The following is a 230,686-nucleotide window of genomic DNA, read 5'->3' as shown; positions in this document are numbered from 1 at the left end:
TGATTCTTGCGCTTGATATCGGTAATTCTAGAATAAAGTGGGGCAAGTATTGTCTTGAAGAAGCTGGAAAACTACTGGATTCCGGTGTTCTAGAGCATCAAGAAATGGAAGTCCCTGAGCAATTATGGGACATGATCAATACTTCCTGCTCGAAAGACCAGCCGGAACTCATTGCTTTATCTTCGGTTAGACCATCATTGATTGAGCTAATGCGTAATAGCTGCCCCTGGCAAAATGCCGAGTTTTTTGTTGCAAAAACAGAGCAGAGCTATGGGAGGCTTGTTAATGCTTACGACAAAGTCTCGGATATGGGGGTTGATCGTTGGTTAGCGATGATTGCAGCGCAAAATATGTTAAACAAGGGAGTTATGGTTATTGATGCTGGTACAGCACTGACTGTTGATGTAATTAATGAATCAGGGAAACACCTAGGAGGCTTTATTTCCATAGGTTATCAAATGGCCCTTAAGTCTCTTTTGAAAGATACCGAGGATATTCTTTTTAAGAAAGATAACAAAGATCCCATGGATATACTCGGAAAAAATACTGCAGAATGCGTCTATAATGGGAACTTAGCGCTTTTTCTTGGCTTTATTTTTCAGGAATGTAAAAAAATTAAGGCCGAGTACTCCATTTCTGCTGTCATTTTCACTGGAGGAGACGGGAAAGTACTGTTTAATAAGTTGAGAAAACGGTTAGAAATGAGTGGATTTTGCACTAAATACCACCAAAATCTTGTATTGGACGGCCTTTTCGTTCGAGCTTTAACCAGAGTGAAAAAAAATTAAATTTAGGCATTGCTATTTTGAAATCATGCCGCTACAATTGCGCCTCGCTTTTGGGGTGAAACCCAAGTGAATAGCCGACTTAGCTCAGTTGGTAGAGCAACTGACTTGTAATCAGTAGGTCGAGAGTTCGAATCCCTCAGTCGGCACCATATTCCTAATAATAGAGCTATGTTCTGTTATTAAAGAAGGAAGGAAAGCTCCTTCCTCTACAATTAGAAAGTTTGCTCTGGAGGGGTTCCCGAGCGGCCAAAGGGATCAGACTGTAAATCTGACGCGAAAGCTTCGCTGGTTCGAATCCAGCCCCCTCCACCATTTTCTGTCCTACAGGACTATGTTGCGGGTATAGTTCAACGGTAGAACCTCAGCCTTCCAAGCTGATGATGCGGGTTCGATTCCCGCTACCCGCTCCAGATTACGCTGATATAGCTCAGTCGGTAGAGCACTCCCTTGGTAAGGGAGAGGTCACCAGTTCAAATCTGGTTATCAGCACCATCGGTTGCAGCGCTATTTTGATATCTTGGTGCGAAAGTAATAAATAATCTATTTTCGCAGAACTGCAGTTATTAGTAATTGTTTCTAGACGCTTTCGGAGGCATCCCATGTCTAAGGAAAAATTTGAACGTACGAAACCCCACGTCAACGTAGGAACTATCGGCCACGTTGACCACGGTAAAACAACTTTGACAGCGGCAATGTGTACAGTATTGTCAGCGAAGTTTGGTGGAGAGCAGAAAGCGTTTGACGAGATCGATAACGCACCAGAAGAGAAAGAGCGTGGTATCACAATCGCAACTTCTCACGTAGAGTATGAGTCAGACATCCGTCACTATGCTCACGTTGACTGCCCTGGTCACGCTGACTATGTAAAGAACATGATCACAGGTGCTGCTCAGATGGACGGCGCGATCTTAGTATGTTCAGCAGCAGATGGCCCCATGCCACAGACTCGTGAGCACATCTTGTTATCACGTCAGGTAGGTGTACCAAAGATTGTTGTATTCTTGAACAAATGCGACATGGTAGACGACGAAGAGTTGTTAGAGTTGGTTGAAATGGAAGTGCGTGAGTTGTTAGACACTTACGATTTCCCAGGTGACGACACGCCAATCATCCGTGGTTCAGCGTTGAAAGCGTTAGAAGGTGATGCAGAGTACCAAGAGCGTATCGTAGAGTTAGCGGGCGCACTTGACACTTACATCCCAGAGCCAGAGCGTGCTGTAGACCAGCCATTCTTGTTACCAATCGAAGACGTATTCTCAATCTCAGGCCGTGGTACTGTTGTAACAGGTCGTGTAGAGCGCGGTATCGTTAAAGTAGGTGAAGAGATTGAAATCGTAGGTATCAAAGAGACTACGAAAACTACGGTAACAGGTGTAGAAATGTTCCGTAAGTTGTTGGACGAAGGTCGTGCAGGTGACAACGTAGGTGTACTATTACGTGGTACTAAGCGTGAAGACGTAGAGCGTGGTCAGGTATTATCTCACACAGGTACTATCACTCCTCACACTAAGTTCGAATCAGAAGTATACATTCTGAGCAAAGACGAAGGTGGACGTCACACTCCATTCTTTAAAGGATACCGTCCTCAGTTCTACTTCCGTACAACTGACGTGACAGGTTCTATCGAGTTACCAGAAGGCGTTGAAATGGTAATGCCTGGTGACAACATCAAAATGTCAGTAGAGTTGATTGCTCCGATTGCGATGGACGAAGGTTTACGCTTCGCGATTCGTGAAGGTGGCCGTACTGTTGGCGCTGGTGTTGTTGCTAAAATCTTCGAATAATGTTGAAAGAATATTTGTCTGACCCAATAATGGGTTAGATAAATAGGCCAGTAGCTCAATTGGCAGAGCAGCGGTCTCCAAAACCGCAGGTTGGGGGTTCGATTCCCTCCTGGCCTGCCACATTAAATGCAAGGCTTAGTCTTTACTCTGAATAAGGGTGGGGCTATGGCCTTGCTTTGTATATAGCAAAAGGTTTTACACTGTGAGTACTGAAGCAAATACTAATCGATTTGACAGCATCAAATGGCTAATCTCAGCTATCTTAATTGCCGCCTCTGTATATGGTAATCATTATTTTGCTGACGAATCTGTTTTAATTCGAGCTGTATCTATCTTGGTGATCTTGGGGATTGCATTATTTGTTGCATCTCAAACCGAGAAGGGTCAGCAAGCGGTTCAGTTTGCTAAAGAATCTCGAATGGAAGTTCGAAAGGTTGTCTGGCCAACGCGTCCAGAAGCTATTCAAACAACCGTTATTATTGTTATTTTTGTGGGCATAATTTCCCTTTTCTTGTGGGCTGTCGATGCAAGTTTAGCCTTTGGAATTGACAAGATCATGAGCTTCTAGGGGAGAGTTTTATATGACAATGCGTTGGTACGTAGTTCAAGCTTATTCCGGTTACGAGTCTAAAGTAAAAAAGATGCTCTTAGAGAGAATCGAATTACATGGTCTTGAAGAAAAATTTGGTCAGATATTAGTGCCGACTGAAGAAGTAGTCGAAATGCGAGCTGGCCAAAAGCGTAAAAGCGAGCGCAAGTTTTTCCCTGGTTATGTTCTGGTCGAAATGGACATGGGTGATGAGTCTTGGCACTTAGTTCGAGAAACTCCTCGTGTAATGGGCTTTATTGGTGGGACGTCAGATAGACCCGCTCCTATATCAGAGAAAGAGGCTAATGCTATTTTACAACGAGTTGAAGATAGCAGTGATAAGCCTAAGCCTAAGACATTATTTGAGCCTGGCGAAATTGTACGTGTAATTGATGGTCCATTTGCGGACTTTAATGCGACGGTCGAGTCGGTTAATTACGAAAAAAGTCGTTTGCAGGTTTCTGTTTTGATTTTCGGTCGTTCTACTCCTGTGGAGTTAGAGTTTGGCCAAGTTGAGAAAGGGTAAAGGTTTACCTTTATTCGTGTTAAACGGGGAGCTGAAAAGCGCTTGTACCCAAATGAGGTGTAAATAATGGCTAAGAAAGTAGAAGCTTATATTAAGCTACAAGTAGCCGCCGGTATGGCTAACCCAAGTCCACCTGTTGGTCCTGCTCTGGGTCAACATGGTGTGAACATCATGGAATTCTGTAAAGCTTTTAACGCTGCAACTGATAAAATGGAAAAAGGTCTTCCTGTTCCTGTTGTTATCACTGTTTATAGCGATCGTAGCTTTACGTTCATCACTAAAACCCCTCCTGCATCAGTATTGATCAAAAAGGCGCTAGGTCTTAAGAAGGCTAGCTCGCGTCCTAACACTGAGAAAGTTGGCAAAATCACACGTGCTCAGTTGGAAGAAATTGCTAAAGCAAAAGAACCTGACTTAACTGCTGCTGATTTAGACGCCGCTGTAAATACAATTGCTGGTAGTGCTCGTTCTATGGGCGTGGATGTAGAGGGTTAATCAATGGCTAAATTATCTAAACGTCAGCGTACGATTCGTGAAAAGACTGATAAAACTAAAGTATACGCTTTGGGCGAAGCTTTAGATTTATTAAAAGAATTGTCTAACGTTAAATTTAAAGAAGGTGTTGATGTCGCTGTTAATCTTGGCGTTGACCCTCGTAAATCAGACCAGGTAGTTCGTGGTGCAACTGTATTGCCTCACGGAACTGGTAAAGATGTTCGCGTTGCAGTATTTACTCAAGGCGCGAACGCTGATGCAGCAAAAGAAGCGGGTGCCGACATCGTTGGTATGGACGAGCTTGCTGCTGAAGTAAAAGCTGGCAAAATGGATTTCGACGTTGTTATCGCAAGTCCAGACGCAATGCGCGTTGTTGGTCAGCTAGGTCAGATTCTTGGTCCACGTGGTCTTATGCCTAACCCTAAAGTCGGAACTGTTACTCCAGACGTAGCAACAGCTGTTAAAAATGCTAAAGCTGGTCAGGTTCAGTATCGTACAGACAAGAACGGCATCATCCACGCGACTATCGGTAAGATTGATTTTGATGCAGATGCTCTTAAAGAAAACTTAGGTGCTTTAATTGCTGCATTGAAAAAATCAAAACCTGCTTCTGCAAAAGGCACCTACATGAAGAAAGTTACTCTTTCTTCAACTATGGGTCCTGGTTTAGCAGTAGAGCAAGGCACTATCGAATTAAAAGATTAAGCTTTTGACTCACGAGAGTGAGCCAGAGCTGGGGTTCCTGGTTAACGTTTGTTAGTCAGGAATCGTCAAAGACCGTAGGTGGAAGTTGAATCTCTTCCTTAATTAAGCCTGCGTAGACGGTGTAACCCGACTCAGTATCCTGGGCGGTTCATCGTTGTGAATGTCTGATTGTTTTTACGAATAGTCAGAAATTGTTAAGCCCTCTTGATTGTTGAGAGGGATAAACTGGAGGTGAACATAGTGGCACTTGGACTTGAAGGCAAGAAGGCGATAGTCGCAGAAGTTAACGAAGTTGCTTCTCGTGCATTATCAGCTGTTACTGCCGAATACCACGGACTCACAGTTGAACAAATGACTGAGTTACGTGTTAAAGCCCGTGAAGCTAACGTCTACTTAAAAGTAGTACGTAATACATTAGCTAAACGTGCAGTCGAAGATACCGAGTTCGCTTGTATGGCTGATGCCTTAGTTGGTCCAGTAATTTGTGCGTTTTCTATCGATGCACCAGGTGCGGCTGCGCGCTTGGTAAAAGATTTTGCGAAAGAAAATGAAAAGCTAGTAGCTACATCTGTTGCTATTGGTGGCAAGTTGCATGGTGCAGAGCAGCTTGAAGCTGTTGCTTCACTACCAACCAAAGACGAAGCCATTGCTTCTTTGATGAGCGTAATGAATGGACCAATCACGAAGTTGGCTCGAACTCTAAACGAGTTCCCGTCAAAAATTACTCGTGCGGTTGCTGCAGTTCGCGATCAGAAGAAAGAGGCAGCGTAATTGTCGGTACAAACAAGTTTTTAGTTTTAATTTTTTTAACCAGGAGAAAGAGTCATGGCTCTGTCTAAAGATGATATTTTAAATGCAATTGCTGAAATGAGCGTAATGGAAGTTGTTGAGCTTGTTGAAGCTATGGAAGAGAAATTCGGTGTTACTGCTGCCGCTGCTGCTGCAGTTGTTGCAACTGCTGGCCCAGCAGAAGCTGCTGCTGAACAAACTGAGTTTGACGTAGTAATGAAAAGCTTCGGTGGCAACAAAGTTGCTGTTATCAAAGCAATTCGTGGAATTACAGGTCTTGGCCTTAAAGAAGCGAAAGAAATGGTTGAGGGTGTTCCTGCAACTGTTAAAGAAGGCGTTGAGAAAGCAGAAGCTGAAGACGTTAAAAAGCAGCTTGAAGAAGCTGGTGCAGAAGTCGAAATTAAGTAATTTTTTTCGCTTCTGGCGAGTTAATCGCCAAAAATTCAATTCGGCTGGTAGCCTAGAGCTATCGGCCGTTTTGCCGTTTCAAAAAAGGCAAAATGTTGGGCATTGATACGGGCTTTTCTTAAGGTGCCGGCCCGAGAAATTTGCAGTCAGCTATTCCGTATCAATAGTTGATTGTTTCGTGTGTTATCGTAGTGAGCTAACTGAGGATCCCAGATGGCGTATTCATATACAGAGAAAAAGCGAATCCGTAAGGATTTTGGGAAAAGTTCCAAAATATTAGATGTCCCTTACTTGCTCGCAATCCAGCTTGATTCTTATCGTGCCTTCTTAGAAGGTCGAGGTGATGATGGATCAGGATTGGATCAGGCGTTTAAATCTGTTTTTCCTATCACCAGCTATTCAGGCTCTGCTGCTCTGGAGTATGTAAGCTATCGTTTAGGCGAACCTGTTTTTGATGTTAAAGAATGTCAAATTCGAGGTGTTACCTATGCTGCACCCTTGCGAGTGAAGATTCGTTTAGTTATTTATGACAAGGAATCTAAAACGGGTGCAATTAAGGATATTCGTGAGCAAGAAGTTTATATGGGCGAAATGCCGTTAATGACGGAAAATGGAACTTTCGTTGTTAATGGAACCGAGCGTGTTATTGTTTCACAATTACACCGTTCGCCTGGTGTGTTCTTTGATTCCGATAAAGGAAAAACACACTCATCTGGAAAGCTACTTTATAACGCACGAGTTATCCCTTACCGTGGTTCATGGTTAGACTTCGAGTTTGATCCTAAGGACTGCGTTTTCGTACGTATCGATCGTCGTCGTAAATTGCCTGCGACTATTCTTATGCGTGCTCTGGGATACAATACTGAAGAAATTTTAGAGCTTTTCTTTGATACCGATACCGCTCATTTGAGTGATAACGGTAAAGTAGAGTTAGATCTTATTCCTGAGCGTCTTCGTGGCGAAACCTTATCTTTTGATATTAAAGATCAAGAAGGTAATCTTATTGTTGAAGAAGGCCGACGTATTACGGTTCGCCATATTCGCCAGATGGATAAAGCTGGCTTAACAAGATTAGAAGTGCCTGTTGAGTTCATGCATGGCAAAGCATTAGCTAAGAATCTTGTTGATGAAGAAACTGGTGAGTTGGTGGCAGAAGCGAATGCTGAGATCACTGAAGATCTATTAAGCAAGATCTTCCACTCTGGCGTTCGTTCTTTTGAAATCTTATATACCAACGATTTGGATCGTGGTGCTTACATTTCTGAAACATTACGAATCGATCCAACCCGTGAGCCATTAGATGCATTGGTAGAAATCTATCGAATGATGCGTCCTGGTGAGCCGCCAACAAAAGAAGCTGCTGAAGCGTTATTCCATAACCTGTTCTTTACCGAAGATCGTTACGACTTATCTCGTGTTGGTCGAATGAAGTTCAATCGTCGAGTCAATCGCGAAGATCTTGTTGGTCCTGGTGTTCTTTATGACGGTAAGTATTTCCAACAGCTAACTGACAGTTTTTCTGTTGGTTTAAAAGAAGAACATGGTGATAACTCTGACATTTTAGAAGTTATCAAGACCTTAGTTGATATTCGTAACGGTAAAGGCACTGTTGATGATATAGATCACTTAGGTAACCGACGTGTTCGAAGCGTTGGTGAAATGGCCGAGAATCAATTCCGTGTCGGTATTGTTCGTGTAGAAAGAGCAGTTAAAGAGCGTTTGAGTCAGGCTGAGTCAGAAAACTTGATGCCTCAAGACTTAATCAACGCTAAGCCAGTTTCTGCAGCAATTAAAGAGTTCTTTGGTTCTAGCCAGCTGTCTCAGTTTATGGACCAAAATAACCCATTATCAGAAATCACGCACAAACGTCGTGTTTCTGCATTGGGGCCTGGTGGTTTGACTCGTGAGCGTGCTGGTTTTGAAGTTCGAGACGTTCACCCAACTCACTATGGTCGTGTATGTCCTATCGAGACACCTGAGGGACCAAACATTGGTTTGATTAACTCATTGTCTTGTTATGCTCGAACCAATGATTACGGTTTCTTAGAGAGTCCATATCGTAAGATTGTTGATGGTAAATTAACGAATGAAATCGAGTATTTGTCCGCAATTGATGAAGGCAAATATATTATCGCTCAGGCAAATGCAAACGTTGATAGTGAAGGTAATCTTACCGATGACTTAGTAACTAGCCGTCATGAAGGTGAGTTCTCTTTGACAACGCCTGATCGTGTCCAATATATGGACGTATCACCACAGCAGATCGTTTCTGTTGCTGCTTCAATGATTCCTTTCTTGGAGCACGATGATGCGAACCGTGCATTGATGGGATCGAACATGCAACGTCAAGCGGTACCTACGCTTAAAGCTGAGAAGCCATTAGTTGGTACTGGTATGGAACGTACCGTAGCAGTTGACTCTGGTGTAACTGTTAAAGCTAGACGTGGTGGAGTTATCGACTTTGTTGATGCGTCACGAGTGGTTGTACGCGTTAATGATGACGAAACAACGACTGATGACGCTGGTGTTGATATTTATAGTTTCACTAAATACACCCGTTCTAACCAGAACACTTGTATCAATCAGCGACCAATCGTTCGTGTTGGCGATGTTATTGCTCGCGGTGACGTATTGGCTGATGGCCCATCTACTGATTTAGGTGAGCTGGCTCTTGGTCAAAACCTTCTTGTGGCGTTTATGCCATGGAATGGATACAACTTTGAGGATTCAATCCTTATTTCTGAGCGAGTAGTAGAAGAAGATCGCTTCACCAGTATCCATATTCAGGAGCTAACCTGTATCGCTCGTGATACAAAGTTAGGGCCAGAAGAAATTACTGCTGATATCCCTAATGTAGGTGAAAGCGCGTTAGCTAAGCTTGACGAAGCGGGTATCGTTTACATCGGTGCAGAAGTTAAACCTGGTGATATCCTTGTTGGTAAAGTAACGCCAAAAGGTGAAACTCAGTTAACACCAGAAGAAAAACTGTTAAGAGCTATTTTTGGTGAGAAAGCTAGCGATGTTAAAGACACTTCGCTACGTGTACCTTCAAGTACAGTTGGTACTGTTATTGATGTTCAAGTGTTTACTCGAGATGGTGTTGAAAAAGATTCTCGTGCACTTGAAATCGAGCAGAGCCAAATCATCAAAGCGAAAAAAGATCTTAATGACCAGTTAAGAATTCTAGAAGGCAACATCTATCAGCGTGCTTATCGTCTGGTATTGGGCTGTGTTGCAGAAAAAGGTCCAAGTCTTCTTAAGAAAGGCAGTGAGTTAACTGCTGAATACTTAGATGGTCTAGCACCAAAACAGTGGATGGAAGTTCAGCTACGGGATGAAGAAAAGCAGCAAGAATTAGAAGCTTTATCTGAGTACCTGGCAGAACAGCGTAAAGAATATGAGAAGCGTCTTGAGATCAAGAAATCTAAGATTGCTCAAGGCGATGATCTTGCTCCTGGTGTACTGAAGATTGTTAAAGTATACATGGCGGTTAAGCGTCGTATACAGCCTGGTGACAAGATGGCTGGTCGTCACGGTAACAAAGGTGTTATCTCTAACATCGTTCCTGTCGAAGATATGCCGTTTCAGGAAAATGGTGAGCCAGTTGATATCGTATTGAATCCTCTGGGTGTACCGTCTCGTATGAACATCGGTCAGATTCTCGAAACTCACTTAGGATGGGCCGCAAAAGGGGTCGGTAATAAGATTGGTGAATTACTTGAGCAGAAAGCTGAAGTCGAAAAAGTTCGCGGCTTCCTGGATCAGGTGTACAACCATCGAGAAGAGAAAACAGTTGATCTGGATTCATTAAGTGATGAAGAGATCATGCAGATGTCGAATAACTTGAAGAAGGGTGTTCCGATGGCTACACCTGTGTTCGACGGCGCTCATGAATCTGAAATCAAGCATATACTTGAGCTGGGTGGATTACCTAACTCGGGTCAAACATGGTTATTCGACGGACGTACAGGTGATAAATTTGACCGCCCTGTCACTGTCGGCTACATGTATATGCTGAAGTTGAATCACTTGGTAGACGACAAAATGCATGCTCGTTCTACTGGTTCGTACAGTCTTGTAACTCAGCAACCTCTTGGTGGTAAAGCTCAGTTCGGTGGTCAGCGTTTCGGAGAGATGGAAGTATGGGCACTAGAAGCTTATGGTGCTGCATATACTCTGCAAGAAATGCTAACAGTTAAGTCGGATGACGTTAATGGTCGAACGCGCATGTATAAAAACATTGTTGATGGCGATCATCGTATGGAACCTGGCATGCCGGAATCTTTCAACGTATTGGTGAAAGAGATCCGTTCGTTAGGTATCGATATTGAGCTAGAGGTTGAATAAGGGCGAGATTGCATGGGCAGCGTAAAAGCTGCCCTCTCCTGATTCTCTGATTTAAACAACTCCTTGAAGGAGAGAAGTCTTGAAAGATTTACTAAATTTCATCAAGCAGCAAAACCAAACCCAAGAATTTGACCGAATTCGGATTGGTTTAGCATCACCAGAAATGATTCGTTCTTGGTCTTTCGGTGAAGTAAAAAAACCAGAAACAATAAACTATCGAACGTTTAAGCCAGAGCGTGATGGTTTGTTCTGTGCCAAAATTTTTGGCCCTGTGAAAGATTACGAATGTTTATGTGGCAAATACAAGCGCATGAAGCATCGTGGTGTTATCTGTGAAAAATGTGGTGTTGAAGTTACGTTAGCGAAAGTTCGTCGTGAACGTATGGGCCACATTGAGTTAGCGTGTCCTGTTGCTCACATTTGGTTCTTAAAGTCGTTACCATCAAGAATTGGTCTTTTATTAGATATGACCCTTCGCGACATTGAGCGCATTCTTTATTTTGAAGCCTTCGTTGTTATTGAGCCAGGCATGACTGCATTGGAAAAAGGTCAGCTACTGACTGAAGATGCTTATCTAGACGCTCTTGAAGAATATGGCGATGAGTTTGAAGCCAAGATGGGTGCTGAAGCAGTAAAAGAGTTACTGTCAGCTATTAATCTAGAGACCGACGCAGCTGCTTTGCGTGAAGAGATCCCTAACACAAATTCTGAAACCAAGCTTAAGAAATTAGGCAAGCGTTTGAAGCTTTTAGAAGCGTTCTTAGAGTCTGGTAACAATCCTGAGTGGATGATCATGACGGTATTGCCTGTCTTGCCACCAGATTTAAGACCTTTGGTTCCACTAGAAGGTGGACGTTTTGCTACATCTGATTTGAATGATCTATATCGTCGTGTGATCAATCGTAATAACCGTTTGAAGCGACTATTAGATCTTAATGCTCCTGACATTATTGTACGCAACGAAAAGCGTATGCTTCAGGAAGCTGTTGATGCGTTACTAGATAACGGTCGACGTGGTCGAGCAATTACTGGCTCCAACAAACGTCCTCTAAAATCTTTGGCCGATATGATCAAAGGTAAGCAAGGTCGTTTCCGTCAGAATCTATTAGGTAAGCGTGTAGACTACTCTGGTCGTTCTGTAATCGTTGTTGGTCCAACATTAAAACTGCATCAGTGTGGTTTGCCTAAGAAAATGGCTTTGGAATTATTCAAACCGTTTATCTTTGGTAAGTTGGAACTGCGCGGCATGGCAACAACCATCAAAGCTGCAAAGAAAATGGTTGAGCGCGAAGAAGCGGTTGTATGGGATATTCTTGACGAAGTGATTCGAGAGCATCCTGTTATGCTTAACCGTGCACCAACACTTCACCGTTTAGGTATTCAGGCATTCGAGCCTGTATTGATCGAAGGTAAAGCGATTCAATTACACCCTCTGGTCTGTGTTGCTTACAACGCTGACTTCGACGGTGACCAAATGGCGGTTCACGTACCTCTAACATTAGAAGCACAGCTAGAAGCTCGTGCTTTGATGATGTCTACTAACAACATTCTGTCTCCTGCAAACGGTGAACCTATTATCGTTCCAACGCAGGATGTTGTACTTGGCTTGTATTTCTTAACTCGCGAGAAAGTTAATGTAAGCGGAGAAGGCATGGTCTTCGCAGATACATCTGAAGTGTATCGCGCTTACAACAGTGACCGTGTTGATTTGCACGCAAAAATTAAAGTTAGATTGCAGCAAACTATCATCACTGAAGAAGGTGAGAGAGAGACTTCAACAATCATCGCCGACACAACTGTTGGCCGTGCATTGTTGTGGGAAATTGTGCCAGAAGGTCTTCCTTTTGCATTGATTAATGAGCCAATGACCAAAAAGCGCATTTCTCGATTAGTGAATGCTTGTTATCGTCAGTTAGGTTTAAAAACCAGTGTTATCTTTGCCGATCAGTTGATGTATACCGGTTATAAGTATGCAACTCGCTCTGGAACTTCTGTTGGTATTAACGACATGGAAATTCCAGAAGTTAAAGCAGAAATCATTGGTAAAGCGGAAGCCGAAGTAAGAGAAATTGAAGACCAATATGCATCGGGTCTTGTTACTCAAGGTGAGCGCTACAATAAAGTTGTTGATATCTGGTCTCATACCAATGAGCAGGTAGCAAAAGCGATGATGGATAACTTGGCATTTGACAAGATTGAAAATGCTGAAGGTGAAATGGTTGATCAACAATCTTTCAATTCTATCTTTATGATGGCTGACTCTGGCGCTCGAGGTAGTGCCGCTCAGATTCGTCAGCTTGCTGGTATGCGTGGTCTGATGGCAAAGCCGGATGGCTCTATCATCGAAAGTCCAATCAAAGCGAACTTCCGTGAAGGTTTGAACGTACTTGAGTACTTTATTTCGACTCACGGTGCTCGTAAAGGTTTGGCCGATACCGCATTGAAAACAGCAAACTCAGGTTACTTGACTCGTCGTCTGGTTGATGTTGCACAAGACTTGGTTATTACCGAGAAAGACTGTGGCACTGAAGACGGTGTGAGCATGAGTCCTCTTATCGAAGGTGGTGATGTTGTTGAGCCACTAAGAGAGCGAGTATTAGGTCGTGTGACGGCTGATCATATTTACTATCCAGGCAGCGATAATGTCTTGTGTGAAGCTGGCACATTGTTAGATGAAGCTTGGGTTGAAAGATTAGAAGAACACAGTGTTGACCAGGTTCTGGTTCGTTCTGTAATTACCTGTGAAACTCGTTATGGTGTATGTGCTAAGTGTTATGGTCGTGATTTGGCTCGAGGACACTTGATTAACGATGGTGAATCTATCGGTGTTATCGCAGCACAGTCTATCGGTGAGCCGGGTACACAGTTAACAATGCGTACGTTCCACATTGGTGGTGCGGCATCGAGACAAAGTGCTGATAACAACGTACAGGTTAAAAATGACGGTACCTTGAAATTGCACACTGCAAAAACCGTTATCCGAAATGATAATAAGCCTGTTATCGTATCTCGTTCTGCTGAGTTGACTCTGATTGATGAGTTTGGCCGTGAGCGTGAGCGTTATAAAGTGCCTTACGGTGCTGTATTAGAAAAACAAGAAGGTGAGCAAGTTTCTGGTGGTGACATCGTTGCAACCTGGGATCCTCACACACACCCAATTATCACTGAGATCGCGGGTAAGATTAAGTTCCGTGATTTGATTGAAGGTGTGAACATGGAGCGTCAAACCGACGAAATCACTGGTTTGTCTTCTACTGTGGTTACCGATGCTAAGCAGCGTGGTAAAGGTACTGAGTTGAAACCAATGGTTGTTCTATTTGATGAGAATGACAATCAGCTCAACATTCCTGGTACAAACATTCCTGCACAGTACATGCTTCCGTCCAATGCATTGATTAACCTCGATGATGGTGCCGAAGTTGGCGTGGGTGATGCTTTAGCTCGTATCCCTCAAGAGAGTTCAAAAACTAAGGATATTACGGGTGGTCTGCCACGAGTTGCAGACCTATTTGAAGCTCGTAAACCTAAAGAGTCTGCAATTCTTGCTGAGATCTCTGGTACGGTCAGCTTTGGTAAAGAAACTAAAGGTAAGCGTCGTCTGGTTATTACACCAAATGAAGGCGATACCTATGAAGAACTAATCCCTAAATGGCGTCATTTGAACGTGTTTGAAGGGGAGAAAGTAGAAATAGGTGAGGTTGTATCAGATGGTGCAGATAATCCTCATGACATTCTGCGCCTGAAAGGTATTCACGCTGTTGCGAATTACATCGTTAACGAAGTTCAGGATGTATACCGTTTGCAGGGTGTAAAAATCAACGATAAGCACATCGAAGTTATCATTCGTCAAATGTTGCGTAAATGTACTATCGTTAATCCTGGTGACAGTCGCTTGTTACAGGGCGAACAGGTTGAATACGTTCGCGTGCTTGAAGTAAATGATCAATTGCAAGCTGAGGGTAAAGAACTTGTTACTGTGGACCGCAACCTGATGGGGATTACTAAAGCATCTCTTGCTACAGAATCCTTCATTTCGGCTGCATCCTTCCAGGAAACAACACGCGTATTAACTGAAGCTGCCGTAAACGGCAAAGCGGATGATTTACGTGGCTTGAAAGAAAACGTTATTGTTGGTCGCTTAATACCTGCTGGAACGGGGCTGTCTTATCACCACCGTCGCCGCACAGTAGCCAACAACGACATGCTTGATGATTCGCAAGTTAATGTTTCTGCATCTGATGCGGAGAAAGCATTAACTGAAGCGTTGAATGAGAGCAACCACTAGAAAGGTAATAGAAGGTCATAAAATGACCTTCTTCCTTGACAGTAACTGGCAGGCTCTATAAAATGCCCGCCCTCGAAGGCAGCTTTCGCTTGAGATCTGCCTTATTTTGTAAAAGTTAGGAGCTGGAGTTTAATTAATGGCAACAATTAATCAGCTGGTACGTAAACCTCGTAAAAAGGTTGTTAAGAAAAGCAACGTACCCGCATTAGAGGCTTGCCCGCAAAAGCGCGGTGTGTGTACTCGTGTTTACACGACTACTCCAAAAAAGCCAAATTCTGCATTACGTAAAGTTGCTCGTGTCCGTTTAACCAACGGTTTCGAGGTAACTTCATACATTGGTGGTGAAGGTCACAACTTGCAAGAGCACAGCGTTGTAATGATCCGTGGTGGTCGTGTAAAAGACTTACCTGGTGTTCGTTATCACTGTGTACGCGGTACATTAGACCTTGCTGGTGTTAAGGATCGTAAACAGGGCCGTTCTAAGTACGGTGCTAAACGTCCTAAGTAAGTGTTATGTAACCTCGAGCTGTTAACCTGAGATTTAACTCTCATGTTATAAGCTTACAACTAATTGATTCCATTCAAATATCTCTCATTTGAATGCGAGTAAGGCCGGGCAAAGTAGTTTTAGAGTCCCGGAGTAGCCTGAAGGAGCATTAAAGATGCCAAGAAGACGTGTCGTCGCTGCGCGCGAGATCCTGCCAGATCCGAAATTTGGATCGCAATTATTAGCAAAATTCATAAACGTTGTAATGGTTGACGGTAAAAAATCTGTTGCCGAAAGAATCGTTTATGGCGCGTTAGACATTATCGCAGAAAAGAAAAATTCAGACGCAATGCCTACGTTTGAAGAAGGTTTGGATAAAATCCGCCCTCTAGTTGAAGTTAAATCTCGCCGTGTAGGTGGTTCTACTTACCAAGTGCCTGTTGAAGTTCGTCCAGCTCGTCAAACTGCTTTAGCTATGAGATGGTTGGTAGAAGCCTCACGTAAACGTGGCGAGAAATCAATGAAAGAGCGTTTAGCTCACGAATTGCTTGATGCAATGGAAAACCGTGGTTCAGCTGTTAAGAAACGTGAAGACGTTCACCGTATGGCTGAAGCAAATAAAGCCTTTGCTCACTATCGTTGGTAAGCGAAGTTTTTTACGGATTAACCGAGGATATTATTCGTGGCACGCAAGACTCCGATTGAGCGTTACCGAAATATTGGTATTTGTGCGCACGTTGATGCCGGAAAAACAACGACTACCGAGCGTGTTCTTTTCTACACCGGTCTTTCTCATAAGATCGGTGAAGTCCATGATGGCGCGGCCACCATGGACTGGATGGAGCAAGAGCAGGAGCGAGGCATCACAATTACTTCTGCTGCAACCACGACTTTCTGGAGTGGAATGCAACAGCAATTCCCAGAACACCGTATCAATATCATCGACACTCCTGGACACGTAGATTTTACTATCGAAGTAGAACGCTCTTTACGTGTGCTTGATGGAGCTGTTGTTGTTTTTTGTGCGACTTCTGGTGTGGAGCCACAATCAGAAACAGTATGGCGTCAAGCTAACAAGTACGAAGTGCCTCGCATGGTATTTGTTAATAAGATGGACCGTGCTGGTGCTGATTTTTTACGTGTTGTTGATCAAATTAAGGTTCGTTTAGGCGCCCGTCCAATTCCCGTCCAATTGCCTATTGGTGCAGAAGACGAGTTTGAAGGGGTCGTAGACCTTATCAAAATGAAAGCCATTTACTGGAACGAAAATGATCGCGGAATGACTTTTGAGTACCGTGATATTCCAGAAAACATGGTGGATGAGTGTGAGCATTGGCGCAGTGAAATGATTGAAGCTGCCGCTGAAGCCTCAGAAGAGTTGATGGATAAGTATCTGGAAGAAGGTGAACTTTCAGAAGATGACATCAAATGTGGTTTGCGTACTCAAACACTAAATAATGAGCTTGTTTTGGCAACATGCGGTTCCGCTTTTAAGAATAAAGGTGTCCAAGCAGTATTGGATTCCGTTATTGAATACATGCCTGCCCCTGTCGATATTCCCCCGATTAAGGGTGTACTAGAAGATGGTGAAACCGAAGCTGAACGACCAGCCTCTGATGATGAGCCCTTTTCTGCACTAGCTTTTAAAATTGCTACTGATCCCTTTGTTGGTTCTTTGACTTTCTTCCGTGTTTACTCTGGTGTTTTAAGCTCTGGTGATCAGGTTTATAACTCTGTAAAAGAGAAAAAGGAGCGTATTGGGCGAATTGTTCAAATGCACTCCAATAGTCGAGAAGAGATTAAGGAAGTATTAGCTGGTGATATCGCTGCTGGCATAGGTCTGAAAGATGTTACTACCGGAGATACTTTGTGTGCGCCAGAGCATAAAATTATTCTGGAGCGTATGGAGTTTCCCGAGCCTGTGATCTCGGTAGCTGTTGAGCCAAAAACAGTTGCTGATCAGGAAAAAATGTCGATTGCTTTGTCTAAACTGGCGCAAGAAGATCCTTCTTTCCGCGTAGAGTCTGATGAAGAGTCAGGGCAAACAATCATTTCCGGTATGGGTGAATTACATTTAGATATTCTCGTTGATCGTATGAAACGAGAGTTTAATGTTGAAGCCAATATCGGTAAGCCTCAGGTAGCTTATAGAGAGTGCCTAAAAGAGTCCGTTGAGCAAGAAGGTAAATTTGTTCGTCAATCAGGTGGTCGTGGCCAATATGGGCATGTCTGGTTACGAATAGAGCCACAGGAAGAAGGGTTTGGCTACGAGTTCGTTAACGAAATCGTTGGTGGCACTGTTCCTCGTGAGTATATTCCTGCTGTTGATAAAGGTATTCAAGAGCAAATGCAAAGCGGAGTCTTAGGTGGATATCCTGTCTTGGATGTCAAAGTCACTTTGTATGATGGCTCATACCATGATGTTGACTCTAATGAGATGGCATTTAAAATTGCTGGCTCTATGGGTTTTCGTGCTGGGGCACTAAAAGCCAGTCCTGCCTTACTTGAACCAATGATGAAAGTTGAAGTTGTTACTCCCGAAGATTATATGGGGGATGTAATGGGTGACTTGAATCGCCGTAGAGGTCTGGTTCAAGGAATGGAAGATGGTATTGGCGGTGTAAAGATTATTCGAGCAAACGTCCCATTATCAGAGATGTTTGGCTATGCCACAGACTTGAGAAGTGCTACTCAAGGCCGTGCGAGCTACTCGATGGAATTCGAAAAATACGCTGAAGCTCCACAAAATGTAGCCGATGCTATTATAAATAAAGTTTAATTATCATTATCAATTAATTAGAGAGAGGTTAAATCTCATGTCTAAGGAAAAATTTGAACGTACGAAACCCCACGTCAACGTAGGAACTATCGGCCACGTTGACCACGGTAAAACAACTTTGACAGCGGCAATGTGTACAGTATTGTCAGCGAAGTTTGGTGGAGAGCAGAAAGCGTTTGACGAGATCGATAACGCACCAGAAGAGAAAGAGCGTGGTATCACAATCGCAACTTCTCACGTAGAGTATGAGTCAGACATCCGTCACTATGCTCACGTTGACTGCCCTGGTCACGCTGACTATGTAAAGAACATGATCACAGGTGCTGCTCAGATGGACGGCGCGATCTTAGTATGTTCAGCAGCAGATGGCCCCATGCCACAGACTCGTGAGCACATCTTGTTATCACGTCAGGTAGGTGTACCAAAGATTGTTGTATTCTTGAACAAATGCGACATGGTAGACGACGAAGAGTTGTTAGAGTTGGTTGAAATGGAAGTGCGTGAGTTGTTAGACACTTACGATTTCCCAGGTGACGACACGCCAATCATCCGTGGTTCAGCGTTGAAAGCGTTAGAAGGTGATGCAGAGTACCAAGAGCGTATCGTAGAGTTAGCGGGCGCACTTGACACTTACATCCCAGAGCCAGAGCGTGCTGTAGACCAGCCATTCTTGTTACCAATCGAAGACGTATTCTCAATCTCAGGCCGTGGTACTGTTGTAACAGGTCGTGTAGAGCGCGGTATCGTTAAAGTAGGTGAAGAGATTGAAATCGTAGGTATCAAAGAGACTACGAAAACTACGGTAACAGGTGTAGAAATGTTCCGTAAGTTGTTGGACGAAGGTCGTGCAGGTGACAACGTAGGTGTACTATTACGTGGTACTAAGCGTGAAGACGTAGAGCGTGGTCAGGTATTATCTCACACAGGTACTATCACTCCTCACACTAAGTTCGAATCAGAAGTATACATTCTGAGCAAAGACGAAGGTGGACGTCACACTCCATTCTTTAAAGGATACCGTCCTCAGTTCTACTTCCGTACAACTGACGTGACAGGTTCTATCGAGTTACCAGAAGGCGTTGAAATGGTAATGCCTGGTGACAACATCAAAATGTCAGTAGAGTTGATTGCTCCGATTGCGATGGACGAAGGTTTACGCTTCGCGATTCGTGAAGGTGGCCGTACTGTTGGCGCTGGTGTTGTTGCTAAAATCTTCGAATAATTTCGACGATTTACAGTAACTTAAAAAGGCCGCTGATTGCGGCCTTTTTTGTTTCTACCTGTCTTTCATTTTTAAGACTTTAACTAGAAGAGAGCTCTATATTGTTTCCTATACACCAAACTTCTCTTTTATGTAATCGCTAGTGATGTGTTTTAGAATATCAATTGGATCGCATTTGCGATCACCATCATGATATTTTACAGGGCTAATACGTTTCGCTAGTTTTACCGAAGCCAAGTTGAGTGGTTTATTTCTCTTTCCTATGCCAATGAGTGCTCCAGCCATACTCATACGAACATAATTGTTTTCTTTATCAATATTTTCATCAATGCTTTTAATACACATCAGAAAGAATTCATCTGTTAGTGACTTATTACGTTTATTTTTACTCAACTCGTACACTAGCCCATATCCACACCGTCTTCTAGCCACTGACTTACTTTTTATCCAGCTTTGAGCAAGCTCAAATGCAAAAGAAGTTTTGGCCAAAGGAGCATCACAAGAACTAAATACATGAGAAAGCAAACCGCTGTTTAAGTTTTCTACCTGTTGTTCCACTTGTTCTTTCGTTATTAGTTTAGGCTCATCTATCAGTAAACTAATGACTTTGGCATCATAATACTCTGAGTCCCACAGCTTCAGAGCAAGTTCATGGTCTTTACCTATTTGTTTGGCGAGTTTTCGCAGTTGTGTCAGTCCTATACCAAAGGAATTCAGCTCAGCGGCTTCATCCATTTTTTTCCAGTTCTCAATACCACGGTCATTCTTATTCTCTTTGAGTAGTTTTAATACTTGGGCTGTATTCATTGTTAGATCTCTAAAGACGTTTATGGGCTAGAGGATTGGTCTGAGTTTAGATGTTATAGGAAGAAAAGCGAGTTAATTTTAGGTCTGTATCTATTCTTATAAATAGAGGCCCGGTGTAATCACCGGGCAAATGATTTTACTCGTGATACATAGAACCAGTAGATGAATAAATGTAAGTGCATTTTCCGTTACTATCCCACTGGAAGTACAGGTATGATTCATTGCTAAGGCCGCGGATCTGCTCAACGTGATGAGCCTGAGTTGTTGTGCAAGATTTTGAGGTGCCTGCAGAATTACGAGCACTACAAATTCCATAAGGATTTGAAGAAAAGCCGACATAGGAGCAAACAATATACTGAGTGCTGTCTGAGCTGTTTCTCGCTCCTATCATTGAGCCATAAGCCGTCGTGCTGGATACGTTAATTTGGTAGTGATTGGTGAATCCTGCAAAAACTGAGCTGCTGATCAAAGTGGCGATTAAAGCAAATGTTTTTAATTTCATGATAGTCCTCCGTGTATTTATCAATAGTGAGCTTCTAAATGTTATAGAGTTACTCCTGGTTGCAAAATCAGTTCGCCGTTATTAATAGCTATAACTAATTTTTGCAATGCTTGATGGTGTTCCTTTGGTGACATCTTTGACATAACTCGACGAAGCTCATGGATACTTTCGTGATCCAAATTTCCTTGTGACAAGATGACATCGATTCTTTCATGTCCAAGTTGATTGGCTTCTTCAAATGTTTGCTGTAATTGATTCGAGATAGGATGGTCCTGTATCGAGGCTTCAGAAATTTCTTGGCGTGATATGAGTGCTTCTAATTTCTGAATCTGAAAACTAAGTTTTTGTAACCCGTTTGAAATGTGAATGATATGTTGGCTTTGTTCTGAAGTATTAGCTTCTGCAAAATCTGTTTGTGTAGGGCGGGGGATTATATCTTCAACCGTTGGCTTTATATCATTGTGCTTATGTTGCAACAATATGATTAACGTAATGGTGTTAATGGCTAAAGAAACAATCAGTAAAACGCTTATCCAACGCAACATATTGCCCTCCGTGGCACTCTTGCAATCATTGATACTAAATACTATAAGTTATAGCAGTTGAGATAAACTATAGTGGTTTGCCAATAAATTATGTGAGCAATTGACTATTAGGCGAGTAGTCTTAAGAGTAATGAGCGGTGTTTCTGTCAAAGTACACGTTAGCTTTTAGCATTAAAAAACCCCGAGAAGCTGTGCTTGTCGGGGTTTTTTTAAGAAGAGTAACTTAAGAAATTATTTCTTTTCGTTACGCTCTTTAGCTTCTGCAATAACTTGCTCAGCTACGTTCTGAGGACATGGTGCGTAGTGAGAGAACTCCATAGAGAACTGACCACGACCTGAAGTCATAGTACGTAAGTGACCAATGTAGCCAAACATTTCGCTTAGTGGAACGTCACCTTTAATACGTACGCCAGTAGGACCAGCTTCCTGACCACCAATCATACCGCGACGACGGTTCAAGTCACCAATAACATCACCAACGTGATCTTCTGGAGTAAATACGTCTACTTTCATGATTGGCTCTAGTAACTGAGCGCCTGCTTTTGGTACTGACTGACGGTATGCGCCTTTTGCAGCGATTTCGAAAGCAACAGCTGACGAGTCAACCGCGTGGAAAGCACCATCAAATAAAGTAACTTTAACATCAAGAACTGGGTATCCTGCTAGAACACCTTCGCCCATCATGCCTTTAAAGCCTTTTTCGATAGCAGGCCAGAATTCTTTAGGTACGTTACCACCAACAACTGTTGATTCGAATACGAAACCTTCGCCTTGCTCGCTTGGCTCAATGATGTAGTCGATTTTACCAAACTGACCAGAACCACCAGACTGCTTCTTGTGAGTATAGCTGTCTTCGATGCGCTGAGTGATTGTTTCACGGTAAGCAACCTGAGGTTTACCTACAGTTAGCTCAACACCGTGAGTACGTTTCAAGATATCTACTTTGATATCTAGGTGTAGCTCACCCATTCCTTTAAGGATAGTCTCACCAGAATCTTGGTCAGTTTCTACCTGGAATGAAGGATCTTCTGCAATCATTTTACCAAGAGCAACGCCTAACTTCTCTGAAGCGCCTTTGTCTTTAGGAGCAACAGCGATAGAGATTACTGGCTCTGGGAATACCATTGGCTCTAGTGTGCAAGGATTGTTGGTATCACAAAGAGTGTGACCAGTCTGAACATTCTTCATGCCGATTACAGCTAAAATGTCACCTGCTTGAGCTGAGTCTAACTCGGTACGCTCATCAGCGTGCATTTCTACCATACGGCCGATACGCTCAGTTTTACCTGTTGCACTGTTCAGTACTGTCATACCTTTAGTCATTTTACCTGAGTAAATACGGATAAAGGTTAGGGCGCCAAAACGGTCGTCCATGATTTTAAACGCTAATGCACGTAGTGGCTCTTCAGCGCTTACTGTTGCAACTTCACCTGTCTCATTACCTTCTTCGTCAGTTAAAGGCTGAGGCTTAACTTCTGTTGGGGCTGGTAAGTAATCAACAACAGCATCAAGTACTAACTGGATACCTTTGTTTTTGAAAGCAGAACCACAGAAAGTAGGGAAGAATGCGAGTTCGTTAGTACCTTTACGGATACAACGCTTGATCTCTTCCAAAGAAGGCTCTTCACCTTCCAGGTATTTTTCCATCAAGTCATCATCTTGCTCTACCGCAGTTTCGATCAACATTTCGCGGTATTCAGCTGCTTTATCAGCTAACTCAGCTGGGATGTCGGTAACTTCGTAATTTTCTGGCAGACCTGAGTCGTCCCAAACGTAAGCTTTTTGATTTAATACATCAACAACACCTACGAAATCGTCTTCAGTACCGATAGGCAATGTCATAACGAGTGGGTTTGCACCTAATACGTTTTTGACCTGCTCTACGACTCGGTAGAAGTCCGCACCTAAACGGTCTAGCTTGTTTACGAATATCAAACGAGCTACTTCTGATTCGTTCGCGTAACGCCAGTTTGTTTCTGATTGAGGCTCAACACCACCAGAACCACAGAATACACCAACACCACCGTCAAGAACTTTTAGAGAACGATATACTTCAACCGTGAAGTCAACGTGTCCGGGTGTGTCGATAATGTTTAAACGGTGATCATCCCAGAAACAGGTTGTTGCAGCTGACTGGATAGTGATACCACGTTCTGCTTCCTGATCCATGAAGTCGGTAGTTGCAGCACCGTCATGTACCTCACCTGTTTTATGAATTTTTCCGGTGAGTTTCAAAATTCGCTCTGTGGTGGTGGTTTTACCCGCATCTACGTGAGCGAAAATACCAATGTTTCTGTATTTCGTTAAATCTACCATTTTCTTACTCTTAAAAAGTGTTAAGCCAAAGTTTGAATTCTGGACGCTTTTCGTCAAAGGGGCGCATTATACACTAGTTATTGGAGAAGGGTTATCTACATGTTGCATGAAAATCAAACAAATTATAGGAAGTTTATCCAGAGTGTCGAGTTTAGTGTGTCAACGGATTGTTGATAAATGTTGATAATAACTATTAGTCGGACTCAATTGCCATGTAAATCAAGCGGTTAGGTTTGGGTTTGTCCTTTTTATAAGGATTGATTCATGGGTAGGGAATGAATGACGTCATCTTGCTGCTATTTAAATAAGAGATATATTTGTGGTCAAAAGGTAATAGTTGAGTAAAATGGCGCCCGTATTTCTATACTTTTCTTTGCGCTATATAGATAGAAACAGGCTAAATTAAATAATTAACTGAAATCGAGTTGATTAATACTTAGGCTTTACATATAATAGCGCACCCTCGAACAAGAGGGGCATGGATGAGGTTAGTCAATTTGACTATCAAGGCTTTGAAAAGCCTCTCAATGGACAATCGAACTTAATATGGAGTTCGAACTGGTTAAGCTGCTGTTCTCGGATTTATACTTCGAGGGGGCGGTTTTTGACGTTTTAAATTTGATAATTGGAGTGTCTTTGCGATGGCAAAGCAGCGTATTCGAATTCGACTTAAAGCTTTCGACCATAAGTTGATTGACCAGTCTACTGCAGAAATCGTGAACACTGCGAAACGTACTGGTGCTCAGGTATGTGGGCCTATCCCATTACCTACTCGTAAAGAGCGTTTTACTGTGTTGATCTCACCTCACGTGAATAAAGATGCACGAGACCAGTATGAGATCCGTACTCATAAAAGATTGGTTGATATTGTTGAACCTACTGACAAGACTGTTGACGCCTTGATGAAGCTGGATCTAGCTGCTGGTGTTGATGTGCAAATTAGCTTGTCATAACAATCACGAATTTGGGCGAAGGTGCTGAGTGGCTCAGCGTCATTTAGAGGGCCGTAAAATGACAATCGGAATCGTAGGCCGCAAATGCGGTATGACCCGAGTATTTACTGAAGATGGGAATTCTATTCCTGTTACTGTTATCGAAGTCGATGGCAACAGAATTACTCAGGTTAAAACAGAAGCTACTGATGGCTACAGTGCTGTTCAGGTTACTGCAGGTATTAAAAAAGCTTCTCGAGTAAACAAACCTGAAACAGGTCACTTTAAAAAGGCTGGTGTTGAAGCCGGTCGTGGTCTGTGGGAATTCCGCGTGGATTCTTTAGATGGTTTTGAAGTTGGCGGCGAAATCAAAGTTGATATCTTTGAAGCTGGCCAAACTGTTGATGTAACCGGTACCTCAAAAGGTAAAGGTTTCGCAGGTGCAATTAAGCGTTGGAATTTCCGTGGACAAGATAACACTCACGGTAACTCTATTTCTCACCGTGCTCCTGGTTCTATTGGTCAAAACCAATCTCCCGGTAAAGTATTTAAGGGTAAGAAAATGGCTGGCCACATGGGTGCAGAGCGAGTAACTACTCAGAACTTGGAAGTTGTTCGTGTAGATGCTGAGCGCAACCTGTTATTGATTAAAGGTGCTGTTCCTGGCGCCACTGGCGGTGACGTGATCGTACGTCCTGCGGTTAAAGCTTAAGGCCCGAGAGGAGAATGCGAATGGAACTTAATTTATCAGTTCCCGGTGATAGCGCAAAATCAGCGTTAGAAGTATCCGAAACTGCTTTCGGCCGCGAATTTAATGAGCCTTTAGTCCACCAAGTTGTAGTTGCCTATATGGCTGCTGCTCGTTCTGGAACTCGTGCTCAGAAAAATCGTAGTGCTGTTAGCGGAGGCGGTAAAAAGCCTTGGCGTCAAAAAGGTACAGGTCGTGCACGTGCTGGTACGATTCGTAGCCCAATCTGGCGTTCTGGTGGTGTTACCTTTGCTGCTCAACCTCAAGACCACTCTCAGAAAGTAAACAAGAAAATGTATCGCGGTGCGATGCAGAGCATCTTGTCTGAGTTAGTTCGTCAAGAGCGTTTGATCATCGTTGATGATTTCAAAGTTGAGCAACCTAAGACTAAAGAACTAGTTAGCAAACTTAAAGAGTTAGATTTAACTGAAGCTCTTATCGTTACTGACAGCGTGGAAGAGAATTTATTCTTAGCAGCGCGCAACTTGCATAAAGTTGACGTTCGCGACCCACATGCTGTTGACCCTGTCAGCCTGATTGCGTTTGACAAAGTATTGATGACAGTAGCTGCCGTTAAGAAATTTGAGGAGATGCTAGGATGAACCAAGAACGTTTAGCCAAAGTATTACTGGCTCCTCATATTTCAGAAAAAGCGACAATCGCTGCTGAAAATGGTCAGTTTGTTTTTAAAGTTGCTACTGATGCGACTAAATTAGAAATTAAACGAGCTGTTGAACTGATGTTTGAAGTCGAAGTTAATAACGTTCGCACTTTGAATGTAAAAGGTAAAACTAAGCGCGTTGGAACAATGACCGGTCGTCGTAAAGATTGGAAAAAAGCCTATGTGTCTCTGAAAGAAGGTCAGGACATTGACATTGTAGGCGGCGAGTAAGCGAAGAGGTAATTGTAAATGGCTATTGTAAAAGCTAAACCAACATCGCCAGGGCGTCGCTTTGTTGTCAAAGTCGTCAACCCTGACTTACACAAAGGCAAGCCTCATGCTGCTCTTCTTTCTAAAAAGAGCAAAAGTGGCGGTCGCAACAATAACGGTCGTATCACAGTTCGTCACATTGGTGGTGGACATCGTCAACACTACCGTATTGTCGATTTCAAAAGAAATAAAGATGGTATTCCAGCGACTGTAGAGCGTTTGGAATATGATCCGAATCGTAGCGCAAATATCGCTCTTGTCCTTTATGCGGATGGTGAGCGTCGATATATCATTGCGCCAAAAGGTTTGCGTGCTGGTGATCAGCTTCAGTCTGGTGAAGCATCTCCAATCAAAGCAGGCAACACTTTACCTATGCGCAACATCCCTGTTGGTACCACTGTTCACTGTGTCGAAATGAAGCCTGGTAAAGGCGCTCAGATCGCACGTAGTGCAGGTACTTATGTACAGATCGTTGCTCGCGACGGAGCTTATGTAACGCTTCGTTTACGTTCAGGTGAAATGCGTAAAGTATTGGCTGAATGTCGTGCGACTATAGGTGAAGTTGGTAACGCCGAACATATGCTACGTTCACTGGGTAAAGCCGGTGCTACACGTTGGCGCGGAGTTCGTCCTACTGTTCGAGGCGTTGCTATGAACCCAGTCGACCACCCGCACGGTGGTGGTGAGGGACGCACCTCAGGTGGCCGTCATCCTGTAACTCCATGGGGTGTGCCAACTAAGGGCAAGAAGACTCGTAGTAACAAGCGTACTGACAAATTAATTGTTCGTCGCCGTAACAAGAAATAACAGAGGGTAGAATTGTGCCACGTTCATTGAAGAAAGGCCCATTTATCGACCTTCATCTAATGAAGAAGGTTGAGGCGGCTCTTGAAGCAAATAGCAAAAAGCCCATCAAGACTTGGTCGCGTCGTTCTATGATCTCTCCAGAAATGGTTGGATTGACGATTGCTGTTCATAACGGTCGTCAGCATGTACCTGTTTTCGTAACTGAAGACATGGTAGGTCACAAGTTAGGTGAATTTGCACCTACTCGTACCTACAAAGGTCACGCTGCTGACAAGAAAGCTAAGAAGCGATAGCGAGGGGGATAAATGGAAACTCAAGCAGTTTTACGTCATGCACGCATCTCCGCTCAAAAAGCTCGCTTAGTAGCTGATCAAATTCGTGGTTTGCCAGTAGAAAAAGCTTTGGACGTTCTTAAGTTCAGTCCTAAGAAAGCTGCTGGAATCATGAAGAAAGTGTTGGAGTCAGCCATCGCAAACGCCGAGCATAATGATGGTGCTGATATTGATGAATTAGCTGTATCTACAGTATTCGTTGATGAAGGCCCTACATTAAAGCGTATCAAGCCACGCGCTAAAGGTCGTGCCGATCGTATTTTTAAGCGTTCGTGCCATATCACCGTTAAAGTCTCGGAAAAGTAGGAGAAGGTAATGGGTCAGAAAGTACATCCCACCGGTATCCGTTTAGGCATTGTTAAAGCTCACAATGCTACTTGGTATGCCGAGCGTGGAGATTATGCCGATAACTTGGAAAGCGATATCAAAATTCGTAACTGGTTAACTAAGAAATTAGCATCTGCGTCTGTTTCTCGTATCGAGATCGAGCGTCCTGCTAAAGCTCTTAGAGTTACAATTCATACCGCACGTCCTGGTATCGTTATTGGTAAAAAAGGTGAAGATATTGAGCGTTTGCGTAAGCAAATCTCAAATATGACTGGATTATCTACACAGGTAAACATCGAACAAGTTCGTAAGCCTGAGTTAGATGGTAAGTTGGTTGCCGATAGTGTTGCTCAGCAGTTAGAGCGCCGCGTTATGTTCCGTCGAGCTATGAAGCGTGCTGTTCAAAATGCTATGCGTCAAGGCGCTAAAGGAATCAAAATCCAGGTTTCAGGTCGTTTAGGCGGTGCTGAAATCGCACGAGCTGAATGGTATCGAGAAGGACGTGTTCCTTTGCATACTCTTCGTGCGAATATCGATTACGCCACATCAGAAGCTCACACTACTTATGGTGTGATTGGTGTGAAGGTCTGGATCTTTAAGGGCGAAGTATTGGGTGGTGAAGAGCAGCAAGAAGCTGAAAAGCCAGCACCTAAGAAAAAAGGCCCTCGCGGTAAGCGTAAGCAGGGGTAACAGACTATGTTGATGCCAAAAAGAACCAAGTTCCGCAAAATGCACAAAGGTCGTAACCGTGGTGTAGCGAATACTGGTAATAAAGTAAGCTTTGGCGAGTTTGGACTACAAGCGACTAGTCGTGGTCGTCTTACTTCTCGTCAAATTGAAGCCGCTCGTCGTGCAATGACTCGTCACATGAAACGTGCTGGTAAAGTATATATCAGAGTTTTCCCTGACAAGCCTATTACTAAAAAGCCTCTCGAAGTTCGTATGGGTAAAGGTAAAGGTAGTGTTGAGTATTGGGTTGCTCAGATCCAGCCAGGTCGTATGTTGTACGAAGTAGAAGGCGTTGATAAAGATCTGGCTCGCGAAGCTTTTGAGTTGGCGGCTGCGAAACTGCCAGTCAAAACAACTTTTGTAACGCGGACGGTGATGTAATGAATGCACAAGAACTACGCGAAAAAAGCGTTGATGAGCTGAAAGATGAGTTGGTTGCTCTTAGCAAAGAGCAGTTTAACTTACGTATGCAGCACGCTACTGGTCAGTTGAATCAAACTCACCAGTTAAAACAGGTACGTCGCAATATTGCGCGCGTTAAAACCCTACTCAGCGAGAAGGCAGGTTCCTAATGAGCGAGCAAGCAACTGTAAAACGTACGCTCACAGGTAAAGTTGTGAGTGACAAGATGGATAAAACCATCACAGTACTTGTCGAGCGTCAGGTGAAGCATCCTTTATATGGCAAATTCATCAAACGTTCTACAAAAGTACACGCTCACGATGAGAGCAATGAGTGCCGTACTGGTGATCTTGTTACTGTGGTCGAATCTCGTCCATTGTCAAAATCAAAGTGCTGGCAACTTGTTGAGATTGTCGAAAAAGCGAATTAGTCTCTAGGTCACGGCGAAATGCTGTGACTTATTGTAATTTTTAATGTATACTCCCGCGTCCTTTTGGTCACGTAGGTGGCTATTAGTTGCGGGAAAATGCGGAGATAACCAATGATCCAGATGCAGACAATGCTTGACGTTGCCGATAATAGCGGTGCTCGTCGAGTCATGTGTATTAAGGTCTTGGGAGGATCGCACCGACGTTATGCTGGCATTGGTGATGTCATCAAGGTGAGCGTAAAAGAAGCGATTCCTCGCGGTAAAGTAAAAAAAGGTGACGTTTTGAACGCAGTAGTCGTTCGCACTCGTAAAGGTGTTCGTCGCCCAGATGGTTCCGTGATTCGTTTTGATGGTAACGCTGCGGTTCTCTTAAATGCTCAATTGGCGCCAATTGGTACGCGTATCTTTGGACCTGTTACACGTGAGTTGCGTGGCGACAAGTTCATGAAAATCGTATCACTAGCTCCTGAAGTACTCTAAGGAGAATTTAGACATGCGTAAAATCAAGACTGGCGATGAAGTCATAGTAATCGCGGGAAAAAGTAAAGGTCAGCGCGGAAAAGTTAGCAAAGTGCTTATCGAAGACGGTCGTGTGATCGTTGAAGGTGTAAACCTGGTGAAAAAGCATCAGCGAGCTAATCCTCAAGCCGGCGTTGAAGGTGGAATTATTGAAAAAGAAGCTGCTTTAGATATTTCTAACGTTGCTATTTTCAACCCTCAAACTGGTAAAGCTGATCGAGTAGGTATCAAGTCTTTGGAAGATGGAAAGCGTGTACGCGTTTTCAAATCTACCGGCGATGAAATTGATATTTAATCTATTTTGGTGAATGTAAAGATGGCGAAACTGCACGACTTTTATAAAGAGACTGTAGTCAAACAATTGATGGAATCGTTTGATTATAATTCAGTCATGCAAGTCCCACGCATTACAAAGATCACATTGAACATGGGTCTGGGTGAAGCGGTTGGTGACAAAAAAGTTATCGAGCATGCAATGGCGGACTTAGCTGCGATCTCAGGCCAAAAGCCAGTAGCGACTCGTGCGCGTAAATCTGTAGCTGGCTTCAAAATCCGCGAAGGATACCCCATTGGATGTAAAGTAACTCTGCGTGGCGAACGTATGTGGGAATTTTTTGAGCGTTTAATCTCAATTGCAATTCCTCGTATTCGTGACTTCCGTGGTTTGAATGGCAAATCATTTGACGGTCGCGGAAACTATTCCTTAGGCGTAAAAGAGCAAATTGTTTTTCCTGAAATCGATTACGATAAAGTAGACAAGATTCGTGGTTTAGATATCACAATCACTACTAGCGCGGAAAAAGACGACGAAGCTCGAGCGTTATTAAACGCCTTTAACTTCCCAATCAAAAATTAAGGAGAGGGGATTATGGCTAAGGTTTCCATGATTGAGCGTGAAAAGAAGCGCGCTCGAACTGTCGCAAAATATGCGAAAAAGCGCACAGAGTTGAAAGCTATCATTCAAGATCCCAACGCAAGTGAGGATGAAAAATGGGAAGCGCAACTTAAACTTCAACAGTTGCCTCGTAACGCTAGTCCTGTTCGTCAACATAACCGTTGTCGAGTGACTGGTCGTCCTCATGGGTATCTGCGTAAATTTGGTCTGTGCCGCAATAAACTACGCGAGCACGCTATGCGCGGTGACGTTCCTGGCCTTGTTAAGGCAAGCTGGTAACGATTTGTTGGGAGAATCATCATGAGCATGCAAGATCCGATTGCCGATTTGTTGACTCGTATTCGTAACGGTCAATCTGCTGGCAAGAAGTCTATCTCTATGCCTTCCTCTAAAGTTAAAACGTCTATCTGTAACGTTTTAAAAGAAGAAGGTTATATTAATGAATTTCAAGTTTCTGAAGAAGCAGGTAACAAAAACGTTTTAGCGATTGAATTACGCTACTACGATGGTCGTCCTGTTATCGACGAAATTAAACGTGTTAGTCGTCCTGGTCTTCGCATCTACAAAAAAGTAGATGAGTTACCACGTGTTTTAGATGGTTTAGGCATCGCAATTGTCTCAACTTCTAAAGGCGTTATGACTGACAAAGCTGCACGCGCTGCCGGTCAAGGTGGTGAAGTGATTTGCACGGTATCTTAAGGAGGCTAGCATGTCACGAGTAGCAAAGAGCCCTATTGAAATTCCATCGGGTGTAGAAATTAAAATAGATGGACAGAACGTAACAATCAAAGGTAGCAAAGGCACTCTAGAGCGCACATTGCACGACTCAGTAGAAGTTAACTTAGACGACAACGTCTTAACTTTTGCTGCTCGCGAAGGTGTTGATAATGCAAATGCATTTTCTGGCACAATGCGCGCGCTAGTTAACAATATGGTTGTTGGTGTTCACCAAGGTTTCGAAAGAAAACTTCAGTTAGTTGGTGTTGGTTACCGAGCTCAAGCTAAAGGTAAAACCCTTAATCTTTCGCTAGGTTTTTCTCACCCTGTTGAATATGAAGTGCCTGAAGGTATCACCATTGAAACGCCTTCGAATACAGAAGTCGTTGTTAAAGGTGCTGACAAACAATTAGTTGGTCAGGTTGCCGCAAATATTCGCGCATACCGTCCGCCAGAGCCTTATAAAGGTAAAGGTGTTCGTTACAGTGACGAAGTAATTCGTCGTAAAGAAGCGAAGAAAAAGTAGGGCATCGTCATGAATAAAAAGCAATCTAGATTACGCCGCGCAACTCGTGCGCGTTTCAAGATGAAAGAGCTTGGCACAAATAGACTGGTTGTTAATCGTACTCCTCGTCATATTTATGCTCAGGTAATTTCGGGTGAAAATGGTCAGGTTCTTGCGGCAGCTTCTTCTGTAGAAAAAGCTGTGAAGGAAGACCTTAAGTACACTGGTAATGTTGAGTCAGCTAAAAAAGTAGGTACTTTAGTAGCTGAACGTGCATTGGAAGCTGGTGTTCTTAATGTAGCATTTGACCGTTCAGGTTTTAAATATCATGGTCGCGTTAAGGCTTTGGCAGATGCGGCTCGAGAGAAAGGTCTCCAGTTTTAAGGGTTGAGTTATGGCTAGGCAAGAAGTGAACAACACCGAAGGTCTGGTGGAAAAATTAGTCAACGTTAACCGTGTAGCCAAAGTCGTTAAAGGTGGTCGTATTTTCTCATTTACGGCCTTAACCGTAGTCGGCGATGGTAAAGGTAAAGTTGGCTTTGGGCGTGGTAAAGCACGCGAAGTTCCAGCAGCGATTCAAAAAGCGATGGAGCAAGCTCGTCGCAATATGGTTCAAGTTGAACTAAAAGATGGACATACGTTGCAGCATCCAATTACTGCAAATCATGGCGCTTCTAAAGTGTTCATGAAGCCTGCATCTGAAGGTACTGGTATTATCGCCGGTGGTGCGATGCGCGCAGTATTTGAAGTACTTGGTATTCAAAACGTATTGGCTAAGAGTAACGGTTCTACCAATCCTATCAATATCGTTCGTGCAACGATTAAAGGCTTGGCTAACATGGCTACTCCTGAGTCAATGGCTGCCAAACGTGGTAAAACTGTAGAAGATATTCTGGGGTAGTACCATGACTAAAAAGATGATTAAAGTAACTCAAACACGTTCTAGCATTGGCCGTCTAGCAAACCACAAAGCTTGCTTGATGGGTCTTGGCTTGCGTCGTATTGGTCACACGGTTGAAGTTGAAGATACTCCTTCTAACCGCGGCATGATCAACACTGTTTACTACATGGTTCAAGTGGAGGGTTAACATGAGACTCAATACGTTAAGCCCTGCAGAAGGTTCAAAGCGCAATAGCAAGCGAGTTGGTCGCGGTATCGGTAGTACCTTAGGTAAAACTGGTGGTCGTGGACACAAAGGTCAGAAGTCTCGTTCTGGCGGTAGTGTTAAGCCTGGTTTCGAAGGCGGTCAGATGCCATTGAAGCAGCGTTTGCCTAAATTTGGTTTTACTTCTCGTAAGTCACTTGTTTCAGCTGAAGTTCGTTCTAGCGAGCTGAATAAAGTTGAAGGTGATGTTGTTGATTTGCTGAGCTTGAAAGCTGCTGGCGTAATTAGCAACAAAATCCAGTATGTAAAAGTTATGTTGTCTGGTAAAGTTGAGAAATCATTAACTATTGCAGCTGGAATTCGCGTATCAAAAGGCGCGAAAGAAGCAATTGAAGCTGCGGGCGGAAAGGTAGAAAGCTAATGGCGAAGGGTCCAACATTACCGAGTAAATCAAGCGGAATGACAGAGCTCAAACAACGTTTGTTGTTTGTGCTTGGTGCACTTATTGTATTTCGTATAGGTTCATTCATTCCTGTGCCCGGTATTGATGCATCCATCTTAGCTGACCTTATCAAGCAGCAATCAGGAAACTTGTTGGCAATGTTCAACATGTTTTCTGGTGGTGCAATGGAGCGAGCCAGTGTGTTCGCTCTAGGTATTATGCCGTACATTTCTGCATCGATTATCATCCAGATCATGGGCTTTGTAGACGAACGTCTTAAGCAATTGAAGAAAGAAGGTGAAGCTGGTCGACGTAAACTGAATCAATATACACGCTACCTAACATTAGTGCTGTCTATTATTCAGGCAACAGCGATTGCTTTCAATCTTCCAAACATGATTTCTGGTTTGGTTGTTAATACTGGTTTTGCTTTTTACTTTGGAGCTATCGTCTCTTTAGTAACGGGTACTATGTTCTTAATGTGGCTAGGTGAACAGATTAATGAACGTGGTATAGGCAACGGTATTTCGATGTTGATTTTTGCTGGTATTGTAGCTGGTCTTCCCGGTGCTATTGGCGGTACTGTTGAGCAAGCTCGTACTGGTCAATTGCATGTACTTGCACTAATGGGCATCGCGGCACTTGCTATTATTGTTATTTTCTTTGTTGTTTGGATGGAGCGTGGTCAACGTCGTATCGTCGTTAATTATGCGAAGCGCCAACAAGGAAGAAAAGTCTTTGCAGCGCAAAGTAGTCATCTGCCATTAAAAGTTAATATGGCAGGGGTTATTCCAGCGATTTTTGCATCGGCTATTATCGTATTCCCTGGTTCAATCCTACAGTGGTTTGGTCAAGGAAACGAAAGTTTAGGTTGGTTGCGCGACATTACTGTGCAGTTACAGCCTGGTAATCCTTTGTACATGTTGTTATATGCTGCTGGGATTATCTTTTTCTGCTTTTTCTATACTGCATTAACGATGAATCCTCGTGAAACTGCAGATAATTTGAAAAAGTCAGGAGCGTTTATTCCTGGAGTGAGACCCGGTGAACAAACCTCCAAATATATTGACAAGGTCATGACGCGGCTGACACTGGCTGGAGCACTCTACATCACCGCTGTTTGCTTACTGCCAGAATTTCTGATCTTGTTCACTCAAGTGCCTTTCTACTTTGGCGGAACATCACTACTTATCATAGTGGTTGTCGTCATGGATTTCATGGCTCAGGTTCAAGCGCATTTATTGTCCAGAGATTATGATTCCGTATTGAAGAAGGCAAATTTCAAGAATTATGGCGCTGCCGGTCAAGTTCGGTAAGCGAGATACGAGTTGGAGTAGGTTATGAAGGTTCGTGCATCGGTAAAGAAAATTTGCCGTAATTGCAAAGTCATCCGTCGCCACGGTAGCGTTCGAGTGATTTGTGAAGACCCCCGACACAAGCAGCGTCAGGGTTAATTACAGAATTAACGCTAACAGGTTGATTTTTAGCCGTATTGACGCTATCCTATGTCGCCTTTTTTTGACGAGGATAGCTCGTAACATATTTGGGAGTTTGGTTAGATGGCCCGTATAGCTGGCATTAACATTCCGGTACATAAACATGCAGAGGTTGCATTAACTGCAATCTATGGTGTTGGTCGTCCTCGTGCACGCGAAATCTGTGAAGCGGCGGGGATCGAACCTAGCGTAAAAATCAAAGATTTGGACGAAGCTCAAATCGAAGGTTTACGTACAGAAGTAGGAAAATTTACTGTGGAAGGTGACTTGCGCCGTGAAGTTTCTATGAACATTAAGCGATTAATGGACTTGGGTTGTTTCCGAGGCATTCGTCACCGTCGTAGCTTGCCTGTTCGTGGCCAGCGTACGAAGACGAATTCTCGTACCCGTAAAGGTCCTCGCAAGCCCATTAAGTCTTAAACGCTAGGATTTGAATTATGGCAAAGACACCAACAAGAGCCCGTAAAAAGGTTAAAAAGCATGTAGTTGATGGCATGGCTCATATCCATGCATCATTTAATAATACGATTGTGACTATTACTGATCGCCAGGGTAATGCCTTAGCATGGGCTACTGCGGGTGGATCTGGTTTCCGTGGCTCTCGTAAAAGCACCCCTTTTGCTGCACAGGTCGCTGCTGACCGTTGTGCTGGTACTGCAAAAGACATGGGTATGAAAAACTTAGAAGTGTTTGTTAAAGGACCTGGACCAGGTCGTGAATCAGCAGTTCGTGCACTAAGTGCAGCTGGTTTCAAAATTACTAACATTACTGATGTTACCCCCATTCCTCATAATGGCTGTCGCCCGCCTAAAAAGCGACGCGTGTAAGAGATAGCGGAGACGAAAGATGGCTAGATATCGTGGTCCTAAGTTAAAGCTGGCACGTCGCGAAGGCACTGATTTGATGCTGAAAAGCGGCGTACGAGCTATTGATACAAAATGTAAGATTGATCAAACTCCTGGTCAGCATGGCGCAAAGCGCGCTCGTTTGTCTGATTATGGTGTTCAGTTACGTGAAAAACAGAAAGTACGTCGTATTTACGGTGTATTAGAACGTCAATTCCGTAATTATTATAAAAAAGCAGCTAGTATTAAGGGTGCTACAGGTGAGAATCTTCTCAAACTGTTAGAGTCTCGTTTAGATAACGTTGTTTATCGAATGGGATTCGGTGCTACTCGCGCAGAAGCTCGTCAATTAGTTAGCCATAAAGCATTAACTGTTAACGGCATTGTTGTTAACGTTGCTTCTTATCAGGTAAAACCAACTGACGTGATTGCTATTCGCGAGAAAGCAAAAGAGCAAGCTCGTATTAAAGCTGCTTTAGAATTGGCTGCACAGCGCGAAAAACCAAGCTGGGTTGAAGTTGATGAGAAAGCAATGGAAGGTGTATTTAAGAGTGTTCCAGAACGTTCTGACTTACCTTCAGAAATCAACGAAAACCTGATTGTGGAGCTGTACTCCAAATAAGGCCTAATCTGAACAGAGGACAGGACTTTTATGGGCAATGTCAACGAATTTCTGACGCCAAGACAAATTAAAGTTGAACAGGTAAGTGACACTCGCGCTAAAGTGGTTTTAGAACCATTTGAGCGCGGCTTTGGTCATACGCTTGGAAACTCTTTACGTAGAATCTTACTTTCTTCTATGCCAGGTGCGGCAGTAGTTGAAGTTGAGATTGATGGAGTGTTACATGAGTACACTACTATCGAGGGTGTTCAAGAAGATGTGATTGAGATCTTGCTTAACCTGAAAGGTTTGGCAGTTCGTTTGGAAGATAAAGACGAAGCTATTCTAACTTTGCAGAAAAGTGGTGAAGGCGACGTTATAGCCGCAGACATTGCTGGACTTTCTGGCGTAGAAATCGTTAATCCAGAACACAAGATTGCAACACTGACTAAAAATGCCTCATTGAGCATGAATATTCGTGTTAGCAGTGGTCGAGGCTATGAGCCTTCAACTGCACGTGCTAACAGCGAAGATGATGCTCCAATTGGTCGTTTGCAGGTTGATGCTTCTTTCAGCCCAATAACTCGAGTTTCTTATGTTGTTGAAGCTGCTCGTGTAGAGCAACGCACCAACTTAGATAAGTTAGTTTTAGATATTGAAACTAATGGAACTATTGAGCCTGAAGAAGCGATTCGTCGAAGCGCTACTATTCTCCAGGAACAACTAGCAGCTTTCGTTGATTTGAAAGACGAAAGAGAAGTTGAGCCAGAAGAACGTGAGCCTGAGATTGATCCTATCTTGTTACGTCCTGTTGACGATTTGGAACTTACAGTCCGTTCAGCTAACTGTCTGAAAACAGAAAATATCCATTACATCGGTGATTTGATTCAGCGTACTGAAGTTGAGTTGTTAAAAACTCCTAACTTAGGTAAGAAATCACTGACTGAAATTAAGGATGTTCTAGCTTCTCGTGGTTTATCTTTAGGCATGCGTCTAGAGAATTGGCCACCAGCGAGCCTATTAGACGATAAGTAATTATTATCTAATAAATATGAAGACCGGTATCTTATTAAGGTGCCGGTTTTTGTTTTATAAATTTAATTAAAAAAGATCAGTACTAAAGCAGGCTGGTCGTAAATAAGAGGTTTTTATCATGCGTCATCGTAAGAGTGGTCGTAAGTTAAATAGAAACAGCAGCCATCGTCAGGCTATGTTTCGTAATATGTCAGTTTCTTTGTTCAAGCACGAGTTGATCAAAACTACTTTGCCTAAAGCAAAAGAGTTGCGTCGTGTTGCTGAGCCACTAATCACTTTAGCAAAAGAAGATTCTGTTGCTAACCGTCGTTTAGCTTTTGCTCGCACTCGTTCTAAAGAAGCCGTTGGTATCTTGTTTAATGAGCTAGGTCCTCGTTATCAAGACCGTCCTGGTGGTTACTTAAGAATTATCAAGGCTGGTTTCCGTACTGGTGATAATGCACCAATGGCGATTGTTGAATTAGTTGATCGTCCAGAAATTGAAGAAGTAGAAGAGATTGAAGAAACTGAAGAATAAGTTATTTTTCAGAACTATTTTTTAGCCGAGCACTTTGCTCGGCTTTTTTTTGCCTAGAGATCCTGCCAGTTAGTTTTTGCGCAAAATAACTTCTTATTAGATTTTAATCATATTCTTTAGTGATATAATCCCGCTTCTTTTTTGAGATGTAGATTTTATAGCTGGAGTTGCCGTGTCAAGCTCAGAAAAACGCCCTTTCTTGTCAGCCTGGGTAGACATCTTTGCGATGAATAGTTTCTCCTACATTGTTGCATTACCCATTGAATTAATCATTGCTGGAATGTCTTGGCAAGAGCACTTAAAAGTTCGCTTGGCAGCTTTGGTGTTAAATACTCTAGTCGCTAGGCCATTTGGTATCTGGAGAGACTTTGTCATTAAACGTTTTGGTATCAGAGAAGATAGTCGATTTATCAAAGTTTATCTTGTTGATACTTTAGTGTTTCTTTCATTCCAACTACCCTTGTATGTAGGGAATATGATTCTTGGTGGTGCTGACTGGGGAGAGATAATGAAAGCTTCAGTAACAGTGTCTCTAATTGCCGGGTTATTAGGGCGACCCTATGGAATCTACCTTGATTTTATTAAGCGCCGAGTAGGTTTGAGCATTGCTTTTGAAAAAGCAAAATGAGGGTATTGCCGTGAATATTATGAAAAATGCTGTCAATTCTGGCTCACTTTGTGTTGGCGTTATTGCTGGTACTCAGACCGATACTCGTTTTGGCTTGGACTACCTTGAGTCACGAGATACAAGAGGCATAGGTTTGTCGATATCGGCTAATCCTCAGGCTCAGACTCAGTTGCAGGCTCTAGACAGAAAGAATCTAACTGAGTTGGTACTCGCTTCGCTTGAAGAGCTTGTAAAAGAGGGTGCTTCTAGTGCTATGCTTTATTGTAATTCACTCAGTGGTGCTATTGATCTCGAACAAGTTAATAAGGAAGGGGCTATTCCTGTCATCACCCCTTTAGATGTTTACGAAGAGCTGACATTTCAATATCGAAATTTTGGTCTATTGGCTGCAAACTGTCAGAGTTGTGCGAATATCGAAAGAACGATTCTTAAGTACAACCGAACGGCAAAAGTTATTGGTATCGGGAATCTCCAAATAGTGGAAGATATTGAGGCCGAGTTACCACCAGAACTTATTATTAGACTGCATGCTCTGGAAGATCTGACAAGAGCATTAGTTAAAAGTGGTGTTCAGATTTTGATACTAGGCTGCACTCACTTTGATTATTTCTACCCTAAGCTTAAAGAGCTTACAAAAGGGATTAAGCTATTTCTGCCTTCTGAAAGAATGCTAGAGATGCTAAAGGAGAGAAGTAAGTAATCACATTCTTTCTGATGCCTTCATACAAAGGCTGAATGTATTTAAACTTTAAATTTTAGATGAATCATATTATCGTTTCTGCTTAATAATTATCCATTTATTTTGACTTTTATTTGAACACTGGTCAGACCTTTGGCATAATTCGCTGCGTTGCGATAATGGTTGTAGAGGACATAGAGAGTTGAAACAGTTATTAGATACCCTTTGGGAAGATTATTTAGCATTAACTCCTGATGCAAAGCGTTTACATGAAGCTTTTCAGGCTGCTGGTGAAGACAACATTATTAATGATCACATTGCTTTAAGAACGTTTAATCGCGGTGAGTTAGCATTAGATAAATTTGTCGAGTTTTTCGCAAAGTTTGATTATGTCCCTATGGATGAGTACCACTTTGAGGAAAAGAAACTACGTGCTTATCATTTTGCTCATAAGACAGATATTAACTTGCCTAAAATCTTTGTGAGTGAGTTGCTGTTGGAAGAGATGTCAGAAAATGTTCAAGCGATTTGTAACTCTCTTATCGAAGAAGCTGACGCACATATCCAACAGAATGGCTTAATGCTTCCTTCTATGCCTTGGAGAACGATTTCGGCAGAAGAGTATTTATCTTTGAGAGCTGAGAGTGAATACGCTGCATGGTTGGCGACATTTGGTTTACGTGCGAACCACTTTACTGTTTCTGTTAACCACCTAACTACCTTCAAAACATTGGAGTCAGTTAACGACTTCATCAAGAGCAGCAACTTTGAGCTTAATCAAAGTGGCGGCGAGATTAAAGGTAACGAAGACGTTTGCTTGAAGCAGAGCTCTACTATGGCGAATACCGTTGAATGGGAATTTGCTGATCGTACTATGGAAATTCGTAGTTGTTTTTACGAGTTTGCTCAGCGCTTTAACATCCCTGGTACTTCTGAGCTGTATCAAGGTTTTGTTGCTGCTTCTGCAGATAAGATTTTTGAATCGACTGATGTTGCTGCCTAAATCTTAGGTTATTGATACAAAAAGGCCAATGCTTATGCATTGGCTTTTTTGTTTTAGAATTAATGAAAGTCTCTTGATGCTCGTTTAAACCCTGGTAGCTGCTCGCTAATATCTGCTATATGTCCCGCGACAATGTGCACAACATTTTGCTCTCTTTCTATTGTGCCCTTAATCAGCAATAATCGACTGGCTAAAATGGCTTGTTTAAATTTCTCGACAGTATTTTGCCAAACAATAATATTCATATTCCCTGACTCATCCTCTAGTGTTAAAAAAAGCACACCTGCAGCAGTCCCTGGTCTTTGTCTACAGGTAACAATTCCTGCAATACGAACAAACTGTCCTTGTTTCATTTTTTTAAGATCTCGAGCAAGTGTGCAACGGGATACTGGATATTTCTTTCGTAATATGGCTAAAGGATGTTGTCGTAAGGTAAGACAGGTTCGCTGATAATCTTGGTGCATGTTTTCAACTTGAGTTGGACTCGGTAATACAAATTGCTCTTCCTCTAAATGAGAATGATTGATTGTAGAAAATAACGGTGTTGTTGTTTCTGTTGCCAAGGCTTGCCATTGTGCCTGATATCTATCTTGGGTGAGTGTTGGCAAGGCATCTGCTTTAGCCAGTGATTCTTTCTCTTGAGAATTTAATGATGCTCTCGCTACTATGTCTTGAAAGTTTATGAAATCTCTTTCTTCTCTTGCTTGAAGGATGCGTTCTGCTGCCGTGATATTAAAACCTTTCACTAGTTGAAGACCTAAACGAATACTCGGTTGTTTTGTTTTACTTTCTTCTAGTGTTGGTAGATCTTCCAGAGTACAAGCCCAGTGACTGTGCATAACGTCGATGGGTTTTACATTGATCTTATGATGTTTGGCATCTTGCACGAGTTGAGAAGAACTATAAAATCCCATTGGCTGACTGTTTAAAAGCGCACAATAAAATCCTGCGGGGTGGAAGCGTTTAAACCACGCAGAAAAATAAGCCAATATGGCAAAGCTCGCAGAATGGGATTCTGGAAAGCCATAGCTTCCGAATCCTTTCATTTGTTCAAATAGGCGATTAGCGTAACTTTCGCTGTATCCATTGGTCAGCATTCCTTTGACTAGCTTATCTTTAAATTTATAAAGATCACCATTTCGTCCCCAAGTTGCCATCGCTCTTCTTAACTGATCAGCTTCTCCTCCGCTAAAGCCCGCAGCAACCATCGCCATCTGTATAACTTGCTCTTGAAAAATGGGAATGCCTAAAGTTCTTTTTAACACTGCTTTTATGGCATTATTAGGATAAGTTACTTCTTCCAGGCCATCTCTTCTTTTTAAGTAAGGGTGGACCATATCTCCCTGAATGGGACCTGGTCGCACGATAGCAATTTCAATGACCAAGTCATAAAACTCTTTGGGCTTCAATCGTGGGAGCATACTCATCTGTGCTCTTGACTCGACTTGGAAGACACCGATGGTATCCCCTTTTGAAAGCATCTTATAAACTCTTTCATCATCATGGGGAATACTTTCAAGAGAGTTCAGAGGATGGTAAGGAGTTATCAAGTTCATGCACTTTCGCAGCATGGTCAACATACCTAGAGCCAGTACATCTATTTTTAACAGCCCCAGGTTTTCTATATCGTATTTATCCCATTGGATCACTGTGCGATCAGGCATTGCTGCATTCTCAACAGGTACCAGTGTCGCTATAGGAGCTTGAGTGATCACAAAACCTCCTACATGTTGAGACAAGTGCCTGGGAAACTTGAGTATGCTCATCACCAGGTTGAAGTAATGTCTTATTAAATGTGCATCTTTAGACATATTGAGCTTTTCAAAATATTCTAATAAGTGCTCAGGCTTATCCCACCAGGCTAAAGAACGTGAAAGCTTATCTATAAGCAGTGGAGCAATATCGAGTGCTTTACCAACATCACGAATAGCACTGCGCATACGATAAGTAGTGAGTGTTGCTGTAAGAGCTGCATGCTCCCGAGTATATTTTCGGTAGATATACTGGATAACTTCTTCTCGACGTTCATGCTCAAAGTCCACATCAATATCCGGAGGCTCATTCCTTTCTTCAGATATAAATCGCTCGAACAGTAAGCTACTTTTCTCTGGGCTTACTTCTGTTATTTTTAAACAGTAACATACAACAGAGTTTGCTGCGGAGCCTCTGCCTTGACATAATATTTTTGAGTTTCTGGCGAACAAAACAATATCGTAAACGGTTAAGAAGTAATTTTCGTATTTTAACTTTTCAATGACGGATAACTCTTTATTCAACTGTTCTTTTACCTTATCAGGTACGCCTGATGGCCATCTGTCATTGGCTCCTTGATAAGTGAGCTTTCTTAAATACTCGCTTGCTGATGTATTGGGGGGAATCGCCTCTGTCGGATATTGATAATAAAGATCAGTTAACGAAAAAGAGCATTGATTTGCCAGGTTTTCGGCTTCGAACCATAGCTCCTTTGGGTAAAGATCTACTAACTCCTCTATCTCTCTTAAGTGCTGTTCTGCATTAGCTAATAGCTTATCTCCCAGGCCTTGTATTGTTTTATTTTCTTTTATCGCTGTTAGGCAGTGTTGCAGCCTAAGCCTTGACGATGAGTGCATAAGCACCTTGTTAAAAGCAATAACGGGTATATTAAAGTTGTTGGATAATTCTACTATTTGAAGATATCTGGAGTAATCATCGCTTAGCTTAAGTCGAGTAAACGCTATCCATAACCGTTCACCAAAACAATGTTTAAGAAACTTCAATTGTTGATAGTTATTTACTTCATTATCTGTCCAGTGCCAGATGGCTAAGGGGTGGTCCAAAAAGTTGCTTAAGTCAGACTCTTTTACTCGATAACTTCCTTTTTCTGATCGTCGTCGAGCTCTAGTGATCAGTGTTGATACTTGCTGATAAGCTTTTTTATTTGGACATAATAAGGTTAAGTTTATTAGTCCTTTTTCATCATCAGTCGTAACTTTAAAAAAAGAACCAATAATTAATTTAAAAGATTGGTTCTTTCTGGCTTCGACATGAGCTTTTACGATGCCAGAGAAGCTGCACTCGTCGGTAATGGCTATGCCCGAGTAGCCTTTCTTAATGGCATCGTTTACAAGTTCTTCTGGGTGTGATGCGCCAGTAAGAAAGGTATAGTTCGATGTTACGCCTAGTTCATAAATCTTCATGGTTAAGTGTATATGCCATGTATAAACCACTCGTCTTTTTGGATGTCATGAAAAATCCAGTAGTAGCTATGGTTTTGATGCTTTGCTATGTAATACTTTCTACAGACATGTTTTTTCCACCAATAACCAGAGATGCTCTCGGGTGAAGAAACTATAGTCATAGAGCCATTCCACCATAAGGAACTTCCTTCTTTTATTATTTTTTGAGGCTTTTTAAATAACCAAGCTGGCCGTATGTGGCTATTTTTTGACGATAGTGAGCTTTGAGGCTTTTGGCTTATCGCAGTATACGTAAGCTCAGGTATATTTTGCGACTTTCGTTCTAACCATAGACAAGTTTCTGTACCTAATTTAGCCTGGATTTTGTTAACAAAATTCAATGAGCTTTTAAACTCTCCATCTTGATGAAATAGTGGCTTTTCATTTATCTCTATTGCTATCAAGTTATCAACAAATAGGTTTATGGATTCTATGGGAGCTGACAACTTAATATTGCTAAGATATAGAAGTGTATTTTCTAGATAGATACTATGGTTATATTGATGATCACTAAAGTGAACAGAAAAGGACGTTGTTTTCTGATAAATATCGGTTAACGTCCAAAGTAAGTCTGAAGAAGATCTTTGGTGTAACCTGAAAAAGTTAACCAGCAGTTCTATTAAATATGAAATTGGGCTTTCCAAGTTTTCTATCGAATGAATAACATCGATAAAGGATATTGAGGCATTAAAGTTTTCTTCAGGGATATAGTAGTCAGGAATATCATCTAAGTCATTATTTAACTTTTTAATATACTGCATTGTCTCTAGTCCGAAGCGCCTTCTGAGCGATGAGCTGCTCGCTTTAAGTAGTTGTTCAAGATTTTTGATACCTGAAGAAATAATGCGTTCTCTATGCGACTTTTCTATAACAAGATCGGAGATTTTTATTGCTCTTATCTTCTTAGCAAGTTGCAAAGTATCAAATGTTGCTAAAGAATGGTTCCAGGTTTGCAAAGAGCATTCATCAGGATCTATCGATAATACTTCAGCGGCTTTAAGAGTATGAGCAATGGCTATTTGGTATGTGAGCTTTAAGTTGGTTAATGACAGTCTTATTTTATTTTCTATCTCTGATAATCCGTTAAAGAGCTTCAGGCTTTTTTGTAACTCTAGTAAAACGCAATGGCTAGGTAGAATAACAAGGGCTGGTGTAAAACATGATAAAGCTTGCGCTATATTTTCCAATACTTTCTGTTCGTCGTGCTGATTCCTTTCTAGAACTTTAAGACCGGAAGATAATGCATACCCCGTTCCAATACTTTGTTGAGTTTGAACACCTTTCTCTCTTGCTGCTCTATTACAGCCGATAATGATGTTATCCTGAACGACTGCAATGGGAATATCATTAGTATGACCAATAGAAGCTAGTCGAGCTTCTAAAGGTAACTGAGTAAAACGAATACATAACCACAACATAGTTTTAGTGCGTTGACAATTCTGTTTGTGGTAAATGATCAGACTCAGAGAGCGGTGCTTCATATTGTTTATATGAGGCCGTCACCGTTTGTCTTTTATTACACTCCGGGACAGGCCATTGAGACCCAGGAGCTGAGGTCCAGTATTGTTGTTCAGTTAATAGCTTTAATGAAAAGCGTTGATCACTCCAACCACCGGGCTGTTTTAATATATGTATTTGGCTACAACCATTTTTAAGAGGAGTTAATGTTAAGCGCAGGCTAGCCATAGAGGGACTGGATACATAGGACTGGGGTCTTAGTAGAAAAGCCCAGTTACTCCCTTGGGTGGCTGCAAGAGACAGTTTTCTCAGTGACAATACGGCTAATGGATCGTCACTCCATATCATAACGACGGAACAAGAGCCTGATGTAAGGGCTTGTTGTGCTGCCCAGACAGCGTCTTGAGTAGAGCTGGTATGAAGCAAAAGCAATTGATGGCAGACAATACCTTGGCTATTGAGTGCATCGACATAGGGAATCAGTGGTGGATTGATGAATAAGATAAAGCCTGACTTTTGAGAATAGGTTTTTAGTAGAGGCGTGAGCAAACGCAGCTCACCGACTCCATGATGAGGTAATAGTATTTCAGTTAAGGCTCCTTTAGGCCAGCCACCGTCATGTAAGTGGTGATCTAGCCGTTGATAGCCTGTTGACACTGCCGCTCTTACTTTTGTGTGTTCTGAAGCTTTCCAAAGGGCAGGATGTCTTAATACTTGAGAGAGTGACATTCGATTGAAAATAACTTGATTTCGTACTTATATAAGTAGCATTTATTTGAGTGGTTTTCCAGTACAATCAAGCATTGAGATGCTAAGTTATTGAAAACAAGACATCTTTATTTTTAGGGAGTAAAGCAATTAGGCACAAATTAAGCCAGGTAACGGAATTAGGAGTTTAGGTGGTGGTGGCCCTTGAATCTGTAACCAAATGTTATAATGTATCATACTTTTGGGTTTTAACTTTTTGATTTTAAACAGAAATATTTGTTTTTGCCTTTGGGCCGTTCATATTTGATATAAGAGCTTGTTTGGGATTCATCCATGACTGTGATACATAAGAGAACGCAAATATAATATAAACACTAGGGATTTCTTATGTTTAAGAAGACACTTATTGCCACCCTGCTCAGTGCTGTGGCTGGCCAAGCCTATGCTGCTAATGGTGACTGGTATCGCCAAACAGCGGTTTCTCCAGATGGAAACAAGATTGCTTTCAGTTATCAGGGGAATATTTTTGTTGTTGATAAACAAGGGGGGACAGCAACACCTGTTACCATGCATAGCGCTTATGACGGTTATCCTGTCTGGTCTAATGATGGTAAAAAGCTGGCCTTTGCATCTGATCGCTATGGCAACTTTGATGTTTTCGTGGTGAATGCAGACGGAGGGAAAGCGAAACGTTTGACCTATCACTCTACCAATGACATTCCTTATGACTTTAGCCGCAAGAATGACAAAGTGCTGATGCGCTCACTACGAATGGATAGCGCTAAGTCGGCCCAGTTTCCTTATGGTGGTTTGCCCGAACTATACGAGGTTAAGCTATCAGGTGGTACGCCAAGCCAGTTAAGTACGATTGCTATGGAAAGTGCAAAGTACAGCGATGATGATAAACAAGTTATTTATCATGATGTAAAAGGTTATGAAGACCCTTTCCGTAAGCATCACACCTCATCTGTTACTCGAGACATCTGGGTATGGGACAAAAAGAAAAATAAGCGAACTAAATTAACCAACTTTGCTGGTGAAGACAGAAATCCACTGTGGAGTCAGGATGGCAAGAGCTTTTACTATTTGTCAGAACAGAGCGGCACTTTCAATGTCTGGAAAAAAGACATCAAGTCAGGACAAGCCACTCAGCTAACTCACCACAAAACTCATCCAGTTCGTGATCTGAGTATGGATGATAATGGTAACCTGGTATATAACTACCATGGTTCAGTTTATCATCTAGAAAAAGGCCAGAAAGAAGGCAAGAAGCTGGATATCAAAGTTGCACAACACTCTAACCATAACGATATTAAAACTTTGGTTAACCCTGCAAATGCGACTGAGTTCTCTGTTTCTCCTAGTGGCAAAGAAGTGGCTTTTATTATTCGTGGTGAAGTTTATGTGACTTCCACTGAGTTTAATACCACTAAAAGAATTACCAACACGCCAGAACAGGAGCGAAGTGTTTCTTTCTCTCCTGATGGCCGTAGTTTGCTTTATGCCGGTGAGCGTGACGGTAGCTGGAATATCTATCAAACAACGCTGAGCGATAAAAACGAAAAGTATTTTTATGCTGCAACGGCAATGAGCGAAAAAGCTATTGTTAAAGACAGTGATGAAACTTTCCAACCTGCTTATTCTCCGGATGGAAAAGAAGTTGCCTATATTGCTAATCGCGAAAGTGTCAAAGTTGCTAACCTGAAGTCTAAGAAAAAACGTTTGGTTTTAGCGGATAAATATAACTATTCCTATTCTGATGGTGACCAATATTTTGAGTGGTCTCCTGACAGCAAGTGGTTGGCTGTACACTTTTCTGATACCAATCGTTGGACGCCAGAGGTAGGGATCGTTTCTGTTGATGGCAAGTCTGAGCCTATCAATCTTACTTTATCTGGATATGCTGACTTTGTTCCTCATTGGGCTCTAGATGGTAATGTTATTACATTTGCTAGTAATAAACATGGCCGCAGAAACCACGGTAGTTGGGGAGCTGAAGCCAATATCTTCGGTATCTTCTTAAATCAAAAATCTTATGATGAGTTTAATTTATCAAAAGAAGAGCTGGCGTTAAAAGAAGAGCTTGAGGAAGACAAGAAGAAAAAAGCGAAAGATGAAGAAAAAGAGGATAAAAAAGATAGTAAAGATGAAAGCGTAAAAGCTATCGATATTAATCTCAAGAACATTGATGATAGAACTAAACGTTTGACTCGACACAGCTCTGAGTTAGGCGGTGGTCTATTATCGAAAGATGGTAAAAAGCTTTATTATTTGGCAAGGTTTGAAAAAGGCTTTGACTTATGGGAGCAAGATTTTAAAGAAGGTAGCACCAAAAAGCTTTCTAAGCTTGGCGCTGAGTCTATTTCTATGGAAATGGATAAAGAAGGCAAAAACATTTTCTTATTAGCCGATGGTAAGCTTTCGAAAGTATCGTTAGCGGATGGCAAAAGCAAACCTATCAGCTTTGCTGCAGAAATGGAGCTAAATGCCAGTGCAGAACGAGACTACCTATTTGAGCATATCTGGCGTCAAACAAAGCAAAAGTTCTACTTAGAAAACATGCATGGCGTCGATTGGGACGGACTCAAAAAAGAATATAAAATGAAGTTGAAGTCGATTAATAACAATCGTGACTTCGCATTCTTAATGAGTGAGCTGTTAGGTGAGCTAAACGCATCGCATACTGGTGCTCGCTATCGTCCTGCTGGTGGCGGCGACAATACCGCATCTTTAGGTTTCTATCCTGATTATAACTACAATGGTAAAGGCGTCAAAATCGCTGAAGTCATTGCCAAAGGCCCATTAGATCGAGATGACCTTTCGATTAAGCCTGGCACAGTGATCACTGCGGTTGATGGTGTTAAGCTGGATTCAGATGCTAACTTATATCAGTTGCTAAACCATAAAGCAGGAAAAAGAGTTCGCTTGACACTTAAACCGAGAAAGAAAAAATCTTACTCAGTTGTAGTTAAGCCTGAATCTCGAGGTGCTACTCAACAGTTGCGTTATGAGCGATGGGTAGAGCAGCGTCGTGCTCTTGTTGATAAACTTTCTAATGGTCGTCTTGGATACGTTCATGTTAAAGGGATGAATACCGCTTCGTTCCAGGAAGTTTACAGTGAAGTACTAGGTCGCAACTCGGGTAAAGAAGCTTTGATTGTTGACACTCGATTTAATGGCGGCGGTTGGCTTCATGATGACCTGAATACTTTATTATCAGGTAAAGAGTATTACCAATTCTTGCCACGAGGCAAAAACATGGGCTCTGAACCAATTGCTAAGTGGAAGCGTCCATCGGTCGTCTTGATGGGTGAGGGTAACTATTCTGATGCTTACTTATTCCCACACTCTTATAAAGCACTCGAGATTGGTAAGTTGATTGGTATGCCTGTGCCTGCTACTGGAACCGCCGTTTGGTGGGAGCGTTTGCAATCAGGTGACTTGATCTTTGGTATTCCACAAGTAGGCATGTTGGATAACAAAGGCTTATTGCAAGAAAATCGAGACTTACAGCCAGATGTATTGGTGGATAATGATCCTGACTCTCTAGCTCGTGGTAAAGATAAACAAATTGAAAAGGCCGTAGAAACTTTATTGAATGATTTAAAATAAAGTCATCGCCACTTTTTGTTTTAGGCTGATAGAGAAACTCTCTATCAGCCTTTTTTATTTCCGCTGATGAAAAAATACGCTCGACTTTCCCCAGGCAAAGTCCATTTCTTTTTCTTTTATCAATTCAAAATCCGCCGCTCCTTCATACTCTAATAATGAATAACTCACAGTGATGACCTGAACACCGGGAGGGAACTCTCGCAGTTTGATTAGCCAGTCAGTAATGGTGCTGTCTTCTAAAGTAGTTCCAAAAAGATAAACATGAGTAGCTTGGGTTAGGTCGGCTTCTAATATATCAGTGCATTGCCACTCTATTCTGGAGAGCTTAACGAGTCTGGATATCCATTTGGCTCGAGTAATAAAAGCGGGCACACAATCAATGCCTACCATTTGTGCCGATGTAAAACAGCTGCCCCAGAACACCAGACGCCCTCGACCGCACCCCAGATCGACGACCTTAGAGCTAGCAGAGAGCGATAGCTCTTGTATGACTTGGACATAGGTTGTTAGAGGCGTCTCTCCATAAATCTGTCCTTCTTGAGCCTTTTGATTAAAATATCGACGGCATAGTCGATAGGGATTGCTGAAAAAGTACAGAATAAACAACATGACTTCGATAACAAGAAAGCGAGGATGATAGTAATAGCGTTTTACGACAATTAACCATTCCCCAAATTCTTTAAAGATCAGTTTTAATGAAAACAGCATGGAGTGGGCTCTTTAGATACTGTAATGAACATGGTCGTCTTTATTATTGATAGAGATTTCAAACAAGCGTTAGAAATAAAATTCTATCATAAAACGCGTTTAACTCGTGATATAGGTCTACATTAAGCGAGTCAAAAAGAACCTATTATATTGCATTGAAGCATTTTTAAAAAAAGCCTCGAATAAAAATCTCAAAAAGGCTTTCCTGAAAGCTTTATAAATACTAGAAATTAAATTAAATGCTTATTTTTTAGGTTGAAATTTCTATGAAAGGTTTTGGCCATGCTTGACGGAGTAAAGGTGATCTTGAACAATGGGCTGCTCTAAAAACTGGTCGATGAGTTTGTAACAAGATGTCGAATCGCGCAGATATTATTCATGAAAACTTTTGCAAAAGTGTTCTAGATAAAAACTTTCCTGAAGACTTACATAAACTAACACCCCAAGACGTTGGTCTGACCTCTCAAGAAGTTGTTGAACTTTTTGAAAGTCAGGCAATCAGTCGTCATCTTGACTTTGCTTCAAGAAAGCTTGCTGCAAGAAAAGAGAGCTTTTATACCATTGGCAGTGCTGGACATGAAGGAAATGCAGTACTAGGAAAAGTCTTTCGTTATACTGATATGGCATTTTTACACTATCGATCATGTGCCTTTGTCGTTCAACGAAGCCGTCAGGTTGATGGCGAAACACCTGTGTATGATACATTGCTATCATTTTCTGCTTCTAACGAAGATCCTATCTCTGCTGGACGACATAAAGTATTAGGAAGCAAAGCACTTTATATACCTCCTCAGACTAGTACTATTGCATCCCATTTGCCTAAGGCAATGGGAGCTGCTTATTCCATTGGATTGGCAAATAAAATCAAATCTATAGAAACAGACATGCCCGCTGACAGTGTGGTTGTCTGTAACTTTGGTGATGCCTCTGCCAATCATTCCACCGCTTTAGGTGCATTTAATGCGGCTGGATGGGCTGCTTATCAAAAAACGCCAATGCCGATTGTATTTGTATGTGAAGATAATGGTATTGGTATCTCTACCCGAACACCCGAAGGATGGATTCAAGCAAACTTTCAACATAGAGCCGGCTTTGAATATATTTATTGCGATGGGCTTAACATTCTCGATGTATATCAAGCGGCAAAGAAAGCCGAGCGTTATGCACGAGTTAACAAAATGCCTGTGTTTCTTCATTGCAAAACGATTCGCTTAATGGGGCATGCAGGATCTGATGCCGAAGTCAGCTATCGCAGTGTCAAAGAAATCGAAGCTATCGAAGCACAAGACCCTTTATTGCACACGGCTCGAATACTGGTTGAGAACGATATTTTAACACCTACACAAGTGTGCCAGTTTTATCAAGACATCGAAAAGCGAATTGCTCGAGTGGCAGAAGAAGCCATTACCAAGCCTAAGTTAACAACGGCAGAAGAAGTGATGGCATCGATCGCTCCTCAGCGCAACGATGTTGAGCCTATGCCATTGCCAACGGCAGAACAACGTAATGAACTTTTTGCAAAAGATAAGCGTCAGTTTGGCCAGCCGTTGCACATGTCTCGACATATCAGTCTGGCCTTGTCGGATATTTTATTACAGTATCCTAACACCATTGTGTGTGGTGAAGATGTTGGCAAAAAAGGTGGCGTTTATGGTGCAACCATGGGGCTGCATGCCAAGTTTGGTCCTTCTCGAGTGGTGAATACCTTACTTGATGAACAGAGTATTCTTGGTGCTGCAATTGGATTAGCTCACAATGGATTTTTGCCTATTCCAGAGATTCAATTTTTAGCTTATGTGCATAATGCTGAAGACCAGATTCGAGGAGAGGCGGCGACCTTGTCGTTCTTCTCTAATGGTCAGTACTCTAACCCGATGATTGTGCGTATTGCAGGGCTCGCTTATCAAAAAGGATTTGGGGGACATTTCCATAACGATAATTCTTTTAATGTTTTTCGTGATATTCCAGGAGTGATCATCGCTTGTCCAAGTAATGGTCGTGATGCTGCCAAGATGTTAAGAACTTGTGTCGCATTAGCTCATGAGCAAAAGCGTGTCATTATTTTTATTGAACCGATTGCACTGTATATGACACGTGATCTGCATGAGCCTGAAGATGGACTTTGGGCATCGCCTTATGAAGCGCCGGGCGAAGGCGAAGATATTTTACTAGGCGATCTTCACATAGAAGGTGATGGAAAAGATCTATGCATTTTAACTTATGGCAATGGCTACTATTTAAGTCGACAGGCTGCAAAGCATCTCGAAGAAAAAAATATCCGCTGTCGGGTGGTCGACCTACGATGGTTAGCACCGCTTAACGAAGCAGAAATTATTAATGCAGTCGCTGGGTGTGAGCACATTCTTGTTGTCGATGAATGCCGAAAGACGGGATCTATCAGTGAAGCTATTATGACCTGCCTTGCCGAACACAATATTGATGCTCCTTTCTCGCGTATTGCTGCTGAAGACTCGTTTATTCCCTTGGCTGCTGCTGCTAATCTGGTTTTACCATCATGTGAAAGTATTGTTGAAGCCGCGCTTGAATTAACCAATAAGAAAACTCAACACAAAAAGGTGAGCAATTCATAATGAAACAAACTGCTGTAGTGATTTGCCCCGGACGTGGAACATACAATGCCACTGAGCTGGGTTATTTAAAAAAGCATCATAGTGATAAAACAGAATTTATTGCTTTACTTGATCAACAAAGAGAAGCTAACAATCAAACTTCGATCTCTGAACTCGATGCCGCGAGTGCTTACTCGATAAAAAAGCATACTTCAAGTGAAAATGCTTCTTCTATAATCTATGCTTGTGCGGTTGCGGACTTTCAAGCCATTAACCAAGAAAAGTATGACATTGTCGCAATTACTGGCAACTCTATGGGCTGGTATCTTGCACTTGCCTGTGCTGGAGCATTGTCTTATGAACAGGGGATGATGTTGGTAAATACCATGGGCAATATCATGCAGCATCATGGGCAAGGAGGACAGATTCTTTATCCAACCGTTGACGAAAACTGGGTTCATGATGCGCAGTTAAAAGCAACTTTGGATGAAACGGTGGCAGGTGTTAAAAAAGTTGAAGGGACTGAAGTTTATTCATCGATTCATTTAGGTGGGTTTGAAGTTCTTGCTGCGAATAAAAAAGCGCTGGGGTTATTGGCAAAAAATTTGCCACCAGTTCAAGACCGCTATCCTCTGATCTTACCTAATCATGCAGCGTTTCATAGCCCTATCATGAAAAACACATCCAAGATAGCCAAAGAGCAATTATCGGCCACTATGTTTAATGCACCTAATGTACCTTTAATTGATGGGCGCGGGCGTATCTGGCAGTCCTTCTCAACAGATAGACATGCACTATATGACTACACCTTAGAAGATCAGGTTCATGACACTTATAACTATTCTAGCGTTATTGAAACCAGCATCAAAGAGTTTGCGCCCGATAAGCTTATCATCTTAGGGCCTGGTAGCACACTAGGGGCACCAACCGCTCAAGAACTGATTAATCATCACTGGCACAAATTTAACAGCAAAGCTGACTTTATCGAAGCACAAAGTGATGATCCTTTTGTATTAAGTATGGGCATGAATGAGTTGCAGCGCAATTTGGTGACTCAGTAATGAAGAGTAAGAGGAAGTGAACTTCCTCTTATTGACTTTCTACCAAGTTAACAACAAAGGGAATACCTGGCCAAACTTCCAGTTTAAGATCTATGCGCCAGTCTTCCAGTATGTCAGAAAACTCAACGATTGAGCTTGTATCTGATATGGAATCTAGTGTCATGGTTATCTTTTTCTGTTGCCCAGAAGGAACGCTGAAATTTTTGATATGAACTTGTCCTATCTCTATGTCTTTTTTGCTAACAATAAGCTGGCTTTTTTCAAAGTCCAGATCATAAGGTGAAGTGTTATTAATCACTAAATCAAAGGTTAATGATGCCGATGATTGCCCAGATATAAAGTCAGAGAAGTCTGGCAAACTTGCATCGAATGAAGACCAGTCAATATCATACTCCACTTTTAAAATCTGACTTTTATGATGAATACTTATTAACAATCGGCCATGCAAAAATAATCCTGCACCAAGCAGCATTAATGTTAAGCCATAAACGCCCAGCTTCTTTTTCAACTTCATCGGAGGCGTTTTTTTTGCGGTCGCCATCATCTGACTCGCCAAGTGAGTGCCTGCTGGAATTGCGAGCGTAATAAATAGCATATTGACTAAAAAAAGAATGGCGGATGTTTGTGCGAAGTTGAATGAAGTTTTATGGATAATCAATAGACTGAGCAAGATCATTGGCAAGCTATAAAGTACACCAAAAAGCAGAGTGACTAACCCGTATCGGCTAAGCACTTTTAATATTGTGGTGTACTTAATACGATGACGCTGAAAGGTAGGGGAGATGATATCTAGCCCAAAGGTAAAGAACAAAAATAAATAGCTCAAAATAATGGATAGCCATTTTGAGATCGAGTAGGGATAGTAACCAATCCACAGAATAATCAATTGAGCGGTTAAATACAGTAAGAACAGCTTGGTTTCTTCCCATGCCTGAAGTATCAGTGGGAACTCTTTTCCGGCGCCATTGTTATAGGCTGAGTCTTTCTCAAAATGGGCAGAAAAGCGTTCTTTCAACGGAAACAGAAAAATCGAAGCAAAGACTAAGGATGTGCTCAATATCATATTGCTTAGCACGACTTTGGCTTGAGCGGCATAGAAAAAGTGAACAAAGTCTTCTGTCAGATCGTGCCAGGAAGGAGGGAAAAGATAATCCAATAACCCTTGCTTAAAGTCTGCCTGAAAATGATTATATAAACCAATAAACACGGTAAATAATATCAGTGAGGATAAATAATAAAGCAGCATAGATTGGCTGGATGAGCGTCTCAGCTGAGAAATGGATGCTATTGGGGCTCTATAAAGAACCTGTTTGATCTGTTCTACTAGGGTCATTCTTATTCCGGATTTTTGATTCTAGGATCGGTTGCAGTTACACTTTCTGGAGCTATGGCTGTCTAAAATATGCTCTATTTTAGCGCTATACTCGGCTTTATTGGTATTAGTCGTAAATATTGTCAATTCAGTTTTTATTCATTTGCTCATGGTATATTTTACCCCTGAATCTTGGCTGAAGCTGCTTTCAATCTATGAAAAACGCTATGCTATAACCTGATTAATGATTTGAATCACCCTTTGTTGTTTGGACTAATTATGATAACCCTCAAAAAATCTTTCTTACTGGCTGTCGGCTTTCTCCTTCTGACAGGATGCGCGCATCAGCGATTGATGGACTCGGCTCAGGATAATATGCTCGAGGGGCGTTATGAAGAAGCGGTGAATCAGTACCAGCAGGCATTAAAGCTTGAGCCTGATGATCAGAAAACACGAGCGAAACTGGCTCAGGCCCAGACACATTATCGACAATGGCTAGGTGAAGTAAAAAAACTGGCTGTATCTGCTGAGAAGCAAGGCCTTAAGGGCAAGGCCTTGTTGCTGCATGCTAAGCTCGCCGCTGCTCAATATGACCAATCCTCGTTACAGCGTTACAACCAACTTTATGCCGACTTAAAACAAGACACGCAGTTTTTAACCAGGCTTAAGTACAATCAGCGTTTGTTACAACCAGAGTTAGCCAACGGAATTGCCGGACTGAAAGTGTCAACCAAGGCAAAGCATCGTATAGAGGTTCTGCTAGCCCCGGTAAATATTGAGACACGTTCGTTTTCTGAACGACGTTCTGCAGAATATGTTAGTGGCACCGAGACCATTGCAAATCCCGAGTTCTTAGCACTGCAAAACAGCATTTATCATCAGAAAGAGCAGGCTGCCCATACTCGTCGAGAAGCCCGCCGCTTTAGAGAAGACTATCGGCATCTGCAAAGAGATACCCATCAGTTAGAGCAGGAGCTTAACCGCGCCATTTCTCGTCGTAATCAATATCCTGCTAACAGCCCGGAATATCAGCGCTGGAATCGTGAAGTCAATGATACAGAGCGAGATTTAAGGGACATTCGCCGTCGTGCTGACCAAGCTCATGATTACTGGCAGCGAGAGCGAGAACAATTTATCTATTTAGAGGATGAGCTAAATGGCATGTTGCATCATCTCTCTATGATGCCTCCAACGGTGATCCAGGACGTTTACAGTACTTACGAGTACGATGTCACTATTATGCAGCGCTCCGCTCAGTCGGACTTGAAGGTAAAGGTTGATGATCGGATTTATAATGCGCCTATCTCTCTGGTGGATGAAGACACTGAGCATCAGGCCCATGAAATCATTGGCTTAGGCAAAAAGTTAGCGGCGCTCAAGTCGAAGCGTCAAATGACCAGCGATGCTCATCATGAAGCCCGACTGGCGGCTCAGTCATTAATCCGGCAAGCCGTTGCAGAACATAAAAATCAGTATCTAATCAAGGCTGCCCAGCCTGCGGTTACTCCGCAACAGAAGTTTGAGTTATATATTCGCAATGCATTAGCTGGCAAAGAAGGAGCCAGTGGCAGTGTCACCAAGGATATTCAGCAGCATTTGCAGCTGGAGCTAGGGATCGGTGGTTATTTTGACGTTAATCGCTTAATAAGCTTTTATAGTCACTAAAGGTCGCTCTCGCGGCCTTTTTTATTACCTAATAAAGTCAATCAGATATTCTGATGAATGACAGTTTTCAAAAATCTCTAATTTGTGCCATATCTCGCAAGTCTTTTAGCTTGAGCTAAAAGGCGAGCCCTCAAGTTATTATTACTACTGAAGCCTCTGATTTAGAGTCTGCCAAAGTCAAATATTACGATAGTGATTACCCACCACTGGCGAAGTCGAGGCAAACAGGTGCCGACATTGACTAACCCTGGTTGATAAGGTTCAGACAGCTAGCTGCTTTTTAATGAGGCACCGGCGGGGAGGGGGCTTCTAAAGCGCAAAATACATAGCTTGTTATAATTTCGTAGTTGCTGTTCTAGATAAGCCTTTCTATGATAGCGTCTATTCATTATTTAGCCTTGAGAATGATGACGCATACAAGCTTTGAGATATTGGCTGTTGCGCTATTTTCATAACAATTAAAACAGGGGTTCTCATGAAAAAACTCTCCTTGTATTTTCTTTCTGCTGCTATCTCATTTGGTAGTTGCATGACTTATGCAAAAGAAGAAAACGATGCAAATATTTACAGCTCTCTGAAGTTTCGTAACATTGGGCCTGCGGTGACTGGAGGACGAATTGGTGAGTTTGCCTTTAATCCAGAGAACCCGGCTGAGTACTATGCTGCGGTTGCTTCCGGTGGCGTATGGAAGACGTCTAATGCTGGAGTTACCTGGACACCAGTATTCGATAATGAGGCATCTTATTCTATAGGCACCGTTAGTATTGCTCCTGATAATCCCAGTGTTGTCTGGGTAGGTACGGGCGAAAACAACAGTCAACGTTCGGTTGGTTACGGTGATGGCGTTTACAAGTCGATAGACGCTGGTAAAAGCTGGAAAAATGTTGGATTAAAAAATTCTGAACACATCGGTAAAGTTCTCATCGATCCTCGCGACAATGATGTGGTTTATGTTGCCGCACAAGGCCCGCTATGGAACAAAGGTGGCGATAGAGGTTTATATAAAACCACTGACGGTGGAAAAAAGTGGAACAAAGTTCTGGATATCAGTGAGCACACGGGAGTCAGTGATGTTGTGTTCGATCCTGATACGCCAGATACGCTTTATGCAGTTGCTTATCAGCGTCGTCGCCATGTATGGACACTCATCAACGGTGGTCCTGAGTCATCTCTGTATAAATCTACCGATGCAGGTAAAACCTGGCGTAAGATCAACAAAGGATTGCCAAGCGTAGAGCTTGGGCGAATCGGTATTGCGGTTGCTCCGTCAAAACCTGATACGATCTATGCGGTAGTCGAAGCAGCCGATGGTAAGAGTGGCTTTTATCGTTCGACGAATAAAGGTGAAAGTTGGCATAAACAAAGTGGCTACGTATCCGGTAGTCCGCAGTATTACCAAGAGCTTGTTGTCGATCCTAACGATCATAACCGGGTGTACTCGTTAGATACTTATCTGATGGTTACCAAAGACGGTGGAAAAAACTTTAAGAAAGCGGGCGAGAAACATAAGCATGTTGATAATCATGCGCTATGGATTGATCCGAATAACAGTCGTCATCTGATTGTTGGTAGTGATGGTGGTATCTATGAGTCTTGGGATCAGGCTGCTAACTGGTCATTCAAAGATAATATGTCGATCACTCAGTTTTATAAAGTAGCCGTTGATAACGACTACCCATTTTATAATGTGTATGGTGGTACTCAAGATAATGCAACTCTGGGTGCGCCTCATCGAACCAGTCATACCTCCGGTATTCGTAACCGTGACTGGCTCTATACTCAGTTTGGTGATGGTTTTAAACCTGCCATTGATCCGACAAATGCCGATATTATTTATTCTCAATATCAGTATGGCGGCTTGTCTCGTTACGATAGAAAAAGCGGTGAGCGAGTTCAAATACAACCGGTTTCTCCAGATGCCAATGAAGCACAGCGTTTTAACTGGAACAGCCCACTGCTGATCAGCCCTCACAACCATAAACGTCTTTATTATGCTTCTCAGCGAGTTTTTCGCTCAGATGACCAAGGTGATTCCTGGCAAGCAATCAGTCCAGATTTGTCTCGTAATCTGGATCGAAACAAACTCAAGGTGATGGATCGAGTTTGGGGCGTTGATACGGTTGCTAAAAATAAGTCGACTTCTTTCTATGGCAGTGTTGTGTCATTAACCGAGTCGCCTCTGGTTGAAGGGCTTTTATTTGCTGGAACCGACGATGGTCTTATTCAGGTCTCGGCTAATGATGGCAAAAAATGGACACAAGCAGATTGGCCTTCGAAAGTGCCAGATAATTCTTATGTGAGCGACCTGGAGGCATCTTTGTTTAATGATAAGGTTGTGTTTGCGACTTTTGATAATCATAAAAAAGGCGACTTCAAACCTTATGTATTCCGCAGTGATAACCGTGGTGAATCATGGACAAACATTACCAATAATTTGCCCAAACGGGGAACGGTATACGCTATTGCACAAGACCATAAGAATGAAAACTTACTGTTTGTAGGCACTGAGTTTGGTGTGTTCTTCTCACAAAATGGTGGCGAGCAGTGGGTTCAACTAAAGAGCGGCATTCCAACCATTGCCGTTCGTGATATCGAAATCCAACGTCGCGAAAGTGATTTGGTGTTAGCCACTTTTGGCCGCGGCTTTTATGTCTTAGATAACTATGGGCCATTAAGAGAAAGTGCCAGCAAGGTGAAAAAGTCTCCTGCAACGTTATTCCCTGTGCGTAAAGCCTATCAATTTATTGAGTTCAGCCCATTAGGTTTGCCAGGAAAAAGCATGCGCGGTAGTGATTATTATATGGCTGAAAATCCTGAGTATGGCGCGACTTTCTTTTACTATTTGAAAGAAGACTTTAAGTCGCTCAAAGCGCAGCGTCAGGCAAAAGAAAAAGCATTAATTAAAAAAGGTAAAGACGTTTTTTATCCGTCATGGGATGCACTGAAAAAAGAAGACTTCGAGGAAGCTGCTCATATAGTCTTAACGGTGACTGATGCAGACGGGCATCTTGTACGAAGAATTAAAAAGCCTGCCAAGCAAGGTTTCCAGCAAGTAAACTGGGATCTTCGCTACCCAGGTTTCTCCCCCATTAAAGTCGATGGCAAAAATAATTCGGGACCTTTGGTGGTTCCTGGGAAATATCAGGTATCGATCGCAAAGTGGGTAAACGGTGTCGAAACCGATTATCAGCAGAGTCAGACGTTTGAGGTGACGGCGATTGATAATCGCACATTCCCAAGTCAGCAAAGAACACAAGATCTTGCCTTTGATATGAAAGCGGGGCAGCTGGCTAAAGCCATAAGCGGCGCTGGAAAATATATCAAGGAGCTAGAGTCTCGTATTGCACATGCAGAAGCTGCCATTGTAGAAACTTTAACAGCTGAACAATCATTAAAGCAGTCGCTGAGCCAAACAAAACAGCAACTGAAAGAAGTAAAGCTCAAGCTTAATGGTAACTCTGTTGTATCAAAACGCGCAGAGCCTGTTCCAACTTCTGTGAGCGGCTATATCAGTTATCTGCGTTGGAGTCGAAATGAGAGCACGACCAGTGTTTCTGGTCTGCAAAAGCTACGCTTAGAGAGAGCTAACAATGGCTATCAAGAGGTATACAATGCTCTGGTTGATATTAGCAAGAGTATTCAAGCTGTGGAAAATAAGCTATTAGAAAAAGGAACGAATTGGTTGCCAGGTACATTACCTGCGAAGCCGTTAAAGTAATATTGATGATAGTCACCACTTAGGATTGAGTGGTGACTATCTTTTGGATGATTAATGTATCTTATTGTTTTTTAAGTAGTTTGTTAGCAAGGGATTCGCGCTAGTTATTCTCAGGAGAGAGGACTCTGGGTGATTGGTATCTCTATTTCAAAATATTTTGGGGGAGACCAAGGCAATACACCAAGATATAGGCTAATTTATATAAAGTTATATCTAAGTTAAACAATAATAGGCTTTAGAAAAAACTGCGTTGACTATTACCTCTTACAGTATGTTTTAGTAAGACTTTTTGGGCTTATTCGTGTGTTGTTAGGTGCTTATATCGACAAGTCTCGCTGAGCGTGCTCTCTGTTTGAGGCCTTAAATTTTCCGAGCTAGATTCATTGGTTATAGACATAAAAGTATCTTTAGGGGAGAGTGATGAGGCTTTGTCATCTCGTATCAAAATGCCCCATAATATTTTTGGTAAAGGGGTGTGTTTGGTTTGTCTTTAAATAGTTCAGACCCCATGGCCAAAAATGAGACTTCCTCTGGTAGCAAAGGTATTCCTGACGGTGAGCTACCTATCGGTGAGGTCAAGTTCCCTATTATCATTAAGCTACCCATAGGTATCTTCTTCTTATCTTTAGTGATTGCTTTGACTGTTGGCTTGGGATTCTATTATGAAAGTGAAAAGCTATTTTTAGAGAAAGAGCTCGAAGAGCTAAGGATCGAGAGCAGTCTTGTCGAGCCTTTATTAGCTCAGCTTTATGAGCAGTCCATCAATGATGCTAAACTTCTGAGCAAGAGAACTTCTCTTAAAATGTTGTCTGATGCAATGTTAGAAGATAATGAAGTTGCATCTTACTTATGGAAAGTCAGAGTAGAGAAAGAATGGACTGACATTCTACTTCATAAAAATAACTATCTTAATATTCAGTTTATCACCAACCATCAAGGTGTTCGTGAATTAGTCAATGTGACACGAAAAAAAAGAGGGATTTTTAGTAGCAGCGATCACATGCTAAAAGACAGCATTAAAAGGCATTACTTTTCTGATGAAATGGATTTGGATGAAGATGCTGTCAATGTATCACAGATCTACCTTAATGAAAGTAATGGTCGAGTTCTGTTGCCCCACCAAGTTGTTTTTCAAGTTATTGTTCCTACTTATAATGAAGTTCTAGCTGGAGTTACAGTGATTACTGTCGACTTTGGAGTCTTTATTGAACAGGTAAAAAGTACCCATCTTAGCGAGTTAAACTTTTACTTAACTAAAGAAAGTGGACAGTATATTTATCGCTCTGATGACACTGGTGTTTCAGACTTTGCCCTTGATAAAGATGAGTTTATTCAAGATGATTTCTCTGCACTTGCCTCGGTAATTCGAAGTGATGAAAAAGCTGTGCCCGTTCTTAGTTTAGGTGGAAAAAACACTAAGATTTCGGCATCCTTTTTTCGAACCATTGCGTTGTATCAATATGGTAACCAGGACGACATCAATATATTGATTCAGCACGACACTGATAAATTAAGTAAGCAGCTAGACCTGTTTCGTAACAAAGCCTTGAGTCTTGGTGTTGTGCTTGCTCTTATTGCAATGACTCTTGGATTTTGGCTGGCTCGCCAATTCGTTAGCCCACTCACAAAAATGACTCGTGTAATTGAGCACTACGAAAATAATAAACCGTTAGACTTCTTGCCAGTAGAGTCAAAAGATGAAATCGGAGTACTGGCAAGAAGTTTTCATAACTTGCTCTTTCGAGTGAACAACGTTCTTATTAAACAGAAGCAAACAGCGGCCAGTTCACAAGAGTCCAGTGAGCGATTAAGCGCCATAGTTAACTCAGCAGTTGACGGGATTGTTACCGCTGACGAACGTGGTTTTATATTATCTTTTAATACAGCTGCCGAGAACATGTTTGGTCTTAAAGAACAGGATGTCATTGGTCAATCGCTAAATATCTTAATGCCAGAGAGGATGGCTAAACATCATGACTATTTTATCTCTGATTATTTGAAAGAACGTGTTAGTAATATTATGGGGAGAAGAAGAGAGCTTGTTGGTCTTCGAAGTAATGGCGAAGAGTTCCCTATCAATATTGCAATATCGGAGGTGAATACTCAGGATGGCGTTATTTTTACGGGATTGATTCGCGATATATCCGAACAGAAAAGAGCTGAGCAAGCGTTAGCTGAAAGTAATAAGCAACTTGAGCTGGTCATTGAAAGTACAGCCGTCGGTATCTGGGACTGGCAAGTTCAAACGGGAGAAACTTCGCTTAGTAAGCGTTGGGCTGATATCGTTGGTTACACTTTGGAGGAACTTGAACCAATCAATATAGATACCTGGATTAACTTGGCACACCCCAAAGACTTCGAGAATTCTAAGTTGTTGCTGCAACAATACTGGCGCGGTGAAACTGAACGTTACTTTCAAGAAGTTCGTATGCGCCACAAGGATGGTCATTGGGTATGGGTTTGGAATACTGGTCAGGTTGTTGAGTGGGATGAGTCCGGCAAACCGAAACGAATGCTTGGTATTCATCTCGACATTATGGAGCAAAAGAAAGCTGAGTCTGAGCAAATGGAATCATTATCCTTGCTGGAAGCAACTTTAGAGTCGACGAAAAGTGGCATTTTGGTAACTAATGGTCTGGGGAGTATATTAAGAACCAATGCACGGTTTTTAGATATGTGGGATATTCCTGAGGATATGGCTAAGAACGGAGAGGAAGCGGCCATGTTATGTCATGCATCTGAACAGCTGATCGAGCCTGAGTTATTTATAAAACGTATTGAACAGTTGCACAAAGACAAAGACTCAGAGTCCGTTGACACTCTATTCTTTAAAGATGGACGAGTTTACGAAAGAACTTCAAAACCAATGACGGTAGCTGGGGAGGCTGCTGGACGAGTATGGAGTTTTCAAGATATCACGTTGAATAAAAGTGCTGAGCTCGCGCTAATAGAAGCTAAAGATGCGGCAGAAAATGCAGCCCGTTACAAATCGGAGTTTCTGGCGAGTATGAGCCACGAAATTCGTACACCTATGAATGGTGTGCTTGGCATGTTGGGGTTATTAAAGCAGAGTGAGCTTACCAAAGAGCAGGAGCATTATGTTTCTTTGGCACGTTCTAGTGCCGACTCTTTGCTTACCATTATTAATGATATTTTGGATTTTTCTAAAGTGGAAGCAGGGAAGCTGGAGCTTGAAGTATTGGATTTCAACTTACGTAGCCAGTTGGGTGACTTAGCTGAATCGATGGGATTAAAAGCTCAAGAAAAAGGTTTAGAGTTAATACTGGATGTGGCCGGAGTAGAGCAGTCAATGGTTAAAGGCGATCCTGGGCGATTGCGTCAGATATTGATGAATTTGATTAGTAATGCCATTAAATTTACAGAGACTGGAGAGATACGCGTTACCGCTCGTTTAAAAGAGCTTTCATTCGAACAGTTACAATTACACTGTATTGTAGAAGATACCGGAATAGGCATTGCACCACAAAAGCTCAGTGGATTGTTTGAATCATTTACCCAGGTTGATGCATCGACGACACGAAAGTATGGCGGCACTGGACTTGGACTCGCAATTGCTAAAGATCTTTGCCAATTAATGGGCGGTGATATTTCTGTCGACAGCGAAGAGGGCAAAGGAACCCGATTTAGTTTTTTGGTTATGTTGAAAGAAAGTTCTAAATCGAGAAAAGTGGTCCCTGATGTAGATATTAACGAAATGCCTATTCTTGTTGTTGATAAGAATGCAACTAATCGAGAGGTATTAAGTTGTCAGTTTAGGTTATGGGGTGCCAGAGTTTTTGAAGCAGAAGATGCTGATAGGGCGCTTAATATGCTGGAAGAACGTGCCAGCTTTTCTAAAGAGGAGTTCTTTAAAGTCGCTTTTATTGACAAAGACTTAAAAGGTGTCAATGGCATTGAGTTAGGAAAAAAGATTCGACGTGAGAGTAAGTTTGATAGCATGAAGATGATTATGATGACATCGATTGGTCAGCGAGGTGATGCCAAGCAACTCGCTGATATTGGCTTTTGTGCTTACTTTCCGAAACCCGCCACAACGGCAGATCTTTTTGATGCCTTGGCAGTTGTATTGGCTGGAGGCGATGTTCTTGAAGAAGCCAAACCTTTAGTGACCCATCATTATTTGTCGGAATTGCGTCATGAAGGTTTGGAAAAAGAAAAACGAAACCTTAGTATGGAGGCATTATCAGATATTCGCTTGCTTCTGGTAGAAGATAACTTTGTGAATCAGGTTGTCGCTAAAGGTGTATTAAAGAAGATTGGCTTGGCGTGTGATATTGCTGCCGATGGAAGTGAAGCCATCAATACTCTGACTCAGGCATCAGAAAGCGAACCCTATGAGCTTATTCTTATGGATTGCCAGATGCCGGTTATGGATGGATATGAAGCAACTCGAAATATTCGTTCTGGTGAAGCTGGATTGCGGTACAAGAATATTCCTATCATAGCAATGACGGCTAATGCTATGAAAGGAGACAGAGAAAAGTGCATCCTGTCCGGGATGAACGACTATCTGACTAAACCTGTAGATGTTAAAGCGCTCGAGAATAAAATCCGATACTGGATGTCTGAATAAACTGAGTAGATTTAGGTTTTGGATAAATAAGGATCTACTCAACAATCATGCGCTTCTGATAAAGCCTACTGACTCGCTTTTTCCTCCGTTTTTAATAGCGTACGTACGCCTTGTAGTGCCGCAGGATGAAAAATAGTGGCATGACTTTCTTGTTCCATTGGCGAAAACTGCCACACTAGATTTGAAGGTGCGTGTTTTTTAAGAGCTCCAACAAAGTGATCCAGAGCTTTACGCATGTCACCACCTTCATTGCCAATCGTGATAAATAGCTGAGCACTTCTTAATAATTTATGAGGGTCGAGTTTATTCTGAGCACTTTTCGCCAACGCTTGATTATTCCACCACATTGAAGGACTTACCGAAATATAACCACTAAAAGCATTAGGTGTTTCTATGAAAGTATCTAGTACAAAGTGACCAGCTAGAGACTCTCCCATAAGGATTCTCTCATCCGACACTCGCCAATGAGCATTTACGAAAGGCTGAACTTCTTCTATTAAAAACTGGCGAAATTTTATCGCGCCGCCATTTTTAGGGATGCTTTTAATATCTTCGGGGACAATGGACTTTGTTGTGAGATCATAATAACGATTAATTCCTTCTATGCCGACCAGTATAAAGGGGCGTATTTTTCGATAATCTGCCGCTAGCGATGCAATGCCCATAATATGAAAGAAATCTTCATGCAATCCGCCATCGAGTAAGTAAAGGACTGGGTATTTTTTGGAGCCTTCGCTATAGCCGGGTGGAAGGTAAATATTAATTTTCCTTTCTTGCTTTAGAGCTTTTGAGTTTATAGGGTAGGTACTACCAAGAGTAATGGCTTGTCCGTTGGGTGGAGGGCTTTGGGATAGGGATGGAAATGAAATTATGATTAATAAGAAGGAAAAAAGTTTAGTGTATGGAGTTTTAAAAGGCATGATATACAGCTCACTTAATTCAAATTGTTCCTAACATAAATGCTTTTATCCTTTGGCCCTATTCCTCATGATAGGTAGTTGGAATCAGAAGCTAACAAAAAAGCCCATCAACAAGTCATGCTAATGGGCTTTTATTATTGGCATTTTATCATCGATGCTTTATTGCTATGGATTCCATTGAGCATTTAGAGCAACGCCCGAAAAACTGGAATATCCATGAATACTGATATGCCAGGTGTCTGCAGCAGGATTGTTAAAGCTACAACTTTCGTTGTTGCCATTCTTCCACGGACGACAGTCATAACTCGATGATGTGGGTTGAGAGCCTCGACGCACATAGACATCGGCATCTCCACTGCCTCCACTGATATTGACTGACAGCGAAGACATGCCTGCTGGAACGTCGATAGTGTAGTGGAGCCATGCATTCGATGCGCCTGATAATGATGACTTCGAGAAACTTCCACCAGTATTGGTATCTTCCGAATAGGTTCCTGTCAGGTTGGTTCCTGAGTAGTTTGCATAGCCGTTTAGCATGACGTAGTAGCGACCTGCCTGAATATTGCTAATAGTACAGGTTTCATTGTTGCCATTTTTCCACGGGCGACAATCATAACTGGATGTGCTGGGCTTGTTACCAAACTTAACATAAAGGTCAGCATCACCAGAGCCACCATTTAATGCAAAGCTAAGAGAAGTTGCTGTCGCTGGCACATCCAGATAATAGAATGCTTCAGAACCTTTTGATCCACTGATCCCCGTCACGGCCTGACCATTAGTAAGTGCTGTTTCTCCTGGGGTTCCACAATCAGGATCCGTTTGATAGTTTAATAACAACTTCGGAGCATTGCCTTGTTCTTTCGAATTGATATCAATCCCATCAGAAGTGCCACCCGAGGCAATCATAACGCCATTGTTATTACCTTGTAGCCAACCCTGAACGATGGAAAGACCATGGCTTGATAATGTAATGCTTTGCAGGCCGGTGCTACTCGGATTAAATGAGGCCATCAATGAGCCATGATTTGAACCGTTAACAGAGTTCCAGGTTGCATTGCTTTCTGTCCAGCTGTTTGAGTTCTGGTAAATATTGTAAGCACCGCCAGACTGGTTAAATACATTAAATTGAACTTTTGCACTGGTGATGGTTGAGCAAGCTGGAACGTTTGATAAATCCCACTTGATCAATGTTTTCATTTCTCCATAAGTAGAATCGCTTCCATCGGCAAGTAGTCCTTCTGAGCTACCATTAAAGTTTTGGCTGCTTTGCGTTTTCGAAATAAACGTATCATCCGTTGCCGACAGTTCTAAATCAGAACCACCACTGTTACCAGAGTCGATTACTGAGCGGCCATCGGCATTTTGAGTTAAGCGCAGAACTTCGCCGATATTATTTGCATTCCACCAGTTAACATTACCAGGCAACAGAGTTGGATCATTCGCACGTTGTGTGCGGCTTAAGGTGCTGGCACTGCTATCAAACTGTGCGGTGCGTACTTCGATATTGTCATTGGAGACGGTAATGACTTTAAACTGTTGGATGCTGGCTAAATCAATAGTCCATGACTTGGGATCATTTGCCGAGCGAGCTGGAGCACCCCAGCTGCCTTCACCCACGTACACCGTTCCGCCAGAAGTCGTTGCTGTAAATGAACTACCGGAAGGGCGAATAGATTGAGTAATTTTGTTGATGTGCGTGTCTGACTCGACTACCAGGTTCATCGCTCGGTTATAGAAGTCGTCTGCCCACCAGTTAAATAACTCGGTATTGTCTGACTTGCCAGTGTAGTGAGGGAACATGGGTTTATGGTATTGCGCAAAACGCCATTTGGCAGAGCTGCCGTTAGACTGTAAGTCACTGCTTAACCAGTTATTCATTGCACTGGCGTAGGAGGACCATCCGCTATTTTTAAACTGACTGTTGAGTGTATAAACTCGAAGCAATGGTGAAATATTAAAGCCACCATAAGTGTCACTTGGATTACAGTTGCCATCGTTGTTGTAATCAACACCAAACACTTCACACAAGGTTTGGTAGTTGTTGTCTTCATGGTTACCGTGAGTAGGAATCAACGGATAGACACGTTTGTAGGCTATGCCATCGATGGTGTCACTCGAAAATGTAAGTTGCCAATCTTCCAGAAACTGATTCATTTCTGAAGCGTTATTGGCATTAGTAAAGTCACCACCGTGCATAATAAACAAAGGGCGAACCTTAGCAACTAATTGATTTCCTTGGCGGCGATTAGTCCAACCTGTTCGTGTATCACCACCGGCAATGGCTACATAAGGTTGATTATCAGTGGGAGCTGTTTTAAACCATAATCGATCACCACAACCGCTAGAGTCGCACACTCTAAAATAAACTGGCGTGTTAGCGTTAAGACCATTTAAACGAACAAAGTGACTGGTTAAAGAGCTGCGAAATACTTCGGTCGATGTTACCTGGCGAGTTGCCCATTGTGACTCGTTGGTTGAGTAGCCAAACTTTACATAAGGAGAGTTACTGCTGCCATCTGGTGAAAAGGCGATAACAGCATTATTTGCAGGGTTTTGGTCCCAGATAACTCGGTAGTGTTTGGTTGCAGCAGTGGCATGGTTGGCAAAAAACAGCGACGTTGCGAACAAAGATGCCAGAGAGATTGTCGTTTTCATAGTGGTCTCCGGAATAATAGATGGCGCGACTATACAGTAGAATTTTTACTATTTGATTACATTTTAGTCGTGCAGAAAAGGTACCGGTTGGCAAAATTCAATTTTATTGGCAAAAGCGTTTTATTTGATTAAAGAGAGTGTCTTTTCTGTTTTAGTTTCTGCGACCAGTCGCACAAATGCAGCATTGCGATAAGGAATAATTATGGCTTCACCTGTGATAAAGTTAACAGCGTAAGCGCCGTGGCCTAGATGCTTAAAAGCGCCTTCTAATGGTTGGTTCGCTGTTGATGTCCAATAGTCACCGCGCTTGGTGTGAGGGAAAAAATCTTTTGCAATGGTGGCTTCTCCCGGACGAAGATCATGGCTGACTAAAGTGAGCAGTTCTTCTTTCGTTGGCAAACGCCATTGATGAATACCGCAGGTTTGTTGTTGATTCGCTCGGCGAATGAGATCGTCGGTATCACAGCGATTTGGTTCAAAGTAACAGTCGCCCCGATCAGCTACACCCATGTTGTTGAGCTGCCAGGAGTAAGTCCAGTAGGCATCATGGATATTTTCGGCATCGTTTTTTACTTCCCAGACAAGCCCTGTTTTTTGATCTAAAACGCAAGACCATGGACCTGCCCACGGAGCAATGGGTTGTCCTGAGCTGTTGAGCTTTTGATAGCGCTGAGACATTGGTTTTTCTGGAAGTTCTGGTTTTGATATTGCCGCATAGATTGCAAACACAATAAAAACAAATATTAGTGATAGAGCTCGGATGATCATTATGAATCCTGCCATTGAAGTTGCAGAGCGCGACTGTGTCGTGTATGCGCAATTTGTGCATGATCAAAAGCAGCAATCCACAAACAAACACCTGATTGCAATTTCACATCATTGTTTGAACCTGTATCCAGTTTACGACTTAACTCCAGAGACCATTTGCCATTGTTCCATTGGGCGAAGGCTCGAACGTCAGCTCGATCACCTTCAAATCGGTTTGAACGATACATCACGGATGGCATGATGGTGCCAATAGGATAATTATCCTTGGCTTTTTGGTATGGTTCGTATCCAAACCATGGAATTATCCAGTTGAGAGCTGAAGCATTATCAGACTGTTGAAAGGAAGCAAGCTGTTGTGCGGATTTGGGCAGTCGTTTGGGCGTAATGATGTCTTTGTTATACCACTTCCAGTTCATAACGTAAGCGCCGGACTCTTTTCCATCTGGAGTATAGCCTGCGGTATATCGCCTATCTCCTGGGCGAGCGGTTTGTGGTTTACCAAAGAAATTATCATCCGCTAAAATCATATCGTTGGTTCGAACGGCTTTCCAATGCCAGATGTCTGTTTGCTTCGTAGAATAGCTATAGTGGTAACCCTTGCCATGCCAGTTGGCAGGTTTGTCACTCAAAGGCTTTGGCCCCAAATGAGCGGTGGCCGAGCCACCTGCATCACAGCTATCCGATAACATAACCGCGAGTTTGTCTTCATAGAATTCGGTTTCATCAAATTGATAGAAGCCAGACTGTTGGATCTGCCAACCATCTGCTGTTTTTTTCAATGGCAGATGCTTTAAGCTTTTGGTGGGATCTTGCCACTCGATGTGAAAAAAAGCCTCGACACCATTCTCAATAGTCTTTATCTGTACTTGCGTACTGCCATCAACAAAGTTAGCACCACCATAAGTCCATACAGAAACAGGCTCAATCGATTGCCAAATGGATTCATTTGCTTGGCCATCAATGTTGATCAGTTCTTTGATATCCACTTTGTGGACAGTAAGAGGAATTGTTTTTTGTGTGGATAATGCAAAGTTTAATAGCAGGCCAAGTGTCAAGGTGGCCACAACCATTACGCCGTGAGTTTTTCTGTTAGTGGGTGAAGTCACTAAAATAAACTTAATGACTTTCATTCCATATTGCACAAAGTAGATCGCTGCATGAAGCAGTATATAAAGACAGATGCACAGAGCCGCGTAAAAATGGATATCATTGAGCCATGCATTAGGCAGTAGTTGCCAATAAAGAGCGGCGCCTGTAAGCATGATGCAGATAAAAGTTAGATAGCCAAACCAGGTGACGACGCGATGATAAAGGCTGACGTTTGGCTGACTCGATTTTGTTGTTCGCTTTAATCCAAACTGGTAGATAAGAAAAGCAACGGTAATGGTGAGCAGGACTAAGGCGCCTGCGTAGTGCCAGCGATGCATTAAACCTTGAGGCAGTAAGCCGTTTAATACCATGATTTCTGGTCGGCTTTGAGTAGCAATGCGTAAGCCTGTTAACAGGTTATTAAAAGTAACCAGAATAAGGCTAAGGTGGAGGGCCACCCAAAAGAGGCTTGAATTCACTGACAGTTATCCGCCTGAGTTTGGCATTGAGGTCGAGGATGATATGTCAGTAAGATTACATTCTTATGGCAAGAAAGCGCTAACCTATTTCACAGTTTTTATGTTTGTTAGCGCTGTGGTGGGATGAGAGAACTACTTTTTTAGCACTATGCGATAGCGAGCATCACCTTTGCGCAAGGCAGCAATGGCTTCGTTGGCTTGATCAAAAGTATATTCTTCGACGACTGGAGCCAGTTTATGGTGTCCCGCAAACTCTAGCATCTGCCTCATCACTGCAGGGCTTCCTACTGGTGAGCCCGATACAGAACGTTGCCCACCAATCAGTGAAAACACGCTGATGTCCAGTGGTTCCAAAGTCGCGCCGACAAAATGAAATCGACCTTTAGGGCTTAAGGTGCTCAGGTAGAGGTTCCAGTCTAATTTGACATTGACCGTTGACAGAATGTAGTCAAAACGTCCACTCGCTGCCATAAGCTCATCCGTATCGCGAGAGTTGAGTGTATGGTGAGCGCCTAATTTTACCGCTTCCTGACGTTTACTTTCGCTGGACGTAAAAGCGGTAACTTCACATCCCCAGGCGTTTAGAAATTGCAGCGCCATGTGACCAAGACCGCCGATACCAATAACGGCTACTTTATCGGTGGGTTTGATATCAAATTGGACCATGGGGTTATAAACCGTAATACCACCACAAAACAGCGGGCCTGCGCTGGCTAGATCGATGTTGTCAGGAATTGGGACCACGCTATGGGCCTTGGCGCGCACTTTGTCTGCAAAACCGCCATGATGGCCAATGATGGTGGCTTGTGAATCCGAGCAAAGATTGTGCTCTCCCGTATGGCAGTAATCGCAATGACCGCAGTAACCTGAGTGCCAGCCGAGTCCGACTGCCTGGCCTGACTTTAAATGAGTTATCTGGCTACCTGTCTGCGCTATGTGTCCAACGACTTCGTGGCCAGGTACCAAAGGATATTGACTGTTGCCCCAACTGTTGTCGATCACGCTGATGTCGCTATGGCAGATTCCACAGTAAGCAACATCGATTTCAACTTCGTCAGGTTGAAGTGGGCCTGGATCGTATTGATAAGGAGTTAACTCACCGCCGGGCTCTTGTACCGCAAGGGCATTAATCATAGAGGGATCCTCTAAGGCTGTTGTATTAAGTATTGTTTAGTTAAATCTGGGCACTAAGGCAAAAATCAAATAGCTCTAATGAGATAGATGCTTCTTATTTTAATAGACTGACCGAAAAAGAAGCAGTTGTTACCAAGATTGCTGTCGTTTTTGTCTTCGTTGCTGTTCCCTCGTATAATATTTACCAATTGATTTTTGTGGATGCTAAAGCGTTATGGCAAGTAAGTTCTATGTGGTTTGGAAAGGGCGTGAGCCGGGAATTTATACCGACTGGATGTCGTGTAAAAAGCAGGTAGATGGCTTTACGGGCGCACGTTATAAATCGTACCCAACTCGAGCTGAAGCCGAAGAGGCGTTTAAAGGCAGCAGTAGTGTAGTTTTTGCAGGCAAGTCTTCAAGTGGTAGTAAAGGCACAGGCGCTAAAAAGGGCGGTTTAAAAAGTTACACTGCCGAAGAGGTGAACGCACTTAAAGCCGATACCAAGATTTTTACTGATGGCGGGTGTGACCCGAATCCTGGTAATGCAGGTTCTGGTATTGCGATTTATCGAGATAATGTGCTCGATGAATTATGGTACGGTTTATACAATCCTCGCGGAACTAATAATACTGCCGAACTTAACGCTTTGCATCAAGCGATGTTGATTGCGCAGAAAGAAATTAAAAAAGACAGCAGCGTTGTTATTTTTTGTGATTCTAAGTACTCCATCCAATGCATCACTCAATGGGCTGCTGGCTGGGAGAAAAAAGGCTGGAAAAAATCTGGTGGCGAAATTAAAAACCTTGCTTTGATTCAAACTATGTATGCTTTGTATCAAGAAGTAAAAGATGAGATTAAGATCCATCACGTGAATGGGCACGTTGGGATCGAAGGTAATGAACTGGCTGATCGTATGTCGATATTAGCAATTGAAAAGAAAGATAAACGTTTTCATCGTTATGCTGGGGATATGAATATTCCTTACTTGTTGGCTATGCGGACTGGGTAATTATTCTAACAGATACTTAATCTATTACGTTATCTGGGCTGGTACTTGTGAGGATATATGGCGCCCAATAAAAAGGGGAACTGTATATTCCTTTTCTGAACTGGTTTTGAGTTATTTTTAAAGCTTTGGGAAGGCTTCTCTCCTTCTTTAAATTCTTATAGAATAATGTCATAAATCGCTCTGACGCTGCATCTGATACTGGCCATAAGGTTGATATAACATGGTCCACTCCTTGAGCCATAAACCCCCGGCTAAGGCCTACCACCCCTTCCCCTTTTCGCTCAATCCCTTTGGCTGTGTCACAGCCATTAATAACAACCAGTTCATTATTAAATGGCCGACTAAAAATATCTGTAAAGGTAACGAAACTAGATATCTTTTCGTGTTTCTCGTTAATAACTGATAGTATGATTCCTGAATATTCAGGAGACTCCGGGTTGAAATACCCATGAGTTGCAATATGTAAAATTTGGGAGTTTCTAACTTCTTCTCTATAGAGATTCTTACGGGTCGCTGACTCTTTCGAAAAAGTATTTGCGTTTTCTTTCCCAAAAATATTAACGATGTTATTCATTTCGACTTCTGAAAAAGGAAGTGGTGATAGATTGCTTTTCCAAGAGCGGAAGTGATCGCTCGAAGCTAGGGTGATATTCTTCTTATCAAAAACTGGGTTGGAAAATATACTGAGCTTTTTACTAAACTTCACCTTTTTATTCTTAACATAAAAGTAGCTGGAAACTGATGGGATGAAAGTGATTGTTTTACTATTAATAATCGGCTGGTTACCTTTTGATGATATTGGTAGTGCTGAAAAAGGAACATAATGAAGAGCTTCATGAGGTATTATTAATAGGTCTTTTTGTAAGCTGGTTAATACATCTTTTGGAAGTAAAAGTTCCGAAAGCTCTTGCAATAGGAGCTTGGGTTTTTGATGGTTTTGAGAAGACGTTGATACTCTAAACTCTTTGATTTTATCTATTACTTTGTTAGAGGGTGATATCTTCAATATCTCTTCTCTATCTTTTTCAAGAACAAAAAGATAGAGGTGTTTTTCTAGTAGTAAGTAGTAAAGTATGCTTTGGTCCGGTTTTAGTTTCGCTTGTGATTCTTTAAGTGGTAATATTGAAGGAAGTGAGTTCTTGCCTTTATTCCTTATCGAGTCATAAATATTAAGTGACTGCTCATTATATAGTTCTGTGTGTAGAGACTGGCTTCCATTTGAGTCAGTCACTATTTTTTCCTGAAGACTGCTAATTTTGTCTAAACGAGAGTTCTGACTAGAGTTTTTTTGACGAGTCGCCAACCTTAGCCTTAGCGATGTAGCTCTCGAGTTCTCCAATATGTAGTATAGTTTTGATGCTTTGTCATCAGAACCGCTCGACAATACTAAACTAGCAAGGTTTTTATAAATACTGTGGGTTTTGTTGCTCCATGCAGGGCTGGTTCGCTCCAAGTCTAAGTGGGTATGATAGTCATTTATCATATCAATTGCTAGTTCTTGAATCTCAAATATATTATTCCAGTAATGCTTTTTTTGTTTATGTAGCTCGATTATTTTCGATAGCACATCAATGTGTAAAACTTGAGAGCGGGCTTGTTTTGATGAGGACAATGCTTGGTTAAAGTATTTTCTAGATGATTGAAAGTCGTTTCTGTCAATAGACTCGTTCGCTTTATGAAGAAAGTACTTTGTTTTTACATCATTGTCCGTGAGGAGTGATATTCTTGACTCTACTTCTGATAAATTCTTTTCATACTTGGTAGTATTTCCAAGTAACTTATAATCTTCGGCGAGTTCTAAGTATGAGTTGATTATATTGTTTTGGGTACCTGCCGTTGGGTTTTTTAGGTTCTTTAAATCTTGATTGCACTCCTCATGGTGGATGCGAGAGTTGTCCACTTCACCTTTTAATCTATAAGTTGTGCCAAGTATGCACTTTATTATGGCTGCTTGAAAGGAGGATGCTTCCTTCGTAATTTTGAGCGCATTGTTAAGCTCTTTTTGTGAGCTATTGAGATCTCCTAGGTGTTGATGGATTTGACCTAGGTTTTTTAAGATAAGAGATAGTAATTCACGGTTATTCTCTTTAGTGGCAATTTCGAATGCTGCTGAATAACTTTTTAACGCATTCCTTAACTCATGATTTCTTTCATAAAATGAGCCAAAATTATTCTCAATAATAGCCATTACATGATCATCGTTTGCTAAGGCGGCATGGTGCTTAGCGGTATTCAGCTCCTTAAACGCTAGCCTAATATGGTAGGGCCTCATCTCCATTGAGTCATTTTTTGCCGAAAGGTATCTGTAAAAACTCATGTTGTTGTAGATGTGTGCTTTTATTTGATGATCGTCACCGGAAAGAATTAATGCTTTATCTAAAAGCTCTTTTGCTTTCAATATTTTCGACTTATAAAGCATGATCTCAGCAAGAAAGTTATTCGCGATAGCCATGCTTAGTTTTAATCTTTGGGGACCTTCGGCCATGTATTTTATTGATTTATTAATTTCCAGAAGAGACTTTTCTAAGGTGTTCTGTCTTAGGAGTAATCTTGCTTTTATTAAGTGGAAAGTATGTGGGTAGTAGTGAGAGTTCTCTAAGTCATTAATTACAGTTAGAGCATTTTCATATTTGAAGATTTGCTCTAGAGAAGATGCTAATAGGATTGTTCGGATTTCTTTTAGCCAGTTATTAGATGTGTCTATCATACGAGCAGACTTTAAAGCCTTAATCGCACTAAGTTTTGACTCTTGATCCGATAAGGCCCAAAAATACTGTGCTTTATTAATAAGGGATAAAATCTCTTTGTCACCTTTATTTGGAATATACCTATCCTCAATAGTGATAGATAGTTCTTCCTTAGAATATTTATTCTTGTTACAGAGACTGATGTTTTTTGTTGTGTGTGGGGAGAGAACTACTATAGGAAGGTTTCTTCCTTCAATGGGATCAAGCTTTACTTTACTAGCCCCCTCAATTTGAACATAACTAGCTATGCTACTAGATGATTTGACAATAAAATACTCATTTTTACTAGGGTTTATTGTTGAGCACGAAGCAAAGCCTCTCTGCGGGAGAGAGGCAATAATTAAAAGTGCTACTATAAGAAGTTCTTGATAGCGCATTTAAATTCTTCGACACCTCCAAGAACCATTTGTACTCTCTTTGGTACTTATGTCTTCTATCCATACAAGATTGTGTATCATTAAATCTTTTCTACCATGAGCTAAGTGAACAACCTCTTGTAAGTTTGTTCCTCTAGCATTCATTATTGGAGAAATTAGAGCTTCATGTTTTAGGTAGAACGGCTCTTCTTTTAGCCACTCACCGAACAATGGTTCTTCACTTTCAAATAAAATGAAGTTGTCTTCAACTCGAACCCTAAAAATAATATTATCGCTGGGGTAATAGTCATCTTTTTTTGGATCTCCTGAGTTATTAGAGTCTCCCAGACTTTTCCATCGGCCTTCAAAGTCTTCCAGAATTATCATGTTCCGTCTCCTTATTAACTTCTGTTAGTATATCTTCAATTTTAAAAGGATGTGTATTTATATGCATGCTTCTCCATTCTGGAGATTCCAGTATTGATACTTTTGACTGAGATATTAGTCCTTTCAATGTATCGAGTACTATAAGACTACCTAATGAGCCTAGTTTTTTTCCATCGCTCATATTGTCTGCTTCAGAAAGTATGTAGAACCATAAGGGCGTTTTTTTCTTGAAGTCTTTACATACGTTTTCTAGAAGCTTGTGCTTATCTATTTTGTCTTCTGGAAGTATACTTATAAGCTTTTTCAGTTCCTTTGGTATAGACTCTAATATTGCTTGTGCGCAAGGAAGACCTATTTCATTGCCTCTGAGTAAGTTGAGAGATGATAGGTGCTTTATTCCAGTCTTATTGTTAGGAAGCTCAACTTTTACAAACGGATTTATAGGGAGAGCTAAGTTGGCAATGTAGCTATCTTTATTAAGTTTAAAGAAGAACTTCCAATCAATTATTTGTTCTTCAAAAACGTAGTCTTGGCTGTTCAGTTGGCCCTTCCCTGTCAGATTAAATATTTCACTAATTGGAATCGCTTGTTTTTTGGAGTTTAAAGTATAGGTTTTTCTTACCATTGAATGGCCAAACCTAAATGCTGCACCAGAAAATTCAATAGGCATTCTTGGCTCTTCACATTTTAAGGTGTCCCATATTAAGCTTGTATCTTTGTTAACAATAATCTCCCAGAGAACATGATCGCAAAGCTCTTTTAAGAAGTCGTGTAAAACGACATGCTGGTAGGTTAAGATAGTTTCTTTTTTGGCTTCTTCGTAAGCTTGAACTCCACTTTTTCCATGAGTCGCTAATTTATCAATAGTTTTATTGTGAAGCTTTAAGAACTGCGTATGTAATTGAGATATTATGAAGTTCTCATCATTTCGATCATCGCCTATTAAGGCCTTTTTCTTGTCATTTCTTGGTAAATCTTTATTAGGATGGAGCGTTCCTGATGAATCTATTGAAGGACCTAAATGCATCTTACCCGTTGTCCTGTCTATCGGAATTGAACTGTCATTAAATCCATCTCCATATATGCTATCAAGATCTAACTGAGGAGTTCGTAATTGAATGAGCTCATTCAGAGTCCTTGGACGTGAGCTTGGAGGGTTTTCTCCTCTTTTTAATCGTGTAATATCATGGTCGATAAACTGACCAAAATATGTGTACCCAGAAGGGACTCCTGTTGGAGGGAATGAACTTCTTGGTCCCTTTTCGAACATACTTTTTCCTAAATCAATAATTAGCTCTCTTTGGAACAAGCAACTCGGTGAGTTAAATAAAGAGGAAAAGCTACCTGTTGTTTCATCTCCATGACTTTTCATGATTATTACCTACTTTGGTGTTAACGTATCAAAGAAACTCTCACTTCTCTTTTATTATCTTCGCTTGATATCTCAAGAGTGTAATCTTGGCTCTCAAATATATCGCTTTTCAGCAGCAGTGATATGACTCCCTCATCGTTGGGTAATATATCTTCTGCTCTTACTATCAAGCTACTAGAAGTGCTATCAATAATGTTAACCGTATGCTTTTGATTGTAAGCGTATGGTGTGATAATCAATTTGAAGTATGGGGTCGAATCTTTTAGTGTTATTGAAATATGCTGTTCATTCGATATGTTTGAACTGCGCATCGTATCAACAAAAAACTTTGGCTCATTTACTATCAACTCAGGTTCTTTGTTTTCTTGGCTAACTACCAATAACTGCAAACCAACCGCACCAACCAACAATGGCGCTACCAACGCTTTCAAAAACAAACCATCAAACCAACGTAGCCCTTGTTCTTTCTTACTCGCCAATTCCGCTGAAGGCATGGCCTGATACATAATCCTGTCGAGCTCTAGTTGCTCTAATAATTCAGGTTTATCCATGAAGTAAGCCTCGAACTCCGCTGATTCCTCAGCCGTCAATTGCCCTCGCAAGTACTTCTCTGCGATGTTGTCTTCGATATATTTTTTATCCATTGAGCATTTCCTCCTTCTGTGTTCTAACATCTGACACGTTAACTCTATGGAATGGAAGCTCAATTCTTGTCTCTTGATTATATAAGTGACTTAGAGTTTGAGGCTCTCTCACCTGGGGAGCAAAAAAAGATAGCTGGTTTGTTGTTATCGAAGATTCAGCCTGATACATAAAAGGTACACTGAGAGAAGTAAGCAAAACGATAGACAATAAGTCAGTGGTATTATCTGGATCTTTTGAGCCGGATAGCTTAAACAAAATCAATTGCTTAAGTCGGCTTCTGGCACGGTGAAGGATTCGGTCAAACTGTGCAGGCGTTAAGTCTAATGCTTCACAAATTTCTTTCTTGGTTTGCTCACTAATAAAGTAGCGCCTCAGTATTTCTCGGTCTCGCTCAACTTTCATTTCATCCATCAGTTGTTGAACGATTTCCAGAAGCTTCTCATTATGAAGGCTGTGATTCAGCAAGCTACTGCTTTCTGGTGGACGAATATCAATATCGGGATCGGTATCTGTCGCTCGGCGTTTTTCCTTTCGATAATGTGCGATAAGAAGATTAACGCCTACCTCACGAATAAAAGCTGATAACGCAGCGGGATTTTTTATTTGATCATTACGTGCTTTTTCTAGCACAACAATAAAAGCATCTTGAACAATGTCTCGTGCTAATTCTGGGTCTTGCGCACGTCGATTCAAAATAAAATAGAGTCCTTGCCAATAATGTGTAACCAGCTCCTGTTCGGCTTGCCTTTCTCCAGATCGAATTCGTTGGATAAGCTGCACGGGATAATCTTGATGAGTGCGTTTAACTTCGCTTAATAGTGTCGCCAAAGTTGTCTCCACCGATGTTATTGTTGTCGTTATTCGCAGAACGCAATAGTTACTTAATCAGCATAGAAGACAACAACATAACAGGCAATTAGCAAGCTAATCTGAGAGCTTATTTTTTAAATAATTCAATTAATTATTGAGATAGGTGATACGATTTAAGTGGTAAATCTCAGGATGTGAAAAAAGAAAATGTATTTACTTGTAGGTAGAAAAAGTACTTTTACAGGTGAATTAACCTACGCCATTAAAAAAAGTTTTTATTGCATGTTCGGCAGCATTTTCTGCGCGCATTCCTTGATTTCCCATCATCCACCAAGCGGTGTAAACAACACTATCCACAATACAAACAATCCATGCTGTATCTAAAGATTTATTAATGCTGCCTTCTTTTTTTCCCTGTTCGACCATTTTTGATAATTCGGAAAGTTGGCGGTTATAAATTTGAGTGACCTGTTCGTCTTTCTCGACAATGCTCCAAAGTGAAAGCAAAAAATGATAACGATCAGCAAGTGGCATGATCAACTGAAACATCAACTCAAGCGCTGCTTTGCCAGTTAACTGCTGTTCTTTGATTGGCTTCATTGCCGTGTCGGTTAACTCGAGGGATTCAATGGCAAGCGCCAGAATCAATTGTTCTCGAGTTTCAAACTGACGATAAAGAGTGGCACGTCCAACGCCCGCATGCGTTGCAATTTGGCTAAGAGAAGCCAGTGGATTTTGTAGTAGCAACTCTACAGCAGAGTTGAGTAAAGCTTTTCGTGAACGAACAGCTCGAGCGTCAGTGTTTGTCATAAAGTCATCAATACAATAAGTGAGACACTAGTGTATCATAAAAACAGTGCTTAACCAGCCACATTATTTCTGTGCCAGTATTCTATCCAGATGATTGGCAAAAGCTTGTCGATCAGCATGGCTCATTGCAGGAGCTCCGCCTGTATCTATTCCGCTGGATCTTAAAGTGTCCATAAAATCCCGCATATTCAGTCGAGAGCCTATGTTTTCTTTGGTATAAAGCTCGCCCCTGGGACTTAACGCCTGGGCACCTTTGTCTATCACTTCGGCGGCTAGTGGAATATCCGAGGTAATCACCAAATCTCCAGGAGCAGCTCGCTTAACAATTTCGTTATCAGCGACATCAAAACCGGAACTCACCTGCACAAAACGAATATATTGTGAGTCTGGTGTGCGCAGATATTGATTGGCTATCAGGGTGACCAATACTTTTGCTCGATTGGCAGCTTTAAATAGAATGTCTTTGATAACGACAGGGCAAGCGTCGGCATCGACCCAGATTTGCATAGTTTTACCTTTTAGATAGGAACATGAGGCAGCGCTATCATATCGAATATTGCAGCCATAAAAAAAGGCAAGTTCCTAAGAATCTTGCCTTTTTTGTCTCACAAGAGCGATCGAGACAGTGTCTCGTCGTTCACTTCACTATGATACTACAGTGATGTTCTCTGCTTGTGGGCCTTTTTGACCTTGAGTGACTTCAAACTCAACCTTCTGGCCTTCAACTAATGTTTTGAAACCTGAACCGTTGATTGCACGGAAGTGTGCAAATACGTCTGGACCAGATTCTTGCTCGATGAAACCGAAACCTTTTGATTCATCAAACCATTTTACAGTGCCAGTAGTAGTAGACATAGTCGTATCCTATTATTTCAAGTGTATAAATTAAGCCATTATCATGGCGCTTTTTGGCTAAAAGTGTTGCTAATTATGATAAACAGGACGAGGAACTAACAGAGAAGAACATCGAAATGGTGTGCATAAATATAAAACGTACTTTCAAGCTGCGTGAATTATATACAAGTTAATGACTGAGTCAAGTAAAGTGTCCTTTCTTCTACTCTTGAATTTTGATTTCCTGAAGGTGGTTATTAATGTGGAGTATGTGTGCTAGTAAAGTATCCTGTAGAGAAAGCTCTCCGTAGGCAAAATGCGCTTTTAAAGAGGTTTCATTGATTTGTAGCTGTTTTAAAGAATGGATAACCTGTTGAATCGCCTGGTGAACATCTCCTGAGTCGTTAATAGCTGTTGCGCCAGGAATAGGTTCCGCCAAATTGTGATGCATCTGCCCGCGCGTAGAAAAAGCCGAGAATGCTAAAGCGCCAAGTGTATGTTTAAACCATTCTGGTTTGTGCTCCGGAAAGCCCTGCATAGAGTACTCTATGCTTTGAGCGCAATGAGTAAAAATTTTATAAGGACTCCAGACTCCGGTACTAACAAGGGATTGATGAGATAAGTGTTCGAGCTTCTCTATCATCGCCGAAGCACTTAACTGTGTGGGTGAAGGACCATTATGTAACCACCAGAGCCCCGAGCCCGCCGCTGTTGTTGTTGTACCTGCGATTAAAGACCATTTGAGGAGTTGACGACGTTGCATACTAAGTTCCTGGGGTGTTTGCTGTTACCGCAGCTGGGCTTGGTTGTGCTTTAAGTAGTAATAATGGAATGACAATGCTAGTCGCTGCGACAAGATTGATAATCAGATGGTAATAGAGACTCATATAAAGCGATAGGCCGCTATCAAAAACAAACCAGATCAAGACAGCAAGCATAAGCGCCCACTTTATTGCGAGTTTGCCTTGCTGAACAAAGGAATGAGTTGCAATACAGAATAATAGTCCCCAGCTGGCAACGGTTGGGCCAAACAATTGAAGTAACCTACGGACGAGAGATTCTTCTTGAGCGGATAAGTCGACACCAAAGGCTTGTTGAAGATGCTCAAGATAAAAATTGATGAGAGAACTTTGAGCGATAAGGATGAACAGAATTCCTAGTAAAGCATGGCTCAGCCCGACAAAGAGAAGCCAGCGATAAATAATTTTTTGTGTCATGTAATGAGTAGGCTTAAGAGCCGAACAACCTGATTTTGAATCAATTTTATCTATTATTTAATCAGGGTTGAACAAATTTAACGCAAATATTTTATGAGACGCTATTGTCTCATATCTTTTGTTGTTATATGATACATTTGTGTCTCATAAATGTGTCTGTCTTTTTATGAAGCACTATGTGGCAAAGAAGGACTACAAAGGTAAGTGTAAGGCCTTTGTAGTCCTCTATTCATCACCGGATAGGAGTACTTGATGAAAGCGCTTTTTCAGTCTTATCAATCGCTTGCAGAAGCATCCATTGCTCAGGCCAAGGCTTTGCCTTTCGCTGTGTACCACGACAAGTCTGTGTATGAAGAAGAAACGAAACAGGTTTTTCGTAGCGAGTGGGTATTCGCCTGTGCCGAACAGCAGTTATCTAAACCGGGGGATTATTTTGCATTTGATATGGCTGGAGAGTTAATTGCGATCATTCGTGGTAAGGATGGCACCCTTCGAGCGTTATCTAATGTTTGTCGTCATCGGGGCACCCCATTGCTTGATGATGGCTTCGGCAATATCGAACGAAACATTGTCTGTCCTTATCACGCATGGACCTATGACGATCAAGGCAAACTGAAAGGTGTTCCTTTTCCGGGGGATGTTGTAGTTGATAAAGAAGAGCATTGCCTGCCGGGCTTTCAACTTGAAAGTTGGATGGGGTTGCTTTTCGTTAATTTATCGGACAAGCCTCTATCATTGTCTGAACGTTTGCGAGGTATTAAGGAATACCTCGCCTTTTTTCAACCCGAGCGTTTTAGTAACGGTTACCATGGCGAAACCGAACACTGGCAGGCTAATTGGAAATTAGCGGTTGAAAACGGCATAGAGAGCTATCACCTGTTTAAAGTACATAAAGATACTTTAGAAACCGTAACACCCAGTAAGCAATCTTTTTATGTTGCGGGGAGTTCAGAGTGGGCCATTACTGGCGGTCGTATGGTTGAGACTCAAAGTAAGTTAATGAAGTGGTTAAGTGGAAGTCATCCAGAAGCCTACAATCATTATCTCCTCATTTTTTTGCCGCCCTCGTTTATTGGCATTATGACCTACGAGTCTTTTGACTGGATTCAAGTATTACCCGATGGGCCTGAGCGTTGTGTGATCCGTTCTGGTGGCATTATGGAATATTCGGGTTCTTATAAAGATAAAGCACTTGAACAATTCAATGCTGATTTTATGGCAGAAGACAAAGCCATCTGCGAGCGCGTTCAGCGCGGTATGCATGCTCAAACTGGTCACGGAGGAAAACTAGTGAGCATGGAAAAAGTGGTGGTCGACTTTCGCCAGTTTTTAGCATCGCGTTTATTTAATTCTGTGCCTGATGACTTTTTTCAATCAGAACAGGCGCATATTTTTTTAACCGAGTAAATCACCTTTAAACACATTATGCAGGTCACTGTAGGGACTCGTTTGCTTTGAAAAAAGCGTGTCGGGATCTGTTCACTTCGATGTTCGGAGATTTTTATGTTGAGACATAGTTTTCTGGTTACTGTTTTAATACTGATAGCCGGTTGTAGCAACCAGGATAATCAAACACCACCGCCGCCTCCTCCGCCAGAGGTAACATTGCCTCCTGGGCCAACAAACTTTGTTACTTTTGAATCAGGTGCGGTGCGCCCGGTTGCTATGAGTCCTGATGGCGCAAAAGTATTTGTAACCAATACTCCCAACCACTCTCTTGATGTTTTTGCTTATGATAATGACGGGCAGTTAACTTTGCAGCACTCTGTGCCTGTTGGGATTGAGCCCGTTGCTGTTGCCGCTCGCAACAACCAAGAAGTTTGGGTGGTGAATCACATTTCAGATTCAATCAGTATTGTTCGTTTCGATAACGGAGTGCCTTATGTGGCTCGCACTTTACTGGTGGGGGATGAGCCTCGAGATATAGTGTTTGCTAGAGACAAAGCATTTATTACGACGGCACACCGTGGCCAGCATCGCAGCCATTCGTCTATCGCAGGTGTTACAGGCGCAGGTGATCCCCAACTGCATACCCCTGGTGTAGGCCGTGCAGATGTTTGGGTGTTTGATGCGAGCCAAGTGGGTGCTTCGTTAGGTGGAACGCCACTAAAAATTATTGAGTTGTTTGGTGATACCCCACGAGCACTGGCGGTTACTCCTGATCAATCTAAAGTCTATGCTGCAGTATTCAACTCAGGTAATCAAACCAGTATCGTTCATGAGGCGGTACTTTGTTATGGCTATACCGATGATGTGTTAGGTAGCCAGCCATGTGATACTTTGGATCAAGTTCAAATGGATTTTGGGTTGGCCGACGGCAAGCTACCCGGAGGACGAACAGCTCCTGGCGTAAACAAAGACGGTGTGCCGCAACCTTGGACTTCAATGATTGTTAAGTTTGATCCCGAAACTCAACAATGGCGAGACACTCAAGGGCGTAACTTTACCAATGCTATCCGCTTTAGTTTGCCCGACCAAGATGTGTTTGAGATTGACGCGACTCGTCTGGAGATGGAAAAGTCATTCCGCCATGTTGGGACTACCTTATTTAATATGGTGGTTAATCCTCAAGATGGTACTTTGTATGTCACTAATACCGAGTCTAATAATGCAACTCGATTCGAAGGTCCAGGCATTGTTGGCGGATCAACCGTTCAAGGTAACATTGCGCCCTCGCGCATTACTCGAATTAAGCCAGACATTGACGTTGTTAGCCCCCGCCCATTGAATCGTCATATTGATTATTTACAGTTAAAAGCAGCACCAGGCGTTAAGCAACATACCGTTGCTAATCCGACTCAAATGGCTATATCAGCAGATGGTAAAACGCTTTATGTAGCAGCGATGGGGTCAAACAAAGTTGCTCGTTATCAAACGGAACAGTTAGATGATGATTCACTTTGGGACGGTCGTGGTGACGAGTTTGACTCGACTGCTGCTAGCGCCAATCATTTTTCTGTTGCCGGTGGACCGGTTGGATTGTTGCTAAATGAAACGCGCAACCAATTGTTGGTGTACACGCGTTTTGACAACAGTTTGGTGAGTCTGAATCCGCAAACAGGTGCCGAGTCGCAAAGGCTTTCTCTATTTAGCCCTGAGCCTCAAAAAGTCCAGGCGGGACGAGCCATTTTGTATGATGCTGATCGCTCTTCTTCCAATGGTGAAGCTTCTTGTGCCAGTTGTCATGTCTTTGGTGATACCGATCATCTGGCCTGGAATCTCGGTAATCCAGATGCCAGCAACGCACGTAATCCACAACCTTATCCAACGGCAAATTTCTTAACACTGGGGTGTATTTTTGTTGGGCCTGATGAAAGCAGTTGTGAACTATTAGAAATACTGAATGGCGATGGCGATGAGCTTACCATTGCTTCCATGAAAGGCCCCATGATGACACAAACATTGCGTGGTATGAGCACTCATGGGCATCTACATTGGCGCGGCGACCGCTCTGTTGGTTACTTTGGTGATGATGTTGAACAAACGTTGGATGAGAGGACATCATTCAAAAACTTTATTGTGGCTTTTGAAGGTTTGCTTGGGCTGGATATTGAGTTACCAGCAACAGTAGATGATCCAGTTAAGTCACAGGCGGTGTTAGATTTAGAGCAGGATATGAATCGCTTTGCTGATTTTGTGATGAGTGTACAAATGCCTCCTAATCCCGTTCGATTACTTGATAACTCATTATCGTCATCCGCTCAAATAGGACGCGACTTTTTTGTCGGTGAACGTCGATCGGATGGATTAGCCGAAGATTCCAATCGAAATGGTCCAGAAACGGACGGGGTAAACTGCGAAGGTTGTCACGGTCTTGATCCTGCAAAAGGTTTTTATGGTACTCGAGGAGAGGTTGCCCACGGTGGCGAAATCCAGATCCTTAAAGTGCCTCAGCTAAGAAGTTTATATACCCGTGCAGGTATGTTTGGTTTGCCCGATCGTGAAGGCTTTTTACCTTCTCACACTAAACAAGATCAAGGTGAGCAAATTCGTGGCTTTGGTTTCTTACATGATGGTGCAACGGATCAATTGATTAACTTCTTGCGTGGTGGTGTATTTGATAATGGCGAAGAGCCATGTGCTGATGGCAACCTGCCTGTTCACGGATGTGAGTTCAATGAAGGCGTCGTTGGGATTCCTGATGAGCAAACTCGACAGGGATTGGTGGACTTTATGATGGAGTTTGATTCGGACATTTCACCGATTGTAGGACAGCAAATAACACTCAATGCGAATACAGGAAATGTTGTTATTCAACGACTAAACTTGTTGGAGCAAAGAGCGGCTGCACCTTTTACTGCAAAGGTTCTAGGCGGTGTGGTGACTGAGTGTGATTTAGTTGCGCAAGGCAGGGTTGACGGGCGGTTGCAGGGTTTTATATTCCATCCTCAAAAACAATACTATATTCGCGATAAAAAAGCGGAGTCTCCCGTTTCAATAAGTGCAATGAGAAGTTTGGCTATGAGTTCTGGAAATTCTATTACATTTACCTGCCAGGTGCCTGGTATGGGAGTTCAGATGGCAGTTGATAGAGATCTGGACGGAATACTTAACGGTGATGAGGTAACTTTATGACCATCGGAATGATTGTAGGCAGCTTATTATTGTTATGGCTGGTGTTCGATTTATTCAGCGGAAAAGTTTACTTGTGGCGCTCTTATGAGCGTTCACAAGAGCCCGGAGCTTATTGGGGAACCATGTTGTTATGGTTAGTTATTGCTTTGTCTTGCTTTTTCTTTTGGTATTAGGGGGGACTTATGAGCTTACCGCAACACAATCCCTTTTTACGAGGCTTGTATTTATTATTGGTAATTATTATGTTTATTTTTATGATGATGGTGATTCGAGCTTACTGGCCTGATGCTCAGCCTGTGTATCCTCATGCCGAAGGCGACTACTATGCTGGTCATGGGCAACAAAGTGCGATGGTGCAACCGGTTGTTGAGCAGCAAACCGATAGTTCGACAACGCCGGATGCGACAGCTTCATCTAATCCATCGTCATCAGTACCTAAAGAAAACATGACGGGCCACTCTCCATTCAAAGTTGAAAAGCGTTTACCAACTCGAGTTGTAGGAATAGCAAAACGACTGCAGCTTAATCAAGACATTGAAAGCCAGGTAGAGCAATTATGGATGGAACTGTACAAAACCAATCTGCACCAATTTGCAAAAGGTGTACAAATTAAAAATCAGGTGTACATGGTTTATCGAGACTACAATCAACAGCGACAAAGCGTTGAAGTAGTTGTTGGTTATTCTACCAATGCATCTGCTGACGCAAATGATGGCTTTTATTCTTTGGCCATTCCTGGTGGTAATTATATGGTTGAGCGCTCGGTATTGGCGACATGGAAAGACCCTCGCAATGTGCCACTAGCTTACCGTATCGACTACGAAGTGTATGACATTGATCAATACTTTCAGGTCGCTTCGCAGCGAGCTTTTCTTTCTATTCGGTAGGTGATATCACAATGAATGAGTTTATTTATTACTTTATTAACCTTGAGAATATCACCTCGCTGACAGACTTTTTTGAGCGTATGTCATTTGATGTGTATGACTGGGTATTAGTATTCGCCATTCTATTTTTGATGATTGAATTAGCCGATGATGCTGTAAAAAAACGTCTGACGGGGGAGCGGTTACTCGAAACTTTATCGAGCATTTTCACTCAGGTGCCTTTTTATCTGGCAGAAGTGTTTGTATTCGCTGGTGCCGTCTATGGCTACTTTATTGTTTATGAGTACATTCCCTGGAAAATGCCTGTGAATGCGCAGAGCTTTGTTCTGGTACTTGTGATGGCTGACTTCACTTACTACGTTGAACACTTCTGCATGCATAAAGTGCGTCTGTTTTGGGCTGCTCATTCGGTGCATCATAGTTCCAATGTCATGAATACCGCAACGGCTTTTCGGTTCAGTTTGTTTGACCCTGTGTTATCGGCGACGTTTCATCTTCCGTTGCTCTTACTAGGATTTCATCCTGTGCTTATTTTCTCGGCGGAAGTGCTTATTCAGGCTTACCAGTTCTGGATTCATAATGAAATGGTCGGCAAACTTGGGCCACTAGAATGGATATTTAATACGCCTTCACATCATCGAGTTCATCATGGTTCTGATAAAGAATATATTGATACTAATTATGGTGGGATCTTTATCGTTTGGGATCGATTATTTGGAACCTTTGCCGAAGAAAAGCAGTTGCCTAAGTACGGATTGACGACACCTATGACGTCTAAAAATCCCATTACGGTTCAGTTTTATGAGTTTGGTAAGATGTTTAAAGATCTACGTAAGGCAGAGAATATGAGTCAGGTCATGGGATATTTATTCCGTGGGCCGGGGTGGAGACCTAAACAATCCGAGTAAAAAGCATTTTACAGTAAGTTGATCCAATGACTCTTCTACACAAGAATAGCAGCTCATTTGAGCTGCTATTCTTGTTTTTATCGTCCTTCTCTCTGATCTATGGTCGGTAACTCCCCCGTAAATACTTATCTCGCCTCGGGTTTTTTTAAGAAAGCTAGAGTATTCATGAGATTACCTCTCTTTTATAACAATAGTACTGGTTTATTATCCAACCTCCTCCTTTCGAATAACTGCTGGTTTATTGACGTGGATCTATTTTAACGAGCAAGGCTAAGCTACACTGATAAAGGTACTACTCTATTTCTGTTAGCGAATACCCATGAAGATTGACGATAATCCATACGAACCGCCTCACTCTCGTTGTATCCGAGAAGGTCTGTATTTGCCTTTTTCTATGACGCTATTTTTTTGCCGAATCAGTGTGGGTTTTTTTGGTTTGTTCGTGATTGCTCGATTTCTTTATGGTTTGTTATTTTTAGGCTTACATTTTGAGATGGCTCAGGTCGGCGAAAAGCTGATCTTATGGTTTATCTGGCATGTGTTGCTCATTCTTGTAGCTCTGTTGTTGTTTGGTGCCATTATTCAACGCCGTCGATGGAGCTGGTATGGCCTTCTGGTGTTTTTGTTAATGCGCTCAGGCTACTTTATTTACGAGTTGTTCTTTAATGACGCTGTGCGCTCCAGTATTGAGTACGGTGCTCGTCAATTTGCTGTGGAGTCAGAAAATACATTAGTCTTGGTTTATCTGGCGCCACTTATTGGTTGTTTGTTTCATTTGTGTTGTGCGTTTTTTCTACTTTGGAACTCTCATATTAAAACCTTGTACTTCGATAGGCCCTAGTCTTTCGTCGGATATCTGGGTACTATTCTTATTATACTTTTTAATTGTTTTTCCTTTCAGGAGCTGCCTTGGTTCCTGGCATTAAGAGTGGGTTAGTTAATAAAACATGAAGTACTTGCAAATAGGTTTTTTGATGTTCATGTTGAGCTGGGTGCATGCAGAAACTGCAACGGTTGCAGTCGCATCTAATTTTTCTATCCCTATGAAAAAGATTGCTCAGGCTTTTGAAGGTGACACAGGGCATCAACTGCGGTTGATTTTTGGTTCTTCCGGTAAATTTTATGCTCAGATTAGACAGGGGGCTCCTTTCGATGTGTTTATGTCGGCGGATCAAAGCAAACCTGTAGCACTGGAAAACGATGGTTTTATTATTAAAAACAGTCGGCAAACTTACGCTCTCGGACGCCTTGTTTTGTGGAGTTCCGGAACTCGTACGGTAACCGCTGATAGTTTAAGAAATGACAAAAACATCACTAAGCTGTCTATTGCAAATCCACGAGTGGCGCCTTATGGGCAGGCGGCTATCGAAGTTTTAAAAGCATTGCAGTTGGAGTCTATCTATCAAAACAACTTGGTTCGAGGTGAAAATATTGCTCAAGCTTATCAGTTTGTGCAGTTAGGCAGTGCGCCTTTAGGGCTCGTTGCTTTATCACAAGTGATAGCAACGGGGCAGAATTCTGCTTCCTATTGGCTTGTTCCTAAGCATTATCATGAACCTATCCGACAGGATATGGTGTTATTGAAGTCTGCTAAAAACAATAAAGCCGCGTTAGCTTTTCAGGCGTATTTGAAGCATGAGTCGGCTCGAAAAATTATCCAATCCTATGGCTACGAGTTGCCGCAAACAGAAGGGAAGGGTTTTTAATGCTGTCTGAAGCTGACTGGGTTGCGATTGGATTAACCTTTAAGTTAGCTACCTGGGTCACTGGTTTATTGCTTGTGCTAGGTACACCTCTTGCTTGGTGGTTGGCTCGTACTCAGTCCTGGTGGAAAGGGCCGATTGCGGCGGTAGTTGCAATGCCACTGGTGTTACCACCGACGGTATTGGGGTTCTATTTGCTGATGCTCATGGGGCCTGAAGGGCCTGTTGGGCAGTTAATGAATTCGTTGGGTTGGCAAGGGCTGCCGTTTTCTTTTACTGGACTGGTTATTGCTTCGATGATTTATTCGTTGCCTTTTGTTGTGCAGCCTTTACAAAATACTTTTGAGTCGCTAGGAAGGCGGCCATTGGAAGTTGCTGCAACGTTAAGGGCTGGCCCTATTGATCGTTTCTTCTCTGTGGTTTTGCCTTTGTCACGTCGAGGTTATTTAACCGCAGCGGTGTTGGGGTTTGCTCATACGATTGGAGAGTTTGGGGTCGTATTAATGATTGGTGGCAATATTCCAGGAACGACTCAGGTGATTGCTGTAAGAATATACGATCATGTTGAATCTCTAGATTATAGCCAGGCCTATGCTCTGTCTGGTTTTATGGTGGCATTTGCTTTTGTTGTATTGGTTGCCTTGTATTCTTTTAATCGACGCCATCCTTCTGCTTTATCTGGCTTTGGAAGGTCGAAATGACCAATCCTATGTCATTAGAGTTGCGTCTGTCACACAGTGTGGATGATTTTCATCTAAACCTCGATGTTAAACTTCCTGGCCAGGGGGTGACCGCTGTATTTGGCCATTCAGGGTGTGGCAAAACCACATTGTTACGTTGTGTGGCAGGACTTGAAAAGGCGAATGAAGCATTTATCAAGGTTAATGATAAAGTATGGCAGGGTGCTGCTTCTTTTTGTCACACACATCAACGCTCTTTAGGGTTTGTTTTTCAAGAAGCGAGTTTATTTTCTCACTTAACCGTTGAAGCCAATCTTATGTACGCGATAAAACGCGCACCCCGATCAACCGAGCCCAGCCTTTATAGAAGCATTCTTGAGTTGTTAGGACTAGATGCGCTAATCAAACGGATGCCAGACCAATTATCGGGAGGGGAAAGGCAGCGAGTCGCCATCGCCAGAGCTTTATTAATACAACCTGATTTATTACTAATGGATGAGCCTTTGGCGGCTCTTGATTTTGCTCGCAAAGATGAAGTGTTGCCTTATCTTGAGCGAATGAAAAAAGAGCTGGCGATTCCTATGCTTTATGTGACCCATTCGATGGATGAAGTGGCCCGACTAGCCGATCATCTGATTGTTATGGAACAAGGTAAAGTGTTAGCTAGCGGTGCTTTAACGGATGTTTTTTCTCGTTTGGACTTACCACTTTATCAGCGTGATGAGTCGGGTGTTGTATTAACCGGAGAAATAGAAAGTAAAGATGAACAGTGGCATCTAGCAAAGGTAGGTATGGGGGGCTATCACCTTTGGGTGCAAGATTTGGATTACGCAATAGGCCAATCTGTCCGTCTGCGAGTATTAGCCAGAGATGTCAGTCTGGCATTGAGTGAACAGACCGATAGCAGTTTTTTAAATGTGCTGTCAGGTGTTGTTGATGAGTTGCACTCAGCAGAACACCCTAGTCTGATTTTAGTGCGTGTTAAAGTCGCTGAAGGTCTCATTATTGCCCGTATTACTCAACGTTCTATGAGGCATCTTAAATTAGCCGTTGGCTCTAGAGTTTGGTTGCAAATTAAGTCAGTCGCTTTGATTCAGTAACACAGGCTTGATGCTTTCAATTTGTTTAGATTAGGCTATCTTTTCTATATTCGGAGTTCTGATTTTATAGGTGAGGTTTGGATGTTTTTAGTTCGCTTGGTTTATGCCAGCTCGAAAGCAAAAGAGTTTGATCTAGATGATGTCAGTCAAATTATTGATTCTGCTAGAGAAAACAATAAGAAGTGCAGTGTGACTGGGCTATTGTGTTTTAACCGAAAATATTTTCTTCAGTGTTTAGAGGGATCGAGAAGCCAGGTCAATCGAATATACCATCGAATTTTGAATGATGAACGCCATGATAGGATCGTTTTGCTCGACTACACAGAAATTATAGAACGGGAGTTCAATGATTGGTGGATGGGATATATGCCAGAGTCTTCTCTCACCGCGCCTCTTAATATGAAGTATTCTGGTACGCCGGAATTTAATCCCTATGAGATGTTGGGAGAAAGTGCTCATCAGATGATGCTGGAGCTTAGAGACACTCTTCCTGTTTTATAGTAAACCAAATATTACTTCAAATTCAGCTCTATCAAATGACTGCGTGAGGACTCCACTCCCTTCAGCAAAAATAATCTTCCATCTTGGCTAACATCTAGCAATTGAAGTGGAAGAGCTGTTGAAGAGAAAATCAAATGTTGTCGAAGATAAACCTCGTTGTTTTTTTGATAGATGAAACCTTTGTCGGTTGAGAAGAAGGTTAAAGCTTTGAAGTTATTTGTTATCTCGTTTATAGAAACCTTTGTCTTTTTAAGAGCTGCATCTATTTTTATCAAGCTGTTTTCTTGTTGAAGCCACAACTGGTCCTGATGGTCCAGTTGTGCGCGATAATACTCCCCGCTAAGAGCAACCTCTGTCATCCTGCCACTGGCAATATGACGTTTCACAAAAGAGGCGTGTGTGTTCTGTTGCTGATGCAATAACAGGGCATTCTCTTTGAAATACCATCCTATGAGCGCAGTCAGTTCTCTGCCTACAACTTCTGAGCGATGGTTTCCGGTTGTCACATCAAAGAATAAGAGTTCACCAGGAGTTAACAGGGCGATGGTTGAATCATCGGGAGACCAAATAGGCGCAGAGAGCAATGGGGCTGATCGCTTGTTTTCAAAAAGTCGTTTAGTGTGATTATTGTGGTGAATAAAAAGTTGCTCAACGCCGTTTCGTTTAGAAATATAGGCAATTGATGCTTGTTGATTAGACAGTGTGGCTTTGCTGTCGAAAGCCGTTGAGTTGGTTAGTTTTTGCGGCGCTTTTTCGGCTATTGACCAGAGCCATAAGTCACTGTCTTGTTGAATCATCGACAACAATAAACGGGGCTTCGTTGGATGAAACCGAGGATGATTGATAGAGCCATGATTAAGCAATGGTAAGTTACTTTTTTGTCCTGACAAAGAAACCAGACTCAAGCCTTCTGAGTGATTTAGCAGTATATGTTCTTGTGATGGATGCCAATCTATTTCGATGAGACCGAGAGGGAGCTCTATAATTGGAGCGCTGAGAGTTTGGTTGCTAAGAAGAAACGTTCTGAGCTCCACCTTGTTGTCCGGTGCCTGGCCTGCGATGGCAAGACGCTTTTTGTCGGGTGATAGTGCAAGTCGATAGGGCGAAAAACTGGCATCGGATGCTAAAAGTATGCTTTGTTGTCCTGTTGAAATGTCATAGTGGTAAACTTTTGACAGGGCAGGTTGGTTAACGGCTAATTGGGCATGAGAATAAATCCAGTGCTCATCATCCGCCCAAAGCAGCTTACTGATAAATCCCTGTTTTGGCATTGTCACTTGAGGTATTAATGAGCTTCTTACTGGAGCATCAATATTTAATTCCAAAGTGCCAAGGTGATAATGTGTTGCAGAAGACTCTATGTAACCCAGTTGTGTCCCATCAGGACGCCAGTCGATGGATAGTAAGGTATCTGAGCTTTCTGCAATAAGGTGTTCTTGAGCGCTGTTTAAATGTTTGAGCCAAATCTGCGACGTCTGCTTATTGGGTTGACGAATAAAGGCGATAAATTCACCGCCAGGATGGTAAACCGGAGCAATTTCTACACCATGGCTTTGAGTCATTGCGCGGCTGGTTATCGAAACCGGTGCTTTGTAGGGTGAGGATTTTTTCATCACTAGTGGGATAACAAAGATGGTGCTCATCGCTATCAACAAAGCGATCGGCCCAAGAGGATTTTTTAACCATGGGCGTGTGGATGTTTGCTCTGCTTGAGAGGACTCAAGCTTAACCGGAGATATGTCTGCTTCAAGGCTATAGCCGCGTTTGGGATAGGTGACCACCAAAGCTTGACGGCTGGCGTTATCGTCCAGAGCTTTTCTAAGTTGAGCGATACAACGCTGCACAGAACCCTGACTAAAAGTGATATCCGGCCACAGAGCAGAGAAAATCTCTTCGCTGCTACACACTTCTCCTCGACGTTGTGATAGATACACCAACACATCCATCACTCGTGGTTCGATAGTGCGTTTTTCTCCTTCTATGTTGAGGGTGCAACGAGTGACATCAACCTGAATATGATTGATTTTAAATCTCGACCAGGCGTCTGGCTGATTGATTGCTTCTTTATCTAACTTATTGATTTTAATACTCATCAAGTTTTCATCAACAAAATATCAGGCTTACAACATAGGGCTTTAAGCGGCTTTGCGGCATGGTGCATCACTATACCGAATTTGCTGCCAACTTGCCTAGCACTGAGCTACTTGTGGGTGGTTGATGCTTAGCCTTTTTGTGGAGAAAACATCATGTTAAAAAGCCAGAAAAAAATAAACAGAAACCTTTGGAGTTATTGTTTCTCATTAGCACTTTTGTGCTTGTCGCTCAGTAGTTGTACAACAACAAAATCCACTCCTGTTAATAAAGCTGATCCTTATGGGCGGATTGTTGAGCAATTCAAAGCGCAGCATCCCGTTGGTCTGGCAGTCTCGATAGAGCAAAAAGGCAAGTTGTTATGGGAGGATTACAGTGGCTATGCAAATCTGGAGCTCGATATTCCTTTAACTGCTCAACATCGATTTCGCATTGGCTCTTTGACCAAACAGTTTACTGCTGCTCTGGTGTTAAAACTGATGGAGTTGGATAAGCTGTCTTTGCATGATGATATTCGCCAGTATGCTAAAGATTTTCATTATTCTGGAAGTCAGATAACGTTACATCATTTGTTAACCCATACCGCAGGATTGGACGAGTTTATTACACCTGATATTTTAAAGTTACGCATTCAGGAAGATATTTCTCTTGATGCGCTCATTACCTTGATTCAGGAAATGCCGCGTATTGGCCAGTCTGGTGAGCAAATGCGTTACAGTAACTCTGGATATATACTGTTGACGAAAGCCATCGAAGTTGCTTGTGCGATGTCGTTTAGTGAATGTCTACAACAGCACTTGCTAAAGCCTTATGGACTAGCAGCAACCACTTACGGTGGTAAGCAACTGATTAAAAATCGAGCGGCTGGATACACTCGAACAAAAATGGGGATCCGTAATGCTGATGATGTGAACATGAGCTGGCCGTTGGGAGCCGGTGGTCTGCTATCGAATGTACGTGATTTGCAGCGTTGGAATCATTTGCTATTTTCTGGTCAATTATTAAAAGACAGCAGCTTGCGTTATTTAACTCATTCTCATCAGTTAAATAATAGTCAGTCTACTCAATATGGATTTGCTCACTTTCTGGGACAGTTTGGTAACTTTCCGATCTATGCTCACAATGGCAGTAATCTAGGTTTTTATAGTGCGCATCTGTATTTTCCACAACAACAGTTAAGTCTAGTGGCAACCGTGAATCTTGATAATAACGGCGGCCTGGGTATTAATATTGATCGTTTATTGCAAGATTTGGCTGCTCAGGTTTTACACATTCCTAAACCTGAGTATGCCGAAGTAACTGTCAGTGAGAAGGAACTCGATCGAGTGACGGGGAGCTACCAGCTACCGACAGGAATAAAGCGACATATCAGTATCGACAATGGGCAGCTAATGTCTCAACTAGGTCATGGTCCAAAGTATCGTCTTATTCCTATGTCGGCGGGCCGATTTTATTTTAAAGACTCTCTTACCTGGGTTGAGTTTACGACTAATGCTCAAGGAGAAGAGGTGATGGCGACCTATTTTAATTTAAATAAGACACCGCAGTTGGCCATAAAACAAAAGCCCAGCTCTTAGCTCTCTTTAAAATTTTGTTTTCTTTGTTTGAAGTCAACCTGAGTGCCATCGGCAAGCCAAACCTGAATCGTGTGAGGCTTGCCTTCTGGAGTAAATTCAACATGGCCTACGCCGTTGCCATTCAATAACCGAGTCTCAGGGTTATTTGAAGGGCGACGAGCCTGTACTTTCATACGTCTTCTTTTGGTAAACATATTGAGTGGCGAGCGCGATCCAAATAACCAGGTGTTTACGCGATCGAAAACACGCAACAAACCTTTAGGAAAATGGTTTTTTAAACCACTGGTTGTGATCTGCCAGATTTCAGGGCTATTTTTATTGAGTCTAAGGTGTACGTCATAGACAAAGGAGTAGTGAACATCGCCCGATAGAATCGTAAAGTTCTGTGGTGTTTTGGGGTGACGAAAGATATTTAGGATGACGTTGGATGCGCCTGGGTGTGCCATCCAGTTTTCGGCATCGACCATTAATGAATGACCGAAAAAGGTAAAGACTCTTTGAATGGACTCAATCAGTTTAACACCAAAGATAGGTGCGGGAGACACTAAGATAACGGCATCTTCACCAAGCAATGTGTTTTGTAACTCAGACAATGCTTCCCAGTCCATCAACCCTGATGGTTGATTGGCACTGCTTTCTGAACGCCAACGATGAGTTCGCGTATCTAGAACAACCAGCTTGGGCGTTGTTTCTGATTGAAAATGCCAACGATTAAACTGGATCAATTGCGTCAGCAGTTCATCTTGTGCATCTTGCTGCGGAGATTCGAAGAAGTCTCTAACTTTGGGTTCAAGAGTCTCATGGAAATTTTCGGGAGCATTACCCCAACCCTGACATAAATAATACCCAAGCAATGCGTTACCGATGATACGTCGAGAAAATGGGTGGTTATAAGCCGTCTCTTCCCAGCCTCGCGTTAAATTCCAGTCGTCGGTGACATCATGATCATCGAAAATCATATAAGTAGGAATATGAGCGAATAGGCGCTGAACTTTGGGAAGTTCTTCAATAAACTTTTGAATACTTTTTAATTCGTTGTCAAATAAAGTGTGGTGATGACTTTTGATGGCTTCTTTAGTCAGAGTCACCTGTGACCATAGGTTAGGAGACCAAACCAATAAGTACATGGCCAGCACTTCGGCGAGAGTGATCAGATGGTTGTGAGACTTAGCACTGGTAAAAATAGGTTTTTTTAAGGAATCAAAGAAGCCTTTTTCTACCGCTTCACCCGCTTTATCTTGAGGCAGCAGTTGTTCACGAGAATAATAGCAGTGCTCACTGGCTAGCAGCGATTGGTGATCCGAAACACTGACGCCAGGGATTGGTTCATCATGTAAACCAAGTCGTTCAATAACCTGATGAATGGCCACCAGCATAGGACCGGATACATCGTCGAGGTAAACCTGATCGCCTGACAACATCAGTAAAGAAGGTCTTTCTGCTAGTGGTGTATTACAAAGACGTTGATCGGCTATGACAAGACCATCGCCTTCTGGATGATGGGGCTTGCGGCAGGAGCCATGAAGAATAGCTTCTATGTTTGGTTTATAGACAAAAGAGAATGCTGATTCGCCTGGATATAAAAGATGAGGCGCTTGAGCAGACAGGCGAATTTCTTGACCATCTTCTTGCCAATAGAAATCATAACTGAGTTGATCGCCCGGATTTAATTTTGTTTGTAGTGGGTAATCTAACAAATAAATATAAGCCGAGGTGCCAATGCTAATAGGGTCATTATTATGGGCACTATCACTGCGTGCAACAGCTTGACTGTTTTGTGTCTGGTTATGGATTTCTAATTCTAGCTTTACGGGGACACTGGTAACCAACCAGAAGGTAACACGGTCATGAGTCAGTCTGCGTAAAATCGGGCCCGCCAGTAAAGTGGGTAAAGAAGAGGTGTTGCTCATTTAAAGTCGTCGATTCGCGAAGTCAGGATGGCGATAGTTGCCAGTTTCAGTCTGGCATCAGTATCCTGATTTGGATCAACTTATGCAAGTCATCAAAGAGATTTTAGTGGGGGGAGCCCAGCTTTTGTAAGGCGCTTATTGTTAGGTGCTAATTGTAAGGAGCTTAGTGGTGACGAAGAATGAATCCCCGCCACCTGAGTCCATTATAACGATTGGACTTTGATACCAGTGTAATACTTGTCCAGATCCAGGGTAATACCTGCCGCTACAAGTTTATCACCTTCTTTACGTGTACAAAGAATGCCTGCTTCATTGGATTCATGGGCAGTGCCAGTATGAGATCCGTCATCTTGCTCGTGCAGTTGTCCTTTTGCAACATCAACTAAGCCACCCAGACAAGAAAACTGATTAATACCTGCAATAAAGGGATAACGAATTTTATTGGTGATATCAAATTTTCCGCTGTTGTAGACTTTAGTCGAGCGAGTTTTTACATCGCCGTTCAAGCGTACTGTATCCAGTGTTGAAGGGTGGATACCCAGCCATCTTTCAAGCCAGTTACGAGGCGCTCCTATGTCCAGTGTGTATTCCGTATAAAGAGACTGGCTAATATTGTCTTCAATACCTTTTGCCCAGTTAGCAACATCTCTCGCGATAGAGGCACAAGAAAAAGGCCAGTTATCAGGAATGCTGAGCTGTTCGCTACAATGGGTAACAATTTCTTGTTCCAGATCACCTGTACTGCCTAAAAATACAGAGTCATCGGTGCAAGATATTGCAAAAGGAATGGTTAAAGAGCTGCCATCGACATCGCCAATGATTGCTCCTGCCGATTGTTCTACCGAGCCTATTCCATAGGCTACTTTGAGATCCAGTTCTACATCACTGCATTGAAGAGTATACACACCACCGCGTGTCTCTACTTCTGCGCTTGCTGATGCTGTCATGGTTGTTGCAATAATAAGTGATACAAATGAGTGATACATTTTCATTGTTAACTCCTGTTAAACATGATTTTTGTTTCCGTAGTTTTAATAAGTGCCACTAAAGTGACGGAGTGAGTATAAGCAGCTTTGAAATAAACGGCTCATGATTGTTTTTAGAGAATGTTGAATTTGTGTCAGTAAAAACACTTTCTTTAAATTTATCGCATACGCCTTTTTCGACTTGTTTAAATTTGGTGCAATCTGGATGTTAGGCAGGGGATTTAGTGTTGTTTTTAATAAGGTTTTATATTGCAATTCGTGGGCATTTCGTGACAAAGCGATGATAAAAGTTTTCGACTTTCTTGATACATTATTCGTGTCATTGGGGAGGGATAACAAACAGAACAAGGAGGTTCTTTTTTTGAATATCTATTCCAACGAATTCTTTTCATCTGAAACTATCTTCCTGGTTTTGGGGGTTTTTAGGCGAGTCGAGTTGGCTTCTACGTGTTAATTATTACACCTTGAGCATTACTGGTCGGATGTGTAGACTGCGCGCCCTTATTTGGAGTAGCCGTGCTGCCTTGTCCTTTATTGGAGTTTCACTGTTTATGTTATTTCCTCGCTTTCAGCGTCGTATTGGTGGGCTAGCTGCCCTGTTTGGCTTACTCGGAGGCAGCCTATCTTGCATGGCTGCAGAGACTCCTTATCTTGATGCGGTAGAGCAGTCGCTACGTGAATTAGCTCCTCGATCAGAGGGCAGTGTATGGCAGCGCACCCAGGGCAATCATATTCGTGGGCGTGAGCAGGCTCCGTGGTTACTACAGACTCCTGATTGCTGGGGGGCAGAAGACTGCAGCCAGAGTACGGCGACACAGGCGATGGCCGATGCGATGTATCAAGACATTGCGGCAGCGACGACCTGGGTTGATATCACCACTTTGATTACTTATCCCGATGGCGTGTTTCAAGATGCGATCGTTCGAGGGTTAAAAGAAGCTCTGACTAACAATCCTAATCTGATTATTCGTGTGTTGGGAGGAACACCTCCGGGTCTGGGCAATTTTAGCAGCCCGATTTCAGAGAGCGCTCATGACTATTTAAAGCGATTGAACCAAGACTTGGGAGAGCATCGCCATGGTGCGCGTTTAATCGTGGCCGGTGTAGAAACCAGTTGGTTATATTCCTGGAACCATTCCAAAATTATTGCTGTGGATGGCAAAAGCAGTATTGTCGGTGGGCATAATCTTTGGGAGGGTGCCTACGGCCTGGTAGACAATCCTATCAGCGATATCAGCATGAGACTGGAAGGCCCTGCGGCTAGGGCATCTCATCAATTTGCTGACTTATTATGGGATTTTGCCTGCACCTATAGTGGTTCGATCTGGAACTCTACTTTTTATGTTGATCTGGCTCGTGGTGATGGGCTATCAAAAGGCGATTGTCCTGCACAGCATTATGCTCCAGAAAGCGCACCTGCCGGGAACGTTGCTGTGATGGCTCTGGGAGGACTCGGGTTTGGCATGACAACACCGGGTGGCGATCATGGTGGATTAGCGGCGGCCAAAGATTCTAAAGCTGCCTGCTCACGTTTGTTCAAAGATTACTTTAACAACGACTCTGAGTTCTCTGTCGCTAATCCAGAAGTCGCAGGTATCAGAGCTTTGATAGAAAGTGCAAACCATAATATTCGTATTTCTCAGCAAGATTTGATGGCACCCTGTGCTCCTCCTATTTCCAATGCTTACTATGATGCGCGTTTGTTTAATGTATTGGCTAAGAAGTTAATTGATGGTGTTAAGTTGCAAATTGTCGTGAGCACTCCTGGCGCTAAACAGGGATTAACAGCACCTTATTCGAATATGAAGAAAATGTCAGAGATTACTGATGTGTTGGTTCGTAAAATTAAGCAGCTAGGTAATATGAACCGTGAAGAAGCCGAAAATCTAATGTGTCAGCATTTGCAGTTGGCACCGATGCGCATCGAGTCTGGTGTCGGTACCTGGGCTAACGGCAACAGTATCGCCAATCACTCAAAGACGGTAATGGTAGATGATGCTGCTTTCTATATAGGTTCTAAAAACCTCTATCCAACAACGTTGCAAGACTTTGGTTTTATTATTGAAGATGCAACTTCCGCTCAAGAATATATCGATAGTTACTGGAATCAACTGTGGGGCAACTCAAAGTCTGCGGCGACGGTTGATTTTGAAGCCAACGTATGTAACTTGTAAGTCGACTTTTACGGCATACTCTAAAAATGGCGCTGTTTTAGCGCCATTTTTGTATCTTTTCTTACGCTTTGTAACAAGCCTCCATACATTTTCATACGCTTTGAGTCTTATTTGAGCCCCTTTGTTCTTCGATAATGACATTTGAATCCAAGGGGAAGTACGTATGAAAAAAATTGCTTTTGTTTTTCTTTTTATTTTAATCAGTGCCTGTAAGTCTTCGACAACATCGAATGCGGTTAGTCAGGATGTGGTTCATTTAATTCATCCTAAAGATCTTGCTGAGTATGTAGAAAACTTTAAGAGACTACACGCTCAGTTGGAGTTAAAGGTTGATGGACAGAAGCAGCCGTTTACTTTTGTCGACTTTGATCAAGAAGAAAATGTTCTGATTGCACAATACTCAGCTGGATTACTGTTGATAGGATTTAACTTTGATTCTGAAGAGCTAAATGGCGATCTGACATTGCTTGAGGGGGATATCTCTGATCTGGAAAACTTTATGCCTGATAAACTTTATTACTCAGAGAGCAAAGACTTTGTTGATGGCGAAAGCGCTGTTTATCAAAGACGCTTGATTGAGCAGGGCGGAGAGCAGAGCAAAGATATTTATTTGGTAGTGAACGAGTCTTTTATGGAAGCTGGAAACAGCGAGTGGAAAGTCAATGGTAACAGAGCTGAGCTCGTAGGAACGCTGGGAACCACTACTTATATTCAGCTGCAACAATTGTTGGTTGAGCACCCACAACTAGATACTCTGGTGTTAAAAAATATTGATGGTTCAATCAATGATGCTATCAATCTTCACACAGGGCGACTGGTTCGAGAACATGGTCTAAAAACTCTGATGCCAGCAGATGGCGAAGCTTATTCTGGTGGTGTAGATCTTTTTGCTTCCGGTGTCGTTCGCATTTACGAGAAAGGCGGCAAGCTGGGCGTTCATGCCTGGTGTTGTGTAGAGGGTGTGCCCGCTGAGCGTTTGGGGCGTAATCACTCAGCTCATGGTGCTCAATTGACCTATCATCGTGAGATGCTAGGTAGTGTTAAGGGGCCTGAGTTCTACTTCTTTACTATTGAGGCTGCGCCCTTTGATGGCATTCATTTAATGAGTGAAGAGCAGGTGAATCGATATTTGCTGAATTAAAAATATTTCGGATGAATAGCCTATGAGCAAATAGCTTATTTGCCGTTAGTGATTACTTATAAATCAAACTAGAATATTTTGACATTACCGTCGGCTTAGATAAGCCGACGGTTTTTTTATGGTGCTTTCAAACCTTTTTATTATTGGTATCGTCTATACCTAAAACAACACATCATGAGTTTGTGGGTCACAGCAGGCAAGCTATGGCTCTAAATAGGCTATGGTGAATAAAAAAAAGGTGGACCTATGGGCATTGGCTGGCACGACGAGCATGGTTGGGGGGACTGGCGCTTATGATATTTAACACCCCTATCTTTTTCTTCTTCTTTATTATTTTTCTCTTCTTCTATGGCTTTGTTTTTTTGCGCCAAACACCCAAAGTCTATTTTATTTTAGTCTCCAGTTTGGTGTTTTATGGGGCCTGGAACTATCACTTTATTCCCCTGTTGGTGGGTAGCGCTGTAGCGGATTACTTTATCGCTCAGGCCATCGGTAATTGTACTGATCAGCGGCGCAAGAAGTTATGGGTGGCTTTATCCATCAGCATAAATCTCGGTATTCTGGCGCTGTTTAAATATGCTGATTTTGCATTACAGTCTGTGGCCGACTTTTTGTTGTTGTTTGGCTACGAAGCGTCTATTCCTACATTGCAGTGGGTGTTACCGGTAGGTATCTCTTTTTACACCTTTCAGAGCTTAAGTTACACCATCGATGTTTATCGTGGGGATATGGAACCTCGTAAAGGTCTGGTCGAGTTCACTGCGGCTTTGTCATTCTTCCCGCAATTGGTGGCTGGCCCTATATTACGAGCTCGGCATATTTTGCCTCAAATGCATAACATTCAGTTACCGCAATGGGATCAGGTGAAGCAGGGATTCTTATTAATTACTGTTGGTTTAATGAAAAAAACAACAGCGGATTTATTGGCGGTACCAGCGGCAACAGCATTTGATGGTTCACAGTCGGTGAGCTTGCTCGAAACCTGGACGGGAGTACTGGCATTTGCCGGGCAGATATACGGTGATTTTTCTGGCTATAGTGATATGGCTATTGGTATCGCTATGCTGCTAGGGTTTAACCTGCCACTTAACTTCCGATTGCCTTATTTTGCTTCGAGCCCGGTGGATTTTTGGCGTCGTTGGCATATTTCGTTGTCCAGCTGGCTGCGAGACTATCTTTATGTTTCGTTGGGCGGTAATCGCACCGGACATCGTTATCGCAATGTGTTTATCACCATGCTGTTAGGTGGTCTATGGCACGGAGCTGCCTGGACATTTATTGCCTGGGGAATGTTCCATGGCATGATTATCACAGCAACTCATTATTTATCATCGCTACCTGCACTTCAGACCTTCATTGGTAATCAGAATATCTGGGCGCGTATCGCTCGCTGGGCAATGACCTTTTATTTGATATTGATTGGTTGGGTGTTATTCCGCGCCACCAGCTTAGACAGTGCGTTCACCATATTGATGGATATGCATTTGTTAAACGATCTACCGGAGGCGGCTCAAGCGGCATTGCCAGTGTTTGGTCTGGTGGTGTTAGCACTTGGGTTGATGCACTGGCTGGATTACTTTGTGATTCATCACGTTGAGAAACTTAAAGAGCGTGCCTGGCTGTTTTGGTCTTTGTTGGTCCTTGGACAAGGTTTGTGTTTACTAGTAGGAGAGCCCAGTAATGAATTCATCTACTTCCAATTCTAGAAAGTTATATTTAAAGATTTGGCTCATTGCTGTGTTCGGTATGGCAGCGGCCATGGTGTTGATTCGTCTGTTTACTTTTGCAATGGGAGCCAAAGGAGAAGACTTTATTTCGCGCCCATTAGAAGCATTGGCGAGTTTGCCAGTAATAACCGCAGAGACAGAAGAACAGGTGATGGTGTTTGGCTCGTCGATGGTTCAGGCTGGGTTTTCTGCTCGGCAATTTGATCGAGAGTTAAAACAGCAAGGCATTAATGTTAAGTCTTACAACTTTGGTTTCGGTGGGCTTAATCCGTATTTTCAGGATTTTGTATCACGTCGAATTAAAGAGGCTTATCAAGAAAACGATAAGCGACTCAAGTTAGCGATTTTAGAGTTCAATCCTTTTCAAACAACCAAGACGCGTTTTGACCGCGCAAAACCGGCCATCGATGCTTATGTTGGAATGTTAGGCAGTCCGCAAGAATTAAGAGACATTCTGACATCGGATTTGGAGCGTGGGCTCTTGATCTATAACATCCACTATCTGCGCGATAACATCTCTGCGGAGATGGTGACCTTTTTCTTTGGTCGTCCATTTCGCTCAGGAAGGCCTGAGCCGGATGTGCCCAAAGAAACCGCTGAAGTCGTAAAACGTCGTCGTGAATTGGGTCGTGAGCTCAGCAAACGATTCAAAGAAGACTATCCCGACTTTGGTGATGAAGACTGGTCTTATGCATGGCAGGGAGCAGGAACCATACCAGAAGAGCGTTCGCAAGAGACATTAGACGTGTTTAAAGAATACTACGAGTATCAGCGAACACCTTATCGATTAGCTGGGGATAAGTTATGGCGAGAAGTCTCTGCGGATATTACTCATCTTCATTTCGAAGAAGAGCTGGTGTTAGCCTTTATTCGTCTGGTTAAGGAATTTCAGCAGTTTTCCGATCAAGTTGAGGTCGTACTATTGCCTAAGAATTCCGCCTGGATCGAAAATACACCCGCCGCACTGGAGCGACAGGCAAGAGTGATTCGTCGTATAGAGGAGGCCACTGGCGTGACAATCAAGGACTACCAGAACCTACCTGAGATCACGCCAGAAATGTTCAGTGATACCACGCATCTGGCTCGATATTCTGGCGATGTTGCTTTCACTCACTTTTTGGTTAATACCTATGCAGATGATATTCGTCGGTTATTAGAGAAATAGTCTTTGGGAGACAGGGAAGTTGCCCGTAGAGCTATTGATGTATTGAGGGATGAATTTTTTGACTATGATTACTAGTAAGGCTTAGCCCATTGAAAAACAGAATAGTGACAAGTCTCAGGTTGATGCATTGTGTTAAAAACAGGGCAGAGTTTTGAGTCTTCATTATTCTGGAGCTTTGTGTTACTACTAGAGACTGTTGAGTTTTCATTTAACGAAAGAGCGACAGCTCCTAGATATTTCCAACATCAATAAGAGATCATTGCGATGATAATAACAACAGAAATGCTTGATGAAATGAATCTTCTCCTTCAATTTAAATCCAGCAGTTTGATGAGTGGTATCAAAATCCACAGTGATGCAGCTCCAGAAAATATCGCAGCTGCTCAGCGCTTATTTGACAAAGGACTAACGGATCACGTTGATGGTGGCTATTTAACCGATGCTGGAGTTGAGTTACTTGAGCACATCCATATTCTTTACTCTGCTTTAGGGCACGCTAAATAGAAGACATTATTGAGCGATGTTTTTTTGCTCAGAAGGCGTTAGATTGGCAAGTAATTAACCAACTTTAATCGTGGTTATTTGCTTGCCTGGTTGAGTAATTGCCGGGAGTTTTTCCTTTTGTAGCGCTATTGAATGGTTTTTGAGCAGTTAAGGTCAGTGTTTTAGCGGCTTACTCGCTCATAATTCCCCTTATTTTATGTCGATATTCAGTGGTTTTACTTATGTAAGCTTATGATTTAAGTGGTTTTTTAATCGGTTACCAGTCACACAGTTTGAAATGCTTATCTCATGTTCTGCTATCTACAAAACTTTAATTTGACTTACTATTATTTGTGTTTATACTCATTTTGACTTGGAAGAAAGCCTTACATTTATTTTCCTCATTACGTAGTGTTCTCTGTAGTAGCTCGTCCCTGTAGTTTAAATAAGTAACGGTGTCATTTCTTACCAGTGCGCCTTACTTAAAGGCATTTTTTTACTTTTTAATTAATAGGATAACGACTATGTCAGAAACAGTTACAGGTACCGTTAAGTGGTTCAACGAATCTAAAGGTTTTGGTTTTATCGAGCAAGAGTCTGGTCCAGACGTATTTGCTCACTTCAGCGCTATCCAGGGTTCTGGTTTCAAAACTCTTGCTGAAGGCCAAAAAGTTGAGTTCACTATCACTGATGGTCAAAAAGGCCCTCAAGCTGAGAACATCGTTGCTCTTTAATTATTTATAACGGCTCTTAATGAGCTGTTATAGGTTAAAGAGAAAAAAAGCCCGCTTAAAAGCGGGTTTTTTTATGGGCGCGAATTAATAGCTTTCTTCTTTTATCTATTGTTGCAGAGCGACTTGTTATCTCTCTTATTTCGTTTACCCCTTATTACTACTGAGTGACTCATCAATGCGCAGAGATGTTGTCGTAAATGGACACTCATTGCAGACCAAACTGTCCTAAGATGACATATCATGAGGCTAACGACTGCGTAATAATTATGTGCATTTTGTATAAAAAATAAAATAAGCCGAGATAAATAGTTTGAGTGATTTTTTAGCTGCTGTCGTTGAAGATTTTATCAATACCAAAAGAAGCAACATAGAAGAAGAGTTACGATGTTATCGAGAAGAGCGCGATCTTAATCGGGTTTTAGAGTGGGCTGCTCACGCCGAAAATGATAAAGGCATTCGTTATGCTCACCAGTATCGAGTGCGCCAGTCTGCACTGGAAGATGTTAAAGCATCATTAACACCTGATGTGGTTGAAGGGGTGCAGCATTTTGATGAGTTGTATGAGCGGGTGCACTGGGCCATAGGTTATATCGAGCGTATTGGGGAGCTGATGGTATATGATACCTGCGAGCGTATTGGTGCTCATCTGGATATCTGGCCTGATAAAGTGTATCTGCATTCGGGTGTTCGTGAAGGTGCTAAATATTTAGGTCTCACCACGACGGCTATGGCACTTGAAAAACACGTGTTTCCGGCTGTATTTCAATCATTAGAGTGCTATGAGATCAAAAACCTGTTAGGGCTATATAAAGAAGCTTTTAAATACGGAATGTTTGAAGTCAATGATGAAAAAGGAAGGCGAGTGGTTAGGCTGGAACCTTTGCTGACTTAGTGAGCAAAAAGTATTCGCTGTTACCGAAATCGTGATAGTATGCCACTGTCAAAAAGAAACAATGGTTAAGTGGTTATGATATTTCGATTTCTCGCACTATTTTGTGCGATCTCTTGTGCTTTCGCTGAAGAAGCCCCTCAAGCCGAAGAGAAAGAAAAAGGTCTGATTCAAAAGCGAATCGAAGAAGAGCTCAAAGCTTATGACAATACCTTCGCACTGATCCCTCATAAGATTAATTATATCTTGCCACTGACTTATCAAAGTGACCCTAATCAGTCTTTATATGAAGACTCGAATACATTATTAATGCATACCGAAGTTAAGTTTCAGGTGAGTTTTAAAGTGCCTGTTACTCGACAAACATTGTTCGAAGACAACGGTTATTTGCACTTTGGCTATACCTCAACCTCCGTCTGGCAGGCATTCAATACTGATGAGTCTAGTCCGTTTCGTGATACCAATCATGAGCCCGAAGTGATGTTGAGTTTTACTACCGATGCTGAATGGTTGGGTGCGACCGTTCCGTTAATTACTTTTGGTCTATCACATCAAAGTAATGGACGAGATGGTGAGTTTTCTCGCAGCTGGAATCGTCTTTATATGAGCGCCATATTAGAATATGAAGATATCTATATTCATTTTAAACCTTGGTGGCGTTTGCCAGAAAGAGCCAAGGAAAACCCACAAGATGTAACAGGAGATGATAATCCTGATATTGATGATTTTTATGGTTACTTTGAGTTAGGTGTTTTTCGCCGCATTAGTAATAATGAACTCAGTCTGTTGTTAAGGAACAACTTACGTTCTGATAATAAGGGAGCGATAGAGTTAAACTACAGTTATCCTTTTTCTAGTAAAGTGAGAGGGTATGTTCAGTTATTTCATGGCTACGGTGAAACACTGCTCGATTACAACCATAAAAACACCCGCTTAGGGATTGGGTTTATGCTTAACAACTGGCTCTAAATTCGGCTCTGCGAAATTCATTAGTATCTCGATAGGAGCTGAGTCGTATCCTTTGTCGTGACTCATTTGCAATCTATACCCAAAGTATTTCAAAGTGCAGCCAACACCGCTGCACCTTGAAAGGCGACGGGTATATATTATAGTGTTTCTTTAGCTTTCATTTCAGAGACAGGAGAACGGCATGGACATTCAATACGCTCCCAAGCTATCAATAGAGCTGGCACTACTATGTGAACAGTCTTATTTACAATACAGTGCTTACGAAGATTCAAAGAAATGGGAGCTGCCGAAAGAGTATCGCTTGCTAGAAACATTGCACGCCGTTTATGAAGGTGTGCATGTCCCCATCGGTTTTATAGCAGAAAAAGATAACCAGTTGTACATTACCTGGCGTGGTACTGATAATTTAGAAGAATGGATTCAGGACGCAAAGTATGAGCAAAAGCACTATAACTTCTTTGATGCGTCTATTAAAGTTGAGTTGGGCTTTGGCGAGCTTTACAACACATCGAAAGGAAAAACGCATCCATCACCAAGAGCAACTGTCATTGATACTTTAAAGCAGCAAAAAGACTTTAAGAACGTTTATATTACTGGACATAGCTTAGGTGGTGCCTTAGCGGTATTAAATGCTTTGGATGTGGTAAAAAATATGGGGCATGTACCTATCGTTTATACTTTCGCTGGGCCTAGAGTGGGTAATCCTGATTTTGTTTTTCAGTATAACCAGTCCATCCAGAATTGCTGGCGAGTGGTAAACTCCCACGATGTTGTTCCTGATCTTCCCCCGAAGTCATGTCCGCCGATATTTCATGAATATCATTATGGGCATGTTCATTATGAACACCGTATCACATTTGGTAACTCATGGGATTTGCCCGCTGATCACAGTCTAAATAATTATATAGCGGCATTAGAAAAACAGTAGGATACTCATCTTATTTGATTGTTGCGCACTCACAATAAAGAGCGCGCAACTCATTGTTTTATTGATTTAATTATGACGGCGAGAATCTTTTAAGATAAAGATCGAGGTGCAAGCACTGCCCGATGTGCCTTTATTGACTCGCAGATAAGTGTGGTTGCCCGCACCGTTACGAATGGCGACCGCCGCATTATAAAGTGCTGTGCCAGATGCAACTGTACAATAAAAAGAACGACCATTAACTGCATCGTAACCACCAAAACCTACGCTGCTGTTCGCATAGCCATTCGTCCAAATATAGCTATTGTTGTGGCCCGCTGCTGGATTAGGTCCAACGTTCATCTGGCCTGTAATTGATGTTTGAGTTGAGTTCACTGTAACGATGCCCTGAATTGCAGCCATTGAGCTGATTGACGCAAAAGTGGCAAGGGCGAGAGTTACGATTTGCTTTTTCATAGCAGTTGCTCCATGTTATTCAGTAAAAATAAAAAGTTAAGTTGGTTTTTACTACTTCCAAAGAAATGCTTTTTTGGCACTTCTATCACTGCTGGAATCTGTTAGAGAGGTGGTGGGTATTCTTCGACATTTTTTAAGCCTTGCTCAACGGCTTGAGCAAATAAATCCAATAAATAGATTCTGTCTTCTAAACTGATAAATGCTGAGTCTTTGATAATGGCTTCGCTGTCCTGTGCTGTCCAATGACCGTTGCTGATCGCTTGACCTAAAACATCTTCAATATTTCTTACCGCCTGTTGACGTTGTTCTTGTCTCTCTTCGGTATCTATGTCATGGGCTTTTGTGTGTTCAGGCTCTGTTGTTGATGGGTGCAACGCAAGTTGTGATGATGGATTATCTAACTTTCTATTAAAGTGTTCTGTGAGTTCAGTAATCAGATAATCCGTATCAACATTGTACTTTGATTGGATAACTGCGGTTTCAATTTGATGTGCAATACTATCCAGTTGTTTATTTGAGAGTTGAATCGTTTGATTGTTGTCACCCGTGCGAAAAATAATAACAACCTGCAACATAATCATAACCACAAAAAGAATTTGTGTTAGTCGTTGATCCATGACATTTCTCCAATGTGTCCTTGCGAATTACCCATAAAGTATAGACTCATTTTTGACCATAAATATTTAACTTATGTGAATGAATCCACATTTTTTGAATCTCTTTTTGCGCTAAGTAATGTGAGTTTTTGTTTTTATAGTCAGAAGTTTTAGTGGCGGCTGTTTTCAATCAAAAAGAATTTATTAAGTATATAAAGCAGAGTCTGGTAAGAATAAAAAAGTTAATAAAACAATGAGATTTCTAGTCGCTCTTATATAAATAGGTAAAAACAGGCCGATAATTTTCGGCCTGCTCTCTACTCACTAGGGGCATGAACTTGCATAGATGCTTTCTGCCCAGTTTGGATTGTCGATAAATGGGTTTCTATTTCCCTGGCTCTGATGGGCTCGGCCATTTCTGCGTTTTTCCCAATCAGAAACCGGATCAGCACGGTGCCAACTTAGCAGTGTACATAATTTGCCGATGGTCGCGCCGCTAGTATTAACATAGTTTCTGATATCTAAATCTGGCGTGCCAGAACTGTCATTGCCTTGATAGCGCACATCCATATAAAAAATCATGCGAGCAACATCGCCTTTAACTTCATCTCGTGGTTCAAAGCTATCGGAGTCTGCACGATTAAGCGGGGCTTCTGATAAACTGGAGCCTCCATTGTCAAAGTCTTTATTTCCTCGTGAGGAATTGATGCTGGCGTCAGCTGGCCGTAGGTGATGGATGTCGGTATATCCCCATTGACCTTGACTAGGAAAGCCGTGGCTCTTTGGCCATACGTGTTCGCGATTCCAGGCATCTCCATTATTCCATTGGCCTGCATTGTCATCTTTGTCGATAGACGTGCCTTTGTAAATGAGTAATACGTTGTTTGAGTTATTTGGATCTTCATCGGTAAACTTTAGCGCCGACCAAACTTGTGAGTATGTTTTGCGAATGTGCCCTTGTCGAATAATTTGATTGAGAGCCTGCTTTAACGAGCTGCCACTTTGGTTAAGCGCGCTGGCGTAGTAGCTGTTATAAGAGTAACCCGCTGGGTCATCAATGCCACCATTATTACCGCCACTGCCACCACTATTGTAAGTTGCGATGAGCTGGAGATTATCAAACGCATTATAAGCTCTTACCGTAACATAGTAGGTGCCAGATTGAGGTGACGCGACAGAGCAGCTTTCGTTGTTGCCTGTTAGATAAGGACGACAATCGTAAAGAGAAGTAGTTGGTTGTGTGCCAAAACGTGTATAGAGATCGGCGTCACCGCTACCACCGCTAATAGTGAAAGTGAGTTGGCTGGCATTGGAAGGAACGTTAAGGTAATAGTGAAGTTCACTTCCTGTGCTTGCGTTCAATTGAGTTTTCGCTGTGTTGTTCTCTAATGCTGAGCCCGAATTATTTCCATTACAGTTGGCCGATAGAGCACCTGTTAAAACGTTACTAAAATTATTTCCTGCCTGCCAGTCATTAACACTGTTGGTATCTGTAGAGTGGCTGCGCAATATTGGAGTGTTGGATGCATTGATGTTCCATCCTGAGTCATAGTTTTCCCAGGCAACTCGATCAATCTCACTGCCGTTTTTTTTCAGAACAACTCTATCTCCAGAGTTTCCAAGAGCTAAACTCAAGCCTGATTGGCTGGCTGTTTTTCCTGTGAGTGAGTTAAAGCCTGATGCACTTTTGGCGACAGCATAATAGCTGTTAGCCGCGATATTGCCAGAAAGGTTATAGCTTCCATAGTTGTCATGCAACGAATAACCTGACAGTGAAACACTTGAGCAGCTACTGTTATAAATTTCTATATATTCTTCCGTAGAGTCATTATTGGGTGCGTCATAAAGTACTTCAGAAATTAATAACTCACTGTAGCTATGGTTGGAGATAAAAAAGATTATTAACAGGACATAAAGTCTCATTACCTGGCCTCTCTAATATTTGTTTTTGTCAATGAAAGTCGACCAAATATATACCCGTCGCCTTGAAATACTTTGGGTATAGAATGACGGTGATACATTCTTGATGAACACAGTTGGTCGTTGTCAGAGTTAAAGCGCGTCTCCGAAACCACAGTGTGTGAACAAATTGTTTAGATAATGTGCTACTTAAATGAATGAGTGATTAAATAATTATTAAATGAGTCGGTGTAGGAAGAAGGAGTTTTCGTTATGAGATAAATGTTGTGTGAGCAATGTCTTGTAAGAAGTACAAAAGTTTAAAACTGTTTTTAATTAGGCAGCCATTTTGTTAACTCTTGCGCGGCAAAATTTTGGGGCAGAGAATCTGAACAAGTGCTGCCAAGCAGGTAGGCACCTTCTATTGCAGAGAGTATTAATGCCGCCTGAGACTGGTAGTTTTCTTCTGGTTGTTGGTGCTGATCTGATTTGGCAATCAGTTCGGCAAGATGTTTTTGTTGGTCGGCAATAGCTTGTTGGTAGACATGTCGCACTTCGGTCTGACGAACGGCTTCTGAGCCAATTAGTATCCAGGCTTTAACAGCATCTTTATCATGACCATCACCAAGGCCGAGGCGAGCATCAATGAATGCTTGAAGCTGTTCGCGCGGAGAGTTGCATGAGGCACTCAAAGATTCGTATCTTTCTCTTCCTTGCATAACGAGCTGGTTCACGGCGGCTAGTAAGATATCTTGCTTGTTAGCGAAGTGATGATGAATTAAACCTGGTGATATATCAGCTTGTTTAGCGATGGCGCGAATCGTTGCACCAGCATAGCCGCTTTCTGACATAACGGCTAAAAAGGCCGTTGCGATATCCTTACGTCGTTGGTCTTTGTTTGAAGGTCTTGCCATCGTTTTGCTTCGTTGTTGGTAAGGCAGCCATTATATTAATAAATTGGACAAATGGCCAATTTACTTGACAGTTAATGTCTTGATCATTTAGTCTGGCTTATATTGGACGATTGACCAATAAACTCTGGGAAGGTTGATGACAAGAACACATAAATTTTTGCTACTGATCAGCCTGTATATTGCACAGGGACTGCCCTATGGTTTTTTTACTCAGTCATTGCCTGCTTTACTGCGTGATGAAGGCGTTGGTCTTGAAATTATCGGTCTAAGTTCTTTGCTGGTACTGCCTTGGGCTTTTAAGTGCTTTTGGGCGCCGTGGGTGGATAAGATCGGTCACTATCGATGGTGGGTGTTGGCTGCCAATGGTGGTGCGGTGATGACTCTTTTCATATTGTCATCGCAGCCTTTGACGGAACTTCTAGCCTCAGGTGTTGGCATTCTGTTGTTTGGCTTTTTTATTTTGAATCTGCTCAGCGCAACACAAGATATTGCCACCGACAGCATAGCCATTAATTTACTATCCGTAGAAGAACGAGGGATCGGTAACGGTATTCAAGTGGCGGGCTATCGAGTTGGAATGATCACCGCTGGCGGTTTGTTATTGGCCTGGTTTTCTCAGTTAGGTTGGCAGTACTCGTTGTGGATCTTGGCGGCACTTTTATTGTTAAGCAGTTTGCCCGCGCTGTTTATCGGCAATACGCGACCCGCTCTGTCATCGCCGTTAACGTTAAAAGATTTCTCCCAATTTTTTAAGTTATCCAGCATCTGGGGATGGATTGCTATTTTAGTCGCCTGCAAATTTGGTGATTACCTTGCCGGGACTATGGTTCGTCCACTGCTAATTGATAATGGTTTGTCTCTTAAAGATATAGCTTGGGTGCTAGGAACCGTTGGTTTTGTTGCTGGTTTGCTGGGGGCTCTTTTAGGAGGTTATTGGGTCACGGTATTGGGTCGTTTTCGCGCACTGATGATTTTTGCCACATTACAAGCTATCACATTATCTGGATGGGCATTGTTGCCCGCTGGAATAGCTGACTGGAATCTTATTCTAACCCTAAGTGCTGTGGAGCATTTTTGCGGCGGTCTGGTTACCGCTAGCCTTTTTACGGTCATGATGGATAAAAGTCGTAAGCAATGTGCAGCCAGTGATTATGCTATTCAAGCCTCCATTGTTGTTTTTACCAGTATCGCTGCTGCTTCGCTGAGTGGAATTTTAGCGCAGCAAATAGGGTTTCTGTGGCACTTTATTATTGCTGCTTTGTTAAGTGGGCTTTGTTTGCCTCTTATCTTCGCGCATCGACAGCACTTTATTAGCACTAGCCAAGGACAATTATGAAAGAAACAGTGATCTTATCATCAGGGAAATACTGTCAGTTGATACCCGTTAATAAAAGTATGTTGCCTTTTTATTACGTGTTGGCTTTTCCCATTACGCAAAATCAACCATCCAAAGAAGAGGTTGCAGAAATGATGAACATTGGAGTTGAGCACGCAAAAAAGCTGGCTAAAAAAGTATTGGGCGACGAAGAAGCTTATTCTTTGTTATACAGCGGATACAGTGCGAGGCGAGAGAAGGGATGGCATATTCATATTGTGTTGCTCGGTAGTCGTTGGCGCAAAGCCTGGCTTTACTGGGTGTTGGCCAGTAAGAACTTTTTACAAGCGTTAGGACTGCGTAAAGATGATGCGCCTCGATATTCTTAAGCATGTCGTCTCGTTAAGGGATACCTTAACGAGACTGAGTTCAAGCAACGGTCGATAAGACTATTCTTCATTGAACAAAGGCTGGAAGAATGCTTTTGGCAACTTGAGTGAATATTTTATCTTCCCAGTCATGACCAGTAATCACCACAATTAAGTCAAGCTCTTCAATCGTTATAAGATGTTGCCCACCTCCGCCCCAGGCGACATTGGCGTCATAACTTTTGTCGCCAACCTTTATATCTGTTTGATAGAAAAAGTAGCCGTAGTTAAAGTTATCGGGATGCCAGTCTTCGCTTGCTTTAGTAATACTGCTGGTGGCTAGCGAAAGAAACTTTGCGGATATCAATTGTTTGCCATTCCATTTGCCTTGATTGATGATCAGTTTTCCTAACTTGATCATGTCTCGTGATGTCATGTAGGAGGGGCCTCCACCTACGGGCAGTCCGTCTAGGTGTGTTTGCCAACGATAGGCTGTGATGCCTATTTTGTTGAGAAGCTCTTTTTCAATGAAATCTTTGGCCGTTCCTGGCACGACGGCTTCAATAACTTGCATCACCAGATCTGGATTAAAGTTGCCATAAACAAAGCGTTGAGACTCCGAGGTGATCGGCGCACTATGTGCAAGAAGCGTTTGAACCAAGCCTTGGCCTTTTAATGAGGCTGGGTTTCCCTTTAATTCATGCCATTTGTCGTTACTGATGCTAAGCCCTCCACGCATAGTCAAGGCTTGGTGTAAGGTGAGCTGTTCTGTCCCTTTAACCCATTTTGTTGGCTCTAAATCTTTGAGAAAGCTGGTTAAAGGTTTATGTAAATCGGCCATAGACAGATAGCCCAGCTCGATTGCACGACCAAGCACCAGACTGGTGTAGGATTTTGTCGCTGACGCTTGTTGATGAAACAAATTGATACGGCCACGCAAATAATAGGATTCAAAGATAAGCTGGCCTTGGTGGGCAATAAGTAGACTATCGTACTCACCATATTTTTTATCAGCCATCTCACGCGCCAGCTGTAAGATCATCGTTTTATTTGCACCGCTGGTTGTTAGACTGCCGACAGCCAAGCCATCTTTTCTGTCCGTTGGCGTTGTATCGATATACGCTTCTTTGAGATAGGGTAAGTCCCAGAATGAAATTTGAGCGTCTGCGACACTCGCCTCCGGAGTGCTCTTGCTGCTTCCTTCCGCCATTCCCGGAACAAGGCTAGTAACACCGCTTAAGATAGTGATGGTAACTAGACTTTTGAATGTTGATTTAATGATCATAGGTATCCTTTGGATGGTGAACAATGTTGCCAATGTCTCGATTTTGCATGCACTGGCTAAAGTGAAGAAAAAGCTACTGTGGAGCGGTGCTTGAAACAACTTAAAAGTTCTTAAATCGTTCTTAAATCCAGTTTATCGCTCATATAAGAATAGAGAGCTTGCTAAATTAATTTATTGTTATCAATGAGTTGGAGTAAGAAGGCTTATCTGGGCAAGATATGTTTGAGGGAGTTTGTTCTGCAATAGAGTACTGCAAGAGCTAATGAGCTCAGGTGATAGGAATGCAAGTTAAAAGCAATGAATGCGCTTATAAATACGTTATAATCGACTTAAAATTAAATAAAAATTAATTGGATACCTTCTTGGAACATAACCAGCGATATCAACTGGGCTCTTGGGTTGTATGTCCTCGAACGAATACCTTATCGAATGGAATTGACACGCGCGCTATCGACAATAAAAGCATGCAGGTGCTGCTGTATTTAATGCAGCGTAGCGGAGAAGATCTTACAAAAGGAGAGATTGTTAAGCATGTATGGAGAGACAGTTTTGTCGCCGATGACATCCTATCTGTAGCAATAAGTAAAATTCGAAAAGCCTTGGGCGATAATGCTCGTAGCCCGACCTTTATTAAAACATTGCCGGGTGTCGGCTACATACTCATTGCAGAGGTTAGCAAAATAGAAGACACAAAAGAGGCCCATGCCAAATCGACTCAGCCGATGCTTTCCTATATTGGTGTTATAAGTTTACTTCTTATTATTGTGCTGTCTCTCTATTTTGTTGTTCGCGATAAAAGCTCACCTTCTGCCTCATTGAATATTAACTCCATCGCTGTTTTGCCTTTCGATGATCTGAGCGTACAGCAAGATCATCAATATTTCTCTGATGGACTGTCTGATGCCATTATCAATCAACTGTCTCAAATCCCGTCACTAAAAGTCATCTCTCGCTATTCCTCTTTTACCTATCGAGGCCAATATAATGCGACCGACATTGGTCAGGAGTTAAAGGTAGCGGCTTTACTCGATGGCAGCGTGCAAAAAGTAGGGGAGCAGATTCGTATCAATGTCCGAATTTTTAGTACCGAAGACGGACAGCAACTTTGGTCTAAAACGTTTGATAGTGACAGTCAGACATTATTTGAGCTACAAGATAGTATTAGTGCGGCTATTCAAGACATTATTCAGCCGGATGGCGGTCCTCGTGCCAGTCTTGCTACAAAGCATGAGCGTGAGCCGCTCAAAAGAATCAATACTCAGGCTTATGAATGGTATTTGATGGGGCAATATCACTGGCGCCAGAAGAATCCTAAAGCGCTCAACAAAGCGGTTACTTATTTTCAGCATAGTCTTGAGTTAGAGCCTGATTATGCCGAAGCGCATATTGGCTTGGGGATCACTTATTCGCTCCTTCATCATTGGGCCAACTGGAGTGAAGAAAAGGCCATCGAGGCTGCATTACCTCATATTATGAAAGCACTGGCCTTGAAGCCTGATTCTGCGAGAGCTTTAGCAGCAAAAGGCATGGTCTTGACCGATAAAGCTTATTATCAAGAAGCCCGTTTTGGTGAGCTTGATTCGACGATGGTTCAACAGGCACAACAAGCGTTTATTCGTTCTCTTGAGCTTGATGATAATGCCACGACTCATCACTGGTATAGTAAGCTGCTAAAGCGCTTAGGTAAGAAGTCGGAAGTTATTCAACACATGAACCGAGCGATTGAGCTTAATCCGCTGTCGGCATCACTGAAGCGTTCTCTAAGCTTTTATTTCCAATCACAAGGTGAGCAAGATTCAGCGCAAAAAATGTATCTCCAGGCGTTAAGTCTCGACTCCGAGTATTTTTCTCAGGTGATTGATGCTGTAAAGATGAATCGATATACCCCAGAGTTAGTTTTGGAAATAACTGAATGGTATTTAGATAATGCTGAGCTTTTTGAGACGTGTTCGAGTGATGAATATTGCGAAGAGTTGGCCTTTATCTATTTAAGCATAGGGGCAAATAAAATGGCTCGGGAGCTGAATACCAAGTTGATGCCGCAACATCTACACTTTCGTGTTTTTCTCGATGCGATACAGGCTAGTGAGCTAGGGGATGATAGCCGAGTTGTGTCGAGTATGGAGCGTCTGTATCAATATCATCCTACTAACAAATTGAATTTATTCAGGCTCGCCACGGCCCAGTTTCGCGCAGGAGAGTTCACACTGGCTGAAGGCAGTTTACTGCAACTGCACCCAGAGTGGCGTGATAAGACGTCTATTCGGTTAACTAAAGTGACCGCAGATAACTACTCCTCGCTGGTGCTGTATGCGGCTACTTTGGCCAATTTAGATGAGAAAGAGGCGGCTGATCTAGTATTTAATAAGATGCAAAGGTTTCTCAAACAGAAGCGAATATTCGATAGTGTTCAGACAGAATTTACTTTGGCAGAAGTTAATGCGCAACTCGATAACAAGCCACAAGCTTTAGTGCATCTGAATAAAGCGTTAGAGATGGGCTGGCTCGAGTCTTACAATAGAGAATGGTGGTCATTACAGAATAATCATCTTTTGCGACCTTTGCATGGAGAACCTGAGTTCAATACGTTATTGAAACAACACCAGAAAAAGCTTAATGAGCTAAGAGATAGAGTGACTCAAAGGTTACGTCAAAGCTCTACTTCAGTTGAATAGAGTCTTTTAAAACCCACTCGAGTTTTGACTTTATCGACTGGTAATTGGTTTAGGAAATGCTAGGATAGTTGAAAAGATATCTGCGATAGTTGGCGCTTGGAGAAGCTTCTCACGAATAGAGTCATTATCGGCTGAGATCTGTTCCCATCTATTTTCAGGTTACAGTTCTGCATTGTAAATGAGGACTGAGTCACAAATACGGCAAGTGAGAATCTGGTACTTTTTAAAGGTTTACTATTGGTATATTGGAATATGATTAAAATCCCAAATTGTTGGCTCTAAATGTCTGGCATTACTTACTTATACATCGCCCTGTTTCTGATCAACATTATGTTGAGTGCCATTTTCTTTCTGGTCTGGAAGAATATAGAACGGCAACCTTATACTTTGACATGGGCCTGCTTGTTTGTTGTTTCTACATTAAACTTTGTTATTAATGCGCTGAATAGTTTTTTTCCGAATAAAGATCTCTATTGGATTTTCGTTAATGCCACCTCTCTCATTATACAAGCATTAGCTTATGTGGGATTTCGACAACGTGCGGGTCTGAAAGCCTGGCCGCGAGAACTTATTATCTATCTGATCGCTGTCGAGTCGCTTATCGCCTGGTTTACTGTGGTTCAGCCTCATACTGGATTAAGCATGGTGTTTGCTCCTTATTCGGCTGCGGTGCTATTAAGTGGTGCTGCCTGGACACTTATTCGAGTACCCAGAAAAATTCGCGCATCAGAAAAAGCGACGGCAGCTATTTTCTTTTGCTACGCATTTATTCAGTGGCTCATGGGAACGGTCGCTTTGCTCCAGGGAGCTGAACCTAATAGTTACTATTACAGTTATTATCAGATGATTAATCATTTTTCGGCCGCGCCTGCCTTAGTAGGGTTAGGATTATTTACGGTCTTTATATTGGCCGAAGACATGTCTCATCGCATGCGTCGTTTAGCGAATAATATTGAGCAGATGTATGAGAGCAAAAAGCAGCTGTCGGCAGATATTTCTCATGAACTCAGAACACCGCTATCGGTGCTTCGTATTCACCTGGAGGCACTGGAAGAAGGGATTTCGGAGCCTGAAGAAAGCTACGGGATGTTAAGGAACAAAATAGAACAAATTGATCGGTTAATTAATGACCTCTACTTTCTGTCAAAAGCAGACGTGAATCAACTACAATTTGTTAAAGAGGTTTTTCCTGCGGTTGAGTTATTCCGTGAGTTGGAATTGACCTACAAAACACTGGCTGCTGAGCGAGGGCTTGAGTTTTCTATTGATGTTCAATTAGATGATGAACTTGAGTTTTTGGGCGATTATCAAAGATTGCTTCAAGTTTTGGGCAATTTAATGAATAATAGCTTGCAATATACCGATAAAGGAGGAGAGACTCGAATGAGTGTCAAAGCGCTTTCCTCCGCATGCCTTATCATTATCGATGATACAAAGCCGGGTGTGTCGGATGAAGATTTGCCCAAGCTGTTTGAGCGTATGTTTCGGGTAGATGCGTCGCGCAATCGACGAACTGGTGGCTCCGGGCTTGGATTGTCGATATGCAAAGCCATTATAGAGGCACATCATGGAGATATTCGAGCGGAACAATCCCCTCTCGGCGGTCTTCGAATCATTTGTAAAATACCAATGCATATATGAAGTGAGTGGTGATTATGATTAAAGTTTTAATCATCGAAGATGAGTTTGAGTTAGCGAGTATGCTGGCAAAGTTTTTGTTGCGCGATGGGATGAGCGTAGAGTTACTGCATGATGGCTCAAATGCCGTTGAGCATATTAAAACTCACTCGCCAGATATTGTTTTGCTTGATGTAATGTTGCCTGGTATGAATGGAATCGATATATGCCGAGAAGTTCGTAAGTTCTCTTCTGTGCCTATTATTATGACAACGGCCAAAGTGGATGAAGTTGATCGTCTGTTAGGTTTTGAAATTGGTGCCGATGACTATATTTGTAAGCCCTATAGTTCTAAAGAAGTGGTAGTCAGAGTTAAGAATATTTTACGTTTGTATAACTTCAAGAAGAGTGAGCAACCTGATGGCTTTGTTTTAGACAAAAAGCAATATGCAATCAGTTTCAAGGGAACAAACATCGAATTAAGCCATATCGAATTTCAAATATTTTCTTTGCTTTACAATAACCCTGGCCAAATCTTTTCTCGTGATCATATTATTGACCGGGTTTATGTTGAAGGAAAAGTCATTTCTTATCGAACCATTGATAGCCATATAAAAAATTTACGCAAAAAAATCAAACAAATTATTACCGACAAAGAATGTATTCGAGCCGTTTATGGTGTTGGTTATAAATATGAGCCAGTGATGGACTAAGTCTTATGCTGGCTATTCTGATGACAAATAATGTAGCTTAATTGATACAAATTAACTCCTTGTTGCGTAAATAATTACTTTCTATACCCGCACTAGTTGATACTATTAGTATCTCCTAATTCAATAGTGTGTATTATTATGAAAGCAGTAGTTGTTATTTTTTCGACACTTTTTTTATTGTCGGCATGTTCTGTTGCCGAAAAAAATGAATCTTTAGCAGGGCAGTCAAATGAGACGAAAGCCAGCGAAAAACGTGAAGATATTGCTAAGGCAGAAAAAGTCTGTGACCGTGCTAAACAAAAGACCGGATCGCGCTTACGTAAGAGAAAATGCTAAGGCTGGTCCATTAGAAGCCAGAGCTATACTCTGGCTTTATTATTGTTGTTCACAACTAAGGCGTCTGTTTACTGTAGTATCCAAAAACTTTTTTGAGTAAGTAAGACGTTCTTTCTATTGGATTGTCTCTAATAAGTTTTTCTTCTTCTGCCATTTTTACAAATAAAGCATCGGTTGCTTTGCTAGTAATATATTGATCAAGATCGATATTTTCTGGCATATTGATTCCAAACATGGAGCCATAACCATTGATCTTATCACTCAGCTTTTTGTACTCTTTAGTTACGCCTACTTTTGACGTTGCGTCTGTCACTATGGGTAAAAACTTATTTGTTAAAGCCTTGGTGCTTGTTTGTTTAAAGTAGTTCGTTGCTGCGTTGTCGGGCCCTTGTAAGATGCCGATGACATCGCTAACACTCATTTGAGAAATCGCCTGCTTAAACACATCCATCGCGTGGGGTAACGCTTTTTCGGCTGAACGATTCATACTGAGTTCAAATTGATCGACATAAGATCCCAGGCCGAATTTTCTGGCTTTTTCGGTAATGTTTTGAATATTCTCTGGTAAAGGAATTTTAAAAGCACTTTGGCTGAAGCCTCCTTCTTTCCCTAGGCTGGAAACTGCACTGCCCGCTCCTTTAACCAAAGCTTCTTTGATCGCGGATGTTGATTCTTGTTGACTGGGTACTTGATTTTCTAGTGCTATCTGACCCAGTGCTTCGACATAAGGTTGTGCGGTTTTACAGCCAGCTAAAACTAGCATGAGGCTAACAAGGATTATTTTTTGCATAGTGAGACCTGTGGATTTATTTTGTTATGCTCGTCATTACTTATAAGTCAAAGTCACTCTATTGTCGAACATAATTCTATGGAAAGTGTGGCTTATTCAAATGAAGTGACAGACTTGAGCGTTTGATAGGCATCCAGTGCTGTTGCTCGAGATTCCTTTAGGTCAACAATAGGGAGGGGATAGTTCTTCCCTAGAATGACGCCCGCGTTATTTAGAGTTTCTTCGGGAGCTTCCCAGGGAGCATGTAAATACTTATCGGGTATGTGCTTTAGTTCTGGAACGAATTGACGAGTATAGTCTCCCTGTTCATCAAATTTTTTGCCTTGGGTGATGGGGTTGAAGATTCTAAAATAAGGTGCTGCATCGGCACCACAACCAGCAATCCACTGCCAACTGGCACTGTTGCTGGCAAGATCGGCATCAACCAGACAATCATAGAACCAAGCAAGTCCATCGCCCCAGTGTTGCAGTAAGTTCTTCACCAGAAATGAGCCTACGATCATCCTGACCCGGTTATGCATGTACCCTGTTTGCCATAATTCTCGCATGCCTGCATCTACGATAGGGTAGCCAGTCGCACCTTTCTGCCAAGCTGTTAAAAAGTGATTATTTTTTTGCCAAGGAAAATAGCTGAACTTTTTTTGCAGTGGTTGACTGGTGAGTTCTGGGTTATGGAATAACAATGAGTAAGAAAATTCTCTCCAGGCTAGCTCTCGTTTTAGATGCTCGGTATTTTCGCTACTTTCTAGTTGGTTTACCTGTTGCCAGATTTGGTGAGGTGAAATTTCGCCCCAATGAATATGTGGGGACAACCGTGAAACACTTTTCTTCGCCGGGTAATCTCGCCCTTGCTGGTAGTTATCGAGTTGATGCTTAATGAAACTCTTCAGTTTCTTTTGAGCGGCTTGTTCGCCAACTTTCCAGTGAGCCATCATGGTGTCTGGCCAGTTAAGAGTCGATAGTAAGGCTAGATCTGGTAACGTTAATGTATGGAATTTTCCCTCTGAAAAGGTGATGTTTTGCGGAGCTGAAAGAGGAGCCCGAGGAGGGATGCTTTGTAAGCAGCCTCGTTTATAAAATGGAGTAAATACTTTGTAGGGTGTTCCATCCGCTTTGAGGTTTTCCCAAGGTTCCCACAGTAATGAAGCATTAAAACTTTTGGCGTTAATCCCTTGGTTGAGCAAATGCTTTTTAATTTCCGCATCCCTTTGTGTGCGCCAAGGTTCATAACATCGATTCCAATAAACTGTTTTTATAGAGTGGTGCTCACACAACTGGCGGATGACAGCGAGAGCGTTACCTCTATACAGTTTTAAGTGGCCGTTAAGAGATTCGTTAAGCGCTGACAGAGAATGGTGCAGCCAGATTCTGCTCGCGGCCCCTTTTTTATCTTGTTTGGCATTATCATCATCCAAAATAAAAATAGGTAGGATCTTTCCTTCACGGCTTGCATTAAACAGTGCGGGGTTGTCACTGAGCCGTAAGTCTTGGCGAAACCAACATATTATTGTCGACGATGACATAGCATTTATAACCTGTTGTTCAAACCCAGTTCTTCTGGATAAGGAGCCAGATATCTTTGTTGACGCAGATAAAGATTATCGGACTGATCTATGTAATGTTTTAACAGAGTAAGGGGAGTGACCAGCGGCAGCTCTCCTTTGCGGTAACGCTCGATAATAAGAGCGATATGCTGTCTTGCTTTTGATGGCACCGTCTTTTTTAAATACCCAGCAATGTGCATGAGGGTGTTGGTATGGTTTTTAGAACTTGCTGGACGACTAAGGGATGTCATCAATAATGTTTGGTAAGTTGGTATTAAATCGTCCAGTGAATATTGCTTGCCATTAGCCAGCAAGCGGCCAAGTTTGCGATAGCTTTGTTGGCTATGTGCCATCACCACATATTTATAACGACTGTGAAAGTTAATCAGTGCTGTGAATGAAGGTGCTTTGAGCACTTCGTGGCGAAAATAGTGGTGTGCATAAACTCTTAAAACAAAGTTCTCAAACAGTTTGGCATCGTTGAGTCGTCCCTCTTCTTCAATTGGAAGCAAAGGGTAGCGCTCTCTTAACGCTGCTGCGAATATTCCGCGTCCCTTTTCTGGGTGGGGGTATCCATTCTCCTGATAAACCTTGATTCGATTCATGCCACAGCTTGGCGAGTTTTTCATAAGAATGTAGCCGTCAAGTGACGCAAAAGACTCCAGTTTATCTTGAAAGCCTGCTGTTAGCTGTGCGGTAAGATCGGCATGGCTATCGTCGCTGTAAGTGAGCGTTGGGTTTTGTGGATCGCCAATTAGACGCATGGTTGGTCTTGGAGTGCCAAATCCGGCTGCGACTTCTGGGCAAAAGGTCGTAAAAGAAAAATAGTTTTGCAGTCGGTTATTGCAGATCTTGGAGCGACTGTGGCCTCCATTGTAGCGAACATCTAAGCCAGCAAGGCAAGCACTTAAGCCAACTTTGACTTTGTTTTCGATGGGGTGATCGGGGGTATTAGCTTGATGGAATGCTATAGGGATGGATGTATCGTTGCTCATAAACGTCTCCTAAATGATAGCCTTGCTAATATTTGTACTCGCTTACTTCCTACTTTTGATGCCTGATTGGATATCTTGTACAATAAATATTACTGTATAAGAAAATATTGTACAAGTTTTTTGTTTGTACAATATTTATGTTCCTGCACCTGTAAGATTGAGCCGCTTTATATGACCTTGAGTACTATGGATAATGAGCTTTTTCCGATACGTGAGTTGAGTGCTAAAACTCATGTTAATTCCGTTACGTTGAGAGCCTGGGAAAGACGTTATGGCCTATTGAAGCCAAAAAGAACGGCAAAAGGCCATCGTCTTTATTCTGAAACTGATGTGCAGCGAGTCGCCAAGATACTTTATTGGACTCAAAGGGGAGTGCCAGTTAGTAAGGTCAAAGCACTGCTTGCCGAATCGGAAGAAACTCAAAGCCACGAGACGGATACTGAAGAAGCCCACTTATGGTCGCAGCAGCAAAGTAAGTTGTGTGAGCTGGCTTTGTCGTTTTGCTCTCATAAAATTGATAACTTTTTAAATCAATGCTTTGTTGATTACTCATCGGCGGTGGTTGCGACGCAGTTAGTTGAACCTGTGATGGCCTTGTTAGAAAAGCAATCGGGTGCGGCGTTTCAGTTTTTGCAGAGTGAGTGGGTTAAATTTGTTGTCATTCGTATTGCCAGTGGCAACAAGGCGATTTCGAGTAAGCAGCTTCCACCACTGCTACTGATTGCAGGAAGCCCTTCACCCATCTGGCGTTTGATGGCTCTGGCTATTCAGCTAAGTGATGCGGGAAGACGAGTCACTTGCATCACCTTGCCCTGTGATATGAGCACTTGGATACCTATCGTTAAATCCGAACATGGATATCAGGTTGTTTTGTATCAGGATGGTCACTGGAAAGAAGATGAGATTTCCAGACTCAATAACGAAGTGCAGGCGGAGGATTCTTTGACTATATGTGGAGCTGCGGCTGTTATTGCTGAATTGGAATCTCACTTTCACATTTACTCAAACCCGCAGCAGTTGTTATCAGGCTGGCTTCAATAAAGTTAGTGAGCAACAGCTGCTAAATTCTATAAATATATTATCGATTTATACAAAAGCCCCGCTTTTTGATCTACATCAATCGCTCAGGTTGTAGATGCAGTACTCTGGCGCTCATCAAGTTTGAAAGACGTCTAGAGGAGTTTGTTATGTCTTTTAAGTTTTCATCTATTGCCAAAGTAGTGATTGCTGTTTTAAGTATTTCTAGTGTTTCTTCTCATGCTCTTGAGTCGGGTGATTTTATTGTTCGTCTGGGTATTGCTAATGTGAACCCTGACGTTGAAAGTGGCACGCTAAAGTCTGGCGGGGCCGATGTCACTTTAGGGGGAGGAACAACAACTATTGATGTTGATGATAATAGCCAGCTTGGTTTTACCATGAGTTACATGCTTGACGATAGTTGGGCTTTCGGATTATTGGCAGCAACACCATTTAAGCATGACATTTCTGTTCAAGGTGGGTTAGCTAATGCTGGGCTGGATACGATTATCGAGACTCGTCATTTGCCACCGACATTTACCGCACAATATCATTTCCCAATATCCAAAACCGTTAAGCCTTTTGTCGGTGTTGGTCTTAACTACACGCGCTTTTTTGATACTAAAGCGACCGCTGGTTTAGAGGGGGCCGCAGGTGCTACGGATGTTTCTCTTGATGATTCATGGGGACTCGCTTTAGAAGCTGGCGTTGACTTCGAAATTGCTGATGATTGGTATTTTAATGTGCATGCGTGGATGATTGATATTAATACCGAAGCGACTCTTAATACGACTAACTTAGGTAATTTAACATTAGAAGCTGATATTGATCCTGTTGTTATTATGTTAGGTTTTGGTAAAAGATTTTAACACTTTAGTGTAAGTGTTTTTGTAAGGCTTTAGGAGTTTATCTCTTAAAGCCTTATTTATGAGTATTTTAATATGAGTTATTGGTATTTGAGTTACCTGAAAACTCTTTATACTTTCTAATCATTGTCTAATTAATTTCTCTAATACTTCTTCTTTTTACTAGATATATACCACACATCAATTATTGTTATAGATAGGGATGTAAAACAGATTAATCTGTCGTCAAATAAGAGACTTTCTCGAATGAGCTCCAAAGCTAGAGACGCTGAGTGGTATCTATCAATACTGAATGCGATTAATGACCTGATTCTTGTAAAAGGCGATCGTTCTAAGCTGTTGTGGGCAAATCGTGCATTTCTTGAATACTATGGTATGACCAACCAGGAATTGCAGGATATTATTGATGCACCTCATAGCGATCCTGATGATACCGTTCAGTATGTAAAGGATGACCATTATGTTTTTTCTAGTGGTCGTATGTTAGATATTGCTTCTGAACCAGTGACAAACTCTCAAGGAGAGACAGCTTACTTTCATACTATTAAGAATGCCATTTTTAATGATGGTGGAAAAGTTGAGCGAACGGTTGGCGTTTCTCGAAGAATAAGCGACGACCAAGTTATCCAGCACTCTGCAATTGAACGAAGTGAACGGAAATCATCCCTTAATGAGTTGCGTACTTTGGTTCGTCACTTGCCCTCTGCTGTGGCAATGTTAGATGTGAAGCAACGTTTTCTTTGTCTTAGTCAACAGTGGAGCCAGCTACTAGGTTATACCGGAGATGATTTGACCGAATCTTTTTTTGAGGACTATTTTGCTTCTCAATTGCCCATTCAAACTACACTTGAAGCAGTGCTTTCTGATGGTGTTGCTAAAACGATTGAGTCGATATCCATTTTGACTCCTGAACAAGAATCTATCATCGGAACCGTTCATATTCATCCTTGGTTTTTTCCTGATGGCGCTGTCGGAGGTGCTATTTTATTAATTCATGACATCACTCAACTTAAGCAATCAGAGTATCAGTTAAAGCGAGCGAACGAAGAGTTAATGCAGTTTAACTACCGAGTATCTCATGACCTTGTTGCTCCTCTAAAATCCATCAAAGGGTTAGTTCATATTTGTCAGGAGGAGTTATATAGCAATCCAGAAATGATTGAGAGTATTCACCATAAAATGATTGCGAGTGTAGATAGCTTAAGTTCATTAGTGAATGAGCTTTTTAATTTGGCTAAGGCTGATATTCAATGTGATGATAATGAATTGATAGAAATGAGTGAGTTCATAAACTCTTTGCTCATTCTTCATCAAGAGGCTATGGATGAATCTCGTATTCACTTGCATTTGGATATCTCTGTTTCAGAAATATTAGGTAACCGTTCAAGAATACGGCAAATCATAGATAACCTGCTTTCAAATGCCATAAAGTACTATGATAAAAAAGAGTCAGAAAGAAGTATATGGATAACAATAAAAAGGGAGAGTGCTAATATATTAATACGGGTTTGTGATAATGGCCTTGGTATTGATGAGTCGATACATGATACTGCGTTTGATATGTTTGTCAGAGGCAGCGCTCAGTATTCAGGCAGTGGGTTAGGTTTGTATCTTGTTCGAAAACACATCGAGAATATGGGTGGTGAGTATCACATTCAGTCTTTTAAAAAGAATACCGTTGTTGAAGTGTCTTTTCCAGTGAGAGAGTGATAATGAAAACCATTCGATCCGTATTAATCGTTGATGATAATCAAGCCGATATTGAAATTGCGTCTTACTTTCTCAATAAGAATGGTAATGTTCGAAATTTATTGGTGGCAGAAGACGGAAAAGAAGCTCTTTCTTTGTTCGAGCAATTTCAAAGCTCTTGTGTCACCTTGAATGGTAAGTTTCCGCCAAGAGTTATTTTGTTGGATATTAATATGCCAAAACTGAATGGCTTTGAGTTTTTAGAGCGTTATGCTGAGCTTAATCTTGATTTCAATCAACCCGTTGTCATCCTTATGTTAACCTCTTCGGAGTTTGTTGGTGATATCGAAAAAGCAGATAACAATCCACTTGTTCAAGGGTATATTACGAAGCCTTTTTCTCGAGAGAAAGCCATCGAAATTTGTGAGAAATTTGGAGAGTAACAAACCCACTACGGATTGGATTAAATGTACAGCACCCTTATCCATCAATATCACTGCACACTAGCGTGACGGCCATCGTTGTGAACTCCTGTTTTAATTTGTTAGTATTGGTTCTTATTTCTTCTCAAAATATGTAACCAGGACCTAACTATGCTCTCTGTGTTTATTAAACGTTTTGTATTTGTCGTTGCTATCTCTTTTTTTGCACATGTTAAGGCTGGAGACTTAACTGGGGTAAAAGCTAAGAACTTAATGTTTCCATCCAGTGATATAGTAACCGCCGGTCAGCCCGTCGCCGATGACTTTGCATTATTAAAATCTGCAGGTATAAAAACGATTATTAATATGCGTACAGATAAAGAGTCTATCGATTTTGACGAAAAAGCACTGGTTGAGTCGTTGGGGCTTAAATATGTCTCGTTACCTATTGCTGGCGCAAGCGGCGTTTCTAAGGAAAATGCCATGTTGTTGCATCGAGTGCTGACTGCCAATGAAGGCAAAACTTTGATTCATTGTGCCAGTGGCAATCGAGTGGGAGCATTATTGGCGCTTCGAGGATTTTATGCTCAAAATTTATCAACAGAAGAAGCTTTAGTTTTGGGCAAAAAAGCTGGTTTAACTCGTCTGGAAAGCAAAGTTGTGGAGCAGTTGCGTCAAGAGTCATTAGTAGATAAACCGCAATAAATTAGCGCTTAGTCGAATACCTTCTTTCGGAGTGCTTTTTTGGCACCATGACGGTTTTTACTATTTAAGCGCCGTTGTTGTGAAGATCGCGTTGGCTTAGTCGGCCTGCGGTTTTTTTGTATCTGGCTCGCTTTTTGAATGAGCTCCACGAGCCGTTGTAGCGCATCTTCTTTGTTTTGTTCCTGAGTTCGGTATTGTTGAGCTTTTATTATAATAATACCGTCTTTACTGATTCTCTGATCTTTGTAGTTAAGTAGTCGTTGTTTATAAAAGTCCGTTAAGGGAGATGATTTGATATCAAACCTAAGGTGTATGGCGGTCGACACCTTATTGACATTTTGTCCACCAGAGCCTTGAGCTCGAATGGCATTCAGTTGAATATCATCTTCGGTTAACTGCAATTTAGTAAGGTATGGATGCATCGTTGAGTCTTAATAAACATTATGGTGGAACTCATACATTGTGAGTGACTTCTGGTGGTATTGGCAAGTTATCTTGTGAGAGTTGAGTTAAAAAGCCGTCTGGATTTGACGATGAGTGGGAGGCTGCCAGCCAGGGCAACCTCTAACATGAAAGAGCTTGCTTATTTTAATAAGTCTCCAACATAGACGTAGACATTTTTGCGTTCCGAAGCTGAGCCTTTGATGCAGGTAACACTAAAGGTTTGAGATCTATCGATAAACAGAGAAGCCGAGCCATTGGTATCTGTTGGTATTCCATCGACGCTACATCTGTCGGCATCTATCGCATTAGGATGTATCTGCACATAACCTGGGCTACTTAAGTATCGTGGACTTGCGTAAGGCGCGAATGAGGGCTCTTCTGTAGTTTGCAAGTAAACGGTTGCTGATTTACTCACCTGTTTGTTTCCGTTTGTACAGGTCACCGTAACGGTCGTGGTTTCTGCGGGTGAAAGTAATCTTGTACCAGAAAGCCCGGCAGCGTGAATCGGTGCGCTGACACTGCAAGAGTCGGCGTTTTCAGCACTCCACCTGAAACTGGTTGAATCTCCGTATCGAATAAGAGAGGGAGTAAATGACGCCGAAATAGAAGGTTCTCCCTGAGCGGCTGTTACCGATAGATAATCAACAGCGCTCCCTTGGCCACCGTTGGCTCCATAACATTGAACTTGAGCATAGAGGCTGGTTGTTGCAACAAAAGAATGATAGCCAGATGTTCTGTAGTTGCCTGTTAAACCTGGAACACCTGTGATGATACAGGCCGAAGTATTGTGTGAGTTCCAGGCAAAGGTTACAGCTTCTCCTACTACAGCCTGACCAGGTAAGAAGTTTGCGAATACTCTCATGTCATTCTGTATAGGCCATTGACCCGTCGCAGACTTTTCTTCTGCTGATAAGGGGTTGAGTATCGCCAGTGCCAGTGAGCTTATTAATACCAGATTTTTCATAGTTGTTTCCTGTTGTGATTATGAAGTGGATTAATTTCCACCTGGCCAAGCTAAATAAAAGGAGAGGTTATGAGCGACAAGCTAAATGAGACGGTTGTTAATCTGCTTCGGTTAAAGCTTTACAAGTAGATGTAAGGAATTGATTTTATAGATGTTATCTATGGCTTCAAACAATCATTGTGAAATGGAATGGTCACAATAAGGCCACAGTGGGCAGAGCTGGAGTAGTGTCTAGAGTCCAAATAGCAGGAGAACTGATGTTCAAATTATGTGTGAGCTTTAGATGCCTGGTTTTCTACAAACTCAAGATACAGAATAACACTGTAGAATTTTTATACAGTTGTCGTCGTCGTTGGCCAAGCGTTTCTATTCCGTCTAAATATTGATAAAATTGCCCTAAAGGGTAGTTTCAGGAAATTAATTATGGGTCGAGCCTTTCAAAACCGAAAAGAATCTATGGCAAAAACGTCTGATGCGAATGCCAAGGTATATAGTAAATTTAGTCGTGAGATTTATGTTTGTGCTAAATCGGGAGGCGTCGATCCTGATGGCAACCTTGCTTTGCGCAGCTTACTAGATAGAGCAAAAAAGAGTCAGGTTCCGGCTCATGTTATTTCAAAAGCGCTCGATAAGGCAAAAGGTGGTGGTGGTGAAGATTTCGCTGTAGCTATCTATGAAGGGTATGGACCTGGCAACACCATGGTGATCATTGAGTGTCTGACGGATAACCCTAATCGTACGTTTGGTGATGTGCGTCAGTGCTTTACTAAAACCAAATGTAAGATAGGCACCCAAGGCTGTGTTAGTCACATGTTTGACCACTGCTCTATTTTGGTCTTTGCTGGCGATGATGAAGAAGCGGTACTCGATGCATTGATGGGTGCTGATGTCGATGTCACTGATATTGAAAACGAAGATGGAAAAATTACTGTCTTTGCGCCACATACCGAGAGCTTTAAAGCAAAGCAAGCGTTAGCGGATGCTTTTGGCGATATGGATTATGATGTTGATGAGATCCAGTATTTGCCACAAACAACAACGCCTGTCAGTGGTGATGATGTTGAAATGTTCGAACGATTTTTAGAGATGTTAAACGATTTGGACGATGTTCAAAATGTTTATCACAATGCCGAACAATAAGTGAGGCAATAACGGCGTTTTTTCACAACGCCGTTTCTTTTTGGCGTCATGGAATGATGCGTATGGATAGAGCGTATTTTTATTAGGAAATGATTAAGTCGGGTACGATATTTAATGACTAAACAAATGATTGAGTTCTCTCATTGGCACATCGATATTGAACGTGGAATTATTACTGATCGTGAGGATTCATCCGAGTCCAAGCTGCCTCACAAGGCTATGCGAGTTCTCATATTTCTTATCGAACGAGCTGGACAAACCGTCACAAAAGAAGAGCTGATCAATGACATTTGGAAAGGTAATGCTTTGGTGGGTGAGCAAGGTGTTAGTAATGCCCTGTGGCGTATTCGTAAAATATTAGAAGTCGATACGTCGAATCCTCAATACATCGAAACGATTCCCAAGGTAGGATATCGATGGATTGGCGCTGGCATTAAGGACAATACAAAAAGCACAGAAAGTCCATCGAGAAAAAAACTGTCTCGTCTCACTCGTCGGCATGTTGTTTATATCGCTTTCGGGCTTGTTTCTCTCATTCTTTTGGCTGTTGGAATGAATCTTCAACAAAAAGCATCCTCGAGTGAGAAGGATTTTCAAGTGCATTCGGCCTCTAATCATTTTGGTCTGGAGAGTTTCCCTGCGATATCCGATGACGGTAAGCAAATGCTCTTTAGTTGGAGAAAAGGTGGACGTAAAGATACTATTTATCTCTCTTTTGATAAAAACAAAGAGCCTATTCCATTAACTGATGGTAAGCACAATGATATTCGGCCGGTATGGTTACCAGATAATGAGCACTTTGTTTTTTTACGCAGAGCCCATAAAAGTAATCGTTGTACGATTGTTCTATTTTCATTATACAGCCGAGAAGAAGAAAGCTTAACAGAGTGTTCTCTTACTGGAACTGAAGGATATTCGCTGAGTGTTTCTCCTGATGGAAATTATATTGCTTACAATCTAACTGATCAGGTTGACGGTGAATCGATATCAAGAATTAACGTTTATTCGATAAAAGATAAATCCATTCGTACGCTCGTTTCCCGTAACAGTGTATATACCGATGTGCTTGCAACCTGGCATCCTAATCAAAAAAGTATTTATTTTGTGCGACGTACTTCTGCCGATGAGTTACGCATTATGTCTACATCGGTGAAAGGCGGAAGCATCCAATACGTTACCGATAATGTGAGCCCTGATATCAAACGCATTCAGGGGTTAACCTTTGCTAAGTCGGGTGAGTTATTTATTGCTGGCCTGGAGAAAGCACCTGGCAATGCCGATATTTTTCGCTGGGTTAAAGATGAACGTTCGCTAAAGCGGATTGATACTTCTCCACATCACCTTAAAAATCCATGGTATGACAGTGCCAATGAGCGACTCTATTTTGTGGAGTACATTCATAGCTCTCATCTAGGAAAGATCGATTTAAGTAATGAGAAGATAATAACTAGCGTACAGCCTTTTGTGCAAACGTTTAAAACGGATCTGTATCCAACTTATTGTACTGGTGTTGATCGGGTCGTTTTTGTTTCTAATGCATCGGGGGAGATGAATCTATGGTCATCAGCGGTGGATGGCAGTGATATTAAGCAGTTAACATCTTATGATAAAAATAGTTTAGTATTGGCGCCTCAGTGTTCTCCTGATGGACGCTATGTGGCTTTTACTGGAGTTGTGCCCGAGATTAATCCTTCCAGAGAATGGCGACTCTATGTTTATGATCGGCAGTTGCACAATACGGTAGCGTTATCTATCGATCAGGAAACCTTTGCGCCTTCATGGGGAGCTACACCCGATGAGATTTATTCGGTACAAGATGGTGTCGCTGAGCCAACGCTTTGGTTGAGTGAGTTTCGACAGTCGGGCAAGTTTAATAATCTTGGTTTGCCGTTTGCTGTGATTAAATGGAACCCCGTAGGTGAAGGCCTTTTTGCATCGAATTTTGCAGGAGAGATTTGGCATTTACCTTCGCTAGAGCAGGGGGATAATAAAGTGCGGATGATTGATAACGTGGATGAGATGGACTGGGGTAATTGGGACGTTACCGACGAGCATCTTGTGTATCTTCACAGAACTCTTGACAATGATGAAATCATTCTACTTGATCTAAAGACCAAAGTAAGAAGTACGGTAGCAAGATTGCCTTACGGTACGATTCATTCGAAAAGAAATATGACAGTGAATCTAAAAGCTCAACAGTTGGTCGTCGGATACTATGCCAAAAGAGTCTCTCGAATTTCTTACATTCAGATGTGATAGTGGGCTTCAGCATCTTCCTTGACGGCTGAAGCAATTCCTTCTGTTATTCCTGTTCGATGGTTTCTAACACTAAGTTATCGAATAGTAACTCTGCATTTTCACTATTGATCCAGTTGCCAGCGACGTAGACTTTCACGTATTTGGTTTCTGGACGGAAGCTGTGATGATTGTTGTACCAAAGGGCACCTTCAAAGTCTTGCTCGAAGTGAGTCCATTGGTTTCCTACATGCTGACCGGCAATGTAAATATGTGCGCTACTGGCTTGATGATTCTTTATCACCGTTACTCCGGGGATAATGTCATTCATAACCTCGGCAGGAAGCGCCGCTGCCAGATCAACTTGGTTGTTACCCAGTGTTTGATAATGGTTGCCCTGCGTTGGATCGATGATGTGTTTAGGGCGTTTGCTGGTGTCACCATCAGGATAAATACCAATACCTCGGTAAAGATTCGATTGATGCAGTGGTGCCCAACCTTGTAGTGCGTTATCTGTTTGAATGCTGGTAGCATTAAACGAAGAAACGACACCGTCATTACCAGCTCGATTGACCATAATTGAGCGAATTAACTCGTGATTTTCGTCATAGCTTTCGAAACCGAAGTAGATAAAGGATTCGTTCTCATCCACCGATTTAAAGTCACCGCGCAAACGATACTTCTTGGCGATATCGACTGGCAAAAAGCCACTGGTCCATTTTTTTGCTCCTACCATGTGATAGTGGTTGTTTCCGTTGTCTAATAGCGTATTGGCGTCTATCAGATGATCGGATTTATCGTCAGCATTAAACCGATAAGCGTCCATGTAGTAGTCCCAGACAAAAACAAATTGGCCGACAGCACTTTGAGCGGGAATAATTCCAGATGTATAGAACTGGCTAGATAGAGTAAGCGTTCCTGTCTCATAAGGAGTGACGTCGAATTCTATAGGTTCTTCTGGGTTTCCATGGCAGTCGATGTTAAAGCAAACGAGGCTAGAAGGGCTGGCTTCGGTAGAGTTTAGATGGCTCGAACCCTTGGCGACGCTAACATCCAGTCGGCCATTACGATTTCCCACATCGAGGAAAAACGTCGTGCTTTGTCGACAAAATAGTAAGCCAAGCTCTGGCTCTGGAGTCGTCACATCGGCATTACAGGTAGCAACAAGGTTTCCTGTATAAACGCCTCCAAAAAACATAGTGGTTGATACATCCACCGATGTCGCCATCAGTCCATCTATTGCATCAATGCCTACCGCCATGTCATCAAGGATTGGAATACCCGAAAGAGCAGGGCCTTCATATATTCTTTCTTCTTTTTTTCTGGGGGGCTTGTCGCCTTTGGCGATGGTTTCTACTTCCAATGTATTTTTCGCAAGAATGTAATTCGTATCGTTGGCTGTTGCCCAAACAGATAGACAACTAAGTGTGAGTAAACTAAGTTTCATTAATTTCATAAGTTTCCTTTTAGCCATTAGGTGGGCTTGTTAAGTCATTGGGTTTTAGTGTTCACTGTTTGCGACAGGAACGGTGCCAAACTTATTGAAAACTCAGTGGCTGAACCATCATTTTGCTCTTAAATTTACTTCACTTTTATATAACATCATTTTAAATCAATGGGTTATGGATTGCTTGAGGATACTGGAAGATGGGTTAAGTGAGCCACTGAAGGATAAAGCTTGAGTGATAAGTAGCCTATCAAAACGTCATCATAGGAAAGAGATTCTGATTAATTAGCTAAAGATGCTGATCGTTGACCTCAATTGAGAGCCAGCGAAGCCTTGCTGTTATTGATCTAAATCGATATAGGCAATGCTGGATACATTTTTTACAAAGTAAGTAATTACTAATTTATTTTGTTGTTTTAAATAGGTGAGGCTTTTCCCTTTCCTTATCAATCCTGATGGGAAGGTTGCTAGTGGTGTATTTTGATTATCCACGAAGGATATTTGTGTGAGCTGATCCTGTTTTGGAGTTCGAGTTAGATAGATGAGCCCATTATCTGTGACCTGCCAATTACCCCAGTCATCAGGATGAATACCACTGACAACAAGTTGTTTATTAGCGGGGTTATCGAGTGTAAATCGCCAAATTTCTCCTTTGGCAGTCATACCCAGGTATTCTCCCGATTTTGAGCCTGCCTGAATATAGCGATATTTGATATTGGTTATGGGGGTGTTTGTTGAATGCGCCAAATCGTGCAGGTGCATGTGTTGTCCATCACTAAAGAATAGATTTTGGCTGTCGAGGCTCCAGGAAGGAGCCATGGGGCGAGTTATTGCTGACAGTAAACGAGTTTGCTGGGTCTGGATATTGTACAAATAGATCCCTCTCTGTCCCTCTGATTGAGCATTAGGAATGATGCCATCAAAGGCAATATTCTGGCCATCTGGAGAGCAGGCGGCATAGGCTACATAGTTTTGTGGCGGATAGTCTGTCAGTTGTTGAAAGTGCTCTCCTGTTTGATCGCTAAGCCATAGGTTTAAGCGACCCGATGTGTTAGATACAAATGCAACTTGGCCTGATGTTTGGCAGTAGGTTGAATGAATATCAGTGCCAAAAGTTTGGATAAAGGGTGTTATGTGAGGCTTACTAGAAGAAAGATTAAGCTGACCCAGATGAGTATCATGATAACGTTTCACAAAGTAGAGTCTCTGATCAGCCAAAGTTAGGTCAATCAAATGATGTCCTGATACTTTTAGCTTTGAGAGGGTATGGTTGTTCCGCTGATAATGGAACAAGCTTGCATTGCTGCTGTCCTCTAGCGTTGCCAGCAAATAAAAGTCAGAATCGTTCTGAGGGATGAAGCCAAAGACTGTTTTCAGTGTGTTTGCCAGAGAGGGACTGACTGAGTTTACTTTGTGGGTGTCGTGATGAAACTGATACAAAGCAAAAGAGCTGTCGGTTTTGTAGCGCAAAAAATAAAGTGTACTGCTGTCTGCCGACCAGATCGGAAAAACATCGGATGTGGTGTCTGCATCAAATGGAATAACCTGAGATGTTAACCTTGTTAGAGACAATAACATCAATCGAATGCGCCGCTTCTTTTGATGACTGTCTTGAAGTGTATAGGCAATGTATTGACCATCAGGGGACCAGCTTAGTGAAGCCGAAATAGCATTAGGCATGGTGCATTGAGTGAGTTCTTTCTCTTTATGAGTCGTCAAATTGTATTCTACGACGTGACATAACCCTTGGAGTTGGCGAATAAAAGCAAAACTTTTTCCGTCAGGAGACCAGGAAGCTCTAATATCTTGTGAAGAGCCATTTGTTAATTGAATTGGAGCCGAATCATCGACTAAGCGTTTAAGAAATATTTTGGTTGGTGCATTCTGTTCTCCCCAACTAAACAACATACTTTTTTGGTCAGGAGAAATGGCTGGGTAGCGTTCTGTTCCATAGTTATTAGATTGATTGTGAAGCGTGTAGGTTTGCAGAGTCTTTTTTAAGGTAACTGTATCGTCATCGAGCTGCCAGTAAAGTAGCCCTAGAAAAAGTATCAAAAGAAGACTTATAGATAGTATTGCGCAAGATGATAACGAAGGTGTTGGATCTGTTTGGAGCGGACATAGCCATTTGTATCCCTGCTTGGGGATGGTTTCTAAATAAATCGGATGTTTAGGATCTTCGTTTAAGGCTTTTCTGATACGCCATAAGGCATTGCTGACGCCTTGCTCGCCGACCAAAGTGTTTCCGTTCCAGACTTTTTCTATTAATGTGTTTTTGGAGACCGTTTTACCATGGTGAGCAATCAGTGTAATAAGAACCTGAGTGGTTTTGTGAGGTAACTTTGATGACTCTTGGGTTTGTTGATTTTGCAGCAGACCTTTTTCGGTGTCTAGTTGCCAGTGTTTAAATTGTATAAGATGGGACTGTGTTGTTTGCGGTAATTCCATGAATAATAGTATGTATTTCGCTGTGCGAATAGTCGATTCATCTGATGCTATTATAGCGGTTAATTAACACTTTTTTGAAGGTCATTTATCAGCATCTTAGTGTTGTTGATATCTCATTTTGCCGAAATAAGGTGATAAAAAAGAAAATGACTTATTTGCAAGTCAACGGGTAATCTGACTATACGTTAACAGATACATAAAGCAAATCATACGTTGATGCAGAAAGGAGAACATGATGAATAAACTGTATGGGGTTATTTCGGGCATTTTTTCTGTCATGCTATTGGGATGTGATGGCAGCATTTCTGTTCAGCAATCGAATGACGTGGTAAACGGTAAGCTGGTTGTTGATTTTAGACAGTCGCATCATGGTTGGCATTCTGGATTCGCGGATTATCCACAGCAGAATAATTCTGATTTTAACTTGATAGCCCGCCATGACATTTTGCCTGAGCCACTTGATGAGAACAAAGCTCAAATGCTGTCGGGTAATAACTTAAGCTCCAGTCTTTTTATGTTTCTAACACGTAAAGTTACTGGGCTTGATGCCAACTCACGATATGATCTTTTGTTTACGGTCACCTTGGCCTCTAATGCCCCACAAAACTGTGTGGGAGCCGGTGGCGCACCTGGAGAAGATGTGTATATTGTTGCAGGTGCCAGCACTCAGCAACCTAAAGCTGAGCTTGTTAATGAAAACGGAACAACAATGTACCGTATGAATATTGATCATGGACAGCAAAGTATGGGGGGGAGTGATGCTATTGTGTTGGGAAATTTTGCCAACTCCAAAGATTGTTCACAACAGAATTTTGATTATGAACTCAAAGGTTTGAGTAGTACCAATATTCAGTTTACTGCCGATACGGATGCTAATGGCAATCTGTGGTTATTGCTGGCCAGCGACTCTGGATTTGTTGGTACAACGGCTTTGTATTTTGTTGAAGCGACCATAGAGTTTACCAAATTATAATCTCGATGTTGCTGCTTATTAAGTATGTAAGCGCACCAACAGAAATACTATGGAGCTAATGAGTCTTTTCTATTGGTGTGCAAAACTATCGCAACTCATATTCAGACAAAATAATGTTTGAATCATCTGAAGAAACATAAACCAGATAGATATATTCATCGTTTACTTTCAGCTCGAAAGTAAACCAGTTGTCTGCAGTTGGATTTTGTTTTAACGAGGCGAGAGGAAACTGACCTTGACGCTGCCTGCTTATTAAATCATAAACACCGATCACCAGCTGGTCTTGACTTTGTTCAAATAGGTACAATTGATTGTTATGAATATCCCAGTAGTCAGTTGTCAGGGCGAAGTCATTAAAAATACGCCAATCTTTCTTTTGGTTATGTTCTGCTGTGTCGGCAAAAGGTGTGATGGAATATAGATGGTTATCTTCTACTGTCGAATAGTAAAGCTGGCCACTGTGATAATCTAGTCGTAGTACGTTTGCATCGCTAATTTTTTTTAACGATTGACTGGTTAAGTCATAGAGGTAAAGCCCCCATTGATCATTAATTTTTACGCTCAGAGCTAGTGTTGTTTCATTAATCCAGATTCCAAACTTTGATTCATATTGCTCTAGTATGCTGGTATGTTGCTGGCTGGTTTTGTCAAAGATAAAGGATTGATATCGATTTTTATGAGTGTAAACACCATAGAGCAGTTGCTGGCTGTCTGAAGAGAGCTCGAGGCAAGATAGAGCCTGGTGGTTTAGTTGAAATAGCAGTGTTTTCTTTTTAGTCTTTTGATCAAGTTGCCATACTTTGTTTAGTTCATCAGCAAAAATCAATTGCTGGTCATTATCAATCACTGGATTGCTTTCTTCCAGATCGGAAAGAGTGACAGCCTCTATGTTTGAGTTATGGCCAAGTTGATTGGAAATTCTGGCAATATCAGTATTAAAGTCTCTCTTTGATATCACCATCAAAGCGTTTTTCGAACTGATGTCGATACCCGATAGCTCCCGTTCAATGACCTGATCGATGACTCCTTGAGTAGGAGAGATAACCGTAACACCTGGCCGCTTGCCGTCGGTTTCTGTGACTAAAATCAGTTTTTCTGTGACACTAAGCCCTGCGATATAAGGGCTTTTATATAGGTACTGAGTTTGATTGGTCTGAGTATCTAGTACTCCCACTTCGGCGTAGGTTTGCAAAGTGTCTCTCTTTACAAAAGCAAGGTAACGGCCATCTTTCAGAAAACGAGGAAAGTAAAGGTGAGAATTAGCCCCGCTGGTTTCTAACAAGATTTTTGTTGTTTCTGAGTTTGTTCCTTGTTGCCGTATTTGTCGCGCCCCTGTTGTTGGGTTGATCCCCAGATAAAGTGGCGTATTGGTTGTTTGTGCCCAACCTGAAGTGTAGTAGTGAGCGATAGGAGACCAACAAGAAGCCAAGGTTTGTTGGGTACTATCAATTAAGGTAAGTACCTTTTGCTCACAATAAGTTTCATTGTAGGCGGTGTAGGTGACTTTTAGACCATCAGGAGAAATACTGGACGCGAGTAGGTTTGTTCCTTCCTGTAGCAGTATTTCTTTATTACGGGCTTCGTTAATTGTGTACATAAATAAACGAAAATAGCCATTAACCTTCTTACTGTAAATGACATAGTTACCGTTAGGACTGATGCTTGGTTTTACTTCTTGTGCTGGCGAATCCAGAATCAATTCGCGCGACTTGAGGACCAACTTAGTTGTGGATGCCGCAGTGGGGTGTTGTCCATTTAGGATAAAAACGGCAATCAAAATCAACATAAACAGCAGCACTGCAACCAGAGCCCGCTGAGAAGAGGTTTGAGCTTTTGTCTGTTGAGTAGCTGCTTGTTCAGGTTTTGCTGTTGGCGAGGTGATGGGGTGTTTGAGTCGGTAGCCTTTTTTAATGACCGTTTCTATATATTGTGGTTGGCGCGAACTGTCTCCCAGCTTTTTGCGTAGATCGGCGATGACTCGGGTTAACAGCTCATCGGCACCGATTCGTTTATCCCACACTTTTTCTAGCAATAATTCTCGTGATACAGGATTAGGGTAATGATTGGCTAATACGACTAAGACAATCATTTCTTTGGGAGCCAGTTTGATGGCTTCGCCATTCAAGTAAACATGGTCAACTTGAGGGTCGACCTTTAGATCGCCAATATAAAAATATCCGTCGGTCAACTTTTACACCGTTTATCTTTACACTTAAAAGATTTAATCATTATACAACGAAACTGCCCCTTATTATTTTGTGTTGATAGAAATCTTTCTGGACCGCATCCAAACAGGCATAGACAGTGTGATTGAATTTTCTGTGTCTGCCTCTACTGATGCTCATTTTGATAAATATCCTTTTAAAACAAATATATGAGTTTTATGTGAGTGCATTTATTCAGAAAAATCAAAGCAAAATTCATGGTAGGGCTCAGGACTCGGCTTTGGGATTTGATTAATTTTGTGGACGACGGCGCAGATAAATACTGAGCCACATTTTCACGATTTTAAAAACTAGAGAGGTATCCTCCATTATGAGTTTCATTAGTAAATCGCCCTTGTTATTACTTGCAGTTGCCACTGCTGCTTTTGTTGTTCCTGTCGAAGCGGCAACGCCTCTTGGTAGCCAAGTTAAGTTATTGTCATGGGCAAGAGCAGATAATGCGAGTGGGCAACGAGACAAAAACTGGCGCTTTTTGAATGCTCAACAAGCCACGGTTAACTTTGTCGAATCGACGGCATCCAGTGCTGATGGAGTACTTTCGGATGCTCTGGTGACCAATGAGCTAACGGGATTTTTTATCAATGACGGTAATGGTGAAATTACCTTAAGCACAGTGATGGATTACGTCAGTCACGTGCCTCCACATGAGCCTCGACCCTATGGAATGATTCAGTACTCATCAGAATACCGCTATACCTTCAGAGCCGATCATGATGGTGAACTATGGATAGAAATGGAAGGGCACGGAACCGCTGCTGTGGCGCTTGAAGCAGAGCCAAGTGTGCCCGAAACAATGGTTTATGTGGGAGCACAAGTTATCGAGTATACCCGAGATGGCGAGTATAAAGATGGCATCAACAGCTTTACGGTGCCGCTGATCCAGGGAAATATTTATTCGATTGAACTCAGCTCAGGACAAAGTCATTCCGGGGGTATTCTTAGCCAGCGTCGTACAGCTGATTTTGCGGTAAAGTTCCGTACCTACTACGATCTTTATTAAACAAAAAAATGCCCATTACCGGAAGAGTGGCAGTAATGGGCGAAGATAGATTTTGGGGAAATCAGTTGCTGAGTTACTAACGACTAGCTTTCAATAATTTCTTTGGCGTAGCTATGGAAGGCTTGGCCAAAGTCTTTTGCCATCGAGTCTGGAAATAAATGAAAATCGCCTGCTTTAAGTGCAGCAACAATCCCTTCGGATACCACGCTGGTGGGTTCTGCAATGTCGGTCATTCCTCCGGTGGCGGCCATATTGGTATCAATAGGGCCAGGGTGTACGCTGAGGACTGCTATGCCCTTATCCGACAATTCTTCGCGAAGGCCCTGAGTAATGGAGTAGGTAGCCGCTTTTGAAGCTGAGTAAGTCGTAAGTCCCAGAAAGTTTTTGATGGAGGCAACTGAGTTTAGTTGTACAAAGGCACCGCCACCGTTGCTCTCGATGATCGGGGTCATTACCTTTGCAACTCGTAACAAACCAAAGGTATTAATGGTTAACTCTTGTTGCAGGTTTTGTTCTGCATCGTCTGCTAATGGCGTTGCGGGTATGAGTACTCCTGCGTTATTAACAACAACCTGAACATCAGCAGCTGTTTTTGCAAGCTCTTGAATAGTTTCTGGTTTTTCTAAGTCAAGATGAACTGGCACCAACTTATCGCCATATTTTTCTGTGAGTTCTTTAGCGCTGTCTAGCTGGCGAACGGCGGCGTAGATTTTTTTGGCTCCCGCAGCAAAAAAAGATTCGACAATCGAGGCTCCTATTCCACGATTAGCTCCGGTGACAAGGGCAATTTTATCTTTAATATCGACACTCATGTTTTTCTCCTGGAAGATGATAATTTGTTTTGTACCAATCGGTACATTTGAGCTTTATTGTACTGATCGGTATAATTCTGTCAAGCCCCTTTTTTAATTGTCCGTGTTGAGGTTTTGTTGTGAGTGGTCGTAAGCGAGAGTTTTGTAAAACAGAGGCACTAGAAAAAGCCATGTTGGTTTTCTGGACCAAGGGGTTTTTGGGGGCGTCGTTATCCGATCTTACGACCAGTATGGGAATCAACAAACCGAGCCTTTATGGAGCATTCGGCAATAAGGAAGAGCTGTTTATCAGCTGCACACAGCATTATTTGGAACAGCATGCGATGCCCAACATTGAGCTGCTAAGTGCTGAGGGGCTGCCATTTACCGAACGATTGAGCAATTATTTGCACGCGGTGATTCAAATCCAATGTCATCCTCATTATCCTAAGGGCTGCTTTATCTCTTTGTGTGCCAACGAAACGGCGAGTGATCACATGCCACCTCAAGCAGTGACGGTGATTAACAGCATTCAGTCATTGAACGAAGAGCATCTATTAGCTTTTTTTCAGGCCGAAAAAGAGTGCGGCAACATCGGTGCCGAAAATGATGAGCAAGTGCTAACCCGTTACATCATGACCTTGATTCATGGCACTGCGTCCCTGGCTCGCTCTGGCAAGTCACTGGAGGATATTCAAACCATTATCAAGCCTGTTATTAATACCTTCCAGATGATGGCGATGAGTTCGCAGCCGCATTCTTAGCTTTCAAATTTTCTTCACAATAAGTACCCAGTCGAGACTCCGCCAGGCAATTGTTAAGCCTAATCAATGTACTATGCTACAAATGAGGTAGAGGCTTTTATAAATCTCTATTTCCTATAATTAGTAGAAGCGAGAGAGACTTATTGTAATTAAAAAATGAAAATATCCGCACTGACGACGTTAACGGGAATTGGCTGCATTGCTATGAGCTTGCTAACACTAGGCTTGGTTTTCGTTACGAACTACAGTATTCAGCAAGAACATCATTATATTCAGCGTCAAATGGAATTTCGCCATTTGGGAAATGAGTTAAAAAGGGCCAGCGATTTACTTACTCGCGAGGCGCGTCGATATACTATCTTTGGCGACAAAAGACATCACGATGCTTTCTGGCGCGAAGTGCACGAAACCAGAACTCGAGACAAAGTGGTGGCGCGTTTAAAAGAGATGAAAGCACACCCCGAAGAGCTGGCTCTGATAGAGGAGGCCAAGGCCAACTCTGACGCACTTATTGAAACCGAAAATAGAGCAATGAAAGCAGTCGCAGAAGGAAAGCTAAGAGAGGCTCAGCGGCTTATGTTTGACGAGAATTATGATTTCCATAAGAGTATCATCATGGAGCCTATTGAGAAGTTTCAACGGATCACCAACCAAAGGGCAGAAAAAGAAGCGGAACAGGCCCAATATAAGGCAAGTGTTTATCTTCATTTTACGACCATTGCTATAGTAACTTATATTATTTTTGTTTTAGGTGCTCTCTACTTTATTTTTATTCGCAAAATTAGCAGCCCGTTGGTAGCTATTACACAGGCGATTGATCTGATTACTGCAGGAAAAGTAGACACAAAAATTCCTTATGCCAATGTTAAAAATGAAATAGGCCGATTAGCTGTAGCTGCCGAGATGTTTAAAAAGCTCCTGATTGGCAATCAGCGCCTGGCGATTGATTTGCAGTTGCATAAGGATAACCTTGAAAAAATAGTTGATGAAAGAACGATGGCTTTAACCGAAGCCAATGCCGAGTTAGAAGAGTTCTCTTATCGCACTTCTCATGATTTGCGTTCTCCTATTGTTTCTGCAATTACCTTGTTGGGTATGGCAAAGGACTCCATTAGAGAGTCCGATTATGAAATGGTTAATAGCAGTGTGTCACATGCCTACAATTCTTTGGTCAAACTGGAGAAGCTGATTAAAGATATACTTGTTTTATCAGAAGCAAAGCACAGACAAGAAGAGGCGACAGTCATTGATGTTGCTGCTTTGGTGGACTCTGTATTAGATAATATGCAGCATTTAGACAATTTTTCTCGACTGACCATAACAAAAGATTTTCGACATGAAGGGGCTTTATGTGTTCCGCAATCGCGTTTTGTTGTGATACTGGAGAATTTAGTATCGAATGCCATCAAATATCAGGACGTTAATAAAGAGTCATCCTATCTGTCTATTTCAAGCTATTGTGACAACTCCCAGTTTATCTTAGAGGTCAAGGATAATGGCCTGGGTATACCCAAGGAGCAGCAGAAAGAGCTATTTGTGATGTTTAAGAGATTTCATCCGAAAGTTGCTTTTGGCAGTGGCCTGGGTCTATATTTGATCAGTAAAAGTGCTGCTGTATTGAATGGACACATCTCCTTTTCTGAACATGATGAAGGAAGTCTTTTTCGGCTCAGCATTCCTGCAAATAAAGAGATGGAATGACCCAATTTCGAATTTTAATAGTTGATGATAGTGAGGCCGATCAATTTATTTCTTCGGCTCTTATTCATCGCTATGATCCGGCTATTGAGATTTTACAAGCGTATGACGGTCAGGAAGCGCTCGATATCTTGGCACAAACAAGCCCGCTGCCAAATCTGATACTGCTCGACATCAACATGCCACGGATGAACGGCTTCGAATTTCTTCAATGCTTTGTGCTGGATTTTGCTGGGTTTGAAGGGCATGTTGTTATGCTGACCTCCTCCGAGCATAAAGAAGATAAAGCAAAAGCAATGGACTACCCGGTGGTTACGGAATATCTGGTTAAGCCTCTGGTTTCTGCGATGGTAAAAGAGATTATCGAGCGCTAAGTAACTGAATTTAATCATTAATATTTTATGGTAGCGACTCCCTGTCGTATTTTTCGATTACTCCTCTCAAATAATAGGCTTCTTATTAGGTGCAAGTTAGGCTTTGGCATGTAAAGTTTATTTGACATAAAGGTGGGTTTTATATATTTTAAGTAAAGCTTGCTTTACTTTTTTGGGGTGAATATGAGTAAATCGATAGAATGTAATGAGTGGACCAGGAAAAATGCGCAAAATGTTAAGCGCTTGGCGCTATGGACGGGAATTTGGTTAGTCACAATGGCTATTGCAGCGTTTGGACCTAAGTTCTTGTGGCCTGGTAACGAAATGATCAGCACCATCTTTATTGCCATTAACTGGCTTATTGGTGTGGGAATGATCTGGGCCAATGGCCAACATCTTAGAGGTTTGGATGAGCTCCAGCAAAAAATTCAATTGGAAGCGATGGCATTGTCTCTGGGAGGTGGGCTTATTTGTGGATTAAGTTATTCGCTTATGGATACGACTAACGTCATTCAGAGTGATGCTGAAATCTCTTATCTTGTTATGCTGATGAGTGCTATTTATATGGTTGGATTATTGCGTGGGAATCGTCGTTACCAATGAAAAACAAACTAAAGGTACTCCGAGCTGAGCGAGATTGGACCCAGGCACAGTTGTCCGAAAAACTGGACGTATCCAGGCAAACCATTAACGCCATAGAAAAAGGTAAGTTTGATCCCAGCTTACCTTTGGCTTTTAAAATTTCGCGTTTGTTTGACTTACCGATAGAGAGCATTTTTGAAGATGAATCATCATCTTCAAAATAAAACAGTTTAGGGCGAGAACTTAAGAGTGAGGGTGTGCTTCGGTAGAGATTTTTGCCGCAGTTGAAGTTATTAATGCATCCCAGGTGTGCGGGTGGCTCAGGTAATACCCCTGCACATAATGGCAGCCGATAGCTTTTAGGTAGTTAAGTTGTTCCTCTGTTTCGACACCTTCAGCAACAATATCCAGTTCATATAAGTTGGCGAGCATGGTAATAACGTTGACCATAGATAGCTTTTCGTTACCCTGTTGGTTGAGTTTAGCAACAAACGAGCGGTCAATTTTTAGCGTATCGACTGGAAAATCTGCGAGCTGGCTAAAGGCCGTGTAGCCTGTTCCAAAGTCATCGAGTGACAGCCTGACTCCTAGTTCTTTAAGCTGACTCAAGATATTGATATTTTCTTCGCTAGAAGCAACCAGACTGGTCTCTGTTATTTCAAACTCAATGCTACTCGGAGTGATATTGTATTTCTTTAATAAGTAGCGAATGCTTTCGCCAATTTCTTTATTTTGTAGTTCTTTTGCTGATAAGTTAATACAAAAGAGCAGGTCCATATCGGGATTAAGCTCTTTGAGTTCCACTATCTTTTTAAAAGTTGCTTCTATCACAAAAAGATCGATGTCGTAAATTAAACCACAGCGTTCGGCTATCGGGATAAACTTATCTGGGCCATAGTCTTTTAAGCGTGGTGAATCGCAACGGATCAGTGTTTCAACACCAACCATATCGAGTGTATTTGTCTGATAAATAGGCATGAACACAATATAAAAGTTATTGTTATTGAGAGCATTCTGAATGCCCCTTTCAATTTCCTTGCTAATAAACATCTCTTGGTAAATATCTGAGTTGAAGAACTGATAGCCTTTTTTTCCTGCCTTCTTGGCTCGATACATCGCCGCATCGGCATTAATGAGAAGTTCTTCGGCACAATTGCCATGTTGGCCACTCAGGGCAATCCCTATGCTCACACCAATATGAATCACTAGGTTTTCGACAGAGTAACTTTGGCTGAGTTCGTGAAGAATGTTTTGCACAAAACTTTCTATTTCTTCTTCCTTTTCGACATGAGTGAGTACCAGAGTAAACTCATCTCCTGCCAATCGAGCAATTTTGATTTCCTTGCCTTGATTTAGAGAGCTGTTCGCTTGAATGCACTTAAGTAGACGTTCACTTGCCTGTATGAGTACTTTGTCACCGACTGCGTGTCCGTAGTTGTCGTTGACCCGTTTAAAATCATTTAGATCCACATAGAGTAGTGCCAGAAATCTATGCTTGCGTAAAGACTTCGGGATTTCTTCATCTAGCCATGAGTTAAAACTTTGGCGATTAGAAATGCCTGTGAGGTAGTCGGTATTCGCTTCAACCTTTAGTGCTGACTTTTGTTTGTTGACCAGATAAGCAAAACTGGCATTAAAGAATACTGTTAGGCTGACTCCCAGAGATAGACGAGCAACGGTGACAGGATCGAGTGAGTTAAGTAAGGCTATCATACAAGAGAACGCAGCAAGGCTACTCAGAGCTAATGCATAACCAAAGGTAAATGAATAAAAATAAGAGGTAAGTAAAGGAAACACAAAGAGTGCCCCTCGAATGCCCAAGTAGTAGCAAGTGGCGGCCAAGGTCAGAGTCATGCATATAACAAAGGCTTGCAGGTAGGGATCATTGTCGATGTCTTTGATGATGGCGACCAGCGAGAAAGTGAGTACGACGCCTGTAAAAAAAAGCAGGGCGCCTATAAGAGAGTTTTCGAACAGAAGATGAAAAGCACTGTATCCCAAGATAGGCAATAAAGCCATGATATGGATAATAATCGCAAGAGGTTTTGAAAAGCCAATTTTTACAATCATTCTATAGTGCCTGGTTTGTGGTTAGCATCATGTATAACCACATTAATTTTGGTGGTTTTCTCCACCAGACCTCTTTATTAACTTTAGTCGAATATCAATAGGATGACAGCGAGAGCCTCTAGGGATATAGAGGGAAACTGTGCTTTATAGAACAATTAGACTTTAATTTGGTATTTCGACTGCCAGAAAGGTTACGCAGCGATCAATCTGAGTCTGGGTCTTATTGAAGCGAGTTTGTGCAGGTGCTCAAAAACTTCTGAATAACTTAAGTGCTGGACCTTCTTTGCACTAAATTTGTGTTCAATGGTATCAACAAAAAGCATGGATGGAGACGCCACAAGCCCTCTAAAAGGTTTGTGTTGTTGAATACTGATTAAACCACTCAGCAATAAGTCTTCGTTGTTTTTGACGTGCTTTAAGTTGAGTGTGGGGGTTAATATTTGGCTACGTAGGAAAAACTGTGAAATGCCTGAATCGATTTCATTTTGCATAGAGCCAACTGAAACTTCTTGTAGTTGAATGCTGTAACGGTCGTTACTTTTAACAAACTTACTGGTAATTAACGAATAAGGGCCTAGATGCCTTGGTAAGCTTTGTTTGAGAAACCGGCTGAGCGGTATTTTTAGTTGATCCAAATCTACATCTCTAGCCACGCTGCCGCGTGACCAACAAGCTTCGGTATAGAGATCTTTCATTCGGTTTCCCCATTCGGTTCATACTATCAGTGCGCGTTACGCTTATTTTTCACTGATAACTACATATACTATCTAGTGCTTATGACGTGCTGTTATTAATTAGAATCCATTCGTATAACGCGAGACAGAGAGTAATGATTTAATCGCTCAAAAACAATACTCCCATAGCTTAGGTTTTAAATTTATCCTGAAATGAGGTATCTATGCCCAATGTGTTTTAAGGTGCGCGCAGCCAGCACCGCTGCATCTTGAAAGGCGACGGGTATATATTTGAAGAATTAAACGAACGTTTAAGATGCATCAAATAGGTTTAGACTTTTTCTGGTGTTACAACTTCTCTGCTATTTGTATTCCTACCGCAGCTATAATTCTAGAGCGTTGAATTAAAGGAAAAAAATGAATCCTTGTCTATTGCTGTGATTCAGAGCACGTGTTTTTCAGCATCAAAAATACGAGCATTGTGCTGGTTATCATCAAAAGCACTTCAATTCCTATTTGTGATAATTCGACTACTATTAAACAGTGGGCTTATATCTAATTCACTTATTTAACAGGAGCATAGCCACTTGTTTAGCCAGGCGGGTAGAGCTTTGCTCTCAAGAAGTTTATTGCGGCTAGCCATCTTATTTGTATCGATCAATTTGATTTTTTCATATCAGGCTCATGCGCTGGGTGAACTTTTATTATTTCAACAGCTAGGAAAGAACAAAGGATTGTCGCAGGACTCCGTCATCGATATGTTGCGTTCAAGAGATGGTTATCTGTGGATTGCAACACAACATGGCTTAAATCGTTACGACGGTCATAACTTCAAAGTGTTTACTCATGACCGGAAAAATCCTCGCTCTATTTCTGATAATTTTATTTGGTCATTGGCAGAGGATGACAATGGATACTTATGGGTAGGCACTCGGTCAGGAGGACTTAATCGCTTTGATCCCAAAACAGAGACATTTATCCACTACCGTCATTCTGCTGAGGATAGTCACAGTATTTCTTCAGACTCGGTGCTCGAAGTCTTTATCGATAGCCAAAAGCGTTTCTGGATAGGAACGGCTAATGCAGGCCTTAATCTTTTTGACCCCGATACTGGCAAGTTTAAACGTATTGCTAAGAAGGAGGGAGAGAGTAGTGGTTTAAACAGCAACACGGTACGGGTGATTAAAGAGGCAGACAAGGGGGCTTTGTGGATCGGATATAGTCATGTGCCATTACTTCGGTATCCTGGAGCAGGGCTTAGCTTATTCAATCCAGAAACTGGAATAAACAAAGTTTATGGAGAAGAGCAAGGACTCAAGAGTGAACATGTCTCTGATATTTTAAAAGACAATCTTGGTCAGACATGGGTTTCTACTTATGGAGGGGGACTGCATCTTTTTGACGTAAAGTTAGAAAAACTCACATCGATTCCTTTGCATGGTGAAAAGTCAAAGCTAGATAGTCGAATTTCAAATATGCAGCAAGGCCAGCATAACACTCTATGGGTGTCTATGATGAGTGATGGCGTTCTGGAAATGAACTCTAAAACCAAAGAGTCTTTTATTCATAAGGCGAGTCGGCAAAATTTAAGTTTGCCAGATAACAGTGTTTCTTATCTACTCACCAGTGATTCATTGTTATGGGTTGGAACATGGCGAGCAGGGCTTAACTTAACCGACATTGCTAGCCGTCGATTTGGAAAAATGGTGGGACGTCTGGAGCAGGATAACGAACTACCAGATCCTAGAGTCTCTTATGTATCAGCCCATAAAAACTCTGATATATGGATTGCCAATAACGTTGGTATCGCTCGATATACTCAAAATATGGAACAGAAAGATTTTTTCTGGCTCGAGGAGCTGACGCCCTGTCGAGAAGCAAAAACGGTACGAACCGTATTCGCTGATTCGAGCAATAATATCTGGTTTGCCTGTGATCAGATAGGGGTGTTTTCTATGCCTGTCAGCGCCGATAAGAAAGAGATGCTCGCTAATATCAAGGATTATCGTCCGTTGATTGATGACAAACGCATAGTCGCTATCTATGAGTTAGAACCTAATATCTATGTAATCGGAACCAGAAACAAAGGAGTCTACTGGCTTAACACGGCACAAGAAAGTGTTCGTCACTTTATGCACGACCCCGATGACCCTAACAGTATAAGTGGTAACGCCATCACCAAAAAAGGTTTCCTAAAAGATCCTGTTGCTGGTGGGTTATGGATTGCTACGGTGGGTACTGGTTTAAACTTTTGGGATTTCGGCAGTGGTGAGTTTGAACATTATACCATTGAGCGGCAGGGATTATCACATAACTCGATCACTTCTGTTTTATTAAGTGGCTCTGATCGTATGTGGGTAGGAACTCAAGGGGGCGGTATGAACTTATTGCAGTGGACCGGAAAGCGAGGCCAGTCAACGTTAAGACCTCCCAAAGTGATTTCCACTCATGAAGGACTGGGCTCCGATGCAATCGGTGCCATTATGAGTAGCAAAAATGGTGACCTATGGGTTAGTACCACACAAGGAATCAGTTGGATTCGAGAAGGGTTAGAGCCCATTATTAATTTCGATACCCAAGATGGTGTTCTTGAGCGATACAGTATTGGTGTTGGGTTTAAAAACTACGATGGTCGATTGTTTTTTGGTGGATTTAAAGGGCTTAGCTTTTTCGAGCCTACGAAGATAGAGTCTGAAGGTGAGCATCTTCCCTTAGTGTTTAATGAGTTATTGATAAACAATAAGCCTGCGATTCTTTCAAATGACTTGCGCGTTAGTCCGTTAAAGACAGAGCTGCTCGAGTATACGAGTGAGCTAAAGTTTCATTACTCGATAAAAAACTTCACTTTGTCGTTCTCGTCTCTTGATATGATTAATCAAAAGAAAGTTCAGTATGCATACCGTTTAAGAGGTTTTGATAAAAACTGGCTGTTCACAGACTCCGAACGACGTTATGCAACTTATACCAATATTGCTCCGGGACAGTACGTTTTTGAACTGATTAGTCGAAACCGCTACGGTGTATGGTTGGATAAACCGAAAGAGCTACATGTTGAGGTTTTTGCTGCTCCCTGGTTTTCGTGGTGGGCATACCTGCTTTATTGTTTATCAGCTCTCTCCATTGTGTTGCTTTTTGGCTACCAACGTTATCGTACGCAGAAGGAAATTCGAAAGAGTGAGCGACAGTTGAGATTGGCTTTATGGGGAAGTGGTGAAGAGCTCTGGGACTGGGATATTAAAACGTCTCAAGTCACAAGAACTAACCGCTTGGTAGATATTGAGCTTGGCGACAGCATGTGTATGGAGAGCATTGTTAGAGAGTCTTCCCCCGTCCACCACAAAGATCAAATAAGAATAAAAGCTGCTTTAGAAGATTACTTAAATGGAAGTAGCGAAAGCTATGAGGTTGTGTATCGTGTTGTTGGTAAAGATGGCACCTGGCGCTGGTTACTTGAGCGAGGAAGAACCTCTGAGGTTAATGAGGTCGGTGAGCCTGTCAGAATGACCGGTATGTTAAAAGACATCAGCGATATTAAATCTACGGAAGAACAACTAAGGCTTATTGCTGCTGCATTCGAAAATACATCCGATGGTATATGGATCATTGATCTGTCCTATAGAATTGTTTTTGTCAATAAGGCATATAGAAAGATAACGGGGTATGACAGCAAGCATGTCGTTGGCAGGAAGCTCAGCTTGAAGTCGCACGAAGAAGATGTCTCTGACTTGGAAGATCGTATCAAAAAAGAAACTCTAGAAACGGGGCAGTGGCAGGGAGAAATTTGGGACACAAGAAAAAATGGTGAATTTTATCCCGTTGAGCTCAGTATCGATAGCATTCGTGATGAATATTCTGCTATCACTCATTATGTCGGAGTTTTTTCTGATATTACTTCAAGAAAGCGTTTTGAATCTGAATTAAGGCGTATGGCCAACTATGATGAGCTGACGTCTTTGCCAAATAGAAACCTATTTTATGATCGAGTTAATCATGCGATTGAGCGCATGGACAGAAAACGTAAGAAGTTATCTTTATTATTTATTGATGTTGATCAGTTTAAGAAAATTAATGACTCACTTGGCCACCCGATTGGCGATCAGCTGCTTTGTGAAGTGAGTATCAGGATTAGTAAAGTATTGAAGAAGTCTGATTCACTTTCTCGCTTTGGCGGTGATGAGTTCTGTGCTCTCGTTGAAAACGTAGACTTTTCTTCTACATCGGCAAAAGTCGCCGAGCGTATTATCGAGAGCTTTCAAAAACCTTTTATTGTTGAGAGCTTTTCTATTGCGGTCACTCCAAGTATTGGCATTGTGCTCTATCCTAATGATGGCAGAGATGTAGATACTTTAATTAAGAATGCTGATACCGCTATGTATCAAGCCAAAAAGAATGGACGTAATACCTTTGAGTTTTTTACAGAGGAGTTAAATCATGATGCCAAGAGACGGCTTCAGATGGAGTCAGAGTTAAGAGATGCTGTCGAAAATGAGGAGTTTGAAGTTTACTATCAGCCCAAAGTTGATGTGGTCAGTGGAAAAATTATTGCGATGGAAGCTCTGGCCCGATGGAACAGTTCTTCGAGAGGGGTAGTGAGCCCTGCAGAGTTTATTCCCATTGCAGAAGAAAGTGGACTGATTATTAGTTTAGGCCGAACTATTTTAAGAAAAGCTTGTATAGACACTGCCAGATGGGTTGAAATGGGATTTGATAATCTCAGGGTGGCAGTGAATTTGTCAGCGGTACAATTTCGCCAACATAAAAAGGTTTTGTCGACGATTAAGGATGCGCTCAAAGAATCTAGCCTACCTGAGAAAAATCTTGAGTTAGAAATAACAGAAGGTATGGTAATTGATAATTTTGACAAAACAATCGAGTTAATGCGCAATGTTCAAGATCTTGGAGTTCACATATCCATAGACGATTTTGGGACTGGATATTCTAGTTTGTGCTATTTAAAGCAATTGCCCGTTAATACATTAAAAATTGATCGTACTTTTATCAAGGATCTTGATTCATGTGAGCAGGATAGCCGTATTGTTAGTTCTGTTATTACCTTGGCCCATGGCTTAGGGCTTAATGTTGTCGCTGAGGGAGTGGAGACAATGGAGCAACTTCAGATTTTAAAGGAGTTAAAGTGCGATGAAATACAAGGATTTTTGTTTAGTGCACCCGTTCCTAAAGGCGAGTTTCACGAATTATTGCTACGCCAAAGCTCGTTACCAGAAATTGCTTCTCAGTAATTCCATTTATAGACGATAAATCTTACTTTTTTGTGCTTATTTTCTGCACATTTTTAAAACCTAGACTAATCATGGATTATTGTGAAAAGTAGGTTTTTTGGGTGGTAATTATCAAGTAAATATCTCGATAGTGATTGAGCTGGTGTTGTTTTGCTTGGGTTTTGTTTGGCTTGGAAGCCATAAATAAAGGCTATATTGGGGTTTTCTTGAGTTTTTAAAGGTTTTAGTTGAAAAAGAGGTTTTTTGCTCTGATTTAGAAACTTTTCTCTTTAGGCTGTTACCAAGGAAGTAAGACAACAAATGAAGAGGAAGAGGATGACAACAATGACCTTACAAGATCTCGTTAACTATTTTTCTAATGCTCATAACTTGCCTGAAAATACCGTTTCTTCTCAAGGCATTGTTGCATTGGATTTAGGTGAAGGGAGAATGCTGCATTTTGAAGAAGATGAAGCGAAAGAAAATGTTTATTTAACGGCACCGCTGTGTCGACTACCTGACGACGAAGACCGTCTGGCGCTGTTTGACCAATTGATGCAGTTTCACGCTTATGGTTACGAAACCAAAGGTGCCTACTTTTTTGCAAGCCCTTTCACGGGTGAGGTCTTTCTATGCCGTCAAGAAAAGCTGGCAAAGCTATCTGGACAAGAGTTTCTCTCTATTGCAAACGATTTTATCCAGATTTTCAACGCATGGAGAGAGAACATCGAGCAAGGTGTGACTCGGACTCTCATTGACCCTGTCGAAGCGAATTCTCCGGTGAGCTACGAAGCCATCGCGGTATGATTTTTTTAATATTTTAAACAAATAAGGAGATGCATTATGCAAATAACAAACTCTATCCCAAATTCGACGATGTTAGGTGGTATGGACAATGGACTGGTTGGTAACTCGCCTATGAGCTGGGCATCCGCTCCATTGGTCACTGGCCTATCAAATTTATCAGGTGTTGTTACCTATTCTTCTGTTCTTTATACAGGAGGAGCCATGCTAGGCACTGGATTAGTATTTGCTGGTGGTAATTATCTTAGTGGTGTAATGAGTTCTGACTCGGTTGAAGCGCCTTCGACGGATCAACAACAAATAGACGCCAGTCAAAGAATGAATAATTTAACAACCACTGATGGTACTGAACTTGATTCATTAAAAGCGGTTTTCGATCATCCAACGATTGAAAATGGCGAAGACTTGGTGGGCACTATTAAGGACCATGATGAAGAAACCATTAGCGATCATATCAGTGATAACTTAGACAGTTATGCTATGAGAGGTGCTCACATTGTAAAGAGTGATGATAATGGTCAGTTGTTTACTGACATGATTAATGAGTTAACGGGTGAAGACTTCGATGATGTCGACGATGTTCTGGAAAACCTTACTCAAAATGATCTTCCGGATGGAATGGTAGAGCGTAACACAAAGTGGTGGAATGGTTCTTCACACTATAAGAATGGAAGCGATGGACACTTTAATGGTATTCGTCAGTTTGGTGTTGATATTGAAGGAGGCGGTCACTTGTTATTCGGAGTTCGAGAGAATGACCAAGGTCACAAAGAAACCTGGTTCCAGTTTGAAGGACATGGTGTTTCCGACTGGGGTGAGTTTGCGCTCCATGGTGGTGACTTCTTCCGTCATAAAGGATCAGGTAATGGTCAAGTTGGCCCTAGTGGTTATTGTGGCTTTACTGAAAAGCCTGATGAAAACGGCAATACAAAAGAGATTATTGTGGAATAATCTAAATGTAAAAAGGAGAGCGATAAGCTCTCTTTTTTTATAGGAGAATAAAAACAAAAGCTATTGTTATTAAAGGAGTTTTTATTATCGAGTAGCGTTTCCTTGTAAAAAGCGTTAAGCCTTTGCCTTGATTAACCTTTTCTAGTGTTCTGGACTATGCTTTCTATTATGAGTTGATTTTAATTTTGATAGAAAAGCATTAGTGCTTGGGGCTTACCGTATCTTGTTTATTAAGTCTTTCTTATTCTCCTTCCTTTTGTGCTTTTGTTATGTCTCGGTTGCCAAAGACATATTTGAGCGTGGAGAACTTTATTTTGAAGGGGTTGGCGATAGAGAGTCCATTCCGCTCGGAATTGTGACAGCTTTGATTCAGGACCAGGATGGGTTTATCTGGATTGGTAGTCAGAATGGATTGATAAAGTATGACGGTTATCGCTATACACACTATGAACATAGCCGTACAGAAAATTCTATTGGAGGGAACTACGTACGCAGCCTCTGGCAAGCACCTGATGGAAGTATATGGATAGGTACCCGCTCTGATGGTGTATCTATCTTTCATCTCGATAGTAGAGAGTTTTCTCATCTAAAACACATGCCAGATAACAGTGTGATTGATCATGATGTTAGAGCAATCAGTGGGGATGAAGATGGTAACGTATTTATTGGTACTAACCGAGGGCTCATCCATGTTAACTACAAAACGGATATTGTCACGTCTTTGGTTGATATAAAGGGATGTGAAAGTGTTCTTAAAGCTAAAAGAATTCGTTCTTTGTTAGTCGATAAAGATCGGAACTTGTGGGTTGGAGCTTCTCTTGGTTTATGTCGTGTCAGTCTTGACTCTTTACTGAGTGGCAGTTCTGCTAAGGGCTATGAATATACTCACTACCTTGAAGAGACCATTCTGCAATTGTATGAGGATGCTCTGCGCAGCTTATGGGTTGGCAGCTCTAAGACGGGATTATCCGTTATTGATCCAATAGAAAAGAAAGTAACGGTGCTACCCGAAGCTTTTGCTGTAAAAAATAATAAACTGCCACTGATCAGTGCCATTACCCAACCATCTGAGTCAGAGATCTGGGTCGCCACTTTTGGAGATGGTATCCATGTCTTTAATGCCGAAAGTAAAGACGCTATAAGACGAATAGAGCATGATCCCGCTGTTAAGAGCAGTGTGAGTCTCAATAACATTGGCGCTATGCTGGTTGATCGCTCAGGATTGGTATGGGTTGGAACTTGGGGTGGTGGACTTGATAAAATCAACTTGTCTAATGGCGCTCTGCGAACATTACGCTACAGCCCTCTGAAAAAAAGCATAACGCATACCGATATCAATGCTTTTTTAGAAATGGAGGATGGTTCCTTATGGGTTGGAACCTGGGGGAATGGTATCGACATCTTCGATCCCGAAGGCAATATGATAGGGGGGCACAGAGCTGACACGTCACTCCCGAACAAACTGCAAGATAATTTTATTAATTCAATGTCGTTACTCTCCAATGGCAGAGTTTGGATAGCTACTCGTAGCGGGCTCTATGAATTTTATTCTGAATTGAATACCTTCAAAATGTATAGTCAAAACGAAGGACTTATTAATGACGAAGTACACACTCTGTACCCTGACAGTTCTGGTAATCTATGGCTTGGCACTCGTTCAGGATTAAGTTTTCTAGATACAAAGAACAATCAGTTTCACCATGTTAACCAGATAGAAGGCTCTGACGTTAAAATGGAGCACTCTGTGTCTTCAATTGTTGAGACTCAAGCTGGCTTTTGGATTGGCACTCAAAATGGTTTGTTTTTCTTAGCGGATCATTCAAAAAAGTTAGTGTCTGTAAATGCTGTTTATGAGCGGTCATTAGGATTGAGTGATAATGCGATCAAAGGCATGATGGTGGATCATGCTGATAAGCTTTGGGTGTCAACAGAAATGGGGCTTGACCGTCTCATTTCATGGGATGGTAGCATTGCAAAATTTGAGTCCATCAATGATAAGGTTCAATTGCCGAGTAAGTTTTTTGGTGGCAATCTTATTGAAGATGACATCGGAAGGATCTGGACATTTGACTATATGATCGATCCATCAAGTTGGAACTCCTACAAACTGGATAAATCTGTTGGCTGGGATGTCGGAACTATTTGGTCGGGCTCCTACTATAAAATGAAAAGCGGACTCATTTTGCAAGGCGGGAGTCATGGTGTATTGATGCTTAAGCCAAAGTTATGGAAAGAGTGGGACTATCAACCAAAGTTGGCTTTAAGCCATTTTTCTATCGATAACATTGACATGTCAACCTACCAGTCAAACAACATTATATTGCAACCCAAAGTAAAAAGCTTCTCGATAGAGTTTACGTCTCAAGATTATTCGTATCCTAAAAGGAACCGTTATGCTTATAAACTTAAAGGTTATGATGATGCCTGGATAGAAACAAGCTCCAATAACCGGAGGGTGTCTTATACTAATCTGCCTCCAGGAGAGTATGTCTTGCTAATAAAGGGCAGCAATCGTATAGGACAATGGAGTATTCATGAGTTAGAGATACCTATAACACAAATGCCTATGTGGTATGAGACTCTTACTTTTCGAGGTCTTTTTTCATTAGTTGTTGTCTTTTCCATACTCTGGGTATTTAGAAGACGAGTTAAGATTTTGCAAATGCAGAAAGAAGAGTTGGACGTTCTTGTTAAAAGTAGGACAGAGAATATTGAGTTATTAGGTACCATAGGACAAGAGATTACTGCCTCGAGAGATATTGAAGATATATTCCACAGGGTATATTTAAATGTCAGTCAGCTCATGGATACGCATGTGTTTTTAGTTGGCTTGATAAATAAAGAGCGACAACGAATCGATATTAAGTTTTATATTGAAAACGGAATGGTTAGCAATGAGTTCTTTTATGAATTAAATGATACCAACCGACCAGCGGTCTGGTGTGTAAGTCAGAGAAAGGAGTTGCTCATCAATATGTCTGATGAGCTTTATCAGTATGTTGATGTTATTCAGGCCCCTGTGGCTGGAGGTATGTCGGAATCTGTGGTCTACATGCCCCTGATGATGAAAAATGAAGTGTTAGGATGTTTGAGTGTTCAAAGTTTGGAAAAGAATAAATACGATAGCCATGATGTAAGAATTCTGAAAACTATATCGGCTTATGCTTCGATTGCGGTTGATCACGCCATGGCCCATGATTCGTTAAAAAAGGCTTCTCTTATCGATTTTTTAACACAGTTGCCTAATCGTCGTGCCTTTACTGATAAAGCGGAGTTTTTGCTTAAAGGTTTTGCTCGACAGCCTAATCCTATGTCATTTGCTATTGCCGATATTGATCATTTTAAAGCGGTTAACGATACTTATGGACATGATTGTGGTGATCTGGTGTTGAAAAAAGTCGCCGAGACATTTAAGGAGCGATTAAGAGAGCAGGATGTCGTTGCTCGATGGGGAGGTGAGGAGTTTGTCTTTATGTTTCCTAATACTGATGTCCATGGGGCAACAGTGTTGTTGGAGTCATTAAGACAAGAGCTTGAAAAAGTAGAAGTTCATTATGGGGAGGCTGCTCTAAAAGTTTCTGCCACCTTTGGGGTTGGCCAAGTTCAAGACAACACAGAGCTGGAAGCTATCATTGATAAGATCGATGCAGCCTTATATCAGGGAAAACAAACGGGAAGAAATAAAGTAGTTAGTGAATAACTATCCCTTATAGCCCTAAACCAAGGAGAGTAAAGCAGAACATACAACAGTCACCGTAATCTTACCTATTAGTGTGTTATCAGCTTCCTGACTCAACCTGTTTTGGTGTTTCTCTGTTAAATGCCATTTTTTCGCCATAATTCACCACCTCTTGGACATTTTGTTTATCAGCATTAATGATATTTTCCCAAAGTAGATGTGGGTATGAAGTGAACGATACCTTTTGAAACCAATGGCTTAGCTTTCCCGGTGGCAAGTTAAACACTAAACCTGTAAGAGTCATTGGCTTTTTACCTATTTTAGTTGGCGGAGCAGAGGTTCATGCTTTATATAAAGAAAAGTTTTGTAGTTTGTGTAGCGTTGGCATTTGTAGTTTTAGCTGGAGGCTACTCTCGTAAAGCGCTGGCAGAAAGTCAGAAAACAATTCCCTCTTTGGTAAACCAACTTATTCCCAAACTAATGAATAAACATAATGTCCCTGGCATGGCGGTAGCCTTGACCCATAATGACGAAGACTATTTCTTCGAGTTTGGCGTTCAAGATGAGGAGAGTGGTACTGCCGTTACCGAGAATACTCTATTTGAAATAGGTTCTGTATCCAAGTTGTTTACGGTGACTTTGGCGGCTAAATCGGAAGTCCGGGGGAGGCTCTCATTAGATAATCCAATTAGCACATACCTGAGTGAGTTGAAGGGCACGCCACTAGGTGAGGTACCTGCATTTCATTTGGCTACTCACACCGCTGGGGGATTTCCACTTCAGCTCCCTGATGATGTGAACTCAAAAACTGCCCTGAATGAGTATTATCGAAGCTGGCGACCAAAGCATCTCAAAGGAAGCCAAAGAAAATACGCTAACCCAAGCATTGGCCTACTTGGAGTACTCACTGCTAATGCAAATAAAGCTGAGTTTACGCAGTTGATGGAAAAAGAGTTGCTTTCTCCCGTCGGGTTGAAGAATACATATATTAGTGTACCTGAGATCGCTCTGTCGAATTACGCGTGGGGTAAAGATCGCAGTGGAAAAAAGGTAAGAGTTAATCCATCGGTGTTATCTAATGAAGCTTATGGCATAAAAATAACGAGCAGAGATCTTTTACGATTTCTTAAAAGGAATCTCGCTAACGCCAACGGCTCTGATCTAACAAATAAAGCATTTCGAAGAACACACACGGGCCTATTTGACACAGGTCTATTTCATCAGGCTTTAGTTTGGGAAAAGTATCAATTTCCAATTGATACCTGCAAGTTAAAAGAGGGGAATTCATACAAGATGTTTTTTAACAATGTACCTGTGGAAGCGCTAAGTTCTGACGGACAAGGCTATGAATACTATGCGTTGAGTAAGACTGGATCTACCAATGGCTTCGGTGCATACGTACTTGTCATTCCGCATGAAAACTTTGCAGTTCTTCTATTGGCCAATAAAAACTATCCGATAGGTGAACGTATTAAAACAGCCCATAGATTGATGGCAGAAGCCTTACAACAGAGAGTCGAGTATTGTGATTAGATTTCACTGATTTTCCGGTGAGCTGGCTGAGCATCAATTGTGATGTCCTTCATCCAGTATTTTAAACAGCACCTATATTGTCGACAGAAGATCTGATTTTAAACTCGATAGTGCGTGCTCACCTTTGGTAATAAAGCCTTGAACGAAGTCATAACTTTGTGCTTTGTCGATATCTTGCTTTGATGCTGATGATGTGTACATTACGACAGCGCAGGAGTCATAGTTATGTTCTTCCCTTATCTTTTCAAAAGCAGATAAAAAGTTGAATCCATTAACGACTGGCATATTAATATCTAAGAAAATCAATTCGGGTGGAAATTCACCTGCATTATGATGCTTATCAGGATTACTAAAATAGTCAATGGCATCTGCTCCATTATCAAGCTCTATGATATTTATATTTTCAAAAGCACTTCTGAGGTGTTGAGAAAGAATAAATCGATCAGATGGGTCATCGTCAACAATAAGAGCTGTCGCTTTTTTCATAAACCTGCCTTGATAATGAAAGCTTTCATGCGAGATAGATTACGCTACGTATTGTATAGCACATTCTGAAGTGGTTGGCCGGGTTTTTATTGAGTTGGCATATAAAGAAAGGACTATGGGGTAAGCGAACAATAAGTATCCCAAGGTATAGTGCAATTGGTTATAAAAATAGGTTTTTATTAACCTAAGCGCTGGAAACCATTGGTTGATAACTTTTATGCTGCTGAGTTATTGGGTTTTTTATTTAAAATAACTCGACGTCACTTGACGAAACATTGGCCTGTTCTTTTTTTCTATCAGGGCGGCAGTCGCTATCCCAAATGGCATCGTTAAACTTAAAGCGGTCAAGTGAACTTCTCAAATATGAAGATAAAGATATCAGGTCGTTAGGTGTGAGTTCTTCCATCTGTATGCTATCGACAATCTCTCCATTTAGAGTCGTCATTTGATTAATATCTGCTTCGGATTGATGGAGCATGTCTTTTTTTGCCTGTGACTGATCCATAATATTGCTGGATAATGTGTTTATCTTTTTGACTGACTCAGAAATGTCGCGGATTTTGGCTTCTGTCATTTTGGATGACTCGAGTGTCTCATGAGATACTTTCATGTTATTCCTCATGATTTTTCCAATCTGCTTAGTACTGTCTTGTATTTTTGCAACCATATCTCTGACTTCATTCGCTGACTTTGCCGTTTTGTTAGCGAGACTTCTGACTTCGTCGGCCACTACCGAAAAGCCGCGGCCACTTTCTCCTGCTCTCGCTGCTTCAATGGCTGCATTCAGGGCGAGTAGGTTGGTTTGCTCCGATATCGTATTGATAAAGTCAATCACATCGTTAATATGCTTACTATCATTGCCAAGGGCATAGACCAGTTGTTCGGTATCAATCATTTGTTCGCTTAATAGGTCGACATTTTTTAAATTTTTTTGAGAAACCGCTCGTATGTTTTCTGATGAATCGTTGGCAGAAGAAATGTGAGAAAATATTTGATTTAAATTGATGTGCAAGGAGTCTGATTCTGAACGTATTCCTTCAAACATTTGGGTTAAGCTTCCACTCATTTGATTTTGGATAGAGCTATATTGGTTGATGGCGGAATAAACATTAGTCAACTCTAAAGACATTGGATGGAGCCGGGCCGAAGAAGCATATAGCTTTGTTAGCAAGTCATCGACTTTTTGCAGTCTTTCGTTAAACAGAGAAAAAAATTCACTGAGGTGGGTGGATTTGTTCGGATCAAACCGAAAGCTAAAGTCTATTTTTTCTCGGTTTTTCATTCGTGAGGTAAAAGCGGCCAGCTGCTGATGATCGCTGCTCAAGTTTTTACGGATGTGAAGTATGCCGACAGTGCTCGCCAGTATGGTTAAACCGAGTAAATACATACTGGTGGTGACAGACAGCTCGAATGCCCAGTAACCAAACATGATCCCTGCCAATAATATCAGCGCAATAGGGGCTATGAGCTTTATATTAGGTAATATCGGCATTGTGGGTGTGTGCTTTGAGTTTGCCAACTCATCATGCGTCTCCACAACATGCCTCCTGTCGTTTAAAGGTGATTAATGACGTCTATTTGCTAACTAAAGTGGTACAAGGAGTCTTTATCTCAATAAATATAGTACAGAAGTCAGAAGTTTAAGCAGAAGCATCCAAAGGACGGCTTATTTTATAAATATCTCATATCAGGTTTATTTGTCTGCAGGAACAGGGAGCTGGGATGCAGAGTAAAGGTCGGTCTCTACTGGAATTAAGTTGGCATCTTTTGCCATAAAAGTGGCGCGATCGGAGTTCTGATGGCGCGTTTTGATGGGCTAACATGCATCTTAACTTAACGACAGGAGAAGATTATCATGACACCAACAAATACCGCTCTTATCACAGGTGCATCCAGTGGCATTGGTAAAGAACTTGCCCGTATTCATGCTCAGAAAGGTGGTGACCTGGTTTTAGTAGCAAGATCTCAAGATAGATTATTGGCGTTAAAACAGGAACTGGAAACTGATTACTCCATACAGGCTTTTGTTATTGCAGAAGACCTCTCAACACCAGGAGCTGCAAAACGTATCTTTGATCAGTGCGAAGCTCAAGCTCTTCGGATTGACGTATTAATTAACAACGCCGGATTTGGTGGTCATGGTTTATTTGGGGAGCGTAAGTTGGAAGACGAGCAAGCCATGATGCAAGTTAATATGGCTGCACTTACGGAGTTGTCTCATTATTTTGTGCAAGGTATGAAGACGCGCAAACAGGGTAAAATTTTAAATGTCTCTTCAACAGCTTCATTTATGCCTGGTCCACTGCAGGCGGTATACTACGCTACCAAAGCGTATGTTACCTCTTTTTCGCAAGCACTAGCACAAGAGTTAGAGAGCGATAAGGTTACTGTTACTGCACTATGCCCCGGTGCTGTTCATACCGGATTTGTTGAAGCAGGAGGTCTGGATGGTGTTGATATCTGGAAAAAAGCTAAGAGTGCTCAGTCGGTGGCAGAGTGTGGTTATCGAGCGATGGAAAAGGGGGAGTTGGTTGCATTTAATGAAGCGGGATTAAAATTCCAGCTAAATTGGATTATTCCTCTTTTGCCTCGTAAACTGGTGTTAAAGATTTCCCGTCAGTTTATGGAAAAGTCGTAAATTTGTGAGTGGATTATGACGAAAATGAAACGAGCGAGTAAATTTCAGATGGCTCCTGGATGGTTGTTGCTATTGACTGATATGGGAGTTGATATACAACGAGTGCTGACTTATGCAGCACTGCCCTCTGATTTGTTTCAACGTAAGCAAGTGCTACTCAGACCTGATGAATATTTTTCGTTATGGAAGGGAGTGGAGCAGGCTTTACCGGACCAGGAAGTGCCTTTGCTGTTAGCTAAACATTTAACGGTTGAGGCCTTTGATGCTCCTATTTTTGCTGCTATTTGCAGTCCTAATATGAAAACTGCGGTTAAACGTTTGCAACAATATAAGCCGTTAATTGGTCCGATGGAATTGCAGATTGAAGAAACCAGTCAATCCACTCGGTTAACTATTTCTTGCTATGGATACACTGGGACGTTGCCTAAGTGTTTGGGCCTTAGTGAGCTGGTATTTTTTACTCAGTTGATGCGCTTAGCGACAAGAAGCAGGATTTTACCGCTATCTGTGCAAGCTACTCAATTACCTGATGAGCTCTCTCTTTATACTGAGTACTTTGGTTGTGAGGTGGCATCGGGAGCCGATGTTTGTATTGAGTTTGGCCAAGAAGACATGGAACAACCTTTTTTAACTTCTAACGCTGCCATGTGGGATTTTTTTGCGCAGCAGTTACGACAAAAATTAGCGGATGTTGAGATCAATGCTTCTATCAGCGAGCGTGTTCATGCAGTATTGTTGGAAGCGCTACCCAGTGGTGAGAGCTCTATTGAATATGTTGCAGGTAAGCTGGCTGTCAGTAAGCGAACCTTACAGCGCAAGCTTTCTGGAGAAGCGGAAACGTTTCAAAGCATCTTACAAGGCGTTCGTCAGCAACTGGCGGATCATTACTTAAAAAAGTCTCAACTTTCTTTAGGTGAGATTTCATTTTTATTAGGCTTTCAGGAACAGAACTCTTTTGTTAGAGCTTATACCTCATGGCATGGTGTTTCTCCTGGCAGTTTGCGAGAACATTACCATTAATGTATAAAAATAAATTGTTATACCCATTGGCAGGATAAATCATGCATAAAGATAAAGTATTGGAAGGTGGTTGTCTTTGCGGAGCCATTCGTTATCGAGTTTATGGAGAACCTTTTGCCGCTGAGTATTGCCATTGTCGTATGTGCCAGAAGGTAGCGGGTGCGCCTGTGTCTAGCTGGATGGACTTTAAGGTAGAGCAGGTTCAGTGGTTTAAGGGAAGTGTCTTTGAATATTCTTCGTCAGAGCATGTTCGTCGTGGCTTTTGTCGTGACTGCGGAGCAACCTTAAGCTTTCGGGATTCCCGTCATCCTGATTATTTTACCTTAGCTATCCCATCACTGGATGAGCCGGAACAAGTTCAGCCCACTTACCATATCTATACCGAAAGCGAGATCTCATGGCATCGTATTGCGGATGATTTAAAACGTTTTCCACAGAGCCGACAGTCATAAGCTCATTGAATGTTTTTGATATGTGCAACCAACGTGCTTTTTTTGTTACTAAATCAGTAATGAAAAATGAATAAGGTTCTGATTGGAGGAAAGTCGCAGATGAATGCAAAAATGCAAGTAACACGATGGTTGTATGATTTGAGTCAGCAGTTTGGTCGTGAGTTCAAATTAGATGAACAGGGTAAATGTTTTATTACGACTCAGTGTGGTCTTGAGTTGGTCATCAGCGCTTCAAAATGGGAGCAATGTTTTTTCTTAACCGCTAATTTGCTAAAGAATATCTCGAATAGTCAGGACGGCATCTTTCAGCATGCGTTGTCGCTTAACTTGTATCGTCAAGATCCTAATGGCTTTGAAATTGTCTTCGATCAAATAGAGAAAGAGTTACAGGTTTCATATTCTGGCGATGTTCAAAAACTGGACTTTATTGAGTTTCGTCATGCGTTGATCAAATTTATTGATAGCTCTGAAGCGGTTCGCAATAAAATCGAAACGTCTTTGCAGGGAACTCATCAAGCTGGATGCAATAGCACAAACTACCAAATGGCGGTTTAAGAGTTTTTGGAGGTTTTAGGTAAAAATTGGAGCGGGAAACGAGACTCGAACTCGCGACCCCAACCTTGGCAAGGTTGTGCTCTACCAACTGAGCTATTCCCGCGTCATGATGCAAAGTGCGAATGCCTCTTTGCTTTGTCACTTGCTGATATTAAGAAATTGGAGCGGGAAACGAGACTCGAACTCGCGACCCCAACCTTGGCAAGGTTGTGCTCTACCAACTGAGCTATTCCCGCATCTTGTAACAAAGACAAGCGCCTTTGTAATCTCTTAACTACCCTTAGCAACGTCTGTTTTAGACTGGTATTGCCGCAAGTGGGCGCGAATTTTAAAACGATAACGCCACTTTGGCAAGCCTTTTTTCTTATAGACCTATATTGGTCAAAACCTGGCCAAACAATGCCCGTCTATGACAGGCTTTTGAGGATGGACTGATAGCTTTCAAATCGGCTTAGCTCAACACTGTGTTCACTCACTGCTTTTTGAATCGCACAACCAGGCTCGTTGAGATGCTGGCAGTTTCTGAATTTGCACTGGTTTTGAATCGGGTAGAGTTCTTTGAATCCTCTTAACAGATCGTCGGCTGGTAAATGCCAAAGTCCAAATTCTCGCGTTCCTGGAGAGTCAATAATGTGGCCTCCCCCTGACAGAAAATAGAGCTTGGATGCGGTGGTCGTGTGAGTTCCCAGGCGTGAATTCTCTGATACAGCACCAGTGAGGGCTGCTACATCAGGTAAAAGCTCATTGATAAGAGATGACTTACCCACCCCTGATTGTCCTACCAGAATGCTGTCTTTTGATGCCAAAGACGCTTGTATCGCTTCAATCCCCTGATGTTGTTTACAACTGCTTTCATACACGGGGTAGTCGAGAGCACGATAAATATCGAGATGGGCTTGCATCTGCTGGTAGGCGTCTGGAGAGTAAAGATCGACCTTATTCAGAATGATACTGGTGTCAATGCCCGCCAGTTCACAAGCGACCAAATATCTATCCAGCATGACACTGGAAAAGTCAGGTAAAGGAGCAATGACAATATAGATATGATCGATATTTGCAACGATGGTTTTTAGCCCTGAGTGTGCTGTGGGGCGAGTGAGTTCACTGCGTCTTTCTTCGACGGCTTCGACAATACCGTGTTGCTGTTTGTCGAGACGGAACATAACAATGTCGCCACTAACAAGGCTACCGAGATTCTGGCGTAAATAGCACCGAAATACCTGTTGGTCGGAGTCAGCGACATCCGCTTGTTCGCCAAAACGGCTGATCACAATGCCTTGTTGCAATGGGCCCAGATTGTCGGTGTCGATATCTGGTGCTACGCGTTTTCCACGAGCCAGCTTTTTTTGCTGGCTCTGCTGTACTCGACGTTTTTGTTGATGAGAGAGTTTCTGACGTTTAGCCACAATGAACCATTAGTTGTTTTCTGGCTCAACCAGCTTAGGACCAAAATCACCTGCATCTAGCAGCGCATTAACTTTTGCCGCAGTGATAAAGTCATTAATGCTTAAGCTATTGCCGATGTCATGGGTGGTAAACTTAACCAGGCAGCGGCCATAGTTAACTTCCATATCGGGGTGGTGCGCTTCTTTGTTAGCAATCCAGGCTATTGCGTTAACAAAATTCATTGTGTGATAGTAGTTCTTAAAAAGAAATTCGCGGCTTATTTCGTTGCCAGCTTCATTCATTACCCAACCTGCAAGTTGTTGCATATATTCTTGTGCAGTGGCTTCTGGAACGGGGGCTTTGCCTTCGTCGTTGTAGCGGCACTTTTGATCAACCAAAGCGGTCATGATTCTGTTTTCCTTATTTAGGCTGCTAGACTGTTATGATAGTGTGAGGATCATAACGGAAAATGCTTTGAAACCAAAACGGTGAATTGAATGATAGACGAACAGAACTTAATTTGGGTTGATCTGGAGATGACAGGTCTGGAGCCAGATCACGATAAAATCATCGAAATTGCCACCATAGTCACCGACAAAGAGCTGAACATTTTGGCCGAGGGGCCTGTGATTGCCATCCACCAACCTGACTCAGTGTTAGATGCAATGGATGAGTGGAATACTTCTCACCACGGAAAATCTGGACTCACACAAAGAGTCAAAGACAGCTCCTACAGCGCAGCCGATGCCGAGCAGCAGACCATTGAGTTTTTACAACAGTGGATACCGGCAAAAAAATCGCCCATGTGCGGTAACAGTGTGTGTCAGGACCGGCGCTTTATGGTGCGTGGTATGCCTCAACTGGAAGCTTATTTTCACTATCGTCATATTGATGTGAGTACGATTAAAGAGCTGGCCAACCGCTGGCAACCTGACATTGCTAAAGGATTTACTAAGAAAGGGGCGCACCTGGCTCTGGATGATATCCGCGAATCCATTGAAGAACTGCGTTATTATCGGGAGCATGTGTTCAAAATATAAGTAGTCATTGCTGCTATGGCCGATAACCAAAGTGTTTACAACATTGAGCAGATCCGCAAGTTAGAAAAACTCTACGCGCGTTTTCATGATGGCAGTACTTATGCGTTGATGGAGCGGGCGGGTAAAGCGGCATTCGATTTATTACGTCGACGCTGGCCTCTGGCGCAACGATTATTGGTAATATGCGGTAAAGGCAATAATGGCGGCGACGGCTTTATTGTCGCACGTTTAGCTCAGCAGGCAGGCCTGAATGTTCAGGTTGTGATGTTAAAGCCGGAGTTTTTGCCCAAAGGTGATGCTGGAAGAGCTTTTGAGCTGCTAAAGCAAACATCCGTAGAAGTCGTGAGCTGGTCAGAGGCCCTTCTTGAAGGCCACGACTTGATTATTGATGCGATGCTAGGGATTGGCATTCAAAGCGATGTTCGCGAACCTTATACTCAAGTGATTCACGCCCTCAATCAGTGTGCCTTACCTGTTTTAGCTCTTGATATTCCCAGTGGCCTGGATGCCGATACTGGAATGATTTGTGGTGTGTGTATTGAAGCTTCAGTGACACTCACCTTTATTGGGCAAAAGCGTGGCTTGTTAACTGGCCAGGCAGCCGATGTGTGCGGGGATATTGAACTCGACGAGCTGGAGTGCGGGCAGGGCGTTTTTTCGCTGGTATCGACTAAAGTGTCCCACTATCGTTATGAACAAGGCATACGCTGGTTAAAGCCGAGACCTCCCGTGTGCCATAAAGGGATGTTTGGCCATGTTCTTATTGTGGGGGGAGCTCCGGGAATGGCAGGGGCTGCTCGTATGGCGGCAGAAGCGGCTGGGCGCACAGGGGCGGGGTTAGTCAGCGTCTTGACCCATCAGAGCCATGCTGCGCTAGTGTCAGTGCAACGGCCCGAAATTATGAGCCATGGCGTCGGCGAAGATATCGACATTAGCAGGCTGGTTCCCTTGTTAAAAAAAGCTTCCGTGATAGCGATGGGTCCTGGCTTAGGGCTGGATTCATGGGGACGACAGCTGGCTGCTGCGGTGGACGAATTTGTTGTTTCCAATAAAGTGCCCTGTGTATATGATGCTGACGCCTTAACATGGTTGTCTGAAAATCCAGCCTCAGAAAATCCAGTCAATCAGCCGCTACGAGTTATCACACCTCATCCGGGAGAAGCGGCTCGGTTGCTGGAGTGTGCCAATGCCGATATTCAGCGAGATCGTTTCTCTGCCGTCGAACGGCTCAACGAAGTCTATGGTGGTGTTTGTGTGTTAAAAGGAGCTGGCTCTCTAATTGCGTCGAATGGTAAAACATCCGTGGCTACCTATGGTAATCCCGGTATGGCCAGTGGAGGAATGGGAGATGTACTGACTGGGATCATTGCTGGACTTATGGCACAAGGTATCCCGGCTTATGATGCGAGTCAGCTGGGTGTGGCTATTCATGGACTTGCCGCCGACGATGCATGTGAACAAAAAACTGAGAAAGCACACCACCGGGGCTTGTTAGCGACCGACCTGATGCCTTATATTCGCACCCTGGTTAATCCCGCACCTTAGAGATACATCGATCTATGCCAAATACTATGTTAGGAAGCCAATCTTTTTTCCTTGCTGATGCCGAAGCCACCGAAAAACTCGGAGGACTCTGTGCTTCTGTATTATCAGAAGCTGGGGTGATCTACCTGCTGGGAGAGCTGGGAGCGGGCAAAACAACTCTAGTGCGAGGGTTACTACGATCATTAGGCTTTGAAGGCAGTACTAAAAGTCCGACCTATACTTTAGTAGAGCCTTATCTGGTTGGTGGACGTCATATTTTTCATTTTGACCTGTATCGTCTGGCTGATCCTGAAGAGTTAGAGTACATTGGGGTTGATGAGTATTTTGGTGAACAGCAGGGGCTTTGTTTAATTGAGTGGCCCGATAAAGGCCAGGGGTGGCTCCCCGAGCCAGAGCTAATTATTCATTTGCAACCTAAGGGCGACGGCAGAGAAGCCACCTTGCAGTGCTTCGATGCGCAAGTTTGGTCAAAACTGGAACAGATGAGTTAACTTGTGCATAATCTCACACAGTAAACTCAGTCGTCACTCTTCTAAGCTGAGAGAGTTGGCAGGCACCTATTAATAAGCCAACTGATACACCCAAAAATGACCCGGATTGTTCAGATGATCTTAAGGTTGGTCAGAAAATAATAAAGTATCATTGAGCGAAAGCTGGAGTACGTTGTTTTATTATGAGCGTAATGAAGTCTCACGTTAAGAAATTCCTGTTAACAAGCTTGATGCTTGTATCGGCTATTTGCCATAGTGCCGAGATTAAGGGCATGCGTTTTTGGCAGTCACCGGACAGTGCGCGAGTGGTTGTCGATCTGTCTGATCCTGCAACCCATAATATTTTTTATTTGGATAATCCTGAACGTCTGGTGGTGGATGTAGAACAATCCAAGCTGGCTTTTAATCCGGCTGACTTAGCCATTCAATCAGCGTTTATTAAACGTGTTAGAACCAGTGAACAAAAAGGCAGCGTGCGTGTTGTTCTCGATCTTAAAAAGCAGGTAAAACACAAATCCTTTGCACTTAAACCTTATCAAAATTACGGCCACCGTCTGGTTATTGATCTCGAAGACAAAGTCGCTCCTGTTAGTAAACCCAAAAAAGAAAAGAAAGTTAATCAACCTAAAGGCCTTCGCGACATAGTGATTGCCGTGGATGCCGGGCATGGTGGTGAAGATCCCGGTGCTATTGGTGCTAAAGGCACCAAAGAAAAAGTCATTGCATTAAGAGTTGCTAAATATCTGGCGTCCTTGATTAACAAAGAGCCAGGTATGAAAGCCGTACTGGTTCGTTCGGGTGATTACTATTTGAGCCTGCGTAAGCGAACTCAGATTGCTCGTCGCAATCAGGCCGATTTTTTTGTTTCTATCCACGCCGATGCTTTTCACGATAAACGAGCAAGAGGGGCTTCGGTCTGGGTGGTATCACAAAAAGGAGCCAGTTCAGAAATTGGTCGTTGGTTGGAACAAGATGAGAAAAACTCTGAGCTATTGGGTGGTGTTGAAGATCTCAGTAATAAGGACAAGCTATTGCAGCAAGTTCTGCTGGATTTATCGACAACTCATACGCAGTCTGTGAGTTTATCTGCCGCCGACGAAGTGTATGGTTATCTGCGTAAAGCGGTTCCCAAAATGCATGGCAACAAAAGAGTCCAGAAAGCCAGTTTTGTTGTTTTAAAAAATCCAGACATTCCCGGTATCTTGGTCGAAATGGCGTTTATTTCTAATCCCAAGGAAGAAAAGCTCTTACGCACAAAATCTCATCGTCGCAAGATTGCAGAGTCGGTGTTCAAAGGATTGCGTGATTACTTTAAAACCTATCCACCTAGCGGCACTTTGTTTGCGAATAAACAAACGCGCAACTACACCATTCGAAAAGGTGATACTTTGTCAGAAATTGCTTCTCGATATGGCGTTTCAATGGCTCAGCTTAAAAAGGCTAATCAATTAAAGAACAGCCAATTGCGAGTTGGCCAAAAGCTTGTTATCCCCGGTTCTGGTAAATGAAACGAATTCTTCAATTAGATAATCAGCTGGCAAACCAAATTGCCGCTGGTGAAGTCGTTGAGCGTCCTGCATCGGTTGTAAAAGAACTGATCGAAAATAGTATTGATGCAGGTGCGACACGTATAGAAATTGATATTGAACGGGGTGGCGCCCGACTTATTCGTATTGTTGATGATGGCAGTGGTATTCACCCTGATGATCTTCCTTTGGCTCTTAGTCGCCATGCAACCAGCAAAATCCAGAGTTTTAGTGAGTTATGTCGTGTCGTGACGCTTGGATTTCGTGGCGAGGCTCTGGCCAGTATTGCGTCGGTTTCTCGGTTGTTGTTACGCAGTCGAATGCAAGGCAGTGAAGAAGGTTGGCAAGCGGTGGCTGAAGGTCGAGAGATGGCTGTTAAAGTCACACCGGCTGCAGCGGCTCCTGGCACTTGTGTTGAAGTGCGCGACCTGTTCTTTAATACACCTGCGCGGCGTAAATTTTTGCGTACCGAAAAAACAGAATTTGCACATATTGAAGAAACGGTAAAAAGAGAAGCGCTGGCAACGCCCGGCGTGGCATTTGTACTTAAGCATAATGGCAAAATTGTTAAGCGCTACAGTGCGGCGGCTAACATTGCAGAGATGCAGCAAAAAGTAGCGGCGGCTTGTGGACAAAACTTTTTAAAACAATCAGTTTTTTTTGAAGGGCAGCTGGAACAGTTGCGTATCAGTGGCTGGTTGGGGGCTCCTGATTTTCATCGTAGCGAATCCGATTGCCAAGTATTAATGGTTAATGGGCGTCCTGTTAAAGATCGGTTATTAGGGCATGCTATTCGCCAAAGTTATGCTGAGCTGATACCTCAAGGACGGTTTGCGGCTTATGTTATTTTTATTGAGCTAGACGCTGAAGATGTAGACGTTAACGTTCATCCCACTAAACATGAAGTTCGTTTTCAAAATCCTCGTCAAATTCATGATTTTTTAGTGAAGCTTGTTGCTGATTGTTTGCAGCAGCAAGCTCAATTAGAAGTCGTGCAACAGCCTGTTGTTAATCATCATGTGCAGGAACCTGCTGCGACGGATTTGTTTGCAACCTCCAAACCTGAAGTGCCAGCTTCAATGACCAACAATGTTGCGACTCCTGTGACTAAGGATGCGAGCATTCCTGCACAGCCTGAACCCTTTGTTCCTCAAAAGATCACCAGTGAGGCAGGGGCTGGCTCGAGTTATTCTGGGCCTCGTAACAAGCAAAGTGTCAAAGAGATTGAGCAAACCATTGATGCTTACTTTTCTTTAGGCAAAAGCTCTGAGTCTTATTATCGACCTACCCCTCAAGAACGCCACCATCAGGCAACACAAACGACAAATCTATCGACTCAGATACCGACGACAACGGGCTTATGGAAAGATCGCATCGCCATACTGACTCTGGAGTCTGAAATCTGGATGCTGGATGTATGGCAGGCTTGGCTGCACTGGCTGGCATTACGCTGGCAAGAGGCTGACTCTGTGGTTGCGAAGCCTTTACTTGTGCCTCAAGTTTTGGCGCTGACTCACACCGAACAATGGGAAAGTGGCGAACTCTTTGACGGCTTGGCTAAACTGGGATTTGATCTAACGCCTGCTGGGCCTGACAGTGTGATGGTACGTAAGTTACCAGATATCCATGAGGCTATTCCAACGTCGTTCTGGATGTCGTTGTTATCGGTGTTATTGCAACAATCCAAATTAAATAATTCTGTAGCGGCCTTAGTGCAACAATTAATACAGCTGCTCAAGGATGAGTTTAATGACACGCAACCCTGGTTAGCGCAATGGTATGCAACGGTAGATGAAACGACGCGAGAAACTTGGCGTTCTTTTGCCTGGCCTGTTAATTTTAATCTTATATTAGAGCAGATAAACCGTTACCATGAGTGAACTTCGTTTTCGTGATAAGCCTGTTATTTTTTTAATGGGGCCAACAGCGTCTGGCAAAACTGATTTAGCCATGCAGTTGGTGGAAGAATTAAACGGAGAAATTATCAGCGTCGACTCGGCCATGATTTACCGTGATATGGATATTGGCACAGCCAAACCCAGTGACGAAGAGCTTGCCAAAGCTCCTCATCATCTGATTGATATCTGTGATGCGGCAGAATCTTATTCGGCGGCGCAATTTCGTTGCGACGCTTTGGCCATGATCGAGCGTCTGTATGAAGATAATAAATGGCCCATTCTTGCGGGCGGTACCATGTTGTACTTTAAAACCCTGTTGCAGGGGATGGCAACTTTGCCAACTTCGCAGCCGGATATTCGCGCTCGCTTGGAGGCGATTATTCAATCTCAGGGGCCGCAAGAATTACACCGACAGTTGCAAGAGGTTGATCCAATAACGGCACAACGCTTGCACCCAAATGATCCACAACGATTATCGCGCGCACTCGAAGTTTATCTCATTAGTGGTAAGCCTTTGTCGCAATGGCATGCCGAGCAAGAGGAGCAACAGTTCCCTTTCGCCTTTAAACAGTTTGCTATTGCGCCACAAGAACGCAGCTTGTTGCATGAACGGATTGAACAACGATTTGAACTTATGCTGAAAGCTGGATTCGAAGATGAAGTGCGGGCGTTAATGCAGCGTGGCGACTTGGATGCTTCTATGCCATCAATTCGCTGCGTTGGGTATCGTCAGATGTGGTCATATTTAAATAACGAATATGACTTGGCAGAAGCGCGATATCGGGGTATTGTTGCGACGCGTCAGCTGGCCAAGCGCCAATTTACCTGGCTACGCAGCTGGGACGACGTGAGTTGGCTGGATTCTTTGGCAAAAGATAATCTGCGCCAAGTATTGAATTTAATAGAAAGTATCGCCATATAGCAGTTTCCAGCTAGCGTGCTACACTATTAATCAGCCGAAACATTTCGTACTGAAGGGGACTATTTTTTATAGTCAGTAAGCTTTATAACGAACCATTCAGCTGTGTTTTTGAGCGCTGTCGGTTTTTTGTACTGTTGGTTTTGGTGAGAATATGTTTGCTTCACCGACGAACAAGACAATGACTGCACAGCCAGGTGTTTGGGTAGTTGCGTTTTTTAGTTAGTCTGCAGGCAGTTTCCCAAATTTGGGTGACTCTTGAATAATTTAATAAAAATATACAAGGAGACAACCATGCCAAAAGGGCAATCTCTACAAGACCCTTTTTTAAACGCTCTGCGTCGAGAAAGAATTCCTGTATCTATTTATCTTGTTAATGGTATCAAGTTACAAGGTCAGGTTGAGTCTTTTGACCAGTTTGTTGTGTTATTAAAAAATACCGTTAGCCAGATGGTTTATAAGCATGCTATCTCAACGATAGTACCATCACGAAATGTTCGAATGCCGCACCAAGGAGCTGCGACGGGCGGAGCTGCTTCTGAGTCAGAATCTGAGTCTGGCGAAGAAAGCTTTGGCAACGTCTAGTTTCTAAAGTGATTCTATCAAGCTCCTGAAGCTTTGCTACGGGAGCTTTTGTTTATCTATATACGGATAGATATCAGTATTCGTATTGTTGATTTTTTATCCTGCACAGGCTGCCTCATGGTCATCATTAAGCGCTCAGGCACTCTCTTATTGCGCATTAAAGATGTAAAATACTATTTCTCCCACTTGATTACATGCCACTTCATCACCATATTAGCGGTTGATAAAGTACTTTCTCTCTTTTGAAAATAAACAGGTTTATTGGTTTTTGTGTTTGATCGTTATGAAGGTGGCGAAAGCGCCATATTAGTTCATGTGGACTTCCCTGATGCTAGCAGTCAGGAAGACTTGAATGAGTTTGTTGATTTAGCGCGCTCAGCCAACATTGAAGTGCTGGATATTGTGACGACTTCTCGAGCAACGCCACAGCCCCGATTTTTTATTGGCAGTGGTAAGTTAGAAGAAGTGGCGGATCTGGTAAAAGACTACAAAGCCGATGTGGTTTTGTTTAATCATGCTCTATCGCCTTCGCAAGAACGTAATATTGAGCATGAATTAAAATGCCGCGTTGTTGATCGCACTGGTCTCATTTTGGATATTTTTGCTCAACGAGCACAAAGCCACGAAGGTAAATTGCAGGTTGAGTTAGCCCAGTTGCGTCATCTCTCTACACGTCTTGTACGAGGGTGGACCCACCTTGAGAGACAAAAAGGGGGGATCGGATTACGTGGTCCTGGAGAAACTCAGCTCGAAACCGATAGACGTTTGTTACGTGGGCGCATTAAAACCATTGAGCGTCGACTGGAGAAAGTTGAAAAGCAACGAGAACAAGGGCGTCGATCCCGACAGCGGGCGAATATTGCCTCTGTTTCGCTGGTTGGCTACACCAATGCAGGTAAGTCGACCATGTTTAACCGAATTACTGAAGCGGGTGTTTTGGCTGCCGACCAGCTGTTTGCGACACTCGATCCCACTCACCGAAGACTACAAATTAATGATCAACTGGCGGTTGTGTTAGCTGATACCGTTGGATTTATTCGTCATTTGCCCCATGACTTAGTCGCGGCATTTAAAGCCACCTTGCAAGAAAGCCGTGAGGCAGACTTGCTGCTGCATGTCATTGATGCATCGGATGAGCGTCGTGATGATAATCGAGAGCAGGTTTATCAGGTATTAGACGAAATTGATGCTACCGAAGCCACCATCATCGAGGTGTACAATAAGATCGATCAGGTTGAAGGTCTTCGCCCAAAAGCGGAGGTATGCCCTGAAACCGGACGCATGAGAGTATGGTGTTCTGCGGTTGATGGTGCGGGTATTGATTTGTTAATGCAGGCCATTGCCGATAAGGTTAGCAAAGAATGGTTTGAAGCGACCTTGAGTTTGAATCATGACAAAATGGCACTCAGGGGACAATTGTATGATCTGAACTGCGTAGAACGTGAGCAAATCACCGATGATGGTTGTTTTTTGCTCGATGTGCGCTTGCAGTTGGCAGATTGGAAACGGTTAGAGCGAAAAAGTGAGATGGATTTGTCTCATCTGATTGCTTCGACATCAGAATAGCATTGCATCTGCATCGCCTCACCTCTAGAATTTGGCAAAATCGAAAAATAAACGGAGAACGTCATGACCTGGAATTCACCGGGCAACAACAACGGTAATAAAGACCCATGGGGCAATCGTAATAAACAAGATGGTCCACCGGATCTTGATAAAATGATGAAAGATCTGTGGGGCAAAATTTCCAAGGGCGGCGGTCCTGGTTCACCTTCGTCAGGTGGAATGAAAGGCTTCTTTGCAACGGGACTGATAGTGGCTGTTGTCGCGTGGTTTTTATTAGGCTTTTATACCGTAAAAGAAGCTGAAAAAGGCGTCATTCTGCATTTTGGTAAGTTTGATTCTGTTGTGGAATCTGGCTTAGGTTGGATTCCTTTAGGGATTCAAACCATCAAGAAAGTTAACGTGTCGCAAATTAAGCAGGCCAAAATCGAAGGGGTTATGCTGACCAAAGATATCAATATCATCAAAGTTGAAATTGGTATTCAGTATAAGATCAATAATCCTCGTGACTACCTGTTTAATTTGTCATCACCTGAGAATGCATTACGACAGGCATCAGAAAGCGCTTTGCGTCAGGTCATTGGTGACAATAACGTTGATGCGATTTTGACGTCCGAAAAAGAACGAATTCGTATCGAAATTATGGAAGAGCTGCGTAAAGTGTTGGCTCAATACCATGCCGGACTTAAAGTTGAAACCGTTACGTTAGAAAGAACGGCTCCTCCTTCTGCGGTAAACACTGCTTTCGAAGATGTGAATAAAGCAGAACAAGATGCTAAGCGTGTGATTCAGGATGCTGAGGCTTATCGTAATGAGAAATTACCTCTGGCTCGCGCGGATGCAGAGCAATTACGTCAACAAGCAGCCGCTTACAAGGCTCAGGTATTAGCGAAAGCGAATGGTGAAGTTGCTCGATTTAATCAACTGTTACCTCAGTATGAGGCTGCACCAGAAGTGACTCGAAATCGTTTGTACATTGAGACAATGGAATCTGTATTGTCGAGTTCTACCAAGGTGATGATGGATACCAAAGCAGGTAACAATATGATGTATCTTCCCCTTGATCAGCTAATTAAAAATAAGGGAGGAAAATAATAATGACCTCTAAAAGTTTTTGGGCTCTGTTTTTCGTCCTATTGGCGATCATTTTGGGAGCTAACTCATTTTATGTTGTCAATGAGTCTCAGCGTGCACTGAAACTACGCTTTAAGAAAGCGGTAAGACCTGCTGATTCTGATTTACCCGTTGTTTATGAGCCGGGGCTGCATTTCAAGATGCCTTTTGTAGAAAAAGCCGCTCGAATAGATGCTCGTATGCAAACAATGGATGGTTCGCCTGATGTTTTCACAACATCGAACAAACAGTTCTTAGATGTTGATACTTATGTACAGTGGAAAATCGTTGATTTTGCTACTTTCTATGTAAGTACCATCAGTAATGTAGGCGCTGCTGGTAGCGGTAACATTGATTATGCCGAAGATCGTTTGGAAGAATTGGTAGATAACGGTTTGCGTAATGCGTTTGGTCAACGTACGTTGCAGGAAGCGATTTCTGGTGAGCGTACTGAGCTAATGAACGACGTTAAAGAGTCAGTAAATAAATTAACGCCTCAGTACGGTATTGAAGTCGTTGATATTCGCGTTAAGAAAGTGAACTACACTGCTGAAGTTGTCGAAAATGTGTATGAGCAGATTAAATCTGAACGTAAAGCAAAAGCGACAGACACACGCAGTAAAGGGCAAGAGAAAGCGAACGTATTGGTTGCAGAAACCGATGCCGACGTGCAGCGTATTCTGGCAAAGGCTGATGAATATTCTCGTCGTGTACGTGGTGAAGCCGATGCAGAGTCTGCAAAAATTTATGCGGATTCATACAATAAGAATCCAGAGTTTTATGCGTTCTTGCGTAGCCTTGATGCCTACAAAACTTCATTTAGCAGTAAGGATGATATCTTGGTGATTCAACCAGATAGTGAGTTCTTCAGATATTTGAAAGACGCCGAAGGCAAAAAGTAAAAAAGACGTTTATGTCTGATTTGGGTACCAGCGGTACTCAGCAAAAAAGCCTGACTTAAAATGTCAGGCTTTTTTATTGGCCTTTAAAAAAGAGAGGTGATTAAAAATGGAAGATTTATGGGCTGCGCTTGCCTTGTTTCTGGTACTTGAAGGTTTGCTGCCGTTTGCTTTTCCTGAACGTTGGCGGCAGTGGGTAAGAAGTCTGAGTGAGCTGGATAATCATCAGCTACGGTGGATGGGGGCTGCGGTTGTTACTTCTGGAATGCTGTTGTTATGGATGGTTCGAGGCTAGGCAGCCATGAGTACTGAAAGGACAAATCAGAGACGAAAGCTTCAACTTACCCGATTTAAAGCTAATATAAGTGTTTGTTGAGCTTTAAAATTGTAGAAAATACCGAATTGAGCGCATAAAAAAGAGGTAATTGTGCTTAAGAAAGAGTAAAATGCACGGTTTCGTTTCTCGGTTTGATTAAGTCGAAAAGTCCAATCATGGCTAAAAACGTTGTTGTCTTAGGCACCCAGTGGGGTGATGAAGGTAAGGGTAAGATCGTCGATCTACTTACTGATAGAGTTTCTGCAGTTGTTCGTTATCAGGGAGGTCACAATGCTGGCCACACTTTGGTAATTGACGGCGAAAAAACAGTTTTACATCTTATTCCATCCGGTGTGTTACGTGATGGTGTTATGTGCTACATCGGTAACGGTGTGGTGTTATCTCCTGAAGCACTGATGAAAGAAATCAGCATGCTTGAAGAGCGTGAAGTGCCAGTTCGTGAGCGCTTACGTATCAGTGCTGCCTGTACCTTGATTCTTCCCTATCATATCCAACTGGATCTGGCTCGTGAAGCGGCTAAAAGTGGCGATAAGAAAATCGGCACAACGGGTCGTGGAATCGGTCCTGCTTACGAAGATAAGGTTGCTCGTCGAGGCTTGCGTGTGGATGACTTGTTTTATCCTGAGCGCTTAAAGGAGAAGCTGGTTGAAGTATTGGATTATCACAATTTTGTGTTAACCAATTACTTTGATTCTGAGGCCATTGAAGTTGAAGCTCTGTATCAACAGTGCTTAGCCTGGGCAGAAGAAATCAAACCCTTAGTTGCCGATGTTCCTGAGTTATTGCATCAGGCGCGCACCAACAATGAATCTTTATTGTTTGAAGGCGCTCAGGGCACTTTGCTCGACGTTGACCACGGTACTTTCCCTTTTGTTACTTCGTCAAACACCACCGCAGGTGGAACGGCGACAGGAAGTGGATTTGGTCCTTTGGATCTGGATTATGTATTAGGTATTACCAAAGCTTACACAACACGTGTTGGCGGCGGACCTTTCCCAACTGAGTTAGATGATGAAGTTGGCCATCATTTAGGTACTAAAGGTCATGAGTTTGGTGCCACCACTGGACGTCAACGTCGTTGTGGTTGGTTAGATGCTGTGGCTTTACGCCGTGCTTGCCAAATCAACAGTGTTTCTGGTTTCTGTTTGACGAAACTGGATGTACTGGATGGTCTTGAAAAAGTGAAAATCTGTACCAGCTACACTTGCCCTGAAAATGGCGAGATTGCGGTGACTCCTGTTGGCGCAGAAGGTTATGCTCGTGTGCAGCCAAACTACATTGAAATGCCAGGTTGGTCAGAGTCAACCGAAGGCGCTCGCTCTATTGATGATTTACCTGCAGCTGCAATGGCATTTGTTCGTAAAATCGAAGAAGTCGTCGGCGTTCCGGTACATATTATTTCTACCGGGCCTGATCGTAACGAAACCATTATTTTGCAGGACCCATTCGCAGAGTAACTTTCGTTAAAAAGTTAAGAAAAAACCACTGATGGCAACATCCGTGGTTTTTTTATGTCTAACAAAACTATAGTTACTTCATTTTGTCAGCGATGAACATCAGTTTCAACCAGTCAACCTTAGGAGTTTCTTTGCCGGGGTTCTCTGAAGAATAAACCACATTGGCATCCATCAGAGCTCTTGCCTCTTTGGAGCAGTTCGCTTGAATATCCATGATTTCGTTGATGTCCTTGGCTTGCTCTATCAACGTTTGCGCACGCACCGCTTCAGAAATAGAACCTGAAATACCATGGTTTGACTTTAAGGCTTTGCTAATGGTTTTCTCATCGCTTGTTAACTTACGTTTGATAGGTAAATCACTGTCTTTGGTCGCTCCCATCATTTTACGTAGCTCCATTCTGGTGTCTTCATGCTCTGCACCTTTTTCATAAGGCAGGGCAAGGTAACGTAGAAAAGCCATCGCAGCTTTAGGGTTTTCGAAGATATCGAAGTTCTTCTCGTTACCATGTTGGTCAGTAGAAACCAGACTGGATAGGTTAAGCTGCTGAGGACTGTGATGATTTTCGTCCCCTACCAATTTTTCGTGAGCAACATCGGTAACTTCTTCGATGATTTTTCCCTGTGCTTGCAGGAGTAAAAACTCTGAGCCTAGTTGAGCGGATGTTTTTAGGGCAACGCCCGCAGCTGTATGGGTCGACATGTGACTAGTAATAGCGCCTGCGGCTAAACCTGCGGGTGCGGCCCCTGCTGCGGCAATACTTGTTCCGGCGATAAGAAAGGCAGAGCTCATAGCAATGGCAGCACGCTCGGCTTGTAGGTCACGGTTGTTACTCAGAGTTTGTGTGAGAGCTCTTACCATCGGATTCATCACAACGGCTTTTTTAATATGAGTTTCTCTTTGTCTAATACTGCTTTCTGTTGATTTAATGCGATCGTTTAGATATTTGTTGGCTTTCGCATCACTCATGAATGAAACTTTTTTGCCCTCTGTTAAAAACTTCTCCAGCAGTTCTTTTTTTGCCTGTAGTTGCTGTTGTTTTATAGGTTGGTCGACAGATTGCTCGATCTGGTTATCTAAATCTTTAATATCATCTTTTAGTTGATATAAGTAAGTAAGCTCAGGATCCAGGCGTTTCATTTGCTTTAGATGGTTTAGTTCTGCATTTAAGACGGCTAGCTGCTGATCGCTTTTGACTTCGGGTGCTTTAAGATTGTGAGCACGATGTGCTGACTCAGATATGTTTCTGAGCGCCTGATATTGGTCGGATTTATGCGCAATATGCATTGTTTCAACTATCGAAGCTAGCTGTGAACCTAAAACGGAAGTAAAAGGTGCAACGTCTTTTAACGTCTCAACGGTTTTGGAGCCGTGTTCTACTTTATCTCCATGTTTTGCTGTCTCTTCAATGATTTCTTTTGAGTGTTCTTCTGCTTTTTCTGCGCCTTCTTTGATTTTTTCTGCTATCTCTAAGCCTGTAACCGCTGCTTCACGGATATTCCCTGGAGCCATGTGAGCATGGGTAGGGGCTGATGTAAAAAAGTTTTTAACTTTTTTATAGAAGGGCAAAGTCTTATTCAGCTCTTTTTTCAATCTAGGATCATCTTTAACTTCAGAGAGTTTTTCGTTTTGCTGACTGACGTTTCCAATGCCGCTTTTTAACGCCTTTGCTTCTTTTAGAGCAATATGAACATGATGAGCCGATAGGCGTTTGTTGTTGCTGATTCGTTGAGAGAATTTACTCAGAACTTTGTCTGCAATGCCGCTGCCGTAGTGAGCGGTTAAGTTGTTTTTCAAAGCCTTCCAGGCTTCTTGATTTTCTTTATCGACAGTGTCGTTATTGTGAAAACTTCTCACTTGTTGAATACGTGAAGAGGCTTTGAAGCTGTTGTTATCACCTACGACAATTCGAGTTTTACGATGTCCGCGTTTGGCTAATTTATGTAATTGCTCAAAATTGTTTTTGTCAGACTGTGTGACTCTAGGCTGATCGATGGATGAGTGGATATGCATGATTTGATCCTCCTATATTCTGATCATGGTGCTGGCCGCAGCATCTCTGCTGAGTGTTGTATTGGAAAAATCCTTTGACTCTATCTCGGCCAGAGCTTGGATTTCATGATGTAACTCAGGTATAAAGTCAAGAGTTTCAAGAACTTGAGATACATCCAGTTCGTTAATACTAAACATACGACTGAGCACTAAAGCACGAGTTCCGGGTTCGAGAGCTAAATTAAAACCTCGTGTTTCCAGACCAAAGTAGTTTGCCATTAATAGCACTTCTAGCTTCTTGGGGGAGCAGTCTTCTTCTAGAAAACCCGCTTCGAAGTAGATGCAGAGGTTTTTGTCTTCGTTGCAAGACTGGAAGTCGACGGGAATGTCATCATCCATCAGTGTCAGATGGCCTTCGTTGTTAAGCTTGAGGCTTTCTAGTTCCAGTTGCTGGGCAAGATTTTCAAAAAGAATGTTAATAATCGACATGGCTTGGTGCTCAATAGTGTTTTCTATCTATTAAGTAACACCTGGATTGAATAAGTTCTGGTTGGCGTGAGAATAGTTATGAGCTTTTTATCGAAGTGTTAAATGGCGACGCTGATATCTAAAAATGATTATAAGCACGTTTATGGCTCTGTTTGAGGCTAAATTAGAGTGGGTATTTTAAAAACAACAAATAAAGCACATTAATAGCGCTTTTAAGGGAGGCTAGTGTAGAGAAAAGCCGCTGGATTACCAGAGCGGCTTTTTGAGAATCAGATTAGGCTGTTACGCCTGCGAGTTCTTCTGAGCGGCTAGAACTCTGAGAAACTTCGGTTTGTTGTCCGAATTGTTTTAGAGCCAGCATAAATTCTTCTTCAGACACTTCTTCAACAATGTAATCATCACATTGGTTATCGATAAAACTATGAACAACTTGCTCTATCATACTCAATCCTTACATTTTGTTGGTTTCTCTTATTGAGTATATCAATAGGAGATAATTTTGTTAGATTGGTTATTAATTAAAATCTTTCTGTACACAATCAAAAGTTATAAACGTCGATGGTAGTGTCTGCTTTAAACACTTCGTTAGCTTTCTGTTCGAGATAGCTGTACCACTGTGAATGATTGCTGCTGCAGTCTTGCTTTTGCTGATTAATAACCGCTAAAAAGTCTTGTACTGATAATTCGCTAACCAAATACTCATGTTCGGGTGTTAAAACTTGAGTTGCCATTTGTTTAAGTCCTTGTAATGGGTTTCCGTTGACAGTGAGAACAGTTTAGATTTTGTCAGTGAAATGATAAATAGGCGTTAGCTTTATCTATTGTAAGAAATATGCGTTTACGTTTTCATTTTTTGTGAGAGATCTTCCATATTTAACATTGCAAATTTGAGATATTAAAGGCGACTTTATTTGTATTTAATGTATATAGAGCGGATTAACTTTGTCTATACTTTAAGGAGTGATCTTTGTAAGGATATTCCCTTTGCTAGCTCAGGACAGTCATCAACTTTCTAGTCTTTCAGAAAACGATATTGAAGCGCTTTCTCACGGCGTTTTGATTCTTTCTAAAGATGGCATGGTCCAGTGCGCTAATACGTTAGCTAATGACTATTTAAATATTGATTTTAAACCGCCAGAAACATTATTTATTAATTCGTTAGCTGCATCGGTTTTGGATATCGATGGTGTTGTTTATCAAGATTGGTTTGCCGGCATAGTTCTTCCCATATTAAAAGGCGATTATATAAAAGATCCTCTTGTTGGGATTAAGCATGATAACTTGATTCGATGGTTTGCTGTTGTGGCCTCTGAGTCAAAAGAGAGTGACTTTATTGTTGTATCTCTTAAAGAGTTATCAAAAACAATGAGACATCATCAACTGCTTAAGTATCAGTCCTTTGTTTTTCTGTCAACGGAGGAAGCCGTTGTCATTCTCGATCACGAAATGAAAGTCGTTACTATGAACCCTGCTTTTATACGCATTACGGGGTATGACGAAAGTGATCTAGAACATCAGCTTTTACCTATCTTTTTATCCTTACAGGAAAATGAAAAGCTCTATGGAGAAATGCTAGCAAATCTGGACAGGGGAGAAAGTTGGCAAGGTGAGATTTGGGACTGCCGAAAAAGCGGTGATCGTTATTCGGCGACGCTTAATGTGTCTAAGTTTACCTATGCTCCCGATGATGAAGCCTGCTTGCTAATTATTTTTTCGGACTCTACTGAGCTAAAACTGGCTAAAGAGCGACTCGACTTTTTAGCCTTTCATGACACCTTGACCTATTTGCCTAATCGCAATATGTGTCAGATCCGCTATCAACATAGCTTGGAGCGAGCCGCAAGAAAAGATAGAAAAGTTGCCCTCATGTCGATTGACCTTGACGAGTTTAAATACATTAATGATACCTTAGGTCATGGTATTGGAGATTACTTACTAAAGCAGGTCGCTTTTTGTATTCAGTCTATTGCCGGGCGTTATGATATTGTCGGCCGCCTTGGCGGTGATGAGTTTATTATGATTTTAGGCGACTTGGAAAGAGAAGAAGACGCTGCAGAAGTTGCCAAGAAAATCAGTGAAGTGATTGCTCGCCCATTTATTTTAGGAGAGCATGAACGTTTTGTAAGTGTGAGTATCGGGATTGCCATTTTCCCAGATGATGGTGTGACTTTTGAAGAGTTATTACGTTGTTCTAATGCGGCTATGTATCAAGCTAAAAAGCTTGGCAAGAATACCTTTGATTTCCATAAGCATGAAGTGTCACAACAGTTACATAGACGGACTCAACTGGAACAAAAAATCAGGGCTGCACTGGATAAAAATCAGTTCAAATTATATTTTCAACCACAAGTAAGTTTAGAAAATGGTGAGGTATTGGGTGCCGAGGCTTTGCTAAGGTGGTTTGATGACGATGGAGAGTTTATTTCTCCTGTTGAGTTTGTACCACTGTTAGAAGATCTGGGATTGATTGTTTCTGTTGGGCGTTGGGTAATTGATTCTGCTTTAGAACAACTTAACGCATGGGCGCAGCAAGGTTTTGACTTACCCAGAGTCGCTGTTAATGTTTCGGCTATTCAGCTAAAGAAAGACGATTTGTTTTCCTATATATGCGAAGCCGTAGAACGGTTTGATGTTGCTCCTGAAAAATTAGAAGTAGAAATTACCGAATCGGTCTTTGTCGATTCTGACGAGTTTTTATCTACGTTAGACAGTATTCAGAGTAAAGGTTTTCCATTAGCGTTAGATGACTTTGGGACTGGGTATTCTTCACTAAGTTATTTAATGAAGCTTCCTTTTGACAAAATTAAACTGGATCGCTCTTTTGTATTGAATGTGCCAGGTGACAAGCAGGCAGAAGCCATGGTTCACTCATTAGTGGCTCTGGCAAAAACCTTAGGGTTCGAAGTCATCGCCGAAGGTGTTGAGGATGTTGAACAACTGGACTTTTTAATGAAGCATGGGTGTGATGAGGCTCAAGGCTATTTTATTGGTAGACCCGTGCCTGCTGAAGAATTGCCTGTGTTGGCTCAAACCTTTGCAGAAAATGCTAAGTGGATTTGGGAACGCAGTCGAGAACAATAATGAAGCGGGCGATGATTGCCCGCAACGATTGCACGCAATGATGTTAAGGATTCAAGCGTTTTAGCTCTTCGATAATCTCGTCGGTCATACGCTCTTTTTGTTGAGTTTTATAGTTAACCAATACGATTCTGGCTTGGCCGAAGGTTGTCATGGCATCTTGTTGCTCACTGTATATCGCGTATTCATGGATAAAACCAAACTCTTCGAACTCCGTGGTTTTTACTCCAACCTTGATGGTATCTGGGTAAACCAGGGCGCGGCGGTATTTACATTCTGTCGAAGCAAGAATAGGGCCTATGCCTTTTTCGCCCATGGACTTCATCAAGCCTGTTTTTCCAAACTGCAAAATACGAGCAGTTTCAAAATAACGAAAGTAATTTACATTGTTGATATGTTGGAAGGCATCCATCTCACCCCATTGGAGAGGAATGTCTGAGTATACTTTAAAGTCGGCTAAAAACTGTTCTAATGTAGCTGTCATAATGGCACCGATAGAAGTTTAGCAGACACTTTCTGGGTAGAAAGTGTCTGCTTGTTATTTTGGTGTATATCCTAATATAGGTGCTAGCCATTTTTCTACATCAGCAACGGACATTTCTTTTCTTTGTGCATAGTCTTCTACTTGCCCTTGAGTAATTTGTCCGGTACCAAAATAGCGGGCGTCAGGATGAGAAAAATACCAGCCGGATACCGAAGCAGCAGGCGACATGGCAAAACTTTCAGTCAAACTGATTCCGGTGTGTTTCTCGGCATCAAGCAGTGCCCATAGTTTAGCTTTCTCGGTGTGATCGGGACAAGCTGGGTAACCCGGAGCGGGGCGAATACCTTGGTACTTTTCTGAGATCAGTTGATCGTTGGTGAGGTTTTCGTCACTGGCATAGCCCCAGAACTCCTTTCTGACGCGTTCGTGCATGCGTTCGGCAAAAGCCTCCGCCAGTCGGTCGGCTAGCGCTTTGAGTAAGATCGCGTTGTAGTCGTCCTGTTGTTCTTCAAAGCGTTTAACGTAGGGTTCGATGCCTATGCCTGCGGTAACCGCAAAAGCCCCGATGAAGTCTTCTTTGCCGCTTTCTTTGGGAGCGACATAGTCAGCTAAACTTAGGTTGGCCTTATCATCACGACGTGGCAATTGTTGACGAATATGGCACAGGGTTTGTTGCACTTGTGTGCGTGTGTTGTCAGTATAGACTTCTGTGTCATCAATATTGACCGCGTTAGCAGGAAAGAATCCGATAACGGCTCTTGCTGTTAGCCATTTTTCATCGAGAATACGCTTGAGCATTTGCTGTGCGTCTTCATAAAGACGTGTGGCTGTTTCGCCAACTACTTCGTCGGTAAGTATGCGCGGGAAGCGTCCGGCCAATTGCCAGGAAGAGAAAAACGGCGTCCAATCGATTCGTTCAACCAAATCTTCCAGCGGGTAATCATCAAATACTTTGGTTCCCAAAAAACTGGGCTGCGTTATTTCTATAGTATTCCAGTCTGTTTTTAGATGATTGTTTTTAGCAATGGGATAGTCCACCAACGCTTTTTTGTTTTGACGTTTCTGTCTCTCTTCACGCATGGTTTGGTATTCATCTTTGATTGACTGAATATAATCACCACGAACCTGTTTGTTGAGTAATTGGCCAGTCACGTTAATGACTCGTGATGCATCAACCACATGGATCACTGCATTTTGATAGTTGGGATCTATTTTTACTGCTGTATGTATGCGTGATGTCGTAGCTCCACCAATCAGCAGAGGGATATCGAATTCCTGGCGCGTCATTTCGTTGGCGACATGAGCCATTTCTTCCAGTGATGGTGTGATCAAACCAGATAGGCCAATAATGTCGCAGTTTTCTTTTTTTGCTGTTTTTAGAATGTCATCGCTAGAAACCATAACGCCTAAGTCAAGCACTTCGTAGCCATTACACTGTAAGACCACTCCGACGATATTTTTGCCGATATCATGAACATCGCCTTTGACTGTAGCGAGCAGCACTTTGCCTTGTGATTGTTGAGTAGAGCTGTCATCGTCCATAAACGGGAGTAGGTAAGCCACTGCTTTTTTCATCACTCGAGCCGACTTTACTACCTGAGGTAAAAACATTTTTCCGGAGCCAAACAAATCACCAACCACATTCATGCCATCCATTAAAGGCCCTTCTATGACTTTTAATGGAATGCCTAGTTTCAGTCGTGCTTCTTCGACATCTTCGTCAATGAATTCCGTAATGCCTTTTACTAAAGCGTGCTCAAGCCTTTTTTTGACGTCCCAACTGCGCCATTCAAATTTGGTTTCATCTTGCTTTTGTCCTTGTTGTTGGCCACGGACTTTTTCAGCAATCTCGATGAGTCTTTCCGTTGCATTGGAATGTCGGTTGAGTATGACATCTTCGCAGATTTCTTTTAGCTCTGGATCAATCGCATCATAAACTTCGAGTTGGGCGGCATTCACAATGCCCATGTCCATACCTTCATTGATACAATGATAAAGAAACACTGCATGCATGGCTTCGCGCACAGGATTGTTGCCACGAAAAGAGAAGGATAAGTTGGATACGCCTCCCGATATCATTGCATGCGGAAGGTTTTGTTTGATGAAGCGAGTGGCATCAATAAAGTCGACACCGTAGTTATTGTGTTCTTCTATGCCCGTTGCGACGGCAAAAATATTAGGATCAAAAATAATATCTTCGGCCGGAAAGCCAACTTGTTGCGTTAGAATATTGTAAGCTCGTCGACAAATTTCGGCTTTGCGTTCAAATGAATCTGCCTGTCCTTGTTCATCAAACGCCATGACGATCACTGCTGCTCCGTAACGTTTAACTTCGCGAGCATGATGAATAAATTCAGCTTCACCTTCTTTTAACGAAATAGAATTAACAACGCCTTTTCCTTGAATGCATTTTAATCCTGCTTCAATGACTTCCCACTTGGAGGAATCTAATACAATAGGAACACGACTGATCTCAGGTTCGCTGGCTACCAGATTTAAAAAAGTCGTCATCACACTTTTGGAATCAAGCATGCCTTCATCCATGTTGATGTCGATCATCTGAGCACCATTTTCGACCTGATGCTGAGCAACCTCTAATGCTGTTGAGTAGTCTTCTTCTTTTATTAGCCGCAAGAAACGAGCCGAGCCGGTAACATTCGTGCGCTCTCCAATATTAACAAACAAGCTGTCTTTATTAATGGTGAGAGGTTCCAGTCCAGAGAGGCGGCAGGCTTTTTCTATGGTAGGGAGTTTGCGTGGACGCACATCTGCGACGGCTTGCGCGATAGCACGAATATGTTCTGGTGTGGTTCCACAACATCCTCCAACAATATTTAGAAATCCCCGCTGTGCCCATTCTTTGATGTCTGCCGCCATGGATTCGGGCGTTTCGTCATAGCCACCAAACTCATTGGGTAAGCCCGCGTTGGGGTGTGCTGAGACACCACACTCGGCGATGTTTGACAGGGTTTCGACGTAAGGACGCAGCTCTTCTGGTCCCAAAGCGCAGTTAAGACCGAAGGATATGGGGTTAACATGGCGCAGCGAATGATAGAAAGCTTCGGTGGTTTGTCCGGTGAGTGTGCGGCCTGAAGCGTCGGTAATGGTGCCTGATATCATGACCGGGAGCCGGTAACCCTGTTCATCAAATAATTGCTCGACGGCATAGATCGCTGCTTTAGCGTTAAGCGTATCAAAGACAGTCTCGATGAGCAGAATATCACTGCCACCTTCGACCAATCCCGCCGCGGCTTCTAAATAGCTGTCTTTTAGCTGATCAAAAGTGATGTTACGAAAAGCAGGATCGTTCACATCGGGAGAGATACTGGCAGTACGGTTGGTCGGGCCTATCACACCAGCAACAAAACGCGGTCGATCAGTAAACTCATCAGCCACTTGGCGAGCAATCCGGGCTGATTCTATATTGAGTTCTTTGGCAAGGGATTCCATCCCGTAATCTGCCATGGACACAGAATTGGCGTTAAAGGTATTGGTTTCTATGATGTCAGCGCCCGCGTCCAGATAAGCACGATGAATCTCGGCAATGATATCGGGCTGAGTGAGCGACAATAGGTCATTGTTGCCCTTAACATCTTGTGGCCAGTCGGCAAAACGCTGTCCTCGATAGTCGGCTTCTGTGAGCTGGTAGCTCTGGATCATGGTTCCCATAGCACCATCAAGGATCAGGATATTGGCAGCTAAGGATGTTTCAAATAATTGGACTCTAACTTCATTCATTGCTAAATTATAGACGTCTATACATCAAGAAGTCTATTAAAGCAGTATTTCGCCTAAATAGAAAGCCTGTTATTAGAGTTTTGGTGCCGCAAAGGCCATTTTTGTAACCATAGAGGAATTCGGCTGTGTCTAACGAAGTGCTAACCTGGGAAAAAATCGATTCATCACTGCTGCTGGGATTGCCTAATCCTTCGCAAGGCGCCTATGAAATTAAGGTCAAAATACCTGAGTTCACGTTTTTGGGGGTCCAGGGGCAGCCGGATTTTGCCGCCGTCTATTTAACCTTCTACCCCAATAAAAAAATCATTGAGCTGAAATCATTAAAGCAATATGTCTATCAGCTGCGAAATATTGTGGTTTCTTACGAACGCTTGATTAACGTTTTTTATGATCACTTGATTGAGGTGTTTGAGCCAGAAAGACTCAGGGTGGTGATGATATGTAATCCTCGCGGGGGTATTAGCTCACGATTGACCATTGATTCTGACTGGAAAGCTCGAGGTGGTGAAGAAAAATATCGTGACTGGATGTCTCATGATGATGTGTGGGATGTAGTACTCTAATCGGTATATTTTAAAATACTTATGAGCTTTTCTGGTGTTGAGATTTACCCGGAAAAGTGACCTTTTTGTACCTCCAAAGTAACTGCGACAAAATGCCGCAGTTACCCTTAATTCTTTTTCTCTTTGCTAAGCTGACGTCCAAAATAAAAGCAAGAGTTCGTTAAAAAATGCGTAAAGTTGTAGGCTGGGGCTTTGGGCTTGCCAGCATTTGTGTTGTGGTGCAGGCTGAAGATAGCCAAAAGTTAGTGGTTAAAGGTGAGCGCGAAGAGGGCGACTCTATTTATGTGGAGCGTGAAACCAACCCCTTACTGCCAGATATTGGGCAGGCACTGGCGGCGTTGCCAGGAGCCGATTTTAATCAGAACGGACGTGTAACCGTATTACCTCAGTATCGTGGGCACATCGGTAGTCGTACTGGTGTGTCGATCGATGGCTTTCCTATTGTCTCGGCGGGCCCTAATTTAATGGATGCTCCCCTTAGTTATTCCATTCCCGCCTGGGCACAGGAAGTCATTCTGTATCGCGGCATTGCCCCGGTAGCCAGTGGATTAGAAACTCTGGGAAGCCAAATTGAGGTTATTAACCACAAGCCAGAATTTAATTCTCACGAAGGAGAGTTCTCTGGTTTTTATCATGGAGCTTTTTCTGATGCAGCTAAAGAGCAAGCGTTAGCTGCTGGATGGGCAAATAACATGCATCGGTTTCAATGGTTGGCATCGGATCAAACGGGAGATGATGTTGAATCGCCATTGGGCACACTAGCCGCAACTGAGTTCGATAAAAATGTAAACCAGATAGGTTACGGTTTTAAGGTGGGTCAACATCAACTGGACCTTGAATTTGCCAAACAGGATGTTGATGAATCAGGAACACCTGCCTTGGGAATGGATATTCGTTTTATTGATGGTGAGCGGACTGGACTGCACTATCAAACGGAATGGCAGGATGTTTCCTTGAGTATCAAAGCTTTTGATATGGAAGCACAACATGGAATGGATAATTTTACGTTAAGAACACTCATGATGCCCACCATGGCTCGTTATTCCTATGCCACCAGTGAAGGAGATGGAGTGCATATTGCCTTGGATTGGCAAAATGATCAGATGGCCCACACTTTTGGAGTTGAGCAAAAAGACAGTCTTCATAATATGGTGGTTACCAACCCCAACAATCCAATGTTTCGAGTGAAGGCATTTAGTAATGCATCTCGTGAAGACCTAAGTGTTTATTGGCAGTCAAATTTGTCGTTAGATGAGAGTCAAAGCATCAATGCTGGTATTCGCTATAAAAAAGGCGAGGTCAACAGTGACAGCGTAAGCCACCACATGTTTGGTATGATGCCTCCAGTCACTATGCTGCAAAACAGTTTTAATCAGAGCCAAAGAGAACGTAGTTTTAGTGATATTGACTGGTCTTTAAATTATCACTATCAGGTTTCTGATGAGTGGAAATGGTATCTTGGCGTAGGACAAAAAAATCGTTTGCCAACTTATCAAGAATTATATTTATGGCTCCCGTTAGCGGCAACGGCTGGTTTAGCCGATGGCAATTTGTATATGGGCGATCGTTCGCTGGAATCTGAGCAAGCAACACAGTTTGAAATTGGATTTACTTGGCAGAATGATGTTGTTAAGTTTAGTCCTCAAATTTTTTATCACGATCTGAAAAATTATATTCAAGGGATCAACGAAACCAATACTGCTGCATTGATGTTTGCCAATATGATGATGCCCGGAAGTCAGGTGCTGAGATTTGCTAATGTTGATGGTTCTATGAAAGGTCTGGATGCAGAGTTGTTATGGCAAATCAATGAGCTGTGGTGGCTTGAATCTACATTGTCTATTGTAAGAGGGGAACGCGATGATGTTAATGATAATCTCTATCGAATTGCGCCTGATAATGTGTATATGAAAATTAATTATCAGCATCAAGACTGGACTTTTGATTTATCTGGACAGGTTTACGCAAAGCAGGATGATGTTTCACAAATGCTTTCTGAGCAACCAACATCAGGTTATGGTGTATTAAACTTTGGAGCACAATGGCAGTTAAATGCTTCGACTCTATTGTCATTTGCCATTAGTAATTTATCCGATAAAGAATATGTTTCTCACCTTTCTGGTTACAACCGAGTTATGAGCAGTGCGGTCGCACCTGGCCAACGCATACTTGGTGCAGAAAGGCAGTTTGTTTTTTCCATCAATCGGTTATTTTAGTCCCAACGAGAAAACCGATACCACAACCTTTGGCGTCACGACCGTGGCGCCCTTTTTTTTGCCAGTTTTCTTTGTAATGTGCGTCTATGCATTCCTAACTCTCTGGCGGTAGCAGAAATGTTTCCTTGGTTTTCTGCGAGTACTTTATGTAGATGTTCCCATTCGAGTTCTTCTGGAGAAAGCGGTTTAAATTCAGGTTGTTTTGAATCATCCTGTGATAGAGCAGCAATGATTTCTTCCGTCGAAGCTGGCTTTGGTAGATAGTTGTAAGCGCCCATCTTTATGGCTGTTACTGCTGTGCTGATACTGGCATAGCCAGTTAATATCAAAACCTTAACTTCGGGTAGCAGGGAGAGCAATTCTGGTAATAAAGCTAACCCCGATTCCTCTGCTAACTTTAAATCTAACAGTACTTTTTGAGGTCTGTATTTGTTGGCTAGTTGCAGCGCTTCAAAACTATCTTCGGCATGAACCGCTGTAATTCCTTTTTTTGTTAAACGTCTTAATAACAGAGACGAGAATACGGGATCATCTTCGACAATGAGCCAGGTTTCATTATTTGTCATCTTGGCCAGCCTTAGGTAACTTGATTGCTGTTTTTATATGACTCTTATCGGATTCTAACCAAACTTCGCCACGAACACGTTCTATTGAGCTATTAGCTAAAAGAAAGCCGATACCCATGCCACCTTCTGTGCTCAGCAGTGGTCGTTTGCCCAGTTCTTCGGCAACAAAATTAGAAACAGAGCTTGCTGAGTTGGTAAATGTTAGATAAACAAAGTTATCTTGTTCGTTAATAGACATCGCTGTTTGATTGATATTGGCTTTTTTATTCGCTCTGGCTGCGTTATCCAGCAGGTTAATGACTGCTGGTAAAAGTGAGGCATCAGAAGTAACCAAGGTGTGCGGACTCATTGAGTTGCTGATAGCCAGTTGGTGATCGGGGTAACTGATCAGCCACTGCTCTTTTAGCAACTCGATAAAGTCACTAATTGCAATGGATTGTCCATCATCTGGAGACGGGTCATTCACTTTGTGTTTTAGTCGCTGCAGAATATTTTGACAGCGATCAACCTGCTGCTCCATCAGCTCGATCAATTCATCTTCTGAATTCTGCTCAGAAAGCTCCTCACAAATCATTTTTATGGAAGCTAAAGGTGTTGCCAGCTGATGGGCGGCATTGGCTGATAATAGACCCAATGCAATCACCTGTTCGTTGCGTAATTGTTGCTCTTTAAAACTGGCGAGTTCTTTATATTTGGTTGCAAGTGCCGCACTCAACTTATTAACAAAATAAAGAATCAGTAAGGTTGATATCAAAAATGTTAGCCACATGCCTACATAATGAAGATTCATTGAGTGATGGTGACCTTCCATTGAGCCCATTCCATCTAAGGGAATCAAAGGAATAAGTAAGATGGAATAAATTAAGATGGCGTAACATCCTATTGCCCAGGCATAGAGTGCACGACAAATAAGAGCTCCTAAAGTAACCGGGAGCAAGAGTAAAGATACAAAAGCATTGGTTGCTCCACCGGTAAAGTACAGCAATGCACCTATCGCACTGAGGTCAAATAGAAGCTGCATTAGAAACACCAGCTCGCTGACGGAGCTAAGCTTACGTAATTGATAAATACTGTAAGTGCAAGCAAACACTTCGACTAATAATATCAACGCGATGGGGGGGGTTGGCACGACAAAGTTAAAAAACTGATAAGCTATCGCCAATACGAGGAGTTGTCCCAGAATGTAAACGAAACGAACCTGAATAAGCCTGAGTAGTTGTTGCTTAGAGGAGGCATTTTGATAAAGCAGCGTTTGTATCATAGGTTATGAGCTCTTAAGGGCTTTGTTTATTGGAATAACCATACTAAACTTCCTGCGCCACGATGGACACCATCTTTGACTAATAGAAACAGACAATGAATGATCGGCAGTCTCTATTAATCAGAGCTTTATTTTACTGTAAGAGCGGGATAATTGCTTTAATTGGTGATGTGTTTTTTATTCATCATCTCAATTATTAGGAGCGTTTGCTAGGTTGCAAATAAGCTTTTTAATTCATTATAAGCTTGATGAATCTTATCGAAGGTTTCGCGCTGGCCTCCTTTGTCTGGATGGTGTTCATGAACCAGTCGTTTATAGGCTGCTTTAATTTTTTCCAGTGTAAGAGGGGCGCTGTCTTGTAAATGAAGTTGCTGTATTGCCTCTGCTTTGTTTTGAATCGCTAAATAACGTTGCCAGAACTTTTTTTGCATGGCATTCACCGCTTCTTGCGACAGATAAAGATTCTCTATATCCAGATAAAAATCGGCTAAAGGATCATACAATGCGACTTTTTGCGCAGCATCGTTAACAGGGAGGAGTTGAATAGAAAGCGGGGTAATATCAAGATTCTGTTGGCCCGCCAGATGATGCTTTAATTGATAGAGTTGATGGAACAACCAAAAGTGCTTTTCATACAATCGGTCAGGATCCGGTAGATGAGCAAAAAAGTCGGAATAATGTTCTGCAATTTGTTTGAATAACTCGTACTCGCTTAAAGGCGATGAATGCTCCAAAAGGGTTAACAGCTGGTGTTGTGGCTCTGATAACTGAGACATAAGATGTTAGTCTGTCGTATTTAAACGTATCACATTGCTGGTATCAGGAGCTGAACGATAAATAGCTCTTACGGCAGGCTTATCGTTTAAATCGATTTCTATTGCACAAAGCTGAAGCATAGGGTCCTGAATCAGGTTTTTCATCTTGGTCGCTTTGAACAGGGATATCAGCATAAATTGTATTAAACGTTTGTCTGCGACTTCTGCTAAAAAAGCAGCTTGTTCTTCTTCGCTGGCTTCTCGCACCACTCTAAAACGAGGTATGAGTTTTGAGCTAACGGCGACTTCTACCTGCAGTTCTTCGACATGAAAACCTGCTCGTTCAAAGAGTGGAAAGGCTTCAGTGACTTCTGCGATGATGGATTTAATTTTGCCTATATTTTGATCTGGCGAAGAAGCGGGGATTTCTTGCTCTTGCGTTGGTGAGTCGTCCTCTGCGGTTGGCGCTTGGCTTTTAAATGAGGCTGTTAATTTGTTAAAAAAACGACTAAGTGACACAGGAACGTCCTATTTTTGGGGAATCCCTTGAGTATTGAAGATTTAGCTATCGATTACAAGGAGAAGTCTGCGCTATGCCAAAAATATGTGACTTATAACAGAGGCATTCAATATTAGAGTATTAAGCTCTGGCCGCACCTGAAGGAAACTTTCTGTTCTAAAAACAGTGCAGGTTATGTTTTAAACCTGCACTGTAAAAGCCGATTACTTGAGTTTTTAACTCAAATTAACGATGTTTAATTCAGGCTCTGTAGGCTCGAGTTCTTCTTTTAAGTGCTCTGGCAGCGAAACCGTTTCGCTATCAAAAACCGTATCGCCATCGGCGTAGGGGGTATCCTGGCGCTCAAATTGTTGGAAGTTAAACAATTCGGTGTCCATCATGTGAGAAGGCGCGATGTTGCCCATCGAGTTAAAAATTGATTCAATTCGGCCCGGGTATTGGCGGTCCCAGTCTTTCAGCATTTGTTTAATAATTTTGCGCTGTAGATTTTCTTGTGAGCCACACAAGTTGCAAGGAATGATAGGAAACTCACGCATCTCTGAATAGCTGGCGATGTCTTTCTCACGACAAAATGCCAAAGGACGAATAACGACGTGTTGTCCATTGTCGCTTAACAATTTTGCTGGCATGCCTTTCATCTTGCCGCCGAAAAACATATTCAGGAACAAGGTTTCAACAATATCGTCACGATGGTGGCCTAATGCGATTTTGGTAATGCCATTGTCTTTTGCCCAGCCATAGATAATGCCTCGACGCAATCGAGAGCAGAGTGCGCAGGTCGTTTTGCCTTCGGGCACTTTCTCTTTAACGATGCTATAAGTATCTTCTTCGATAATATGGAAAGGCACATCGATGGAACTAAGGTATTCAGGAAGCACATGTTCTGGGAAACCCGGTTGCTTTTGATCCAGGTTTACCGCAATTAACTCAAATTGAATGGGCGCGTGCTTTTGCAGATTTCGCAGAATATCCAGCATGGTGTAGGAGTCTTTTCCGCCTGATAAACACACCATGATCTTGTCGCCATCTTCGATCATATTATATTTTTCAATGGCTTGCCCTACGTTGCGGCGGAGCTTCTTCTGGAGTTTGTTTAGGTCGGTTTTCTGTTTCTGCGATAACGGCTGCATACGGGCTCAATGTGACTATGGGATTTTGAGGGCGCATATTATAGCGGATAATTGCTTGCGTTTAAAATTTAAACTTTTGTCTGAGAGGAAATGCGATAAATTAATATTTTTCTTTATTTATCATTGGGTTATGATGTTTTTTCTAATTGCTGAAAAATAGAGTTGAGAATCATTGAAACTTTGCTCTATTTGCCACTCTAAGTCGTAATAAAACAAAGTCAGCTCCTGTTCTGGTGTACCGTAAAGAAACTGGGACTGGTCAAAACTCTCAACAAAAGCCTGAGGGCTTGAGTGAAATGGGTCGGATCGATTAATGAAAATGTATCGTGTGTTAATCATATTGCTCCTAAGTTTAGGCTTAAGTGGGTGTGGAATTTCCTTTTGGTACAACAACTTAGACTGGATTGCTTCTTGGTATATTGATGATTATGTTGAGCTGACCGACGAGCAAGAAGGACAGCTAGAGTTGCTGATTAACTCTAAGGTCCGTTGGCATCGACAGGAGCAGTTACCGCAGTATGTCAGTTGGTTACGTCAGGTCTACGCCGACATCGAAAACGAGACCCTGCCGGATCAATGGCTACATCATGAGCAACAGATGGAGACTTTTTATTTGTCTCTGGTTCATAACATCAGCTCAGATATGATTGGTATGCTAGGTGAGCTAAATGAAGAACAAATCAGCGAGTTGGAAGCTAATTTAATTGATCGAGAGAAGGATTGGATAGAAGAGTATGTTGATTTAGATGAACAACAACAGATAAAAAAACGCAGAAAGCAGATTCGTAAGAGTGTTAAAGGATGGATTGGGCGATTAACATCCTCTCAGGAAAAATTAATCGACGAATGGTCTCGCGCTGTTACACCTACGGCCAAGTTCCGCTCTGAGTATCGGCAACAATGGCGTGAGTCTTTTATTGAGCAACTTCGACAACCGTCAACAGAGGCCTCCCAAGCTCAGCTAAAACGCTTAATCGAAACGCCGCGTCATTTAAGAAGTGCTGAGTACGAAAAAGCGTTTGAAGAAAACAGTGATATTGCACGGGATTACACATTCAAACTATTAACGATGCTTACCAAAAAACAAAAGCGACGCTTGTTATCTGAAATTGAAGATTACATTGAAGTTTTTGAAGAACTGATGGAAGAAGGTGATTAAAAAAGCTTTCTATATCCAAAGTATTTCAAGGTGCATCTAGGCTGCTAGTAAGCGAATTTCTTGAGCTTAGGTGGTCTAGGTAAATGGCTAAACGATTGAACTAAGTGATTAGGGTGAGTGCGCTCAACCAACACCAGTGCACATTGAAAAACGACCTATAGATTGTTCAGGGATGAAAAGAATGACGCAATAATTTCTCTTATGAGATTCAGAGGCTATCGGTTAATCCTATTGAGTTAATGATTCTAAAATAAACTGATCAATCAGCTGCTTTTATGACACGCTCAATTGGTTGTATGGTGGTGGTTTTCGATATACTTTCTTTATTTTAGTTTTATATGGATAAAATATTTTGGTTGTATAGTGCTCTGGTTGGTTTTTCGGTGCGTAAATAACGATAAACCAAGAGGAGGTTCTATTATGACCAGTCTAGTGAAAAAATGGGGACGACGATTGGGCGTTGTTGCCGTTGCTTTTAGTTTATCTGCTTGTGAAATTTTTGATGACGATGATGATGCGCCCGCAACACCAGCACCCACCGCTAAAGCAAAAGTTGAAGTTATTCATGCATCCGCCGATGCGCCACGTGTTAATGTTTATTCGGGAGCAACCCCTTTACTACAAAACTTTGATTATGCCCAGGCTTCTGGTTTAGTCGAAGTAGACGCTGGACTATTTAACGTTGATGTTAAAGGTTTACTGCCTGACTCATCGACTCCCAGTGTGATTGGTCCAGTCGATTTAACATTACAGGCGGATATGATTTATACGGTTATTGCGACTAACAACGTTGCTAACATTGAGCCTTTAATCGTATCGCGTTCGGATTCTGCTATTGGAGCAGAAGAAGTTAGAGTTCAAGTTGTACATGCAGCTGTTAACGCACCGATGGTAGACGTTTATGTTACTGCTCCTGATGCAGATATTACGGCATCAGCGCCTCTGGGCACATTCGACTTTAAAGGTGACTTGGGGCCAGTAACTGTACCCCAGGGCGACTATCAGATTAGAGTCACTCCTGCCGGTGATAACCAAACCATTGCTTTTGATTCTGGTGCTGTTAGCCTTGCTGGAGGAAGTGACTTAACCATTGCGGCCATTACCAATACAGCGACGGGTAGTGCTCCAATCAATTTATTGGTGGCGACAGGAACTTCGTCATTTCTTGTTAGAGACAAGAATGCAGGAGCCAACGTAAGAGTCACACATGGTTCTCCTGATGCGCCTGCTGTCGATATTATTGCGAATGATAATTTTAGTGCGCCTTTATTTAGTAATCTTGGCTTCACTCAAACTTCTGACTGGGCAAATATTCCTGCCAATATGTACAACGTTAAAGTGGTTCCTCAAGGTGCAACGTCGCCTGTTGTTATCAATGCTGACCTGGATTTTGCAATAGGTAATTTTTATTCGGTACTGGCGGTAGACACATTAGATCAAATTGATGCGTTGGTACTCACAGAAGATCGCCGACGTGTTGCAACAGAGGCAAAAATTCAAATTGTTCATGCATCTCCCGCCGCAGGTAACGTTGATATTTATGTCGTTGCTCCAGGAACCGATATTAATAGCGTTGAAGCGACTATTTCTGGTTTTGCTTTAAAAGCAACAACGAATGGTTTTATTGGGCTTCCTGGTGGTAGTTACGATGTTTATATTACAGCAGCTGGAACTAAAGATGTGGCGATCGGTCCTGCACAAATTGATTTAAACGCTGGTGGTATTTATACCGTGATTGCCCGAGACTCTGAACATATTAGTAATGCTCAAGATGCGGGAGCACCTGCTCAGCTATTGCTTTTAGATGACTTTATTCTTTAGGACCAGGAGGGCCCCAGTGCAAACTGGGGCAATACTTAAAAATTTTCGTTTTTACTTTTATAGATGAAAAATAAAAGTGATTTAAATCAAACTCTTAATATTACCTTGTCGGATTTTTAAAGTATTTTGTCGGATTCTTGCTACCTGCATCTATCAACATTCCGGTTACTATTTCATCTCTTTTAGCCATGCCAATGGGTTTGGTTTGAAATGTCGTGATTGGAAGGGTTGTATGTTGTTAAAAAAGTTAGTCAGTTTAGTTGTTGTAAGTATTCCTTTGATTGTTAGCTGTGGTGGAGGTAGTGGTGTTACTTCTGATAATGAATCTCCCGCTGTTGCTAAGGTAACACCTTTAAGTGGAGCTGAATCAGTTGATACGACAGCATCAGTTTCGGTGACATTTGATGAAGATATTGTCGCTTCTTTAGTTAACTCATCCTCGTTTTCTTTGAAAGAGGGAGATGAAGAGGTTCCTGCATCGGTTGTTTTTGATGAAGCAAGCATTACCGCAACCTTGCAAGCGGAGCGTCCATTAAGCCTGCTGACAAAATATACTGCGACGGTTAGTTCATCGATCAGTGATTTAGCCGGAAACCAACTAACTGGAGATTTTAGCTGGTCATTTACCACACGGGATGGTCAGTGGCGAGAGCCAAAGCCAGCAGAGTTTGATGATAATGGTAATGCTCTTTTTTCGTTAGCCATGGCGAATGACAGAGGCGACCCCACTGTGATTTGGTCGCAGCATGATGGAACTGTTTATCGAGTGTGGACTAAGCAATATGAACAGGGTAGTGGCTGGAGTGAGCCTGTTTTATTGAGCTCTTCTGCAGCGGTTGAAGACAGTATTGCCTATTCAGCATCGATGAATAAAGATGGCGTTATCGTCACTTTGTGGCGAGAAGGTAATAGCGTTTGGACTAACTTTTATCAACCTGAATCAGGGTGGCAGTCGGCACAGCGCATTGAAGCTTTTGATGGCGTGCAGTCTTATCTGAAAGATGTGGTAATTGATTCACAAGGTAATGCGGTTGCTATCGTCTCTAATAAATCCGATGGAGCTAGCGTATACAATTTGTGGGCGACACACTTTGTGGCAGGTGAGGGTTGGTCTGCCCCCGTTCTTGTTGAAAACAGTGATTACGCTAATGTAACTCATTCTAAAACTGTTGTTGATGAGCAAGGTGTTGTCACGGTTGTTTGGAGGCAGCAAACCGATGCCGACTCTGATTGGGATTTGTGGTCTCGACGCTACTCTGTTGAGTCTGGATGGGGAGCTCCCGAGTTGGTTGAGCAGCTAGACAATGTAGCTGGCTCGAGGATCAGCGCCTTTGTTGATAGTGAAAACAATGTGTGGATCGGCTGGTATCATAGAGACACTAATTACAGTGCTTACATCAACAAATATACTCCCGGTACGGGTTGGGCCGAGCCAACATTATTAGAAAATGACAACACATCGGATGCGCAAATGCCGAGAGTCGTGGTTGATAAATCTGGACAGGTGACCGTGGTATGGCAGCATTACGACTATGATGACAATGATGATTTAGGCCGGATTTTTGTTCGAAGCTACACGCCTGAGTCTGGTTGGAATGAGCCAGTTGCTATATATGAAAATGCGTCCAGTAGTTACTTTGAACCAGAAATGACGATAGATAACAATGGCCACATTATGCTGGCGTGGGAAGATGGCTCTAAAATATTGGCAACTCGTTATAGCAAAACACAGGGCTGGAGTGAGACGGAGACTTTACAGGACCAAGAAAATACCTCGGCATTTGGAATTAATCCTATCGCTGATACCGCAGGTCGAGTATGGCTGTTTTTCTTGGTGGTCGATAGAACAAGTGGATTACGTGACTTGCTTTATAGCGAATTTAACTAAAGTCGTTTGTTATAAATTATAAAGGTTTATTGCTCATGACTGAGAAGTGAAACATCAAGCGTCATATACCTGCTAAAGAAAAAAGCCCCAGCAAAGCTGGGGCAAAAGCACATACTACACACACTTAGTGTCTATAGGAGATTTCCGTTAGCATCGACCGCATTCAATTGATTGTTGTCGGGGCCATCGGAACTGGTATCAGGAATCCATTGACCGATGCAGCTTCTGTCATTAACACAAGGATCGGTAAGAGCATTTAAGAATGCTACTAACTGTTGGGTTTCCTGTTGATTCAATCGAGGTGAATCAAAAAGAGAGGTCCCAGCATTGCGTTCTTGCTGAAGTTTGTTCAAGGCTAGGTTGGTATTGTTTTCTGCATTAGGGTATAGGTTGTTTACATTGCAGTTGTTTATCGAGTCGAACTGCGGTAAATCGCATGTTTCGTTATCATCAAAATAATCATCAACGCGTCCGCGTGGATTCACATAATGTCGAACAACATCGGTTAAGGTTTCGTAAGCACCTGCATGTCCATAAGGCGCTGTTACCGCGATGTTTAGTAACGTTGGCGTTCTAAAACGATAGCGATCTCGGTTGTCTCCTGTTTCGCGTTCGCGACCAAAGTCATCATCATTACCGTCTCCTTTACCTGCTCCGATTTGCGGAAAGGCGATGGTGTGATGTTGCTCATCGGTAAAGAAGTCTCCGCTGTGACAATTTACGCATCCAGCGCCACCATTGTCGACACTGGTATAGAATAAGATAGCCCCTTCTTTTTGCTCATCGGTTAGAGCATTCAGCTCGCCACCGACATAACGTTTCCAGGGATTATTAACGAGTACCATTGAGCGTTCGTATTCACCTAATGCCATAGCAATATTGTCGAAAGTGATCAGGTTCTCGGCGCTATCACCGGACGCAAAAGCGGTTTGGAATTCTGTTAACCAGTTGTTGGTGGCCAGTTCTCCTGCACCAACACCGTAGTTTCCTATACGTGCTGCGAGGTGCGCTCGAATGGTTTGGTTATCGCTGTTTGCTTCAAAGGTCGTGCCTTTCATTTCTTCCGCTGAAGTAACCGGGAAACGAGCTTGTGCGGCAGCCAGATTAGCCCCGGCGTTGGCATCGGCGGTACCAAAGTTTGAATCCGGTGTTCGAATGGGGGAGAGTGAGCCATTAGCGTCGTCTTCTTTGCCGATGCTTTCAACTCTTGAGTCGTGAAATAAACTACTGTCCCACAGAGCTGTGTTAAATACCGTCGGTGCATTTCTTGGAACAGGAGGTAACTCTCCATTCTCTGTTTCTCGCCCAACACCGAGCAAGTCTGGTTGTGCAGCATGCACACCAACAGGTAGTGACAAATCATCGGCACCTCCCAAAGCGGGATGATGACAAGTAACGCAAGCGGAATCTTGGTCGCCGCCCAAACTTTTACTAAAGAATAATTTCATGCCTAGTTGCGGTATAGGATCACTAATATTAGGCAGTACGCGATTGGTAGAAGCATCACCGGTCAGATTATGTTGGCTTATTAATGAAGAGAGTTCATTGTCTAATGGTGAAGTCACAACTACATCGTTAACTGTGATGGTGACCGTGGCATTATTAGAATTGCCTGTGCCATCGTTAGCGACAAAACTAAATTGATCCTGACCGTTAAAGTTTACCGTTGGAGTGTAAATAAAACTGCCATTGGCATTGAGTGTTAAGCTGCCATTATTGGTGCTGTCGGTAACATTAAATGTGAGTGCATCACCGTCTGCATCGGTTGCGGTGACGTTGGCATTTAAACTGCTGTTTTCGTCAATAGAAAAACTGGTACTAGTGGCGACTGGAAGCGTGTTGGTGCTCCCTGATTCGCCACTGTTACCGCTATCATCACTGCCTCCTCCGCTACAGGCTGTCAGTAAGGTAGCAGAGCAAATAGCCAGAAACGTGTTAGAAACACGAAAGCGCAAGTGTTTTTGTGGTACGGATGTCTGCATATTTGCCTCCTACTAGACAACGAATGGCGTATTAGATGAATGTCTAGATTACGAAGCAAATGAGAAAGAAATAGGGAGGAATTGTGCAAACTCGGTGCAAACGTAAAGGCGTTTGTGAACACCTTCACGTTTTAGAGTAGAATTGGTATTAGAAAGTCTCTATCAAAGATAGACAAACCTAGTCGAGAAGAAACTTATACCCAACGCTATAAACCGAGTGGATACTTTCTTGCTGGGTATGTTCGAGTAACTTTTTGCGCAGTTTTTTGATATGACTATCAATAGTGCGACCACTGACAATCCGTCGATCATCATAAATGCGATCAATGAGTTGATCTCGAGAAAAAATTTGTCCTGGGTTTTGCGAAAGAATTTTTAGCAGGCGAAATTCAATGGCTGTTAACTCTATTGGTAAGCCATTGAATGAGGCTTGATGATGATCGTCATTGAGCAAAAGTCCATCGTAGATCGTCGGTTTGGGTGTCGATAGACGACGCAAAATAGCTTTGACTCTGGCGACTACTTCTCTCGGACTAAAAGGCTTGCAAATATAATCGTCGGCGCCAATCTCTAAACCCAGCAGACGATCTATCTCTTCTATTTTTGCTGTGACCATAATGATCGGCAGTTCGGAAAACTGGCGCACTTCTCGGCAGATATCCAGGCCGTCTTTACCGGGTAGCATCAGATCGAGTAGTAACAAATCAGGAGGTGACTGCTTAATCGCCGGAACAACTTCCAGGCCGTTGCTTATAATTTGACAAGCATATCCACTCGCAGTCAGATAGTCATTTAACAGGTTGGCAATTTTTAGTTCGTCTTCAACGATCAAAACATTCTGCGCAGACATAATCGCTTTTATCATCCATCAAAGTAGAGGTAGTTGTATTGTAATCCATAAGCCGCCTAAAGGAGAGGCTTTTGCATTAATCTCTCCCTGGTGGGCCTCGACGATGTTTTGGCATATCGCCAACCCTAATCCGGCGCCGCCATGAGCTCGATTGCGCGAGGATTCTACACGATAGAGTCGATCAAATAGTTTGTTGATTGATTTTTCTGGTACCCCGGGGGCTGAGTCCATAAAGTAGATGAAGACCTGTCGCTTTTTGATTTGAACTTTTATATCAAGTTGGCCTTGTTCATCGGTATAGCGTTTGGTGTTCTTTAGCAGATTGATAAACAATTGACGCAATCGCTCTCGATCAGCATGAACCACTATTTTTCTTTGAGATGGATAGTGCTTATTGAGCTCAATGGATTTTTCACTCAACTGGCTGGCAAAATTATCAACACAACTATCTAGAACATCAATAAGATTGATATCTTCTTTACGATAATCAAGTGCGCCGAGATCCGATAGAGACAGTTCATACAAATCATTGACCAGACGGGATAACTGAACAACTTCTTGCAGCAACGATTCCATTGATCGGTGATCTGAACTACGAATACCGTCAATAATCGCCTCGATCTCACCACGCAAGATAGACAGAGGCGTTCTTAACTCGTGAGAAATATCAGCAATCCATCGTTGGCGCGCCTCTTCGTTATTTTCCAAAGTTTGTGCAAGGATATTAAAGTCTCGCGACAAATTACCAATTTCGTCCTGGGTGCTGACTTTGGTTCGAGTTTTATAAAATCCTGATGTCAGTTCTTTGGTTGAGCGCGTCAAACTTTTAATGGGCTTAACGATATGGCTCGCCAGTGGCAGTGCAAGCAACAAAGAAATGGCGAGAGCGATACCCGCAATGGTCAGCAGTGTCTCGTTCTGTTGCTCCAAAAAGAGCAGCTCATTCGCTTCCGAAAGCTGTTGACGCTTTTTTAGAGATAGATACCCAATGGTGGTCCCGTCCAATAAAACGGGCGTCATGGGTTTATCGAGATCTTTAACGTTGGGGCCAAAGATCAGCACTTTATTACTGGCAAAGAGTGATATTCGTTGATGAAATCCATTACGCTCTGCGCCAGGAGGAGGGCGCTTGCCAGGAGGAGGGCGCTTGCCAGGTGGTGGGCGTCCGTCAAATCTGGGTGGCGGACGACTGCCTTTATCGTGGCGTCTACTTCTGTCACGAGGACGTGCGTCTCTAGGAGGTCGATGAGAAGGTGGACGATGTCCATCTTTGCGCCGATGAGGTGGCGAAAAACTCTGGTTTTCTAGCTCTCTTAGTGGCGAGCGATAGCCCATTGCTCGATTGTCTGGTTGTGACTCTTCAATCAAAGCGCGCCATAACTGACGTTGTTGCCGGACGAAATCCCAGCTTCCCTGGTTGCGATACTCATCTGCGAGAGCTTCTGAGAAGTAGTCCAGGTGTTGTTGTTCCTTGGTGTTTGCGTATTCCAGAAAGCCACGATCGAAGCTCCATTGCATCAATAAGTACATACTGATCGTGATAAAACTGGTAGCCAGCATTATGACCAGAAATAGCTTGTATTTTATACTTATTGCCACTTACTATAGACCGTCTATCTTGCTGGGAAAATTCGTACTAATATAACGCGAAGTGTCTGATGGATCATCTCAGCCCCTTTAAATTCCACAATATTTGCATATTTGATTAATATGAGCAGGCTCTAGATAAGTTTAACTATTATGAAGCGATTAACCAGTTGCGCCAATGTGATTGAAGCTCACACTTTAAAAGGATTACTGGAAAGGGATGGAATCGAAGTGTTTTTGAAGGGAGAAATGCTTGCCGGAGCATTGGGTGAGTTGCCCGTCGATATGGCTCAGGTTGAGTTATATGTCAGTGAAGAGCAATGGTCTCGAGCCAGTTCCATTATTGAACAGTATACGGGCTCTACCATCGAAGAGGCTGAAGAGTGGACTTGCCAGTCTTGCCATGAAGACAATGGCAGAGAGTTTGAATATTGCTGGAACTGCCAGGCTCAACCTTCATAACTGCTGAGTAATTATTGAACTACCGAGGTTTATCCACCTAATTATCGTTAATCCTATTCTTGTAGGTTGTCATTTTTTTGCGACTCTTTGACTACTTGAGCCGTCAATATAGGTAAATACAACAATAAATGAAAATGAATGATCCAGTGAGTGCTTTTGATGATCTTACTCTGGCAGCGGCGAAACGTGGCGATATGTCTGCGTGGAATCGCATATACCGCCATCTCGAAAAGCCGATGTATTCGCTGGCACTGTCAATGGTTAGAAACCCTGCCGAAGCAGAGGACTTAGTTCAGGAAGCTTTTATTAAGGTCATGAACAAAATTCATCAGTTTCGGGGTGACTCATCGCTATGGGGATGGGTACGTCAGATTCTTGCCAATCAGTGCATCTCTCATTTGAGAAATGCTCGACGTTGGGATGGTAACAGTGAGCAAGAAATAGAACTTTTGCTCGACCAGGTTGAAAACGATGCTCAATGGGGAGCAGAAAAAGATATTCGAAGAGTAATGGAACGACTGCCGGAACAGGCTCAAAGAGTGGTTTATCTCTATGTAGTTGAAGGCATGACGCATAAAGAGATCGCCGAGATGTTTGCGCTGACCGAAAGTTTTTCTAAATCGACAGTATCTAGAAGTTTAAAGCAATTAAAATCATGGATTAGCCCTAAATGAACAGACATTTTTCTCATGATGAAATTGTGCACTTAGCCCGTAACAATCTCGACCATAACGCTCGAGAACATTTGCAAGAGTGTGCACAGTGTCATCATGAATACCAACAAATGCTTGAGTTATTTCGACAAATGAAAACCGAGCTTTCTGTCGCACCAGAAAGAGATTTATGGAGTGGCATTGCTGAGCGCAGGCAACGCAGTCTACGTCGTCAAAAATACAAGCGACGTAATATGTTTTCGTTAGCTATTGCTGCGTCCTTAATGATGATTATTGGTGCGCAGTGGTTTAGCCTCAATCAAAATCAAGCTCAACAACTGCAAATTCAAGCCTTGATGCACCAGTCTCAGCAATTAGAGACCCAGCTATCTAGCTCTCAGTTGAACTTGGTTAATTCTAAGCTTTATTTTGTAGAGTTTCGACAGCAACTATTTGCCATTGATGATGAACTACAACGAGCGTATCAGAACAAGGCTGAGTTTTCTCATATTCAGTCATTGTGGGAGCAACGCGTTAGCTTGTTACAAAAAATGGTTCGATTTAAACACAACCCTCAAAAAATTGAATCGATATAAGGATTTTAGTGATGACTCGATTAACTCGTACTTTTTTTTGGGGATTTGTGGTCCTTTTTGCAAACACGGTTTATTCCCTCGATGATGACTGGACAAACAGTGCTCACGGCGTCCCATACAAAACGTCTGTAATGAATGAAAAGCAGCAAAAAGCCATCCAACCAATACTGGAGCGCTGGCAGCTACAAATGCTGGAGCTGTATCAAGAGTTGGCTGCGAAAGGCGTCGACATTAATAACTTTCATTATCAACAAAAAAGTTACTCGGCTATTCGTTATGGCTTAGTTTTTTCTTACGATCCTGAATACATTCACGCCAATGGGGTGCCCGTTATTGCGGTAACACCTAGCAGTATTATGGCGACACTGGGTGTTCGCAGTGGAGATATTATTGTGCGTGTAGACAATGTTTCTTTAGCCGACAATCAACAGTTGGATGCTGATGGTAATTGGGTTGCGCCCAAATTGTTGTCACAGCATCTTAAAGGTTTGCCGCCTGAGCAAAGCTTTACGATGACCCTGCTACGTGATGGAGCTGAGCTTAACTTCTCTGGTCGCGCTACAGCTTTTACGGTGCCTGGGTTTAAGGTTGAACCTAAAGTGTATGGTGATGCCAATGAATTGGGGGAGCCCTGTGCGACTCTGGAAAGTGATACGACACGTATTTCGTCTTCCACCGGAACCACGGCGCGTGGACACGCTGTATCGATAGTGAGCATTAACGGCAAAAATGTTCTTGAGCGAGACGAATATCGATTGGCTGCTGGCCGCCACTTGATTGTTGTGAACGAGAAATTCCAGCGTAGAATTCGCAAACCTCGTTTCCGTCGTGCTGAGCTGATTCTGGATGTTAAGTGTGGTGATGCTTATGTTGTTTCGGCAGTTATTAACCCAGATGCTACAGACAGAGAGAGTTACTGGTCTCTGCATGTAGAGAACGAAGCCACAACATCCAAAAAGAAACCTTAAGAAGCAGCTTTAAGCTGGTTGGTACGCCAACTCAATAGATTGGTTAAACTGAGGTTCTAAATTTAAGGTGATATCTGTAAAGATTGAGGTGACACCTTGATTGAGTAAGGTACTGGCTTGAGTGTTTTGGTTGACGGTATAGACGAGCAGCGATAATCCTTGCTGATGACACTGCTGTGCCATACCGGGGCGGTAACTTTTATGTTCTATATGGAGCGCAACGCAGTTGAGCCGTTGCGCCTGGAGCATCCAGTTATCGAAAGTGTTATTGCATGCCTCGCCGCTACGTAAGAGCGCTCGAGGTATATGTGACATCTGCTCCTGACAATACTGAAGTGCTTCAACGGAAAAGCTAGACAATAAAATATCGGGGTGCTTGTCCATTTTTTTTAGGGTGGCTTCTATTTGTTGAGCGGTCAGCGTGTCCTGTCCTGCGTTCGGTTTTATTTCCAGATTCATGCCTAGCGATAAACGATTGCAAGCTAACAATGCCTGACGCAAAGTGGGAATGCAGGCATTTTTAAAACGATCCGAAAACCAGCTTCCTGCGTCAAAACTCTGTAGTTCCCAGCGACCATAATCAACAAACAACCCGGTATGATCCGTGGTTCGACTTAAGTAGTCATCATGAAATAGCATAGGGTGATCATCGGCACTCAATTTCACATCGCATTCGATCCATGAATAGCCTGCTCTTGCTGCAACAGCAAATGCTTCCAGTGTATTTTCTGGTGCCAGACTACTAAGCCCTCGGTGAGCGATCTGCTGCGGGAAACTGGCAAAAATGTCCGTTAGTCGCATGTTTTTTATTTGAGTATCAGATGCCTTACCGCTAAGGTTATCAGCTCAGCGTTGCAAATACATGAAATTCATCTAAATAAAAAAGAATAAAAGAAGGTCTATGAATCTACTTTGGGCAGGCTTCATTTTAATTTCCTTTGTTGCGGCTATTTTTTCCTGGCTGGTTAATGGCGACATTGCCATCTTTAGCCGCATGCTGGAATCCGTTTTTCAGATGTCAAAACTCAGTATCGAGATAGCGTTGGGGCTAGTGGGACTTTTATGTTTCTGGATGGGAATACTCAAGATTGCTGAGGTGTCTGGCGTTTTATCCAGCATCGCTCGTCTATTGGAGCCCTTGTTGAGGCGGCTCATGCCGGAGGTTCCGGCAGGGCATCCGGCATTTGGGCATATTACGATGAACATTGCTGCTAACATCTTCAGCCTTGATAATGCGGCAACGCCCGCAGGCATTAAAGCAATGGAAAGCCTGCAAACCCTGAATAAAACGCCTGATACTGCGACCAATGCGCAGATTTTGTTTTTGGTCCTCAATACTTCTGCGGTCACACTGTTTCCTGTCACTATTTTAATGTACCGAGCACAGCTTGGTGCGGTGAATCCTGCTGATGTATTTTTGCCGTTGCTTCTGGCGACCTCTGCATCGACATTTATTGGCCTGTCGGTGGTGATGTTGATACAAAGAATACGTTTTGTTGATTCGGTGCTCCTGGGATATTTTCTGGCCGCTGCAACCATCGTTGGCTCACTGATCTATTGGCTGCACTCAATGCCAGTTGAGCAAATGACGGTGGTATCTGGTGCTATTGGCAATGGCTTGCTGTTATTCATTATCTGTTATTTTATTGCAATGGCTTTATGGCGCAGGGTGGCTGTTTATGACGTGTTTATTGATGGGGCGAAAGAAGGTTTTCATCTAGCTGTTAAAATCATGCCTTATCTGGTCGCCATGTTGGTGGCCATTGGGTTATTGCGTAGCAGCGGCGTACTTAATGTAGTGAGTGAAGGTGTGCGCAAGCTTGTGCTTACATTGGGCGGCGATGCGCGATTTGTTGATGCACTGCCGACGGCATTTATGCGACCTTTTTCTGGCAGTGGTGCCAGAGCCATGATGTTAGAAAGCATGAATACCCATGGAGTGGATTCATTTGTGGGTCGGCTGGTGGCAACTATTCAGGGTAGCACCGAAACCACTTTTTATGTGCTAACCGTATATTTTGGAGCGGTGGGAATAAAAAAGATCCGTCATAGCCTTGGTTGCGGATTGGTGGCCGATGCTGCTGGAGTGATTGCTGCCATTGTTGTGAGTTATTGGTTTTTTGGAAGTTAAGGTGGCTCTAAAATTCGGTTTTTATCCTGTGATGATTGGGTTAAAAAAGCGACTTTTTGTTTTGAGATATCTTGGTTAATAAATATCCTGTTTTACATTAAAAGCACGTGAGTCAGTAGCTACTTTCGTTCCAAGGGTTACGGCATCTTTATTCTGTGAATAAATCACAATATAACAAAACGATGACAGTGCTCAGATCCAGAAAATGACACTTGTTGTCAATAGTAATCCACAGAAATCTGGCAAATATTTTTTGCGCTTTGCACAAGCTTTATTCGATCCGATTGATCATTGAACAAAGCACTCTTTAAATATAACTTATTGAAAAATAAGCATTTTTTAAAACTGGTTAAAAAATGCTCAATTTGTAGAAGATCGTGTAGTTATGGGGGCTGAAGGCATTTGTATAAAAGTTTCCCCCAAAGTTATCCACAGTTATTGTGGAAAGAATATTACGGTTTAATAACAGTGGGATCTGGTCAATTATGACTCTTTTTGGGCACTCGAAACGGTATAATTTTTGCCCTGTTTGTGCTTTTTGAAATTTCCGAACACTTCATTGAAGTTTCGCTTCATAAATTGGCGCAATCCGTTGATGGTAACCACATAAAATCGACCACCAGGATTCAGGTGTTCGTAAGCGTCGTGCAAAAATAGAGTGAGCATCTCATTGCCTACTTTGGCAGGAATATTAGACACAATTACATCAAATTTTTCTTTGTTGAGCTGCTCAAAGCCATTACCCAGCATGGCTTTTGCGTGAGGTACATGATTGTTTTTGGCGTTCTGATTGGCGTAATCCACAGCCACAAAGTCTTTATCGGCCATAATGACACTGCCTTGTGGAGCCATTTTGGCCATAGTAATCCCTAAGGGGCCATAGCCACATCCCAAATCGAAACAGTGAGCGTCGGGAGCTATGTCGAGGTATTCGAGCAACAAGCGTGTACCTTCATCGATTTCTCTGGGAGAAAAAATACCCCAGGTCGTGGTGAAGTTAAGTGGGAAGCCTCTTAACTCAGTGGCAAATTGGATGGGTTCACGAATTTTGGCTAGTTCAGGGTTTTTCGATGGCATAGTGTTATTTGAGTCTGTTAATTTTCGGTTGATAGTGACCGCCGCAGCTTGATGTTATTTGGCACGGCAGAACGAGCGAAGTGTCATTGCTTTATATAAGTGACATTCTAACGCAGAAGAACAAAAAATGGGATTAACCCCTCTTAGTTTCAGTCGAGGTGATGATAGAAAGCGGCATAAGCCCTGATGCATTCTTTTTACTTCATGTTAAAATTCGGCCTTTGCAGTAACAGGATTTAAATTTATGAGTAAGTCGCCGGTTTACAAGATTCTCTTTGTAAATCAAGGGCAAACCTACGAGATATATGCTCGTAGCATTGTTCAAAGTGAGCTGTATGGCTTTATAGAAGTAGAAGAGTTGTTGTTTGGCGAGCGCACACAGGTTGTGGTCGATCCCGCCGAAGAAAAACTGAAAGCTGAATTTGAAGGCGTAAAGCGAAGTTATATACCGATGCATTCGGTTATTCGAATCGATGAAGTTGAGCAGCAGGGAGTGGCAAAAATCTCCGACGCTGCAGGTAATGTGGTGACGCCTTTTCCTATGCCAATGAATAAGCCGGGTGGAGCCGACTAATGAACCTGGATGATATTCCATTAGGTAAAAACACCGAGTACCCCGATCGCTACGACCCTGAGTTGCTGTTTCCCATTGCTCGCGAAGAGAAGCGTACCGAAATAGGCTTGGCCGATCCGGCGCCTTTTAATGGCAAGGACAGTTGGACTGCCTATGAGATGTCCTGGCTGGATTCACTTGGTAAACCTCAGGTTGCTATTGGCTTGTTTGAGATCCCCTGTAATTCTCCCGCTATTGTCGAGTCGAAATCTTTTAAGCTGTACTTAAACTCGTTTAATCAAAATCAATTTGCTGACTGGTCGCAGGTTAAAGCCTGCTTGCATCGAGATCTTGCCGCTGCCATTGGAGCTGAGCTTGATATCACTTTGTACACTGTCGATGAGTTTCAGACCAAAGGGATCACGACGTTTAATGGCCTGTGCCTCGATGAGTTATCAGTAGAGTGTTCACAGTATGACTATGCGCCTGATTTGTTGCGCTGTGTTGACGGTGGAAAACAAGTATCTGAGCAGCTGTATTCTCATCTTTTAAAGAGCAATTGCCTGATTACTTCTCAGCCGGATTGGGCCAGTGTGTTTATTGCTTATGAGGGGGCTGCCATAGACCATGAAAGCCTGCTGCAATATCTGGTGTCTTTTCGTAATCATAATGAGTTCCATGAGCAGTGTGTTGAACGTATCTATCAAGATGTGATGCATTATTGCCAACCACAGAAACTCACCGTCTACGCACGATACACTCGTCGTGGTGGTTTGGACATCAATCCTTGGCGCAGTAACCACGCTACACAGTTGCCTTTCGCTAGAATGTCACGTCAATAATGTTATGAAATCAGTCAGTGGTGAGTGATCACTGACTGGTTTGTCTTCATTTTCCTATCCCAAACCTCATCTTCAAATTCTAAATATGAGATAAAAATCACAGGTTTTTTGTGAGGTATTTCAACAAACAGTGAAGAGAGATTGAATCTGTTTCTCATTCCTGAGTCAGTAATATTAAGACATTGTAAAACTGTGACTCGGGTAAAGCTTTGTGCTGCCAAATCCGATTATATTGATTGAAAGAACATTGAATTGTTTAATTGTGAGGAGAGATTCATGGCTTATCTGGTATTGATGGAAGACAGCCAGTCTTGTAGCCGCTTTGCATTAAAAGACGATTGTCTGACCATTGGCCGATCACCGGGCAGTGATATCTTTTTGGATGATCCGTCTGTGAGCCATCATCATGCCCAGCTCCACATTGAGTGTGAAGAAGAGTATGAGCAAGAGGAGCATCAACAGAGCGACCTTGATTGCCGTTATCGAGTGGTGGATCAAGGCAGTACGAATGGTACTTATGTGAACAACAAAAAGATCGATGAGGCTGAGTTAAAGCACAATGATCTACTGGTTATTGGGCTCAATAACTTCCGCTTTGTGGATGAAGAAAAGTCTGCGCTGGAAAAAACTCAGCAAATAAAAAAATCCTGGTTACCAGGTGTTTTCTATTTAAAGGATAAAAAGTGATCAGGTATTCATGAGTCGAAAGCAAAGGAACTGCTTAGGTGACTGAAATATCGCCGTTATCAATGACTGCTCTGACAACCTGTAATACGTTTGAATATATTGCCAAAGCCGTTAGAATAGCCAGCCAATATTGTATTAATAAATTGTTGTTGTGTTTGCTGGTCTAAAGTGACGCCCACAAACGATTAAAATATGTAACAAACCAGAGCGTGCGCCTGAATGGTTTGCTATGGTAGCGTGTACCAGACTCAACACAACCTGCTAACTCGAAGAGAAGTGATAGAGCATGAGCCAGCATTTTCTTGAATTTGAACGTCCAATCGCAGAACTAGAAGCACAGATCGAAGAATTACGATTAGTTGGCAGTGATTCTGAAATTAACATAACAGAAGAAATCGCCCGTCTGCAGAAAAAGAGCAAAGAGCTGATGGATCAGATATTTTCTGATCTGGATGCCTGGCAGATTGCTCAACTAGCCAGACACCCTCAGCGCCCTTATACCCAAGACTACCTCGATCATATCTTTACCGATTTTGATGAGCTGTGTGGTGATCGTACTTACGCTAATGACTGGGCGATCATTGGCGGAACTGCTCGCTTGGAAGGCCAACCGGTTATGGTTATTGGTCATCAAAAAGGTCGGGATACGAAAGAAAAGATTCGCCGCAACTTTGGTATGCCACGCCCTGAAGGGTATCGCAAAGCATTGCGCCTGATGGAAATGGCAGAAAAGTTTAAATTGCCGATTATTACCTTTATCGACACTCCTGGTGCTTATCCTGGCGTTGGCGCAGAAGAGCGCGGTCAGAGTGAGGCCATTGCTCGTAACCTTAAAGTCATGGCGGGTCTAAAAGTACCTTCTATTTGTACTGTTATTGGCGAAGGCGGCTCCGGTGGTGCGTTAGCTATTGGTGTTGGTGATCGCGTTAATATGTTGCAGTACTCAACTTACTCGGTTATTTCGCCAGAAGGTTGTGCTTCTATTTTATGGAAGAGTGCAACCAAAGCGCAGGAAGCAGCGCAAGCAATGGGGATCACGGCTCAGCGCCTAAAACAGCTGAACCTGATTGATTCCATCATTTCTGAGCCTGTAGGTGGCGCTCACCGAGATGTTCCACAAATCAGTCAATCTCTTAAGCAACGTTTGTTGGATGATCTGCGTGATCTGCAAGCATTGACTGTTGAAGATTTGTTGGACCGCCGTTACAGCCGCCTTATGTCTTTTGGTGAGTTTGAATCATAATTCTTACCTCTATGTACTGTCTTAGAGTCAAAGACATCACTCTTATCTATACCCAATGCAGGTAGGCGGCCAGCATGCGAGTCCCCTGAGCTTAGATAGACTAAGTGATTGGGGTGAGTACGCGCAGCCAACATCGCTGCATCTTGAAAGGCGACGGGGATAATCGCGATGTACACAGGCAGACAGCCTGTGTACTATTGTGCCCATGAGTAACCTTCAAACGACATTACTACCCATTGTGCAACAAGCTTTGCCCGATTCCCGCTGGGTGGTTGGCCTGAGTGGTGGTGTGGATTCGTCTGTCTTACTGTATCTGCTGGCAGATCTTTGCCCGGAGTCTGTTACTTTAGAAGCCATTCATGTTCATCACGGGTTAAGTGATGAAGCTGACCAGTGGGCAGCACATTGCGAGTCTTTATGTCGGTCTTTAGATGTTGAGTTGACGATTACAAAAGTATCGGTAGATGCATCCGGTGACGGATTAGAAGCGGCCGCGCGCGCGGCTCGGTGGCAAGTGTTTGATCAACACCTGTGTGTGGGAGACTGGTTGTGGCTGGGTCACCATCAAGATGATCAAGCCGAAACTTTGTTGCTGAATCTATTACGTGGGACTGGCGTCAAAGGGGCGGCCGCAATGAAGCCCGAAACGACGCGCAATGAATTTCAGGTTATGCGTCCATTGTTATCGACTCCACGCTCAGAACTCGAAACCTTAGCTCAAGACAAAGGTATTGTCTGGGTAGACGATCCTTCTAATGAAGACACTCACCTACGTCGTAACTGGTTACGCCATCAGGTGATGCCACAGTTTGAGAAGCACTGGCCTGGCTATCGAAAATCTCTTGGCAGATTTTGCGAGCACATGAATGAAACCGAAGAGCTTCTACAAGAGCTGGCACTTGATGATTGGAAGCGTGTTTCTCATCATTCCTTATCACTGGATATTGTGCGGCTGAATCAGTTGTCCCGTTCACGTCAAAAAAACCTCCTTAGATACTGGGCGAGCTCGAAATCGCATTACCTACCGACGGATATGCAACTGAGTGAGTTTTTGCGTCAACTGGCGTCGTGTTCTAGCGAGCAGTCTGCGGAATTGACCTGGGGGGATTGGTTATTTAAACAGTCGGCACAAGCTCTTTATTTACTTCATCAGTCAGCCGTTACGGCAACTGACTACGAATACCTTTGGAGCGAACTCAAACATCCTTTATGGATTGCAGAACTGAATCAGACGCTGCGCTGTGTTGCTGGAGCAGAAGTTGCAGTTCGTAAACCACATGCGCATGAGTCGGTTCACATAGTGAGTCGACGTATGGGGGTTAAGTGCCACCCTCATTATCGAGCCCATAGTCAGTCTTTAAAAAAAGTCTTTCAGGAAGCAGGCATACCGCCCTGGGTTCGCAACGCGCTTCCGTTAGTTTATTACAACGATCAGCTGGTTGCTGTTGTTGGGTTGTTTTACGAAAGCTCCATGTTGGTAACAGAAAAAGAAGAGGGCATTGCTTTTTCTTTTATTGCTAACCAGAACGAAGCGCTTTTGTAGGCATGTATACTCGTCGCCTTTCAAGTTGCAGCGGTGTTGGCTGCACCTTGAAATACTTTGGGTATCTATCAAAATTTATTAAGCATTAAAATGAGGTTAATATTTTGCAAACGATTGCTGAGTTAAGCCCTGTACCATTGTGGCAAATATTCGAGCGACTGACTCAAGTCCCTAGACCTTCAAAACATGAAGAAGCTATTTTACAGTCACTGGAAGCTTTATGTGATGAACATAAACTTGAACACTTTCGTGACAAAATTGGTAACTTAATTATTCGTAAAGCGGCGACGCCAGGCATGGAAGATCGCGCGGGTGTGGTGATGCAGGGACATGTGGATATGGTCCCGCAAAAAAATGCGGATTCTGATCACGACTTCTTGACCGATCCTATTCGAACCTTAATCGAAGATGGATGGGTGACTGCTGATGGAACAACATTAGGTTCTGACAATGGTATTGGCGTAGCTGCTGCTCTGGCTGTGATGACAACGGAAGGTATCGAGCATGGGCCTCTCGAGCTTTTGTTAACCATTGATGAAGAAGCGGGAATGACTGGAGCCGGTGGATTGGAGCCTGGGTATTTGAATGGCGATATCTTATTGAATATGGATACGGAAGATGAAGGCGAGCTGTATGTAGGCTGTGCAGGTGGTGTGGATGTCACAGCACTGATCCCTATGCAGTGGGAACCAGTAACAGAAAATCAGACTGCGATAGAAATTGCTGTCCGTGGATTGCGCGGTGGTCATTCTGGGCTAGATATCGATAAGAATCGTGGCAACGCCAATAAGCTGATTAATCGATTCTTGTTAGAACACTTCGAAGCACTTGATGCGCGAGTATTTTCTTTTAACGGCGGCACTCTGCGTAATGCGATTCCGCGAGAATCTTTTACTAGGCTTGTGGTTGCGAAAGAAAATATGGATGCGTTGCAGTCTGCTATGGCATCGTTTATCGAAGTCATCAAAAAAGAGTATGGCTCTGTTGAACCTGCTTTCTCCATGGAATTCAAAGAGATCCCATTGCCAGAACAAGTGTATACTGTTGCCTCTACGATGCCTGTTATTCACTCGGTTGCCGCCTGCATCAGCAGTCCTTCGCGTATGAGTGACGAATTTGATGGTATCGTTGAAACATCGAATAACATGGCAGTAGTGAAAACAGAAGATGAGCATGTGAAGGTGTTGTCTCTGGTTCGCAGTTTGTCAAACAGTGCTCGTGACGATTTGGCGCGCTGTGTGGCGGCAACGTTTAAAAATGCTAATGCAGAAGTCTCGATCAGTGGTGCTTATCCAGGGTGGAAGCCGAATGCTCAATCAAAGATCCTTACCTTGATGATGGAGCGTTATGAAGCACTTTTTGGTAAGCAGCCTTTAGTCAAAGTCATTCATGCTGGCTTAGAGTGTGGCCTATTAAGTTATCCTTATCCGCATTGGGATATGATTTCCTTTGGACCTACGATTCGCCATGCACACTCACCTGATGAAAAAGTGCATATCGAGTCGGTGAGTAAGTTTTGGGATTATCTGTTGGATGTTTTAAAAAACATTCCCGTTAAGTCTTAAGATCTGAGACAGTTAAGAAAAGATCATTGCCTCTATTACTGGCATAAAGAGTTGGTTGATGGTGTTTTATCGCAACCATCAACCAGCAGTTTAACGGCTTCGTCAGCTGGCAGTGGTCGGCTGAAGTAGTAGCCTTGTACTTGCTTTATTCCCAGATCAGTTAAAATAGCAACGTGTTTTTCTGTTTCAACACCTTCCGCCACTAATCCCAGAGATAATTGATTAGCCATATAGATAATGGTTTTTACAATCGCAAGTAGTGTGGGATCTTCATCAATACGATTAATAAAAGAACGATCGATTTTTATGACATCAAGAGCAAATTGGTTGAGATAGCTTAATGAAGAGTAACCCGTTCCAAAGTCATCCAGCATAACTTGAATATTATTTTCTGAGAGTTTCGCAATTAACGTTTTTGCTAAATCAAAGTTTTCAATCAGTAAGCTTTCTGTGATTTCTACTTTTAAAGATTGAGTATCGAGTTGATGCTTTTTCAATAACTTTTTGATGTCTTTTAGCAGATCGCCATGACTGATTTGTCGTGAAGAAAAATTAACACTGACGGTCAGGCTTTGAGGAACACCTTCTTGTTGTCGCCAGGACTTTAAGGTTGCCAGTGATTGATCCAGTATATGGTTACCCAATGTGTGAATAAAGCCAATTTCTTCTGCGATGGAAATGAATTCAGCCGGACTTACTGTTCCTAGTTTTGGGTGAGTCCAGCGAGCCAGTGCTTCAAAGGATTCTATGTTACGGGTCTGCATGTTATAAACAGGCTGAAAAAACACATGGATTTCATCTCTCTCGATAGCGTGTCTTAATTCATTTTCCAGCTTGAGTCTGGTCAGTGCTCTTTGATGCATATTGGAGTCAAAAAGAGAATAGCGTGCCTTGCCATGAGCTTTTGCATGATACATAGCGGCGTCTGCATCGCGCAGGAGTTCATCGGTTTGGCTGTAGTCATAATGACTGAGTACGATACCAATACTGGTGGAGGTATAGACTCGCTGATCCAGTAACTCGTAGGGTTGAGAAATCGAGTCGAGGATACGTTCTGCAATAATGGCAGCATCGCGTTCATTTTGAATATCAAGTAACAACACGCAAAACTCATCACCGCCTAGGCGAGCAACTGTATCTCCAGGACGAACGCAGCGGCTTATACGCGCACTGACTTCTTTTAGCAGTTCATCACCTACCAGATGACCCAGACTGTCATTGATGACTTTAAATCGATCCAGATCGAGAAAGAAGATCGAAAAGTAGATGTCCTTTTCTCGTTTCATCTTTGATAACAAGTGTTCGACGCGGTTAATAAAAAGCGCTCTGTTAGGGAGTTGAGTTAAACTATCGTGAAACGCTTCGAAAGCCAGCTGCTTTTTGGTTTCCTCTTGTTCATTAAGCATGCTTTGGAGTGTTTTGTTGGTGATCGACAGCTCCTGTGTTCTACTTTTAACGCGTTTTTCCAGTTCGTCATTTATCTTCTTTAACTCTTCATGAGTGGCGAGCAGTTCGTCGGCATTGTTTTTTCGTGAAAGGGCAACGGCAACCTGCTGCGCGACAAAAGACAGCACTTCTTTGTCTCTATGACTGTAATTCTCTGCATCATTGTAACTTTGGATAGCGATCATGCCTAAAGTTTGCTTTTGATAAATAAGCGGCACGCCTAACCAGCTGGATGGCATACGACCTTTTATGGTCTGTTTGCTTGCCCACTCTTTTTGGTTGCTTGAGTTGATTAAAAGAGGCACTCGCTTTGAAAGTACCCATTCTGTGGGAGACAGTTCGCTATCTGAACTATGATGGGCGATGGTTCGGCTAGTGGGTTGTGGTTCGTAGTTATCGACAAAGTATGGAAAATGGATTTCTTTTTTGGGGGTGTCGAACAGCGCAATATAAAAATTATTTGCTAGTGTCACATTGCTGATTATTTTATGAATATGCTCGTAAAATTCAGCCAGTGCTATTGGCGCATTCGTCAGCTCTGATATTTTGAATAAGGCGTTTTGCAGCACTTCTGCCCGCTTTTTTTCTTTTACTTCTCTTTCCAGTACTTCGTTGGTTTGTTGCAACAGTGCCGTTCTTTCTTTAACGCGCTTTTCTAATTCTTCATTATGCCGTTCTAATTCTTGTTGTGCTTTTTTTCTTTGCAAGGTTGTTGCTATATGCTGTGACACATAGGTGAGCAATTCTTTATCTTTAGTAAAAAATTGCCGTTCGTGTTGGTAGTTTTGTACTACCAGTGCACCAATGGTTTGATTGTTATGCCTAAGTGGTACACCTAGCCAGTCGTTACAGCGTTTTCCTCGAACTTGTATTTCTCCCGACTGCTCTAGTTCATCGAGCTTTTTTCCATCAATGAGTAAGGCTTCATCGGACTGCAGCAACCATCCCGTTAAGGTCTGTTTAAAGGATTCAATCGGTTCGGGTGGCCAGTCTGTTGGATTAAGCGTATCCTCTTCGTCAACAAAATATTCAAAGGTGACTTTTTTCTGGTTATCGGTCAGTAGCACAATATAAATATTACGAGCGTACATCAATTGTTCAATCACTTGATGCAAATCTCGATAAAAGCTTTCTAAATCGATTGCCTGACTGGATAAATCGGTGATTTTGAATAAAGCATTTTGCCGTTTTTCGGTTTCCTGTTTTGCCTGCGCAATGGTCTCCAGCTCCTGCAAGCGGGATTTCATCTGCTGATATTCATTGGGATCGATGTTTGGCAAGGTCCAGTTTCTTCTTGTAAGGGTGCTTAATTAGCTTAGTTAAGCAACGAGGTTTTGTAAAAAATCAGCTGGTTAGGACATGATTGAAATTGTCGTGATATTGAAAAATGAGATTGCATGATTAATGTTAAAAAGTTTAGATTGAAAATTGAGGCTGAAAAATTGAAAAGGGTTCTTTGTGTCGATAACACATTACATTAATACCGATTTAGATATTTACTCCTCCCAGGATCTGAGTGCTATAGGTGACTATCTGGAAGAGCTATGCTGCGTACTTCAATGTGGTTGGGTGGATGATAGGTTTCACTTATGTCTGGAATCGAATAGTGACAGAGCCGAGCTTAACGAGCATATTTCGCAGCTATTAGCAGTGATTGAGTCCTTACCCGTGGATAGGTTGGCGATACTTAAGGCAAGCCAAGTGTTTGATTTTAATATTGGTATTGAGACGAACCAATGCTGGGCAAAAAACTTTCGAATCACGCCTGCTAATCTCAATCGAATTGCTCAATTAAATGCGAGCGTGAGTGTGACTTTGTATCCTTATCGACAGGATTCTGTTGATTAGAGCTTGATAGCTAAAGAGTGACTGGCTTTGGAATTTACTCGTGAGCAGAAAAAAATCGCAAGATATCCATCTGCTTTTTAATCGCATCATTGTACCCCAGTTTTATAAGTTCCTGGGTGTAACCACTCTCAAACAGCAGATAACTGAGTACAGCGCTACCGCTGTTGCCATCAATACCCACGCGACGTAAGAAGAACTGAACCGTCGATGGCATTTCTTCGAGGTACTGGCTCGCGATGTGGCTCAAATCTTTTGAGGGACTAATTGCCAGGGTTTCTACCTGGCGTAGCCCTAGCTTTGTGCGAGTTTCATCAGACACTTTATTGAGCGTTTTATTGATGCGCTCGAGTCGTTCCAGATCGCTATCGAGGCTATCAATAAAGACGCTATCGAGCAGGTGACCTGCGATTTCTGCAATGCTTGGATAGCGGCCTAAACTTGCAGGCAGTGGCTGTTCGTTGGTGTCGGGATCAACGCCGACCACCAGTACTTTTTTGGCACCTAGATGAATTGAGGGGCTCAGTGGCGATAGAAAGCGCATACTGCCATCGCCAAAGTATTCGTTGTTTACCTGTTCGGCAGGAAAAACCAGTGGGATTGCCGCAGAAGCTAACAGATGATGCTTATTAATCTGAGTGGCGATGCCTTTACGTCGGTAGCGTGACCACTCCTGTACTCGCTCATTTGCCTGATAGAAACTAATGGACTCACCGGTTTCGTAGCTAGAGGCAGTGACACAAAGAGCCTCTAATACACCGCGATCGATTGCCTTCTGAATATGATGGTAAGGGATTACATCATCCAACAATGCTCTTAGTGGACGATTATCCAACAGACTGATGCTGCGATGGGGCTGTCGACCAAACATGAGTTTGAACCAGCGACCGCTATTACTCAGCAGATCCATAAAGCCGCTGCTGTATACCTGAGCGCAATGAAATCCAGCCCAGACTTGCTCCAGTCGTTTCATACCCAGACGAAAATGTCGCGCATAAGCTGCCACGACCGTTGCGTTAATAGCACCAGCAGAGGTGCCGCAAATGATAGGAAATGGATTATCGTGCGCAGGTAGCGGCAAGATATCGGCAATGGCTTTTAAAACACCAGCCTGGTAGGCCGCACGGGCGCCACCACCGGATAACACTAATGCCGTTTTTTGTTGGCAAAATTCCATTAAGTGTTTAAGCCTTCCATCGTTTGCGTAAGGCTTTGTAAACGCGCATGGGATACCACATCTTACCGCGGCTGCCGTTATAGCGAGCCAGCGCTTTGGTGATGTCTTTCTTTTCTTTCTTGATATACAAGCTCAAGATTGCGCAGCCGTAACGCAGATTGGTTTCTATATCCGTTAGGTCGTCATCTTCGTGACCGATTTCTTTTTTCCAGAAGGGCATAACCTGCATCAGTCCCTGAGCGCCTACGGAGGAAATCGCAAACTGATCGAAATTAGACTCTACTTCAATCAGTGCTAGCACCAACTGCGGATCGAGTTTGTATCGAGCGGCTTCTCGATGGGTAAGTTGCAGAATGGCGAAGCGTTCGTCTTCAGGAATATGAGGAGCGCGCTTGGCGAGTCGAATCGACATTTCTTTGAGCCAGACTTCGGCTTCAAATTCGTCAACAAATGCATTGGGCTGAGTCAGTACCTTCTTGAGCTCATTACGAAAATATTCGTCAGGTACTTCTTGATTGGCGGCCAGAGTCGGTAAAGAAAAGGTCAGGACCAGAGCGATTGTGAAGGCGCGCGCTAGCGCGCGCCACTGCTGCACGCTAAAAAAGGCGAGTGATGGTTTTGATAATAGCGTCTGTGTTTTAGCGTGGGCCATGACTTAACCTTTGAGCTTTTCCTGAATAAAGGCTACGACGTTTTCTATGGACACGTCGGCTTTATCACTGCCGCCTCTGTCTTTGTATTCAAAAGTGCCTGCATCGATGCCGCGCTCAGAGATAACAATGCGATGAGGGATACCCAACAGCTCAGAGTCGGCAAACATAACGCCAGGGCGTTCTTTTCGGTCATCGAATAGCACTTCTATACCTAAGTCTAGCAACTCGTTATAAAGTTTTTCGGCAGCTTCTTCGACTCGATGAGAACGATGCATGTTCATCGGGATGATGGACACGCTAAATGGCGCAATATTTTGTGGCCAGATAATGCCGTAGTCATCATGGTTCTGCTCGATAGCGGCAGCAACGATTCGGCTCACACCAATACCGTAGCAACCCATGGATAATGTCACGGCTTTACCGGATTCGTTAAGCACGTTGGCATTCATAGCTTCGCTGTATTTGGTTCCCAACTGGAAAATATGACCCACTTCGATACCACGCTTAATGGTCAATGTGCCTTTTCCGTCCGGGCTTTGGTCACCTTCGATAACTTCGCGCAAATCAAAGACTTCGTGGATCTGGGCATCACGATCCCAGTTTGCGCCAGTGTGGTGTTTGTCGTTTTCGTTAGCACCGCAAACAAAGTCGGTCATCAAAGCGGCATCACGGTCAACGAGGACTGGAATGTCGAGTCCCGCAGGTCCTACTGAGCCTGCGTCACAATTAGCTGCCTGTCGGATCTGCTCATCGGATGCCATGGTCAAAGGTGCTGCGATGAGTGGGTGCTTCTCTGCTTTGATTTCATTAAGTGTGTGATCGCCTCTCAAGCAGAGTGCAACCACCGGTGTGTCTTCGTTAGCGCCTGCAACCAACAATGTTTTGATGGTTTGGGTGGTTGCGACTTTCAGGAAATTCGCCACCTCTTCGATGCTTTTAACATTGGGCGTATCAACCGTCGCTAATTCAGCGCCAGGTGCGTTTCTCTCGCCTGTAGGAGCAAGGCTTTCGGCTTTTTCGACATTGGCGGCGTAATCACTACCATCACTAAAGGCAATGGCGTCTTCGCCAGAGTCAGCCAACACATGAAACTCGTGAGATTTGCTGCCACCGATTGAGCCTGTATCGGCTAATACGGCGCGGAAGTTTAAGCCCAGACGCTCAAAAATATTGGTATAAGCCTGATACATGATCTGGTAGGTTTTTTCCAGGCACTCCGCATCGGCATGGAAGGAGTAGGCGTCCTTCATTAAAAACTCTCGTGCGCGCATCACGCCAAAACGGGGACGAACTTCGTCACGGAATTTGGTCTGGATTTGGAAGTAATTCGCCGGTAGCTGTTTGTAAGAGCGGATTTCGTCGCGAATCAGATCGGTAATCACTTCTTCGTGAGTTGGGCCAACACAGAAATCGTTTTGATGACGATCCTTGATGCGCAGTAGCTCTGGCCCAAACTGGTTCCAGCGGCCTGATTCTTCCCATAACTCAGAGGGCTGTACGGCTGGCATTAACACTTCAATAGCGCCTGCACGTTCCATTTCTTCGCGGACAATGTTTTCTACTTTCTTGAGCACTTTGAGACCCGTGGGCAGCCAGGTGTATAACCCTGATGCCAATTTACGGATCATGCCCGCTCGAAGCATCAGCTGATGGCTGGTTAATACGGCGTCAGAAGGAGTCTCTCTAAGGGTAGCCAGTAGATACTTGGTAGTACGCATATTATTTTCGCTTATTGTCCAAAAATAGGGTTTAAAAAAATTGGCCCTATTCTAGCAGTGATCGGCCCATTGTGGCATCCGTCAGATCTGAATAATGAGAGGATTTATAACAAAAAGTAGAGGTATACCCGTCGCTCGTCAAAATGGGAGGGGATTCGCTGTGGTTACTCACATCCGTCATTGATTAGATTGCGGCTTACGGGACTCATTTGCTAGCCGCCTGACGATATCTGACAAGACTTTGGGTCTTAATATTAAGAAAATACATGCCGAGTCGCTCAAAAAATACGCATAGAGCCTTTAAATTTCTGAAAAAGTCTTTATATTGTGCGTCCTGAGCCGCAAAGTGCGTGAGTTGTCTTCGAATATAATGCACGATAAATATGTGCTTATGAGCTAAAAGACAACATCCAATCTATCACTGCGACCCTCGGTATATGATGACCCTGCAAAATTAAGAGTGAAGTAACGAATGCCTATTTATGAATATCGCTGTAAAGCGTGTGACCACCAGTTTGAAAAAATTCAGAAAATGAGCGATGACGCGCTTTCTGACTGCCCTGAGTGTACTCAGCCAGAGTTGGTTAAACTGGTCTCAGCCAGTGGCTTCCAGTTAAAAGGAACTGGTTGGTATGAGACAGATTTTAAAGGCAAAAAAAGCTCAGAAAAGAGCACTTCGACTTCCAGTAGCGACTAAAGCCTGTTGATTTTTCATTACAGGCCTTTGCTGCCGCTCCTTGTGATAACGGACGTTATGACAAGGAGTTTTGCAGATGCTTATTGCGGTAGTTGCCCGCGGTTTCTCCTGTCCATTCCTTAAAGCGCCGATAAAAAGAACGTGTCTCGCCGAACCCTGTTTTTTCGGCAATGTTCTCGATGGTCATTTCGGTGTGTCCCAAATAGTAGAGCGCTAATTCTTTGCGTGTTTCGTCTAACAATTGCTGAAACCCTGTACCTTCCTGCTTGAGCTTGCGTTGCAATGTTCTTGTTGTCATGCCGAGCTTCTCGGCAATGGTATCTCGATTAGGAAATTTATCGGTAAATAAAAGTTTGAGCAGAGATCTAACCTGAGCACCAATGGATTCTCCTTCATGGACTCGATGCAATACTTGGGTGGCATGTTCAAGTAGGGAGTGCAGTACCTGAGGATCGGCCTGTTCTATCGTCAGGTCGAGATTTTCTTTGGCTATCCAGAGGCCGTTGTAAGCTTGGTCAAAAACGATATCGCATTGAAAAACCGCTTGATACTCTTGCAAAAGAGCGGGATCGTCGGGAGCTGAAAATTGAAAGCATACCTTGTTGGGGCTGCTTTCTGATTGGGTTAACCAGCGTGCAAAACTCACCCAGGAAGCCAGCACATTGGCCGTCACATGTTCTCGAACACGAGCCCGTGATAGCTGGCAAGTCCAACGGATCAACATTTCTCCCGCATGCTCTTCGGTTGCGGTTACACCCATATCTCCCACTATCTTTTCGTAAATCGGCACATGCTGGAGTGCTTCTTTAAGGGTGGCGCAATTCATCGCAATGTAACCTAATACGCTATAGGAAGCTGGCTGGATAAATGCTGCTGTATGCAAACCAAACAATTCATCTTTACTGGCTGGGATCAGGTTATCAAGCAGGTGTTCCAAAGTGGAAGCCGGAACACGGTGGTGGTGATCCGCCAATACCTCGGCATTAAGGTTTAAACGCTCCAACAAAGGTGCGTATTGAAGCCCGAGGCTATTTGCTGTTGCCAGATATTGATTGAGTGCGGGGATAGAAACGTAGCCAATCTTTGACATTACGAAATGGGGCTCCTGATTCGTTCTGAGTGAGTGTCATGCTTGTCTCTTTTGGACAGTGTATCCTGATGAGGCAGCGCTAGTATAGATCTCATCATCTATCATGATGCCGGAGTGATCGGCACTGCTAACCTCTTGTTGCTATTGAGAGCAAAAGAGGAGGGCGATTCTCGACTTGTCATCACGGTTGTACAAGGCTGAGAAAGAATAGAATAACGGTTTTTAGAAAGAAGGTTGAGTAATGCGACGTTGGAATGGTTGGGGATTTGATAACAGTGAATTTAATTATCAGCTGAGTGATTCGGCGCGCCAGTTTTTGGCGCAGCAGCTTGGCGAAGGCCGTCTTTTGGACGATGCCAGTCTGGAGCAAGTTAAACAACTGGTCCCTGAGTCTCGTATTGATGAACATCCTATGATTTTTCGAGATGCTGAAACGCGCATTCGCCATGCTCGAGGTCAAAGTTTACCTGACTGGCTGGCGGTACGTAGTGGTGAAATTACGACGTTTCCTGATGGTGTTGCTCTGCCATCAAACAGTGATGAAGTGGCGCAATTGTTGGCTTATGCGCAAGACAAAAATATTAAAGTAATCCCCTACGGTGGGGGCACATCGGTGGTTGGGCATATTAATCCTGAGCAATCCGAACAGCCTGTTTTGACCATTAGTCTCGCCAAAATGAACCGATTGATGGCCTTTGATGAAGAAAGCCAGATTGCACGTTTTGGCGCTGGAACACCTGGCCCTTTGTTAGAACATCAGTTAGCCGATAAAGGTTATACCTTGGGGCATTTTCCGCAATCTTGGGAGTTGTCGACGGTCGGCGGCTGGGTTGCCAGTCGCTCTAGCGGACAGCAATCATTGCGTTATGGACGTATCGAGCAACTCTTTGCCGGTGGCCGTATTGAGACGCCGCAAGGGGAGATGGATATACCGACTATTCCGGCTTCGTCAGCAGGCCCTGATGTGCGAGAAATGATTCTTGGCTCAGAAGGACGTATGGGAATTTTGACCGAAGTCGACGTGAGAGTGTCACGATTGCCTGAGCACGAATCTTTTCATGTGATATTTTTCCCACAATGGGAGACGGCCATCAAAGCCTGTCGAACTTTGGTTCAAAACCGCGTTCAGTTATCCATGATGCGTTTAAGTAACCCTGTTGAGACCATGACGCAATTGAAACTGGCGGGTCATGAGTCACTGGTTGGGTTGCTAGAAAAATACCTGGCACTTCGTGGTGCGAAAGACGAAAAGTGCATGATGGTGTTTGGTGTAACGGGGTCGAAGCGTCAGACAAAAAGTGCACTTAAGCAGGTTAAATCTTTGAGCCGCCAGTTTGGTGGTGTCTATACCGGTACAGCGCTGGGTAAAAAATGGGCTCATAGCCGTTTTCGTTCTCCTTATCTGCGTCATGGCTTATGGGAAGCGGGATATGCCGTCGATACTATGGAGACGGCCGTTGATTGGAGCCGAATCCCACAGGCTGTTGAAAGCATAGAGCAAGCGATTCGAGAGTCTTTGTCTGAACAGCAGGAGTTAGTGCATGTGTTTACGCATTTGTCACACTTCTATGGCCAAGGTGCAAGCATCTATACCACCTATGTTTTCCGTTGCGCTGACAGCTACGGTCAGACCTACCAAAACTGGCAAAAACTAAAAGCTGCAGGAGCAGAACAGATTGTTAAATCTGGCGGTACCATAAGCCATCAGCATGGCGTGGGTGTCGATCATAAGCCTTATCTAGAAGCAGAAAAAGGGCAGCAAGGGATGCAGGTGATCCGTTCGCTGTGCGAACATTTTGATCCCGAACAAATGATGAATCCTGGCAAACTGGTGGACTAAATTGATGGACTCTCAGCACAACCATTTGCAGAAAACTTTGTTTCCTGAACATAGTGAAAATTGGCAACGACTTAAAACCGAAAAGCATTGGGATGTGATTGTCATCGGTGGCGGAATTTCTGGTGCTGGTGTGTTGAGAGAAGCCAGTCGACGAGGATATCGGGCCTTATTGGTTGAGAAAAAAGATTTTGCCTGGGGCACATCCAGTCGTTCTTCAAAGATGGTTCATGGTGGTTTGCGTTATCTCGGCAGCGGTAATGTTCGCCTAACGCGACAGTCTTTGTCAGAACGAGAGTGGCTTATTCGGCATTTGCCTGGACTAGTGGATCGTATGGAATATTTTTTTACGCTACGTAAAAAACAATTTCCAGGTCCTTTTTTGTTTGGTTGTCTGATTCGTCTTTATGATTGGATCGCAGGAATCAAACAGCATCGCTTTTTTAAACCGCGACAACTGGAACAGAGTTTTTCTAATATCAATGTGGATAATCTGGCGGGTGCCTGGCGATTCACCGATTCGGTCACTGATGATTCGCGCCTGGTCATGCGAGTGTTGCAGGAATCGGTAGCCAATGGCGCAATGGCAATCAATTATACTGGAGTAGAGCAGCTTGTTCGTACCAATGGACGTGTATCGGGCGTTGTTGTATCTAATAGCGAAAATGGAGAGCAGTTATCGTTAGATGCTTCTGTCGTGATTAACGCTACCGGAGTGTGGGCCAATCAGTTGTCAGAACAG

The 230,686-nt window shown here is 42.6% G+C and carries 203 protein-coding genes and 7 tRNA genes (3 of these 210 running past the window's edge); 140 read left to right on the top strand and 70 right to left on the bottom strand.

Going from position 1 to position 230,686, the window contains the following annotated elements; all coding sequences use genetic code 11:
- A protein-coding gene (birA, locus tag NH399_RS11965) for a bifunctional biotin--[acetyl-CoA-carboxylase] ligase/biotin operon repressor BirA (RefSeq protein ID WP_253040465.1) crosses the window boundary here: on the top strand, positions 1-3 show its end. It extends 972 nt beyond the left edge of the window; the window shows 3 of its 975 coding nt (coding positions 973-975); its start codon lies off the left edge, out of view; its stop codon occupies positions 1-3.
- A protein-coding gene (locus tag NH399_RS11960; protein ID WP_253040464.1) for a type III pantothenate kinase crosses the window boundary here: on the top strand, positions 1-788 show its 3' portion. Its footprint begins 1 nt before the window's first position; only the last 788 of its 789 coding nucleotides appear in the window; its start codon straddles the left edge of the window (only 2 of its three bases are visible, at positions 1-2); the stop codon is at positions 786-788. The genes birA and NH399_RS11960 overlap by 4 nt, the downstream gene beginning before the upstream one ends.
- Before the next feature lie 73 nt (positions 789-861).
- A tRNA-Thr gene (locus NH399_RS11955) sits at positions 862-937 on the top strand.
- 79 nt (positions 938-1,016) lie between these two features.
- Positions 1,017-1,100 (top strand) — tRNA-Tyr (locus tag NH399_RS11950).
- A 24-nt stretch (positions 1,101-1,124) separates the two neighbouring features.
- Positions 1,125-1,198: transfer RNA gene (locus NH399_RS11945), tRNA-Gly, on the top strand.
- 6 nt (positions 1,199-1,204) lie between these two features.
- Positions 1,205-1,280 (top strand) — tRNA-Thr (locus NH399_RS11940).
- Positions 1,281-1,387: 107 nt separating this feature from the next.
- Complete coding sequence (gene tuf, locus NH399_RS11935) at positions 1,388-2,572, top strand: elongation factor Tu (protein ID WP_253040452.1); 1,185 nt, start codon at positions 1,388-1,390, stop codon at positions 2,570-2,572.
- A gap of 44 nt (positions 2,573-2,616) precedes the next feature.
- Positions 2,617-2,692: transfer RNA gene (locus NH399_RS11930), tRNA-Trp, on the top strand.
- A gap of 82 nt (positions 2,693-2,774) precedes the next feature.
- Positions 2,775-3,140: a preprotein translocase subunit SecE gene (secE, locus tag NH399_RS11925; RefSeq protein ID WP_253040463.1), complete on the top strand. Its 366-nt coding sequence runs from the start codon at positions 2,775-2,777 to the stop codon at positions 3,138-3,140.
- Positions 3,141-3,153: 13 nt separating this feature from the next.
- On the top strand, positions 3,154-3,687 hold the full coding sequence (gene nusG / locus NH399_RS11920; RefSeq protein ID WP_253040462.1) for a transcription termination/antitermination protein NusG: 534 nt from the start codon (positions 3,154-3,156) through the stop codon (positions 3,685-3,687).
- 66 nt (positions 3,688-3,753) lie between these two features.
- Positions 3,754-4,182 (top strand): 50S ribosomal protein L11, encoded by a 429-nt coding sequence (gene rplK / locus NH399_RS11915; protein WP_253040461.1) that lies wholly within the window; start codon positions 3,754-3,756, stop codon positions 4,180-4,182.
- Positions 4,183-4,185: 3 nt separating this feature from the next.
- Positions 4,186-4,887: a 50S ribosomal protein L1 gene (gene rplA / locus NH399_RS11910; RefSeq protein WP_253040460.1), complete on the top strand. Its 702-nt coding sequence runs from the start codon at positions 4,186-4,188 to the stop codon at positions 4,885-4,887.
- 240 nt (positions 4,888-5,127) lie between these two features.
- Positions 5,128-5,658: a 50S ribosomal protein L10 gene (gene rplJ / locus NH399_RS11905; RefSeq protein WP_253040459.1), complete on the top strand. Its 531-nt coding sequence runs from the start codon at positions 5,128-5,130 to the stop codon at positions 5,656-5,658.
- A gap of 54 nt (positions 5,659-5,712) precedes the next feature.
- Positions 5,713-6,084: a 50S ribosomal protein L7/L12 gene (rplL, locus tag NH399_RS11900; RefSeq protein ID WP_253040458.1), complete on the top strand. Its 372-nt coding sequence runs from the start codon at positions 5,713-5,715 to the stop codon at positions 6,082-6,084.
- Between the two features lie 213 nt (positions 6,085-6,297).
- Positions 6,298-10,431 (top strand): DNA-directed RNA polymerase subunit beta, encoded by a 4,134-nt coding sequence (gene rpoB, locus NH399_RS11895; protein ID WP_253040457.1) that lies wholly within the window; start codon positions 6,298-6,300, stop codon positions 10,429-10,431.
- A gap of 79 nt (positions 10,432-10,510) precedes the next feature.
- Complete coding sequence (gene rpoC, locus NH399_RS11890; RefSeq protein WP_253040456.1) at positions 10,511-14,716, top strand: DNA-directed RNA polymerase subunit beta'; 4,206 nt, start codon at positions 10,511-10,513, stop codon at positions 14,714-14,716.
- Positions 14,717-14,852: 136 nt separating this feature from the next.
- Positions 14,853-15,224 (top strand): 30S ribosomal protein S12, encoded by a 372-nt coding sequence (gene rpsL / locus NH399_RS11885; RefSeq protein ID WP_253040455.1) that lies wholly within the window; start codon positions 14,853-14,855, stop codon positions 15,222-15,224.
- 154 nt (positions 15,225-15,378) lie between these two features.
- On the top strand, positions 15,379-15,849 hold the full coding sequence (gene rpsG, locus NH399_RS11880) for a 30S ribosomal protein S7 (RefSeq protein ID WP_253040454.1): 471 nt from the start codon (positions 15,379-15,381) through the stop codon (positions 15,847-15,849).
- 36 nt (positions 15,850-15,885) lie between these two features.
- Positions 15,886-17,982, top strand: a complete 2,097-nt coding sequence (gene fusA, locus NH399_RS11875; RefSeq protein ID WP_253040453.1) for an elongation factor G — start codon at positions 15,886-15,888, stop codon at positions 17,980-17,982.
- A 37-nt stretch (positions 17,983-18,019) separates the two neighbouring features.
- Positions 18,020-19,204 carry an elongation factor Tu gene (tuf, locus tag NH399_RS11870; protein WP_253040452.1) on the top strand — a complete coding sequence of 395 codons (1,185 nt, stop codon included), beginning with the start codon at positions 18,020-18,022 and terminating at the stop codon, positions 19,202-19,204.
- Positions 19,205-19,312: 108 nt separating this feature from the next.
- Here the strand turns inward: tuf (NH399_RS11870) and NH399_RS11865 are convergent, their stop codons facing one another.
- From NH399_RS11865 to fusA (NH399_RS11850), 4 genes are all read right to left on the bottom strand, one after another.
- On the bottom strand, positions 19,313-20,011 hold the full coding sequence (locus NH399_RS11865; protein ID WP_253040451.1) for a DNA alkylation repair protein: 699 nt from the start codon (positions 20,009-20,011) through the stop codon (positions 19,313-19,315).
- A gap of 136 nt (positions 20,012-20,147) precedes the next feature.
- Positions 20,148-20,513, bottom strand: a complete 366-nt coding sequence (locus NH399_RS11860; protein WP_253040450.1) for a hypothetical protein — start codon at positions 20,511-20,513, stop codon at positions 20,148-20,150.
- Positions 20,514-20,554: 41 nt separating this feature from the next.
- Entirely contained in the window at positions 20,555-21,058 is a 504-nt protein-coding gene (locus NH399_RS11855) for a hypothetical protein (RefSeq protein ID WP_253040449.1), read from the bottom strand.
- Positions 21,059-21,289: 231 nt separating this feature from the next.
- A complete protein-coding gene (gene fusA / locus NH399_RS11850) occupies positions 21,290-23,374 on the bottom strand; it encodes an elongation factor G (protein ID WP_253040448.1) in 2,085 nt (694 codons plus the stop codon).
- A 641-nt stretch (positions 23,375-24,015) separates the two neighbouring features.
- Between fusA (NH399_RS11850) and rpsJ the strand changes: the two genes are divergently transcribed.
- The 31 genes from rpsJ to NH399_RS11695 all read left to right on the top strand — a co-directional run bounded on the left by rpsJ (position 24,016) and on the right by NH399_RS11695 (position 40,000).
- Positions 24,016-24,327: a 30S ribosomal protein S10 gene (gene rpsJ / locus NH399_RS11845; protein ID WP_253040447.1), complete on the top strand. Its 312-nt coding sequence runs from the start codon at positions 24,016-24,018 to the stop codon at positions 24,325-24,327.
- A gap of 58 nt (positions 24,328-24,385) precedes the next feature.
- Positions 24,386-25,018 (top strand): 50S ribosomal protein L3, encoded by a 633-nt coding sequence (rplC, locus tag NH399_RS11840; RefSeq protein WP_253040446.1) that lies wholly within the window; start codon positions 24,386-24,388, stop codon positions 25,016-25,018.
- 20 nt (positions 25,019-25,038) lie between these two features.
- Positions 25,039-25,656: a 50S ribosomal protein L4 gene (gene rplD / locus NH399_RS11835; RefSeq protein WP_253040445.1), complete on the top strand. Its 618-nt coding sequence runs from the start codon at positions 25,039-25,041 to the stop codon at positions 25,654-25,656.
- A complete protein-coding gene (gene rplW / locus NH399_RS11830) occupies positions 25,653-25,946 on the top strand; it encodes a 50S ribosomal protein L23 (RefSeq protein WP_253040444.1) in 294 nt (97 codons plus the stop codon). Before rplD ends, rplW begins: the two co-directional genes overlap by 4 nt.
- 18 nt (positions 25,947-25,964) lie before the next feature.
- Positions 25,965-26,792 (top strand): 50S ribosomal protein L2, encoded by an 828-nt coding sequence (gene rplB, locus NH399_RS11825; RefSeq protein ID WP_253040443.1) that lies wholly within the window; start codon positions 25,965-25,967, stop codon positions 26,790-26,792.
- 14 nt (positions 26,793-26,806) lie between these two features.
- Entirely contained in the window at positions 26,807-27,085 is a 279-nt protein-coding gene (gene rpsS / locus NH399_RS11820) for a 30S ribosomal protein S19 (protein WP_253040442.1), read from the top strand.
- A 12-nt stretch (positions 27,086-27,097) separates the two neighbouring features.
- The gene (rplV, locus tag NH399_RS11815) at positions 27,098-27,430 is read left to right on the top strand and encodes a 50S ribosomal protein L22 (protein WP_253040441.1); all 333 of its coding nucleotides are present in this window, start codon (positions 27,098-27,100) and stop codon (positions 27,428-27,430) included.
- 9 nt (positions 27,431-27,439) lie between these two features.
- Positions 27,440-28,141, top strand: a complete 702-nt coding sequence (gene rpsC, locus NH399_RS11810; RefSeq protein ID WP_253040440.1) for a 30S ribosomal protein S3 — start codon at positions 27,440-27,442, stop codon at positions 28,139-28,141.
- Between the two features lie 6 nt (positions 28,142-28,147).
- On the top strand, positions 28,148-28,561 hold the full coding sequence (rplP, locus tag NH399_RS11805) for a 50S ribosomal protein L16 (protein ID WP_253040439.1): 414 nt from the start codon (positions 28,148-28,150) through the stop codon (positions 28,559-28,561).
- Complete coding sequence (gene rpmC, locus NH399_RS11800; protein ID WP_253040438.1) at positions 28,561-28,752, top strand: 50S ribosomal protein L29; 192 nt, start codon at positions 28,561-28,563, stop codon at positions 28,750-28,752. Before rplP ends, rpmC begins: the two co-directional genes overlap by 1 nt.
- Positions 28,752-29,012, top strand: a complete 261-nt coding sequence (gene rpsQ, locus NH399_RS11795; protein WP_253040437.1) for a 30S ribosomal protein S17 — start codon at positions 28,752-28,754, stop codon at positions 29,010-29,012. The genes rpmC and rpsQ overlap by 1 nt, the downstream gene beginning before the upstream one ends.
- Positions 29,013-29,123: 111 nt before the next feature.
- Positions 29,124-29,492, top strand: coding sequence for a 50S ribosomal protein L14 (gene rplN / locus NH399_RS11790; protein WP_253040436.1), 369 nt, complete (start codon positions 29,124-29,126; stop codon positions 29,490-29,492).
- Between the two features lie 13 nt (positions 29,493-29,505).
- The gene (gene rplX, locus NH399_RS11785) at positions 29,506-29,826 is read left to right on the top strand and encodes a 50S ribosomal protein L24 (protein ID WP_253040435.1); all 321 of its coding nucleotides are present in this window, start codon (positions 29,506-29,508) and stop codon (positions 29,824-29,826) included.
- A 21-nt stretch (positions 29,827-29,847) separates the two neighbouring features.
- Complete coding sequence (gene rplE / locus NH399_RS11780; RefSeq protein WP_253040434.1) at positions 29,848-30,387, top strand: 50S ribosomal protein L5; 540 nt, start codon at positions 29,848-29,850, stop codon at positions 30,385-30,387.
- A 12-nt stretch (positions 30,388-30,399) separates the two neighbouring features.
- Entirely contained in the window at positions 30,400-30,705 is a 306-nt protein-coding gene (gene rpsN, locus NH399_RS11775) for a 30S ribosomal protein S14 (RefSeq protein WP_253040433.1), read from the top strand.
- 21 nt (positions 30,706-30,726) lie between these two features.
- Complete coding sequence (rpsH, locus tag NH399_RS11770) at positions 30,727-31,125, top strand: 30S ribosomal protein S8 (RefSeq protein WP_253040432.1); 399 nt, start codon at positions 30,727-30,729, stop codon at positions 31,123-31,125.
- A gap of 10 nt (positions 31,126-31,135) precedes the next feature.
- Complete coding sequence (gene rplF, locus NH399_RS11765; protein ID WP_253040431.1) at positions 31,136-31,669, top strand: 50S ribosomal protein L6; 534 nt, start codon at positions 31,136-31,138, stop codon at positions 31,667-31,669.
- Positions 31,670-31,678: 9 nt separating this feature from the next.
- Entirely contained in the window at positions 31,679-32,032 is a 354-nt protein-coding gene (rplR, locus tag NH399_RS11760; protein ID WP_253040430.1) for a 50S ribosomal protein L18, read from the top strand.
- A gap of 10 nt (positions 32,033-32,042) precedes the next feature.
- Positions 32,043-32,549, top strand: coding sequence for a 30S ribosomal protein S5 (gene rpsE / locus NH399_RS11755; protein ID WP_253040429.1), 507 nt, complete (start codon positions 32,043-32,045; stop codon positions 32,547-32,549).
- A gap of 4 nt (positions 32,550-32,553) precedes the next feature.
- On the top strand, positions 32,554-32,736 hold the full coding sequence (gene rpmD, locus NH399_RS11750; RefSeq protein WP_253040428.1) for a 50S ribosomal protein L30: 183 nt from the start codon (positions 32,554-32,556) through the stop codon (positions 32,734-32,736).
- Position 32,737: 1 nt separating this feature from the next.
- Complete coding sequence (gene rplO, locus NH399_RS11745) at positions 32,738-33,175, top strand: 50S ribosomal protein L15 (protein ID WP_253040427.1); 438 nt, start codon at positions 32,738-32,740, stop codon at positions 33,173-33,175.
- Positions 33,175-34,512, top strand: a complete 1,338-nt coding sequence (gene secY / locus NH399_RS11740) for a preprotein translocase subunit SecY (protein ID WP_253040426.1) — start codon at positions 33,175-33,177, stop codon at positions 34,510-34,512. Before rplO ends, secY begins: the two co-directional genes overlap by 1 nt.
- Positions 34,513-34,536: 24 nt before the next feature.
- Positions 34,537-34,650, top strand: coding sequence for a 50S ribosomal protein L36 (gene rpmJ / locus NH399_RS11735; protein ID WP_253040425.1), 114 nt, complete (start codon positions 34,537-34,539; stop codon positions 34,648-34,650).
- A 105-nt stretch (positions 34,651-34,755) separates the two neighbouring features.
- A complete protein-coding gene (rpsM, locus tag NH399_RS11730; protein ID WP_253040424.1) occupies positions 34,756-35,112 on the top strand; it encodes a 30S ribosomal protein S13 in 357 nt (118 codons plus the stop codon).
- Between the two features lie 17 nt (positions 35,113-35,129).
- Entirely contained in the window at positions 35,130-35,519 is a 390-nt protein-coding gene (gene rpsK / locus NH399_RS11725) for a 30S ribosomal protein S11 (RefSeq protein ID WP_253040423.1), read from the top strand.
- A 19-nt stretch (positions 35,520-35,538) separates the two neighbouring features.
- The gene (gene rpsD, locus NH399_RS11720; RefSeq protein ID WP_253040422.1) at positions 35,539-36,159 is read left to right on the top strand and encodes a 30S ribosomal protein S4; all 621 of its coding nucleotides are present in this window, start codon (positions 35,539-35,541) and stop codon (positions 36,157-36,159) included.
- A 30-nt stretch (positions 36,160-36,189) separates the two neighbouring features.
- Positions 36,190-37,173 carry a DNA-directed RNA polymerase subunit alpha gene (gene rpoA, locus NH399_RS11715; RefSeq protein WP_253040421.1) on the top strand — a complete coding sequence of 328 codons (984 nt, stop codon included), beginning with the start codon at positions 36,190-36,192 and terminating at the stop codon, positions 37,171-37,173.
- Positions 37,174-37,291: 118 nt separating this feature from the next.
- The gene (rplQ, locus tag NH399_RS11710) at positions 37,292-37,690 is read left to right on the top strand and encodes a 50S ribosomal protein L17 (RefSeq protein ID WP_253040420.1); all 399 of its coding nucleotides are present in this window, start codon (positions 37,292-37,294) and stop codon (positions 37,688-37,690) included.
- A 172-nt stretch (positions 37,691-37,862) separates the two neighbouring features.
- Positions 37,863-38,318, top strand: a complete 456-nt coding sequence (gene alaE / locus NH399_RS11705) for an L-alanine exporter AlaE (protein WP_253040419.1) — start codon at positions 37,863-37,865, stop codon at positions 38,316-38,318.
- Positions 38,302-39,018, top strand: coding sequence for an aspartate/glutamate racemase family protein (locus NH399_RS11700; RefSeq protein WP_253040418.1), 717 nt, complete (start codon positions 38,302-38,304; stop codon positions 39,016-39,018). The genes alaE and NH399_RS11700 overlap by 17 nt, the downstream gene beginning before the upstream one ends.
- A gap of 181 nt (positions 39,019-39,199) precedes the next feature.
- Positions 39,200-40,000 carry a DUF1338 domain-containing protein gene (locus NH399_RS11695; protein ID WP_253040417.1) on the top strand — a complete coding sequence of 267 codons (801 nt, stop codon included), beginning with the start codon at positions 39,200-39,202 and terminating at the stop codon, positions 39,998-40,000.
- Positions 40,001-40,059: 59 nt separating this feature from the next.
- Here the strand turns inward: NH399_RS11695 and NH399_RS11690 are convergent, their stop codons facing one another.
- The 3 genes from NH399_RS11690 to imuA are packed head-to-tail and all read right to left on the bottom strand — an operon-like array spanning position 40,060 to position 45,402.
- Complete coding sequence (locus tag NH399_RS11690; RefSeq protein WP_253040416.1) at positions 40,060-43,176, bottom strand: error-prone DNA polymerase; 3,117 nt, start codon at positions 43,174-43,176, stop codon at positions 40,060-40,062.
- A gap of 2 nt (positions 43,177-43,178) precedes the next feature.
- Complete coding sequence (locus tag NH399_RS11685; protein ID WP_253040415.1) at positions 43,179-44,633, bottom strand: DNA polymerase Y family protein; 1,455 nt, start codon at positions 44,631-44,633, stop codon at positions 43,179-43,181.
- A gap of 4 nt (positions 44,634-44,637) precedes the next feature.
- A complete protein-coding gene (imuA, locus tag NH399_RS11680; RefSeq protein ID WP_253040414.1) occupies positions 44,638-45,402 on the bottom strand; it encodes a translesion DNA synthesis-associated protein ImuA in 765 nt (254 codons plus the stop codon).
- Between the two features lie 366 nt (positions 45,403-45,768).
- Here imuA and NH399_RS11675 point away from each other — a divergent pair, with 366 nt between their 5' ends.
- On the top strand, positions 45,769-48,993 hold the full coding sequence (locus tag NH399_RS11675; protein ID WP_253040413.1) for a S41 family peptidase: 3,225 nt from the start codon (positions 45,769-45,771) through the stop codon (positions 48,991-48,993).
- 54 nt (positions 48,994-49,047) lie between these two features.
- On the opposite strand, the gene NH399_RS11670 is transcribed toward NH399_RS11675, so the two are convergent.
- Positions 49,048-49,701, bottom strand: a complete 654-nt coding sequence (locus tag NH399_RS11670) for a class I SAM-dependent methyltransferase (protein ID WP_253040412.1) — start codon at positions 49,699-49,701, stop codon at positions 49,048-49,050.
- Between the two features lie 353 nt (positions 49,702-50,054).
- On the opposite strand from NH399_RS11670, the gene NH399_RS11665 reads away from it, so the two are divergent.
- On the top strand, positions 50,055-52,292 hold the full coding sequence (locus NH399_RS11665) for an alpha-ketoacid dehydrogenase subunit alpha/beta (protein ID WP_253040411.1): 2,238 nt from the start codon (positions 50,055-50,057) through the stop codon (positions 52,290-52,292).
- A complete protein-coding gene (locus NH399_RS11660; protein ID WP_253040410.1) occupies positions 52,292-53,332 on the top strand; it encodes an ACP S-malonyltransferase in 1,041 nt (346 codons plus the stop codon). Before NH399_RS11665 ends, NH399_RS11660 begins: the two co-directional genes overlap by 1 nt.
- A 28-nt stretch (positions 53,333-53,360) precedes the next feature.
- Here the strand turns inward: NH399_RS11660 and NH399_RS11655 are convergent, their stop codons facing one another.
- Positions 53,361-54,665 carry a hypothetical protein gene (locus tag NH399_RS11655; protein WP_253040409.1) on the bottom strand — a complete coding sequence of 435 codons (1,305 nt, stop codon included), beginning with the start codon at positions 54,663-54,665 and terminating at the stop codon, positions 53,361-53,363.
- Positions 54,666-54,923: 258 nt separating this feature from the next.
- On the opposite strand from NH399_RS11655, the gene NH399_RS11650 reads away from it, so the two are divergent.
- From NH399_RS11650 to NH399_RS11640, 3 genes are all read left to right on the top strand, one after another.
- Positions 54,924-56,309, top strand: coding sequence for a tetratricopeptide repeat protein (locus NH399_RS11650; RefSeq protein ID WP_253040408.1), 1,386 nt, complete (start codon positions 54,924-54,926; stop codon positions 56,307-56,309).
- Positions 56,310-56,784: 475 nt separating this feature from the next.
- Positions 56,785-60,027, top strand: coding sequence for a hypothetical protein (locus NH399_RS11645; RefSeq protein WP_253040407.1), 3,243 nt, complete (start codon positions 56,785-56,787; stop codon positions 60,025-60,027).
- Between the two features lie 484 nt (positions 60,028-60,511).
- Complete coding sequence (locus NH399_RS11640; RefSeq protein WP_253040406.1) at positions 60,512-64,621, top strand: PAS domain S-box protein; 4,110 nt, start codon at positions 60,512-60,514, stop codon at positions 64,619-64,621.
- A 65-nt stretch (positions 64,622-64,686) separates the two neighbouring features.
- Here NH399_RS11640 and NH399_RS11635 read toward each other — a convergent pair whose 3' ends face one another.
- From NH399_RS11635 to NH399_RS11615, 5 genes are all read right to left on the bottom strand, one after another.
- Positions 64,687-65,541 carry an alpha/beta hydrolase gene (locus NH399_RS11635; RefSeq protein ID WP_253040405.1) on the bottom strand — a complete coding sequence of 285 codons (855 nt, stop codon included), beginning with the start codon at positions 65,539-65,541 and terminating at the stop codon, positions 64,687-64,689.
- Positions 65,542-65,706: 165 nt separating this feature from the next.
- On the bottom strand, positions 65,707-68,196 hold the full coding sequence (locus tag NH399_RS11630; protein ID WP_253040404.1) for a pre-peptidase C-terminal domain-containing protein: 2,490 nt from the start codon (positions 68,194-68,196) through the stop codon (positions 65,707-65,709).
- 120 nt (positions 68,197-68,316) lie between these two features.
- Positions 68,317-68,964: a DUF1566 domain-containing protein gene (locus NH399_RS11625; protein ID WP_253040403.1), complete on the bottom strand. Its 648-nt coding sequence runs from the start codon at positions 68,962-68,964 to the stop codon at positions 68,317-68,319.
- On the bottom strand, positions 68,964-70,532 hold the full coding sequence (locus NH399_RS11620) for an ethylbenzene dehydrogenase-related protein (RefSeq protein WP_253040402.1): 1,569 nt from the start codon (positions 70,530-70,532) through the stop codon (positions 68,964-68,966). Before NH399_RS11620 ends, NH399_RS11625 begins: the two co-directional genes overlap by 1 nt.
- Before the next feature lie 132 nt (positions 70,533-70,664).
- Positions 70,665-71,666 carry an NAD(P)-dependent alcohol dehydrogenase gene (locus tag NH399_RS11615; protein WP_253040401.1) on the bottom strand — a complete coding sequence of 334 codons (1,002 nt, stop codon included), beginning with the start codon at positions 71,664-71,666 and terminating at the stop codon, positions 70,665-70,667.
- 214 nt (positions 71,667-71,880) lie between these two features.
- Here NH399_RS11615 and NH399_RS11610 point away from each other — a divergent pair, with 214 nt between their 5' ends.
- Positions 71,881-72,654: a ribonuclease H family protein gene (locus NH399_RS11610; protein WP_253040400.1), complete on the top strand. Its 774-nt coding sequence runs from the start codon at positions 71,881-71,883 to the stop codon at positions 72,652-72,654.
- Positions 72,655-72,670: 16 nt separating this feature from the next.
- On the opposite strand, the gene NH399_RS11605 is transcribed toward NH399_RS11610, so the two are convergent.
- The 10 genes from NH399_RS11605 to NH399_RS11560 form a co-directional block, all read right to left on the bottom strand.
- Positions 72,671-75,778, bottom strand: coding sequence for a CHAT domain-containing protein (locus NH399_RS11605; RefSeq protein ID WP_253040399.1), 3,108 nt, complete (start codon positions 75,776-75,778; stop codon positions 72,671-72,673).
- Positions 75,779-76,144: a hypothetical protein gene (locus tag NH399_RS11600; protein WP_253040398.1), complete on the bottom strand. Its 366-nt coding sequence runs from the start codon at positions 76,142-76,144 to the stop codon at positions 75,779-75,781.
- A complete protein-coding gene (locus NH399_RS11595; protein WP_253040397.1) occupies positions 76,122-77,516 on the bottom strand; it encodes a peroxidase family protein in 1,395 nt (464 codons plus the stop codon). The genes NH399_RS11600 and NH399_RS11595 overlap by 23 nt, the downstream gene beginning before the upstream one ends.
- A 20-nt stretch (positions 77,517-77,536) precedes the next feature.
- Positions 77,537-78,160 carry a hypothetical protein gene (locus NH399_RS11590; protein ID WP_253040396.1) on the bottom strand — a complete coding sequence of 208 codons (624 nt, stop codon included), beginning with the start codon at positions 78,158-78,160 and terminating at the stop codon, positions 77,537-77,539.
- The gene (locus NH399_RS11585; RefSeq protein WP_253040395.1) at positions 78,153-78,989 is read right to left on the bottom strand and encodes an RNA polymerase sigma factor; all 837 of its coding nucleotides are present in this window, start codon (positions 78,987-78,989) and stop codon (positions 78,153-78,155) included. The genes NH399_RS11590 and NH399_RS11585 overlap by 8 nt, the downstream gene beginning before the upstream one ends.
- Positions 78,990-79,220: 231 nt before the next feature.
- Entirely contained in the window at positions 79,221-79,781 is a 561-nt protein-coding gene (locus tag NH399_RS11580) for a TetR/AcrR family transcriptional regulator (RefSeq protein ID WP_253040394.1), read from the bottom strand.
- Positions 79,782-79,844: 63 nt separating this feature from the next.
- A complete protein-coding gene (locus NH399_RS11575; RefSeq protein WP_253040393.1) occupies positions 79,845-80,288 on the bottom strand; it encodes a YaiI/YqxD family protein in 444 nt (147 codons plus the stop codon).
- Positions 80,289-80,426: 138 nt separating this feature from the next.
- Positions 80,427-80,636 carry a cold-shock protein gene (locus NH399_RS11570; protein ID WP_253040392.1) on the bottom strand — a complete coding sequence of 70 codons (210 nt, stop codon included), beginning with the start codon at positions 80,634-80,636 and terminating at the stop codon, positions 80,427-80,429.
- Between the two features lie 202 nt (positions 80,637-80,838).
- Complete coding sequence (locus tag NH399_RS11565; protein WP_253040391.1) at positions 80,839-81,378, bottom strand: DUF1569 domain-containing protein; 540 nt, start codon at positions 81,376-81,378, stop codon at positions 80,839-80,841.
- A gap of 1 nt (position 81,379) precedes the next feature.
- Positions 81,380-81,832 carry a hypothetical protein gene (locus tag NH399_RS11560; protein WP_253040390.1) on the bottom strand — a complete coding sequence of 151 codons (453 nt, stop codon included), beginning with the start codon at positions 81,830-81,832 and terminating at the stop codon, positions 81,380-81,382.
- 252 nt (positions 81,833-82,084) lie between these two features.
- On the opposite strand from NH399_RS11560, the gene NH399_RS11555 reads away from it, so the two are divergent.
- The 10 genes from NH399_RS11555 to NH399_RS11510 all read left to right on the top strand — a co-directional run bounded on the left by NH399_RS11555 (position 82,085) and on the right by NH399_RS11510 (position 92,186).
- The gene (locus NH399_RS11555; protein WP_253040389.1) at positions 82,085-83,239 is read left to right on the top strand and encodes an aromatic ring-hydroxylating dioxygenase subunit alpha; all 1,155 of its coding nucleotides are present in this window, start codon (positions 82,085-82,087) and stop codon (positions 83,237-83,239) included.
- 96 nt (positions 83,240-83,335) lie between these two features.
- Entirely contained in the window at positions 83,336-86,407 is a 3,072-nt protein-coding gene (locus NH399_RS11550) for a hypothetical protein (RefSeq protein ID WP_253040388.1), read from the top strand.
- Entirely contained in the window at positions 86,404-86,580 is a 177-nt protein-coding gene (locus tag NH399_RS11545) for a hypothetical protein (protein ID WP_253040387.1), read from the top strand. The genes NH399_RS11550 and NH399_RS11545 overlap by 4 nt, the downstream gene beginning before the upstream one ends.
- 9 nt (positions 86,581-86,589) lie before the next feature.
- Positions 86,590-87,294, top strand: a complete 705-nt coding sequence (locus NH399_RS11540; protein ID WP_253040386.1) for a GyrI-like domain-containing protein — start codon at positions 86,590-86,592, stop codon at positions 87,292-87,294.
- 11 nt (positions 87,295-87,305) lie between these two features.
- Positions 87,306-88,202 (top strand): sterol desaturase family protein, encoded by an 897-nt coding sequence (locus tag NH399_RS11535; protein ID WP_253040385.1) that lies wholly within the window; start codon positions 87,306-87,308, stop codon positions 88,200-88,202.
- 319 nt (positions 88,203-88,521) lie between these two features.
- Entirely contained in the window at positions 88,522-89,043 is a 522-nt protein-coding gene (locus NH399_RS11530; RefSeq protein WP_253040384.1) for a hypothetical protein, read from the top strand.
- 106 nt (positions 89,044-89,149) lie between these two features.
- Positions 89,150-89,908 (top strand): molybdate ABC transporter substrate-binding protein, encoded by a 759-nt coding sequence (modA, locus tag NH399_RS11525; RefSeq protein WP_253040383.1) that lies wholly within the window; start codon positions 89,150-89,152, stop codon positions 89,906-89,908.
- Complete coding sequence (gene modB / locus NH399_RS11520; protein WP_253040382.1) at positions 89,908-90,606, top strand: molybdate ABC transporter permease subunit; 699 nt, start codon at positions 89,908-89,910, stop codon at positions 90,604-90,606. The genes modA and modB overlap by 1 nt, the downstream gene beginning before the upstream one ends.
- Entirely contained in the window at positions 90,603-91,685 is a 1,083-nt protein-coding gene (gene modC, locus NH399_RS11515) for a molybdenum ABC transporter ATP-binding protein (RefSeq protein WP_253040381.1), read from the top strand. The genes modB and modC overlap by 4 nt, the downstream gene beginning before the upstream one ends.
- Before the next feature lie 81 nt (positions 91,686-91,766).
- On the top strand, positions 91,767-92,186 hold the full coding sequence (locus tag NH399_RS11510; protein WP_253040380.1) for a BLUF domain-containing protein: 420 nt from the start codon (positions 91,767-91,769) through the stop codon (positions 92,184-92,186).
- Positions 92,187-92,197: 11 nt separating this feature from the next.
- On the opposite strand, the gene NH399_RS11505 is transcribed toward NH399_RS11510, so the two are convergent.
- Positions 92,198-94,279, bottom strand: coding sequence for a winged helix-turn-helix domain-containing protein (locus NH399_RS11505; protein WP_253040379.1), 2,082 nt, complete (start codon positions 94,277-94,279; stop codon positions 92,198-92,200).
- Positions 94,280-94,432: 153 nt separating this feature from the next.
- Here NH399_RS11505 and NH399_RS11500 point away from each other — a divergent pair, with 153 nt between their 5' ends.
- Positions 94,433-95,854 (top strand): serine hydrolase, encoded by a 1,422-nt coding sequence (locus tag NH399_RS11500; RefSeq protein WP_253040378.1) that lies wholly within the window; start codon positions 94,433-94,435, stop codon positions 95,852-95,854.
- On the opposite strand, the gene NH399_RS11495 is transcribed toward NH399_RS11500, so the two are convergent.
- Positions 95,851-97,764 (bottom strand): alkaline phosphatase D family protein, encoded by a 1,914-nt coding sequence (locus tag NH399_RS11495; protein WP_253040377.1) that lies wholly within the window; start codon positions 97,762-97,764, stop codon positions 95,851-95,853. The genes NH399_RS11500 and NH399_RS11495 overlap by 4 nt on opposite strands.
- Positions 97,765-97,967: 203 nt before the next feature.
- On the bottom strand, positions 97,968-98,756 hold the full coding sequence (locus NH399_RS11490; RefSeq protein WP_253040376.1) for a hypothetical protein: 789 nt from the start codon (positions 98,754-98,756) through the stop codon (positions 97,968-97,970).
- A gap of 545 nt (positions 98,757-99,301) precedes the next feature.
- Between NH399_RS11490 and NH399_RS11485 the strand changes: the two genes are divergently transcribed.
- The 9 genes from NH399_RS11485 (at position 99,302) to NH399_RS11445 (ending at position 108,960) form a co-directional block, all read left to right on the top strand.
- Positions 99,302-100,924, top strand: a complete 1,623-nt coding sequence (locus NH399_RS11485; RefSeq protein ID WP_253040375.1) for a phospholipase D-like domain-containing protein — start codon at positions 99,302-99,304, stop codon at positions 100,922-100,924.
- Between the two features lie 163 nt (positions 100,925-101,087).
- Entirely contained in the window at positions 101,088-102,065 is a 978-nt protein-coding gene (locus NH399_RS11480; RefSeq protein WP_253040374.1) for a hypothetical protein, read from the top strand.
- Between the two features lie 293 nt (positions 102,066-102,358).
- Positions 102,359-103,771, top strand: coding sequence for an MBOAT family protein (locus NH399_RS11475; RefSeq protein WP_253040373.1), 1,413 nt, complete (start codon positions 102,359-102,361; stop codon positions 103,769-103,771).
- Positions 103,746-104,957 (top strand): hypothetical protein, encoded by a 1,212-nt coding sequence (locus NH399_RS11470; protein ID WP_253040372.1) that lies wholly within the window; start codon positions 103,746-103,748, stop codon positions 104,955-104,957. Before NH399_RS11475 ends, NH399_RS11470 begins: the two co-directional genes overlap by 26 nt.
- Before the next feature lie 264 nt (positions 104,958-105,221).
- Positions 105,222-105,461 carry a TIGR02647 family protein gene (locus NH399_RS11465; protein WP_253040371.1) on the top strand — a complete coding sequence of 80 codons (240 nt, stop codon included), beginning with the start codon at positions 105,222-105,224 and terminating at the stop codon, positions 105,459-105,461.
- A gap of 503 nt (positions 105,462-105,964) precedes the next feature.
- Positions 105,965-106,174, top strand: coding sequence for a cold-shock protein (locus NH399_RS11460; protein ID WP_253040370.1), 210 nt, complete (start codon positions 105,965-105,967; stop codon positions 106,172-106,174).
- Between the two features lie 310 nt (positions 106,175-106,484).
- Positions 106,485-107,066, top strand: a complete 582-nt coding sequence (locus tag NH399_RS11455) for a hypothetical protein (protein WP_253040369.1) — start codon at positions 106,485-106,487, stop codon at positions 107,064-107,066.
- A 75-nt stretch (positions 107,067-107,141) separates the two neighbouring features.
- Positions 107,142-108,032 (top strand): phospholipase A, encoded by an 891-nt coding sequence (locus tag NH399_RS11450; RefSeq protein WP_253040368.1) that lies wholly within the window; start codon positions 107,142-107,144, stop codon positions 108,030-108,032.
- Between the two features lie 181 nt (positions 108,033-108,213).
- Positions 108,214-108,960 carry a lipase family protein gene (locus tag NH399_RS11445; RefSeq protein WP_253040367.1) on the top strand — a complete coding sequence of 249 codons (747 nt, stop codon included), beginning with the start codon at positions 108,214-108,216 and terminating at the stop codon, positions 108,958-108,960.
- 66 nt (positions 108,961-109,026) lie between these two features.
- Here NH399_RS11445 and NH399_RS11440 read toward each other — a convergent pair whose 3' ends face one another.
- From NH399_RS11440 to NH399_RS11425, 4 genes are all read right to left on the bottom strand, one after another.
- Entirely contained in the window at positions 109,027-109,413 is a 387-nt protein-coding gene (locus tag NH399_RS11440; RefSeq protein ID WP_253040366.1) for a hypothetical protein, read from the bottom strand.
- 101 nt (positions 109,414-109,514) lie between these two features.
- Positions 109,515-110,030 (bottom strand): hypothetical protein, encoded by a 516-nt coding sequence (locus NH399_RS11435; protein WP_253040365.1) that lies wholly within the window; start codon positions 110,028-110,030, stop codon positions 109,515-109,517.
- 303 nt (positions 110,031-110,333) lie between these two features.
- Positions 110,334-111,932, bottom strand: coding sequence for an endonuclease (locus NH399_RS11430; RefSeq protein WP_253040364.1), 1,599 nt, complete (start codon positions 111,930-111,932; stop codon positions 110,334-110,336).
- Positions 111,933-112,240: 308 nt separating this feature from the next.
- Positions 112,241-112,822, bottom strand: coding sequence for a TetR/AcrR family transcriptional regulator (locus tag NH399_RS11425; RefSeq protein ID WP_253040363.1), 582 nt, complete (start codon positions 112,820-112,822; stop codon positions 112,241-112,243).
- Between the two features lie 136 nt (positions 112,823-112,958).
- On the opposite strand from NH399_RS11425, the gene NH399_RS11420 reads away from it, so the two are divergent.
- On the top strand, positions 112,959-114,158 hold the full coding sequence (locus NH399_RS11420) for an MFS transporter (RefSeq protein ID WP_253040362.1): 1,200 nt from the start codon (positions 112,959-112,961) through the stop codon (positions 114,156-114,158).
- Positions 114,155-114,526, top strand: coding sequence for a hypothetical protein (locus NH399_RS11415; RefSeq protein WP_253040361.1), 372 nt, complete (start codon positions 114,155-114,157; stop codon positions 114,524-114,526). The genes NH399_RS11420 and NH399_RS11415 overlap by 4 nt, the downstream gene beginning before the upstream one ends.
- Before the next feature lie 67 nt (positions 114,527-114,593).
- Here NH399_RS11415 and NH399_RS11410 read toward each other — a convergent pair whose 3' ends face one another.
- The gene (locus NH399_RS11410) at positions 114,594-115,790 is read right to left on the bottom strand and encodes a serine hydrolase (RefSeq protein ID WP_253040360.1); all 1,197 of its coding nucleotides are present in this window, start codon (positions 115,788-115,790) and stop codon (positions 114,594-114,596) included.
- 362 nt (positions 115,791-116,152) lie between these two features.
- Here NH399_RS11410 and NH399_RS11405 point away from each other — a divergent pair, with 362 nt between their 5' ends.
- The 4 genes from NH399_RS11405 to NH399_RS11390 all read left to right on the top strand — a co-directional run bounded on the left by NH399_RS11405 (position 116,153) and on the right by NH399_RS11390 (position 121,131).
- Positions 116,153-118,465, top strand: a complete 2,313-nt coding sequence (locus tag NH399_RS11405; RefSeq protein WP_253040359.1) for a winged helix-turn-helix domain-containing protein — start codon at positions 116,153-116,155, stop codon at positions 118,463-118,465.
- 282 nt (positions 118,466-118,747) lie between these two features.
- Positions 118,748-120,106: a cell wall metabolism sensor histidine kinase WalK gene (locus tag NH399_RS11400; RefSeq protein WP_253040358.1), complete on the top strand. Its 1,359-nt coding sequence runs from the start codon at positions 118,748-118,750 to the stop codon at positions 120,104-120,106.
- A 14-nt stretch (positions 120,107-120,120) separates the two neighbouring features.
- A complete protein-coding gene (locus NH399_RS11395) occupies positions 120,121-120,795 on the top strand; it encodes a response regulator (RefSeq protein WP_253040357.1) in 675 nt (224 codons plus the stop codon).
- Positions 120,796-120,933: 138 nt separating this feature from the next.
- Positions 120,934-121,131, top strand: coding sequence for a hypothetical protein (locus tag NH399_RS11390; protein ID WP_253040356.1), 198 nt, complete (start codon positions 120,934-120,936; stop codon positions 121,129-121,131).
- 55 nt (positions 121,132-121,186) lie between these two features.
- Here the strand turns inward: NH399_RS11390 and NH399_RS11385 are convergent, their stop codons facing one another.
- The 3 genes from NH399_RS11385 to NH399_RS11375 all read right to left on the bottom strand — a co-directional run bounded on the left by NH399_RS11385 (position 121,187) and on the right by NH399_RS11375 (position 124,460).
- A complete protein-coding gene (locus tag NH399_RS11385) occupies positions 121,187-121,921 on the bottom strand; it encodes a DUF4197 domain-containing protein (RefSeq protein ID WP_253040355.1) in 735 nt (244 codons plus the stop codon).
- A 92-nt stretch (positions 121,922-122,013) separates the two neighbouring features.
- The gene (locus NH399_RS11380) at positions 122,014-123,444 is read right to left on the bottom strand and encodes a deoxyribodipyrimidine photo-lyase (RefSeq protein ID WP_253040354.1); all 1,431 of its coding nucleotides are present in this window, start codon (positions 123,442-123,444) and stop codon (positions 122,014-122,016) included.
- A gap of 5 nt (positions 123,445-123,449) precedes the next feature.
- Positions 123,450-124,460: a DUF523 and DUF1722 domain-containing protein gene (locus tag NH399_RS11375; protein WP_253040353.1), complete on the bottom strand. Its 1,011-nt coding sequence runs from the start codon at positions 124,458-124,460 to the stop codon at positions 123,450-123,452.
- Positions 124,461-124,631: 171 nt separating this feature from the next.
- Between NH399_RS11375 and NH399_RS11370 the strand changes: the two genes are divergently transcribed.
- From NH399_RS11370 to NH399_RS11350, 5 genes are all read left to right on the top strand, one after another.
- Positions 124,632-125,501 (top strand): MerR family transcriptional regulator, encoded by an 870-nt coding sequence (locus tag NH399_RS11370; RefSeq protein ID WP_253040352.1) that lies wholly within the window; start codon positions 124,632-124,634, stop codon positions 125,499-125,501.
- Between the two features lie 146 nt (positions 125,502-125,647).
- Entirely contained in the window at positions 125,648-126,346 is a 699-nt protein-coding gene (locus NH399_RS11365) for an OmpW family protein (protein WP_253040351.1), read from the top strand.
- Positions 126,347-126,589: 243 nt separating this feature from the next.
- Positions 126,590-128,053, top strand: coding sequence for a PAS domain-containing sensor histidine kinase (locus NH399_RS11360; RefSeq protein WP_253040350.1), 1,464 nt, complete (start codon positions 126,590-126,592; stop codon positions 128,051-128,053).
- Between the two features lie 2 nt (positions 128,054-128,055).
- The gene (locus NH399_RS11355) at positions 128,056-128,475 is read left to right on the top strand and encodes a response regulator (RefSeq protein ID WP_253040349.1); all 420 of its coding nucleotides are present in this window, start codon (positions 128,056-128,058) and stop codon (positions 128,473-128,475) included.
- A gap of 150 nt (positions 128,476-128,625) precedes the next feature.
- On the top strand, positions 128,626-129,159 hold the full coding sequence (locus NH399_RS11350; protein ID WP_253040348.1) for a beta-lactamase hydrolase domain-containing protein: 534 nt from the start codon (positions 128,626-128,628) through the stop codon (positions 129,157-129,159).
- 8 nt (positions 129,160-129,167) lie between these two features.
- Here NH399_RS11350 and arfB read toward each other — a convergent pair whose 3' ends face one another.
- Both arfB and NH399_RS11340 read right to left on the bottom strand, forming a co-directional pair.
- Positions 129,168-129,581 (bottom strand): alternative ribosome rescue aminoacyl-tRNA hydrolase ArfB, encoded by a 414-nt coding sequence (gene arfB / locus NH399_RS11345; RefSeq protein WP_253040347.1) that lies wholly within the window; start codon positions 129,579-129,581, stop codon positions 129,168-129,170.
- 161 nt (positions 129,582-129,742) lie between these two features.
- Positions 129,743-130,567, bottom strand: a complete 825-nt coding sequence (locus NH399_RS11340) for a hypothetical protein (protein WP_253040346.1) — start codon at positions 130,565-130,567, stop codon at positions 129,743-129,745.
- A 423-nt stretch (positions 130,568-130,990) separates the two neighbouring features.
- Here NH399_RS11340 and NH399_RS11335 point away from each other — a divergent pair, with 423 nt between their 5' ends.
- Complete coding sequence (locus NH399_RS11335) at positions 130,991-131,707, top strand: YebC/PmpR family DNA-binding transcriptional regulator (RefSeq protein ID WP_253040345.1); 717 nt, start codon at positions 130,991-130,993, stop codon at positions 131,705-131,707.
- A 114-nt stretch (positions 131,708-131,821) separates the two neighbouring features.
- Positions 131,822-133,963, top strand: coding sequence for a winged helix-turn-helix domain-containing protein (locus tag NH399_RS11330; RefSeq protein WP_253040344.1), 2,142 nt, complete (start codon positions 131,822-131,824; stop codon positions 133,961-133,963).
- A 46-nt stretch (positions 133,964-134,009) separates the two neighbouring features.
- On the opposite strand, the gene NH399_RS11325 is transcribed toward NH399_RS11330, so the two are convergent.
- A complete protein-coding gene (locus NH399_RS11325) occupies positions 134,010-135,398 on the bottom strand; it encodes a hypothetical protein (RefSeq protein WP_253040343.1) in 1,389 nt (462 codons plus the stop codon).
- 330 nt (positions 135,399-135,728) lie between these two features.
- Positions 135,729-137,837 carry a winged helix-turn-helix domain-containing protein gene (locus NH399_RS11320; RefSeq protein WP_253040342.1) on the bottom strand — a complete coding sequence of 703 codons (2,109 nt, stop codon included), beginning with the start codon at positions 137,835-137,837 and terminating at the stop codon, positions 135,729-135,731.
- A gap of 232 nt (positions 137,838-138,069) precedes the next feature.
- On the opposite strand from NH399_RS11320, the gene NH399_RS11315 reads away from it, so the two are divergent.
- Positions 138,070-138,810 (top strand): hypothetical protein, encoded by a 741-nt coding sequence (locus NH399_RS11315; RefSeq protein ID WP_253040341.1) that lies wholly within the window; start codon positions 138,070-138,072, stop codon positions 138,808-138,810.
- A gap of 85 nt (positions 138,811-138,895) precedes the next feature.
- On the opposite strand, the gene NH399_RS11310 is transcribed toward NH399_RS11315, so the two are convergent.
- A complete protein-coding gene (locus NH399_RS11310) occupies positions 138,896-140,998 on the bottom strand; it encodes a winged helix-turn-helix domain-containing protein (RefSeq protein WP_253040340.1) in 2,103 nt (700 codons plus the stop codon).
- 347 nt (positions 140,999-141,345) lie between these two features.
- On the opposite strand from NH399_RS11310, the gene NH399_RS11305 reads away from it, so the two are divergent.
- Positions 141,346-142,035, top strand: coding sequence for a hypothetical protein (locus NH399_RS11305; RefSeq protein ID WP_253040339.1), 690 nt, complete (start codon positions 141,346-141,348; stop codon positions 142,033-142,035).
- A gap of 83 nt (positions 142,036-142,118) precedes the next feature.
- Here the strand turns inward: NH399_RS11305 and NH399_RS11300 are convergent, their stop codons facing one another.
- Positions 142,119-142,847 carry an SDR family oxidoreductase gene (locus NH399_RS11300; RefSeq protein ID WP_253040338.1) on the bottom strand — a complete coding sequence of 243 codons (729 nt, stop codon included), beginning with the start codon at positions 142,845-142,847 and terminating at the stop codon, positions 142,119-142,121.
- Positions 142,848-142,966: 119 nt separating this feature from the next.
- Between NH399_RS11300 and NH399_RS11295 the strand changes: the two genes are divergently transcribed.
- The 5 genes from NH399_RS11295 (at position 142,967) to NH399_RS11275 (ending at position 146,468) form a co-directional block, all read left to right on the top strand.
- Positions 142,967-143,590 carry a TetR family transcriptional regulator gene (locus NH399_RS11295; protein ID WP_253040337.1) on the top strand — a complete coding sequence of 208 codons (624 nt, stop codon included), beginning with the start codon at positions 142,967-142,969 and terminating at the stop codon, positions 143,588-143,590.
- Between the two features lie 156 nt (positions 143,591-143,746).
- Positions 143,747-145,291: an ATP-binding protein gene (locus tag NH399_RS11290; RefSeq protein ID WP_253040336.1), complete on the top strand. Its 1,545-nt coding sequence runs from the start codon at positions 143,747-143,749 to the stop codon at positions 145,289-145,291.
- Positions 145,288-145,662 carry a response regulator gene (locus NH399_RS11285; RefSeq protein ID WP_253040335.1) on the top strand — a complete coding sequence of 125 codons (375 nt, stop codon included), beginning with the start codon at positions 145,288-145,290 and terminating at the stop codon, positions 145,660-145,662. Before NH399_RS11290 ends, NH399_RS11285 begins: the two co-directional genes overlap by 4 nt.
- A gap of 183 nt (positions 145,663-145,845) precedes the next feature.
- Complete coding sequence (locus NH399_RS11280; protein WP_253040334.1) at positions 145,846-146,265, top strand: hypothetical protein; 420 nt, start codon at positions 145,846-145,848, stop codon at positions 146,263-146,265.
- Positions 146,262-146,468: a helix-turn-helix transcriptional regulator gene (locus NH399_RS11275; RefSeq protein WP_253040333.1), complete on the top strand. Its 207-nt coding sequence runs from the start codon at positions 146,262-146,264 to the stop codon at positions 146,466-146,468. Before NH399_RS11280 ends, NH399_RS11275 begins: the two co-directional genes overlap by 4 nt.
- Positions 146,469-146,487: 19 nt before the next feature.
- Here NH399_RS11275 and NH399_RS11270 read toward each other — a convergent pair whose 3' ends face one another.
- Both NH399_RS11270 and NH399_RS11265 read right to left on the bottom strand, forming a co-directional pair.
- Positions 146,488-148,314, bottom strand: a complete 1,827-nt coding sequence (locus NH399_RS11270) for a bifunctional diguanylate cyclase/phosphodiesterase (protein WP_253040332.1) — start codon at positions 148,312-148,314, stop codon at positions 146,488-146,490.
- A gap of 191 nt (positions 148,315-148,505) precedes the next feature.
- Entirely contained in the window at positions 148,506-149,009 is a 504-nt protein-coding gene (locus NH399_RS11265) for a hypothetical protein (protein ID WP_253040331.1), read from the bottom strand.
- 566 nt (positions 149,010-149,575) lie between these two features.
- Between NH399_RS11265 and NH399_RS11260 the strand changes: the two genes are divergently transcribed.
- From NH399_RS11260 to ampC, 5 genes are all read left to right on the top strand, one after another.
- Positions 149,576-154,228: an EAL domain-containing protein gene (locus NH399_RS11260; RefSeq protein WP_253040330.1), complete on the top strand. Its 4,653-nt coding sequence runs from the start codon at positions 149,576-149,578 to the stop codon at positions 154,226-154,228.
- Between the two features lie 315 nt (positions 154,229-154,543).
- Positions 154,544-155,014: a type III secretion system chaperone gene (locus NH399_RS11255; protein WP_253040329.1), complete on the top strand. Its 471-nt coding sequence runs from the start codon at positions 154,544-154,546 to the stop codon at positions 155,012-155,014.
- Between the two features lie 36 nt (positions 155,015-155,050).
- On the top strand, positions 155,051-155,962 hold the full coding sequence (locus tag NH399_RS11250; RefSeq protein WP_253040328.1) for a hypothetical protein: 912 nt from the start codon (positions 155,051-155,053) through the stop codon (positions 155,960-155,962).
- Between the two features lie 223 nt (positions 155,963-156,185).
- Positions 156,186-159,662: a diguanylate cyclase gene (locus NH399_RS11245; protein ID WP_253040327.1), complete on the top strand. Its 3,477-nt coding sequence runs from the start codon at positions 156,186-156,188 to the stop codon at positions 159,660-159,662.
- Positions 159,663-159,983: 321 nt separating this feature from the next.
- Entirely contained in the window at positions 159,984-161,174 is a 1,191-nt protein-coding gene (gene ampC / locus NH399_RS11240; RefSeq protein WP_253040326.1) for a class C beta-lactamase, read from the top strand.
- A gap of 72 nt (positions 161,175-161,246) precedes the next feature.
- Here the strand turns inward: ampC and NH399_RS11235 are convergent, their stop codons facing one another.
- Positions 161,247-161,660: a response regulator gene (locus NH399_RS11235; protein WP_253040325.1), complete on the bottom strand. Its 414-nt coding sequence runs from the start codon at positions 161,658-161,660 to the stop codon at positions 161,247-161,249.
- Positions 161,661-161,904: 244 nt separating this feature from the next.
- Positions 161,905-163,197 (bottom strand): methyl-accepting chemotaxis protein, encoded by a 1,293-nt coding sequence (locus NH399_RS25930; RefSeq protein WP_253040324.1) that lies wholly within the window; start codon positions 163,195-163,197, stop codon positions 161,905-161,907.
- A gap of 318 nt (positions 163,198-163,515) precedes the next feature.
- Here NH399_RS25930 and NH399_RS11225 point away from each other — a divergent pair, with 318 nt between their 5' ends.
- From NH399_RS11225 to NH399_RS11210, 4 genes are all read left to right on the top strand, one after another.
- Complete coding sequence (locus tag NH399_RS11225) at positions 163,516-164,298, top strand: SDR family oxidoreductase (protein WP_253040323.1); 783 nt, start codon at positions 163,516-163,518, stop codon at positions 164,296-164,298.
- 15 nt (positions 164,299-164,313) lie between these two features.
- Positions 164,314-165,318 carry an AraC family transcriptional regulator gene (locus tag NH399_RS11220; RefSeq protein ID WP_253040322.1) on the top strand — a complete coding sequence of 335 codons (1,005 nt, stop codon included), beginning with the start codon at positions 164,314-164,316 and terminating at the stop codon, positions 165,316-165,318.
- Positions 165,319-165,359: 41 nt separating this feature from the next.
- Positions 165,360-165,770 (top strand): GFA family protein, encoded by a 411-nt coding sequence (locus NH399_RS11215; RefSeq protein ID WP_253040321.1) that lies wholly within the window; start codon positions 165,360-165,362, stop codon positions 165,768-165,770.
- A gap of 99 nt (positions 165,771-165,869) precedes the next feature.
- Complete coding sequence (locus NH399_RS11210; RefSeq protein ID WP_253040320.1) at positions 165,870-166,325, top strand: CesT family type III secretion system chaperone; 456 nt, start codon at positions 165,870-165,872, stop codon at positions 166,323-166,325.
- Between the two features lie 27 nt (positions 166,326-166,352).
- On the opposite strand, the gene NH399_RS11205 is transcribed toward NH399_RS11210, so the two are convergent.
- From NH399_RS11205 to NH399_RS11190, 4 genes are all read right to left on the bottom strand, one after another.
- A tRNA-Gly gene (locus tag NH399_RS11205) sits at positions 166,353-166,428 on the bottom strand.
- Positions 166,429-166,485: 57 nt separating this feature from the next.
- Positions 166,486-166,561, bottom strand: a tRNA-Gly gene (locus NH399_RS11200).
- A gap of 171 nt (positions 166,562-166,732) precedes the next feature.
- Positions 166,733-167,731, bottom strand: a complete 999-nt coding sequence (gene rsgA / locus NH399_RS11195; protein WP_253040319.1) for a small ribosomal subunit biogenesis GTPase RsgA — start codon at positions 167,729-167,731, stop codon at positions 166,733-166,735.
- A gap of 9 nt (positions 167,732-167,740) precedes the next feature.
- On the bottom strand, positions 167,741-168,118 hold the full coding sequence (locus tag NH399_RS11190) for a 4a-hydroxytetrahydrobiopterin dehydratase (RefSeq protein WP_253040318.1): 378 nt from the start codon (positions 168,116-168,118) through the stop codon (positions 167,741-167,743).
- A gap of 90 nt (positions 168,119-168,208) precedes the next feature.
- Here NH399_RS11190 and orn point away from each other — a divergent pair, with 90 nt between their 5' ends.
- From orn to NH399_RS11130, 12 genes are all read left to right on the top strand, one after another.
- Positions 168,209-168,751, top strand: a complete 543-nt coding sequence (orn, locus tag NH399_RS11185; RefSeq protein WP_253040317.1) for an oligoribonuclease — start codon at positions 168,209-168,211, stop codon at positions 168,749-168,751.
- A gap of 15 nt (positions 168,752-168,766) precedes the next feature.
- On the top strand, positions 168,767-170,296 hold the full coding sequence (locus tag NH399_RS11180; RefSeq protein ID WP_253040316.1) for an NAD(P)H-hydrate dehydratase: 1,530 nt from the start codon (positions 168,767-168,769) through the stop codon (positions 170,294-170,296).
- A gap of 14 nt (positions 170,297-170,310) precedes the next feature.
- Entirely contained in the window at positions 170,311-170,787 is a 477-nt protein-coding gene (gene tsaE, locus NH399_RS11175) for a tRNA (adenosine(37)-N6)-threonylcarbamoyltransferase complex ATPase subunit type 1 TsaE (protein WP_253040315.1), read from the top strand.
- Positions 170,788-170,969: 182 nt separating this feature from the next.
- Complete coding sequence (locus tag NH399_RS11170) at positions 170,970-172,295, top strand: N-acetylmuramoyl-L-alanine amidase (RefSeq protein ID WP_253040314.1); 1,326 nt, start codon at positions 170,970-170,972, stop codon at positions 172,293-172,295.
- Positions 172,292-174,193: a DNA mismatch repair endonuclease MutL gene (gene mutL / locus NH399_RS11165; protein WP_253040313.1), complete on the top strand. Its 1,902-nt coding sequence runs from the start codon at positions 172,292-172,294 to the stop codon at positions 174,191-174,193. Before NH399_RS11170 ends, mutL begins: the two co-directional genes overlap by 4 nt.
- Positions 174,186-175,133: a tRNA (adenosine(37)-N6)-dimethylallyltransferase MiaA gene (gene miaA, locus NH399_RS11160; protein ID WP_253040312.1), complete on the top strand. Its 948-nt coding sequence runs from the start codon at positions 174,186-174,188 to the stop codon at positions 175,131-175,133. Before mutL ends, miaA begins: the two co-directional genes overlap by 8 nt.
- Positions 175,134-175,424: 291 nt before the next feature.
- A complete protein-coding gene (hfq, locus tag NH399_RS11155) occupies positions 175,425-175,715 on the top strand; it encodes an RNA chaperone Hfq (protein WP_253040311.1) in 291 nt (96 codons plus the stop codon).
- Positions 175,716-175,985: 270 nt separating this feature from the next.
- A complete protein-coding gene (hflX, locus tag NH399_RS11150) occupies positions 175,986-177,281 on the top strand; it encodes a ribosome rescue GTPase HflX (protein ID WP_253040310.1) in 1,296 nt (431 codons plus the stop codon).
- A gap of 63 nt (positions 177,282-177,344) precedes the next feature.
- Positions 177,345-178,373: an FtsH protease activity modulator HflK gene (gene hflK / locus NH399_RS11145; RefSeq protein WP_253040309.1), complete on the top strand. Its 1,029-nt coding sequence runs from the start codon at positions 177,345-177,347 to the stop codon at positions 178,371-178,373.
- A 2-nt stretch (positions 178,374-178,375) separates the two neighbouring features.
- Positions 178,376-179,293 carry a protease modulator HflC gene (gene hflC / locus NH399_RS11140; protein WP_253040308.1) on the top strand — a complete coding sequence of 306 codons (918 nt, stop codon included), beginning with the start codon at positions 178,376-178,378 and terminating at the stop codon, positions 179,291-179,293.
- 106 nt (positions 179,294-179,399) lie between these two features.
- Complete coding sequence (locus tag NH399_RS11135) at positions 179,400-179,585, top strand: DUF2065 domain-containing protein (RefSeq protein ID WP_253040307.1); 186 nt, start codon at positions 179,400-179,402, stop codon at positions 179,583-179,585.
- Positions 179,586-179,782: 197 nt separating this feature from the next.
- A complete protein-coding gene (locus NH399_RS11130; protein ID WP_253040306.1) occupies positions 179,783-181,084 on the top strand; it encodes an adenylosuccinate synthase in 1,302 nt (433 codons plus the stop codon).
- A gap of 73 nt (positions 181,085-181,157) precedes the next feature.
- Here NH399_RS11130 and NH399_RS11125 read toward each other — a convergent pair whose 3' ends face one another.
- The 4 genes from NH399_RS11125 to NH399_RS11110 form a co-directional block, all read right to left on the bottom strand.
- On the bottom strand, positions 181,158-183,095 hold the full coding sequence (locus NH399_RS11125; RefSeq protein WP_253040305.1) for a hypothetical protein: 1,938 nt from the start codon (positions 183,093-183,095) through the stop codon (positions 181,158-181,160).
- A gap of 12 nt (positions 183,096-183,107) precedes the next feature.
- The gene (locus NH399_RS11120) at positions 183,108-183,563 is read right to left on the bottom strand and encodes a type III secretion system chaperone (RefSeq protein WP_253040304.1); all 456 of its coding nucleotides are present in this window, start codon (positions 183,561-183,563) and stop codon (positions 183,108-183,110) included.
- Positions 183,564-183,837: 274 nt separating this feature from the next.
- On the bottom strand, positions 183,838-184,005 hold the full coding sequence (locus tag NH399_RS11115) for a hypothetical protein (protein WP_253040303.1): 168 nt from the start codon (positions 184,003-184,005) through the stop codon (positions 183,838-183,840).
- 97 nt (positions 184,006-184,102) lie between these two features.
- Positions 184,103-184,294: a hypothetical protein gene (locus NH399_RS11110; protein ID WP_253040302.1), complete on the bottom strand. Its 192-nt coding sequence runs from the start codon at positions 184,292-184,294 to the stop codon at positions 184,103-184,105.
- Positions 184,295-184,547: 253 nt separating this feature from the next.
- On the opposite strand from NH399_RS11110, the gene NH399_RS11105 reads away from it, so the two are divergent.
- Positions 184,548-186,644 (top strand): bifunctional diguanylate cyclase/phosphodiesterase, encoded by a 2,097-nt coding sequence (locus NH399_RS11105; protein WP_253040301.1) that lies wholly within the window; start codon positions 184,548-184,550, stop codon positions 186,642-186,644.
- A 43-nt stretch (positions 186,645-186,687) separates the two neighbouring features.
- On the opposite strand, the gene NH399_RS11100 is transcribed toward NH399_RS11105, so the two are convergent.
- Together NH399_RS11100 and metH are read right to left on the bottom strand one after the other, a co-directional pair.
- The gene (locus NH399_RS11100) at positions 186,688-187,125 is read right to left on the bottom strand and encodes a thioesterase family protein (RefSeq protein ID WP_253040300.1); all 438 of its coding nucleotides are present in this window, start codon (positions 187,123-187,125) and stop codon (positions 186,688-186,690) included.
- A 54-nt stretch (positions 187,126-187,179) separates the two neighbouring features.
- Positions 187,180-190,863 (bottom strand): methionine synthase, encoded by a 3,684-nt coding sequence (gene metH / locus NH399_RS11095; RefSeq protein ID WP_253040299.1) that lies wholly within the window; start codon positions 190,861-190,863, stop codon positions 187,180-187,182.
- 125 nt (positions 190,864-190,988) lie between these two features.
- On the opposite strand from metH, the gene queF (NH399_RS11090) reads away from it, so the two are divergent.
- Both queF (NH399_RS11090) and NH399_RS11085 read left to right on the top strand, forming a co-directional pair.
- Complete coding sequence (queF, locus tag NH399_RS11090) at positions 190,989-191,426, top strand: preQ(1) synthase (RefSeq protein WP_253040298.1); 438 nt, start codon at positions 190,989-190,991, stop codon at positions 191,424-191,426.
- Positions 191,427-191,593: 167 nt separating this feature from the next.
- The gene (locus tag NH399_RS11085; protein ID WP_253040297.1) at positions 191,594-193,642 is read left to right on the top strand and encodes a TonB-dependent receptor; all 2,049 of its coding nucleotides are present in this window, start codon (positions 191,594-191,596) and stop codon (positions 193,640-193,642) included.
- 35 nt (positions 193,643-193,677) lie between these two features.
- Here the strand turns inward: NH399_RS11085 and NH399_RS11080 are convergent, their stop codons facing one another.
- From NH399_RS11080 to ttcA, 5 genes are all read right to left on the bottom strand, one after another.
- Positions 193,678-194,208: a response regulator transcription factor gene (locus tag NH399_RS11080; RefSeq protein WP_253040296.1), complete on the bottom strand. Its 531-nt coding sequence runs from the start codon at positions 194,206-194,208 to the stop codon at positions 193,678-193,680.
- Positions 194,198-195,469 (bottom strand): histidine kinase dimerization/phospho-acceptor domain-containing protein, encoded by a 1,272-nt coding sequence (locus tag NH399_RS11075; protein ID WP_253040295.1) that lies wholly within the window; start codon positions 195,467-195,469, stop codon positions 194,198-194,200. Before NH399_RS11075 ends, NH399_RS11080 begins: the two co-directional genes overlap by 11 nt.
- 209 nt (positions 195,470-195,678) lie before the next feature.
- The gene (locus NH399_RS11070) at positions 195,679-196,245 is read right to left on the bottom strand and encodes a DNA-J related domain-containing protein (protein ID WP_253040294.1); all 567 of its coding nucleotides are present in this window, start codon (positions 196,243-196,245) and stop codon (positions 195,679-195,681) included.
- 6 nt (positions 196,246-196,251) lie between these two features.
- On the bottom strand, positions 196,252-196,743 hold the full coding sequence (locus NH399_RS11065) for a hypothetical protein (RefSeq protein ID WP_253040293.1): 492 nt from the start codon (positions 196,741-196,743) through the stop codon (positions 196,252-196,254).
- Between the two features lie 216 nt (positions 196,744-196,959).
- Complete coding sequence (ttcA, locus tag NH399_RS11060) at positions 196,960-197,874, bottom strand: tRNA 2-thiocytidine(32) synthetase TtcA (RefSeq protein WP_253040292.1); 915 nt, start codon at positions 197,872-197,874, stop codon at positions 196,960-196,962.
- A 313-nt stretch (positions 197,875-198,187) separates the two neighbouring features.
- Between ttcA and NH399_RS11055 the strand changes: the two genes are divergently transcribed.
- From NH399_RS11055 to NH399_RS11045, 3 genes are all read left to right on the top strand, one after another.
- Positions 198,188-199,033, top strand: coding sequence for a DUF6279 family lipoprotein (locus NH399_RS11055; protein WP_253040291.1), 846 nt, complete (start codon positions 198,188-198,190; stop codon positions 199,031-199,033).
- A 420-nt stretch (positions 199,034-199,453) separates the two neighbouring features.
- The gene (locus NH399_RS11050) at positions 199,454-200,854 is read left to right on the top strand and encodes a DUF4397 domain-containing protein (protein WP_253040290.1); all 1,401 of its coding nucleotides are present in this window, start codon (positions 199,454-199,456) and stop codon (positions 200,852-200,854) included.
- 232 nt (positions 200,855-201,086) lie between these two features.
- Positions 201,087-202,742 (top strand): Ig-like domain-containing protein, encoded by a 1,656-nt coding sequence (locus NH399_RS11045; protein ID WP_253040289.1) that lies wholly within the window; start codon positions 201,087-201,089, stop codon positions 202,740-202,742.
- A 131-nt stretch (positions 202,743-202,873) separates the two neighbouring features.
- On the opposite strand, the gene NH399_RS11040 is transcribed toward NH399_RS11045, so the two are convergent.
- From NH399_RS11040 to NH399_RS25925, 3 genes are all read right to left on the bottom strand, one after another.
- Complete coding sequence (locus NH399_RS11040; RefSeq protein WP_253040288.1) at positions 202,874-204,724, bottom strand: cytochrome c peroxidase; 1,851 nt, start codon at positions 204,722-204,724, stop codon at positions 202,874-202,876.
- 178 nt (positions 204,725-204,902) lie between these two features.
- On the bottom strand, positions 204,903-205,574 hold the full coding sequence (locus tag NH399_RS11035) for a response regulator (RefSeq protein ID WP_253040287.1): 672 nt from the start codon (positions 205,572-205,574) through the stop codon (positions 204,903-204,905).
- A gap of 18 nt (positions 205,575-205,592) precedes the next feature.
- On the bottom strand, positions 205,593-207,173 hold the full coding sequence (locus NH399_RS25925; RefSeq protein ID WP_253040286.1) for an ATP-binding protein: 1,581 nt from the start codon (positions 207,171-207,173) through the stop codon (positions 205,593-205,595).
- A gap of 141 nt (positions 207,174-207,314) precedes the next feature.
- Here NH399_RS25925 and NH399_RS11025 point away from each other — a divergent pair, with 141 nt between their 5' ends.
- From NH399_RS11025 to NH399_RS11010, 4 genes are all read left to right on the top strand, one after another.
- Positions 207,315-207,623 (top strand): DUF2007 domain-containing protein, encoded by a 309-nt coding sequence (locus tag NH399_RS11025; protein ID WP_253040285.1) that lies wholly within the window; start codon positions 207,315-207,317, stop codon positions 207,621-207,623.
- A gap of 128 nt (positions 207,624-207,751) precedes the next feature.
- Positions 207,752-208,297, top strand: coding sequence for an RNA polymerase sigma factor (locus tag NH399_RS11020; RefSeq protein ID WP_253040284.1), 546 nt, complete (start codon positions 207,752-207,754; stop codon positions 208,295-208,297).
- On the top strand, positions 208,294-208,872 hold the full coding sequence (locus NH399_RS11015) for a DUF3379 family protein (protein ID WP_253040283.1): 579 nt from the start codon (positions 208,294-208,296) through the stop codon (positions 208,870-208,872). The genes NH399_RS11020 and NH399_RS11015 overlap by 4 nt, the downstream gene beginning before the upstream one ends.
- An 11-nt stretch (positions 208,873-208,883) precedes the next feature.
- Positions 208,884-209,840 (top strand): hypothetical protein, encoded by a 957-nt coding sequence (locus NH399_RS11010; protein ID WP_253040282.1) that lies wholly within the window; start codon positions 208,884-208,886, stop codon positions 209,838-209,840.
- A 9-nt stretch (positions 209,841-209,849) separates the two neighbouring features.
- Here the strand turns inward: NH399_RS11010 and NH399_RS11005 are convergent, their stop codons facing one another.
- Complete coding sequence (locus NH399_RS11005; RefSeq protein ID WP_253040281.1) at positions 209,850-210,641, bottom strand: glycerophosphodiester phosphodiesterase family protein; 792 nt, start codon at positions 210,639-210,641, stop codon at positions 209,850-209,852.
- Positions 210,642-210,741: 100 nt separating this feature from the next.
- Between NH399_RS11005 and NH399_RS11000 the strand changes: the two genes are divergently transcribed.
- Complete coding sequence (locus NH399_RS11000) at positions 210,742-211,971, top strand: nucleoside recognition domain-containing protein (protein WP_253040280.1); 1,230 nt, start codon at positions 210,742-210,744, stop codon at positions 211,969-211,971.
- 483 nt (positions 211,972-212,454) lie between these two features.
- On the opposite strand, the gene NH399_RS10995 is transcribed toward NH399_RS11000, so the two are convergent.
- A complete protein-coding gene (locus NH399_RS10995) occupies positions 212,455-213,048 on the bottom strand; it encodes a class I SAM-dependent methyltransferase (protein WP_253040279.1) in 594 nt (197 codons plus the stop codon).
- 244 nt (positions 213,049-213,292) lie between these two features.
- On the opposite strand from NH399_RS10995, the gene NH399_RS10990 reads away from it, so the two are divergent.
- From NH399_RS10990 to NH399_RS10965, 6 genes are all read left to right on the top strand, one after another.
- Entirely contained in the window at positions 213,293-213,622 is a 330-nt protein-coding gene (locus tag NH399_RS10990) for a DUF1820 family protein (protein ID WP_253040278.1), read from the top strand.
- On the top strand, positions 213,622-214,443 hold the full coding sequence (gene queF / locus NH399_RS10985) for an NADPH-dependent 7-cyano-7-deazaguanine reductase QueF (RefSeq protein WP_253040277.1): 822 nt from the start codon (positions 213,622-213,624) through the stop codon (positions 214,441-214,443). Before NH399_RS10990 ends, queF (NH399_RS10985) begins: the two co-directional genes overlap by 1 nt.
- Positions 214,444-214,719: 276 nt before the next feature.
- Positions 214,720-215,130, top strand: a complete 411-nt coding sequence (locus NH399_RS10980; RefSeq protein WP_253040276.1) for an FHA domain-containing protein — start codon at positions 214,720-214,722, stop codon at positions 215,128-215,130.
- A gap of 286 nt (positions 215,131-215,416) precedes the next feature.
- A complete protein-coding gene (gene accA, locus NH399_RS10975) occupies positions 215,417-216,373 on the top strand; it encodes an acetyl-CoA carboxylase carboxyl transferase subunit alpha (protein ID WP_253040275.1) in 957 nt (318 codons plus the stop codon).
- 205 nt (positions 216,374-216,578) lie between these two features.
- Entirely contained in the window at positions 216,579-217,916 is a 1,338-nt protein-coding gene (gene tilS / locus NH399_RS10970) for a tRNA lysidine(34) synthetase TilS (RefSeq protein WP_253040274.1), read from the top strand.
- 104 nt (positions 217,917-218,020) lie between these two features.
- On the top strand, positions 218,021-219,481 hold the full coding sequence (locus NH399_RS10965; protein ID WP_253040273.1) for an aminoacyl-histidine dipeptidase: 1,461 nt from the start codon (positions 218,021-218,023) through the stop codon (positions 219,479-219,481).
- A gap of 35 nt (positions 219,482-219,516) precedes the next feature.
- On the opposite strand, the gene NH399_RS10960 is transcribed toward NH399_RS10965, so the two are convergent.
- Positions 219,517-222,207 (bottom strand): EAL domain-containing protein, encoded by a 2,691-nt coding sequence (locus NH399_RS10960; RefSeq protein ID WP_253040272.1) that lies wholly within the window; start codon positions 222,205-222,207, stop codon positions 219,517-219,519.
- A gap of 178 nt (positions 222,208-222,385) precedes the next feature.
- Here NH399_RS10960 and NH399_RS10955 point away from each other — a divergent pair, with 178 nt between their 5' ends.
- Positions 222,386-222,775 carry a hypothetical protein gene (locus tag NH399_RS10955; RefSeq protein WP_253040271.1) on the top strand — a complete coding sequence of 130 codons (390 nt, stop codon included), beginning with the start codon at positions 222,386-222,388 and terminating at the stop codon, positions 222,773-222,775.
- 34 nt (positions 222,776-222,809) lie between these two features.
- Here the strand turns inward: NH399_RS10955 and NH399_RS10950 are convergent, their stop codons facing one another.
- Genes NH399_RS10950 through NH399_RS10940 form a run of 3 tightly spaced genes read right to left on the bottom strand, consistent with a single transcriptional unit; the run spans position 222,810 to position 226,320 of the window.
- On the bottom strand, positions 222,810-223,949 hold the full coding sequence (locus NH399_RS10950; RefSeq protein ID WP_253040270.1) for a patatin-like phospholipase family protein: 1,140 nt from the start codon (positions 223,947-223,949) through the stop codon (positions 222,810-222,812).
- 7 nt (positions 223,950-223,956) lie between these two features.
- Positions 223,957-224,601 carry a lytic transglycosylase domain-containing protein gene (locus tag NH399_RS10945; RefSeq protein WP_253040269.1) on the bottom strand — a complete coding sequence of 215 codons (645 nt, stop codon included), beginning with the start codon at positions 224,599-224,601 and terminating at the stop codon, positions 223,957-223,959.
- A gap of 3 nt (positions 224,602-224,604) precedes the next feature.
- Positions 224,605-226,320 (bottom strand): proline--tRNA ligase, encoded by a 1,716-nt coding sequence (locus NH399_RS10940; RefSeq protein WP_253040268.1) that lies wholly within the window; start codon positions 226,318-226,320, stop codon positions 224,605-224,607.
- Positions 226,321-226,792: 472 nt separating this feature from the next.
- Here NH399_RS10940 and NH399_RS10935 point away from each other — a divergent pair, with 472 nt between their 5' ends.
- Positions 226,793-227,017, top strand: a complete 225-nt coding sequence (locus NH399_RS10935; RefSeq protein ID WP_253040267.1) for a zinc ribbon domain-containing protein — start codon at positions 226,793-226,795, stop codon at positions 227,015-227,017.
- 55 nt (positions 227,018-227,072) lie between these two features.
- Here NH399_RS10935 and NH399_RS10930 read toward each other — a convergent pair whose 3' ends face one another.
- Entirely contained in the window at positions 227,073-228,107 is a 1,035-nt protein-coding gene (locus NH399_RS10930; protein ID WP_253040266.1) for an AraC family transcriptional regulator, read from the bottom strand.
- A gap of 241 nt (positions 228,108-228,348) precedes the next feature.
- Here NH399_RS10930 and NH399_RS10925 point away from each other — a divergent pair, with 241 nt between their 5' ends.
- Positions 228,349-229,947 carry an FAD-binding oxidoreductase gene (locus tag NH399_RS10925; protein ID WP_253040265.1) on the top strand — a complete coding sequence of 533 codons (1,599 nt, stop codon included), beginning with the start codon at positions 228,349-228,351 and terminating at the stop codon, positions 229,945-229,947.
- 4 nt (positions 229,948-229,951) lie between these two features.
- Positions 229,952-230,686, top strand: partial view of a glycerol-3-phosphate dehydrogenase/oxidase gene (locus tag NH399_RS10920; protein WP_253040264.1) — the 5' portion only. Its footprint extends 855 nt past the window's final position; only the first 735 of its 1,590 coding nucleotides appear in the window; it begins with the start codon at positions 229,952-229,954; its stop codon lies off the right edge, out of view.

The sequence above is a fragment of the Pleionea sp. CnH1-48 genome, assembly GCF_024124665.1.
Classification (GTDB): Bacteria; Pseudomonadota; Gammaproteobacteria; order Enterobacterales; family Kangiellaceae; genus JAMXSB01.
Note: the sequence above shows the minus strand (reverse complement) of the source record. Positions and strands in the feature narration are given on the sequence as shown.

Bases quoted from the DNA above. Each gene is read 5' to 3' on its own strand.
- tuf (WP_253040452.1), top strand. From the start codon at position 1,388: ATGTCTAAGGAAAAATTTGAACGTACGAAACCCCACGTCAACGTAGGA.
- nusG (WP_253040462.1), top strand. From the start codon at position 3,154: ATGACAATGCGTTGGTACGTAGTTCAAGCTTATTCCGGTTACGAGTCT.
- rplK (WP_253040461.1), top strand. From the start codon at position 3,754: ATGGCTAAGAAAGTAGAAGCTTATATTAAGCTACAAGTAGCCGCCGGT.
- rplA (WP_253040460.1), top strand. From the start codon at position 4,186: ATGGCTAAATTATCTAAACGTCAGCGTACGATTCGTGAAAAGACTGAT.
- rplL (WP_253040458.1), top strand. From the start codon at position 5,713: ATGGCTCTGTCTAAAGATGATATTTTAAATGCAATTGCTGAAATGAGC.
- rpoB (WP_253040457.1), top strand. From the start codon at position 6,298: ATGGCGTATTCATATACAGAGAAAAAGCGAATCCGTAAGGATTTTGGG.
- rpsL (WP_253040455.1), top strand. From the start codon at position 14,853: ATGGCAACAATTAATCAGCTGGTACGTAAACCTCGTAAAAAGGTTGTT.
- rpsG (WP_253040454.1), top strand. From the start codon at position 15,379: ATGCCAAGAAGACGTGTCGTCGCTGCGCGCGAGATCCTGCCAGATCCG.
- tuf (WP_253040452.1), top strand. From the start codon at position 18,020: ATGTCTAAGGAAAAATTTGAACGTACGAAACCCCACGTCAACGTAGGA.
- NH399_RS11865 (WP_253040451.1), bottom strand. From the start codon at position 20,011: ATGAATACAGCCCAAGTATTAAAACTACTCAAAGAGAATAAGAATGAC.
- NH399_RS11860 (WP_253040450.1), bottom strand. From the start codon at position 20,513: ATGAAATTAAAAACATTTGCTTTAATCGCCACTTTGATCAGCAGCTCA.
- NH399_RS11855 (WP_253040449.1), bottom strand. From the start codon at position 21,058: ATGTTGCGTTGGATAAGCGTTTTACTGATTGTTTCTTTAGCCATTAAC.
- fusA (WP_253040448.1), bottom strand. From the start codon at position 23,374: ATGGTAGATTTAACGAAATACAGAAACATTGGTATTTTCGCTCACGTA.
- rpsJ (WP_253040447.1), top strand. From the start codon at position 24,016: ATGGCAAAGCAGCGTATTCGAATTCGACTTAAAGCTTTCGACCATAAG.
- rplC (WP_253040446.1), top strand. From the start codon at position 24,386: ATGACAATCGGAATCGTAGGCCGCAAATGCGGTATGACCCGAGTATTT.
- rplD (WP_253040445.1), top strand. From the start codon at position 25,039: ATGGAACTTAATTTATCAGTTCCCGGTGATAGCGCAAAATCAGCGTTA.
- rplW (WP_253040444.1), top strand. From the start codon at position 25,653: ATGAACCAAGAACGTTTAGCCAAAGTATTACTGGCTCCTCATATTTCA.
- rplB (WP_253040443.1), top strand. From the start codon at position 25,965: ATGGCTATTGTAAAAGCTAAACCAACATCGCCAGGGCGTCGCTTTGTT.
- rplV (WP_253040441.1), top strand. From the start codon at position 27,098: ATGGAAACTCAAGCAGTTTTACGTCATGCACGCATCTCCGCTCAAAAA.
- rpsC (WP_253040440.1), top strand. From the start codon at position 27,440: ATGGGTCAGAAAGTACATCCCACCGGTATCCGTTTAGGCATTGTTAAA.
- rplP (WP_253040439.1), top strand. From the start codon at position 28,148: ATGTTGATGCCAAAAAGAACCAAGTTCCGCAAAATGCACAAAGGTCGT.
- rpmC (WP_253040438.1), top strand. From the start codon at position 28,561: ATGAATGCACAAGAACTACGCGAAAAAAGCGTTGATGAGCTGAAAGAT.
- rpsQ (WP_253040437.1), top strand. From the start codon at position 28,752: ATGAGCGAGCAAGCAACTGTAAAACGTACGCTCACAGGTAAAGTTGTG.
- rplN (WP_253040436.1), top strand. From the start codon at position 29,124: ATGATCCAGATGCAGACAATGCTTGACGTTGCCGATAATAGCGGTGCT.
- rplX (WP_253040435.1), top strand. From the start codon at position 29,506: ATGCGTAAAATCAAGACTGGCGATGAAGTCATAGTAATCGCGGGAAAA.
- rplE (WP_253040434.1), top strand. From the start codon at position 29,848: ATGGCGAAACTGCACGACTTTTATAAAGAGACTGTAGTCAAACAATTG.
- rpsN (WP_253040433.1), top strand. From the start codon at position 30,400: ATGGCTAAGGTTTCCATGATTGAGCGTGAAAAGAAGCGCGCTCGAACT.
- rpsH (WP_253040432.1), top strand. From the start codon at position 30,727: ATGAGCATGCAAGATCCGATTGCCGATTTGTTGACTCGTATTCGTAAC.
- rplF (WP_253040431.1), top strand. From the start codon at position 31,136: ATGTCACGAGTAGCAAAGAGCCCTATTGAAATTCCATCGGGTGTAGAA.
- rplR (WP_253040430.1), top strand. From the start codon at position 31,679: ATGAATAAAAAGCAATCTAGATTACGCCGCGCAACTCGTGCGCGTTTC.
- rpsE (WP_253040429.1), top strand. From the start codon at position 32,043: ATGGCTAGGCAAGAAGTGAACAACACCGAAGGTCTGGTGGAAAAATTA.
- rpmD (WP_253040428.1), top strand. From the start codon at position 32,554: ATGACTAAAAAGATGATTAAAGTAACTCAAACACGTTCTAGCATTGGC.
- rplO (WP_253040427.1), top strand. From the start codon at position 32,738: ATGAGACTCAATACGTTAAGCCCTGCAGAAGGTTCAAAGCGCAATAGC.
- secY (WP_253040426.1), top strand. From the start codon at position 33,175: ATGGCGAAGGGTCCAACATTACCGAGTAAATCAAGCGGAATGACAGAG.
- rpmJ (WP_253040425.1), top strand. From the start codon at position 34,537: ATGAAGGTTCGTGCATCGGTAAAGAAAATTTGCCGTAATTGCAAAGTC.
- rpsM (WP_253040424.1), top strand. From the start codon at position 34,756: ATGGCCCGTATAGCTGGCATTAACATTCCGGTACATAAACATGCAGAG.
- rpsK (WP_253040423.1), top strand. From the start codon at position 35,130: ATGGCAAAGACACCAACAAGAGCCCGTAAAAAGGTTAAAAAGCATGTA.
- rpsD (WP_253040422.1), top strand. From the start codon at position 35,539: ATGGCTAGATATCGTGGTCCTAAGTTAAAGCTGGCACGTCGCGAAGGC.
- rpoA (WP_253040421.1), top strand. From the start codon at position 36,190: ATGGGCAATGTCAACGAATTTCTGACGCCAAGACAAATTAAAGTTGAA.
- rplQ (WP_253040420.1), top strand. From the start codon at position 37,292: ATGCGTCATCGTAAGAGTGGTCGTAAGTTAAATAGAAACAGCAGCCAT.
- NH399_RS11690 (WP_253040416.1), bottom strand. From the start codon at position 43,176: ATGAAGATTTATGAACTAGGCGTAACATCGAACTATACCTTTCTTACT.
- NH399_RS11685 (WP_253040415.1), bottom strand. From the start codon at position 44,633: ATGTTGTGGTTATGTATTCGTTTTACTCAGTTACCTTTAGAAGCTCGA.
- imuA (WP_253040414.1), bottom strand. From the start codon at position 45,402: ATGTCACTCTCTCAAGTATTAAGACATCCTGCCCTTTGGAAAGCTTCA.
- NH399_RS11675 (WP_253040413.1), top strand. From the start codon at position 45,769: ATGTTTAAGAAGACACTTATTGCCACCCTGCTCAGTGCTGTGGCTGGC.
- NH399_RS11670 (WP_253040412.1), bottom strand. From the start codon at position 49,701: ATGCTGTTTTCATTAAAACTGATCTTTAAAGAATTTGGGGAATGGTTA.
- NH399_RS11665 (WP_253040411.1), top strand. From the start codon at position 50,055: ATGTCGAATCGCGCAGATATTATTCATGAAAACTTTTGCAAAAGTGTT.
- NH399_RS11660 (WP_253040410.1), top strand. From the start codon at position 52,292: ATGAAACAAACTGCTGTAGTGATTTGCCCCGGACGTGGAACATACAAT.
- NH399_RS11655 (WP_253040409.1), bottom strand. From the start codon at position 54,665: ATGACCCTAGTAGAACAGATCAAACAGGTTCTTTATAGAGCCCCAATA.
- NH399_RS11650 (WP_253040408.1), top strand. From the start codon at position 54,924: ATGATAACCCTCAAAAAATCTTTCTTACTGGCTGTCGGCTTTCTCCTT.
- NH399_RS11645 (WP_253040407.1), top strand. From the start codon at position 56,785: ATGAAAAAACTCTCCTTGTATTTTCTTTCTGCTGCTATCTCATTTGGT.
- NH399_RS11635 (WP_253040405.1), bottom strand. From the start codon at position 65,541: ATGCCTTTTAAAACTCCATACACTAAACTTTTTTCCTTCTTATTAATC.
- NH399_RS11630 (WP_253040404.1), bottom strand. From the start codon at position 68,196: ATGAAAACGACAATCTCTCTGGCATCTTTGTTCGCAACGTCGCTGTTT.
- NH399_RS11625 (WP_253040403.1), bottom strand. From the start codon at position 68,964: ATGATCATCCGAGCTCTATCACTAATATTTGTTTTTATTGTGTTTGCA.
- NH399_RS11615 (WP_253040401.1), bottom strand. From the start codon at position 71,666: ATGATTAATGCCCTTGCGGTACAAGAGCCCGGCGGTGAGTTAACTCCT.
- NH399_RS11610 (WP_253040400.1), top strand. From the start codon at position 71,881: ATGGCAAGTAAGTTCTATGTGGTTTGGAAAGGGCGTGAGCCGGGAATT.
- NH399_RS11605 (WP_253040399.1), bottom strand. From the start codon at position 75,778: ATGCGCTATCAAGAACTTCTTATAGTAGCACTTTTAATTATTGCCTCT.
- NH399_RS11600 (WP_253040398.1), bottom strand. From the start codon at position 76,144: ATGATAATTCTGGAAGACTTTGAAGGCCGATGGAAAAGTCTGGGAGAC.
- NH399_RS11595 (WP_253040397.1), bottom strand. From the start codon at position 77,516: ATGAAAAGTCATGGAGATGAAACAACAGGTAGCTTTTCCTCTTTATTT.
- NH399_RS11590 (WP_253040396.1), bottom strand. From the start codon at position 78,160: ATGGATAAAAAATATATCGAAGACAACATCGCAGAGAAGTACTTGCGA.
- NH399_RS11580 (WP_253040394.1), bottom strand. From the start codon at position 79,781: ATGACAAACACTGACGCTCGAGCTGTTCGTTCACGAAAAGCTTTACTC.
- NH399_RS11575 (WP_253040393.1), bottom strand. From the start codon at position 80,288: ATGCAAATCTGGGTCGATGCCGACGCTTGCCCTGTCGTTATCAAAGAC.
- NH399_RS11570 (WP_253040392.1), bottom strand. From the start codon at position 80,636: ATGTCTACTACTACTGGCACTGTAAAATGGTTTGATGAATCAAAAGGT.
- NH399_RS11565 (WP_253040391.1), bottom strand. From the start codon at position 81,378: ATGCAACGTCGTCAACTCCTCAAATGGTCTTTAATCGCAGGTACAACA.
- NH399_RS11560 (WP_253040390.1), bottom strand. From the start codon at position 81,832: ATGACACAAAAAATTATTTATCGCTGGCTTCTCTTTGTCGGGCTGAGC.
- NH399_RS11555 (WP_253040389.1), top strand. From the start codon at position 82,085: ATGAAAGCGCTTTTTCAGTCTTATCAATCGCTTGCAGAAGCATCCATT.
- NH399_RS11550 (WP_253040388.1), top strand. From the start codon at position 83,336: ATGTTGAGACATAGTTTTCTGGTTACTGTTTTAATACTGATAGCCGGT.
- NH399_RS11545 (WP_253040387.1), top strand. From the start codon at position 86,404: ATGACCATCGGAATGATTGTAGGCAGCTTATTATTGTTATGGCTGGTG.
- NH399_RS11540 (WP_253040386.1), top strand. From the start codon at position 86,590: ATGAGCTTACCGCAACACAATCCCTTTTTACGAGGCTTGTATTTATTA.
- NH399_RS11535 (WP_253040385.1), top strand. From the start codon at position 87,306: ATGAATGAGTTTATTTATTACTTTATTAACCTTGAGAATATCACCTCG.
- NH399_RS11530 (WP_253040384.1), top strand. From the start codon at position 88,522: ATGAAGATTGACGATAATCCATACGAACCGCCTCACTCTCGTTGTATC.
- modA (WP_253040383.1), top strand. From the start codon at position 89,150: ATGAAGTACTTGCAAATAGGTTTTTTGATGTTCATGTTGAGCTGGGTG.
- modB (WP_253040382.1), top strand. From the start codon at position 89,908: ATGCTGTCTGAAGCTGACTGGGTTGCGATTGGATTAACCTTTAAGTTA.
- modC (WP_253040381.1), top strand. From the start codon at position 90,603: ATGACCAATCCTATGTCATTAGAGTTGCGTCTGTCACACAGTGTGGAT.
- NH399_RS11510 (WP_253040380.1), top strand. From the start codon at position 91,767: ATGTTTTTAGTTCGCTTGGTTTATGCCAGCTCGAAAGCAAAAGAGTTT.
- NH399_RS11505 (WP_253040379.1), bottom strand. From the start codon at position 94,279: ATGAGTATTAAAATCAATAAGTTAGATAAAGAAGCAATCAATCAGCCA.
- NH399_RS11500 (WP_253040378.1), top strand. From the start codon at position 94,433: ATGTTAAAAAGCCAGAAAAAAATAAACAGAAACCTTTGGAGTTATTGT.
- NH399_RS11495 (WP_253040377.1), bottom strand. From the start codon at position 97,764: ATGAGCAACACCTCTTCTTTACCCACTTTACTGGCGGGCCCGATTTTA.
- NH399_RS11490 (WP_253040376.1), bottom strand. From the start codon at position 98,756: ATGAAAATGTATCACTCATTTGTATCACTTATTATTGCAACAACCATG.
- NH399_RS11485 (WP_253040375.1), top strand. From the start codon at position 99,302: ATGTTATTTCCTCGCTTTCAGCGTCGTATTGGTGGGCTAGCTGCCCTG.
- NH399_RS11480 (WP_253040374.1), top strand. From the start codon at position 101,088: ATGAAAAAAATTGCTTTTGTTTTTCTTTTTATTTTAATCAGTGCCTGT.
- NH399_RS11475 (WP_253040373.1), top strand. From the start codon at position 102,359: ATGATATTTAACACCCCTATCTTTTTCTTCTTCTTTATTATTTTTCTC.
- NH399_RS11470 (WP_253040372.1), top strand. From the start codon at position 103,746: ATGAATTCATCTACTTCCAATTCTAGAAAGTTATATTTAAAGATTTGG.
- NH399_RS11465 (WP_253040371.1), top strand. From the start codon at position 105,222: ATGATAATAACAACAGAAATGCTTGATGAAATGAATCTTCTCCTTCAA.
- NH399_RS11460 (WP_253040370.1), top strand. From the start codon at position 105,965: ATGTCAGAAACAGTTACAGGTACCGTTAAGTGGTTCAACGAATCTAAA.
- NH399_RS11450 (WP_253040368.1), top strand. From the start codon at position 107,142: ATGATATTTCGATTTCTCGCACTATTTTGTGCGATCTCTTGTGCTTTC.
- NH399_RS11445 (WP_253040367.1), top strand. From the start codon at position 108,214: ATGGACATTCAATACGCTCCCAAGCTATCAATAGAGCTGGCACTACTA.
- NH399_RS11440 (WP_253040366.1), bottom strand. From the start codon at position 109,413: ATGAAAAAGCAAATCGTAACTCTCGCCCTTGCCACTTTTGCGTCAATC.
- NH399_RS11435 (WP_253040365.1), bottom strand. From the start codon at position 110,030: ATGGATCAACGACTAACACAAATTCTTTTTGTGGTTATGATTATGTTG.
- NH399_RS11430 (WP_253040364.1), bottom strand. From the start codon at position 111,932: ATGAGACTTTATGTCCTGTTAATAATCTTTTTTATCTCCAACCATAGC.
- NH399_RS11425 (WP_253040363.1), bottom strand. From the start codon at position 112,822: ATGGCAAGACCTTCAAACAAAGACCAACGACGTAAGGATATCGCAACG.
- NH399_RS11420 (WP_253040362.1), top strand. From the start codon at position 112,959: ATGACAAGAACACATAAATTTTTGCTACTGATCAGCCTGTATATTGCA.
- NH399_RS11415 (WP_253040361.1), top strand. From the start codon at position 114,155: ATGAAAGAAACAGTGATCTTATCATCAGGGAAATACTGTCAGTTGATA.
- NH399_RS11410 (WP_253040360.1), bottom strand. From the start codon at position 115,790: ATGATCATTAAATCAACATTCAAAAGTCTAGTTACCATCACTATCTTA.
- NH399_RS11400 (WP_253040358.1), top strand. From the start codon at position 118,748: ATGTCTGGCATTACTTACTTATACATCGCCCTGTTTCTGATCAACATT.
- NH399_RS11395 (WP_253040357.1), top strand. From the start codon at position 120,121: ATGATTAAAGTTTTAATCATCGAAGATGAGTTTGAGTTAGCGAGTATG.
- NH399_RS11390 (WP_253040356.1), top strand. From the start codon at position 120,934: ATGAAAGCAGTAGTTGTTATTTTTTCGACACTTTTTTTATTGTCGGCA.
- NH399_RS11385 (WP_253040355.1), bottom strand. From the start codon at position 121,921: ATGCAAAAAATAATCCTTGTTAGCCTCATGCTAGTTTTAGCTGGCTGT.
- NH399_RS11380 (WP_253040354.1), bottom strand. From the start codon at position 123,444: ATGTCATCGTCGACAATAATATGTTGGTTTCGCCAAGACTTACGGCTC.
- NH399_RS11375 (WP_253040353.1), bottom strand. From the start codon at position 124,460: ATGAGCAACGATACATCCATCCCTATAGCATTCCATCAAGCTAATACC.
- NH399_RS11370 (WP_253040352.1), top strand. From the start codon at position 124,632: ATGACCTTGAGTACTATGGATAATGAGCTTTTTCCGATACGTGAGTTG.
- NH399_RS11365 (WP_253040351.1), top strand. From the start codon at position 125,648: ATGTCTTTTAAGTTTTCATCTATTGCCAAAGTAGTGATTGCTGTTTTA.
- NH399_RS11360 (WP_253040350.1), top strand. From the start codon at position 126,590: ATGAGCTCCAAAGCTAGAGACGCTGAGTGGTATCTATCAATACTGAAT.
- NH399_RS11355 (WP_253040349.1), top strand. From the start codon at position 128,056: ATGAAAACCATTCGATCCGTATTAATCGTTGATGATAATCAAGCCGAT.
- NH399_RS11350 (WP_253040348.1), top strand. From the start codon at position 128,626: ATGCTCTCTGTGTTTATTAAACGTTTTGTATTTGTCGTTGCTATCTCT.
- arfB (WP_253040347.1), bottom strand. From the start codon at position 129,581: ATGCATCCATACCTTACTAAATTGCAGTTAACCGAAGATGATATTCAA.
- NH399_RS11340 (WP_253040346.1), bottom strand. From the start codon at position 130,567: ATGAAAAATCTGGTATTAATAAGCTCACTGGCACTGGCGATACTCAAC.
- NH399_RS11335 (WP_253040345.1), top strand. From the start codon at position 130,991: ATGGGTCGAGCCTTTCAAAACCGAAAAGAATCTATGGCAAAAACGTCT.
- NH399_RS11330 (WP_253040344.1), top strand. From the start codon at position 131,822: ATGACTAAACAAATGATTGAGTTCTCTCATTGGCACATCGATATTGAA.
- NH399_RS11325 (WP_253040343.1), bottom strand. From the start codon at position 135,398: ATGAAATTAATGAAACTTAGTTTACTCACACTTAGTTGTCTATCTGTT.
- NH399_RS11320 (WP_253040342.1), bottom strand. From the start codon at position 137,837: ATGGAATTACCGCAAACAACACAGTCCCATCTTATACAATTTAAACAC.
- NH399_RS11315 (WP_253040341.1), top strand. From the start codon at position 138,070: ATGATGAATAAACTGTATGGGGTTATTTCGGGCATTTTTTCTGTCATG.
- NH399_RS11305 (WP_253040339.1), top strand. From the start codon at position 141,346: ATGAGTTTCATTAGTAAATCGCCCTTGTTATTACTTGCAGTTGCCACT.
- NH399_RS11300 (WP_253040338.1), bottom strand. From the start codon at position 142,847: ATGAGTGTCGATATTAAAGATAAAATTGCCCTTGTCACCGGAGCTAAT.
- NH399_RS11290 (WP_253040336.1), top strand. From the start codon at position 143,747: ATGAAAATATCCGCACTGACGACGTTAACGGGAATTGGCTGCATTGCT.
- NH399_RS11285 (WP_253040335.1), top strand. From the start codon at position 145,288: ATGACCCAATTTCGAATTTTAATAGTTGATGATAGTGAGGCCGATCAA.
- NH399_RS11280 (WP_253040334.1), top strand. From the start codon at position 145,846: ATGAGTAAATCGATAGAATGTAATGAGTGGACCAGGAAAAATGCGCAA.
- NH399_RS11275 (WP_253040333.1), top strand. From the start codon at position 146,262: ATGAAAAACAAACTAAAGGTACTCCGAGCTGAGCGAGATTGGACCCAG.
- NH399_RS11270 (WP_253040332.1), bottom strand. From the start codon at position 148,314: ATGATTGTAAAAATTGGCTTTTCAAAACCTCTTGCGATTATTATCCAT.
- NH399_RS11265 (WP_253040331.1), bottom strand. From the start codon at position 149,009: ATGAAAGATCTCTATACCGAAGCTTGTTGGTCACGCGGCAGCGTGGCT.
- NH399_RS11255 (WP_253040329.1), top strand. From the start codon at position 154,544: ATGACAACAATGACCTTACAAGATCTCGTTAACTATTTTTCTAATGCT.
- NH399_RS11250 (WP_253040328.1), top strand. From the start codon at position 155,051: ATGCAAATAACAAACTCTATCCCAAATTCGACGATGTTAGGTGGTATG.
- ampC (WP_253040326.1), top strand. From the start codon at position 159,984: ATGCTTTATATAAAGAAAAGTTTTGTAGTTTGTGTAGCGTTGGCATTT.
- NH399_RS11235 (WP_253040325.1), bottom strand. From the start codon at position 161,660: ATGAAAAAAGCGACAGCTCTTATTGTTGACGATGACCCATCTGATCGA.
- NH399_RS11225 (WP_253040323.1), top strand. From the start codon at position 163,516: ATGACACCAACAAATACCGCTCTTATCACAGGTGCATCCAGTGGCATT.
- NH399_RS11220 (WP_253040322.1), top strand. From the start codon at position 164,314: ATGACGAAAATGAAACGAGCGAGTAAATTTCAGATGGCTCCTGGATGG.
- NH399_RS11215 (WP_253040321.1), top strand. From the start codon at position 165,360: ATGCATAAAGATAAAGTATTGGAAGGTGGTTGTCTTTGCGGAGCCATT.
- NH399_RS11210 (WP_253040320.1), top strand. From the start codon at position 165,870: ATGAATGCAAAAATGCAAGTAACACGATGGTTGTATGATTTGAGTCAG.
- NH399_RS11190 (WP_253040318.1), bottom strand. From the start codon at position 168,118: ATGACCGCTTTGGTTGATCAAAAGTGCCGCTACAACGACGAAGGCAAA.
- orn (WP_253040317.1), top strand. From the start codon at position 168,209: ATGATAGACGAACAGAACTTAATTTGGGTTGATCTGGAGATGACAGGT.
- NH399_RS11180 (WP_253040316.1), top strand. From the start codon at position 168,767: ATGGCCGATAACCAAAGTGTTTACAACATTGAGCAGATCCGCAAGTTA.
- tsaE (WP_253040315.1), top strand. From the start codon at position 170,311: ATGCCAAATACTATGTTAGGAAGCCAATCTTTTTTCCTTGCTGATGCC.
- NH399_RS11170 (WP_253040314.1), top strand. From the start codon at position 170,970: ATGAGCGTAATGAAGTCTCACGTTAAGAAATTCCTGTTAACAAGCTTG.
- mutL (WP_253040313.1), top strand. From the start codon at position 172,292: ATGAAACGAATTCTTCAATTAGATAATCAGCTGGCAAACCAAATTGCC.
- miaA (WP_253040312.1), top strand. From the start codon at position 174,186: ATGAGTGAACTTCGTTTTCGTGATAAGCCTGTTATTTTTTTAATGGGG.
- hfq (WP_253040311.1), top strand. From the start codon at position 175,425: ATGCCAAAAGGGCAATCTCTACAAGACCCTTTTTTAAACGCTCTGCGT.
- hflK (WP_253040309.1), top strand. From the start codon at position 177,345: ATGACCTGGAATTCACCGGGCAACAACAACGGTAATAAAGACCCATGG.
- hflC (WP_253040308.1), top strand. From the start codon at position 178,376: ATGACCTCTAAAAGTTTTTGGGCTCTGTTTTTCGTCCTATTGGCGATC.
- NH399_RS11135 (WP_253040307.1), top strand. From the start codon at position 179,400: ATGGAAGATTTATGGGCTGCGCTTGCCTTGTTTCTGGTACTTGAAGGT.
- NH399_RS11130 (WP_253040306.1), top strand. From the start codon at position 179,783: ATGGCTAAAAACGTTGTTGTCTTAGGCACCCAGTGGGGTGATGAAGGT.
- NH399_RS11125 (WP_253040305.1), bottom strand. From the start codon at position 183,095: ATGCATATCCACTCATCCATCGATCAGCCTAGAGTCACACAGTCTGAC.
- NH399_RS11120 (WP_253040304.1), bottom strand. From the start codon at position 183,563: ATGTCGATTATTAACATTCTTTTTGAAAATCTTGCCCAGCAACTGGAA.
- NH399_RS11115 (WP_253040303.1), bottom strand. From the start codon at position 184,005: ATGATAGAGCAAGTTGTTCATAGTTTTATCGATAACCAATGTGATGAT.
- NH399_RS11110 (WP_253040302.1), bottom strand. From the start codon at position 184,294: ATGGCAACTCAAGTTTTAACACCCGAACATGAGTATTTGGTTAGCGAA.
- NH399_RS11100 (WP_253040300.1), bottom strand. From the start codon at position 187,125: ATGACAGCTACATTAGAACAGTTTTTAGCCGACTTTAAAGTATACTCA.
- metH (WP_253040299.1), bottom strand. From the start codon at position 190,863: ATGAATGAAGTTAGAGTCCAATTATTTGAAACATCCTTAGCTGCCAAT.
- NH399_RS11085 (WP_253040297.1), top strand. From the start codon at position 191,594: ATGCGTAAAGTTGTAGGCTGGGGCTTTGGGCTTGCCAGCATTTGTGTT.
- NH399_RS11080 (WP_253040296.1), bottom strand. From the start codon at position 194,208: ATGACAAATAATGAAACCTGGCTCATTGTCGAAGATGATCCCGTATTC.
- NH399_RS11075 (WP_253040295.1), bottom strand. From the start codon at position 195,469: ATGATACAAACGCTGCTTTATCAAAATGCCTCCTCTAAGCAACAACTA.
- NH399_RS11070 (WP_253040294.1), bottom strand. From the start codon at position 196,245: ATGTCTCAGTTATCAGAGCCACAACACCAGCTGTTAACCCTTTTGGAG.
- ttcA (WP_253040292.1), bottom strand. From the start codon at position 197,874: ATGCAGCCGTTATCGCAGAAACAGAAAACCGACCTAAACAAACTCCAG.
- NH399_RS11055 (WP_253040291.1), top strand. From the start codon at position 198,188: ATGAAAATGTATCGTGTGTTAATCATATTGCTCCTAAGTTTAGGCTTA.
- NH399_RS11050 (WP_253040290.1), top strand. From the start codon at position 199,454: ATGACCAGTCTAGTGAAAAAATGGGGACGACGATTGGGCGTTGTTGCC.
- NH399_RS11045 (WP_253040289.1), top strand. From the start codon at position 201,087: ATGTTGTTAAAAAAGTTAGTCAGTTTAGTTGTTGTAAGTATTCCTTTG.
- NH399_RS11040 (WP_253040288.1), bottom strand. From the start codon at position 204,724: ATGCAGACATCCGTACCACAAAAACACTTGCGCTTTCGTGTTTCTAAC.
- NH399_RS11035 (WP_253040287.1), bottom strand. From the start codon at position 205,574: ATGTCTGCGCAGAATGTTTTGATCGTTGAAGACGAACTAAAAATTGCC.
- NH399_RS11025 (WP_253040285.1), top strand. From the start codon at position 207,315: ATGAAGCGATTAACCAGTTGCGCCAATGTGATTGAAGCTCACACTTTA.
- NH399_RS11020 (WP_253040284.1), top strand. From the start codon at position 207,752: ATGAAAATGAATGATCCAGTGAGTGCTTTTGATGATCTTACTCTGGCA.
- NH399_RS11015 (WP_253040283.1), top strand. From the start codon at position 208,294: ATGAACAGACATTTTTCTCATGATGAAATTGTGCACTTAGCCCGTAAC.
- NH399_RS11010 (WP_253040282.1), top strand. From the start codon at position 208,884: ATGACTCGATTAACTCGTACTTTTTTTTGGGGATTTGTGGTCCTTTTT.
- NH399_RS11005 (WP_253040281.1), bottom strand. From the start codon at position 210,641: ATGCGACTAACGGACATTTTTGCCAGTTTCCCGCAGCAGATCGCTCAC.
- NH399_RS11000 (WP_253040280.1), top strand. From the start codon at position 210,742: ATGAATCTACTTTGGGCAGGCTTCATTTTAATTTCCTTTGTTGCGGCT.
- NH399_RS10995 (WP_253040279.1), bottom strand. From the start codon at position 213,048: ATGCCATCGAAAAACCCTGAACTAGCCAAAATTCGTGAACCCATCCAA.
- NH399_RS10990 (WP_253040278.1), top strand. From the start codon at position 213,293: ATGAGTAAGTCGCCGGTTTACAAGATTCTCTTTGTAAATCAAGGGCAA.
- queF (WP_253040277.1), top strand. From the start codon at position 213,622: ATGAACCTGGATGATATTCCATTAGGTAAAAACACCGAGTACCCCGAT.
- NH399_RS10980 (WP_253040276.1), top strand. From the start codon at position 214,720: ATGGCTTATCTGGTATTGATGGAAGACAGCCAGTCTTGTAGCCGCTTT.
- accA (WP_253040275.1), top strand. From the start codon at position 215,417: ATGAGCCAGCATTTTCTTGAATTTGAACGTCCAATCGCAGAACTAGAA.
- tilS (WP_253040274.1), top strand. From the start codon at position 216,579: ATGAGTAACCTTCAAACGACATTACTACCCATTGTGCAACAAGCTTTG.
- NH399_RS10950 (WP_253040270.1), bottom strand. From the start codon at position 223,949: ATGGAATTTTGCCAACAAAAAACGGCATTAGTGTTATCCGGTGGTGGC.
- NH399_RS10945 (WP_253040269.1), bottom strand. From the start codon at position 224,601: ATGGCCCACGCTAAAACACAGACGCTATTATCAAAACCATCACTCGCC.
- NH399_RS10940 (WP_253040268.1), bottom strand. From the start codon at position 226,320: ATGCGTACTACCAAGTATCTACTGGCTACCCTTAGAGAGACTCCTTCT.
- NH399_RS10935 (WP_253040267.1), top strand. From the start codon at position 226,793: ATGCCTATTTATGAATATCGCTGTAAAGCGTGTGACCACCAGTTTGAA.
- NH399_RS10930 (WP_253040266.1), bottom strand. From the start codon at position 228,107: ATGTCAAAGATTGGCTACGTTTCTATCCCCGCACTCAATCAATATCTG.
- NH399_RS10925 (WP_253040265.1), top strand. From the start codon at position 228,349: ATGCGACGTTGGAATGGTTGGGGATTTGATAACAGTGAATTTAATTAT.